Source organism: Rhizobium sp. F40D2 (genome assembly GCF_051810745.2).
Lineage (GTDB): Bacteria > Pseudomonadota > Alphaproteobacteria > Rhizobiales > Rhizobiaceae > Rhizobium.
Genome location: NZ_JBPWQX020000002.1, coordinates 345,359 through 575,305, shown reverse-complemented (window position 1 = coordinate 575,305; position 229,947 = coordinate 345,359). Strand labels below are relative to the sequence as shown.

At 60.0% G+C, this 229,947-nt stretch carries 200 protein-coding genes, 10 pseudogenes and 2 riboswitches (2 of these 212 only partly in view); of the genes and pseudogenes, 118 read left to right on the top strand and 92 right to left on the bottom strand.

What is annotated here, in order from left to right; all coding sequences use genetic code 11:
• On the bottom strand, nt 1-730 hold the 5' end (the start) of the coding sequence (locus ACS4RS_RS27410) for an ABC transporter substrate-binding protein (RefSeq protein WP_439013163.1). Its footprint begins 881 nt before the window's first position; 730 of the gene's 1,611 nt are visible here — the first part of the coding sequence; the start codon lies at nt 728-730; its stop codon lies beyond the left edge, outside the window.
• A 215-nt stretch (nt 731-945) separates the two neighbouring features.
• Nucleotides 946-1,989 carry a substrate-binding domain-containing protein gene (locus ACS4RS_RS27405; protein ID WP_439013162.1) on the bottom strand — a complete coding sequence of 348 codons (1,044 nt, stop codon included), beginning with the start codon at nt 1,987-1,989 and terminating at the stop codon, nt 946-948.
• A 215-nt stretch (nt 1,990-2,204) separates the two neighbouring features.
• On the opposite strand from ACS4RS_RS27405, the gene ACS4RS_RS27400 reads away from it, so the two are divergent.
• The 16 genes from ACS4RS_RS27400 to ACS4RS_RS27325 all read left to right on the top strand — a co-directional run bounded on the left by ACS4RS_RS27400 (nt 2,205) and on the right by ACS4RS_RS27325 (nt 17,964).
• Complete coding sequence (locus ACS4RS_RS27400; protein WP_439013161.1) at nt 2,205-3,239, top strand: Gfo/Idh/MocA family oxidoreductase; 1,035 nt, start codon at nt 2,205-2,207, stop codon at nt 3,237-3,239.
• 11 nt (nt 3,240-3,250) lie between these two features.
• Complete coding sequence (locus ACS4RS_RS27395; protein WP_439013160.1) at nt 3,251-4,162, top strand: TIM barrel protein; 912 nt, start codon at nt 3,251-3,253, stop codon at nt 4,160-4,162.
• 93 nt (nt 4,163-4,255) lie between these two features.
• On the top strand, nt 4,256-5,518 hold the full coding sequence (locus tag ACS4RS_RS27390; protein WP_439013159.1) for an extracellular solute-binding protein: 1,263 nt from the start codon (nt 4,256-4,258) through the stop codon (nt 5,516-5,518).
• 66 nt (nt 5,519-5,584) lie between these two features.
• Nucleotides 5,585-6,493, top strand: a complete 909-nt coding sequence (locus ACS4RS_RS27385) for an ABC transporter permease subunit (protein ID WP_439013158.1) — start codon at nt 5,585-5,587, stop codon at nt 6,491-6,493.
• 3 nt (nt 6,494-6,496) lie between these two features.
• Nucleotides 6,497-7,384, top strand: a complete 888-nt coding sequence (locus ACS4RS_RS27380) for a carbohydrate ABC transporter permease (protein ID WP_449314049.1) — start codon at nt 6,497-6,499, stop codon at nt 7,382-7,384.
• Between the two features lie 61 nt (nt 7,385-7,445).
• Nucleotides 7,446-8,522: a sn-glycerol-3-phosphate ABC transporter ATP-binding protein UgpC gene (locus ACS4RS_RS27375; RefSeq protein WP_439013157.1), complete on the top strand. Its 1,077-nt coding sequence runs from the start codon at nt 7,446-7,448 to the stop codon at nt 8,520-8,522.
• Nucleotides 8,523-8,778: 256 nt separating this feature from the next.
• Nucleotides 8,779-9,801 carry a LacI family DNA-binding transcriptional regulator gene (locus tag ACS4RS_RS27370; protein WP_449314048.1) on the top strand — a complete coding sequence of 341 codons (1,023 nt, stop codon included), beginning with the start codon at nt 8,779-8,781 and terminating at the stop codon, nt 9,799-9,801.
• Between the two features lie 38 nt (nt 9,802-9,839).
• Nucleotides 9,840-10,793 (top strand): substrate-binding domain-containing protein, encoded by a 954-nt coding sequence (locus tag ACS4RS_RS27365; RefSeq protein ID WP_439013155.1) that lies wholly within the window; start codon nt 9,840-9,842, stop codon nt 10,791-10,793.
• Nucleotides 10,790-11,611, top strand: a complete 822-nt coding sequence (locus ACS4RS_RS27360; protein WP_439013154.1) for an ATP-binding cassette domain-containing protein — start codon at nt 10,790-10,792, stop codon at nt 11,609-11,611. The genes ACS4RS_RS27365 and ACS4RS_RS27360 overlap by 4 nt, the downstream gene beginning before the upstream one ends.
• Entirely contained in the window at nt 11,608-12,612 is a 1,005-nt protein-coding gene (locus ACS4RS_RS27355) for an ABC transporter permease subunit (RefSeq protein WP_439013153.1), read from the top strand. Before ACS4RS_RS27360 ends, ACS4RS_RS27355 begins: the two co-directional genes overlap by 4 nt.
• Nucleotides 12,613-12,616: 4 nt before the next feature.
• Nucleotides 12,617-13,696, top strand: coding sequence for a phosphotriesterase family protein (locus ACS4RS_RS27350; RefSeq protein ID WP_439013152.1), 1,080 nt, complete (start codon nt 12,617-12,619; stop codon nt 13,694-13,696).
• A gap of 38 nt (nt 13,697-13,734) precedes the next feature.
• Nucleotides 13,735-14,508: a glutamine amidotransferase gene (locus ACS4RS_RS27345; RefSeq protein WP_439013151.1), complete on the top strand. Its 774-nt coding sequence runs from the start codon at nt 13,735-13,737 to the stop codon at nt 14,506-14,508.
• 35 nt (nt 14,509-14,543) lie between these two features.
• Nucleotides 14,544-15,386 carry a BtpA/SgcQ family protein gene (locus ACS4RS_RS27340; RefSeq protein ID WP_439013150.1) on the top strand — a complete coding sequence of 281 codons (843 nt, stop codon included), beginning with the start codon at nt 14,544-14,546 and terminating at the stop codon, nt 15,384-15,386.
• Between the two features lie 2 nt (nt 15,387-15,388).
• Nucleotides 15,389-16,036, top strand: a complete 648-nt coding sequence (locus ACS4RS_RS27335; protein ID WP_439013149.1) for a TenA family protein — start codon at nt 15,389-15,391, stop codon at nt 16,034-16,036.
• Nucleotides 16,037-16,060: 24 nt separating this feature from the next.
• Nucleotides 16,061-16,954, top strand: coding sequence for a PfkB family carbohydrate kinase (locus ACS4RS_RS27330; protein WP_439013148.1), 894 nt, complete (start codon nt 16,061-16,063; stop codon nt 16,952-16,954).
• 176 nt (nt 16,955-17,130) lie between these two features.
• Nucleotides 17,131-17,964, top strand: a complete 834-nt coding sequence (locus ACS4RS_RS27325; RefSeq protein WP_439013147.1) for an inositol monophosphatase family protein — start codon at nt 17,131-17,133, stop codon at nt 17,962-17,964.
• Between the two features lie 5 nt (nt 17,965-17,969).
• On the opposite strand, the gene ACS4RS_RS27320 is transcribed toward ACS4RS_RS27325, so the two are convergent.
• The 4 genes from ACS4RS_RS27320 to ACS4RS_RS27305 are packed head-to-tail and all read right to left on the bottom strand — an operon-like array spanning nt 17,970 to nt 21,938.
• On the bottom strand, nt 17,970-19,049 hold the full coding sequence (locus ACS4RS_RS27320) for an ABC transporter ATP-binding protein (protein WP_449314047.1): 1,080 nt from the start codon (nt 19,047-19,049) through the stop codon (nt 17,970-17,972).
• A gap of 29 nt (nt 19,050-19,078) precedes the next feature.
• The gene (locus tag ACS4RS_RS27315; protein WP_439013146.1) at nt 19,079-19,906 is read right to left on the bottom strand and encodes an ABC transporter permease subunit; all 828 of its coding nucleotides are present in this window, start codon (nt 19,904-19,906) and stop codon (nt 19,079-19,081) included.
• Nucleotides 19,903-20,793, bottom strand: a complete 891-nt coding sequence (locus ACS4RS_RS27310) for an ABC transporter permease subunit (RefSeq protein ID WP_439013145.1) — start codon at nt 20,791-20,793, stop codon at nt 19,903-19,905. The genes ACS4RS_RS27315 and ACS4RS_RS27310 overlap by 4 nt, the downstream gene beginning before the upstream one ends.
• The gene (locus ACS4RS_RS27305) at nt 20,793-21,938 is read right to left on the bottom strand and encodes an extracellular solute-binding protein (RefSeq protein WP_439013144.1); all 1,146 of its coding nucleotides are present in this window, start codon (nt 21,936-21,938) and stop codon (nt 20,793-20,795) included. The genes ACS4RS_RS27310 and ACS4RS_RS27305 overlap by 1 nt, the downstream gene beginning before the upstream one ends.
• 189 nt (nt 21,939-22,127) lie before the next feature.
• Here ACS4RS_RS27305 and msrA point away from each other — a divergent pair, with 189 nt between their 5' ends.
• Nucleotides 22,128-22,637 (top strand): peptide-methionine (S)-S-oxide reductase MsrA, encoded by a 510-nt coding sequence (gene msrA / locus ACS4RS_RS27300; protein ID WP_439013143.1) that lies wholly within the window; start codon nt 22,128-22,130, stop codon nt 22,635-22,637.
• A 6-nt stretch (nt 22,638-22,643) separates the two neighbouring features.
• On the opposite strand, the gene ACS4RS_RS27295 is transcribed toward msrA, so the two are convergent.
• Nucleotides 22,644-23,516 (bottom strand): LysR family transcriptional regulator, encoded by an 873-nt coding sequence (locus tag ACS4RS_RS27295; RefSeq protein ID WP_449314046.1) that lies wholly within the window; start codon nt 23,514-23,516, stop codon nt 22,644-22,646.
• 93 nt (nt 23,517-23,609) lie between these two features.
• On the opposite strand from ACS4RS_RS27295, the gene ACS4RS_RS27290 reads away from it, so the two are divergent.
• Together ACS4RS_RS27290 and ACS4RS_RS27285 are read left to right on the top strand one after the other, a co-directional pair.
• Complete coding sequence (locus tag ACS4RS_RS27290) at nt 23,610-24,395, top strand: SDR family oxidoreductase (protein WP_439013142.1); 786 nt, start codon at nt 23,610-23,612, stop codon at nt 24,393-24,395.
• Between the two features lie 27 nt (nt 24,396-24,422).
• The gene (locus tag ACS4RS_RS27285; protein WP_439013141.1) at nt 24,423-25,121 is read left to right on the top strand and encodes a ribonuclease activity regulator RraA; all 699 of its coding nucleotides are present in this window, start codon (nt 24,423-24,425) and stop codon (nt 25,119-25,121) included.
• Nucleotides 25,122-25,280: 159 nt separating this feature from the next.
• Here ACS4RS_RS27285 and ACS4RS_RS27280 read toward each other — a convergent pair whose 3' ends face one another.
• The 8 genes and pseudogenes from ACS4RS_RS27280 to ACS4RS_RS27245 all read right to left on the bottom strand — a co-directional run bounded on the left by ACS4RS_RS27280 (nt 25,281) and on the right by ACS4RS_RS27245 (nt 35,244).
• The gene (locus ACS4RS_RS27280; protein ID WP_439013140.1) at nt 25,281-26,381 is read right to left on the bottom strand and encodes a methyltransferase domain-containing protein; all 1,101 of its coding nucleotides are present in this window, start codon (nt 26,379-26,381) and stop codon (nt 25,281-25,283) included.
• A gap of 210 nt (nt 26,382-26,591) precedes the next feature.
• Nucleotides 26,592-27,584 (bottom strand): annotated as a pseudogene (locus tag ACS4RS_RS27275) (carbon-nitrogen hydrolase family protein).
• Between the two features lie 428 nt (nt 27,585-28,012).
• Complete coding sequence (locus ACS4RS_RS27270) at nt 28,013-29,302, bottom strand: amidohydrolase family protein (protein ID WP_439013139.1); 1,290 nt, start codon at nt 29,300-29,302, stop codon at nt 28,013-28,015.
• A gap of 25 nt (nt 29,303-29,327) precedes the next feature.
• A complete protein-coding gene (locus ACS4RS_RS27265; RefSeq protein ID WP_439013138.1) occupies nt 29,328-30,272 on the bottom strand; it encodes an ABC transporter permease subunit in 945 nt (314 codons plus the stop codon).
• Entirely contained in the window at nt 30,269-31,318 is a 1,050-nt protein-coding gene (locus tag ACS4RS_RS27260) for an ABC transporter permease subunit (RefSeq protein ID WP_439013137.1), read from the bottom strand. The genes ACS4RS_RS27265 and ACS4RS_RS27260 overlap by 4 nt, the downstream gene beginning before the upstream one ends.
• Nucleotides 31,308-32,840: an ATP-binding cassette domain-containing protein gene (locus ACS4RS_RS27255; RefSeq protein ID WP_439013136.1), complete on the bottom strand. Its 1,533-nt coding sequence runs from the start codon at nt 32,838-32,840 to the stop codon at nt 31,308-31,310. The genes ACS4RS_RS27260 and ACS4RS_RS27255 overlap by 11 nt, the downstream gene beginning before the upstream one ends.
• Nucleotides 32,837-34,249 (bottom strand): amidase family protein, encoded by a 1,413-nt coding sequence (locus tag ACS4RS_RS27250; protein ID WP_439013135.1) that lies wholly within the window; start codon nt 34,247-34,249, stop codon nt 32,837-32,839. Before ACS4RS_RS27250 ends, ACS4RS_RS27255 begins: the two co-directional genes overlap by 4 nt.
• 8 nt (nt 34,250-34,257) lie before the next feature.
• Entirely contained in the window at nt 34,258-35,244 is a 987-nt protein-coding gene (locus tag ACS4RS_RS27245; RefSeq protein ID WP_439013134.1) for a BMP family protein, read from the bottom strand.
• A 337-nt stretch (nt 35,245-35,581) separates the two neighbouring features.
• Between ACS4RS_RS27245 and ACS4RS_RS27240 the strand changes: the two genes are divergently transcribed.
• The 3 genes from ACS4RS_RS27240 to ACS4RS_RS27230 are packed head-to-tail and all read left to right on the top strand — an operon-like array spanning nt 35,582 to nt 37,754.
• Nucleotides 35,582-36,211, top strand: a complete 630-nt coding sequence (locus tag ACS4RS_RS27240) for a CDP-alcohol phosphatidyltransferase family protein (protein WP_439013133.1) — start codon at nt 35,582-35,584, stop codon at nt 36,209-36,211.
• Nucleotides 36,208-36,828 carry a 1-acyl-sn-glycerol-3-phosphate acyltransferase gene (locus ACS4RS_RS27235; protein WP_439013132.1) on the top strand — a complete coding sequence of 207 codons (621 nt, stop codon included), beginning with the start codon at nt 36,208-36,210 and terminating at the stop codon, nt 36,826-36,828. Before ACS4RS_RS27240 ends, ACS4RS_RS27235 begins: the two co-directional genes overlap by 4 nt.
• Complete coding sequence (locus ACS4RS_RS27230; RefSeq protein ID WP_439013131.1) at nt 36,825-37,754, top strand: phosphatidate cytidylyltransferase; 930 nt, start codon at nt 36,825-36,827, stop codon at nt 37,752-37,754. The genes ACS4RS_RS27235 and ACS4RS_RS27230 overlap by 4 nt, the downstream gene beginning before the upstream one ends.
• A gap of 21 nt (nt 37,755-37,775) precedes the next feature.
• Here ACS4RS_RS27230 and ACS4RS_RS27225 read toward each other — a convergent pair whose 3' ends face one another.
• The 3 genes from ACS4RS_RS27225 to ACS4RS_RS27215 form a co-directional block, all read right to left on the bottom strand.
• Entirely contained in the window at nt 37,776-38,099 is a 324-nt protein-coding gene (locus ACS4RS_RS27225) for a chaperone modulator CbpM (RefSeq protein WP_439013130.1), read from the bottom strand.
• Between the two features lie 2 nt (nt 38,100-38,101).
• Nucleotides 38,102-39,016, bottom strand: a complete 915-nt coding sequence (locus ACS4RS_RS27220; RefSeq protein WP_449314045.1) for a DnaJ C-terminal domain-containing protein — start codon at nt 39,014-39,016, stop codon at nt 38,102-38,104.
• A gap of 121 nt (nt 39,017-39,137) precedes the next feature.
• A complete protein-coding gene (locus ACS4RS_RS27215; protein WP_439013128.1) occupies nt 39,138-39,605 on the bottom strand; it encodes a universal stress protein in 468 nt (155 codons plus the stop codon).
• Between the two features lie 214 nt (nt 39,606-39,819).
• Between ACS4RS_RS27215 and ACS4RS_RS27210 the strand changes: the two genes are divergently transcribed.
• Together ACS4RS_RS27210 and yghU are read left to right on the top strand one after the other, a co-directional pair.
• Nucleotides 39,820-40,686, top strand: a complete 867-nt coding sequence (locus tag ACS4RS_RS27210; RefSeq protein WP_439013127.1) for a DUF1932 domain-containing protein — start codon at nt 39,820-39,822, stop codon at nt 40,684-40,686.
• A gap of 193 nt (nt 40,687-40,879) precedes the next feature.
• Nucleotides 40,880-41,755, top strand: coding sequence for a glutathione-dependent disulfide-bond oxidoreductase (gene yghU / locus ACS4RS_RS27205; protein ID WP_439013126.1), 876 nt, complete (start codon nt 40,880-40,882; stop codon nt 41,753-41,755).
• A 74-nt stretch (nt 41,756-41,829) separates the two neighbouring features.
• On the opposite strand, the gene ACS4RS_RS27200 is transcribed toward yghU, so the two are convergent.
• From ACS4RS_RS27200 to ACS4RS_RS27180, 5 genes and pseudogenes are all read right to left on the bottom strand, one after another.
• Nucleotides 41,830-43,344: an ABC transporter substrate-binding protein gene (locus ACS4RS_RS27200; RefSeq protein ID WP_439013125.1), complete on the bottom strand. Its 1,515-nt coding sequence runs from the start codon at nt 43,342-43,344 to the stop codon at nt 41,830-41,832.
• Between the two features lie 19 nt (nt 43,345-43,363).
• A pseudogene (locus tag ACS4RS_RS27195) lies at nt 43,364-45,075 on the bottom strand (dipeptide ABC transporter ATP-binding protein).
• Nucleotides 45,072-45,920, bottom strand: a complete 849-nt coding sequence (locus tag ACS4RS_RS27190) for an ABC transporter permease subunit (RefSeq protein WP_439013124.1) — start codon at nt 45,918-45,920, stop codon at nt 45,072-45,074. The pseudogene ACS4RS_RS27195 and the gene ACS4RS_RS27190 overlap by 4 nt, the downstream one beginning before the upstream one ends.
• Complete coding sequence (locus ACS4RS_RS27185) at nt 45,917-46,855, bottom strand: ABC transporter permease subunit (RefSeq protein ID WP_439013123.1); 939 nt, start codon at nt 46,853-46,855, stop codon at nt 45,917-45,919. The genes ACS4RS_RS27190 and ACS4RS_RS27185 overlap by 4 nt, the downstream gene beginning before the upstream one ends.
• 51 nt (nt 46,856-46,906) lie before the next feature.
• Entirely contained in the window at nt 46,907-47,797 is an 891-nt protein-coding gene (locus ACS4RS_RS27180; protein ID WP_439013122.1) for a proline iminopeptidase-family hydrolase, read from the bottom strand.
• A 127-nt stretch (nt 47,798-47,924) separates the two neighbouring features.
• Between ACS4RS_RS27180 and ACS4RS_RS27175 the strand changes: the two genes are divergently transcribed.
• Both ACS4RS_RS27175 and ACS4RS_RS27170 read left to right on the top strand, forming a co-directional pair.
• Complete coding sequence (locus ACS4RS_RS27175) at nt 47,925-48,722, top strand: autoinducer binding domain-containing protein (protein ID WP_439013121.1); 798 nt, start codon at nt 47,925-47,927, stop codon at nt 48,720-48,722.
• A gap of 62 nt (nt 48,723-48,784) precedes the next feature.
• Nucleotides 48,785-49,687, top strand: coding sequence for a proline iminopeptidase-family hydrolase (locus ACS4RS_RS27170; RefSeq protein ID WP_439013120.1), 903 nt, complete (start codon nt 48,785-48,787; stop codon nt 49,685-49,687).
• 50 nt (nt 49,688-49,737) lie between these two features.
• Here the strand turns inward: ACS4RS_RS27170 and ACS4RS_RS27165 are convergent, their stop codons facing one another.
• The 4 genes and pseudogenes from ACS4RS_RS27165 to ACS4RS_RS27150 form a co-directional block, all read right to left on the bottom strand.
• Nucleotides 49,738-50,649, bottom strand: a complete 912-nt coding sequence (locus ACS4RS_RS27165) for an acetamidase/formamidase family protein (protein WP_439013119.1) — start codon at nt 50,647-50,649, stop codon at nt 49,738-49,740.
• Nucleotides 50,650-50,724: 75 nt separating this feature from the next.
• Nucleotides 50,725-50,931 (bottom strand): hypothetical protein, encoded by a 207-nt coding sequence (locus ACS4RS_RS27160; protein ID WP_449314044.1) that lies wholly within the window; start codon nt 50,929-50,931, stop codon nt 50,725-50,727.
• A gap of 83 nt (nt 50,932-51,014) precedes the next feature.
• Nucleotides 51,015-54,488: an AAA family ATPase gene (locus tag ACS4RS_RS27155; RefSeq protein ID WP_439013117.1), complete on the bottom strand. Its 3,474-nt coding sequence runs from the start codon at nt 54,486-54,488 to the stop codon at nt 51,015-51,017.
• Nucleotides 54,488-55,754: pseudogene (locus tag ACS4RS_RS27150) on the bottom strand (metallophosphoesterase family protein). Before ACS4RS_RS27150 ends, ACS4RS_RS27155 begins: the two are co-directional and overlap by 1 nt.
• 325 nt (nt 55,755-56,079) lie before the next feature.
• Here ACS4RS_RS27150 and ACS4RS_RS27145 point away from each other — a divergent pair.
• On the top strand, nt 56,080-57,444 hold the full coding sequence (locus ACS4RS_RS27145) for an ISNCY family transposase (protein ID WP_439013116.1): 1,365 nt from the start codon (nt 56,080-56,082) through the stop codon (nt 57,442-57,444).
• Between the two features lie 332 nt (nt 57,445-57,776).
• Here the strand turns inward: ACS4RS_RS27145 and ACS4RS_RS27140 are convergent, their stop codons facing one another.
• Nucleotides 57,777-58,943 carry an IS110 family transposase gene (locus tag ACS4RS_RS27140; RefSeq protein ID WP_439009802.1) on the bottom strand — a complete coding sequence of 389 codons (1,167 nt, stop codon included), beginning with the start codon at nt 58,941-58,943 and terminating at the stop codon, nt 57,777-57,779.
• Between the two features lie 308 nt (nt 58,944-59,251).
• On the opposite strand from ACS4RS_RS27140, the gene ACS4RS_RS27135 reads away from it, so the two are divergent.
• Nucleotides 59,252-60,247, top strand: coding sequence for an IS30 family transposase (locus ACS4RS_RS27135; protein WP_439013115.1), 996 nt, complete (start codon nt 59,252-59,254; stop codon nt 60,245-60,247).
• Between the two features lie 99 nt (nt 60,248-60,346).
• Here the strand turns inward: ACS4RS_RS27135 and ACS4RS_RS27130 are convergent, their stop codons facing one another.
• Nucleotides 60,347-61,084: a hypothetical protein gene (locus ACS4RS_RS27130; RefSeq protein ID WP_130817691.1), complete on the bottom strand. Its 738-nt coding sequence runs from the start codon at nt 61,082-61,084 to the stop codon at nt 60,347-60,349.
• Between the two features lie 447 nt (nt 61,085-61,531).
• On the opposite strand from ACS4RS_RS27130, the gene ACS4RS_RS27125 reads away from it, so the two are divergent.
• The 13 genes and pseudogenes from ACS4RS_RS27125 (at nt 61,532) to ACS4RS_RS27065 (ending at nt 71,863) form a co-directional block, all read left to right on the top strand.
• Nucleotides 61,532-61,819, top strand: coding sequence for an acylphosphatase (locus ACS4RS_RS27125; RefSeq protein WP_439013114.1), 288 nt, complete (start codon nt 61,532-61,534; stop codon nt 61,817-61,819).
• A 134-nt stretch (nt 61,820-61,953) separates the two neighbouring features.
• Nucleotides 61,954-62,595 carry a Rieske 2Fe-2S domain-containing protein gene (locus tag ACS4RS_RS27120; RefSeq protein ID WP_439013113.1) on the top strand — a complete coding sequence of 214 codons (642 nt, stop codon included), beginning with the start codon at nt 61,954-61,956 and terminating at the stop codon, nt 62,593-62,595.
• Nucleotides 62,592-63,440, top strand: coding sequence for an aromatic ring-hydroxylating dioxygenase subunit alpha (locus ACS4RS_RS27115; RefSeq protein WP_439013112.1), 849 nt, complete (start codon nt 62,592-62,594; stop codon nt 63,438-63,440). The genes ACS4RS_RS27120 and ACS4RS_RS27115 overlap by 4 nt, the downstream gene beginning before the upstream one ends.
• Nucleotides 63,437-64,093 (top strand): glutathione S-transferase N-terminal domain-containing protein, encoded by a 657-nt coding sequence (locus ACS4RS_RS27110; protein WP_439013111.1) that lies wholly within the window; start codon nt 63,437-63,439, stop codon nt 64,091-64,093. The genes ACS4RS_RS27115 and ACS4RS_RS27110 overlap by 4 nt, the downstream gene beginning before the upstream one ends.
• A 1-nt stretch (nt 64,094) precedes the next feature.
• Nucleotides 64,095-65,472, top strand: a pseudogene (locus tag ACS4RS_RS27105) (amidohydrolase).
• 22 nt (nt 65,473-65,494) lie between these two features.
• Nucleotides 65,495-66,595, top strand: a complete 1,101-nt coding sequence (locus tag ACS4RS_RS27100; RefSeq protein WP_439013110.1) for a BMP family ABC transporter substrate-binding protein — start codon at nt 65,495-65,497, stop codon at nt 66,593-66,595.
• Between the two features lie 3 nt (nt 66,596-66,598).
• On the top strand, nt 66,599-68,116 hold the full coding sequence (locus ACS4RS_RS27095; protein WP_439013109.1) for an ATP-binding cassette domain-containing protein: 1,518 nt from the start codon (nt 66,599-66,601) through the stop codon (nt 68,114-68,116).
• Nucleotides 68,113-69,213: an ABC transporter permease subunit gene (locus ACS4RS_RS27090; protein WP_439013108.1), complete on the top strand. Its 1,101-nt coding sequence runs from the start codon at nt 68,113-68,115 to the stop codon at nt 69,211-69,213. The genes ACS4RS_RS27095 and ACS4RS_RS27090 overlap by 4 nt, the downstream gene beginning before the upstream one ends.
• Entirely contained in the window at nt 69,210-70,121 is a 912-nt protein-coding gene (locus ACS4RS_RS27085) for an ABC transporter permease subunit (protein ID WP_439013107.1), read from the top strand. The genes ACS4RS_RS27090 and ACS4RS_RS27085 overlap by 4 nt, the downstream gene beginning before the upstream one ends.
• A gap of 125 nt (nt 70,122-70,246) precedes the next feature.
• Nucleotides 70,247-70,451 (top strand): annotated as a pseudogene (locus ACS4RS_RS27080) (cupin domain-containing protein); the annotation flags it as partial.
• Nucleotides 70,452-70,671: 220 nt separating this feature from the next.
• Nucleotides 70,672-71,148, top strand: a complete 477-nt coding sequence (locus ACS4RS_RS27075) for an Hsp20 family protein (protein ID WP_439013106.1) — start codon at nt 70,672-70,674, stop codon at nt 71,146-71,148.
• Between the two features lie 79 nt (nt 71,149-71,227).
• Nucleotides 71,228-71,527 (top strand): DUF982 domain-containing protein, encoded by a 300-nt coding sequence (locus tag ACS4RS_RS27070; protein WP_439013105.1) that lies wholly within the window; start codon nt 71,228-71,230, stop codon nt 71,525-71,527.
• Nucleotides 71,528-71,563: 36 nt separating this feature from the next.
• Complete coding sequence (locus ACS4RS_RS27065) at nt 71,564-71,863, top strand: hypothetical protein (protein WP_439013104.1); 300 nt, start codon at nt 71,564-71,566, stop codon at nt 71,861-71,863.
• A 176-nt stretch (nt 71,864-72,039) separates the two neighbouring features.
• Here the strand turns inward: ACS4RS_RS27065 and ACS4RS_RS27060 are convergent, their stop codons facing one another.
• The 4 genes from ACS4RS_RS27060 to ACS4RS_RS27045 are packed head-to-tail and all read right to left on the bottom strand — an operon-like array spanning nt 72,040 to nt 74,978.
• Complete coding sequence (locus tag ACS4RS_RS27060; protein WP_439013103.1) at nt 72,040-72,570, bottom strand: lipocalin family protein; 531 nt, start codon at nt 72,568-72,570, stop codon at nt 72,040-72,042.
• Nucleotides 72,571-72,613: 43 nt separating this feature from the next.
• Nucleotides 72,614-73,147, bottom strand: a complete 534-nt coding sequence (locus tag ACS4RS_RS27055) for a hypothetical protein (protein WP_439013102.1) — start codon at nt 73,145-73,147, stop codon at nt 72,614-72,616.
• Nucleotides 73,147-74,175, bottom strand: a complete 1,029-nt coding sequence (locus tag ACS4RS_RS27050) for a class I SAM-dependent methyltransferase (RefSeq protein WP_439013101.1) — start codon at nt 74,173-74,175, stop codon at nt 73,147-73,149. Before ACS4RS_RS27050 ends, ACS4RS_RS27055 begins: the two co-directional genes overlap by 1 nt.
• Nucleotides 74,172-74,978 (bottom strand): DUF1295 domain-containing protein, encoded by an 807-nt coding sequence (locus ACS4RS_RS27045; protein ID WP_449314090.1) that lies wholly within the window; start codon nt 74,976-74,978, stop codon nt 74,172-74,174. Before ACS4RS_RS27045 ends, ACS4RS_RS27050 begins: the two co-directional genes overlap by 4 nt.
• A gap of 190 nt (nt 74,979-75,168) precedes the next feature.
• Here ACS4RS_RS27045 and ACS4RS_RS27040 point away from each other — a divergent pair, with 190 nt between their 5' ends.
• From ACS4RS_RS27040 to ACS4RS_RS27025, 4 genes are all read left to right on the top strand, one after another.
• The gene (locus tag ACS4RS_RS27040) at nt 75,169-76,554 is read left to right on the top strand and encodes an FAD-dependent oxidoreductase (RefSeq protein WP_439013099.1); all 1,386 of its coding nucleotides are present in this window, start codon (nt 75,169-75,171) and stop codon (nt 76,552-76,554) included.
• Between the two features lie 169 nt (nt 76,555-76,723).
• Nucleotides 76,724-77,953: a class I SAM-dependent methyltransferase gene (locus ACS4RS_RS27035; RefSeq protein WP_439013098.1), complete on the top strand. Its 1,230-nt coding sequence runs from the start codon at nt 76,724-76,726 to the stop codon at nt 77,951-77,953.
• Between the two features lie 24 nt (nt 77,954-77,977).
• Entirely contained in the window at nt 77,978-78,349 is a 372-nt protein-coding gene (locus ACS4RS_RS27030; protein ID WP_439013097.1) for a DUF2147 domain-containing protein, read from the top strand.
• A 31-nt stretch (nt 78,350-78,380) separates the two neighbouring features.
• Entirely contained in the window at nt 78,381-78,800 is a 420-nt protein-coding gene (locus ACS4RS_RS27025; protein WP_439013096.1) for a DUF2177 family protein, read from the top strand.
• A 470-nt stretch (nt 78,801-79,270) separates the two neighbouring features.
• Here the strand turns inward: ACS4RS_RS27025 and ACS4RS_RS27020 are convergent, their stop codons facing one another.
• Nucleotides 79,271-79,963 (bottom strand): SDR family NAD(P)-dependent oxidoreductase, encoded by a 693-nt coding sequence (locus tag ACS4RS_RS27020; protein WP_439013281.1) that lies wholly within the window; start codon nt 79,961-79,963, stop codon nt 79,271-79,273.
• 441 nt (nt 79,964-80,404) lie between these two features.
• Here ACS4RS_RS27020 and ACS4RS_RS27015 point away from each other — a divergent pair, with 441 nt between their 5' ends.
• The 4 genes from ACS4RS_RS27015 (at nt 80,405) to ACS4RS_RS27000 (ending at nt 83,728) form a co-directional block, all read left to right on the top strand.
• On the top strand, nt 80,405-81,031 hold the full coding sequence (locus tag ACS4RS_RS27015; RefSeq protein WP_439013095.1) for a sigma-70 family RNA polymerase sigma factor: 627 nt from the start codon (nt 80,405-80,407) through the stop codon (nt 81,029-81,031).
• Nucleotides 81,028-81,678 carry a ChrR family anti-sigma-E factor gene (locus ACS4RS_RS27010; RefSeq protein WP_439013094.1) on the top strand — a complete coding sequence of 217 codons (651 nt, stop codon included), beginning with the start codon at nt 81,028-81,030 and terminating at the stop codon, nt 81,676-81,678. The genes ACS4RS_RS27015 and ACS4RS_RS27010 overlap by 4 nt, the downstream gene beginning before the upstream one ends.
• A 261-nt stretch (nt 81,679-81,939) precedes the next feature.
• Complete coding sequence (locus tag ACS4RS_RS27005; protein WP_439013093.1) at nt 81,940-82,644, top strand: FCD domain-containing protein; 705 nt, start codon at nt 81,940-81,942, stop codon at nt 82,642-82,644.
• A gap of 115 nt (nt 82,645-82,759) precedes the next feature.
• A complete protein-coding gene (locus ACS4RS_RS27000; protein WP_439013092.1) occupies nt 82,760-83,728 on the top strand; it encodes a dihydrodipicolinate synthase family protein in 969 nt (322 codons plus the stop codon).
• Between the two features lie 123 nt (nt 83,729-83,851).
• Here ACS4RS_RS27000 and ACS4RS_RS26995 read toward each other — a convergent pair whose 3' ends face one another.
• Together ACS4RS_RS26995 and ACS4RS_RS26990 are read right to left on the bottom strand one after the other, a co-directional pair.
• Entirely contained in the window at nt 83,852-84,886 is a 1,035-nt protein-coding gene (locus ACS4RS_RS26995; RefSeq protein ID WP_439013091.1) for an Ldh family oxidoreductase, read from the bottom strand.
• Nucleotides 84,887-85,085: 199 nt separating this feature from the next.
• Nucleotides 85,086-86,039, bottom strand: coding sequence for a LysR substrate-binding domain-containing protein (locus ACS4RS_RS26990; protein WP_439013090.1), 954 nt, complete (start codon nt 86,037-86,039; stop codon nt 85,086-85,088).
• A gap of 108 nt (nt 86,040-86,147) precedes the next feature.
• Between ACS4RS_RS26990 and ACS4RS_RS26985 the strand changes: the two genes are divergently transcribed.
• From ACS4RS_RS26985 to ACS4RS_RS26975, 3 genes are all read left to right on the top strand, one after another.
• A complete protein-coding gene (locus tag ACS4RS_RS26985; protein ID WP_439013089.1) occupies nt 86,148-86,957 on the top strand; it encodes a putative hydro-lyase in 810 nt (269 codons plus the stop codon).
• A 78-nt stretch (nt 86,958-87,035) separates the two neighbouring features.
• Entirely contained in the window at nt 87,036-88,310 is a 1,275-nt protein-coding gene (locus tag ACS4RS_RS26980) for an MFS transporter (RefSeq protein WP_439013088.1), read from the top strand.
• Nucleotides 88,311-88,403: 93 nt separating this feature from the next.
• Nucleotides 88,404-92,057, top strand: coding sequence for a hydantoinase B/oxoprolinase family protein (locus tag ACS4RS_RS26975; protein WP_439013087.1), 3,654 nt, complete (start codon nt 88,404-88,406; stop codon nt 92,055-92,057).
• Nucleotides 92,058-92,251: 194 nt separating this feature from the next.
• On the opposite strand, the gene ACS4RS_RS26970 is transcribed toward ACS4RS_RS26975, so the two are convergent.
• Nucleotides 92,252-92,698, bottom strand: a complete 447-nt coding sequence (locus ACS4RS_RS26970; protein WP_439013086.1) for a GNAT family N-acetyltransferase — start codon at nt 92,696-92,698, stop codon at nt 92,252-92,254.
• A gap of 135 nt (nt 92,699-92,833) precedes the next feature.
• Nucleotides 92,834-92,964: riboswitch (TPP riboswitch) on the top strand.
• A 93-nt stretch (nt 92,965-93,057) separates the two neighbouring features.
• Between ACS4RS_RS26970 and thiC the strand changes: the two genes are divergently transcribed.
• Genes thiC through ACS4RS_RS26950 form a run of 4 tightly spaced genes read left to right on the top strand, consistent with a single transcriptional unit; the run spans nt 93,058 to nt 96,830 of the window.
• Nucleotides 93,058-94,884, top strand: coding sequence for a phosphomethylpyrimidine synthase ThiC (gene thiC / locus ACS4RS_RS26965; RefSeq protein WP_449314043.1), 1,827 nt, complete (start codon nt 93,058-93,060; stop codon nt 94,882-94,884).
• A gap of 1 nt (nt 94,885) precedes the next feature.
• Nucleotides 94,886-95,836, top strand: coding sequence for a glycine oxidase ThiO (gene thiO / locus ACS4RS_RS26960; protein WP_439013084.1), 951 nt, complete (start codon nt 94,886-94,888; stop codon nt 95,834-95,836).
• Nucleotides 95,837-95,856: 20 nt separating this feature from the next.
• Nucleotides 95,857-96,054, top strand: coding sequence for a sulfur carrier protein ThiS (gene thiS / locus ACS4RS_RS26955; RefSeq protein WP_003576860.1), 198 nt, complete (start codon nt 95,857-95,859; stop codon nt 96,052-96,054).
• 2 nt (nt 96,055-96,056) lie between these two features.
• Entirely contained in the window at nt 96,057-96,830 is a 774-nt protein-coding gene (locus ACS4RS_RS26950) for a thiazole synthase (RefSeq protein ID WP_439013083.1), read from the top strand.
• 130 nt (nt 96,831-96,960) lie between these two features.
• On the opposite strand, the gene ACS4RS_RS26945 is transcribed toward ACS4RS_RS26950, so the two are convergent.
• The 9 genes from ACS4RS_RS26945 to ACS4RS_RS26905 form a co-directional block, all read right to left on the bottom strand.
• Nucleotides 96,961-97,857, bottom strand: a complete 897-nt coding sequence (locus ACS4RS_RS26945; protein WP_439013082.1) for a diguanylate cyclase — start codon at nt 97,855-97,857, stop codon at nt 96,961-96,963.
• Nucleotides 97,858-98,049: 192 nt separating this feature from the next.
• Nucleotides 98,050-98,814 carry a DUF6030 family protein gene (locus ACS4RS_RS26940; protein WP_439013280.1) on the bottom strand — a complete coding sequence of 255 codons (765 nt, stop codon included), beginning with the start codon at nt 98,812-98,814 and terminating at the stop codon, nt 98,050-98,052.
• 461 nt (nt 98,815-99,275) lie between these two features.
• On the bottom strand, nt 99,276-100,715 hold the full coding sequence (locus ACS4RS_RS26935; protein WP_439013081.1) for an HlyD family type I secretion periplasmic adaptor subunit: 1,440 nt from the start codon (nt 100,713-100,715) through the stop codon (nt 99,276-99,278).
• A complete protein-coding gene (locus ACS4RS_RS26930; RefSeq protein ID WP_439013080.1) occupies nt 100,712-102,856 on the bottom strand; it encodes an ABC transporter transmembrane domain-containing protein in 2,145 nt (714 codons plus the stop codon). The genes ACS4RS_RS26935 and ACS4RS_RS26930 overlap by 4 nt, the downstream gene beginning before the upstream one ends.
• A 43-nt stretch (nt 102,857-102,899) precedes the next feature.
• Nucleotides 102,900-103,202, bottom strand: a complete 303-nt coding sequence (locus tag ACS4RS_RS26925; protein ID WP_003595516.1) for a hypothetical protein — start codon at nt 103,200-103,202, stop codon at nt 102,900-102,902.
• A 65-nt stretch (nt 103,203-103,267) separates the two neighbouring features.
• Nucleotides 103,268-104,500, bottom strand: a complete 1,233-nt coding sequence (locus tag ACS4RS_RS26920) for a GTP-binding protein (RefSeq protein ID WP_449314042.1) — start codon at nt 104,498-104,500, stop codon at nt 103,268-103,270.
• A gap of 49 nt (nt 104,501-104,549) precedes the next feature.
• Nucleotides 104,550-109,883 carry a DUF4082 domain-containing protein gene (locus ACS4RS_RS26915; protein WP_439013079.1) on the bottom strand — a complete coding sequence of 1,778 codons (5,334 nt, stop codon included), beginning with the start codon at nt 109,881-109,883 and terminating at the stop codon, nt 104,550-104,552.
• A 211-nt stretch (nt 109,884-110,094) separates the two neighbouring features.
• Nucleotides 110,095-111,279, bottom strand: coding sequence for a GTP-binding protein (locus ACS4RS_RS26910; protein ID WP_439013078.1), 1,185 nt, complete (start codon nt 111,277-111,279; stop codon nt 110,095-110,097).
• A gap of 97 nt (nt 111,280-111,376) precedes the next feature.
• The gene (locus ACS4RS_RS26905) at nt 111,377-117,955 is read right to left on the bottom strand and encodes a DUF4082 domain-containing protein (RefSeq protein ID WP_439013077.1); all 6,579 of its coding nucleotides are present in this window, start codon (nt 117,953-117,955) and stop codon (nt 111,377-111,379) included.
• A 195-nt stretch (nt 117,956-118,150) separates the two neighbouring features.
• Between ACS4RS_RS26905 and ACS4RS_RS26900 the strand changes: the two genes are divergently transcribed.
• The 3 genes and pseudogenes from ACS4RS_RS26900 (at nt 118,151) to ACS4RS_RS26890 (ending at nt 121,874) form a co-directional block, all read left to right on the top strand.
• A complete protein-coding gene (locus ACS4RS_RS26900) occupies nt 118,151-118,372 on the top strand; it encodes a hypothetical protein (protein ID WP_439013076.1) in 222 nt (73 codons plus the stop codon).
• Nucleotides 118,373-118,977: 605 nt separating this feature from the next.
• Nucleotides 118,978-120,286: pseudogene (locus ACS4RS_RS26895) on the top strand (polysaccharide biosynthesis/export family protein).
• 79 nt (nt 120,287-120,365) lie between these two features.
• On the top strand, nt 120,366-121,874 hold the full coding sequence (locus ACS4RS_RS26890; protein ID WP_439013075.1) for an O-antigen translocase: 1,509 nt from the start codon (nt 120,366-120,368) through the stop codon (nt 121,872-121,874).
• Between the two features lie 53 nt (nt 121,875-121,927).
• Here ACS4RS_RS26890 and ACS4RS_RS26885 read toward each other — a convergent pair whose 3' ends face one another.
• From ACS4RS_RS26885 to ACS4RS_RS26860, 6 genes are read right to left on the bottom strand one after another with little or no spacing between them, the layout of a single operon-like run.
• Nucleotides 121,928-123,157: a DegT/DnrJ/EryC1/StrS family aminotransferase gene (locus ACS4RS_RS26885; RefSeq protein ID WP_439013074.1), complete on the bottom strand. Its 1,230-nt coding sequence runs from the start codon at nt 123,155-123,157 to the stop codon at nt 121,928-121,930.
• Nucleotides 123,154-124,125, bottom strand: coding sequence for an NAD-dependent epimerase/dehydratase family protein (locus ACS4RS_RS26880; protein WP_439013073.1), 972 nt, complete (start codon nt 124,123-124,125; stop codon nt 123,154-123,156). Before ACS4RS_RS26880 ends, ACS4RS_RS26885 begins: the two co-directional genes overlap by 4 nt.
• Nucleotides 124,122-124,841 (bottom strand): DapH/DapD/GlmU-related protein, encoded by a 720-nt coding sequence (locus ACS4RS_RS26875; protein ID WP_439013072.1) that lies wholly within the window; start codon nt 124,839-124,841, stop codon nt 124,122-124,124. Before ACS4RS_RS26875 ends, ACS4RS_RS26880 begins: the two co-directional genes overlap by 4 nt.
• Complete coding sequence (locus ACS4RS_RS26870) at nt 124,831-125,934, bottom strand: DegT/DnrJ/EryC1/StrS family aminotransferase (RefSeq protein ID WP_439013071.1); 1,104 nt, start codon at nt 125,932-125,934, stop codon at nt 124,831-124,833. Before ACS4RS_RS26870 ends, ACS4RS_RS26875 begins: the two co-directional genes overlap by 11 nt.
• Nucleotides 125,931-126,968 carry a Gfo/Idh/MocA family oxidoreductase gene (locus ACS4RS_RS26865; protein WP_439013070.1) on the bottom strand — a complete coding sequence of 346 codons (1,038 nt, stop codon included), beginning with the start codon at nt 126,966-126,968 and terminating at the stop codon, nt 125,931-125,933. The genes ACS4RS_RS26870 and ACS4RS_RS26865 overlap by 4 nt, the downstream gene beginning before the upstream one ends.
• Nucleotides 126,965-127,471: a DapH/DapD/GlmU-related protein gene (locus ACS4RS_RS26860; protein ID WP_439013069.1), complete on the bottom strand. Its 507-nt coding sequence runs from the start codon at nt 127,469-127,471 to the stop codon at nt 126,965-126,967. Before ACS4RS_RS26860 ends, ACS4RS_RS26865 begins: the two co-directional genes overlap by 4 nt.
• A 561-nt stretch (nt 127,472-128,032) precedes the next feature.
• Here ACS4RS_RS26860 and ACS4RS_RS26855 point away from each other — a divergent pair.
• A complete protein-coding gene (locus ACS4RS_RS26855) occupies nt 128,033-128,788 on the top strand; it encodes a LuxR C-terminal-related transcriptional regulator (protein ID WP_439013279.1) in 756 nt (251 codons plus the stop codon).
• Between the two features lie 200 nt (nt 128,789-128,988).
• Here the strand turns inward: ACS4RS_RS26855 and ACS4RS_RS26850 are convergent, their stop codons facing one another.
• The 8 genes and pseudogenes from ACS4RS_RS26850 to ACS4RS_RS26815 form a co-directional block, all read right to left on the bottom strand.
• Nucleotides 128,989-129,981 (bottom strand): glycosyltransferase, encoded by a 993-nt coding sequence (locus ACS4RS_RS26850; RefSeq protein ID WP_439013278.1) that lies wholly within the window; start codon nt 129,979-129,981, stop codon nt 128,989-128,991.
• 71 nt (nt 129,982-130,052) lie between these two features.
• Nucleotides 130,053-131,057, bottom strand: a complete 1,005-nt coding sequence (locus ACS4RS_RS26845) for a glycosyltransferase (RefSeq protein WP_439013277.1) — start codon at nt 131,055-131,057, stop codon at nt 130,053-130,055.
• A 62-nt stretch (nt 131,058-131,119) separates the two neighbouring features.
• Nucleotides 131,120-132,172: a GDP-mannose 4,6-dehydratase gene (locus ACS4RS_RS26840; RefSeq protein ID WP_439013068.1), complete on the bottom strand. Its 1,053-nt coding sequence runs from the start codon at nt 132,170-132,172 to the stop codon at nt 131,120-131,122.
• A 39-nt stretch (nt 132,173-132,211) separates the two neighbouring features.
• Nucleotides 132,212-133,705 carry a sugar transferase gene (locus ACS4RS_RS26835; RefSeq protein WP_449314041.1) on the bottom strand — a complete coding sequence of 498 codons (1,494 nt, stop codon included), beginning with the start codon at nt 133,703-133,705 and terminating at the stop codon, nt 132,212-132,214.
• Between the two features lie 13 nt (nt 133,706-133,718).
• Nucleotides 133,719-134,576 carry a WecB/TagA/CpsF family glycosyltransferase gene (locus tag ACS4RS_RS26830; RefSeq protein ID WP_439013067.1) on the bottom strand — a complete coding sequence of 286 codons (858 nt, stop codon included), beginning with the start codon at nt 134,574-134,576 and terminating at the stop codon, nt 133,719-133,721.
• A 144-nt stretch (nt 134,577-134,720) separates the two neighbouring features.
• Entirely contained in the window at nt 134,721-134,996 is a 276-nt protein-coding gene (locus tag ACS4RS_RS26825) for a hypothetical protein (protein WP_439013066.1), read from the bottom strand.
• A gap of 115 nt (nt 134,997-135,111) precedes the next feature.
• Nucleotides 135,112-137,237: pseudogene (locus ACS4RS_RS26820) on the bottom strand (right-handed parallel beta-helix repeat-containing protein).
• Complete coding sequence (locus ACS4RS_RS26815; protein ID WP_439013064.1) at nt 137,234-138,553, bottom strand: O-antigen ligase family protein; 1,320 nt, start codon at nt 138,551-138,553, stop codon at nt 137,234-137,236. Before ACS4RS_RS26815 ends, ACS4RS_RS26820 begins: the two are co-directional and overlap by 4 nt.
• A gap of 565 nt (nt 138,554-139,118) precedes the next feature.
• Here ACS4RS_RS26815 and ACS4RS_RS26810 point away from each other — a divergent pair.
• The 8 genes from ACS4RS_RS26810 (at nt 139,119) to ACS4RS_RS26775 (ending at nt 149,155) form a co-directional block, all read left to right on the top strand.
• Entirely contained in the window at nt 139,119-140,069 is a 951-nt protein-coding gene (locus ACS4RS_RS26810; RefSeq protein WP_439013063.1) for a glycosyltransferase, read from the top strand.
• On the top strand, nt 140,066-141,166 hold the full coding sequence (locus ACS4RS_RS26805) for a glycosyltransferase (protein ID WP_439013062.1): 1,101 nt from the start codon (nt 140,066-140,068) through the stop codon (nt 141,164-141,166). The genes ACS4RS_RS26810 and ACS4RS_RS26805 overlap by 4 nt, the downstream gene beginning before the upstream one ends.
• Nucleotides 141,160-142,302: a glycosyltransferase gene (locus ACS4RS_RS26800; protein WP_439013061.1), complete on the top strand. Its 1,143-nt coding sequence runs from the start codon at nt 141,160-141,162 to the stop codon at nt 142,300-142,302. The genes ACS4RS_RS26805 and ACS4RS_RS26800 overlap by 7 nt, the downstream gene beginning before the upstream one ends.
• Nucleotides 142,299-144,503 (top strand): Wzz/FepE/Etk N-terminal domain-containing protein, encoded by a 2,205-nt coding sequence (locus ACS4RS_RS26795; RefSeq protein ID WP_439013060.1) that lies wholly within the window; start codon nt 142,299-142,301, stop codon nt 144,501-144,503. The genes ACS4RS_RS26800 and ACS4RS_RS26795 overlap by 4 nt, the downstream gene beginning before the upstream one ends.
• 65 nt (nt 144,504-144,568) lie before the next feature.
• Nucleotides 144,569-145,672, top strand: coding sequence for a GDP-mannose 4,6-dehydratase (gene gmd, locus ACS4RS_RS26790; protein ID WP_439013059.1), 1,104 nt, complete (start codon nt 144,569-144,571; stop codon nt 145,670-145,672).
• The gene (gene fcl, locus ACS4RS_RS26785) at nt 145,665-146,702 is read left to right on the top strand and encodes a GDP-L-fucose synthase (RefSeq protein WP_439013058.1); all 1,038 of its coding nucleotides are present in this window, start codon (nt 145,665-145,667) and stop codon (nt 146,700-146,702) included. Before gmd ends, fcl begins: the two co-directional genes overlap by 8 nt.
• Before the next feature lie 477 nt (nt 146,703-147,179).
• Nucleotides 147,180-147,668, top strand: coding sequence for a cupin (locus ACS4RS_RS26780; RefSeq protein WP_439013057.1), 489 nt, complete (start codon nt 147,180-147,182; stop codon nt 147,666-147,668).
• 188 nt (nt 147,669-147,856) lie between these two features.
• Nucleotides 147,857-149,155 carry a mechanosensitive ion channel domain-containing protein gene (locus tag ACS4RS_RS26775; RefSeq protein ID WP_439013276.1) on the top strand — a complete coding sequence of 433 codons (1,299 nt, stop codon included), beginning with the start codon at nt 147,857-147,859 and terminating at the stop codon, nt 149,153-149,155.
• A gap of 565 nt (nt 149,156-149,720) precedes the next feature.
• On the opposite strand, the gene ACS4RS_RS26770 is transcribed toward ACS4RS_RS26775, so the two are convergent.
• Both ACS4RS_RS26770 and ACS4RS_RS26765 read right to left on the bottom strand, forming a co-directional pair.
• Nucleotides 149,721-149,987, bottom strand: coding sequence for a hypothetical protein (locus ACS4RS_RS26770; protein ID WP_439013056.1), 267 nt, complete (start codon nt 149,985-149,987; stop codon nt 149,721-149,723).
• Between the two features lie 54 nt (nt 149,988-150,041).
• A complete protein-coding gene (locus ACS4RS_RS26765; RefSeq protein WP_439013055.1) occupies nt 150,042-150,323 on the bottom strand; it encodes a DUF6522 family protein in 282 nt (93 codons plus the stop codon).
• A 301-nt stretch (nt 150,324-150,624) separates the two neighbouring features.
• Here ACS4RS_RS26765 and ACS4RS_RS26760 point away from each other — a divergent pair, with 301 nt between their 5' ends.
• The 7 genes and pseudogenes from ACS4RS_RS26760 to ACS4RS_RS26730 all read left to right on the top strand — a co-directional run bounded on the left by ACS4RS_RS26760 (nt 150,625) and on the right by ACS4RS_RS26730 (nt 157,581).
• Nucleotides 150,625-151,089 carry a MarR family transcriptional regulator gene (locus tag ACS4RS_RS26760; RefSeq protein ID WP_439013054.1) on the top strand — a complete coding sequence of 155 codons (465 nt, stop codon included), beginning with the start codon at nt 150,625-150,627 and terminating at the stop codon, nt 151,087-151,089.
• A 243-nt stretch (nt 151,090-151,332) separates the two neighbouring features.
• A complete protein-coding gene (locus ACS4RS_RS26755; RefSeq protein WP_439013053.1) occupies nt 151,333-151,830 on the top strand; it encodes an invasion associated locus B family protein in 498 nt (165 codons plus the stop codon).
• Between the two features lie 665 nt (nt 151,831-152,495).
• Nucleotides 152,496-153,680 carry an FAD-binding domain gene (locus ACS4RS_RS26750; RefSeq protein ID WP_439013052.1) on the top strand — a complete coding sequence of 395 codons (1,185 nt, stop codon included), beginning with the start codon at nt 152,496-152,498 and terminating at the stop codon, nt 153,678-153,680.
• A 156-nt stretch (nt 153,681-153,836) separates the two neighbouring features.
• Nucleotides 153,837-153,965, top strand: coding sequence for a hypothetical protein (locus ACS4RS_RS26745; protein WP_439013051.1), 129 nt, complete (start codon nt 153,837-153,839; stop codon nt 153,963-153,965).
• A 121-nt stretch (nt 153,966-154,086) separates the two neighbouring features.
• A complete protein-coding gene (locus ACS4RS_RS26740; RefSeq protein WP_439013050.1) occupies nt 154,087-154,641 on the top strand; it encodes an SH3 domain-containing protein in 555 nt (184 codons plus the stop codon).
• A gap of 267 nt (nt 154,642-154,908) precedes the next feature.
• Nucleotides 154,909-156,803: pseudogene (locus tag ACS4RS_RS26735) on the top strand (potassium transporter Kup).
• A 286-nt stretch (nt 156,804-157,089) separates the two neighbouring features.
• Nucleotides 157,090-157,581 (top strand): DUF305 domain-containing protein, encoded by a 492-nt coding sequence (locus tag ACS4RS_RS26730; RefSeq protein WP_439013049.1) that lies wholly within the window; start codon nt 157,090-157,092, stop codon nt 157,579-157,581.
• Between the two features lie 42 nt (nt 157,582-157,623).
• Here ACS4RS_RS26730 and ACS4RS_RS26725 read toward each other — a convergent pair whose 3' ends face one another.
• Together ACS4RS_RS26725 and ACS4RS_RS26720 are read right to left on the bottom strand one after the other, a co-directional pair.
• Nucleotides 157,624-158,040 carry a hypothetical protein gene (locus tag ACS4RS_RS26725; protein ID WP_439013048.1) on the bottom strand — a complete coding sequence of 139 codons (417 nt, stop codon included), beginning with the start codon at nt 158,038-158,040 and terminating at the stop codon, nt 157,624-157,626.
• A 390-nt stretch (nt 158,041-158,430) separates the two neighbouring features.
• Nucleotides 158,431-159,486 (bottom strand): AI-2E family transporter, encoded by a 1,056-nt coding sequence (locus ACS4RS_RS26720; RefSeq protein WP_439013047.1) that lies wholly within the window; start codon nt 159,484-159,486, stop codon nt 158,431-158,433.
• A 326-nt stretch (nt 159,487-159,812) separates the two neighbouring features.
• Between ACS4RS_RS26720 and ACS4RS_RS26715 the strand changes: the two are divergent.
• Both ACS4RS_RS26715 and ACS4RS_RS26710 read left to right on the top strand, forming a co-directional pair.
• A pseudogene (locus ACS4RS_RS26715) lies at nt 159,813-160,257 on the top strand (thiamine pyrophosphate-binding protein); the annotation flags it as partial.
• 11 nt (nt 160,258-160,268) lie between these two features.
• Nucleotides 160,269-160,541 (top strand): hypothetical protein, encoded by a 273-nt coding sequence (locus tag ACS4RS_RS26710; protein ID WP_439013046.1) that lies wholly within the window; start codon nt 160,269-160,271, stop codon nt 160,539-160,541.
• A 179-nt stretch (nt 160,542-160,720) separates the two neighbouring features.
• On the opposite strand, the gene ACS4RS_RS26705 is transcribed toward ACS4RS_RS26710, so the two are convergent.
• The 5 genes from ACS4RS_RS26705 to ACS4RS_RS26685 form a co-directional block, all read right to left on the bottom strand.
• Nucleotides 160,721-161,470: an ATP-binding cassette domain-containing protein gene (locus tag ACS4RS_RS26705; protein ID WP_439013275.1), complete on the bottom strand. Its 750-nt coding sequence runs from the start codon at nt 161,468-161,470 to the stop codon at nt 160,721-160,723.
• Between the two features lie 17 nt (nt 161,471-161,487).
• The gene (locus tag ACS4RS_RS26700) at nt 161,488-162,255 is read right to left on the bottom strand and encodes an ATP-binding cassette domain-containing protein (protein WP_439013045.1); all 768 of its coding nucleotides are present in this window, start codon (nt 162,253-162,255) and stop codon (nt 161,488-161,490) included.
• Nucleotides 162,256-162,260: 5 nt separating this feature from the next.
• Nucleotides 162,261-163,409, bottom strand: coding sequence for an ABC transporter permease subunit (locus tag ACS4RS_RS26695; RefSeq protein WP_439013044.1), 1,149 nt, complete (start codon nt 163,407-163,409; stop codon nt 162,261-162,263).
• A gap of 2 nt (nt 163,410-163,411) precedes the next feature.
• Entirely contained in the window at nt 163,412-164,437 is a 1,026-nt protein-coding gene (locus ACS4RS_RS26690) for an ABC transporter permease subunit (RefSeq protein WP_439013043.1), read from the bottom strand.
• Nucleotides 164,438-164,540: 103 nt separating this feature from the next.
• On the bottom strand, nt 164,541-165,887 hold the full coding sequence (locus ACS4RS_RS26685) for a substrate-binding protein (protein ID WP_439013042.1): 1,347 nt from the start codon (nt 165,885-165,887) through the stop codon (nt 164,541-164,543).
• A 787-nt stretch (nt 165,888-166,674) separates the two neighbouring features.
• On the opposite strand from ACS4RS_RS26685, the gene ACS4RS_RS26680 reads away from it, so the two are divergent.
• Nucleotides 166,675-166,935 (top strand): hypothetical protein, encoded by a 261-nt coding sequence (locus ACS4RS_RS26680; protein WP_439013041.1) that lies wholly within the window; start codon nt 166,675-166,677, stop codon nt 166,933-166,935.
• A 490-nt stretch (nt 166,936-167,425) separates the two neighbouring features.
• Nucleotides 167,426-168,688: a cation:proton antiporter domain-containing protein gene (locus tag ACS4RS_RS26675; protein WP_439013040.1), complete on the top strand. Its 1,263-nt coding sequence runs from the start codon at nt 167,426-167,428 to the stop codon at nt 168,686-168,688.
• A gap of 360 nt (nt 168,689-169,048) precedes the next feature.
• Here the strand turns inward: ACS4RS_RS26675 and nhaA are convergent, their stop codons facing one another.
• Both nhaA and ACS4RS_RS26665 read right to left on the bottom strand, forming a co-directional pair.
• Entirely contained in the window at nt 169,049-170,245 is a 1,197-nt protein-coding gene (nhaA, locus tag ACS4RS_RS26670; RefSeq protein WP_439013274.1) for a Na+/H+ antiporter NhaA, read from the bottom strand.
• Nucleotides 170,246-170,748: 503 nt separating this feature from the next.
• Nucleotides 170,749-171,039, bottom strand: a complete 291-nt coding sequence (locus tag ACS4RS_RS26665; RefSeq protein WP_439013039.1) for a hypothetical protein — start codon at nt 171,037-171,039, stop codon at nt 170,749-170,751.
• A 345-nt stretch (nt 171,040-171,384) separates the two neighbouring features.
• Here ACS4RS_RS26665 and ACS4RS_RS26660 point away from each other — a divergent pair, with 345 nt between their 5' ends.
• From ACS4RS_RS26660 to ACS4RS_RS26645, 4 genes are all read left to right on the top strand, one after another.
• Complete coding sequence (locus ACS4RS_RS26660) at nt 171,385-171,672, top strand: hypothetical protein (protein ID WP_439013038.1); 288 nt, start codon at nt 171,385-171,387, stop codon at nt 171,670-171,672.
• Nucleotides 171,653-171,850 carry a hypothetical protein gene (locus ACS4RS_RS26655; RefSeq protein WP_439013037.1) on the top strand — a complete coding sequence of 66 codons (198 nt, stop codon included), beginning with the start codon at nt 171,653-171,655 and terminating at the stop codon, nt 171,848-171,850. Before ACS4RS_RS26660 ends, ACS4RS_RS26655 begins: the two co-directional genes overlap by 20 nt.
• A 633-nt stretch (nt 171,851-172,483) precedes the next feature.
• On the top strand, nt 172,484-172,849 hold the full coding sequence (locus ACS4RS_RS26650; protein ID WP_439013036.1) for a MarR family transcriptional regulator: 366 nt from the start codon (nt 172,484-172,486) through the stop codon (nt 172,847-172,849).
• Nucleotides 172,850-172,939: 90 nt separating this feature from the next.
• Complete coding sequence (locus ACS4RS_RS26645) at nt 172,940-173,350, top strand: hypothetical protein (RefSeq protein WP_439013035.1); 411 nt, start codon at nt 172,940-172,942, stop codon at nt 173,348-173,350.
• A gap of 78 nt (nt 173,351-173,428) precedes the next feature.
• On the opposite strand, the gene ACS4RS_RS26640 is transcribed toward ACS4RS_RS26645, so the two are convergent.
• Nucleotides 173,429-173,731 carry a hypothetical protein gene (locus ACS4RS_RS26640; protein WP_439013034.1) on the bottom strand — a complete coding sequence of 101 codons (303 nt, stop codon included), beginning with the start codon at nt 173,729-173,731 and terminating at the stop codon, nt 173,429-173,431.
• A complete protein-coding gene (locus ACS4RS_RS26635; RefSeq protein WP_439013273.1) occupies nt 173,652-174,152 on the bottom strand; it encodes a response regulator in 501 nt (166 codons plus the stop codon). Before ACS4RS_RS26635 ends, ACS4RS_RS26640 begins: the two co-directional genes overlap by 80 nt.
• A 93-nt stretch (nt 174,153-174,245) precedes the next feature.
• Here ACS4RS_RS26635 and ACS4RS_RS26630 point away from each other — a divergent pair, with 93 nt between their 5' ends.
• From ACS4RS_RS26630 to ACS4RS_RS26530, 21 genes and pseudogenes are all read left to right on the top strand, one after another.
• Complete coding sequence (locus ACS4RS_RS26630) at nt 174,246-174,374, top strand: hypothetical protein (protein WP_439013033.1); 129 nt, start codon at nt 174,246-174,248, stop codon at nt 174,372-174,374.
• A 206-nt stretch (nt 174,375-174,580) separates the two neighbouring features.
• A complete protein-coding gene (locus ACS4RS_RS26625; protein WP_439013032.1) occupies nt 174,581-174,799 on the top strand; it encodes a hypothetical protein in 219 nt (72 codons plus the stop codon).
• Between the two features lie 7 nt (nt 174,800-174,806).
• Nucleotides 174,807-175,556, top strand: coding sequence for a MauE/DoxX family redox-associated membrane protein (locus ACS4RS_RS26620; protein ID WP_439013031.1), 750 nt, complete (start codon nt 174,807-174,809; stop codon nt 175,554-175,556).
• A 390-nt stretch (nt 175,557-175,946) separates the two neighbouring features.
• Nucleotides 175,947-177,278 (top strand): chloride channel protein, encoded by a 1,332-nt coding sequence (locus tag ACS4RS_RS26615; RefSeq protein WP_439013030.1) that lies wholly within the window; start codon nt 175,947-175,949, stop codon nt 177,276-177,278.
• 683 nt (nt 177,279-177,961) lie between these two features.
• A complete protein-coding gene (locus ACS4RS_RS26610; protein ID WP_439013029.1) occupies nt 177,962-178,486 on the top strand; it encodes a DUF2062 domain-containing protein in 525 nt (174 codons plus the stop codon).
• Nucleotides 178,487-178,664: 178 nt separating this feature from the next.
• Nucleotides 178,665-179,609, top strand: coding sequence for a TAXI family TRAP transporter solute-binding subunit (locus tag ACS4RS_RS26605; RefSeq protein ID WP_439013272.1), 945 nt, complete (start codon nt 178,665-178,667; stop codon nt 179,607-179,609).
• Nucleotides 179,610-179,674: 65 nt separating this feature from the next.
• Entirely contained in the window at nt 179,675-181,786 is a 2,112-nt protein-coding gene (locus ACS4RS_RS26600; protein ID WP_439013028.1) for a TRAP transporter fused permease subunit, read from the top strand.
• Nucleotides 181,787-181,815: 29 nt separating this feature from the next.
• The gene (locus ACS4RS_RS26595; RefSeq protein WP_439013027.1) at nt 181,816-182,142 is read left to right on the top strand and encodes a DUF1850 domain-containing protein; all 327 of its coding nucleotides are present in this window, start codon (nt 181,816-181,818) and stop codon (nt 182,140-182,142) included.
• Between the two features lie 134 nt (nt 182,143-182,276).
• The gene (locus tag ACS4RS_RS26590; RefSeq protein WP_439013026.1) at nt 182,277-182,387 is read left to right on the top strand and encodes a hypothetical protein; all 111 of its coding nucleotides are present in this window, start codon (nt 182,277-182,279) and stop codon (nt 182,385-182,387) included.
• A gap of 58 nt (nt 182,388-182,445) precedes the next feature.
• Complete coding sequence (locus tag ACS4RS_RS26585) at nt 182,446-182,955, top strand: AraC family transcriptional regulator (RefSeq protein WP_439013025.1); 510 nt, start codon at nt 182,446-182,448, stop codon at nt 182,953-182,955.
• A 246-nt stretch (nt 182,956-183,201) separates the two neighbouring features.
• Nucleotides 183,202-183,313: riboswitch (guanidine-I (ykkC/yxkD leader) on the top strand.
• A gap of 74 nt (nt 183,314-183,387) precedes the next feature.
• On the top strand, nt 183,388-184,461 hold the full coding sequence (locus ACS4RS_RS26580) for a putative urea ABC transporter substrate-binding protein (protein WP_439013024.1): 1,074 nt from the start codon (nt 183,388-183,390) through the stop codon (nt 184,459-184,461).
• A gap of 59 nt (nt 184,462-184,520) precedes the next feature.
• Entirely contained in the window at nt 184,521-185,339 is an 819-nt protein-coding gene (locus ACS4RS_RS26575) for an ABC transporter permease subunit (protein WP_439013023.1), read from the top strand.
• Nucleotides 185,336-186,160, top strand: a complete 825-nt coding sequence (locus ACS4RS_RS26570) for an ATP-binding cassette domain-containing protein (RefSeq protein WP_439013022.1) — start codon at nt 185,336-185,338, stop codon at nt 186,158-186,160. Before ACS4RS_RS26575 ends, ACS4RS_RS26570 begins: the two co-directional genes overlap by 4 nt.
• On the top strand, nt 186,157-186,978 hold the full coding sequence (locus tag ACS4RS_RS26565) for an urea amidolyase associated protein UAAP1 (RefSeq protein ID WP_439013021.1): 822 nt from the start codon (nt 186,157-186,159) through the stop codon (nt 186,976-186,978). The genes ACS4RS_RS26570 and ACS4RS_RS26565 overlap by 4 nt, the downstream gene beginning before the upstream one ends.
• Before the next feature lie 10 nt (nt 186,979-186,988).
• Complete coding sequence (locus ACS4RS_RS26560; RefSeq protein ID WP_439013020.1) at nt 186,989-187,639, top strand: urea amidolyase associated protein UAAP2; 651 nt, start codon at nt 186,989-186,991, stop codon at nt 187,637-187,639.
• 1 nt (nt 187,640) lies between these two features.
• Nucleotides 187,641-191,180 carry an urea carboxylase gene (uca, locus tag ACS4RS_RS26555; protein WP_439013019.1) on the top strand — a complete coding sequence of 1,180 codons (3,540 nt, stop codon included), beginning with the start codon at nt 187,641-187,643 and terminating at the stop codon, nt 191,178-191,180.
• Nucleotides 191,181-191,183: 3 nt separating this feature from the next.
• On the top strand, nt 191,184-192,992 hold the full coding sequence (atzF, locus tag ACS4RS_RS26550; protein ID WP_439013018.1) for an allophanate hydrolase: 1,809 nt from the start codon (nt 191,184-191,186) through the stop codon (nt 192,990-192,992).
• A 117-nt stretch (nt 192,993-193,109) separates the two neighbouring features.
• A pseudogene (locus ACS4RS_RS26545) lies at nt 193,110-193,479 on the top strand (NAD(P)H-dependent oxidoreductase); the annotation flags it as partial.
• Nucleotides 193,480-193,873: 394 nt separating this feature from the next.
• Nucleotides 193,874-195,187, top strand: a complete 1,314-nt coding sequence (locus tag ACS4RS_RS26540) for an ABC transporter substrate-binding protein (protein WP_439013017.1) — start codon at nt 193,874-193,876, stop codon at nt 195,185-195,187.
• Nucleotides 195,188-195,243: 56 nt separating this feature from the next.
• The gene (gene ntrB, locus ACS4RS_RS26535) at nt 195,244-196,128 is read left to right on the top strand and encodes a nitrate ABC transporter permease (protein ID WP_439013016.1); all 885 of its coding nucleotides are present in this window, start codon (nt 195,244-195,246) and stop codon (nt 196,126-196,128) included.
• Nucleotides 196,129-196,148: 20 nt separating this feature from the next.
• Entirely contained in the window at nt 196,149-196,946 is a 798-nt protein-coding gene (locus ACS4RS_RS26530) for a nitrate ABC transporter ATP-binding protein (RefSeq protein ID WP_439013015.1), read from the top strand.
• Between the two features lie 58 nt (nt 196,947-197,004).
• Here ACS4RS_RS26530 and ACS4RS_RS26525 read toward each other — a convergent pair whose 3' ends face one another.
• Nucleotides 197,005-197,697: an FCD domain-containing protein gene (locus ACS4RS_RS26525; RefSeq protein ID WP_439013014.1), complete on the bottom strand. Its 693-nt coding sequence runs from the start codon at nt 197,695-197,697 to the stop codon at nt 197,005-197,007.
• A gap of 324 nt (nt 197,698-198,021) precedes the next feature.
• Between ACS4RS_RS26525 and ACS4RS_RS26520 the strand changes: the two genes are divergently transcribed.
• Genes ACS4RS_RS26520 through ACS4RS_RS26485 form a run of 8 tightly spaced genes read left to right on the top strand, consistent with a single transcriptional unit; the run spans nt 198,022 to nt 205,536 of the window.
• Nucleotides 198,022-199,143 carry a BMP family ABC transporter substrate-binding protein gene (locus tag ACS4RS_RS26520; RefSeq protein WP_439013013.1) on the top strand — a complete coding sequence of 374 codons (1,122 nt, stop codon included), beginning with the start codon at nt 198,022-198,024 and terminating at the stop codon, nt 199,141-199,143.
• Nucleotides 199,144-199,162: 19 nt separating this feature from the next.
• A complete protein-coding gene (locus ACS4RS_RS26515; protein WP_439013012.1) occupies nt 199,163-200,284 on the top strand; it encodes an ABC transporter permease subunit in 1,122 nt (373 codons plus the stop codon).
• Nucleotides 200,284-201,210: an ABC transporter permease subunit gene (locus tag ACS4RS_RS26510; RefSeq protein WP_439013011.1), complete on the top strand. Its 927-nt coding sequence runs from the start codon at nt 200,284-200,286 to the stop codon at nt 201,208-201,210. Before ACS4RS_RS26515 ends, ACS4RS_RS26510 begins: the two co-directional genes overlap by 1 nt.
• A 35-nt stretch (nt 201,211-201,245) precedes the next feature.
• Nucleotides 201,246-202,262, top strand: a complete 1,017-nt coding sequence (locus tag ACS4RS_RS26505; RefSeq protein WP_439013010.1) for a formamidase — start codon at nt 201,246-201,248, stop codon at nt 202,260-202,262.
• Between the two features lie 12 nt (nt 202,263-202,274).
• On the top strand, nt 202,275-202,976 hold the full coding sequence (gene biuH, locus ACS4RS_RS26500) for a biuret amidohydrolase (RefSeq protein ID WP_439013009.1): 702 nt from the start codon (nt 202,275-202,277) through the stop codon (nt 202,974-202,976).
• Nucleotides 202,973-204,529 carry an ATP-binding cassette domain-containing protein gene (locus tag ACS4RS_RS26495; protein ID WP_439013008.1) on the top strand — a complete coding sequence of 519 codons (1,557 nt, stop codon included), beginning with the start codon at nt 202,973-202,975 and terminating at the stop codon, nt 204,527-204,529. Before biuH ends, ACS4RS_RS26495 begins: the two co-directional genes overlap by 4 nt.
• Nucleotides 204,522-205,190: an isochorismatase family protein gene (locus ACS4RS_RS26490; protein WP_439013007.1), complete on the top strand. Its 669-nt coding sequence runs from the start codon at nt 204,522-204,524 to the stop codon at nt 205,188-205,190. Before ACS4RS_RS26495 ends, ACS4RS_RS26490 begins: the two co-directional genes overlap by 8 nt.
• Complete coding sequence (locus ACS4RS_RS26485) at nt 205,183-205,536, top strand: cupin domain-containing protein (RefSeq protein ID WP_439013006.1); 354 nt, start codon at nt 205,183-205,185, stop codon at nt 205,534-205,536. The genes ACS4RS_RS26490 and ACS4RS_RS26485 overlap by 8 nt, the downstream gene beginning before the upstream one ends.
• Nucleotides 205,537-206,302: 766 nt before the next feature.
• Here ACS4RS_RS26485 and ACS4RS_RS26480 read toward each other — a convergent pair.
• The 11 genes from ACS4RS_RS26480 to ACS4RS_RS26430 all read right to left on the bottom strand — a co-directional run bounded on the left by ACS4RS_RS26480 (nt 206,303) and on the right by ACS4RS_RS26430 (nt 219,095).
• On the bottom strand, nt 206,303-207,772 hold the full coding sequence (locus ACS4RS_RS26480; protein ID WP_439013005.1) for an NAD-dependent succinate-semialdehyde dehydrogenase: 1,470 nt from the start codon (nt 207,770-207,772) through the stop codon (nt 206,303-206,305).
• Nucleotides 207,769-208,542 (bottom strand): TSUP family transporter, encoded by a 774-nt coding sequence (locus ACS4RS_RS26475; protein WP_439013004.1) that lies wholly within the window; start codon nt 208,540-208,542, stop codon nt 207,769-207,771. The genes ACS4RS_RS26480 and ACS4RS_RS26475 overlap by 4 nt, the downstream gene beginning before the upstream one ends.
• A gap of 2 nt (nt 208,543-208,544) precedes the next feature.
• Nucleotides 208,545-210,560: an alpha-glucosidase gene (locus ACS4RS_RS26470; protein WP_439013003.1), complete on the bottom strand. Its 2,016-nt coding sequence runs from the start codon at nt 210,558-210,560 to the stop codon at nt 208,545-208,547.
• Nucleotides 210,561-210,579: 19 nt separating this feature from the next.
• The gene (locus tag ACS4RS_RS26465; RefSeq protein WP_439013002.1) at nt 210,580-211,344 is read right to left on the bottom strand and encodes an SDR family oxidoreductase; all 765 of its coding nucleotides are present in this window, start codon (nt 211,342-211,344) and stop codon (nt 210,580-210,582) included.
• A 3-nt stretch (nt 211,345-211,347) separates the two neighbouring features.
• A complete protein-coding gene (locus tag ACS4RS_RS26460) occupies nt 211,348-212,232 on the bottom strand; it encodes an SMP-30/gluconolactonase/LRE family protein (RefSeq protein ID WP_439013001.1) in 885 nt (294 codons plus the stop codon).
• 10 nt (nt 212,233-212,242) lie between these two features.
• Nucleotides 212,243-213,046, bottom strand: coding sequence for an aldolase/citrate lyase family protein (locus tag ACS4RS_RS26455; RefSeq protein ID WP_439013000.1), 804 nt, complete (start codon nt 213,044-213,046; stop codon nt 212,243-212,245).
• 10 nt (nt 213,047-213,056) lie between these two features.
• Nucleotides 213,057-214,802, bottom strand: a complete 1,746-nt coding sequence (gene araD, locus ACS4RS_RS26450; protein ID WP_439012999.1) for an L-arabinonate dehydratase — start codon at nt 214,800-214,802, stop codon at nt 213,057-213,059.
• Nucleotides 214,799-215,653 carry an ABC transporter permease subunit gene (locus tag ACS4RS_RS26445; RefSeq protein ID WP_439012998.1) on the bottom strand — a complete coding sequence of 285 codons (855 nt, stop codon included), beginning with the start codon at nt 215,651-215,653 and terminating at the stop codon, nt 214,799-214,801. The genes araD and ACS4RS_RS26445 overlap by 4 nt, the downstream gene beginning before the upstream one ends.
• A 5-nt stretch (nt 215,654-215,658) precedes the next feature.
• Nucleotides 215,659-216,594, bottom strand: coding sequence for an ABC transporter permease subunit (locus tag ACS4RS_RS26440; protein WP_439012997.1), 936 nt, complete (start codon nt 216,592-216,594; stop codon nt 215,659-215,661).
• 141 nt (nt 216,595-216,735) lie between these two features.
• The gene (locus ACS4RS_RS26435; RefSeq protein ID WP_439012996.1) at nt 216,736-217,971 is read right to left on the bottom strand and encodes an ABC transporter substrate-binding protein; all 1,236 of its coding nucleotides are present in this window, start codon (nt 217,969-217,971) and stop codon (nt 216,736-216,738) included.
• A gap of 59 nt (nt 217,972-218,030) precedes the next feature.
• Nucleotides 218,031-219,095, bottom strand: coding sequence for a sn-glycerol-3-phosphate ABC transporter ATP-binding protein UgpC (locus ACS4RS_RS26430; RefSeq protein WP_439012995.1), 1,065 nt, complete (start codon nt 219,093-219,095; stop codon nt 218,031-218,033).
• A 264-nt stretch (nt 219,096-219,359) separates the two neighbouring features.
• Between ACS4RS_RS26430 and ACS4RS_RS26425 the strand changes: the two genes are divergently transcribed.
• The 3 genes from ACS4RS_RS26425 (at nt 219,360) to ACS4RS_RS26415 (ending at nt 222,194) form a co-directional block, all read left to right on the top strand.
• On the top strand, nt 219,360-220,409 hold the full coding sequence (locus ACS4RS_RS26425) for a LacI family DNA-binding transcriptional regulator (protein ID WP_439012994.1): 1,050 nt from the start codon (nt 219,360-219,362) through the stop codon (nt 220,407-220,409).
• 183 nt (nt 220,410-220,592) lie between these two features.
• A complete protein-coding gene (locus ACS4RS_RS26420; RefSeq protein WP_439012993.1) occupies nt 220,593-221,651 on the top strand; it encodes an LLM class flavin-dependent oxidoreductase in 1,059 nt (352 codons plus the stop codon).
• A 153-nt stretch (nt 221,652-221,804) separates the two neighbouring features.
• The gene (locus tag ACS4RS_RS26415) at nt 221,805-222,194 is read left to right on the top strand and encodes an ester cyclase (RefSeq protein WP_439013271.1); all 390 of its coding nucleotides are present in this window, start codon (nt 221,805-221,807) and stop codon (nt 222,192-222,194) included.
• Between the two features lie 232 nt (nt 222,195-222,426).
• Here ACS4RS_RS26415 and ACS4RS_RS26410 read toward each other — a convergent pair whose 3' ends face one another.
• Genes ACS4RS_RS26410 through ACS4RS_RS26385 form a run of 6 tightly spaced genes read right to left on the bottom strand, consistent with a single transcriptional unit; the run spans nt 222,427 to nt 227,954 of the window.
• The gene (locus tag ACS4RS_RS26410) at nt 222,427-223,119 is read right to left on the bottom strand and encodes an ABC transporter permease subunit (protein ID WP_439012992.1); all 693 of its coding nucleotides are present in this window, start codon (nt 223,117-223,119) and stop codon (nt 222,427-222,429) included.
• A gap of 19 nt (nt 223,120-223,138) precedes the next feature.
• Nucleotides 223,139-223,846 (bottom strand): ABC transporter permease subunit, encoded by a 708-nt coding sequence (locus tag ACS4RS_RS26405; protein ID WP_439012991.1) that lies wholly within the window; start codon nt 223,844-223,846, stop codon nt 223,139-223,141.
• 55 nt (nt 223,847-223,901) lie between these two features.
• Nucleotides 223,902-224,720 (bottom strand): transporter substrate-binding domain-containing protein, encoded by an 819-nt coding sequence (locus ACS4RS_RS26400; RefSeq protein ID WP_439012990.1) that lies wholly within the window; start codon nt 224,718-224,720, stop codon nt 223,902-223,904.
• A gap of 15 nt (nt 224,721-224,735) precedes the next feature.
• Nucleotides 224,736-225,476, bottom strand: coding sequence for an ATP-binding cassette domain-containing protein (locus ACS4RS_RS26395; protein ID WP_439012989.1), 741 nt, complete (start codon nt 225,474-225,476; stop codon nt 224,736-224,738).
• A 7-nt stretch (nt 225,477-225,483) separates the two neighbouring features.
• On the bottom strand, nt 225,484-226,959 hold the full coding sequence (locus tag ACS4RS_RS26390) for an NAD(P)-binding domain-containing protein (protein ID WP_439012988.1): 1,476 nt from the start codon (nt 226,957-226,959) through the stop codon (nt 225,484-225,486).
• On the bottom strand, nt 226,956-227,954 hold the full coding sequence (locus ACS4RS_RS26385) for a LysR substrate-binding domain-containing protein (RefSeq protein ID WP_439012987.1): 999 nt from the start codon (nt 227,952-227,954) through the stop codon (nt 226,956-226,958). The genes ACS4RS_RS26390 and ACS4RS_RS26385 overlap by 4 nt, the downstream gene beginning before the upstream one ends.
• Nucleotides 227,955-228,113: 159 nt before the next feature.
• On the opposite strand from ACS4RS_RS26385, the gene ACS4RS_RS26380 reads away from it, so the two are divergent.
• Nucleotides 228,114-228,596 carry a CMD domain-containing protein gene (locus ACS4RS_RS26380; RefSeq protein WP_439012986.1) on the top strand — a complete coding sequence of 161 codons (483 nt, stop codon included), beginning with the start codon at nt 228,114-228,116 and terminating at the stop codon, nt 228,594-228,596.
• Nucleotides 228,593-229,168 carry a peroxidase-related enzyme gene (locus ACS4RS_RS26375; RefSeq protein WP_439012985.1) on the top strand — a complete coding sequence of 192 codons (576 nt, stop codon included), beginning with the start codon at nt 228,593-228,595 and terminating at the stop codon, nt 229,166-229,168. Before ACS4RS_RS26380 ends, ACS4RS_RS26375 begins: the two co-directional genes overlap by 4 nt.
• Nucleotides 229,169-229,244: 76 nt before the next feature.
• On the opposite strand, the gene ACS4RS_RS26370 is transcribed toward ACS4RS_RS26375, so the two are convergent.
• On the bottom strand, nt 229,245-229,727 hold the full coding sequence (locus tag ACS4RS_RS26370; RefSeq protein ID WP_439012984.1) for a winged helix-turn-helix transcriptional regulator: 483 nt from the start codon (nt 229,725-229,727) through the stop codon (nt 229,245-229,247).
• 96 nt (nt 229,728-229,823) lie between these two features.
• Here ACS4RS_RS26370 and ACS4RS_RS26365 point away from each other — a divergent pair, with 96 nt between their 5' ends.
• On the top strand, nt 229,824-229,947 hold the beginning of the coding sequence (locus ACS4RS_RS26365; RefSeq protein ID WP_439012983.1) for an aminotransferase class V-fold PLP-dependent enzyme. 1,376 nt of this gene lie beyond the right edge of the window; the window shows 124 of its 1,500 coding nt (coding positions 1-124); it begins with the start codon at nt 229,824-229,826; the stop codon falls past the right edge of the window.

The following is a 229,947-nucleotide window of genomic DNA, read 5'->3' as shown; positions in this document are numbered from 1 at the left end:
CCGCCGACGCCCGGTCGGGCAGCACACGGAAGATGATCTCGTCGAGCTTCGGCTGGTCCTTGTCCCAGTAACTCTCATTGCGCGTCAGCCGGTAATATTCGCCGGGCTTGTATTCGGCGAATTTGAACGGACCGGTGCCGACGAGCTTGTTGTTGGCCGGGTTCGTGGCGATATCATTGCCGTCGAAGATGTGCTTGGCGACGACGCTGGTGACGACGGGCAGGGCGTTGCGGATGAGCTGGAACGGCGTCGGCTTGGAGAAACGGAAAATGGCGGTGTAGTCGTCAGGCGTATCGACGGCTTCGAGATTGGCAAAGACCAGGCGGCCGAGATTCTGCAGCGGCTTCCAGATGTTGAGCGCGGAGAAGGCGACGTCGAGAGAGGTGAATGGCTTGCCGTCGTGCCAGGTGACGCCGTCGCGCAGCTTGAAGGTGACGGAGAGACCGTCCGCCGAACCTTCCCAGGCGGTGGCAAGGCGCGGCGCAAGCCCGTCCTTGCCGTCGTACGAGGCTTCGGCCAGCGGTTCGATCACCTTGCTGGCGATGAAAAAGACCCCGTTCGAGGCGACGATGGCAGGGTTGAGGTTCTTCGGCTCGGTATCGGCCGCAACGATCAGCCGGCCGCCGGCGGGCGCGGCCTGCGCCAGCGCCTGGCGGGCGAGCGCCGACGAGGAAAGGAGCAGGGCAGCGCCCTTCATCAGCGTGCGCCGCGAGATAGCTGGTACGGTCATGACCTCTCCTGTTCGGCGACCAATTCGCAACACTATATTCCAGCCAAACAGATCATTGCGACAGATATTAAGTTTGAATGGGCTGGCCGCGGGGATATTTTTTCGCGCCGGAAACCCTGTCGCGCATTCGCTTCAGCAAGCCATGCCAACCAGTCGGACGCAAGCCGTTGTAAGACGGGGCCACGGCGTCCCTGCAGAAAGTCGATCCACGGCGCTCAGGCCATGACCCCTTGCTGAAACGCGTCACTTTCCCCCGCGATCAGTTCAAGAGGCCACACGATATTGCTGCCTTCATCCGGATAGAATTTGCGATAGGCCGGCATATTGGCGAGAAGCGCCCGTGCGAGCGCAACGCCAAGATCATAGAGCGACATGCGGAAGCAACTGAGCGAGGGCTGCAGGAACCGCGCTCGCGGCGCGTCACGGAAGCCGATCACCGCAATGTCGCGGCCAGGCATAACGCCTGATTCCATCAAACGGCGGTAAAGGCCGATTGCCATCAGCTCGTAGATCAGGATCACCGCTGTCGGCCGCTGTTCGAGCAGCAGCAGTTCATGAGCCGCCTGGTAGCCGCCCTGTTCACTCGACTTGACGCGGATGACGAGCGACGGGTCGAAGGCGATACCGTGCCGCGCGAGTGCGCGGCGATAGCTGTCGAGAAAGATATAGCCGAGGTTGACCTCGCTCGACGGCGCCGTGATCGCGATCCGGCGGTGGCCGCGCGCGACCAGCCGATCGACGGCGCGTTCGGCCACGCCTTCAAAATCGAGGTCGATCCAAGGGAAATTGCCTGGGGAAAGGCTCCGGCCGACCGCGATGAAGGGGATCTTTGCCCGTGACAGAAGATCGATGCGCCGGTCGAGGCGCTGCGTATTCGAGATGATCATCGCATCGACGATACGGCGCGCCACGATGCGCCTCAGATATTCTCGCGGATCCTCGTCGCTCGGGCAAGGCAGCATGATCAGGTCGAGTTTGTGGCGGGCAAAGACGCTTTGCAGGCCGCTGGTGACGCCGAGGAAGAAGTTGTCGGCATTTTCGACCGCCTCCATGCTGGATTCGATCATCAGCCCGATTACCTTCGTCTCGCCTTGCCTGAGACTCCGTCCCGACTGGTTGGCGACGTAGCCGAGTTCCTCGGCCGCCGCCAGCACACGCTTCCGGGTTTCCTCGTTGACATCGGGCTTGCCGTTCAGCGCCCGGGAGACCGTGCCGATCGAAATATCCAAGTGTTCGGCAAGCTGGCGAATCCCCCTCATCGGCCGCGTTTTTCCTGGAGCATGATGTCGTCCGAAAACTGCGCGGTTTTCAGACGACATCATGCTCTCCTTCTCTGATTTAGATCCATCCGGATCTGGGTCCGCAATTTCGTATTTGGCGTCTCTTGACATCGCAAAATGTTTCCGCCAACATTCGTAAACGTTTACGGAGTGCGTGTCACGAGGAGAGTTGGCGCCATTCCCTGGAGGAAGTCGTGAAATTCAGTGCTATTCTGTGCGGGTGCGGAGCTATGTCCAAAGGTTGGTTGCGCGCCATCGCGTCCAATCCTCAACTGGCTGACTCCATTGCCATCGTCGGCCTCGTCGACCTCAACCGCGAGACGGCGGAAAAGCTTGCCGCCGAGTTCGGCCTCGAGAGCGCCGCCATCGGTTCGGATCTGTCCGAGGTCATCGCCGCCACCAAGGCCGAGCTGGTCTTCGACATCGTCATCCCGGCCGCCCGTTATGATGTGGTTTCGACGGCGCTCAAGGCCGGCTGCCATGTGCTTAGCGAAAAGCCGATGGCCGCATCGCTCGTCGAGGGGGCCGCGCTGATCGAACTTGCCGCGCAAACCGGCCGCATCCACGCCGTCATCCAGAACCGCCGTTTCATCTCCGGCATCCGGCGCCTGCGCCGCTTCGTCGACAGCGGCGCGATCGGCGAACTCACCGGCATCCATTGCGACTTTTTTCTCGCACCGCATTTCGGCGGTTTCCGCGAGGAAATGGACAATGTGCTGCTCCTCGACATGGCGATCCACACTTTCGATGCCGCCCGGTACGTCGCCGACCGCAAGCCGCTTGCCGTTTATTGCGTCGAGCGCAATCCGAAGGGGTCGTGGTACCGGCACGGCGCTTCGGCCAATGCCATCTTCGAATTTTCCGACGATATCGTCTTCACCTATCGCGGCTCCTGGTGCGCCGAAGGCGAGCGCACCAGCTGGGAAAGCCAGTGGCGCCTCGTCGGCTCGAAGGGCATGCTGACCTGGGACGGCGAGGAGAATTTCAACGCGACTGTCGCAGCTGAGGAACCTAGCCTTTTGCGCGGCTCCGCTTCCGTAAACGTTCCCGGCCCGGAACATGACGCGGAAACCCACGGCCACGCCAGCGTCATCGCCGACTTCATCGCCGCAATCCGCACCGGCAAACAGCCCGAAACGGTCAATTCCGACAATATCAGAAGCCTCGCCATGGTCTTCGGCGCGATCGAAAGCGCCAAGACCGGCAAGCGTATCGAAATTTCAGCATAGGATGACGTGACGTGAGCAACCCTGCAAAATCCATTCGCATCGGCACCATGGTCAGCGGCAACAACGGCGATGCCGCGACGCGCATCGGCGAGATCGCCGACATGGGCTTCGAAAGCTTCGAACCCTTCTTCTGGCAAACGACCAAGGGCCAGAACCTTGCCGAGCTCGGCAAACGCTGCCTTGACGCGATCGGCGACCGCGACATTACCATTTCAACGCTCGGCATGTTCGGCAATCCGCTGGAAGACAGCGCCATCGACCTCGAGACCCTGCAAGGCTGGAAGGACTGCATCGACAATGCCCATCATTTCGGCGCGACCTGCGTTGCCGGCTTCACCGGCCGCGTCCGCGGCAAGCCGCTGACCGACAGCCTGGGGCGTTACAAGCAGATCTGGAGCGAGCTTGCCAAGCGCGCCGCCGACAAGGGCGTCAAGATCGCCTTCGAAAATTGCGCCATGGACGGCAACTGGGAGAGCGGCGACTGGAACATCGCCCATAATCCGGATGCCTGGGAACTGATCTTCAACGAGACGCCGGATGATCATATCGGGCTGGAATGGGAGCCGTGCCATCAGATGGTCTATCTGATCGACCCCATGCCGCAGATCCGCAAATGGGCGCACAAATTCTTCCACGTCCACGGCAAAGACGCGACCATCCGCTGGGAGGTCATCAAGGAGCACGGCATTTTCGGCAAGGAAAAATTCGTCTTCATGCGCACGCCGGGCTTCGGCGACAGCAACTGGACCGACATCATTTCCGAGTTGCGGCTTGCCGGCTGGTCCGGCTCGATCGACATCGAAGGCTGGCACGACCCGGTCTATCGCGACGCGCTTGAAATGACCGGCCAGGTTCACGGGCTCAACTATCTGAAGAAATGCCGGGGCGGAGAATTCGTTGTCGACCCCTCATCGACCGCCTAAGGTAAGGCCCCGCCGGGCTGGGAGGCCCGGCGGGGCCCCATGACTGACTAACTTGGTCTTTTCGCGGCGCAGCCGCTTTTTTGGGAGGAAAGCATGAAAAGAATTGCGAGACTTACGCTTGCACTCGGCACGGCGATGCTGATGACATCAATCGGCCATGCCGAACAGAAGACCTTCAAGATCTGGTGGTTCGAGGAGCCGACCACGGCTCAGGGCATTGTCTGGAAGAAAGCGCTCGAGGAGTTCAAGGAGAAACATCCAGACGTCAACGTCAGCTTCGAGCAGAAGACCTTTCAGCAGTTGCAAGCCTCAGGCGGCATGATCCTTAATTCCGATCAGGCCCCCGACGTGCTCGAGTACAACAAGGGCAATGCGACCGCCGGCTTGGTTGCAAGCCAGGGATTGCTGACCAATCTGGATGCTTATGTGAAGAAGGAAGGCTGGGATAAGATCCTTAACGAAGGCGATTTTGTCCTAAGCCGGTATGACGAAAAGGGCATCTATGGCTCCGGCCCTGTTTGGGGCGTCTCGGTCTTCGGCGAATATGTTTCGTGCTTCTACAATATTGACATGTTCGAAAAGGCAGGCCTCAAGCCGCCGACGACGCTGGAAGAGTGGGTCGCCGACATGGAAGCCTTCAAAGAGAAGGGTCTCACGCCTCTCGCGCTCGGCGCCATCGATACCAGTGGCCAGCACTTGCTTGCCTCTCTCGCCTATACCAAGGCCGATGATGCCTGGGTCCAGAATTATCAGGGTTTAAAGGCTCCCCTCGACGGCGCGCCCTACCTCTATGCGGCGCAGACATTGGTCGACTGGGTCAGCAAGGGCTACATCAACAAGGACTCCACGGGCATGAAGGACCCGGACGCGGCTCTGCTCTTCACGTCCGGCAAGGCGCCGATGTACGTCTCGGGCACGTGGAATCTCGGCACATTCGCCTCGACCATCAAGGACTTCAAGTGGGGTCAGTTCGTAATTCCGACGCCGAAATATTCGGTCGGCTCGACAGGAAACCTTTGGGTCGTTCCCAAGGGTAGCAAGAATCCGGATCTCGCCGCCGAGTGGATCAGCCTGACCTTGTCGCCGAAGTACCAAGCTGAACTCGGCAATGCCGGCGGCGTGCCGATCGCCGCTGATCTTTCCGCCATCACCAACCCCATCGGCAAGAACGCCGCAGCGGTTTTCAAGCAGATCTCTGACAAAAGCGGCCTCGGCTTCTATCCTGACTGGCCGGTCCCCGGCTACTACGACGTGCTCAATCAGAAAGACACCGGTCTCTTCCAGGGCAGTCTGACTGCGGAGCAGTTCGTCGAACAGATCAAGCAGGTTTACGACGACGCGCAGGAAAATCAGTAACGCGCCCTGGAACGCTGGGCTGCGCCTCTGGCGCAGCCCATTATCGGAGGCTGAAGGAAGAATGATATGGCCATATCCAGCCAGCGATCGAGCGACGGTTTACAAACCTATAGCCTGTACCTCATCCCGGGGGCGATCGGCTTCATTCTGATCGTGCTCATACCGCAGCTTGCTAATCTCGGGCTGAGCTTCACGGCATGGAAAGGCGTTGGCACGCCGCGACCGGTCGGCCTGCAGAATTATCATCGCCTGCTGACGGACGATCAATTCTGGGGATCGATGTATCACACGCTGCTGTTCATCGTCTCGATGACCGTAATACCGGTTTGCATCGGCCTGGTGCTGGCCGCTCTGCTGTTCGACTACGTCAGGGACCAATTCGGGGAATGGGTCTCGAGCTTCTTCAGGGCCGGTTTTTACTTACCGCAGATTCTGCCCGTAACTGTGGCGGGCGTGCTCTGGGGTTGGATTCTCAACCCCGTCGGTGTCATCAACATCACGCTGAAGGCCATCGGCCTTGATAGTCTCGCCCAGAACTGGATCGGCGATGCGACATACGCGCTTGCTGCCGTCTCGCTCGTCATTGTCTGGATACAAGTCGGCTATTGTCTGGTGGTTTTCATGGCCGGTCTTTCGCGCATCGAGCCTTCTCTCTACGAGGCTGCCGAGCTCGATGGGGCAAACTGGTGGAGCCGGCTGGTTACGATCACTATTCCGCTTCTAGCGCCGGAGATTTTCGTCGTTGTGCTGACCACGCTGATCGCAGCGCTTAAAGTCTTTGCGCCAATCTTTGTCATCACCGCCGGCGGCCCCGACAATTCCACCCTCGTGCCATCCTATCTGACTTACTACCACTTCTTCACAACACAACGCGTCGGCTATGCCGCAGCCATCGCAGTCGTGCAAACGACTTTGACGATCGCTTTGGCCGTTATTTTCCTACGCTTCCAGAGCCGGCAGGAGTCGAAGGAGTAGATCATGGCATACTCAGTTCTCAGCGATGGTACGACCAAGGCCAAGGCGACGGCGGCAGCCTATCGCGCGCGACGCGATCCGATGCGGTGGGTGGTGCTGGCCATCCTTGTTCTACTCCTTGCCTTTACGCTCTTTCCCTTTTTCCTTGCTCTGCTCAACGCCGTCAAGGCGAGCGCCGAATACGCAGTCGGCGGACCGCTTTCGATTCCCCGGTCGATCGATCTCGCGGCGATCGAGAAATTCTGGACGGCGTCTGATTTCAGCCGCAAGCTGCTCAACAGCCTGGTGATCAGTCTTGCTGTGTCGGTGTTGGGGGTACTGATAAGCCTGTTCAACGCCTATGCGATTGGGGTCGGCAGGGTGCCCGGCTCGCGCGTCATTTTGGTGGTCTTTCTTCTAGGCATTATGGTGCCGCAGGAGTCCATCATTTACCCGCTTTACTATATGGCGAAAGCGAGCGGCCTCTACGATACGCAGCTTTCCGTGATCATCATTTTCGCGGTCCTGCAAAGCGCTTTCGGGACTTACCTGCTCTCGACGGTGCTGCGTACTTTTCCCAGGGAAATCCTCGAAGCGGCAGAGATGGATGGCTCGACCCACTGGAAAACGCTGTGGTTCGTAGTCGTCCCGATGCTGCGCCCGACGCTCATGGTCCTGGGAACGTTCTTTTTCATCTGGACTTGGAACGAATTCTTGATCCCGCTCGTCATGCTGGTGTCCAACAACAACCAGACGGTCTCGGTCGCCATGGGCCTCACCCGCGGTCAGAACATGTCGGACCCGGTGCTGCAGGCCTCGGCGGCTTTCCTCGGTATAATACCGACCGTGATCTTCTTCTTGATCTTCCAGCGCACGTTAACGCGCGGCATCGCCGCCGGAGCAGTCAAATGACGACGTTTTTCACCCTTGACCATCTCATCGGTCCCGGTTGGGGACCAGCAAGGTTTTCGATATGAGCCAGGAAATCCAAATCGAACTCTTGGGCGTCGAAAAGCACTACGGCGCCTTTCACGCGCTTAAGAACGTCAACCTTTCAATTCCCAAGGGCACGTTCGTCGCGCTGGTCGGTCCGTCCGGATGCGGCAAGTCCACGTTGCTCCGTTCGCTTGCCGGGCTGGAAAAAATTACCGGTGGGACGCTGAAGATTGCCGGCGAGGTGATGAACGACGTGCCACCGCGGGCGCGCGATATCGCCATGGTTTTTCAAAGTTACGCCCTCTATCCGCATATGACGGTGGAACAGAACCTGACCTATTCGCTGAAAATGCACGGTGTCCCTAAGGCTGAGGCAAAACAGAAAGCCGAGGAAGTCGCTGTGATCACCGGTCTTTCCCGGTTGCTCGACCGTTATCCGCGCCAGCTTTCCGGGGGCCAACGGCAGCGCGTCGCCATGGGCCGCGCCATTATCCGCAACCCCCAGGCATTCCTGTTCGACGAGCCGCTTTCCAACCTTGATGCCGCGCTACGTGTCTCGATGCGCAAGGAAATCCGCGCCCTGCACGACCGGCTGGGCGCCACCTTCGTCTACGTTACCCACGATCAGGTCGAAGCGATGACGATGGCCGACCATGTGGTGGTGATGCGCGACGGCATCATCGAACAACAGGGCGCGCCGCTTGAACTCTACGACCGGCCGGCCAACCGGTTCGTTGCCGGTTTCATCGGTTCGCCGGCAATGAATTTCATTCCCGCGATCGTCGCCGAAGATGGAAAGAGCCTGATCCTGGATTTCGGCGCGGTGAAAGAGACGCTTGCGATATCGCGCGCCGTCGAGCCCGGGCGCAAGCTCATCGCCGGCATCCGGCCGGAACATGTCGGCGTCGTCGAGCCGGGTCATGGCAGCTTCGACGTGCCGATCTCCTTCGTCGAATCGACCGGCTCGTCGACCTTCATCGTCGCGGAGACCCAGCCGGAATTGACAATCGTCGAGACGCGCCGCGACAGGGTCAAGTCAGGAGACATGATCGGAGTTTCTGTCGATCCGGCCCAGATCCATCTCTTCGATGCATCGACGGACCACGTCATATAAAAGCGGCCAAGCAGCCTGCTGGTTCGGATTTGTCATAAATCGAACTTGGGCGAGGGCGTCGAGCCAAGTCTCGTACACACCGCCCGAGGCTGGCTGCACCACAAGCGCGTCCCGACGAGCGTCTGAGCCGTCCGATCGAGCTTCGATCGGCTTATAGAAAAATACATCCCGCATCTTCATCGCTGTTGACAACGAGGAGCATTCGATATTGTCTTGTAAAGCGATTTACTAAACCGCTTTACAATGGACCGGATCAATGGCCAAGGGAACGACGCCGAGCTTGAAGGATGTTGCGGCCGCCGCCAGCGTCTCGGTCACCACTGTGTCCCGTTTCGTCAACGGAAGCCTCGACCTACCCTTCCAGACAAAGAAGCGCATCGAGGACGCGATCAAGACGCTGAATTACCGGCCGAACCCGCATGCGCGCCGCCTGAGCAGGGGGCGCTCCGACACGATCGGCCTTGTCGTGCCCGATATCGCCAATCCCTTCTTCGCGACCCTCGTCGCCGCCGTCGAGCAGGCGGCCGACGAAAAGAAACTCGCCGTCTCGCTGCATGCCACGCTCAACCGGCCGGGGCGCGAGATCGAATATCTGCAGTTGATCGAGCGCAATCACGTCGACGGTCTTATCTTCGTCACCAACCACCCCGACGACGGCGCGCTTGCCGCCCTCATCAACGGCACCGGCAAGGTCATCATCGTCGATGAGGACATTCCCGATCCGAAGGCCCCGAAGCTGTTCTGCGACAATGAGCAAGGGGGTTATCTGGCTGGTCAGCACTTGGCCGCAAAGGGCCACCGGCATGTCTTGTTCATCGGAGGTGACAAGCGCATGATCAGCGCCCGCAGGCGTTATGACGGCCTGCTGAAGGCTCTTAAGGAACGACATGGCGAAGTGGCCCGGGCCGATCGCTTCGCCGGAGAATATACGATCGAATACGGCCGTGCGGCTGCGCTCGAATATCTCTCGGGAGACCGAAAGGCGACCGCGATCTTCGCCAGTTCCGACGAGATCGCCATTGGGCTGGTCGAGGTGTTCGGGAGCCGAGGCGTCTCGATCCCTGCTGATATCTCGGTCATCGGCTTCGACGATGTCGGTCCGCTTCATCTTTTTGCACCGCCGCTGACAGCGATCCGCCAGCCCGTCCGCCAGATCGGCCGGCGGTCGCTGGAGCTGCTTCTGGAAACCAATTGGCACGAGTGGAAACCATCCGCTTCGGAGGAACTGGTGCCTGTCGAAATCGTGGTGCGGAACTCCGTTGCGCCGCCCGCGAAATAAAAAACAGCAACGTCAGAAAACCAAAAGAGGATGAGAACATGACACTGAACTTGACAAGACGAACGATGATCGTAGCCGCCGGCTTCACCGCATTGACCTTCATCGGTCTGTCCGGCGCCCAGGCGCAGGAGAAGAAGACCGTCGCACTGGTGCAGATCAACCAGCAGGCGCTTTTCTTCAATCAGATGAATGAGGGCGCCCAAAAGGCAGCCGACGCCGCTGGCGTCAAACTTGTGATCTTCAACGCCAACAACGAGACGACCGCGCAAAACAGCGCGATCGAAACCTACATCCAGGAAAAGGTCTCGGGTCTTGCCGTCGTGGCGATCGACGTCAATGGCATCATGCCGGCGGTCAAGCAGGCGGCCGATGCCGGCATTCCTGTCGTTGCCATCGACGCCATCCTGCCGGAAGGGCCGCAGAAAGCGCAGATCGGCGTCGACAACGCCGCGGCCGGCGCCGACATGGGCAAATACTTTCTCGACTACGTCAAGGCGAACATGGGCGGCAAGGCCAAGCTCGGCGTTGTCGGCGCATTGAACTCGTTCATCCAGAACATCCGCCAGGACGGCTTCGAGAAGACCTTGAAAGGCGTCGACGGCATCGAAATGGCCGGCGTCGTCGACGGCCAGAACATCCAGGACAACGCCCTTGCAGCGGCCGAGAACCTGATCACGGCCAATCCCGACCTGACGGCGATCTACGCTACTGGCGAGCCGGCGCTGATGGGGGCGATCGCTGCTGTCCAGAGCCAGGGAAAGCAGGATAAGATCAAGGTATTCGGCTGGGATCTGACTGCCGAAGCCATTGCCGGCATCGATGCCGGCTTCGTCGTCGCCGTGGTCCAGCAGGATCCGGCCGCGATGGGCGCTGCCGCCGTCGATGCGCTGGTGAAGGCCTCGGCCGGCGAGGCCATCACCAAGACGATCTCGGTGCCAATCACCATCGTGACCAAGGAGAATGTCGAACCGTACCGGGCCGTTTTCAAATGATCGAAAGCGGACAGTATCAAATTGCTGCCGCCGGTTCCGGAGGGCACGTGCCCTCCGGAACCGGAACATCCGGCGGCACCCGATCCGGTCCGCGCGTCTCGCTGCGCGGTATCCGCAAGTCCTTCGGCTCGCACCAGGCGCTACGCGGCGTCGACCTCGACATCTTCCCCGGCGAATGCCTGGGCCTCGTCGGCGATAATGCCGCCGGCAAGTCGACACTGACGAAAATAATCTCGGGAACCTACATTCCCGATGCCGGCACGATCACCATGGAAGGCGAGGAGGTCCGCTTCTCCGGCCCCGCGGATGCGCGCGGCAGGAACATCGAAATGGTGTTCCAGGATCTCAGTCTCTGCGACCACATCGATGTCGTCGGCAATCTCTTTCTCGGCCGCGAACTCAGCCGCGGCCCGTTTCTCGACACGCGGACGATGCTGTCCGAAGCCCGCAAGATGCTGGATTCGCTGGAAATCCGCATCCCGAGACTGACCGGCAAGGTCGCCCAGCTGTCCGGCGGACAGCGTCAGGCGATCGCCATCGCGCGCGCGGCCTCCTTCAAGCCGAAGGTGCTGATCATGGACGAGCCGACATCGGCACTTGCCGTTGCCGAGGTCGAAGCGGTTCTCGCATTGATCAACCGCGTCAAGGCGAACGGGGTCTCGGTGATCCTCATCACCCACCGGCTGCAGGATCTCTTCCGGGTCTGCGATCGCATTGCGGTGATGTATGAGGGCACGAAGGTGGCCGAGCGGCAGATCGGCAGCACCAACCTCGAGGATCTCGTCCATTTGATCGTCGGTGAAGGAGCCAGGCAATGACAGCTTACACGGAACGCGGCCACGGCTCGCGCGCCGCCGATTTCTTCGGCGAACATGCGCAGGTGCTGTCGATCGCCATCTTCTTCCTGGCTTGCTTGATCTTCTTCTCGATCGGCAGCGAGACCTTCTTCACGCTCGGCAACATCCTGAACATCGTCCGGCAGGCCGCCCCCATCCTGATCGTCGCCATCGCCATGACCTTCGTCATCATTACCGGAGGCATCGATCTCTCCGTCGGCTCGCAGGTCGCGCTCGTCAATGCGGTTGCGGCAATCGTCATGACGATGGGAATTCCCTGGCCGTCCGTGGTCATCGGCATGCTGGTGCTCGGCGCGTTTATGGGTCTGGTTCAGGGCTGGTTTGTCGCCTATCAGGGCATTCCGGCCTTCATCGTCACGCTTGCCGGCCTCTCGATCCTGCGCGGCCTAGCGCTCTATCTGACCCAGGGCTATTCCATCCCGATCAAGGATGCGCCTGGCTTCTTCGCGCTCGGCCGGGGCGAAATCCTCAGCTTCCCGATCCCCGCGGTCATCGCCCTCATCATCGCCATTTTCGGCTATGTGATCATCACAGCGACGAAATACGGCCGGCAGGTCGTGGCGGTCGGCTCCAACATGGAAGCGGCGCGGCGTGTCGGAATGCCCGCCAAATGGATCATCGCCTCGGTCTACATCATCTCCGGGATCGCCTGCGCGGTCGCCGGCCTGCTGATTGCCGCCCGGCTCGGCTCCGGCTCGTCCAATGCCGCCGTCGGTTTCGAGCTGCAGGTGATTGCCGCCGTTGTTCTCGGCGGAACGTCGTTGATGGGCGGACACGGCACCATCCTCGGCACGGTGCTCGGCACGCTGACCATCGCCGTCATCGGCAACGGCCTCATCTTGATGCACATATCGCCATTCTTCACCCAGATCGTCACCGGTGCCATCATTCTCATCGCCATCTGGCTGAACACCCGCATCTTCACGGCCAATTTCCGGTTCGGGTTGGGCAGGAAAGGATGAGGCGATGAGCGAGCAGCCAACAGATAGCTTGTCCGAAGCGCATGTCCGCTCCGGCAAGGTGATGACGGTCACCGGCCCGATTTCGGCGGATGCGCTTGGCGTGACACTGATGCACGAGCATATCCTCAACGATTGCCGTTGTTGGTGGCATGCGCCCAAGACGCCGGAGCGCCAATATCTGACCGAAAGCTTCGTCTGCATGGAGATCCTCGGCGAACTCCGGCAGGATCCCTTCGTCAACAAGCACAATATCACCCTCGACGACGAACATCTGGCGGTAGTCGAACTCAAGGATTTCGCCGACGCCGGCGGACGGACGGTGGTGGAGCCGACCTGCAAGGGCATCGGCCGCGATCCGCTGGCGCTCCAGCGTATCTCAAAGGCATCCGGTCTCAACATCGTGATGGGGGCGGGATATTACCTCGGCTCCTCGCATCCGGAAGGCGTCGCGGCGATGAGCGCCGATGACATCGCGCGCGAAATCGTCCGCGAGGCAAGGGAAGGCGTCGACGGCACCGGTGTCAGGATCGGCATGATCGGCGAGATCGGCGTCTCTTCGGATTTCACCTCTGAGGAAGAGAAATCGTTGCGCGGTGCTGCCCGGGCGCAGGTGCTGACCGGCCTTCCAATGATGGTTCATCTGCCGGGCTGGTTCCGTCTCGGCCATCGCGTGCTCGACGTGGTGGCGGAAGAGGGTGCAAATCTCAGCCACACCGTCCTTTGCCACATGAACCCGTCGCACGACGATATTGCCTATCAGAGCGAGCTGGCAGAGCGCGGCGCCTTCATCGAATACGACATGATCGGAATGGATTTCTTCTATGCCGACCAGCAGGTGCAGTGCCCGAGCGACGAAGAAGCTGCGCGCGCGATCGTGCGTCTCGTCGAGGCCGGTTATCTCGACCGGGTTCTTCTGTCGCACGACGTCTTCCTGAAGATGATGCTGACGCACTACGGCGGCAACGGCTACGCCTACATCCTTCGCCACTTCCTCCCGCGTCTTCAGCGGCACGGCCTGGACGGGACGGTCCTTAACGAGATGATGCGCGGGAATCCGCGCCGCGTCTTTGAAACCGGAGCCTAGCTCCATCAATTCAATCGATCACAGGTAACCGGAAGACCATGACAAAGAAAATCCTCCTTGTCGGCGAGAGCTGGGTCAGCTCGGCCACGCATTACAAAGGCTTCGACCAGTTCGGCAGCGTCACCTTCCATCTTGGCGCCGAACCGCTGGTTAAGGCGCTCGCCGGCAGCGCCTTCGAACTCACCTATATGCCGGCGCATGAGGCGGTGGAGAAGTTCCCCTTCGATATGACTGGGCTCGACTCCTATGACGCCATCATCCTCTCCGATATCGGGGCCAATTCGCTGCTGCTGCCGCCGGATGTGTGGCTGCATTCGCGCACGGTGCCGAACCGGCTGAAGCTGCTGAAGGCATGGGTGGAAAAGGGCGGCGGCCTGCTGATGGTCGGTGGCTATTTCTCCTTCCAGGGCATCGATGGCAAGGCGCGCTGGCGCCGCACCCCGGTCGAAGACACTTTGCCCGTCACCTGCCTGCCCTATGACGACCGCGTCGAGATCCCCGAGGGAACCATTGCCGAAGTGGTGAAGCCTGAGCACCCGACGATGCAGGGCCTCGAAGGCGCCTGGCCGGTGCTTCTCGGCGTCAACGAGGTCGAAGTTCGCAACCGCGCCGATGTCGAAGTCGTCGCACGCTTGCCGCAGGATCAGGGTGGCTACCCGCTGCTCGTCGTTGGCATGCACGGCACTGGCCGGACGGCGGCCTGGACGTCGGATATCGGCCCACACTGGCTCTCACCTGCCTTCTGCGAATGGGAGGGCTACGGCCGGCTGTGGAAAAACATCCTCGGCTGGCTCACCGAGAACCAGGCGTGATTTCAGCACGCGGCAGGAATTGAAAAGGGAATGACATGCAGGAAATTTCGGACAGATCATCCAACGCGGTCAGGGACATCTTCGGCAGGGACAAGGTTCTGATCGGCATGATCCACTGCCCGGCCTTCCCGGGCGCACCCCGCTACAGGGCTGCTGCGATGGACGCGATTTACGACGCGTGCATGCGCGACGCCGAAGCCTGTATGGAAGGCGGCCTGCATGGGCTGATCGTCGAAAATCACGGCGACCTACCATTCTCGAAGCCCGAAGACATCGGCCCCGAGACGACGGGTTTCATGTCCGTCGTCACCGACCGGATCGCCCGCGCTGCCGGCATTCCGCTCGGCGTCAACGTCCTTGCCAATGCGCCGATTCCAGCCTTCGCCATCGCCATGGCCGGCGGCGCCAAATTCATCCGCGTCAACCAATGGGCCAATGCCTATGTTGCCAATGAAGGTTTCATGGAGGGCAGGGCCGCGGAAGCTATGCGCTACCGCTCGCTGCTCAGGGCCGAGCACATCAAGGTTTTTGCCGACAGCCACGTCAAACACGGCAGCCACGCCATCGTCGCCGACCGCTCGATCCAGGAACTGACGCGTGACCTCGCCTTCTTCGATGCCGACTGCGTCATTGCCACCGGCCAGCGAACCGGCAATTCGGCGACGATGGAGGAAATCGAGGAGATCGGCGCAGCGACGCATCTGCCACTGCTCGTCGGCTCCGGCGTCAACAAGGACAATATCGTCGATATTCTCAGCCGCACCAACGGCGTCATCGTCGCCTCATCGCTGAAACATGGCGGCGTCTGGTGGAATCCTGTCGACGTTGAGCGGGTGCGCGCCTTCCGGGCGGCCGCCGAACCGGGACTGGAGGGCTGAGCATGGGCGAGGAGCGCCTTTCAGACCGCATTCTGCGTGAGAACGACGCCGTCCTCCGGACGATGCTTGGCCACCGCTTCGTCGAGGATGTGAAGAACGACACGTTGAGCAAGGAGGCTTTCGAGCGTTACCTCGTCTACGAAGGCGCCTTCGTAGACAGCGCCATCTCGATCTTTGCTTATGCGGCGGCGACCGCCAAGAAGATAACGCAGAAGCGCTGGTTGATCGCGGTTCTCGACGGGCTGGCAAGCGAGCAGATCGCCTATTTCGAACGCACCTTCGCCAGCCGCAGCATTGATCCTTCATCCTTCGACACCGGCGTCGCCGAGGTCGAAGCCTTTCGTGCCGGCATGTTGGAGATCGCCCGCCAGGGCGGCTTCCTCGACACGGTCGCGGCGATGTTTGCGGCCGAGTGGATGTATTGGACCTGGTCGAAGGAAGCAGCAACCCGCTCGATCAGCGATCCGTTGCTGAAGGAATGGGTCGCCCTGCATGTCGATCCTAATTTCGCCGCCCAGGCGCAATGGCTGAAAAATGAACTCGACACGGCAGGAGAAACCCTGGAAGAGGATGAAATGGCGCGGTTGAGCGCGATTTTCGGCCAGGCGATGCAGCTCGAGATCGATTTTCACAATGCGCCTTATCTTTAGCTTCAGCCTTGCGAAAGCGGATGCATGCGCGCCTACATAGTCGGAAATGTCGCCATCGACGAAACTATCGCCGTTTCCGAACTTCCGGTCATTGGTGCCTCCATCCTCGGCACTGCCGGCGGCAGCGATCTTGGCGGCAAGGGCACGAACCAGGCGGTCGTCATGGCCCGCTGCGGCGTTCCGACAACGTTGGTGGCGCCTGTCGGCAGGGATGGGAGGGCCGAGATGATCCGCCACTACCTCGCCGAGGAACCGCTTCGGAGCGAACTGATCGAGATGGAAGATACGTCGAGCGACGTCTCGATCATCTTCCGGCTCCCGGGCGGTGAAAATGCCATCGTCACGACGACGGAATCGGCACAAAGCCTGTCCCTGTCCCATGTCAAACGAAGCCTGTCGACGGCCGGTCAAGGCGATCTGATGATGCTGCAGGGCAATCTGTCCGATCAGACAACCCGCGACATTCTGGAGCAGGCAAGAGCGATCGGCATGGTCACCGCATTCAATCCCTCGCCGGTGCGTTCCTATTTCTCCGACCTTTGGAAGTTGATCGACATAGCATTCCTCAACAAGGGTGAGGCGGAGGCCCTGACAGGAACGACAGGCAGGGATGCGGCAGAATATCTTCTGAGCCGGGGCCTGCGCGAAATCGTTCTGACCCTCGGCAGCGGCGGCGCGACGCTTGTCAATCGGCACGATAGCATCGAAGTGCCCGCCCGAGCGTGCGATGTGGTCGATACGACAGGTGCGGGCGATACGTTTATGGCCGTGGCGCTGGCATCCTGTGGGCTGCGGGGGAGACGGCTGGACAGGCAGGCCATCGAGCATGCGGCCGTCGCCGCCGCTATCACCGTATCTCGGCACGGGACCAGAAAGGCGTTCCCTACGGTTTCCGAGCTTGAAACGATCTTGAAATAACCGGCTTGACGCCATTATGCTGACGCTCACAAACAAACTCTGCGTTCTCGTCGACCGTTGGATGGGTTTTGGCGGCAGCGGCAGCCGACAGCTTCATCAAACCATCATCAGCCTCTGCGAAGGGATTGCTCCCGCACGAGTCACTCCGTCACATCTGCAGCATCCGGATCTTCATCATGACATCCTCCCCGATTTCAGCGCGCCTCTCCCCAACCGCGTCGTCCCGCCTCCTTGTGCTTGCCGAAACGGTGGTGAAGGCGGGCGAAACCGCCCGCGGCTCGCTGCGGCGGCGAACCTCTCAGGAAATGCTCGCCAAGGCGCCGCGCGACTATCAGACCGAGATCGATGTCGCCGTCGAGCGGATCATCGTCGACGAAATGACCAAGGCCTTCCCGGACTATGCCATCCAGGGCGAGGAAGCCGTCGGCAACCGCACCGCGGGGCCGGAGACGCCGATCATCTACATCGACCCGATCGACGGCACCACCAATTACGCCTGGGGCCTCCCACATTTCGGCATGACGATCGCGATCGCCGAGGCCGGCCGGCTGGTCGCCGGTGTCGTCTATGACGCCATGCAGGACGAGCTTTTCAGTGCCGAGCGCGGCGGCGGCGCCTATCTCGACGGTGAGCGCATCCGCTGCGCCGATGTCGGCGACATCGAAAACGTGCTCATCGGCGCCGGCCTGCCGATCCCCGGCCAGGTCAAGGCAGTTGCCGAAGAGACCTATTTCGACGCCATCAAACGCCTGATGGCCAATACGGCAGGCGTGCGCCGGCTCGGCTCGGCGGCCCTGTCGATCGCCTATGTCGCCTGCGGCCGGCTGGACGGCTTTTTCGAGGACGGGCTTTCGATCCATGATTTCGGCGCCTCGGCGCTGATGGTCGAGGAGGCAGGTGGTGTCGTCACACGTTTTTCCGGCGCAGACGTCAAAGGTCCGGGCGATATCCTCGCCGCCAGCAAGGCGCTGTATCCCTGGCTCAGGGAAGGCTTCCTGGTGAAGGCGTAATTGCTTTAGACCGGTACCAACCGTCCGAGCTCCGCACCGGTCCTTGCCGGCGCTCCCTGGTGAACGAGCGTATTGTCGCGGAAGACGAAGAAACTCATAAAACTCGGCTCGACCTTCATCCCGGCCTCTATCCGATCGTCGGGGGCCACCATTGCCTTCAGGCGGGTGCCATCGGCAAGATCGACATCGACCATCTTGTGTGTGCCGAAATCGACGATGCGATGGACGCAGGCGGCGTCCGCTCGGTCCGAAGGACGGATCGTCAGCGCTTCCGGGCGGGTGGCCAGCGTCACCGGCCCGTCGTCGACGGGAACGGCAACCGGGAAGAGCGGATGGTCGCAGACGCCGTTTCGGGTCCGGCTCAGGACGAAATTCATCGAGCCGATGAAACCGGCGACGAAGGCCGTCTGCGGCTGCCGGTAGATGGTGCTCGGTGGCGCGATCTGCTCGGTGCGCCCGTCGCGCATGACGACGATGCGGTCGGCAAGCGCCAGGGCCTCGTCCTGGCCATGGGTGACGAAGAGCGTGGTGATGCCGAGGCGCTGCTGGATATCGCGCACCTCCTCCCGCAGCCTTTCGCGCAGGTGCTGGTCGAGGCTGGCGAAGGGCTCGTCGAGAAGCAGGATCTTCGGCTCGAGCACCAGCGAACGCGCAAGCGCGACCCGCTGCTGCTGTCCGCCCGACAGCTGCGTCGTCATCCGCCGCCCGTAGTCGGCAAGGCCGACCATATCAAGCGCATTCTCGACGCGCTCACGGATTTCGGATTTCGGCAGCCGCCGCAGCTTCAGGCCGAAGGCGATATTGCTGAAGACATCCATATGCGTCCAGAGCGCGTGGCTCTGGAACACCATGCCGGTCGGGCGGCGCTCGGGTGGCAGGTTGGTCACATCCCTGGCATCGATGCGGATCGTTCCGCCGCTCGGACGCTCGAAGCCGCCGATCATTCTGAGAAGCGTCGACTTACCGGAGCCGGAGGGGCCGAGCAGACAGACAAGCTCGCCGTCGCTGACTTCGAGCGAAAAGTCGTTCACGGCAAAGGTGGTTCCGAACAGTTTCGAAACGCTCTCGATCGCCAGATGTGCCATTCTCAAACCCTTTCCTCAATCGAGGCTTCTCAGGCGCCAAAACCTCTCGCAAAGGCGCCGGTGCCGATAACGCGGCGGGCAAACATCAGCGCGATGAAGGACGGCACCCACAGCATGACGGAAAGCACGGCGCCGTATTGCACGACGATCTGATTGTTGATGAAGCTGATCATCAGCACCGGCATGGTGCGGATCTCGGGCGCGCCGATCAGCCAGGCGCCTTCGGTCTCGTAGAAGGTGCCGACGAAGGTCAAAAGCAGGGCGGCTGATATCGTCGGTGCGGCCTGCGGCAGGGTGATCGACCAGAAGACGCGCAGCGGCGCAGCACCGGCATCGCGGGCCGCCTCTTCCATGCGTCGGTCGACATTCTGGAAGGCGGCGACCGGGATCCAGATCATCAGCATCAGCGTGCCGACGAGCTGGATCAGCACCACGCCCCAGAAGGTGCTGATCAGGCCGAGTTGCAGGAAGATGCCGGCAATGGCGACGAGCAGGCCGAATTTCGGGAAGGCATGCGATGCGAGAAACGACAGGAACAGAATGTTCCTGCCGGGAAAGCGCAGGCGCGCAAAAGCATAAGCCGCGGGAAGGCAGATGACGGCGGACAGGAGCGTCACCGTCGTCGTCAGCCGCAGGCTGAGAAACAGAGCATCCCAGACATCCGGCCGCGCCAGCGTCTGGCCCCAGAAGCGCAGGCCGAACTGCTGCGGGATCACCGACGGATAACGCCAGATCTCGGTGAAGGCCCAGGTGCCGACGACGATCAGCGGCAGGGCGATGAACAGCGTCAGCAGGCAGGCGAAGACGAGGCCGACCCAGTCGAAGCGGAAAGTGATGCGCGATCTGCCGGCGCTCATGGCCGGGCCTCGCGGTTGCGGGCGATCGACCGGATGTAGAAGATGCCGAAGACCAGGCAGAAGCCGAAGGTGATGACGGCCTGGGTCATGGCATCAAGCGGGTCGTTCATGTCGGCGAAGGTGCGCTGCATGAACGGCCCCATCATTTCAGGCGATGCCGGGCCGAGCACATAGGGAAGGGTGAAGGCGGAGAAGATGCCGAGCACGGCAAAGGACGCCGTCACCAGCAGCGAATTGCCCATGCGCGGCAGGATGATCGAGACGAACACCCGAAACGGCCTTGCGCCGACGTCGCGGGCAGCCTCGATGGCGCTGTTCGAAACGGAGGAGAGCCCGGCCGTCAGCATCAGCACCGTCAGCGGAAGATTGTCCCAGACGAGGCCGATGACCGGTCCCCATGGCGTCAGATAGGGCGTGCGCAGCTTGGGCAGGCCGACGGAATTCAGCAGCAGGTCGACGGTGCCGTTCGGCCCGACGGTCCTGATCAGCGCATAGGCGAGGATGATCGACGGCACGAACATCGGAAAGATCGCCAGGCCCTGCACGTAAGCCGCAAGGCGCCCTTGCGAGAAACGAAGGTAGAGCGCGATCGGAAAGCCGATCGCGAGCAGCAGGGTGCCGCAGACGGCAGTGGTCCAGAGCGTCAGCCACAGATTGCCGAGGCTGTAGCCATCGGTAAAGAAGAAGCGGTAAGAGGCAAGTGAGAAGGCCGTCGCGCCATCAGGGCCTCGAACAAAAATCGTGCCGTAAACCGCCGAAAAGATCGGAAAGACGATCAGCCAGGCAAGCAGGAAGACCGGCAGGGCGACGAGGAGGAGCCCGATCGAACTCCCCCTGTTGATCGATTGGTGACGGCGCGGTGCCGCCAGCACGGTTTCGGCGGGCATCAGGTGCGGCTGATACCGGGAGCGACGCTGCGGTACCAGCCGTCGTTGATCGCCTTTTCCCAATCGCCGCTCGGGAAGGTCGGAATGGTCGATGGAATGACGTCGGCATATTTCTTGCGCAGATCGTCGGAGATGTGATCCCAGGAGATGGCGGGGAAGCCGCCGATCTGGGTGATGATCGCTTCCTGCATCTCCTTCGTCAGCATGAAGGCGGCAAGCTTCAGCGCCGCATCCTTGCTGGCGCCATTCGAGAAGACAGTGATGCTGGAGAAGCCACCGCAAAGGGCGAGATCGCCAAGCTGCACCAGCCCCGTCGTCTCCGGCAGCACGCCCTGGGCAATCGCCTGCAGCACCTGGTCCGACCAGACCGGCACCATGGTGACGACACCCTGGGCAAGCAGCTGGATCGACTGGGTGTTGCCTGATGTGTAGGCGCCCTTGTCGTAGAGCGAAGGCGCGAGATCATTGAGGATCTTCCAGGCCGGCGTCAGGGCCTCGGTGCCGTAGTCCGCCGTGTAATTGTCGACCTTGAATTTCTTCGGATCGCGGCCGTTCACCTCATGAATGGCGCGGCGGACGAAGTTGCTGCCCGAACCGCCCTTGTCGGGTCTGTTATAGATGAACTGGCCCGGATTGGCCTTGATCCAGGTGGTGAGCTGCTCCCAGCTCTTCGGCGCATCCTTCGGGTCGAGTTTGGTCGTGTCGTAGGCGAGCAGGACTTGCGAGCCGCGATAGGGAAGCGAGTAGGGGGTATCGTGGGCGAGCGGATTGATATGGTCGTAGCCTTCGATGTTTTCGGCTGACAGTTTCACCCAGAGGCCGGCATCGATGCCACCCGCCGGCAGGCGCGGATCGAACTGCTCGAAAAGATCGGCCTGCGGATCGGTTTTTGTCTTCAGCGCGGCGAGCGCGCGGTCGGCGATGGCGCGCAGGCCGTTATTGTCGCCGGCATCGGTTACCTTCAGGGCGACTTCAGGATGCGCCTTTTCGAAGGCCGGGCGGATGATGTTGTTCCAGAGGTCGATGATGTTGGCGTCCGAACCGCTATAGAGATCGATCGTGCCGACTGCCGCCGATGCGAAGCGCGGAAGAGCCAGAAGACCGGCCGCAGCCGAGGAAGTGATCAAAAATTCACGCCTGTTCATAATCCATCTCCATCAGCTATCGAGGCTCGGCCTCCGCAGGATTGTTCAGGACTTTGCTAGCGCCGCCGCGTAACATCGACATGACAGGAATGGCGCTATTCGAAGAGAATTGCACAGCTGTGCTTATTTTCGCCCATATGGAAATCGCGGGCTGCAGACACTATCTCTGGGCAAACAAGGAGACACCCAATGACCGAAGAACGTGCAGTGCTCGCCGGTGGCTGCTTCTGGGGCATGCAGGACCTCATCCGCCGCTACAAAGGCGTGATTTCGACCCGCGTCGGCTATACCGGCGGCGACGTGCCGAACGCCACCTACCGCAACCACGGAACCCATGCCGAAGCGATCGAGATCATTTTCGATCCCGCCAAGATCAGCTATCGGGAAATCCTCGAATTCTTCTTCCAGATCCATGATCCGAGCACCCGCAACCGCCAGGGTAACGATGTTGGCTTGAGCTACCGCTCGGCGATCTTCTACGTCACCCCTGAGCAGGAGCGCGTCGCCAGGGATACGATCGCCTATGTCGATGCATCAGGCCTGTGGCCCGGCAAGGTCGTCACCGAAGTCGTGCCGGTTAGCGATTTCTGGGAAGCCGAACCCGAGCACCAGGATTATCTGGAGCGGATTCCGAACGGCTATACCTGCCATTTCGTCCGGCCCGGCTGGAAACTGCCGGTCCGCCAGAAGATCGCCTGAAATTGATCAGGCTCCCATCGCCGCGCGGCTGGTTTCCAGAAGCGCGGCGACGAGATTTGCCCGTGGCGAGGATCGCGTCACCACGATGCCGACCGTGCGCACGGCGGACGAGCGGAGCAGGGGCAGCTTGACGATATCAAGGCCAGCCGGCCAGGGCGGCGCCCAATCCGGCACGATCGAGATTCCGAGACCGCGATCCACCATCACCGCGATCGCCTCCAACGCGTCGAGCTCATAACGCTCGACCGGATGGATGCCGATTTCGCGCAGATATTCATCGGCGATGTGACCACCCCACTGGTTGCGGTCGTAGCGGATGAACGGCAGGGTCTTCAACAGTTCGAGCGGATCCGCCCCCTCACAGTCCCGCGGAGCGATCAGCACCAGGGGTTCCTGGCGTAGCTTGTTGAAGGTCAACGTCTTCTGCATCGGAAATCGCGGCTCGATGATGAAGGCCGCATCCAGCGCGCCGTTCAAAACCTCGGCATAGAGGTCCATCGACGCGCCCGGCTTGAGGAAGATCTCGATCAGCGGGTAATCCTGGGCGAGACGGTGGAGAATGTCGGGAACGAGGCCGGTCAGCGCCGTATTGATCGCACCGATCCGCATCTCGCCCGAAATCGTCGCGGTACCGGCCATGGCCTTCAGGTCGCGTGTGTCGCGCACCAGATCCCTGCAGCGGTCGAGAATGGCAAATCCCGCCTCCGTCGGCCGCATGACGCGGCCGGAGCGCACCAGCAGCCGCACCCCGAGCTCGGCCTCCAATGCGCGGATACGCTGGGCAACAGCCGCAGGCGTGAGGTTCAGCCGCTGGGCCGCCTCCGCCAGCGAGTGCCGGTCGGCAACGACAATGAAGGTTTCGAGAAAGCGTGTGTCCATCGATAGTTTTTCTATCTCTTGAACGAAGCAGAAGCCATATTTTATTTACAATCCATTGCTCCGAAAGATGGCCCGACCATATGAGGAGATGAAATGGATTTCGGCCTGAAGGACAAGACGGCCCTGGTGCTTGGCGCCGGCGGCGGACTCGGCAGCGCGATTGCCGCCAAACTTACGCGCGAAGGCGCCAGAATTGCCGCAGCGGATATTGATCTCGCCGCCGCTGAGAAGACCACGGCTGCAATCGAATCCGAAGGCGGCAAGGCGCTGGCACTGCAATGGGACCTTTCCGATCTCGGTTCGATCGATGCGCATGTCGCTGCAATCGAGCGCCAGTTCGGCCCGGTCGATATCCTCATCAACAATACCGGTGGCCCGCCGCCGACCACCGTCTCCGGCCAGGATCCGACGCTCTGGAACCAGTATTTTCAGAGCATGGTGCTTTCCGTCATCGCCATTACCGATCGGGTGCTGCCTCAGATGCGGGCGCGCAAATGGGGGCGCATCGTCACCTCGACCTCGTCGGGCGTGGTCGCGCCGATCGCCAATCTCGGCATCTCGAATGCGTTGCGCCTGTCATTGGTCGGCTGGTCGAAAACGCTGGCGCGTGAGGTCGGGCGCGACGGCATCACCGTCAACATCGTCCTGCCCGGCCGGATCGCCACCGGCCGCATCACCTTCCTCGATGAACAGAAGGCCAAACGCGAAAACCGCTCCATCGATGACGTTGTCACTGAGAGCACCGGCAGCATTCCGCTCGGCCGCTATGGCCGGCCGGAAGAATATGGCAATGTCGTCACCTTCCTGGCAAGCGAACCTGCCTCCTATCTTACCGGATCGGTGATCCGCGTCGATGGCGGCATGATCCAGAGCATCTGACAGAAACCGAATTGGAACCGATACCCGATGGCCCTCAGCGCTGAAGCGATAGCAACCCTCAAGACCGTCTCGACGGCGACACTGACGACCGTTCTTCTAAAGAAGGGCCTGCGGAACGTCTGGATCCGCGGCGCCGTTCCCCTGAAGCCCGGCCAGCCGCGCATCGTCGGTCCGGCCTTCACCCTGCGCTTCGTGCCTGCCCGCGAAGATCTGGCGACGCCGGCATCCTGGGCCTCGCCGATCTCGACGCGCGCCGCGATCGAGGCGATGCCGGAAGGCTGTGTCGCCGTCGTCGACGCGATGGGCGTCACCGATGCCGGCATCTTCGGCGATATCCTCTGTGCCCGCATGCAGAAGAGAGGCGTTGCAGCCCTCGTCACCGACGGCGTCGTACGCGACCTTGCCGGCGTGCTCGATGCCAACCTGCCGGTCTGGTGCAGCGGCGTCGCAGCACCCCCTTCAGTCGCCGGCCTGACCTTCGTCGCCTGGCAGCAGCCGATCGGCTGCGGCGGCGTTGCGGTCTTTCCTGACGACATCATCGTCGTCGACCAGGACGGCGCGGTGCTGATCCCGGCCGATCTGCTCGAGGCGGTGCTGGCAGAAGCGCCGGAACAGGAGCGCATGGAAGCCTGGATCATGATCAGGATCGATGAAGGCGTACCGTTGCCCGGCCTCTATCCGATGAACGCCGAAACCAAGGCGCTCTACCAGGCCTCGAAGAAATAGGCTCCGGGCTAACACGGATTGTGGGGATCGCGGCTTCGCCCAGCCCGTAACCCAAATCGTGATTTACTTTTACGACAGAAATTCTCCCGACTTTTCTGCGGTGGAGATTTTTGTCGCGAAACTTAGGAATTACGCGACGGTATGATGCCGAACCGTCGCCTAGGCATAGGCTAGGCACCAGCCGGGAGCGCGAACCCAACATCGCTCGGCCGGCACCTCATCAGTACGATACAGCCGGGTCACCCGCTTGTGCTCCCCGCTCTCGAACGCCGCCGCGAGCGCTTTTTCCGATTCCTCATCGCGCGTTCCTTCACAGGGGAAGATAGCCACCGGCGAAATCCATTGCGCGTGAAATTCCTCAGTCCTACGCGTCACGAGGAACACCGCCCCGCGAAGGTGCATGTTGCTCCAATTGCTGCTAGTAAATCCAAGATCGGTCGTAAGCGGTAGGATCAACCTTCCGCCATTATTGAGCCGGTCCAGCCAAATATTCGCGGGCCGGGTCGCGCCGGCGTTCACATAGATCACATCGGCGGAATCGAAAGCTACGGAGCTGCCATCTCCCTGAACCACGGAAACGTTCCGATAGGCAGCGAGATTTGCTTTCGCCCGCGCAGCAAGCTCCTGCTCGAACTCAATCGCCGTCACCCTGCCGGATGCGGCAACGAGGTCCGCCATGATCGCAGAATAGTAGCCGGCACCAGCGCCAACATGCACGATATGCTCGCCCGCTTGCAGGGTGGCCCGCGAAAGCAGGAAGGCATGAAGTGAAGGTTGTCCGTTGTTGATGTGGCGCTCAGGGACGATACCAACAACGTCATCCGTATAGAGGTAGACCGGGTCGGCGGTCGGGGTCGGAACATAGGCTTTTCGCATTCGGAAGATCGGCCACGGACCGGGACCAAGGAAATCTTCTCGCGATACTTTGGCAAAGGCTGCTTCAACACGTTCATCGACAACTCTCACAGCCGCCGTGATCTGCTTCGCATAAGCTCGCCGCACGATCTTCAATTCGTCAGGTGTCATCAGCAGAACCACCTCCATAAATTCCTGTCGCGAAAGTCCCGAAACATGCGACAGATATGATCCACCGCTCCAGGCGTCCTCGCCTCCTGCCATGAACGACCAGGTCTGGGTCGGAACCGGCCGTTCAAATGTCGCAAAAATCCTAAGTTCCGCGACAGTACCGGAAGCGCTTATTTTCCAGGGATTTTCTGGCGCAAATATCAGCCGCAGAAATCGACGATCTGCGACCGACATCTGCAATACCGAATGGCGGGTATCCCGCGAAACCCAATGGGAAGAAGACCGTCCGCTTTCCACCCATCTGTGCCGCTACCCGTGTGTTGCAAAAATCCCGACTTTTGCCGCGTTCGGAAGTCAGGATCTCCGCGACAAGGCAGGAAATTCGTCCTTGCCGTGCACCGGCAGGTCAGCGGGTAAACCACCCCGCTGACCAATGCCTATTCGTCAGAATAGGTTGCGACCGTCACTCCGCGGATCACCATCTATCTGGTGAGGCGTGTAAAGGTCGGCACGAGCGTTTCGCCGCCAAGGTCTTGCAGGAGACTCCGGATCATTTCTGATGGTCGTAACAGCGATCGCAGCTTCCCCACTTGTGGGGCATCGTACCGCCCATTGCCCATCAGGCGCAGCTATTCCGGAGGGGACCGTGACGCTCTGCGGCGCATGAGCTGAAAAACTGATCCAGTAGGAATTACTAGCAGCGTGTCCTAATGCCTCCGCAGCGAAAGCCAGTGAAGGCGTTGAAGGCGTCTCGCCTGTGGTCGAGAATAGTACGCAATCGACATCATGCCGTTCATATTCTGTGAAAATTTCCGGTTAATGCAGTTCCATGCCCATCGAGCAGCCGAAACGGAGACCGTCCACCTCAAAGGTCACCGGATTTTTTCCCGGCGAGTACATAAAAGAGATTTTCGTATTCGATAGCAGACGCTCGTCATAACGTGTCACCAGCTCTCCACGATCGGATATCACATAGAGACTATTATGCGGTCGATGTGGAGAAGAGAGCTGATGGACGGAGCCGAATATCGTCCATAGCTCAAGTTCGCTCGCAAATTTTCTGGTAGTCTCCAGTTCCTCCCGCAAAACACTCCATTCGCAGCGGGTCCAATCGGACGGGCCAATTTCCCGAGGTCCATTCTCAGACATGATGCGCTTGTTAGGCGAACAGGTCGCTCCCTCGGGGAAGTGTATGAGGCGAGCGCCTTTCTTATGGGCCTCCTCCATAAGGCTGCGCATTTCCGCTCCGCTGCCACGGAGCGCCGAAATATCACGAGGATCGTTGAACAGCGATGTTTGGGCGACAGCGATCCGTATTGAACGGATCACGGGCTCGTCCGTAAGTTGGCGGATATGTTGAAGAGCTGCGGTGTAAGATTCGCCGGTTTTGGCTGCGCGAGCACGTACAAGGCGTTTGAGATTTCCGTTTTGCGTCATTGTCAGGCCTTTCACGTCTCGGACGCAGTTCCCCAGCAACCCGCCCGAAACGATCGGACCAAGACAGCGGCCTGAGACGAAAGTCCCTTTGCCTCCGTTCAAGACCATGCTGGGGAAGGTCTGGGAGGTTAGGCGCAGGCCACGCCGAAATAAAATTGTCGAGCAGGTGCTGATTCGTCAAGCTGTTGTTGCGACTGATACTGGCGAAGTCGCAAAACCCGACGCTATGCGACGGTCAGGCGAAGCGAATGCTTCACGGAAATATCTTCAGCAAGCTAAACCGCTCGCAACGCCCGTGCCGCAAGCGAATAGTGCATCACAAAATACTTGCTTTCCACATTTAGGTTAGGGGCCGGGCGACTTCGCGGCCTTTTTGTTTTGGCGCAGATGGAAGCTGCTCCGGTAAACCGAAAAGCTTCCGTCGCCTCTCAATGGCGCGGCACGTAATCCAGGCCGCCGTCGATCCGTGCCGGGCGCCCGTCCAGGAAAAGCTCACCGATGCGTGGCGCCGACCGCGCAATGACCTTGCCGCGGCGGATCACCGCCAGGCGGGTGGGTTTCAGCCGCAGCGCTTCCAGCGTGTCGCTGGCCTGAAGGATGACCAGGTCGGCGCTGCATCCCTTTTCCAGGCCGTAGCCTGCAAGGCCCATCGTCTTTGCCGAATTGACGGTCAGCGCCTCGAAGATCCTCTTCTTGTCGTCGATGCCGGCCATCTGCGCGACATGGATTGCCATATGGCCGACTTCCAGCATGTCGCCCGATCCCATCGAGTACCAGGGGTCCATGACGCAATCGTGCCCGAAGGAAACATTAAGCCCCGCATCCATCAATTCCCTAACACGGGTCATGCCGCGGCGTTTCGGATAGGTGTCGTGCCGGCCCTGCAGCATGATGTTGATCAGCGGATTGGGGATGACGTTGATCTCGGCCTCCGCCATCAGCGGAATGAGCTTGGAAACATAATAGTTGTCCATCGAATGCATCGAGGTCAGATGCGAGCCGGCGACGCGCCCCTGCAGGCCGAAGCGGATGGTTTCCGCAGCCAGTGTCTCGATATGGCGCGAGAGCGGATCGTCGGTTTCGTCGCAATGGATGTCGACCGGCAGGCCGCGATCGGCGGCGATGCGGCAGAGCGCCTCGACCGACGCCGTACCTTCGCCCATCGTCCGTTCGAAATGGGGAATGCCGCCGACGATATCGACGCCCATGTCGAGGGCGCGGTTGAGCGCGTCGATTGCGCCTGGCGAGCGGTAATAACCGTCCTGGGGGAAGGCGACCAGCTGCAGATCGATATAGGGCGCGACCTTTTCGCGAACCTCGATCATCGCCTCGACGGTCACCAGTCTGGGATCGCTGGTATCGACATGGCTGCGAATGAAGAGCAACCCCTGCGTCACCGCCAGATCGCAATAACGCAACGCACGATCGACCAGTTCCTCCTTCGTCACGATCGGGCGCAACTCTCCCCAGAGCGCGATGCCCTCGAGCAGCGTGCCGGATACGTTCATTCGCGGCAGGCCGAGCGACAGGGTAGCGTCCATGTGGAAATGCGGATCGACGAAGGGCGGGTTGACCAGCCGGCCGGTCGCGTCGATCTCTTCTTGCGCCTGCGCCTGGAGATTGGGCTCGACAGCGATGATCTTGCCGCCCTGGATGCCGATATCGATGCCGGTTCGGCCATCGGGGAGATTTGCATTTCTGACGATCAGATCGAGCATCGAAGCCTCGTTGGACAGAAGTGGTTCAGCGTTCGCCGCGCCGATAGGGCTGCATCAGCGCCTGTGGAACGCGGGCGCGGCGGGCCATGACGGCAAGGGCGGCAATGGAAAGGATATAGGGCGTCATCAGAAAGAGCTGATAGGGCACGAGCCCGCTGAGTGCGGTTTGCAGCCGAAGCTGAAAGGCATCGAAGAAGGCGAAGAGCAGGGCGCCGAACAGCGCGCGGCCCGGCCGCCAGGAGGCGAAGACGACAAGCGCGATGCAGATCCAGCCACGTCCCTGCACCATGGTCGGGAAGAAGCTGTTGAACGCCGACAATGTCAGGAAGGCGCCGCCCATTCCCATCAGCGCGCTTCCAGCAATCACCGCGCCGTAGCGCACCTTCATCGGATTGACGCCCTGGGCTTCCGCCGCATGCGGATTTTCGCCGGTCATGCGGATCGCAAGGCCGACGGGCGTGCGGAAGATGATGTAGGCCATCAGCAGGGCGATAAGGATTGCGAGATAGGTCGGCGCCGTCTGCGTGAAGAAGGCCGGCCCGATGAAGGGCAATGTCGAGAGACCGGGAATGGCGATCGGCTGGAACGGCACGATGGTGGGCGGAGTATTGGCAAGCGGCACGATCAGCCGGAAGACATAATAGCTGAAGCTGGAGGCAAACAGCGTGACGCCGAGACCGGAGACATGCTGGGAGAGGCCGAGCGTCACCGTCAGCGATGCATGCAGAAGGCCGAAGACGCCGCCGGCCAGCGCCGCAATCAGCAGGCCGGTCCAGAGATCGGCGCCGTGATAGACCGAAAGCCAGCCGATCATCGCGCCGAAGGTCATGATGCCTTCTATACCGAGATTGAGCACGCCGGCCCGTTCGCAGAGCAATGCGCCAAGCGTGCCGAAAATCAGCGGCGTGGCGATGCGCAGGATTGCCGCCCAGAGCCCCGCCGAACCGATGATGTCGAACAGTTGCATCATCGCCGGATCCTGTATTGGGTGAAGAACAACGCGATCAGCATCGTCAACAGCGACAGCGCCACCGTGACATCGGCGATATAGGTGGGGATGCCGAGGCCCCGGCTCATGCCGTCCGCGCCCACGAACATGGTGGCCGTGAAAATGGCGGCGAAGACGACCCCCAGCGGATTGAGGTTGGCGAGCATCGCGACAACAATGCCGGAATAGCCGAAACCCGGTGACAGATCGGTCGTCACGTAACCCTTGACCCCCATCACCTCGATCGCTCCCGCGAGCCCCGCAAGCCCGCCGGACAGGCAGGCGACTTTGACCAAGGTCTTGCCGAGCGGGACGCCGGCGAAAATCGCGCCGATGGGATTGAGGCCGGCTGCGCGCGACTGCATGCCGAATACGGTGCGGGACTGAACAAAATGGACGACGACGGCCAGCCCTATCGCGATCGCAAAGCCGATATGCAGGCGTGAGCGGGCAATCAACTTCGGCAGCATGGCATGATCGCTGACGGATTGCGACTGCGGCCAGCCGAAGGCGAGGGGATCCTTGAGAACGCCGTCGATCAGCATCGAGACGAAGAGCACGGCGATGAAGTTCAGCAGCAGGCTGGTGACGACCTCATCGACCGAGAAGCGCAGCCTGAGCCAAAGGGGAATGAGAATGAGCACCATGCCGGCAACGGCGCCGATCAGCAGCAACAGCGGAATGAGAAGCGGAGCCGGCAGATTGCCCAGCAATTTCGAGCTCGCCGCGGCAACGGCGATGGCGCCGAGATAAAATTGGCCCTCGGCGCCAATATTCCAGAGCCGCGCCCGAAAGGCGACGGCGGCGGCAAGCCCCGTCAGCATCAGCGGCGTTGCCCGCGTGAGCGTTTCGGTCGCCGACAGCCGCGAGCCGAAGGCACCGATCAGGATACGCCAATAAGCATCGAGCACCGGCGCGCCGGCAATGGCGATCAAGATGCCCGCCAGCGCAAGCGCTGCGATCACCGCGATAACGGGCGTGCCGATCAGCAGGTAAAGCGGACGATGCTCGCGGCGCTCAAATCGCATGGCTGGTCTCGCGGGTCTCTTGCCATTCGCCAGCCATCATCAGCCCCAGCCTGCGGGCATCCGCGTCTTCCGCCTCGACGGGCGGTGACAGGCGGCCACCGACGATTGCCTGTATACGGTCGGCGAGCGCGATCACCTCGTCGAGATCTTCGGAGATCAGCAGGACGGCGGCACCCTGCCGGCGGGCTTCCAGCAGGCGCGCGTGCACGGCCGCCACGGCCCCTTCGTCGAGTCCACGTGCGGGCTGCGCGGCGATCAGGATACGCGGTCGCCGATGCAGGTTGCGGCCGAGGATGAGCTTCTGCATATTGCCGCCGGAGAGCACCCGGGTACGCGCGGCCGGCCCGCCGCCGCGAACATCGAATTCGTCGATGATCGCCCTTGCAAAGGCCATGCCGGCCTTGCGGTTGACAAGACCGCGGCGCGAGAAGGCCGGTGAGGCAAGGCGCTCAAGGACGGCATTTTCCCAGACCGCCATCTCGCCGATCACGCCCTCCGCGTTGCGATCTTCAGGAATGCGGCCGATACCGGCGTCGACGACCTCGGCGACGCCGAGATTGCCGACGGCTTCGCCGAACAGGCTAAGGTCGCCGCCGCTGCGTGCCAGCGTGCCGGAGAGAAGGTGCGCCAACGCCGCCTGACCGTTGCCGGAAACGCCGATGATGCCGAGGATCTCGCCCTGGTGCAGCCGAAAGCTGATCGATTTCAACCGATCGACGCCGTTCATGCGCACTGTGATATCGATGGCTTCGAGCGCAACCGCGCCGGGCGTCGACGGCTCGCGCACCGGCCGCGTCACCCGGCGGCCGACCATCAGTTCGGCGAGTTCCGCCTTGCTGGTTTCAGACGCCTTGCGTTCGGCGACCATCTTGCCGCCGCGCAGCACGACGATGCGGTCGGCTGCCGCCATCACCTCGTCGAGCTTGTGGGAGATGAAGATCAGCGACAGCCCCTGGCGGGCCATCTCCTTCAAGGTCGTAAACAGCCGTTCGGCCTCGATATTGGTCAGCACTGCCGTCGGCTCGTCGAGGATCAGGATGCGGGCATCGTTATAGAGCGCCTTGAGGATCTCGACGCGTTGCTGCTCGCCGACCGACAAGTCGCCAATACGGGCATCCGGATCGACCTTGAGGCCGAAGCGCTCGGAAATCGCCAGGAGCTTCTTTCGCGCCGCTGATGTTCCCGACCGCCAGACCCACAGGCTTTCGGTGCCGGTCATGACATTTTCGAGAACGCTCAGATTGGGTGCGAGCGAGAAGTGCTGATGTACCATGCCGACGCCGGCGCGGATCGCCGCACGCGGCTTGCCCTGTGGCACCTCCAGACCGTCGATCAGAATCCGGCCGGCATCGGGCATGTAATGGCCGAAAAGGATGCTCATCAGCGTGGTCTTGCCGGCGCCGTTTTCGCCGAGCAGAGCGACGACCTCACCCCTGGCAAGCGTCATGGAAATATCGTCATTGGCAAGATTGCCGCCGAAGCGCTTGCTGACGCCGATAATCTCCAGCACAGGTTCGGTCATGACGGTAATCCAGCGACTGGAAAACGGTGCTGCCATCGCCCCTCGGCCTCCAGACGTGCGGCAAGCGACAGCAGGCGCGGCTCGTGAGCCATCGGCGCCATGATCTGCACCGGCAGCGGCATGCCATGCTCATCCTGTCCGAAAGGCAGCGTCAAAGCAGGAAAACCCGAAATATTACCGAGGCAGGCAAGCGGCGCGAATGCCGTCATCCGCTCGAGATGGAGATCCGTGTCGCCATGATCGGACGGAAAGGAGCCGATCGCAAGAGGCGCAGACGAGAGCATCGGCATCACGATGCAATCAACCCTGTCGAACAGCGCCCAGAGGTTATGGCTCACCAGGACAGCCTCGTTCAGTCTATCCCAGAGCCTGGTGGCGGGAAGCGCCCGTCCGCGCGCCGCGAAGGCCTGCGTCAGAGGCTCGGCCCTGCTTTCATCGAGACCTAGCGCCTTGATCAGCGCCGCGAGGTTGACGGAGACGATATCGGCGAAGGCGCGGCGGCTTGACGTGACACTCCGTTCGAATTCGGCCCAGCTCAGCGGAACGAGCTCGTGTCCGTCGTTCTCGAGGGCACGAGCGGCAGCCTCAACGGCTGCGAGCCGATCGCCCTCGGTCGGATGGACCGATCCGGTATCTGCCAGCAAGCCGATTCGCAAACGGCCGTTGCCGATGTCGACAGGAGAAGGATCCGGAAAGGGCCCTCGTGAATTGCCGCTCAGCCTGTCGAATATCCGCGCGGTATCCCGCACCGAGCGGCAAACCGCGAGTTCGCTGGCGATCCCGCCGAGGTGATTGCCAAAGGATGGTCCGCCCGGCATGGCGCCGCGTGTCGGCTTCATTCCGACAAGGCCGCAGCAGGCTGCGGGCACGCGGATCGAGCCGCCGGCATCGGTCGCGTGCGCAATGGCGACGATGCCTGCGGCAACCGCTGCTGCCGCACCACCGGAAGAGCCGCCTGGCGTCCGTGCCGGATCGAGCGGATTGCGGCTGACTGGTCCGATCGCCGGTTCGCTGGCAAGCGACAGGCCGAATTCCGGGCTCGTCGTCAAGCCGAACAGACAGAAGCCGGCGTCGCGGAAACGGAAAGCGAGGTCGGAATCGGCTTCGCCGCCTTTTCTTTCGAAGAGACGGGACCCGGCCGCGACCGGCAGGCCGGAGAAAGGCCCGCCAAGATCCTTCGCCAAGGTCGGCACGCCGGCAAACGGCCTGGCGGCAACCTGTTCGGGCTCACTCTGCCGTTCCCGGTCGCGGCCCTCGGCCGAAGCGAGGCCCATCGCTGCATCGCGATAGGCGATCGCGCCGATCCGCTCTTGCCGCCGATCTGCGTCAAGAGAAGCCCGCATCGCCTCTGCGGCGCTCAGCCGGCCATGCCTGATCGCTGCCGCCAGGTCTGTTGCATCGCCCTGCATGAGCCGAATTACTTCGGCTCTTCCATCATCTTCGGGACCTCGAAGGTGCCGGCCTTGATTTCCGCCCGCTTGGCTTCCATCGCAGCCTCGGCTCCAGCGGGCGCGACACCCTTGACGAAGACGATATCGCTGCCGCCTTCCTTCATCAGGCCGTAAGACGTGTAGTTTCTGCCGACCGGCTTTCCGGCAGCGACATCTGCGATCGCCGCATTCAGGATCGGGCGGAAGTACCACATGGCGTTGGCGAATACTGTATCCGGGTAGCGCGGCGTATAGTCGATCAGCGAGCCGACCGACTTGATGCGGCGCTCCTTGGCGGCATCGGCAGTGCCGATGCGCTCGCCGAACAGGATGTCGGCGCCGGCGTCGATCTGGGCAAGACCAGCTTCTCGCGCCTTCGGCGGATCGAAGAAGGTGCCGATGAACGAGACGAGGTGCTTGGCGTCGGGATTGACGGCCTTGACGCCGGCGGCGAACGCATTGATCAGCATGTTGACCTCAGGGATCGGAATGGCGCCGACGGAACCGACAACATTCGACTTGGTCATCTTGCCGGCCAGCATGCCGGCAAGATAGGCGCCGTCATGGTTCCAGGTGCCGAAGACACCGAAATTGTCGCCGGCCTGCTCGCCGCTCGAACCCAGCACGAAAGCGGTATCGGGATAATCGGCTGCCACCTGTCTGGCCTCTTTCTCCACCGCGTAGGCTTCGCCAATGATCAGCTTGTTGCCCTGTTCGGCATATTCGCGCATGGCGCGCGGATAATCGGTGCCGGAGACGCCTTCGGAGAAGACATATTCGATGACACCGTCCTTGGCTGCGTCCTGCAGGGCCTTATGCAGACAGGAGTTCCAGGCATTTTCGACCGGCGATGCATGGATGCCCGCAACCTTCAGCGGCGCGGCAGCTCTCGCCAGCGGGACAAAGCCGCTGACGCCCAGCGCAATACCCGACGCGATCACTGCCCGGCGTGAAATCAGGATGTCTTTGGTCATTGACTGCTCCCCTTTTTTTACCGTTTGGTTCAAAAATCATAGGTAGCGCCCAAAAATGTGTCAAGCGTCGAATGGGCTTAAAAATCAGGCTGTTCGATCCATTGCCCCGGGTCCTTCAGCCGATTTTTTCCGAACTCGAATCGTGAAGGGCTTCGGCCGAAAGAGCGCGGCATGGCGCGCTCAGCCGCCGGCTTCTCGAGCGGTCAAGGCTCGACGTTGAAAAACGCACTCTTTCCACGTCGGCGAGAGCGACCTTGAGCCGAATTTACAGAGCGCGACGGCTTGGCGCGACGACATCGGCAGGATATGCAAGGAAATCGGGTTTGGGGAAATGAAAATGGGGGAAGAAGAGGGCGCCTCACGGCGACCGATCGCGAGCCGGTCGTCGCGCTGGGCGATCGGCTTGAGCGCATGGCTGGTGCGCACCGGCGTCACGCCGAACGGGATTTCGCTTTTCTCGATCCTGTTTGCCGCCATCGGCGCGGCGCTGATCCTGCTCACAACGCACCCAATCGCCATGATCGGCGCGGCGATCTCGGTGCAGCTGCGGCTCGTCTGCAACCTGCTCGACGGCATGGTCGCAATCGAAGGCGGCAAGAAAACCAAGAGCGGGCCGATCTATAACGAATTCCCCGACCGGATCGCCGACAGCCTGCTGCTCGTCGCGGCCGGTTATGCCTGCGGCTTTCCCTCTCTTGGCTGGCTTGCTGCGCTGCTCGCCGCACTCACCGCCTATATCAGGGTCTTCGGAGGATCGGTCGGCCTTGCCCAGGACTTCAGCGGCATCATGGCCAAGCAGCGCCGCATGGCGGTGTTGACCGCCGGCCTCGTTGCCCAGAGTGTCGAGACGCTGGTCTTTACCAGCCATCGGTCGCTGATCCTGACCTCCGCCATCATCGCGGCCGGCAGCCTCGTCACCTGCATCACGCGCACGATCACGCTTGCCCGTTCGCTGGAGAGACCATGATCCCTCTTATCCGTCGTCTTCTCGTGCTGCTCGTCCGTATCATGGTCGGCGCCCGAAGCGAGTGGCGGGGCTGTTCGCCCGACACGCGCCGCCGCATCTATTTCGCCAATCACAACAGCCATGTCGATACGGTCGCCGTCATGGCCGCCCTGCCGTATCAGGTGCGGCGGCTGACGCATCCAGTTGCGGCGCGCGACTATTGGGGAACCAACGCCTTTCGCCGTTTCATCGCCGAGAAGGGCCTGCGCGCCGTCCTGATCGACCGTAAGCCCCTGCCGGACAGCAACCCGCTGGAGCCCCTCGAGCGCCTGCTCGAAGAGGGGCGTTCGATCCTGATTTTTCCCGAAGGCACGAGAAGCGCCACCGAAGAGATCGCACCGTTCCGTAGCGGCATCTATCGGCTGGCCTGCCGTTTCCCCGATGTCGATCTCATACCGATCCATCTCGACAATCTGCAGCGAATTCTGCCGAAAGGAAGCATGCTGATCGTCCCGATCACCTGCACTGCGCGTTTCGGCAAGCCGCTGCGCGTCGAGCCGGGCGAGGAAAAGAATGCCTTCCTGGCCCGCGCCCGGGCCGCCGTCATCGAGCTCGCAGACGGAGGGGCCGCCAGATGAACAGCCTGTTTTCCCTGGTACTTGCCGCGATCCTCAGCCTGCTTGCCATCGCCTCGGCGATCGGCTTCATCCTGCAGCGGCGCGCGACCGAGCCCGGCTCCGTCGCCACCGTCCACAACCTCAACGCCCGTATCCGCTCCTGGTGGATCATGGTCGCCATATTCGGCGCCGCGATCCTGCTCGGCGATACGGCAGTGGTCATCCTGTTCGCATTCCTCTCCTTCATGGCGCTTCGCGAATTCTGGACGCTGACGCCGTCGCGGCGCGGCGACCATCTGGCGCTTTTCTTGTCCTTTTTCGTCGTCCTGCCGGTGCACTATGTGCTGCTCGGAACGTTATGGTACGGTCTCTTTGCGATCTTCATCCCCGTCTATGCCTTCTTGATCCTGCCGGCGGTGGCGACCCTGACCGGCGATGTCAACGAATTCCTGGCGCGCAGCGCCAGGGTGCAATGGGGCCTGATGCTGACGGTTTATTCGATCAGCCACGCACCGGCGCTGCTGATGCTGCAGACCGGCACGTCGTCGGCACTTCTTCTCGTCTATCTCGTCATCGTCGTACAACTCAGTGACGTCTTCCAGTATGTCTGGGGCAAGCTTCTCGGAAAGCACCGCTTCTCGCCGAACATCAGCCCGTCGAAAACGCTCGAAGGTCTGATCGGCGGCGGCGCCTCGGCCATCCTCGTCGGCACGCTGCTCTATCGCCTGACGCCGTTCTCGCCGCTGCAGGCCGCGGCCGTCAGCACCGTCATCGTCGTCGCCGGCTTCTTCGGCGGCTTCGTGCTGTCGGCGATCAAGCGCGATCTCAACGCCAAGGACTGGGGCTATGTGATCGAAGGCCATGGCGGCGTGCTCGATCGTCTTGACTCCATCACCTTCGCCGCACCGCTGTTCTTCCACATCGTCCGCTACTGGTTCACCGCCTGAGGTGAGGCCGCGGGCGATTGTTCAAAACCGGTCGATATCCTCAAGACTCTCGAGCAGCCGGCGCTGAACATCCCGCTCCTGCTTGCTGATGGCGGTCACCAGCCTGTCCATCGTTCCCCGCAAGCCGTGTAACTGGTCGATAAGGTCCATGACGACATCGACGCCGGCTTCGTTGACGCCCATGTCACCCATCAAGTCCAGGATGAGCCGGGCGCGCGCGACGTCGGCGTCGCGAAACTGCCGCCCCTCGTCTGACATCTCCGGGATCAGCCAGCCCTGTTCGATCCAGAGATCGAGCTGGACGACATCGATTTTCAAGCAAAGACGGAATTCGAGATCATCCATGATCAGGCCTCCATGTTCTTCCTCGGATCGTAAGGATTTGCCGCCGCCCATTCTTTCATCAGGGCCGTCAGCCGTTCGTCGGGGATGTCGGGCAGCATGATCTTCAGGGCGACATAGACGTCTCCGTGCCCGCCGCCGCGGGTGGCAGCACCCTTACCCTTGAGCCGCAGGACCTTGCCGGTATTCGAGTGCGGGGGCAGCGTCAGATTGACAGGACCCGATGGTGTCGGCACGCGGACTTTGCCGCCGAGTACCGCCTCGCCGAGCGAGATCGGCAGTTCCAGGCGGATGTCGTCGCCATCACGGGTGAAAAAACGGTGAGGTCTCACGCGGATTTCGATAAGGGCATCGCCCGGCGGCCCGCCCTCAATGCCCGGCTCGCCCTTGCCGCGCAGCCGCAAGGTCTGGCCGTCCCGGGTTCCGGGCGGAATCTGCACATCGAGCTGCGGCCCGTCCGGCAGCTTGATTTCGGTCCTGGTGCCGTTGACGGCCTCGAGAAAATCGACCTCCATGGAGAACCGCCGGTCCTGGCCATGACTGCGCATCCTGCCGCCGCCGGCGCGGCGCGAAAAGAAATCGGCAAAGGAATTGTCGGCATCGGCGAAATCGGCAAAGCCGGAACTGTTGCGGTAAGGATTGCCGGGATCGTTCGCCGAGGCATAGTCGCGGTAATAGCTCCGTTGCGCCCGCTCGGCGCCCGTTATATCGATCTCACCGCGATCGAAGCGCCCGCGTTTTTCCACATCGCTCAGGATCTCGTAGGCGGTCGAAATTTCCTTGAACCGTTCCTCGGCCTTTTTGTCGCCGGGGTTAAGGTCGGGGTGAAGTTTCTTGGCGAGCTTGCGGAATGCGCTTTGAATATCCTTCTGCGACGCATCGCGTTTCACGCCCAGAAGCTCATAGGGATCCTGGCTCATGCATATCTCCGGTCAAGGCAGTCGATACTGCCGGTTGGCTTACCAGAGATATAGGCTCTTAGGCCGCCGCCGGGGAGGGGAGACCGCATGCCGATCTTCGAAAGCCAATCGGCACATTGGATTAGAGCAGCGCTCTGTCTTCTGCTTGCGCCTCCGAGCCGGAGTGCCTGCGATCAAATCGTCGATCGATAAGAACCGAGCATCCGGCGTGGCGCACGACCTTGTCGACGATCGAGGAGAAGACGTAGTCGGTAATATCGCTCACATGCGATGACAGCAGAATTAGATCGGCCGACGTCTCCCCGGCGACTGCGACAAGCAGGGAGGCGGCAACCCCGACGCGAACCTCGATCGTGGCCGGAATCTCGAGCTCCTTGCAGAGCACTGCAAGTTTCCTTTCAGCGTCGGCGATGGCTGTCGTCTCGAATTCCTCGGGAAGCTCCGTCAGGTGACGGTGCGGGATATTTTCGATGACGTGCATGACGACGATGCTTCCGCCTTCATCCACCAGCGCCGCCGCCCGGCGCAGGAGGCGGTTTGCCGTTTGCCTTGAACCCATGCCGATGCCGCAGATGATTGTTCGATACATTGATATCTATGTCCTGAAATGCAAATAACCGCCCCCAATCATACCTCCATCGACCGTGTCTGCTTTGACAAAAATCAAACAGAAATGCGCAAGACCCCTTGGCCGGCGGACCAAAACGCCCCTTAAAGACCAGGGTTCTGCCTGTTCGGCGCAATTGACTGTGGCCCGATCGGCCATAGCTCTCATGCAATGCCGCCACACTATGGGGGTTCACATGCCGGATTTTGCGATTATCGGAGCGGGCGCGATGGGGAGCGCTGTCGCCAAACGGCTGATCGACCATGGCGCCACGGTGCTGACATGTCTCGAAGGTCGCAGCGAGCGGACGATCGCGCGGGCTGGGGCAGCCGGCATGGTGCCGGTCGGCAGGCAGGATCTGGCGAAAACTGCGCTCATCCTGTCGATCGTTCCGCCGGCGGAAGCCACAGCCGTTGCCGGGCTCGTCGCGGAGATATCGTCAGGGCTACAGGCGCCGCCGCCCTTCATCGACTTCAACGCGATTGCGCCGAAAACCATGCAGGCATTGGCGGCACGGTTCGGCGGCAGCACTGTGGAAGTGTTGGACGGCGCCATCATCGGCGGGCCGCCGGTTGCCGGCAAACCAGGACCGACCCTCTATGTCAGCGGCGATAGCGCGGAGCGAAGCAGGCTGCTCGAAGATCACGGCTTGCGGATCCGCAGGCTCGATGGACCGCTCGGCGCGGCTTCGGCGCTGAAGATGTGTTATGCAGGCATCAACAAGGGCTTTATCGGCCTCGGCGCCGCGATGCTGCTTGCTGCATCCCGCTCGGGCGCTGCCGAAAGCCTGAAGGTCGAACTCGCCGAAAGCCTTCCCGATGTCGACCGCAAGTTTTCGAAATCCATTCCCGACATGTATCCGAAAGCCTATCGCTGGGTCGCCGAAATGCAGGAGATCGCCGATTTCCTCGGAGAGGACGATCCGGCGGCAACGATCTTCCGGGGCATTGCCGGCGTTTTCTCCAGGCTCGCCGACGACGTGGAGGGCGACCACGCGCTGGTCAGGCAGTTGGACGAGATCCTTGGCTCTCCGGACACCGGCAGTGCGATGGTCATGCCATAGCTCTTCGCCGCCATGCGGGCGGCCAGCGGACGCCTGATGCGGCCATCCACCCGCATTTGCTAATATTCTGACGATTGTGTGAAGCCACCCCGACCCCTCTGACAAACCGCATCGCCTCTGCTATGTCAGGAAAAATGCGGTGGCCAGCCGATTGCCGCCGCGCTCTATCCGATCAATGCCAGGAGTTTGAAAGATGAGCGGTTCTTCCGATTACGTGCCCCCGAAGGTCTGGACCTGGAACAAGGCGAATGGCGGCCAGTTCGCCAGCATCAACCGCCCGATTGCAGGAGCGACGCATGACAAGGAACTTCCGATCGGCCGTCATCCGCTGCAGCTTTATTCGCTGGGAACGCCGAACGGCCAGAAGGTCACCATCATGCTCGAGGAACTGCTGGCGCTTGGCCATAGCGGTGCGGAATATGACGCCTGGCTGATCAGAATCGGCGATGGCGATCAGTTCGGGAGCGGCTTCGTTGCGGTCAATCCCAACTCGAAGATCCCGGCGCTGATGGACCGCAGCGGCGAAACGCCGATCCGCGTCTTCGAGTCCGGCGCCATCCTTACCTATCTCGCCGAGAAATTCGGCGCCTTCTTGCCGACCGAGCCGGCCGCCCGCGCCGAATGCCTGTCATGGCTGTTCTGGCAGATGGGCAGCGCCCCCTATCTCGGCGGCGGCTTCGGCCATTTCTATGCCTATGCGCCGACGAAGATCGAATATGCGATCGACCGCTTCGCTATGGAGGTGAAGCGCCAGCTCGACGTGCTCGATCGTCGCCTGGCCGAGAGCGAGTATCTGGCGGGCGGCGATTACACGATCGCCGATATTGCCGTCTGGCCGTGGTATGGCGGCCTGGTGAAGGGCTGGACCTATGGCGCGGCCGAATTCCTGCAGGTCGACGACTATAAGAACGTGCGGCGCTGGGCCGACGCGATCTTCAGCCGCCCGGCCGTACAGCGCGGACGGATGGTCAACCGCCTCTCCGGCGAGCCGGCGAACCAGTTGCACGAACGTCACGACGCCAGCGACTTCGAGACCAAAACGCAGGACAAGCTGGCTGCCGCAAGCTGAAGTAAGTCCCACTTCGAAAAAGTACCATGCTCCGCCGCACTGACGCCGGCGGAGCATCGGAAGACTGATAGGCCTCAGTTCTTGAGCGTGTCTTCCAGGAAGAAGCGGCCGAGCGGGTTCTGGTAGAAATTCTCGATATTCTTGCGCGTGACGTTGATATAGGGGCTGTAATAGAGGTCGATCCAGTTGACGTCGTCCTTGGCCATCTTCTGCAGATCCACATACATCGCTTCGCGCTTCTTCGGGTCGAGCTCGAGGCGTGCCTTGGCGACCAGTTCCTTCACCGCCTCATTCTTGTAATTGGTCGCATAGTTGTTGTTGGAATCGTGGCCGAGCACGAAGGTCGTCTTCTGGTCCGGATCGAGAATGTCGTTGGTCCAGTAATTGACTGAAATGTCGTAGTCGCCGGCAACCGTCATGTCCCATTCCTGGCTCGGGTCAACCTTCTGCAGGTTGGCCGTGATGCCGGCCTTCTGCAGCTGCTGCTGGACCAGCACCGCCGTCTGTTCGTCGACTTCGTCGCCGGCGCGGACCAGGTAATTCAGGGTCAGGTCGGAGGCGCCGGCCGCGGCCAGCATCTCCTTGGCCTTCGCAGGATCATAAGGCCGCTGCAGATTGTCCGCGTAATAATAAAGCGCGCCCTTCGGGATGTAGGAATTGGCGACCGTGCCCTGACCGAAGGTGACGGTGTCGACAATCGCCTTCTTGTCGATCGCCAGATCCAGCGCCTGGCGGACCTCCTTCTTGCCGAGCGCACCATGTGCATGGTTGATCAGCAGGTGATCCTCACGGGTCGAAGCGTCGATATCGACGTTGAGGTTCGGGTCCTTCTTCAGCTCCTCTACGCGAGAAAAGGGCACGAAGATCGCCGCATCCAGTTCGCCGGCCTGGACGTTCAGCATGCGGGTATTGTCGTCGGGCACCGAGATCCACTCGACGCCGTCGAGCTTGACGCGGTCGGCCTGCCAGAAATTCGGGTTCTTCTTCAGAATGACCCGGTCGCCGCGGCGCCATTCCTCGACGGTGAACGCGCCGGATGCGATCGGTTTTTCGGCATAGGCGTCGGACCCAAGCGATTCCATGCCCTTCTTGGAGATGACGGAGGCATTCGGCAGCGCCAGCGTCGACAGGAACGGCGCGGACGGGTTTTTCAGCTTGATCGTCAGCGTATGCGCGTCGGTGGCGACCGCCGTGTCGATCACCTTGTAGGAATCGCTCCAGAGCGAGGCGGCATCGTCGCGGATGCGCAGCAGGCTGTAGGCGGCGTCTTCCGCCGTCAGCGGCGAACCGTCCGAGAATTTCGCGTCACGGATCTTGAGTGTATAGGTCAGCCCGTCATCCGAGGCGGTCCAGCTTTCGGCAAGGCCAGGCTCCAGCTTGGTGCCTGTCTTGTCGACGCGGATCAGCACATCGTAGACGTTGGAGAATACCCAGTTGTCGATGTTCTGTGCAGTCTTGATCGGATCGAATGTCGTCGAATCCTCGCGCCGGCCGATGGTGAGCACTCCGGCGGCCTCGGCATAGCTTGCGCTAAGCGTCAGGCCGGCGAGCAAGGCTGCGAGCCCGATTGATTTCCACCTGCTTTTCATAAATTCGTTCCCTTCGTTGTTATGGCATGCGTTTGATGGGTTGGATCGGTATCGATTGCCGATCGTCCCTGCCGCCGGCGCCGTGCAGCAGCGGCTTGTCAGGATCGATGTCGGGAATGGCGGCGATCAGGGCCGCCGTATAGGCATGGCTCGGCCGCGCGAAGACCTCCTCGGAACGGCCTTGCTCGACGATCTCCCCGCGATACATCACGACGACGCGTTCGCAGAGATTGCGCACGATCGCCAGATCATGGGCGATGAAGATCAGCGTCAGGTTCATCTTTTCCGTCAGTTCACGGAAGAGCTCGATGATCTGCGCCTGGATCGTGACGTCGAGGGCGGCAACGCATTCATCGGCGATGATCAGCTTCGGGTCGACGGCGAGCGCCCGGGCGATGCCGGCGCGCTGGCACTGACCGCCGCTCATGCTGCGCGGTTTGCGGCCGGCGAATTCGCGTTCGAGGCCGACGAGATCGAGCAGTTCGTCGATCCGCGCCGGGATATCGGCCTTCGCCACCTTGCCGTGCACCTTCAGCACCTCGGCCAGCATCTGCCCGATCGTTAGCCGCGGATTGAGCGCATTGTAGGGGTCCTGGAAGACCATCGCCGTCTCGCGCCTGAGCTTTGCCAAGCCAGCACTTTTCTGCACGGCCAGATCGACGCCGTCGAAGGTGACATGGCCGGAGGAAAGCGGCGTGAGGCCGAGCACTGCCCGGGCAAGCGTGCTCTTGCCGCTGCCCGATCTCGCCGACGATGCCGACCGTCTCGCCGGGCATGATCTGCAGGCTGACGCCGCCGACGGCGCTGACCGTCTTGGACTTGCCCTTGAACAGGCTGCCACCGACCTTGAAGCGTACGTGTAAATCGTCGATTTCGAGCAGCGGTCTCACCGGCCGGCCTGCTTCGGCGACCTCAGGCTGCGACACGGGCGTTTCGCCGGGCATGGAAGGATGGCTATTGATCAGGTTGATCGTATAGGGATGCTGCGGCCGCGCGAGGATCGCCCGCTTCGGCCCCTCTTCAAGCAGCTTGCCGCCGCGCAGGACGGCGATGCGGTCGCAGGTCTGCGCGACAATGCCGAGATCGTGGGTGATCAAAATGATCGACAGCCCGCGCCGATCGCGAATCTCCATCAGCAGCCGCAGGATCTGCGCCTGGATAGTGACGTCGAGCGCCGTTGTCGGCTCGTCGGCGATCAGGATCTTCGGGTTGCAGGACAAAGCCACGCCGATCATCGCCCGCTGCCGCATGCCGCCGGAAAATTCGTGCGGATAGCTGTCGTACTGGCGCACGGGCTGGGGAAACCCGACCTGCGCAAGGATGTCCACGGCCGCCGAGCGGGCTTCACCGCTGCCAAGCCCCTGATGATAGCGGATGCCCTCGGCAATCTGGTCACCGATCTCGCATCACCGGGTCGAGATGGCTGGTCGGGTTCTGGAAGATCATGCCGATCTTGCCGCCGCGCACCTTCAGCATCTCGCCGTCGGCGACCCGCATGAGATCGCGCCCTTCGAGCAGCACCGAGCCGCTGTCGATCTTCAGCAGCGAGGATGGCAGCAGGCGCACCAGCGAACGGCAGAACAGGCTCTTGCCCGAGCCGCTCTCGCCGACGAGACCGAGGATCTCGCCCTTGCCGAGATCGAGCGAGACCGCATCGAGCAGTGTGCGCCGGCCGGAATCCACATGGGCGCTGACGGTGAGATCGCGGACGGACAGCACGGAGCCGCTCATTCATGCACTCCCAGCAGTTCGCCGAGCGCGTCGCCCAGCATGCTGAAGCCGAAGGCGAGGCAGACGATCGAGAGGCCCGGAAACAGCGTGATCCACCAGGCGGTGGTGATAAAACTCTGTCCCTCCGCGACCATGACGCCCCATTCGGCGATCGGCGGCTGAACGCCGAGGCCGAGATAGCTGACGGCGGCGCCGCTAAGCAGCACCAGCGTCGCATCGGACATCGAAAAGACGATCGAACCGGCGATCGCGTTCGGCAGCAGGTGGCGGAACATGATGCGCGAGCGGCTGAAGCCGAGACTGACGGCGGCAACGGCATAGTCGCTGCCTTTCAGCACCAGCATCTGCGCCCGGATCAGCCGCGCATAGGAAACCCAGCCGACCAGCGCCATCGCGATATAGAAGCTGCCGAGGCCCGGGCCGAGGATCGCGATGATCGACAACATCAGCACGAGAAAGGGGAAGGCGAGAATGATATCGACAAGACGCATGAACAGCGCATCGACGATCCCGCCGAAGAAGCCGGCGATCGTGCCGACCGTCGTGCCGATCAGGAAGGGGAAAATGACGCCGATCAGCGCCATCTGCAGGTCGAGGCGCGCGCCCCAGATGACGCGCGAGAGGATATCGCGGCCGAAATTGTCGGTGCCGAACGGATGCAGCAAGGAAGGCGCCTGCAGGCGCACCTCGGCGTTCTGCATGATCGGGTCATAGGGCGCGATAACGGGCGCGGCGATCGCCAGCAGGACGAAGAACAACAGCAGGCCGGCCCCAACGACAAGCATCGGCTGGCGGCCGAAGAGCCGCCGCCAGGCAGGGGCAGGGGCGATCGCCTCGAGGCTCATAGCGTCACCCTTGGATCGACGGTGACGGTGACGATGTCGGCGATGAAATTGATGAGCACGGTGGCGCAGGCAAAGACCATGGCAACGCCCTGGACCACCATATAGTCGCGTGAAAAGATCGCCCTGACAAGCAGTTGCCCCATGCCGGGCAGCGCAAAGACGGTTTCGACCACAACGCTGCCGCCGATCAGCCAGCCGATATTGACGGCAAGCAGATTGATCGTCGGCACCAGCGAATTCGGTAGCACATGCCGCCAGAAGACGATGCCTTCGGGCATGCCGCGGGCGCGCGCCGCCGTCGCCACATCCGATTTCAACTGCTCGATCATCGCCGCCCGCAGACTGCGCGTCAGCACGGTCGAGAGCGACAGCGCGACCGTCAGGCTCGGCAGCACGAGATGCGACAGCTTCTCGCCGATCGTCGCGCCATAGCCCGAAACCGGCAGCACGCCGAGTTCGACGCTGAAGAGAATGATCAGCATCAGCCCCAGCCAGAAGGGCGGGAAACCGATGCCAAGGGTCGAGACGATACGCACCGCATGATCCGGCGCCCGGCCGGCATTGCGCGCGGCGATCGAAGCCATGGGCACTGCGATGAGGACCGACAGCACGACGCTGGTAACGACGAGCGCCAGCGTCGGCTCGATGCGGGTGACGATCAGCTTCAGCACGTCGATCTTGTAGAGGATCGATTTGCCCATCTCGCCGTTGGCGAGGTTCTTGAGGAAATAAACATATTGCAGCCACATCGGCTGATCGAGGCCGTACTGGGCGCGGATGCTGGCAAGGGCTGCCGGCGTCGCGCGCGTGCCGAGGATGTTGCGCGCCGGATCGCCGGGAATCAGCCGGACCAGAATGAAAGTAATGACGCTGATGCCGAAAATGACCGGCAGGAACTGCAGCGGCCGCATCAGAACGAATTTATAGCGATGCATGACGGCGATCGCCCCTCTGTCTTCGTCGGGTTGGAGCCGATTTCATTTGCATCAGGCTGCCTTGTGCCGTGCTAGAAAATCGAGAAGCGCCGGATAATAATTCTGCGGGTTCTCATAAAACGGCATGTGGCTGGCATTGGCAAATACCTTGAGTTCCGCATTCGGCAGAGCAAGCTTCATCCTGAGCGCGCAGGCCGGGGTCAGTTCGTCATGCTCTCCCGTCGTGATCAGCACCGGCAGCGTCAGCCGCGGCAGATCGGGGATGCGGTTCCAGTCCTTGAGGTTGCCGATATAGAGAAATTCGTTCGGCCCCTGCATGGTCTCATAGGGCGCCATGTTCCAATCGTCGAGCGAGCGGCGCAACGGGGCCGGCCATTCCGCCAGACGGCAGACGTGGCGGTAGTTGAGAATGGTGACGGCTGCGAGATATTCCGGGTGATTGTAGGTGCCCTGCGCCTCGTGCTTCTGCATCATCGAGACCGTTTCGGGACCGAGTGCCGCTCGCAGCCGTTCCAGTTCCGATATCAGATGGGGCATGTCGGCGACGGTATCCTCGAGGATCAGCGTCTTCAAATTCCCGGGATGGGTCAGCGCGTATTCGATCGCCAGCCACCCACCCCAGGAGTGCCCGAGCATATGGACCTTGCCGAGCCCCAGCGCGTTGCGCACGGTCTCCGTTTCCTCGACATAGCGGCCGATCGTCCAGAGCGATGGATCGTCGGGCCGATCGGAGGCGCCGGTGCCGAGCTGGTCGAAGGCGATGACGCGGTAGCCCTTGTCGATCAGGCAGGAATGCGCCTCGCGCAGGTAATCGCAGGGCAGGCCGGGTCCGCCATTCAGACAGAAAACCGTCTCGCTGCCGGTCCCGAAGCTATAGGCAACGATGCGATGACCATCGACATCGATCTCGAACTGCTGGTCCGGCCGTATTTCACGCCACATTGATCGCTCCGGCAGAAGATTTCGCTTGCTCAATATTTGGGCATGGTTAATTTTTTATCGAAAATCTCGCTCCGTGCCAGCTATAAGAAGTGATAGGGTGGGGTGCATGCCGAACCGGGAGCTGCCCATGCTTGACGACATCGGAACGATCAGACGGCAGTTTACGGCGCACGAAACGCTGGACGGCCGGATCGACCAGGCTTTCGAGGCAATGAAGCAAATCGGCTTCGAGGCGCTGATATACGACTATACGCCGGTGCCCTACGATCTCGACGGCGCGATCATGATACCGTCCCTGCTGAAACTCCGGAATATCGCGGACGACATGCACGACTATTGGTTCGACCGCGGTTATTTCCGCATCGACCCGGTCCAGCAGGTGGCGCTACGCAGCACGGCGCCGTTCTTCTGGAACTACGACACCGATGCCGACACACTGATCAACCGCTTCATGAGCGACGATACCGCGCCGGTAGCGCGCTACCTGAACGAACGCGACATGTCGACCGGCGTCACCGTGCCGGTCCATATGCCGGGCGGCGACTATGCGACGGTCACCGGCATCCGCTTTGGTGGGAACAGTGAGTTCGAACGGCATGCGCTACGTCATATCGCCGACTTCAACCTGCTGGCCCATGTCTTTCACGAGACGGCCTATTCGCTTTTCGACAAGAAGGCGTTGAGCGTCGGCACGGTCCGCTTGACCGAGCGGGAACGCGAGTGCCTGCGCCATTCCGCGGAAGGTTATTCCGCCAAAGAAATCTCCCGGATCATCGGCCGTTCGGTGCCGACCGTCGTGATGCATCTCAATACCGCGGCAAAGAAGCTCGGGGCGCGCAACCGCACCCAGGCCGTGGTGCGCGCTACCCATTACCGCCTGCTCGAGGACCGACCGACCGATCATTGGTCACCCTATAAGTTGTGATAGCTGCCTTCGCCGTTGCTGCCGCGTTATGGTTTCCGACATGCCAAGAGATGGAGACGCCGGTGGCCGAAATCGTGACGAATGAAGCCTATTTGCCTTTTCACGACCATCGCACCTGGTATCGTGTCACCGGATCGCTGGAAAGCGACAAGCTGCCGCTCGTTGTCGCCCATGGAGGACCCGGCTGCACCCATGATTACGTCGATTCCTTCAAGGACATAGCTGCGCTCGACGGCCGTCCGGTCATTCACTACGACCAGCTCGGCAATGGCAACTCCACCCGCCTTCCCGACAAGGGGCCGGATTTCTGGACGGTCGGCCTGTTTCTCGAAGAACTGGACGCGCTACTTGCCCATCTCGGCATCCAGCATCGTTATGCCTTTCTCGGTCAGTCGTGGGGCGGCATGCTAGGCGCCGAACATGCGGTGCGCCGGCCGCAAGGCCTGAAGGCGCTCGTCATCGCCAACTCACCGGCCAACATGCACACCTGGGTTTCGGAAGCGAACCGCCTGAGGCGGGAATTGCCGAAGGAGGTGCAGGACACGCTGCTGAAGCATGAGCTGGCGGGAAGCCTCACCGACCCGGATTATATCACCGCCTCGCGCGTCTTTTATGACCGCCATGTCTGCCGCGTGGTGCCGTGGCCACCTGAGGTGGCGCGGACCTTCGCGATCATGGACGCGGACAACACCGTCTACCGCAACATGAACGGCCCGACCGAGTTTCACGTCATCGGCACGATGAAGGACTGGACGATCGAAGACCGGCTCGACCGCATCGAAGCGCCGACGCTGCTGATCTCGGGGAAATATGACGAGGCGACGCCCCTGGTGGTCAGGCCCTATCTCGAACGCGTTCCCGGCTGCGAATGGGTGCTCTTCGAAAATTCCAGCCACATGCCGCATGTCGAGGAAAAGCAGCTTTGCCTGGCGACCGTTTCCGCTTTCCTGTCTCGGCACGATTGAGAAAAGCACTGACGGCCCATGGCGATCATTGATCGCCTGCTGGCGGTGGCCTATCGACGAACCAGCCATTTCTTGGCGACGCGGCAGGCCATCGTATAGGCCGGATCAAAGACATTGCCGACGTCGTAACGCACGACCTGGCCGAGCAGATGACTGGCCGCCGTCCTGTCCAGGCCATAATCCGACGCCAGCCAGGTCAACATTTCGCTGGTCGCATGCTGGAGTGCCTGGTCAAGGGGCCTGGCGTTGCCGATGGTGAAGATGTCCTCGGCGGTTTCCCCGCGCGGCCAGACCAGCCCGGCCTTCTTTTCCACCGTCAGCCGCACGGTGACTTCGAAGGTGGTCTCGATGCCGGTTCCGACAATCTCGCCATCCCCCTGCACGGCATGGCAATCGCCGAGAAAGAACAGGGCGCCCGGAGCCGACACCGGAAAGCGAACCGTGGTGCCGGGACCAAACAGCCGATAGTCCATGTTGCCGCCATATTCGCCGCTGGTCGCGGTCGAGATCGCCTGGCCGAGGCTGGGCGCCACGCCGAAACAGCCGATCATCGGGGCGAGCGGCAGAACGAAATTTTCCAGGCCAGCGACCGGCTCGGACAGCCGGACGGTCAAGGCCTCGCGATCAATGGCCCAGATGGCGACATCGCGCGGCGGCAGGTCACGCACCGTCTCGGGATCGATCACACCGGCGGCGACGATGCTTCGGGTAAACCCCGTGTCTCTGGTCGGGATCATGCTGATGATCTCGACCGTCAGCGCATCGCCGGGCTCGGCGCCTTCCACGAAGATCGGGCCGTTCATCGGATTGCCGCCGGTTGCCTGCTTGATGCCGTCCTTGTCATGTCCGGCGGCGTCGAGCGTCTCGGTCACGACGGTGTCGCCATCGGCGATGCGCAGGACCGGCGGAAGGGAGCCGATGACATTGTGAAAGCTTGTCGGGATGAGGCGGTGAGTGGTCATGAGAATACAGCTCTCGCTGGTTTCGAATGTCAGGAGCCTGCAGCTGGACTGCCCGGCGGAGACGGCTGGACTAAATCAGAGATTGCCGGCGATGCCAATATCCGCAGCACCATTCGGGCCTTTCTTCGATCTCGATGATCGGTCCGGTAGCCAAGAGCCGATATAGGTCGCGCCGCGCTTAAGACGCCTCAGCCGGTCGAGCGAATCATCGGTCACGATGCGGGCGAGCAGCGTGATGGCCGCGTTCTGGACGATGTTCTCCAAAGACGAAGGGTGCGCCATTTGTGACATGACTTGTGGCGGTTTTGCTTGTTGGTGAACGGGTAGGACGGCTGCTACGGCGGACGACATGTCTTTACGGCCAATCACGGCAGCTGGTGAACGGTCACGTTCGGAACGACGTCCCGGGCGATCTCGCAGAGATGCCAGTGATGCGTGAGGTAGATGACCTGTCCGACCTTCGCCATTTCGCCGAGCAGGCGAAACACCTCTTCGGAGCGAGGATTGTCGAAGCTCTCCATAATGTCGTCGGCAACGAAGGGCACGGGCCGGCGAAGCGCTGCGAACTCCTCGTAGCCTGCCAGCCGAAGCGCGAGATAGAGCTGGAACTGCGTACCCGTCGACATTGCGTCGGCAAGCTTCGAGCCGCCATCGCGTGACACGCCGATCAGTATTTCCCTGTCCCGGTCGGGCTGGGTCGTCAGGCCGGAATAATTGCCGCCGGTGATCAGACGAAAGGCTTCCGATGCGCGGTTCATCATCGAGCTGCGATGTTTTTCGCGATAGATATGCAGCGCCTGCTCGGCGGCAAGCGTGCCGGCACGGAGCGTCAGATGCCGCACGGCGAGTTCCTCGATCTCAATGAAGGTGGTTCGGCGCTTGGCTTCGATCCTAGCCACCGCGTCGTCCCCGCCGACGCCCTCGAGCTTCTGCCGCGCCAGCGACACGTCGGAATAGAGAAGCTTCGCCCGCTCGGTGAGATCCTCGATCCGGGCGTCAAGCTCCATTGCATCGCGCTCGACGGCATCCGCGTCGACATCCGCAAGGCGACGTTCGGCCTCGGAAAAACTCGCTGCACGCAACGCCTCGGTGATCTGGCCGCGCAGGATGGCGGCCCGTTCCTCCAGCCGGTCGCGCTCTCGGGCCTGGTTCAAGAATGCATCGACCGAAGCAAGCGAATCCGTACCGAAATAGCTGGTCAGCTCGTTCTTGCGGGCATTGTGAACGGCCAGTTCCTCCTCCAGCGCCCGTCGTTTCTCAAAGTGTTTTTCGAGATCCGCCTGCCGGTCTGCCCGAAGCTGAGCCGCATGCCGCGCTGCCTCATGGCGCTCCACCAGCGCATGGGCCGAGGCGAGCGTATCGGCTGCCAGTTGGCTGAGGCCGCAGTCAGCGAGAAGACCGGCAATATCACCGCGGAATTGCTCCTGGTCGCGCTCCATCGCGGCAACGCGGCTTCCAAGGTCATCCCGTTCCTTCAGGATGGCGGGCAGTGTGCCGAGCGCATTCAGCATGGCGCGGACCGCGGCCATCGAGCCGGCCTTATCGGCAAACCAGGTGCGCGAGAGGGCCTCCGCCCATTCCCGGTCCCAGGACCCTATGGTCGCTTCCGCCTCCTTCTGGTCGCGCTCGCGTTCCCTGAGATCGTGGCTGAGGTCGCCGATGGCCTTCTCATGCGCCTGCCGCGCCGCCCGCTCGGCTTTGCCGGCGGCAAGCATCTCATTTGCAGTCTGCATCAGCTCGGTAACCGGCAGATGGTTTGCGTCACCAAGACCGGCTTCCGCAAGACTGGCCGCAAGCGTCGCGGCATGCCCGTCCAGTTCGCCGCGGAGCGCGTCCACCGTCTCTTCGGCCCGCTGCAGATCACCCCAGGCGGCCAGCGCCGCGGCCCGCCTGGTGCTCCAGGTCTCGAGTGCGGCAATACGCGCTAAAGCTTCGGCGTCATATTCGATCGTGCCGGGCAGCAGACTGCGGATGCGTTCGGCAAGGACATCATGTTCGGCGCGCGCCTCGGCAAGCAGTTCCCTTTGCCGCTCGATAGCTGCTGCCGTTGCCGCTTCCGTCTGCCGGAGCTGGCGCAGTTCCGCCAGTTCCTGCGCCCGCGACAGCCGGCCGGCGGACGCCATGTCGTCCTGCCGCATCCGTTCTTCGAATGCCCGGGCCGTGGCGGCGTTCAGACCGGCAAGATGAGCCTGCCAGGCGGCATCGCGTTCACTGCGCAGCTTCATGGCCTCGGCATCGTCTATCGAACCGCCGGCAATGAAGGCTGCGATCCGGGCTTTGGTCAGCGCCTGCTCGGTGCCGAGATCGCGAAGCCGCGCTTCGTGGTCCCCAATCCGTTTGTCGACAGCAGTGGCCTGGCCACGCCAGGCCTCGATCTCGCGAGGCTCCGCCGCGGTCGTCCGCTGCAGGGCGACGGCATCGCCTGTCCAGGGTGCGAGCTGTGCGAACTGCTTCTCCTGCATTCGCTTCGCCTGGACAAGTGCCCGTTCTTCCATGAGCAGCCGCGTTGCGAGATCAGAGCCCGCCAGCCGGCTCAGGGCGGCCTCGATGCGGCCAAGCCGCGCGGGATCGAGAACCGCAGCTACGTTTTGCGAGCCGTCGTCCTTGCCCAGCCTTTCGAGATTCTCCCGCGCTCGCAACAGTTCGCGATCAGCCGCAGCCAGTTGCGCCTCGACGCCGGAGCGCCGTTCGATGAGATCGCGGATGATGCCGATCAGCGAGGCGGGCAGCAACAACGCCTCGGGCGTTGCATGGCCCGGCTGTTCCAGATCGGTCAGAAGCCGGACCAGCACAGCTTCCTGTTCGGCCAGCGCCAGCCGGCGCTTCGGCAGGTCGCTCTCAGCCGCGAGATAGCGCGCCCGGCCCTGATCCAACATGTCCATATGCGCGGCGAGCACCAGCGCCTTGTCGTCGATCGCGATCGCCTCGATCTCGTCCGTAAGCTGGCGCAGCGTGCGGTCGGCAGTCTCGAGAAGCGCCTGCAGCCGCGTCTCATCGCGGGAAAGCTGCGGCAGCAGCGTGAACCATTCGGATGGCGGCCGCGGCAGATCGCCCATGCCGGATGCATCAGCCTCCAGCCGCCGGAGCTCCAGCGCCGCAGGCAGGGCGCCGAGAAGGCGCGTCAGTTCCTGATGCCGGGCCTTGGCCCCGGCCAGTTCCCGCGCGGTCGCGGTATAGGCCACGTCAGCCTGCTCGTAGGTCGATTTCAGGGCCGAATAGGTGGAGGCAAGCGTGTCGATGGCATTGCGCTCGATCTTCAGCGCCTCAAGCGAGCGTTTGAGTTCCGCGAGCTTCGAGCTCGGCGACCGCTTCTTGTAGATCACATTGGCTTCGTCGGCGGCCGTCACCAGCGAACGGCTGAGGCCGGCAAGGCCCGAGCTTGCCGAGAATAGCAACTCGCCGAGTTCGCCCTTGCTTTGTATGATGGCGTTGCCGCCTTCCTTGAGCGACTGATCGTCAAGTGAAAACATGGTGCGATAGGCTTCGCGACCGATGCCGCCGAGTGCGCCGGCGAGCAGCGCCTCGTTCACAGCCTGCCCCCGATCGTCGACGAGACTGCCGGTCCGGAGCTTGAGCCGCGCCATCTCGTATTCCGCGCCATCGAATTCCAGCCGCGCGCCAACCTTCATCGTGTTGTAGGGATGCAGGAAATTATAGGTGCTGCGCTCCCCTATGCCGTAGAGCAGATCGAGGTAGGCGGCAAAGGTGGTCGATTTGCCCGCTTCGTTCAGGCCGTAGACGATGTGCAGGTCGGGCGAGCCCGGACGGGCCGTGCTGAAATCGATCGAGTGATCGGTGAACTTGCCATAGCGGATGAGGTCGAGGCGGCGCAGACGCATCAACTCTGTCCCCGGTCCGCAGCCTTCATCCGGGCGGCGATGTCCTCGGCGCCGTTGGCGAGAAGGGTGTCGATAAAGCGTTCGAAGCCCGCCTCGTCATGCCCGGCAAATGCCCGGCTCTCGGGCGGCAGGTCGGCGAGCAGGTCCCGAACCATCTCCCTGATATCGCCGCGAAAGCCGCTGCGGGCGATGACCTCGTCCCGCATCAGCGCACCGAGTCCGACGACGGGATCGGCGGCGGAGGCGCCTGCAACGGTCAAGGGCGCGTCGAAGGCGAGTTCCAACTTCTCGATCCAGGTCCGGCCGATCAGATCGCCGCGCTGCTCGGCTTCCGCTTGCATCAGATCGATATCGCGGCGAAGCTGCCAGGAGAGCGGTGTGCGGCCGGAGAGCCGCAGGCGCGCGACAAGATGCGGCGACACCGTACGGTCGCGCCGCGCTGTCAGTGCCGTTTCGACCGCCATGGCCGCATCACGCCAATCATCGACACCCGTGAGGTCGACATCGACGCGCTCGAACTGCGCGATGCTCGTGCGCCGCTCCTCGACCGTCACCGTCCGGTCGTCCGCGAGGGTCACCAGCGATACGGTCTTGGCGCCCGACTCGTTGATGTCGCGGCCCTGCGGCATGCCCGGCATGATGATCGTCGCCGCGCCGGGATGATGGCTGCGCTGGTGGAGATGGCCGAGCGCCCAGTAATCGAACCCCGAGGCGTGAAGGTCGAGCACGTTGCAGGGCGCATAGACGTCATGGCCGGCCGATCCGGCGAGGCTCGTGTGCATGATGCCGATATTGACCGCACCCGCCACCGGCGGCTTGAACTTCGGCAAAGGGGTCCGGCGCGTGCGGCTTGGCGAAGCTCAAACCGTGGATCGCGACAGACAGGCTGCCCTTCGTCGCCTCCACGGTCTCCGCATGGCCGCCGAAGATCTTTACCGTATCGGGCATCACCAGTTCCCTGGCGATCTTCGACATCGCATCGTGATTCCCGCGGATCTTGAAGACGACAATCCCCGCGCGGTGCAGCCGTTCCAGCTGGCTTGCCAGGAAGCGTGCCGTCTTCATAGACGTCTGCTCGCCGTCATAGAGATCGCCGGCGATGACCAGCGCATCGACCTGCTCCTCAAGGCAAAGGTCGACGATCGCGATCAGCGCCTGTCGGCTGGCGTCACTGACGAGATTGGCCAGATCGGCGTTGCGAAGCGCCAGCGACCGCAGGGGAGAGTCGAGATGGAGATCGGCGGTGTGGACGAAACGATAAGCCATGAATGCCGAACGCGTTGCGATAGAATGATGAGCGGGGCCGTCGGACAGATAACCGCGAGGTCGCTGTCACCTGACCGTAAGCATCAGAATATGGAGCACGCGCCCAAGGGGCGCGAGCGAAATGGGCCCGGCAAACCGGCCCATCCACAACCAATGTTGCTCGACCAGCGGCGGCACCGCGGCTGGTGCACCCTGCTGCCCCAGCCGTCATTGTTCCATAACATGCATTACGCCACACGCGTTTGTAACCGCAAAGTTAGAATGTCCTACTTTAGCAAAGTTAGAATGTCACGCTCCCCGCGCTTGATAACGCGGAGACGATCAGATGGGATTGATAGCGATGAGCGAGCGCGACCTGCAGCGGATCGAAGTTTTGTCGAAGGTAGCGGCTGGCCGTATGACGATGGTGTCGGCGGCACATGTGCTCGACGTGAGCACGCGCCAGGTCCGGCGTCTGTTGATGCGGATGAGCGTTGGTGGTGCGGCATCGATCCGGCACAAGGCGATTGGCCGTCCGTCGAACAATCGGATCGGCGACGGCGTTCGGGATTATGCAGTGACGCTGGTTCGCGAACACTATGCGGACTTCGGTCCGACCCTGGCTTCAGAGATGTTGGCTGAGCGGGATGGATTGTGTGTGTCGCGCGAGACGCTGAGGCGCTGGATGATCGATGCCGGCATCTGGTTGTCGCGCAAGCAACGTCGGACGTTTCATCAACCGCGGCTACGACGCGAGGCCTATGGCGAGCTGGTGCAGATTGATGGCTCTGACCATCGCTGGTTCGAAGACCGAGGCGATCCCTGTTCGTTATTGGTGTTCATCGACGATGCGACAGGCAAGTTGATGCAATTGCGGTTCGTACGGTCGGAAAGTGCGTTCTCGTATTTTGAAGCGCTAGGGCTGTATTTACGTGAACATGGCGCGCCGATAGCATTCTATTCAGACAAGCATTCGGTGTTCCGGGTGGCAAAGAAGGATGCCAGAGGTGGTCAGGCCATGACGCAGTTCGGGCGTGCACTCTGTGAGCTAAATATCGAGATTCTTTGCGCAAATTCAAGTCAGGCTAAGGGCCGCGTCGAACGGATGAACCGGACATTGCAGGATCGCCTGGTCAAGGCACTGCGACTTGCCGGGATCGACAGCATGGAAGCCGGCAACGCGCTTCTGGCGAGTTTCATGAGCCGGTATAATGCTCGATTTTCGATCGCCCCTGCCCGTTCAGATGATTTGCACCGACCGCTGAATCTGGCGCCGGATCGATTGACGGAGATCCTGTGCAAGCGCGAGCAGCGTTACGTCGGAACACAGCTAACATTTTCGTTTGAACGCAAGCGGATCATGCTGGCGGAGACCGAGGTGACGCGTGGTCTGGTTGGCCATTATGTCGAGACCTATGCCTATGCAGATGGTCGCCTCGATGTGCGCTGGAAGGGTTATTCCCTGCCCTACAAAGTGTTCGACAAGGACCAGCGGGTGACGCATACGGCAATTACCGAGAACAAACGGCTCGGGGATATTCTGGCTTACGTCAAGGAGCGCCAGGACCAGCATGTGCCGCCGGTCGTCAAAACCAATAGTGACAAAAACGGCTATCAGAAGCGTGGCCGCAAGCCGAGGACAGATTACATGAACGATCCGGCGGTGATTGCCCGGCGAGAGAAAGCGCTGTCGAGACCTGCCGCGGAATGAGTGATCGTTTGAATAGCCTCAAAGCTCACATGAGGATTTTGGCGTCAAGATCAATCATGGCTTCATAGCGTGCCCCTTCGATTTCATATCGAACCCATGGTCTGAGCCACCTTGCTTGACGCGGCACGTTTCCGTCACCGGTTCAAACTCACATACGGTCGCCGTTTTGTCCGGCTGCACCATTATCCCGCTTGCGTAGCGGCAAGGCTCAGGAGAACGGGACCAATCTAAAGCGCGGCATTTGAAGCCCGACTTTGAGGCGGTTCGCTCACCTGGATCCGCCAGGAGTGATCAGTCCTGGAAGATTTGTGTGTTCGGTCATTTCTTGGTCGTCAGGCGGTCTTCATGACAGCCCCTTCGATAACAACACCCGCAGTAACAAACTTCCACAGCGCGATAAGGAGCTTGCGCGCAAGGGCAACTATCGCGGCTTTCTTTAAACGTCCCCCGTTCAACTGAACCCGATCCACAAACCAACGACTGAGCGCTGACGCTGGCTGATTGCGTAGCCAAAGCCACGACAGTTGAATCATCGTGGTGCGCAGCCGAGGATTCCCTGCTTTTGAGACACCCTGTTCGTGGTCAATCGTCCCGCTCATCCATGGGGTCGGTGTCAAACCTGCATAGGCGGCAATCTGCCGCCGATTATCAAAATGCCGGGACAGTGCTTCGGTCCAAAGAACGGCGGCAAATTCAGCGCCGACACCCTTTAAGGACAGCAGCATCGCTGCGGGCGAGGTTGCCTCAACCGCTGGCTGCTCATACGTCGATAGGAGAGAATTACGCTCGCTTTCCACTGTAGCAATCTGTTCAAGCAGCAACTCGAGACGGTCGAGTTCGCGATTGATTTGAGCCTTTAGGTGTTTCGGCAACTCGCGCCCATCTCCCGTCTGGAGCTCCTCCAGGCGCTTACGGCGATCCTTACGGAGCGGTTGATAGCCGCTGACGCCTTGAGCGAAGAGCAGCCCCTTCACTCGATTGACATGCCTGACCCGTTCAGCAATCAAAACTTTGCGTTCCCGGCAAATCCGACGCCGATCTTCGTCCTTCGGATCTGGCGCTCTGACCATCGCACATACGCGTGGCTCGCCGCGCTTGAACGCGAGCAATGTGCGCGTCAGAGCCTCTCCATCAATCTTGTCGGTCTTCGCACGCCGACGTCGACGGGAGGTCGCGATCGAAGCTGCGTCGACAACGTAACTTTCGATGCCGCGAGCCTCCAGCACGCGGTGTATCCAGAAGCCGTCCAATCCGGCCTCTTGGATCGTCACGATGGGAAATAACTTCCCTGTTCTCAACCGCGCCTTCTGTTGTAGCTGCTCAAACCGATCCAGCAGCTCGGCCACATTGCCACCGGCCACTACATGCTTCGACATCTTCTCGCCACTGCCCGGCGACAACGAAGTGATCAACCAGGTCGATCGGCTCAGTTCCAATGACACAAAAATTGCGCCAAGATCAGTGCGGACAGCGGTCGGATGAATGGATGCAGGTTTCATAAACTTCTCCTCCTGAGCGAGTGTTTTGATGCAACCTCACTCTGCCAGAGCGGCGGCCGCTGTTCACTCCTCATGGGATCTAAAGCCGAAGAGGTGTTCTTATCACCCGCCCCGATCTGATCTTGCAACCGGTATCAGCCGCTCAGATCGGGACTGGTCGCTGCGCCGTGCGGCGACCAGGCGGACATTTCTACTTTGCAGGCCGGCGGACATTCTAACCTTGCCGCCACAGCGTTCTGTAGGAGCGGTACATTCTATCTCGAACTGCAACAAAGGCGCTAAGCTGCCTGCTTTTCGGGAGCCATGGTTTGATCCGTACCTTTTCGCATTTGAGTTTTGACGAACGCCGATCGATTTCCAGGATGTTGGATCAGAAGTTTAGCCAGTCTGAGATCGCCAGACGCCTCGGCCGGGACCGTGCGACCATCTCCCGGGAGATAAAACGCAACTACTGGCACGATCAGGAATTCCCCGATGCCGAGGGCTACTGGGTGATGACCGCCAACGACATGGCGCGCGACAGGCGCCGGCGGATCGGCAAGCTCTTTCGTCGCGAGGATCTGCGGAACGAAGTGATCGGAAAGTTGGAATCCGGCTGGTCGCCGGAACAGATCGCTGGACGACTGAAGATCGAACCAGCGGCCAAGGCAAGCGTCTGTCACGAGACGATCTACCGGTATGTCTATTCACCAGAAGGACAACGGCAGCAACTCGCGCGGCTTCTCCCGGAACGGCGGAGAAAGCGCCGGCCGCGATATGCTCGCAAGCCGCAGAATCCAGTCTTTCCAGATGAGCGTTCGATCAAACATCGGCCGGAAGCCATCAACGATCGCAAGGAATTCGGTCACTGGGAAGCCGATCTCATGATCTTCGAAAGGGTTCAGGGCAATGCCAATGTGGCAACTGTTGTTGAGCGGACGAGCCGGTTCACCATGCTGTTCAAGAACAACGACCGGCAGTCCAAGCCGATCATGGAGCGGCTCATCGACGTGCTCAGCCCCCTGCCCAGGCATGCCCGGCAAAGTTTGACGTTTGATCGCGGATTTGAATTCGTCTCCTGGCGGCGACTGAAGCAGGGAATGGGAACCGATGCATGGTTCTGCGATCCGTCTGCGCCCTGGCAAAAAGGCTCCGTTGAGAACATGAATCGGCGGATTCGGCGTTACCTGCCGAGGGATACTGCTGTCCTGTCAGTTCCTGATGAATCGATACGATCGCTGATCGATCGGTTGAACAGTACGCCGAGAAAATGCCTTGGTTTCCGCACCCCAGCTGAAGTGTTCAGGCGTGAAGTGAACAAATGACGGCAAGCCGGGGCGGAGGACGGATTTTATGAATGATCCTGCGGTGATTGCGCGGCGAGAGAAAGCGTTATTAGGCAGCCAGCGGCAGAATAGAGATCGTCAATGCACGCCGATATCGCTTTGCGTATCCGATTCCAACTGCAGGCAAGCTGCCCAAAGTAGCGTCTTGTGGAAGGATCCATCCTGCAGAAGAGTGAGCCCCTCTCGTGCCTCGCAGAGCAAGCCGAGCCAGCATAAGCGTTGGAAGACGCCATACTGAAGATCGGATTTCAACTCCCAGGCTTCTATGGTCATTTCGGTGTCCGACAAAGGCGCCAGCTCTGGATAGAGGATTTTCACAACGTCCATTGGCGTGCAACCTTCTCTGGCCTTGATATTGAGAAGATTGAGGAACATGCGCCACCAGCGTAACCGCGCTCGGACCTCCTCTTCCCGCTCGGTGGCGTGGACATAGGAATAGAGATAATCCGTGGCGACCAGATCGAAGAAGGCTTGCGGGTTCACCAAAAACTCCCGGCCGCGTCTGGTTGGCAGCAGCACATCCTTTTTCCGGCGAAGAAGCTTCAGATGACGGGCCATGTCGCGCACGACCCAAAGCGGCGGCATGTCGCTTTCATTGAGCACCTTGTTCATGCTGTAGAGGTCCTCGGCTGTGAACCCTGGCCAGAGGAAGTGCACAGCGGCCCAATGCACGAACTTGCGGTTCATGGCGCCGGTCGCCGTCAATCCTATGCCACCCTCACCGTCAGCATAGGCAACCGAAAGAAGCATGCCGCGAAGAAGTGGTGACAGCGCGGCGACGTCGACGTCACCTTGCAGGTTGATTTCCGGAAGCATCGTGCGGCTTTGATCCCCAACTGCGCCATGCAAGTCCCAGCGAGTATCGAGCGGTAAAAGAACAATTGCTAGTGAGAAAGCTAAAGCCGAAGGGGTGCGTCATCACCCGCCCCCGCTCCGCCCTTTCAACCCGGCCCAGCCGGTCGGATCGGGGGCTGATCTCCCTGCCCTGTAGTAGCCTTTAAGCCCTTGTTGCATTTACATTAGAAGTCACAAGGCTATTTAGTAATGCGACAGTTGGGCCAGTTAGAGATGCGACAGTCTCGCCTCTCGACGTGCTGGTCAATGCCAACATTGGGAGCAAGGATGACAACCCACAGCCTGGTCGCGAGTCCGAACAGGCCGCCCCTACAGCATGTCGGAAGATCCAGGACCTCTTTTCGTTCATGCCCCCTTTCACAAAGGCGTCGAAGCGCTATGCTGTCATCATAGAAACACGAGATACCCATGAGACGATCACAGCAGAGCGAGTTGCGTGAGCGGATTACGATCGTTGGGGATGTCGAGTCCGCCTCTTTCATCCCGTGGATTCGCCGTCATGCCGACAAGCTTGGCCTATCCCAGGATTTTTTGCACGCCGGTGCCAACCGGATCGAACTCGAGGTCGTGGGGCCTGCCGAACTGATCGACATGCTGGAAATGGGATGCTCCCTGGGGCCCATCGATGTCTGGGTTGACGAGATTCAGCGCAAGATTGTATGTCCACCAGACACACCTCTGGCCAAGCTCATCTGAGGCGATGCACTTTATTTAATCATTGTTGCCAATGCGAATTTTTTATGCAAGCCTCTGAAGCTGAGATTGCAAGCTTGGGACCAGCACCGCATGACCCGTGCCAGGCCACTGGTAAGATTGAGGAATTAACCGTCATGGCTTCCGATACGGCCGGCTCCTGGACGCCTGTCGCGCTTTCTGCCGATCTGCCGCCGGCAACCGTCATACCCGCCTGGACCCCAGTAGGAGCGATCGTGCTCTGGCGTAGTCAGTCCGGGCGTGTATCGGCCGCGGCGGATCGCTGTCCGCATCGTGGGATGCGGTTGTCTCATGGCTTCGTGCGAGGCGAAGCGCTTTCCTGTATCTATCACGGCTGGAGCTATTCTTCGGCGGGAGGATGTGTTCGTATCCCGGCTCATCCCAATCTCATACCACCAGAAACAATTCGCGTTGCCGTTCAGCGGGTTGAAGAATCGGATGGCATCGTCTGGGTGGCAGTCGGCGAACCGGAAATGGCGCTGCCATGTCTTAATCGTTTCGTGCCAATACGCTCGCTGACAGTGGATGCCGATATCGCGGCAATCGAAGTGGCAGCCGGCGGGAAAGCTGGCGCGGACGGGCTGATCCACGTCGCCGACTGTTCGTGGACCCGACTGCTGCCGACGGCCCAGGTCGGGCGCACGCTCATCCACCTCCTGGTCGAACGGGATCGTAATCTCGCAGATCAGGTTGCGGCATCGCGCATCGCCGAAGCCGTCCGCCGCCGGGCGGAAATGCACCAGAAGGATGTCGCATGAAAGGGGGCGGCGCGATGATCGATGAATGGTATCCGGTCGGCCTCTTCAGCCAGCTCACCGAGGCAGGAAGCAAGACCGCTTTGATGGGCGAGCCGATTAAGGTGATGCGCACACCTGACGGCGCGGCGCAGGTCACATCGGCTGATGGGCGTGCCCTGCCCGTCCGCGTCCGCTATGGTCATGTCTGGTCCTCCCTAGGCAATCCGGCCAAAGAGGTATTTGCCATTCCCGAAGCGGATCAGCCCGGCCGCCGTTTCGTCGATGTCGGCGTCGTGCGGGTGCGCTGTTCGCCCCTCAGAGCAGTCGAGAACTTCCTCGACATCGCGCATTTTCCCTTCGTCCACACGGATATACTCGGCGCCGAGCCTCATACCGAAGTTGAAAATTATAAGGTCGAGATTCGCGAGGAAGAGGATGAAGTCTGGGCGACGCAGGTAAAATTTTACCAGCCGCAGGCTGCCAAGTCGGCGACCGGTGGATTAACCACCGAATATATGTATCGCGTGCCGGCCCCGACCTGTGCGGTGCTTTACAAGACTTGCCCTCCCCGGCCCGGGGAATGGGATGTCATCACCCTGTTCGTTCAGCCGCTTGGCGAAGACCTTTGTGACGTATGGCCTTGGATGGCCCTCTTCGACGATGTGACGCCGATGACCGACCTTATTCATTTTCAGCAGATGATTTTTCTGCAGGATCGGTCCATCCTCGAAAATCAGATCCCGGCACTTTTACCGCTCGATCCCGGCATGGAAATCCCGACCAGGGCCGACATGACGTCGATTGCCTACCGGCGCTGGCTGAAGCGCCACAATTATCTCTATGGCGCGCAGCTGGTCGCACAATGAAGCTCTACGACTACATCCTATCGCCGAGCTGTTACAAGATCCGCCTGATGGCTGCGATCCTCGGCGTCAAACTGGAGATCCGGGCGGTCGATTTCCATCCAGGTCTCGAACATCGCGGACCTGGGCTTCTGGCCCTCAATCCGGCGGGCTCCATCCCGATCCTCGAAGATGGCGATCTCATACTGACCGAGTCTTCGGCCATGCTCGCCTATCTCGCCGCCCAAAGCGGTTCCCGCTGGCTCGGCACCGACGCGCCGGAGACGGCGCGCGTGCACCAATGGCTCTCCTTCTCGCATCGGCTCACGACTAATCTTGGCGGCGCCCGGCTGCATCAGATGCTTTTGCGTCCTGGCAACATCGAGACCCTGCAGGCACAAGGGGTCGCGGCGCTGCGCGAACTGGAAGCCGGGCTTTTTGAACAGCGACTCCGCGACATGCGGTTCCTGGCATCGGATCGCGCGACGATTGCCGACATCGCCTGCTTTCCCTACGTGGCACTGGCGCCTGATGGCGGAATCTCGCTCGATCCCTATCCGAACATCCGGCTCTGGCTGCGCGCCATCCGCAGCCTTGCAGGTTTCATCGAAATGCCCGGCATCCACAGGCTGCACGAGTTGAAGCCCAACCCTCATCCTGCCAACGAGGAGAGTTAAGATGGCGGGCTACCTTTTGAAGAACTGCGCCGCAATCATCGTCGACGATGGCGGCGGGCCCTCCGTGCTCCGCAATGCCGATCTCTTGACCAATGGTCCGGCGATCGAGGCGATCGGGACGCAGCTGTCACAAGAGACCCTGCCTGCGGAAACGATCGTCCAGGACGCGTCCGGCTGGTTTGTCTATCCGGGACTCGTCAATACTCATCACCACTTCTTCCAATGCTTCGTGCGCAACCGGGCCGATCTCGACTGGACGAAGCTCTCGGTCATCGAGTGGCTCGACCGGATCTATCCGATCTTCTCGCGGCTGAACGAGGATTGTTTCTACCATTCGTCGGTCACTGCCATGGCCGAGATGATCAAGCATGGCTGCACCACGGCCTTCGACCATCAATATTGCTTTCCCCGGCACGCAGGAAAGCGTCTGATCGATCGCCAGTTCGAGGCAGCCGAGCTTTTCGGCATGCGCTTCCATGCGGGACGGGGCGGCAATACATTGCCAAAATCCGAGGGGTCGACGATCCCCGACGCCATGCTGGAAACCACAGATGAATTCATCACCGATTGCGCCCGGCTGATCGACGGCTACCACGATGCCGGACGCTTCAGTATGCGGCAGGTGGTCGTTGCCCCCTGCCAGCCTGTCAATTGCTACCGCGAGACTTTCGTCGAGTCCGTAACGCTCGCCCGCGATCGGGGCGTGCGGCTGCACACATGTCGGAGAAGGCGAAAGTCCCGTCATCGAGGCGCGCCATGGGATGCGCACGGTCGACTACTGCGCCGAACTCGGCTTTGCCGGGCCTGACAGCTTTTATGCCCATTGCTGGGAGCTGACACATGACGAACTGCGCAAGATGGCGGCAAGCGGCACAGGTGTGTCTCATTGCCCCGAGCCGGTTTACCTCGTGGGCGCCGAAGTGACCGATATTCCCGCGATGGCGGCTTTCGGTCTCCGTGTCGGGCTCGGCTGTGACGGTGCGGCTTCAAACGACAATTCCAATCTCATGCACTGCATCCACTCTGCCTATATGCTCCAGTGCCTGACGGCGGCGACGCGTGCTCATCCCGTTCCAGCGCCGGTGGATTTCCTGAATTATGCGACCGCGGGCGGAGCAAGTCTGCTCGGCCGCAGCGACATCGGCAGGCTTGCTCCCGGCATGGCCGCCGACCTCTTCGCAATCGATACGAGGCGGATGGACTATGTCGGCACGCGCCACGACCCGTTGAGCCTGATTGCCAAGGTCGGCATCGGCATGCCGACCGATCTGACCATGATCAACGGACGCATCGTCTGGCAGGCCGGCGAATTTGTCGGCCTCGACGAGGCTCAACTTTCCGCCGCCGCCGAAGCGGCGCTCGCGACCGTCCAATTTTGAAAAACCAAAAGAGGGAACTGACATGCCAAATAATCTCACCCGCAGAATACTCATGAAGAGCGCCGCGGCTGCCGGTCTGGCGACGGCGTTTGCCGGCCGCTCGGCGCTTGCCGCCGACGAACCTCTTGGCATCGCCCTGGTCGTTCCCTCGCCTATCGGCGATGTCGGCTGGGGCCATGCGCTTGCCGCCGGCATCGACCCGATCAAGGCCGCCTATGGCGACAAGGTGAAGGTCACGGTCATCGAGAACATTGCTGAAGGCCCGGATGCCGATCGCATCATGAACAAAACCGTCGCCGACGGAAACCACTTCCTGATAGCCGGCTCCTTCGGTTACCAGAACGGCGCGTTGCAGATTGCCCGCCGCAATCCCAAGGTAACCGTCCTGCATGCCTCGGGCTTTCAGGTTGCACCCAACTTCTCGCCCTTCGCCGCCAAATATTTCCAGGGAACGTACCTGCTCGGAATGGCGGCGGCGGCCGTCTCCAAGTCCGGCAAACTCGGTTCGGTTTCGGCCTTTGCCATTCCCGAGCTGATTACTTCGGTCAACGCCTTCACGCTGGGGGCGCAGGCCGTCAAGCCGGATATCGAGGTGTCCGTGGTCTGGGTCAATTCCTGGTTCGATCCGGCCAAGGAGCAGGAAGCGGCCAAGGCGTTGATCTCGCAGGGCTGCGACGTGATCTTCTCGAATGCGCAGGATACGCCTTCGGTGATCTCGGCTTGCGAAGAAGCCGGCGTCTACGCCTTCAATCTCAACTCCTCGATGAAGAAGTATGCCGAAAAGACCTATCTCGGCTGCATCGCTACCGACTGGTCGCCCTTCTTCAAGGCTTCGGTCGACGCCCATCTTGCCGGCACGTTCAAGGGCGCCAACACCTTTTTAGGTGTCGCGGACAAGGTCGTCGAAGTTGTCGATTGGAACCCGGCGATCCCAGCAGACACCATGACGAAGATTAAAGAGATCGAAGCCAAGATTGCCGATGGCAGCTTCTCGCCGTTTACCGGTCCGATCACCAAAGCGGATGGGAGCGAGGGTGCCGCCTCGGGGGCCACGCTGACGGACGGCCAGATTGTCGCGATGGACTGGCACGTCAAAGGTGTCACGACGCCATTGCCGAAGTAAACCATGATTCCGCTTCTGTCGCTGCGCGCCATTTCGAAGAGCTATGGCCAGGTCCATGCCAATCAGGAGATCGATCTCGACGTCGCTCCCTGCTCGATCCATGCCATCCTCGGAGAAAACGGGGCTGGCAAATCGACCCTGATGAAGCTGATCTACGGTGTCGAGCAGCCGGACGAAGGCACCGTCGCCTGGAACGGGCAACCGCTCAGTCTTGCCTCTCCCGCAGAGGCAAGACGCGTCGGGATCGGCATGGTCTTCCAACATTTCTCGCTGTTCGAGAGCCTGACGGTCGTCGAGAACATCCGCCTGATCGTGTCCGGCAGAAAGAGCGAGCTTGCCGAGCGCATTCGCAAGCTGGGGCATGACTTCAGCCTCGAGGTCGATCCGCTCGCCCATGTCCATTCGCTTTCCGTGGGCGAAAGGCAACGGGTGGAAATCATCCGGTGCTTAATGACCGACCCGAAACTGCTGATCCTTGACGAGCCGACTTCCGTGCTCCCGCCACAGGCGGTGGAAAAGCTCTTTGAAACATTGCGCCGGCTGCGGGACGGCGGCGTGTCCATCCTGTTCATCTCTCACAAGCTCGAGGAAATTCAGTCGCTTTGCGATCGCGCGACGATCCTGCGCGCCGGACGCGTCACCGGACATGTCGATCCGCGCGAACATGACGCTCACGAACTCGCCCGGATGATGATCGGCCGCGACATGCCGGAACTCATGCCGGCACTGCTTTTGCCCCAGGGCGAAAAGCGTCTGGAGCTAATCGGCCTTGACTACCGCGCGGATCCTTTCGCCGTGCCGCTCTCCAATGTCAGCCTGGCGGTGCGCGCCGGCGAAATCCTTGGCATTGCCGGGATCTCGGGAAATGGCCAAAGTGAACTCGCCGCGCTGATCTCGGGCGAGACCGTCCTGGCGCCCGATCAACGAGATCGGATCTTCATGATGGGCAAGGATGTCGGTTCGCTCGATTCCGCCACACGCCGCCGGCTCGGCTTCGCCTTTGTCCCGGAGGACAGGCTTGGTCGCGGCGCGGTTCCCGAAATGTCGCTCGCTCTCAATAGCCTCCTGACCGCCCATCCGCTGAATCTTGTCAGATATGGCCTGCTCGACAAGGCCCGCGCAAAAAGCTTCACCAATGACTGCATCCGAGATTTTGACGTGCGCACGCGCGGTGCCGAGGCGGAAGCCGGGTCGCTTTCCGGCGGCAACTTGCAGAAATTCATCGTCGGGCGCGAGATCATGCTGGCGCCCAAGCTTCTTTTCCTCGCCCAACCGACCTGGGGCGTCGACATCGGCGCAGCCGCGGCGATCCGCAAGCGGCTCATCAGCCTACGCAATGAAGGCATGGCGATCCTTGTCATTTCCGAGGAACTCGAGGAACTGTTCGAACTGAGCGATTTTATCCAGGTTCTGCACCACGGGGCCCTCAGCCCGCCGCTCGTCACGCGTGATACCAACCCGGAAGAGATCGGTCGATACATGATCGGAGCCCAGCCGCAGCGCGCGAGAGCCACCGCATGAGCAGAAACTTCCTCACCTCCCTGCCCACCCTGGTCCGACGGGAGCGGGCATCGCTTGCCGCGACCCTTCTGGCGCCGCCCATCGCTCTCGTCGCCACCCTCATCCTCAATCTCGGACTTTACATCGTCATGGGGCGCGATCCGGCCGCGGTCGTCTACGCGATGCTGATCGAGCCCTTCTTTTCGTGGGCGTCTTTTTCCGAAGTGCTGCTGAAGGCCGGGCCGCTGCTCCTCATCGCACAAGGGCTTGCGATCGGTTTTCGCGCCAAGGTATTCAATATCGGCGCCGAGGGACAATTCGTCCTCGGCGCAATCTTCGCCTCCGCCATTCCGATATGGTGGCCCGATGCGAGCGGCCAATGGATCTGGCCGGCAATGCTACTTCTCGGCACGATCGGCGGCGCACTCTGGGCATCACTTACCGCCTTCTGGCGCGTCAGGCTCAATGCCAATGAAATCCTCGTTTCCCTGATGCTGAGTTTCGTTGCCGTGCAACTCCTCAACTATCTGCTGCTCGGCCCCTGGAAGGATCCGAACGGCTTCAATTTCCCGCAGTCCGTCATGTTCCAGTATGATGCAATGGTGCCGATCCTGATCGAAGGAACGCGCGTCAATGTCTCGCTCATTCTCGCCCTCGTCCTGTCGATAGCCGCATGGGTCTTCATGCAGAAGAGCTTCATCGGTTACAAATTGCAGGTTGGCGGGCTGGCGCCACGCGCCGCCAGCTACGCCGGGTTCAGGGAAAGCTGGGCAATCTGGCTTTCCCTGCTGATCGGTGGAGCCGCAGCGGGTCTTGCCGGTGCGGCTGAAGTCGCCGGCCCGCTCGGTCAGTTGCAACGCTCGATCTCAACCGGATACGGCTATGCGGCAATTATCGTTGCCTATCTCGGCGGGCTGCATCCGATCGGCATCGTCATCTCCTCAATCGTCATGGCGGCGCTCTACATTGGCGGCGACAACGCCATGGTCTCCGCCAATCTGCCGGTTGCGGCCGTCCGGGTTTTCCAGGGGAACCTGCTTCTTGCCTATCTGGTGGCCATCGCTTTCGTGCGCTACCGTCTCGCTTGGCGGCCAGCAGCGACCAGGAGCCCGACATGAACGCCGTCGAGTTCGTTCTAACCGGCATGCTGGCGGCTGCGACACCCTTTCTGCTGGCAGCCCTCGGAGAACTTGTCGCCGAGCGTGCCGGCGTGCTCAATCTTGGCGTCGAGGGGCTGATGGCATTCGGCGCCGTCATCGCCTTCATCATCGTCTATCACGGCGGCGGCCATTTTCTGGCCTTTGCCGCGGCCGGTCTCGGCGCCGCCCTACTGTCCATGATTTTCGCGGCAATTGTCCTCGGTTTCAACGCAAACCAGGTCGCAACCGGGCTTGCTATCGGGATTCTCGGACAGGGCCTGTCGGCGCTGTTCGGCAAGACCTATGAGAGCCTGACAGTCAGAGCCTTGCCGAAGATCGCCATTCCTGGTCTTTCCGATTTTCCCGTCATCGGCGGCCTGTTTGTCCAGGATATCGTCGTTTGGCTTTCGCTGCTCGCAACCGTCGCGATCTGGGCAATGTTTGCCTATGGCAAACTCGGGCTGATTATCCGGGCGGTCGGCGAAAACCCGAAAGCGGCGCATGCTATCGGCTATCCCGTCATCGCTATCCGCTTCGCCGCGGTGGCATTCGGCGGCATGATGGCAGGCTTTGCGGGCGCCTATGCGGCGACAATCTACACTCCGCTCTGGGCGGATGGGATGATTGCCGGCCGCGGCTGGATCGCAATCGCGCTCGTCGTCTTCGGAACCTGGCTGACCGGCCGGATCTTTCTGGGCGCCTGTCTATTCGGCGCCGTATCGCTGATGGGGCTTGCCGCGCAGGCGACGGGGCTCGACGTTCCCTCGCAACTGCTCGCATGCCTGCCCTATCTGGTGACAATCATCGTGCTCGGCATCATCTCGGCGGATCGCCGCCTGCTCAAACTCAATGGCGTCGCCTCGCTAGGCGAGACTTTCGAGCGATAATGATGACCGGCAAGGCGACCGAGTGTTGATCTACCGCGACGGTGATTGGCTCATTATGGAACCGCTACGCCGCAAGAACCTCCGGGTAGGTCTGGCTGGTTTGCTACCGCTTGGCCCAGAAGAGAGTTTCCCGACGTAGACGAGACCTGCTTCGTGCGAAAGATATCGACTTCCTCGATGGAGTACAATGCGACGAGGCGGGGGGTCACGGCCGCGGTAGCTTTATCGTCAATGCGCCCGGCACCCGAACATTCCGTTAAGAGCGATACCGACTGCGTCGTGCTCATCCAATGGGATCGGCCCGCGAAAATCGTGAAGCCCTACGTCTGAGATGTAGAGCAGGTTTCCAAATCCCGGGCCTTGAACAGATATGAGCCGGTTCCCCTGTCAAAGGACCAAGAAAAATCCGCAAATTTTCCGCAGCAACGCCTTGAAACCGAAAACTCCAAAAACCAGATAATTTTTGCTGGATGCCGAAAGGGCCGGCGATCGCTAAGGCGTCGGTCGTCCGGCGTCTTCGTACCCATGTTGCTTCAAGGAGGATATGGCTATGGCAACATCTTACGACTATGCACCGCTTTTCCGCTCGAGCGTTGGTTTCGATAGGGTATTCAACCTTCTGGAAAACGCGCAGCGGGCCCGCTCGATCAGCGATTGGCCGCCGTACGATATCATCAAGACGGGCGAAGACACCTACCGTATCACTGTCGCTGTTGCCGGCTTCTCGCAGGATGATCTCAACCTCACATTCCAGTCGAACCTGCTGACGATCACCGGCAACAAAGGCGAGACGCAGAGCGAAAGCTATCTGCATCGCGGGATTGCCGGCCGGCCGTTCGAACACCGTTTTGAATTGGCCGATCACGTCCGGGTCTCGGGCGCCGATCTGACCAACGGTCTCTTGTCCATCGATCTGGTTCGAGAAATTCCCGAGGCGATGAAGCCACGGAAGATCGATATCCAGACGAATGCGGAACTTGCAAAACCAGCGAGTGCACCGCAGATCGAAGCCCAGAAAGCCGCCTAGAGGGCTCGATCATCGCAGGGCGCTAGGTACCAGCGCCCTGCCCCTTCATTAACAATCGGGCTTTTGAAAGGAGTGCGCCATGAAACCCGGTATGTTTGAAACACCTGTAATGATTCTGACCGGTCTTGGTATTCCGACGCGGGTTTCCACAGTCATGCATGCCTACCGGCTTTTGCTCGAATGGCCAAATCTGAACCATGATCCAGCCCATGCCGTTGCCGTAAAGACCTGCAAAGCAGCGCTTGCGGGCGATATAGAGGCGGAGACCGCCCGTAGCGTGTTTGTAGCTTTTGCTGACAAACACGACCTGCTTGCTCCCCAGATCAGTGCGGTGGTGACATCACGCAACAGACACGGCAGCGACCCGCATCTGCGATGATCTCATTGCGTCATCGTCTGTGATCAGGAGATAAGCATGAACCATGGTTGCAATTTATCGCGTGCGCCGGGTGCGCAGACCGACGCTGTCGACACGTCCATGCTTCTTCATCCTGCTCGGCATTTCCGCAATCCGAAAGACGTGTTGAACGCCAATTACCTCTCGTCGGAGGAAAAACGCACTATCCTGGCTTCATCGGCATCGGACATGCATGCCGTGGAATCGAAACCTGCGCTCCGGTCGGTCCCGGGCGTGCCACGCCCAATTCTTTACCAGGACGTTTTGTCGGCCTTAAAGACCCTGGATCGGCTGCGGGAAAAGCCGCCGGGGTACTAATATCGCGCCAGTAAAGCCGCAGGGCGCCGATCGCGTCCTGCGACGCAGGTCTGCAAATTCCATCCACATATCGGCAGTGCAGATTTCGCCATTGACCAGTCACTATTCGTGCAGGCCGATGAGGCGCCTGTGCGAGTAGAGGATCGAAGGCCAGTCGAAGCAATGACCCGCACAAGTCACTGTGGCGGAAACTCGAGCTTGCGTACGTCGTAGCCGAGTTGACTTGCCTTCCTTATCATGCGCCGAAGCTTGGCTTTGGAAGGAACGTTCCGGGAGTAAATCCACAGGTCCTTCATCGACGGGTTCGCGCTAATAAACCAGGACCTGTCGGGCGATTTGTATAATATCCAATAGTCGAAAGTGATGAGAAAAGGGTAACGCACCCGCATTTTCGCCCTTGTCGTCCCGAAATCCTGGATCGTCCCGGTACCGCGGACTGTTTTCAGGCGACCCTTGGGCGTTTCGACCCGGCAGCCGTCCTCGACGGAGATCTCATTTGGCGATTTGCCTGGACGATAGGTCGAATAGCCCGCGACGCAGCCGTCGGTCAGGAACATCGGAGTACGCCCAATCTCGAGCCATGTCCCGCTGTAATGACCCCGCTCGACTTTAACCACCTTGGGCGTCGCCCATGCCGTGGTGCCGCTGCCGAAGAGAGACAGCGCGATAAGCAGGAGCGAACTGGTGCGATTGAGATAGAATTCCATAAATAACTCCGTATGTTCAGTACGCTTAGTAGAGGCCGCATTTTCAAATTCCGGAATGCCGCGAAACTCCCGCATATCGCAGCGTTACGAAGGCCATCAGGCTGGCGACCGCGAATGCATTCAAATCGAAGAGGACTGCCAGATCGGCATCCGCCCAGATGTGCAGCGGCGAACCGACATAGCGGCGCGATAAAATGAATAGGGCAAAAACCAGAACGGTCATGCCACGTTGCCACCACTTCTCGTGTTCGCGGAACGATAATGAAACGAGCAGTATACAGGCGGCAAAAAACAGTTCCGTACCTGAGCTCTGGCCGAACAGCTTCGTTTCAAAAAGAGTATCGACGGTGCCGACCAATGGCAGGGCAATTCGAGCTGCAAGGGGAGACCGTCGCGCCAGTAGCGGAATCGCCAGGAAAAAAGGGGCAGCGATCAGAGTGCCAAGCGAAGCCGCAACACCATTTCCAACCAGATACCAGACATAGACCGGATAAAACGGCTTGTTAGCGGCAATCACCCAAGCAACAGCTACCGTCGCCCGGGTCAGAGGGTCGAGCGATTGTCGTGTTTCGTTCATCACGCTGCCGGTGCCAAAAGATAGTGGCCGACGCCCCAAACCTCGCCTTTATCATAACCGAACATGCCGACGGTCGAGAGAAAGAATAGCCGCCAACGGCGTTGCCAAAGTGACGCGTCTCGGCCGTAAACTTGGCTGAAGATCGGCTGGATTCGATCGACCTCGCGATCGAAGTTGGCAAGCCAGTCGAGCGCGGTGCGGCGATAGTGCATGCCCGTCCAGCGCCATTCGTTCTCGACCCGGAATAGGTCGCCAAAACGATGCGGCAGATCATGGGCCGGCATTATGCCGCCGGTGAAGAAGTGCTGGGCGATCCAGTCGGCGGGGTCGGCGCGATCGAATCGATAGGATCGATTTTTGTGGGTGAACACATGCAGGAACAGCCTGCCGCCCGGTTGCATCCAGCCACTGATCCGCTGGAGCAGCGCGCGCCAGTTCGACATATGTTCGAACATCTCCACTGAGACGACGCGATCATAGCGCTCAGCAGTCGAAAAATCGTTCATGTCCGCGGTGATCACAGTGAGATTGGACAGCTCGCGCGCTTCCGCAACGCCCAGGATGTAGGCGCGTTGAGAGACTGAGTTCGAAACAGAAACGATACGCGCCTTCGGGAAATGCTGGGCGAGATGAAGCGAAAGGGAGCCCCAACCGCAGCCAAGCTCCAGGATGCTCATGCCGTCTTCGATCCCTGCATGTTTGACGGTTTCGGCAAGCGCCAGGGTTTCCGCTTCTGCAAGCGTCGTTCCGCTCGTCGGATAGAGACAGCAGGAGTATTTCCGCTGTGGGCCGAGCGTTTGCGTAAAAAAGCCGGCTGGTACCTCATAATGCTGGCGGTTGGACTCCTCCGTATGGATAGCGACAGGAGACCTGTCCATCGTCTCGACAAATCTCTGTTCGACCTCCTGCGGCAGGGTCGCTAATCGTCGTTTCATACGGCCGCAAAGCAGATCGATGCCTGCGAGCGACAGGCCGTCGGAGATTGGTGCGCGCTCGGCAGCATTGATGGCGAAGGCGAGCATGTTCATCGGGACTCTCCATGAAGAGGGGGTGTGGATTTTCGCGGGCCAGGAAAGAAGGCATTGACGCGTCTTTGCAAGGCGCGGAACTTGTCCCCACGTGAGCGAAGCATATGTTCTTCGAGCGGCGGAATGCCGGAGATATGCACTAGCAGCCAATACATCAGCAGCGGCGCAAGTAGCGAAAGCCAGCTCCAAATCGGCGAGGCCAGCGCTAAAAGCGGAAAACAGCACCAGAAGAGCCATTCGAAGAAGTAATTAGGATGGCGGGAATAGCGCCATAAACCGACTTCGCAGATCTCCGTTCTCGCCTGCCGTGTCTTGCGAAAGCGTGCAAGTTGGGCGTCGGATAGTGTCTCGCCGCCGATCGCCACAATGCCAACTACGATGGCGACGATATCGACAAGGCGGGGAAAGGCTGCGCCATTTCCTGCCGCAAGGTAGACGGCGAGCACGAGAACAAAGGCGGCGATCGCCTGGATCTGCAAGAAACCAAACAACCGCGTGACGGCGTGATCGCCCCAATCCTCGATTAATTTCGCATAGCGCGGATCCTCGGTGCCCCCCTTGGTGCGCGATCCGATGTGGCTGCCGAGCCGCAACGCCCAAAGGCTGATGAGGACAAGGACGGTCATGCGGCGATCAAAGCTACCATCGGCAAGGAGCGCCGCGATGATCCCGCCGAGCCCAACGGCAAATGACCAGATCGTGTCGATCCAGCCGCTGAGTCCCGTGGCACGCTGAACGGCCCAGGCGCCTGCCATCGTCAGCGACAGCCCGATTGCAATGATCACTGGAAGATACGCGTCCATCATGGTTCCCATCGGCCTAGATTGGTTACGATGGGTTCTACGCTACTCGGCGCGTTTCAGTTCTAGCGTCGGGCGTGAAAAAATTCCGAAAATTTGTGCCGCCTATGAAACCGAGCCGAATTCCCTTCGTAGAGACAGGTTGGAAGCAATCGTATTGAGAGCTGACAATTGCTCGAAACGAGAGGATCTTATGGCATTTCATGATCGGGTTGCGGGTTCGCGGCGCCTTAATATCGCAGTCGTCGGAAGTGGCATTTCAGGCCTTTCGGCGGCCTGGCTGTTGTCGCAGCGCCATGACGTTACCGTGTTTGAAGCGTCGGACAGGATCGGCGGTCACAGCAATACGGTGACTTTTCAGACACATGGCGGCGAGATGGCTGTCGACACCGGCTTCATCGTCTACAACCAAGTTACCTATCCCAACCTCACGGCCCTTTTTCACACCCTCGACGTGCCGACCGCCGCCTCGGACATGTCCTTTGCGGTATCGTTAAACGACGGAGCATTCGAATATTCTGGAGGCACCGGTCTCGGCTTGTTTGCCCAGTGGTCCAACGTCGTCAGCCCGCGCTTCTGGTCCATGGTGCGTGATCTTTTGCGGTTTTATCGCAAGGCGCCACGCGATCTGGCAATCATGGGGGGCATCTCTCTCGATGACTATCTTTCACGCAACGGCTATGGGCGTGCCTTTCGTGACGACCACCTCTATCCGATGGCCGCGGCAATCTGGTCCACGCCTGCCATGGAGGTTGGCGCCTACCCGGCCGCCAGCTTTGTGAAATTCTGCAGCAATCACGGCCTCCTCGAAATCTGGGATCGTCCGATATGGCGCACGGTCAAAGGTGGCAGTCGCGAATATGTGGCGCGAATGACGGCCGGCTTTGCCGACAGGATACGTATTTCGACACCAGTAAGGACGGTGCGTCGGCTGGGCGGCTATATTGAGATCCGTGATGCTCACGGCGGACAGAACCTCTTTGATCATGTCGTTGTCGCAACGCACGCGGATCAGGCACTTCGTATGCTGGCGGACGCCACCGACGACGAGCGCCGCATTCTTGGTGGTTTCCGCTATTGCCGCAACGTGGCGGTGCTGCATGGCGATATTGCCTTGATGCCCAGGCGTCGGGCCGCCTGGTCGAGCTGGAACTATTCTGCGGACACGCGAACCTCCCCACGAGACGGACAAATGCAGCCCTCCATCACCTATTGGATGAACCGGCTTCAGCCTCTCGGCGGCGCACCGCCGACCTTCGTCACGCTCAATCCAAACCGAGCGCCACGCGAAGACACTATCATCAGCACCGATATCTACGAGCACCCGGTCTTCGACCTTGAAACAGACAGGGCGCAGCAGGAACTATGGTCTCTTCAGGGTGTCCAGAATACCTGGTTCTGCGGCGCCCATTTCGGCTCGGGCTTCCATGAGGACGGCATCCAGGCCGGGCTCGCGGTGGCCGAAGATCTAGCTGGCATCCGTCGTCCGTGGCAGGTGGCGCAGGAAAGCGCCCGCATCGTTCGTAGGCCTATCGCACGACCGATCGAAGCGCAGATCGGACTGGAGGTGCTGGCGTGACAGTTGAACCTCGCCCGCGCCCGTTTTGCGGTCATCTGACGATCCTTGCGCGGGCGAGGTCTGGAGTGCATTCGCTTTGGTGTGCTTCCGGGCCTGCCGCAAGCACCGAAATTGTCTGTTCGCATATCGTTCAGCAACACCGGTCTGCCTCGTCTATCGGGCGAAATACATGAGCCAGCTTGAGGAATTTTCTGACGGACCATTCATGACCACCGAGACCCGAAGGCTTGGCCTTGGCGGTCGCCTTATGGCGCATATGGTCCGCAACCTTCGAATTGGCACGCTTAGAATCGTGCTGCCCTCCGCGGCGGTGATCCACAAGGTGGGAGCTGAAGCCGGGCCCGATGCGACTATTGTTATGTGGCGCTGGCGCGCGCTCCGACGCATGGTCACGGCCGGCGATATCGGCTTTGCGGAGGGCTTCCTGCAAGAGGATTGGGAGACCCCGGATCTGACCGCATTGATACGGCTGGCCGCCAGAAATGGCGACGCCCTGTCTCCGGCGATCCAGGGCAGCCAGCTCATGCGGCTATTGAACCGCACACGCCACCTTTTCAACGCCAACTCGAGGCGCGGTAGTCGTCGAAACATCGAAGCGCATTACGATCTCGGCAACGACTTCTACAAGGAATGGCTCGACCAAAAGATGCTGTATTCCTCGGCGATCTTCGACGAGACCACGCCGACACTTGAGGCAGCACAGCAAAACCGTTTGGATCAAATTCGGGAAAAGCTTGTGCTTTCAGGCAGCGAACGTGTTTTGGAGATCGGTTGCGGTTGGGGCGCATTGGCGCTCGATCTTGCAGCTAATTCGGATGCCAGCGTCGTCGGCATCACGCTGTCGCCTTCCCAACTCGCTTGGGCGAAAGAGGCGGTCGCCGCCGCAGGCAAGACCAGCCAAGTCGATCTGCGCCTTCTGGACTACCGCGACACGGACGGTCAGTTCGATCGTATCGTGTCGATCGAGATGTTCGAGGCCGTCGGCGAAGCCTATTGGCCGAGTTATTTCGACATGCTGAAGCGCTGCATGAAGGATGGCGGCCGCGCGGTGCTGCAGATCATCTCCATTGAGGAAGGTCGGTTCGAGGCCTATCGTGGCAGCATCGACTTTATTCAGAAATATGTCTTTCCTGGCGGCTTTCTGCCATCGGACGCAGCGCTTGTGGGCGCAATGGCCGCAGCCGGCTTGAAGCTCACCGAGGTAGAGCACTTCGGCAAATCCTATGCGCGAACACTCCGTGAATGGAAGGCTCGCTTTCACGCGCGTTGGCCCGCGATCGCCGCCCAAGGGTTCGACGAGCGCTTCAAACGCCTCTGGGACTATTACCTTTGTTACTGCGAGGCAGGCTTTGAGGAGGGAAGTATCAATGTTGGAATCTACACGGTCGAGCATGGTTAGGATCGCTTCAAAAGGAGGTGCGAAATGAAACCTTTAATGCCGACGGTTGCCGTCGTTGTTCTTCTCTTAGCCGGCATGGCAGAAGCTGGGGATATTAGCGGTCAGTGGGCACGTGGAGACGGGAAGGCAAAAGTGCAGATTACTCCGTGCGGTTCTGATATCTGCGCGGTCAACACCTGGATCAAGCCGGGTACGCCGAAGGAGAAGGAAGGCGACAAGCTTGTGATGTCGATCAAACAGGATGGCGAGGGCCACTATTCCGGCACCGCTTTCGATCCGCAGCGTGACATGAGCTATAAGCTGACGGTGACGGTGAGCGGCAGCAAGATGACCACGAAAGGTTGCGTGGTCGCTGGTCTGCTTTGCAAAGGGGTCGATTGGACGCGCGTCAACTGACGCCTGCGTTAAAAATGTCGAGGAGACTTATGTGAAAACGAGTATCGTCGCGTATCTTGCCACGCTGATCGTCTTCGTGGCGATCGATTTCGTATGGCTGAGCACCATGGCTGATCGTCTTTATCGCCCGACCTTGGGCGACATGCTGACGCCCGAATTCCGGCTGGCTCCAGCTGTGGCGTTTTACCTGCTCTACGCGGCCGGATTGACGTTTCTTGCGGTCAAACCAGGCCTGACATCTGGCTCGTTCGCCGCGGCCACCGTTTACGGCGCCGTTGTCGGCTTGACCGCGTATGCCACTTACGACTTGACCAATCAGTCAACGCTCAAGAATTGGTCGACGATCCTGACTATAGCGGACTTGCTCTGGGGCTGTGCGCTGTCGGCAATTTCCGCCGGCGCCAGCGTTTGGATAACCCAGCGCGTTGTCGGAGCCCTCAGCGAAATTTAAACGGCATGGCGAGCACGTCAAAGGTCATGGAGGTCGGTTGAATGAAACTTTTTTTCATCTTCGCGGTGGCAAGTGGCGTTTTCTGCTCGGCCTGTTCTACGTCGCCCCGTCCAGCCGCTCAGAGCGAACCCTACCAAAAACATAAACCAACATATTCGGTCAATGCGAGGAATTGCACGAGTAAGCCCAACTACGAGGGAATGTTACGCACGTTATGTTATTGAGCTCTCTACAATGATATGTGGAGGCGACGCAATTACTGCGCTTCAACGATAATGTCGCATCAACCAACCTAGGTTTATCTGCCCAACTCTTGCGTAGAATAGAGTCGCACTATCCGCGTTGGCGACGTTCAAACGCAGATGTTCCAATCTTATCAGTTCGTACTTGGCCGCACTTCGACCTTCCTGCGAACTCCACGAAGCGATTTCCGAACCCGGTGCGTTCGACGCTTGAAGCTCGTCAGCCGGCTACCAGGCGATTACTGAACCGTCGTACGCAATAAATGCTCCCGTCTTCTCCGGTGTAGTTTCGTTCAGCGCACGCAGGATGGACGTGGCGGCGTCAGCGGGATCAGTCATGTCGCGTCCGCGAGAGAAAGGTTGTGACAAAGGAGTCGAGACGGTGCCGGGATGGATCGCAATGACGACGCATTGCTGGTGCGTTCGCGCGAGTTCAATTGCCGCTGTCTTTACGATTTGGTTTAGCGCGGCCTTGGATGCTCGATACGACATCCAGCCACCAAGGTGGTTGTCGCCGATGGAGCCGACGCGAGCCGAAAGAAAGGCGACGATTGCGCGCTCGTTGCGGGAGATAAGGGGCAGAAAATGTTTAAGTATAAGTGTCGGGCCAATTGCATTGACCAGGAATTGCGACTGCATGGCTTCGACATCGATCTGCCTGATGGATTTTTCTGGCCTGATTCCGTTGATGGTGAGTGCTCCGGTAGCGCAAACAACGAGATTGAGGCTTCTGTCTGCGAGTCTGGACGTGTGATCGCGCACACTCTCTTCCCTGGTCACATCGAAGCCGTCATGGCTTCTCGACAGTAGGTCCAGTTCGCCCAGTCTCTCGTCACGCCACAGGCGCGCGGCGATAGCTGCGCCAATCCCGCCTGACGCTCCCACAACCAAGGCGCTGTAGCCGACTTTCAAACTACTCATAATCTCCATGGTTCGCTCAACTCGAAATCCCCCGCCCCCGCCCGGTCGTCAAAGCCGCGACTGAATTTCCGCCGATGCATGCTGTCCGCGGACCGACTTGTGATAGTTGGAGCGCTTTATTTACGGGACGCCAGGCATTGCCATGCAGAGATTCTGCCTCCATCATAACGCCGACGTCCCTTGGTTGGAGCGCAGCCCGAAATGCGTCGGATATTGTCGTCTGCCCGGCACATCAGATGGCCGCCAATTCGGCCTGTTCGCGGCTCGGCTTATTGGCGCCAGAGGCTGGCTGCTCGATAAGCTCATCCATTTCGCAACCTCATCAACTGTGCCTTCGTACGAGCCAGAAGACGAACGGATTGATAGCCGGATGGTGAAAAATTGAAGATCCAAAACCGCGTTGCTGCGTAGACAGCGTTGTCGAAACCACGGATCATCAAAATGTCTTTCGCCGCGCAAAGCATGCAGAGACCTCGCCTTTCACTGGAGAAGGTCGATCGACCGATGAATGACGACGCATCCAGCCCAATCCATTTGAGCCGCCTGCTGGTGGCCGTGGGGAGCGAACGGGACAAGGACGCTTTCGAGAAATTGTATCGTCATTTCATCCCGAGACTGCGTTCGCACATGAAGAGGATGACCAAAGACACTGCGCTCGCTGAAGAACTGTCCCAAGAGACGCTGGTTACCGTCTGGCGCAAAGCCGGACAATTCGATCCCGCCAAAGGGCAGCCGTCTACCTGGATCTTTCGGATCGCGCGAAACCTTTACATAGACAAATGTCGTCGCGGATCACGCCCCGAATTCGACGAGAACGATCCGGCCTTTGTTCCCGATGAAGGTCTCTCGGCGGATATCCTCATGATAAGGGAGCAGGAAGCGAGAACGCTCGGTAAGGCTCTCATGTCATTACGGCCGGATCACGTTGAGATACTCAAGATGTCGTATTTCGAAGAGATTCCTCACTCGGCGATTGCGCAAGCGATGGGAATACCTCTCGGCACCGTGAAATCCAGGATCAGAACGGCGTGTGGCAAGCTTCGCCGGGCACTTGGAGACCTCAGATGATCCGCCATCATTTAGATGATGATATTCTTCTGCGATATGCAGCGGGCTCTCTCGAAGAGGGCTGGAGCATTGGCGTGGCGACACACTTGGCCCTTTGCCCTGAATGCCGTGGTCGCTTGCAGACATATGAAGCATTGGGCGGCCATTTCCTCGAAAGCGAGATGGTTGAAGATCTGAATGACGGCGAGTGGCAAGAGATGAGAAGACGCATATCGATTGACGAAACAGGCACCGTCGTCCAGCTCAAGCCCAAGCGACAGGGCGACGGTCTCATTCCACAGCCTTTGCAAGGATATGTTGAAAGAGCGGGTGGCTTGAAATGGCGCCGCCTTGGCGGCGGGGCGGCGCAGATGATCGTGCCGACCGACGATCTGACCACCACCGTCAGGTTGCTAAGAATCCCTGCAGGAAAACCTGTTCCGGAACATTCGCATGGCGGAACGGAACTCACGCTTGTCCTGGACGGTAGCTTCAGTGATGAACTATCGAGTTTCAAAAGAGGTGACGTCGAGATGGCGGATGCGGAAATTCTCCATACGCCGCGCGCAGGCCCGGAAAAGGATTGCATATGTCTGGCTATCACAGACGCGCCTCTGAAGTTCACCAGCCGACTTGTCCGGTGGCTGCAGCCATGGCTGAAGATCTGACCTCGATCGAGGGATTGCTAGGTCTTCGTTTGCCCCGATACCTCTGAGGCGATATGAGCCTCCAGCATTCTCGGCTGGAAACAGCCGCAATCAAGACTCGATTGCTACCGGAGTTTTAAGGCGCGCATATGATCGCCTGTCGACCTTCTAAGCCGCGATCGAGGTTGGCGATTGTTCCCGAGATTGCCACGCAAAACGACCTTGATGGTTTGATGCAGCTCCAAACTCAATGTATTTGTCGTGTCGACAAGAGGAGTTTTTATGCCCGACATCGACCCTGGCTCTCTTCCAGAACGCAAACGCGGCTCCGGCGTTAAACTGGTCTACGACCTGCTGCGCGACGAGATACTCGACTTGAAGCTCGCCCCGGGCAGCCCGATTGACGAGGTGCAGTTGGCGGAGCGGTTCAAGATGTCGCGGACACCGATCCGCGAAGCACTTGTCCGTCTCGCCGGTGACGGGCTGATAGAAACCCTACCGAACCGCTCGACCATGGTATCGAACATCGATTTTCTCAATCTCAGTACATTCTTCGACGCCCTCGTCCTGATGTACCGGGTAACGACGCGGCTGGCGGCGCAGAACCATCGCCGCGAGGACCTGCCCGCTATCCGTCGCTTCCACGAGGACTATTCGGCGGCAATCGAAGCGCGCGACACGCTGGCGATGATCGCGACCAACGCCGCCTTCCACGCCGCCATCGCCGAGGCCGGGCGCAATCCGTATTTCACCGGGCTTTTTCGCCGGCTGCTCGATGAAGGCCGGCGCATTCTCCGCCTTTATTATCAGTCCTTCGAGGAACATTTTCCCCAGCAGTTCGTCGATGAACATGCTGAGATCATTGCCGCGATCGAGGCAAGGGATGTCGAAGCGGCCGATCGTCTGGGCAAGCTGCACGCCGAACAGATTGTCGCCCAGGTGCAGAAGCTTTTCAGTCGAAACGGCAAGCTCGATATCCCGCTATAACAGCCATTGTATATTTCTTGTCGACAAATAAAACACAAGATGCTATCTGCATCATCGAACGGGTTGGCGACCTCTACCGGTCGGCCTTCTCACCGAGCCGCTGAAGGAGATCGTTATGAAGGCAAGAATTTTTTCCGGCGTCATTCCCGCGCTGATGACACCCTGCAAGGACGACCGCACGCCAGACTTCGACGCGTTGGTGCACAAAGGCAGGGAACTGATCGAAAAGGGCATGTCCGCCGTCGTTTATTGCGGTTCGATGGGTGATTGGCCGCTGCTGACGGACGAACAGCGCATGCAGGGCGTTGAGCGACTGGTGCAGGCTGGCATTCCGGTCATCGTCGGCACGGGCGCCGTCAACACCACTTCGGCTGTCGCGCATGCCGCCCATGCCCAGAAGGCGGGCGCCCAGGGTCTGATGGTGATCCCGCGCGTCCTGTCACGCGGCACCGTCGTCGCGGCCCAGAAGAACCACTTCAAGGCGATCCTTTCGGCCGCCCCGAACCTGCCGGCCGTCATCTACAACAGCCCCTACTACGGCTTCGCCACCCGCGCGGACTTGTTCTTCGCGCTGCGCCAGGATCACAAGAACCTCGTCGGCTTCAAGGAATTCGGCGGCGCGGCCGACATGCGCTATGCAGCCGAAAACATCACCAGCCGCGACGATGACGTCTCGTTGATGATCGGCGTCGACACCTGCGCCTTCCATGGCTTCGTCAACTGCGGCGCCGTCGGCGCGATCACCGGCATCGGCTGCGTGCTGCCGAAGGAAGTCATCCACATGTGCAACCTCGCCCAGGCTGCGGCTGCCGGCGATCCGGATGCCCGCCAGCGCGCGCTGGAACTGGAATCGGCGCTTGCCGTGCTCTCCTCCTTCGACGAAGGCCCGGACCTCGTTCTCTACTTCAAGCACATGATGGTGCTGAAGGGCGACAAGGAATACACGCTGCACTTCAACGAGACGGACGTGCTCTCCGAAAGCCAGCGCGGCTATGTCGAAGCCCAGTTGAAGCTCTTTGACACATGGTACGCCGAGTGGAGCAAGCTGCCGGGCGCCGTACAAAAGTATAAAGCCTCTGCATAATCCATCGATTTAAGCTGAAGGCCCTCCTCAAGAACTGCCCCCGAAAGTTGGACATCAGCTTTCGGGCGTCAGTTCATCACGGAGGGCCTCTTCATTTGGAAACCAACAAAAAAGACGACGTCGTCACGGGACCGCCTCGAGACCTTTTTCGAACAGACGGTCAAGCAGTTCCAACTCGGCGGCCGTCAGTACGACACCTTCCGTCTCGGATTTCTGGCGGGCGACGAAGCGGCGCTGAGAAGGCAGGCGGGCTCCGCTGCCGACGATCGCCTCGAAAAGCAGCTCAGCCCGGGCGAAGGGATCGCCGGGACGGCCTGCGGCAAAGGCCTGCGGCGACAACGCGATGATGAGTTCGCCGTGGAAGGGGGCAAGTGTCGTCGTGCCGAGATAGTCGAGCACCTCAGGGCTGGTAAGATCACCGATCATGATGCCGGCGAGGAGCTCGATCATCGTGCCGATGGCCGATCCCTTGTGTCCGCCGAAGGGCAGCATGGCGCCGGCAAGGGCAGCTTCCGGATCGGTCGTCGGATTGCCGTCGGCATCGATCGCCCAGCCCTCGGGAAGCTGCTTGCCGGCGCGGCGGTGCAACTCGATTTCTCCGCGGGCGGCGACGGAGGTCGCAAAGTCGAAAACATATGGCGACGTGTTCTTGCGCGGCCAGCCGAAGGCGAAGGGGTTCGTGCCGAGCAGCGGCTTGTTGCCGCCGGCGGGCGCGACGGTCGCATAGCTCGGGCACATAACGAGGCCGGCAAGGCCCTCTTTAGTCACCGCCTCCACCTCCGGCCAGAGCGCGGAGAAGTGGGTGCAATCATTGATGACGAGGGCGGCAATGCCGAGCTTGCGTGTGCGTTCGGCCAGCGCCGGCACGCCGAGTTCGAAGGCCGCATTGGCAAAGCCCCCGTCGGCATTGACCTTGACGATGGCGGACCCTTCGTTGAGGTCCAGTTCCGGCACCGCGTCCGGCTTCACCTTGCCTGATTTGACGGTGCGCAGCGCACCCTCGATGCGGTAGATGCCGTGCGATTTACAGGCGTCGCGCTCACCGGCGACGATGACACGGGCAAGCGCCCCGGCCTGCACGGCATTGAGGCCGGCCTTGCGGAAGATGGCGTCGACACGGCCATGCAGGTCGGCAATCGTCAGGGTGGTCTTCGTCATGCTGCGTTTCTCCTCGCCGAGGTTTCATCGATGTTGATTTACTCTGCATACATATAGTATGCAAGATTTCAACTTTAGCAGTTCGCCTACCCGGACGCTGCCCCCTCGGCCTTAGCGCGGTCCTATTCCCGCACCTGCTCGTCCCGTCGTCGGTTTCCGGTTGTTGGCGATAGAGCTCCGTGTTTGAGATCGGGTTCGGCTACAATGGCTGGGCTTCAATCGGTTCGCCGATGTCCTCCAGGCGGCCCGCACCAAAAGCGCGCCGATCCACCGCACCTTCTACCGCCCGGAAGGCAATTTCTACCACTTCTTCTAAGGTGCGACGGTCGGGCGTTCCGAGCCAGCCGGCAACGAACTGCAGATCCGGGAGGCTGGGAGAGATATTGAGATCCACCAACCTTTTGGCCGCCAGTTCAACCGTGACAATGGAAGGCGGTATCACGGCAATTCCCAGGCTGTCTAATGCCATGCGAATCAGCGTCGCCAGCGACGAACTCGCATATATTCTCGGCGTCGGCAGGGCCGGATCGGAAAAGAGCTCAGTGACCTGGACATAAGGCTGCGTGTTGCGCGCAAAAGTCAGGATCGGCCAACGCGCGATTTCCTCCAGAGAGCCGTCTTTAAGATCCGCCTTGATTTTTGGGCTGGCGACAAAACTGACCGGAAACCGACAAAGCGGGCGTTGAATGACCGCGGGAGCGCTTAAAGGTCCGACGAGGAAGGCCAAGTCGATTTTCTGCTGGAGCAATCGTTCTCGCAAATGGGTGGAAATGTCGACTTCGATCTCCAGCGCAAGCTTTGGATAGGTGCTGCTCACCTGTTCGAGAAACCGCGGAAGCCATGTGTGAACGACCGTTTCTGCCACACCCAGCTTGAATGTGCCACTGAGATGGGTTCGGTCGGCGACTGCGTGAAGCATTTCCGCCCGGAGCCGAAGGAGCCGATCCGCATAAGCCAGCACCTGGCGCCCGGCAGGCGTAACAGTCAATGCCCGGTTTGAGCGATCGAACAACTGCGTTCCAAGCTCGTCCTCCAACTGCGCCACCCGCACGGAAATGGCTGGCTGGGTTGTATTCAGCTTGTCTGCGGCTGCGCGGAAGCTTTCAAGCTGTGCAATCCACAGCACTGTTTCTAGGCCCTTGAAGTCCACCATTCGTACATCTTCTTCAATAAACAGAATTTATCATTATTCATGAAAAACGACAATTTGCAATTATCGAATTTTCGATGATGCTGTACCCGAAGAAACCGAGGTACTTCCATGAACATCTCTTCGACGCTTCAGGAGCAGGCTTTTTCCGATCCTCTCGCAATCCGGGCGATCTGCAGGAATGGCGTCTGGAAAAGAGAAACCAGTGGCACCGCGCCTGGCTATGTCCAAGCTAATCTGGCAATCTTGCCGAGTGCTCTTGCGGATGATTTTCTGCGCTTCTGCGTGCGCAACCCCAAAGCATGTCCGCTGGTGGGAATCTCGGAAAAGGGATCACCTCGTATTCCGGAACTGGGTCTCGACCTCGATGTCCGGACGGACGTGCCGAGATATCGTGTCTGGAAAGACGGGGAGGTGGCGGAAGAACCAACGAATATCAGGGATCTGTGGAGCGACGATCTGGTCGCCTTCGCAATCGGTTGTTCTTTTTCATTTGAGGAAGCGCTGATCTCAAACGGCATAAGGCTTCGCCACGTTGCAGAACGGCATAATGTCGCGATGTACCGGACGAATATCGAATGTGTCCCGGCGGGTCCCTTTTCAGGTCCGATGGTCGTGTCCATGCGACCGCTCGTTCCAGCCGACGCTATCCGTGCGGTCCAGATCACGTCGAGAATGCCGGCGGTGCACGGCGCGCCCATCCACATCGGCTTGCCCGCGTCCATCGGGATTGTGGACATCGAGCAGCCAGACTACGGCGATCCGACACGCATCATGCCCGATGAACTGCCCGTTTTCTGGGCATGCGGGGTAACGCCGCAAGCCATCATCGAGGCTGCACGCCTAAAATTTGCGATCACGCACGCGCCCGGCTGCATGCTGGTGACCGACAAGCCGAACGCCGCTCTCGTCGCCTTCTGATGGAGCAATGACACCCGCCAATAAAAACTGGGAAAACCGCGGGATAATGACAGACTCGAGAACGAAAAGGGGAATAGCATGACGGACAATTACGCAGTCTCCACCCGCCACGAGCGGCGAGGTTGGTATGGTGAACTGACGCAACCGGGGAAGCGCACGTTTTGGGCTTGCTTTTCCGGATACGCGCTGGATGCCTTCGACGTCCAGATCTACAGTCTCGCAATACCGGCGATCATTGCCACGCTGGCGATTTCCAACACTGATGTCGGCATCATCGCCACGGTGACGCTTCTTGCCTCGGCACTGGGTGGATGGTTTGCCGGCATTCTCGCCGACCGGTTCGGGCGGGTGCGCACATTGCAGATCACCGTGATCTGGTTCGCCGTGTTCACCTTCCTCAGCGGTTTTGCACAGAATTTCGAGCAGCTTCTCGTCTGCCGCGCGCTGATGGGGCTTGGTTTCGGTGGCGAATGGTCGGCCGGCGCGGTGCTGATGGCCGAAGTCATCGCGGCAAAGCATCGCGGCAAAGCGGTCGGCATGGTCCAGAGTGCCTGGTCTGTCGGCTGGGGCGCAGCCGTTTTGCTGTCCACCGTCCTGTTCAGCCTGATGCCGCAGGAGGAGGCTTGGCGCGGGCTGTTCTGGGCTGGGCTCGCACCGGCCATTCTCGCTATCATCGTGCGCCGGTTCATCCAGGAACCCGAGGTGTACACCACCTCGCGCAAAAACCTGAAAGCCTCTGGCGAGGTTGTGCGCATCACCGAAATCTTCGCCCCCTCGATGATCGGCCGAACCATGCTGCTGTCGCTGATGACCACCGGTGCGCAGGGCGGCTATTATGCGATCGCTACCTGGCTCCCGAGCTTTCTGAAGTCAGAACGGCAATTGAGTGTCATCGGCAGCGGCGGCTATCTCGCCGTCATCATCGTCGGTTCATTCTTCGGCTATGTCACGGGCGCCTATTTGTCCGACATCATCGGCCGCCGCAAGAAGTTTATGTTGTTCGCCATCGGCGCGATGGTGACCGTCGTCGTCTACACCTACTTGCCGATCAACAATATGCTGATGCTGTTTCTCGGTTTTCCGCTAGGCTTCTTCGCTTCCGGCATCTTCGCCGGAATGGGAGCCTTTCTCACGGAAAATTTCCCAACCCGCACTCGCGCGGCCGGCCAGGGCTTCACCTATAATTTCGGTCGTGGCGTCGCCGCCTTGAACCCGACGCTGGTCGGCATTGCGACGGCTTCCATGCCGCTTGGCAAGGCGATAGCCATTTTCGCGGTCATCGCATACATGCTGGTCATCATCGCCGCTTTCGCGCTGCCCGAAACCAAGGGCAAGGAACTGGCGGCCGACTGATCCTATCGATGGACTGCGGCAAGCCGCTGCAGTCCACCCTTCTTCCACGATCACAGAAACAAGGACCGTGCCTTTCGCGCGGATGGATGAGTCATGAGTCAATCACATTGGGATTTCTGGATCGATCGCGGCGGCACGTTTACCGATGTCATCGGACGCGATCCCGCAGGTCGGTTGCACGCCCGCAAGATGCTTTCCGAAAATCCGAGTGCCTACCGGGACGCAGCTGTTGCCGGCATCAGAACTTTGATGAAGCTCGATGCCAATGAACCGATACCAGTTGGTGCAATCGGCGAAGTCCGCATGGGAACCACGGTTGCGACCAATGCCCTGCTGGAGCGCAAAGGAGAGCCAACGGCTCTCATGACCACTCGCGGCTTCCGCGACGCGTTGGAGATCGGCTACCAGGCGCGACCGGATATTTTCGCTAAGCACATCGTCAAACCCGACCTGCTCTATGGCTTCGTCGCCGAAATCGACGAGCGGGTTCTGGCCGATGGCGAGGTCGAGAAGGAGTTGAACGAGACGGAAGTCCGCAAAACCCTCGAAGAGATCATCGCCCGCGGGTTCAAATCCCTCGCTATCGTCCTGATGCATGCCTATCGCTACCCTGCCCATGAGCGGGCAATTGCCGCGATCGCCCGCGGAATGGGCTTTTTGCAGATTTCGGTCAGTCATGAGGTTTCGCCGCTGGTCAAATTCGTCGGTCGTGGAGACACGACGGTCGTCGACGCCTATCTGTCGCCGATCCTTCGTCGCTATGTGGCGCAGGTAGGGGAAGAACTGGATCTCGAGCGAACCGGAGCCCGGTTGCTTTTCATGACATCCGCCGGCGGATTGACCGCCGGCAGTCTGTTCCAGGGCAAGGATGCCATTCTGTCGGGACCTGCCGGCGGCGTGGTCGCGCTCGCCCAGACCGGCGCGGAGGCCGGTTTCACAAAAGTAATCGGCTTCGACATGGGCGGCACTTCGACGGACGTTGCGCATTTCGCCGGGGAATATGAGCGGACGTTCGAAACCCAGGTCGCCGGCGTGCGGATGCGCGCGCCGATGATGCAGATCCATACCGTCGCTGCCGGCGGCGGCTCGCTTCTGCGCTACGACGGTGCGCGTTTCCGCGTCGGCCCCGAATCTGCCGGCGCCAACCCTGGACCGAAAGGCTATCGCAAAGGCGGCCCGCTGGCCGTCACGGATGCCAATATCATGGTCGGCAAACTCATTCCGGACATGTTCCCGGCGATCTTCGGCGAAAGCCAGGATCAACCCCTGGACTATCCCGCGGTCAAGGCTGCCTTTGATGAACTCGCCGCGGAAATCGGCGATGGGCGCAGCGGCGAGGAAGTGGCCGATGGCTTCCTGAAGATCGCCGTCGCGAACATGGCAGAAGCGGTGAAGAAGATCTCCATCGCGCGCGGATATGACGTCAGCGGCTATACATTAAATGCGTTTGGTGGGGCCAGCGGCCAGCATGCGTGCCTTGTCGCCGATGCGCTCGGCATGACCAAGGTGCTTGTCCACCCCTTTTCCGGCCTGCTTTCAGCCTACGGCATGGGGCTTGCCGAAATCCGCGCCATGCGCCAGGTCTCACTCGATCTCCCGCTGTCTGCCGACAATATTAAGGCAATCGCTGCGGCTGCTCAGCCCTTGTCCGCGGAAGCCATCCGGGAGGTCGGCGAACAAGGGGTCGACGCCAAGGAGATCGCCGTCAATCTGCGGCTCCTTATCCGCTATGCCGGTGCGGACGCTGCGCTGGAAATTAGCGCTGCCCGCATCGAGGCGGAAAAAGGCGTGATCATCATCAGCGATATCAACGGCGATACCCTGAAAAGGAGCTTCGATGCCGCGCATGAATCTCGCTTCGGATTTGTCGACCACAACAAGCCTCTAATCGTCGAAACGCTCGTCATCGAGGCAGTCGGAGGCGGACGGCACGTCGAGTTGGTGGCAGACGCGGTCGCACAAGCCATCGATCCACAGCCCTTAGCCCGAGCACGGTTCTTTTCCGAGGGACAATGGCACGACGCCCCCATCTATCGGCGTGAGAAGCTTTGCTCCGGTCAGACCATCACCGGTCCGGCCCTGCTGATCGAACCCAATCAGACCATTACCGTCGAGAACGGATGGAAAGCCACGCTGACAGCGCGGGACCACATCGTGCTCGAACGCAGAGTCGCCAAATTGCGGTCGGCTGCTCTCGGGACAGGCGCCGATCCGGTCATGCTCGAGATATTCAACAACCTCTTCATGTCGATTGCCGAGCAGATGGGCTTCACGCTGCAAAACACGGCCTCCTCCGTCAACATCAAGGAGCGCCTCGACTTCTCCTGCGCCGTCTTCGATCGCCATGGCGCGCTTGTCGCCAACGCGCCTCACGTTCCCGTACATCTCGGATCGATGGACCGGTCGGTGGAAGCGATCATCGCGGGCAACCCGATCATCCGCCCTGGAGACGTCTTTGCCATCAACGCGCCCTATAATGGCGGCACCCACCTGCCCGATATCACCGTCTGCACTCCGATCTTCGACGACGCGGTGCAGAACATCCTGTTCTGGGTGGCATCCCGTGGCCATCACGCCGATATTGGCGGCACCGCTCCGGGATCAATGTCGCCAAACGCCCGGACCATCGACGAGGAGGGCGTTTATATCGACAATTTCAAGCTCGTCGACCAGGGCCGGTTTCGGGAGGCGGAACTGACGCAATTGCTGACGAAAGCACCCTACCCTGTTCGCAATCCCGATCAGAACGTCGCGGATCTCAGGGCCCAGATCGCCGCCAATCAGAAGGGTGCCGACGAATTGCGAAAGATGGTGGCGGAATTCGGTCTCGATGTCGTGGAGGCCTATATGGGATATGTGCAGGACAATGCTGCGGAAAGCGTCCGCCGGTTGATCGCCCGTCTCGATGATGCCGAGTTCACCTATCCGATGGACCAAGGATGCGCGATAAAGGTCCGCGTCACCATCGATCGTGCAAAACGCGAGGCTACGGTTGATTTTACCGGGACATCGGAGCAGCAGCCGGACAATTTCAATGCCCCCGAGCCGATCACGCGTGCGGCAGTCCTTTATGTCTTCCGTGTTCTGGTGGAAGACCATATCCCGATGAATGCCGGCTGCCTGCGGCCAATCAGGATCATCGTCCCTAAAGGGTCGATGCTTGCTCCCCGCCGCCCTGCAGCGGTCGTCGCTGGAAACGTCGAGGTGAGCCAAGCCGTCACCAATTGTCTCTTCGGTGCGCTTGGCATGTTGTCTTCGTCGCAAGGCACGATGAACAATCTGACCTTCGGTGATGAGGCGCACCAATATTACGAAACGCTTTGCTCGGGCGCCCCGGCGGGCGATGGTTTTGCCGGCGCTGCCGGTGTCCATTCCCACATGACGAATTCACGCCTAACCGATCCGGAAATCCTCGAATTGCGCTTTCCCGTCGTGCTTGAGGATTTCCACATACGCGCGGGCTCCGGAGGCAGGGGACGCTGGAATGGCGGCGACGGCACCAGCCGCACGATCCGCTTTCGGCGAACGATGGACTGTGCGATCCTGTCCGGCCATCGTACCGTGAGGCCGTTCGGGCTTGCCGGCGGAGAAGCAGGTGAAACGGGCGAAAACCTTGTTCGCCGCCTCAACAGGCAAATTGAAATACTTCCGGGGTGCGCGCAAACGCGACTTTGCGAAGGCGAGGCGATCACGATCGTCACCCCGACAGGGGTGGCTATGGGGCTCCCGCCAGCAGGTGAGGTTTGACACTCACGAGGTGCGGGGTGCCGCGCAGATCGACCGGACGCCAGCTTTCTTCCGAAATACCGCAAAGGGACAAACTTGGTCAGACATGCACCTTTTAATCCCACAAGGAGATGGTTCAAAGGGAATATCCGGGTCTTGGGCCTCGAATCCCTGCGCTCGCCATTAGGCATGGCGGGCCAATACAACCCTAACCGCTACGCACTCGATTTGGAGTAGAGGCCAAGGTTGCTGCCGACGGCGAACCCGCAGCGCTGATAAAATTTCGACAACGCACCTTCTCGCTGTGAGACCAACCAGACGCTGTTGCAGCCTTCGGCCTTTGCTGTTTCGAAAACGGCTGATAGCAGCGCGGTCCCTATTCCCCTACCCTGGGCCTCAGGCAGCACCGACAGCTCATCAAGATAAATGACCGGACCGGCATGGCGCCGCTGTCGTATGCCCAACGCGATCCCCAGTACCCTGCCTCCATCAATGGCCGCAAGCGCAATGGATTTCGGCGTTCCAAGCACGGTATTTACATTTTCAGCCGCTGCTTCAAGCGACCAATTCTCGTTCCACGGAGGTCCCGAATAGGCCCTGACCAGCACAGTGGCGGCGCCATGGAGATGTTCTAGCGTAAGACGTTCAATCCGAAACGACATAAATCCACCTGACGTTGAGTGAATTGACATTTGCCGCAGTTCGATCGGTAACGCAACAGGCTCCGAGCCGGACGATCTATGGAAACGACAAAGCTGTAAGCTTGACACAACCAGCAGCCGCGCTTTACGACTATCGGCATTCACCAGGGGGGTCCCGCAAGGGGCTGAGATACTGCTGGACAATAAGGCTTAGCCTGTTGTGGCGCAGTGACCCGTTGAACCTGATCCAGTTCATACTGGCGTAGGGACGGTGCGAGCGCTCGAAGGCTGCGGATTCACGCGTGGAATCCGTGCCGGCGTCTTTCCATCATTCCGGCTGATTGACTGGGTCTCCAATTTACAACTTGGAGCCTCAAACCATGACCATTGCCGCAAAGAACCTCACCCCGACCGTCACCACCGGCCCGCTGCCGGCATCGCGAAAGATCCATATTCCCGGAGATATCCATGGCGATATCCGCGTGCCGATGCGCGAAATCAGCGTCCATCCGACCGCGGGCGAACCGCCTGTCGTCGTCTATGATTCCTCCGGTCCTTACACGATCGAAGGTGCGGAGATCCGCATCGAGCAGGGTCTGTCCCCAATGCGCCGCGACTGGGTGCTGGCCCGCGGCGACGTCGAAGCCTATGACCGCCGCCATGTCCGCCCCGAGGACAACGGCTTTGTCGGCGGCGACCGGCTGACACCGGAATTTCCGGGGCGGCGCCGGCCGCTGCGTGCCAAGGACGGCAAAGCCGTCACCCAGCTTGCCTATGCACGGGCCGGCATCATCACGCCGGAGATGGAGTTCATCGCTATTCGCGAAAATCTCGGCCGCAAGGCCAAGGCAGAAGTGCTGGTGCGCGACGGCGAGAGCTTCGGCGCCGATATTCCCGATCACGTGACGCCGGAATTCGTCCGCCGGGAAGTCGCCGCCGGCCGGGCGATCATCCCGGCCAATATCAACCATCCCGAAAACGAGCCGATGATCATCGGCCGGAATTTTCTGGTGAAGATCAATGCCAATATCGGCAACTCCGCCGTCACCTCATCGATGGCAGAGGAAGTCGAGAAGATGGTCTGGGCTGCCCGCTGGGGCGCCGATACGGTCATGGATCTGTCGACCGGCCGCAACATCCACAATATCCGCGAATGGATCATCCGCAATTCGCCGCTGGCGATCGGCACGGTGCCGCTTTATCAGGCACTCGAGAAGGTCGGCGGCGTCGCCGAGGACCTCACCTGGGAGATCTATCGCGATACGCTGATCGAGCAAGCCGAACAGGGCGTCGACTATTTCACCATCCATGCCGGCGTTCGCCTGCATTACATCCCACTCACCGTCAATCGCGTCACCGGCATCGTCTCGCGCGGCGGTTCGATCATGGCCAAGTGGTGTCTGCATCATCACCGCGAGAGCTTCCTCTACGAGCATTTCGAGGAGATCTGCGATATCTGCCGGGCCTATGACGTCTCCTTCTCGCTCGGCGACGGCCTTCGCCCCGGCTCGATCGCCGATGCCAACGACGCGGCGCAGTTTGCCGAACTCGAAACGCTGGGCGAGTTGACGAAGATCGCCTGGGCCAGGGATTGCCAGGTGATGATCGAGGGGCCGGGCCATGTGCCGATGCACAAGATCAAGGAAAACATGGACAAGCAGCTCGCCGTCTGCGGCGAGGCGCCCTTCTACACGCTGGGGCCGCTGACCACCGATATCGCCCCCGGCTACGACCATATCACCTCCGGCATCGGCGCGGCGATGATCGGCTGGTTCGGCACGGCCATGCTCTGCTACGTCACCCCGAAAGAGCATCTTGGCCTGCCCGATCGCAACGACGTCAAGACCGGCGTCATCACCTACAAGATCGCTGCCCACGCAGCCGACCTTGCCAAGGGGCACCCGGCCGCCCGCCTGCGCGACGACGCCCTGTCGCGGGCGCGCTTCGAATTCCGTTGGGAAGACCAGTTCAACCTGTCGCTCGATCCCGACACCGCCCGCAGCTTCCATGACGAGACCCTGCCGAAGGAAGCGCACAAGGTGGCGCATTTCTGCTCGATGTGCGGCCCGAAATTCTGCTCGATGCGCATATCGCACGACATCCGCGCCGAAGCGCAAAAGGAAGGGTTGGACGCGATGGCGGCGAAATATCGTGAGGGCGGCGATCTCTATATGCCGATCGATACCCACGCCAACGGGACGAAATGAAATGCATGTCCTCGTCAAAGGGGCCGGCGTCGCCGGCCTCACCGTCGCCCGCGAGCTGCGTGCCCGCGGTGCCGATGTCACGGTCTTCGACCCGCATCCCAACTTCGCTCATGCCGCGTCTTGGCTCGCCGGCGGCATGCTGGCGCCCTGGTGCGAGCGGGAAAGCGCCGATCAGGCCGTGCTGACGCGCGGTCTCGATGCCGCCGACCGCTGGGAAGCGATCCTGCCGGGCAGCGTCGTCCGCAACGGCACGCTCGTCGTTGCCTTGACGCGCGACCATGGCGAGTTGAAGCGGTTTGCCAGCCGGACGACCGGTTATCAATGGGTGGAAGAGAACGATATCGCCGCCCTCGAGCCCATGCTCGCCGCCCGTTTCAGGCACGGCCTGTTCTTCCCACGCGAAGCGCACATGGATCCGCGTCAGGCGTTGCGCGGATTGAAAGAGCAACTGTCGGCAAACGGCGTCGTCTTTACCGACACGGATCCGAGTGAAGACAATTTCTCCCATATCGTCGACTGCACCGGCGCTGCCCGCATCGGGCAAGAGCGCGATCTGCGCGGCGTGCGGGGCGAAATGCTTTATCTCCATACCGATGAGGTCACCCTCACCCGGCCCGTTCGCCTGCTGCATCCGCGCTTTCCCGTCTATGTCGTCCCCCGCGGCAACGGGTTTTTCATGATCGGCGCGACGATGATCGAGACCGATTCCGACGGCCCGATCACCGCACGTTCGCTGATGGAGCTGCTGAACACGGCCTATGCGCTGCATCCGGCCTTTGCCGACGCCGCCGTCGTCGAAACCGGTGCCGGCATCCGCCCTGCCCTGCCCGACAATCTTCCGCGCGTCGTGCGGGAGGGAAAGGTCGTCCTTTTCAACGGCCTCTATCGCCACGGCTTTCTGCTGGCGCCGACCATGGCGGCGGAGGCAGCCGAACTCATTTTCTCCAAATAGCTGAAGCAGAGGAACACCCAATGCAGCTGATCATCAATGGCGAAGCCCAGACAATCGCCGCCACCACGCTTTCGCAGCTTCTGGCCGCACTCGATTACGAAGGCGACTGGCTGGCGACCGCCGTTAACGGCGAACTGGTTCATCGCGAGGATCGCGACGAGCACATGCTGAACGACAATGACAGGATCGAAATCCTGACCCCGATGCAGGGAGGCTGAGCATGCTTGATCTCTACGGAAGCCAGATCGGCTCACGCCTTCTTCTCGGCACTGCGCGTTACCCCTCGCCGGCGATCCTGACCGAAGCCATCACGCGCTCCAAAACCGAGATCGTCACCGTGTCGCTGCGCCGCGAAATGGCCGGCGGGCGTAACGGCGGCGCTTTCTTCGACATGATCCGTGCGCTCGGCGTTCACGTTCTTCCCAACACGGCCGGCTGTCATGGCGTGTCCGAGGCGGTGCTGACGGCGAAGATGGCCCGCGAAGTGTTTCGCACCGATTGGATCAAGCTGGAGGTGATCGGCAATCACGACACGCTGCAGCCGGATGTCTTCGCGCTCGTGGAGGCGGCCCGCATCCTGACTGGCGAAGGCTTTCGGGTCTTTCCTTATACGACGGACGATCTCGTCGTTGCCGAGCGTCTCATCGACGCCGGATGCCAGGTGCTGATGCCCTGGTGCGCGCCGATCGGATCTGCGGCGGGACCCCAAAATCTTTCAGCCCTTCGAGCGATGCGGGCGTATTTACCCGAGGTGCCGCTGATCGTCGATGCCGGTATCGGCCGGCCTTCGCATGCGACGATCGTCATGGAGCTCGGTTTCGATGCAGTGCTGCTGAACACCGCTGTTGCCGGCGCCGGCGACCCCGCCGCAATGGCAGAAGCCTTTGCCAAGGCAATCGATGCCGGCCGGCAGGCATTCGGTGCCGGCATGCTGGAGCCGCGCGATATGGCCGTGCCTTCGACGCCCGTGATTGGAACGGCGGTGTTTGCATGAAGTCGACGGTTTCTGCTTCATCTTCGCGCAGCCAACGCTCATCGGTTGGGTCTGCGATATCCTTCGAACGGATTTCGGGCCAGATCGACCGCCGCACGTGGCAACCGGTGTGCCTGGATGCAGCGACATTTCAAGCAGCGCGGACCCGATCGCGGCCGCCAAGTTTGGCAGCGTATAGTGCTTGATCGGCGCGTCTATAGAGTTCAGCCGCAGTGTCCTCCTTGAGAGAGGCTGCAACGCCTGCGGAACAGGTGTAGGCAAAATCGGGGGATTCCGTCAGCGGGCGGGAAAACCGGATCATCGTCAACATGTTTTCGATGATCCCGACGGCGTCCTCCAAAGCCGTGCCCGGCATCGCCAAAACAAACTCTTCTCCTCCGACGCGCCCGAAACAGTCGCTGCGCCGGACATGCTGGTGGATTCGTTGCGCAAAGTCCTTCAGTACCAGATCACCGGCGTGATGGCCGAGCCTGTCGTTGATGTGCTTGAAGTTGTCGATGTCGAGCACGGCAAGGCATCCCTCACTACCGTCTTTGGCGGCAACAAGCATGTCCTCTATCCGCGCCATGACGAACCTCCTGTTTGCAACCCCGGTCAGCTCATCGGTCTGCGAAGCTTTAACGGCAAAGTCGCGGTCCTGCCGGACACTTCTTTCCTCGGCACGCAGGGTGGTGATATCGCTCGCAACACACAGCATCCAGCCGTTTTTCTGCACAGCCTCGGTCATCCAGAGCCAGCGGCCGTCCATCAGATCGGTTTCGAACGCCCGATAGCCGATTTTCCCCCGGCGGGACTGCGTCGATCGCAGCCACTCGTCGAAATTTTTTGCGTGAATGACGGTGCCCTGGCCGCGTTCGAAATTGCGTCTCATGAGATCCGGCCAAAGCGGGGTCTCGTCCGGTTCGATGAAATACGCCGAACGGAACGCCAGGTTGGCGTAGCGCAGCCGGTCGCTAGAGTCATAGACCGCCATGAGCGTCGAGGTGTTCGCAGAGAGCTGCATAAGCTGTTCAGCGATCTCGTCCATATCGGATCCCGTCTGGTTACCACAACCATAGATATCGCGCCATTTCTACGTGAAAAGACCCGTGAGACAAAGGCCCCTCAGTCGGTTATCTCCCCCTGGTAAAATTTATGCGGCCCCTGAATACCGGCCGAGCACCAGAGCTATCCCGATAAGCGCTGGCTCCAAGTGCATGTTGCAGATATCGCCCCGCCGTCACTGAGCGCAACTGGCGGATATAGACGTGCCCAAGCTGTCCATGAGGCGCGGATTTGTTGTGGCTAGCCAGCGCTCTGTGGAAAAATACGTCTTCGTCCTTATCTGCGAATCTGACGTCGCCTTCAGACCAAGGACAAAATTAAAGTTGTTTCCGCTGCCGGCTTCGCGCGTGAAGCTGAGAAAGGAGCCGAATCGTTCGTATTCGACATTTCGAAGGTTTTGGATCGACGCAAGAGTATCCTCGAAATCGCGCCAGCACGACTGCTTCACAATGATCTCGAAAATGCGCAGGACGGCCGGGGCGAGATGCCCCTTCGCATCTGTCGCCGGCCCAATGATCTTGGCGCGGATATCGACAACATCGCCCATTTCATTTCCACGAACCTTGACGAAGGTGGAACTGAGGGGACGCACCTCGTCCCGTTCATAGATGCGCTGAAAATAACATTCATAACTGCGATTGCGCATCGATGCGGCTTTCCAGTCGCTCATCTCGATGCCGGCCTCTCGAAGAGCACCGCACATATTCGGGCCCGAAACGCGCCATGTCCGCAGAAACTGACTTGCCCATTCCGGCTTCGGGACCTCGATGAGCGGCAGCGGTATAGACATCGGCGGAAGAGGAGTCGGAGCCGCCATATCGGGGCGGACGGCTATGGGCGCTGATCGGACGTCAGAGAGCCCGACCGGATCGTCGAGGTGGTGGAGTTCACTGTAAAAGACAACCATGCCTGCAAAAAGCAAACCGGATATCAAAAGCATCGACCAAAGCAGCCAGCGGCTGCGGCTCCGCAATCGGGAGTTCCAGCGCCGATTGGGAATGTCGGGAGGAGGGTCGACTGCTGATAACGTTTTATCCACGGCGACCTCACGAGCAAAAACGGAGCGGATGCGAGTTTGAATCCAATCAACCTCGATCCCGTTTGCGACCAGCCGCTGTCGGTCGGCGCGTCATCCAATGCCCCTTGCTGACGGCTCCTTCAGAGGTGAGCGACGTATGTGCAAAACGGTACAGTCTGTCCGACTCAGCTTCGACATTTTGAGTGTGAGGTCGCCTGTGTGGAGCGTCAAGCAGCAAGCCTGCCGGACGGCGTTCTCCCCCTAAATTGATGGGACGAACGCAATGGTGGCCTCAGGACAATCACATCAGACAGCTTCGCGACAACTGCTCTGCCTATTGATCTTCCTGGGCCCGGTATCGCGTTCGCGGCAGACCGATCCGCCTAGGGTTCGCGTATTGCGTTATCCAGCCCCCGCAGCAACGGATACAGGAAATAGGAGATCACCGTGCGCTTGCCGACCTTGATCTCCGTGGACACGGTCATGCCTGGAAGCAACCGCACCGGCACGTCCGACGCATTCAGCCTGGTATCGGCGAGCAGGACGCGGGCCTTGAAGAAGGGAGCAGCCGACTGGCTGGGGGTGGTGGTTTGATCCTGCTGGCCGGTCAGGAACGTGTCCTCGCTGATGGTGCGAACGTTGCCGGAGGCCGTGCCGTATTTCTGGAAGGGATAAGCATCGAGCTTGATACGCGCCTCTTTGCCGACGGCCACCCGGCCGATGTCGCGGGTGTTGATCGAAACTTCGGCTTCGAGCGGCACGTTGATCGGCACCAAGGTGACGATCGGTTCGGCTTCGCGCACCACAGACCCGATGGAGCGCTGGGCGAGATCCAGCACGACGGCGTCGGCGGGTGCGGTCAGCGCCACCATGTTGCGGCGCAGCTTCATCTTTTTCAGTTCCTCGTCGGCCATGTCGCGCTGGCCGCGCAGTTCCACCAGTTGCTCCATTGCGGCGCGGCGGAAGTCCTCGATAAAGGCTTGGCGGTCGGCTCGGAGCTTGGCAAAGGAGTGGGCGGCCTCGTCGGCCCGGCCGCGGACGGCAGTCAGATCGGATTCGACGTCGAGGCGGGCGTCGCGGGAGCCGAGCAGCGTGATCAGCGAACCGCTCTGGTTGTCATAGAGCCTCTCCCGCGCTGCTTCGATCTGCGAGAGCCCATCACGCCTGTCATTGAGCACCGCCTCCTGGTTCTTGCTCGCCAGAAGAGCGGCCGATTGGCCGGCGATCTGCTGATCGAAATTCTGCAGCTGCGCCACGTAGAAGGCCCGCCGCTGGCCGAAGAGCTGCGCCTGCAGCATCTGGTCGGGCGTGTCTCCCGCCATCTTCGTATAGTCGTCGCCGGCAAGCTCAGCCTCGATGCGCCTGACCTGGGCGTCGAGTGCGGAGAATTTCGCCTGCTGCTGGTCGACATCGGCCTGGCTGAACGTGGCGTCGAGGGTCGCGAGCGTCTGACCGGCATGCACGACCTCGCCGGCCTTCACCTCGATCGTGCGGATGATCGATGTTTCGAGCGGCTGGACGACGATGGTTGGCTGTGTGGTGACGAGCTTGCCTGGCGCAATCACCACCTCATCGATCGAGGAGACCGAGGCCCAGGTGATCGCTGCGGCAAGCAGCGCCGTTACGCAGTAGAGCGTCATGCGCGCCACCCGCGGCGGGGCGCGTTCCTCGAGCTCGACAGCATCGGACTGGAATTCGGCAATTGCCGGTGGCAGCGGCGGGCGGGCGGTCAGTGCCCTTCCCTTATCAGCAGCCTTGTCCGAGGCGCCCTTGTCTGAAGGGACCGGCAGGTTTTCACTGGGTTTTCTGGCGTGCGCGTTCATGCGACCTGCCTCATTTGTTGGGCCCACAGGTGGCGATAGGTCATGCAGCGCGATACAAGCTGATCGTGCCGGCCGATATCGGCGACCTTGCCACGGTCGACGACGAGAATGGCATCGGCATCGACGAGCGTCGAAAGCCGGTGCGAGACGATGATGACGGTGCGGCCGGCAGCGATGCGGCTCAGATTCTCGCGGATGATCGCCTCGCTGTCGGGGTCGAGCGCGCTCGTCGCCTCGTCGAAAATCAACAGCTTCGGATCGGTGATCAGCGCGCGAGCGATGGCCAATCGCTGTTTCTGGCCGCCCGACAGGTTGGAGCCATTTTCCTCCAGCATCGTGTCGAAGCCGCGCGGCAGGCGCTCGATGAACTCCTCGGCGCCGGCGATACGGGCGACCTCCATGATCTCCTCGATACTGGCATCGGGCTTGGCGGCGGCGATATTCTCGCGGACCGAGCCGCGAAACAGGAAATTGTCCTGCAGCACGACGCCGATGCTGGTTCTTAAGTGCACCAGGTCGATCTCGCGGCTGTCATAGCCGTCCATGCGCACCAGCCCTTCCTGGCTCTGATAGAGCCCCTGGATGAGCCTTGTGATCGTCGTTTTGCCCGAGCCGCTCTTGCCGACCACGCCGAAGACGCAGCCCGCCGGGACGGCGAAGGAGACATTGTCGAGCGCCGGCGCGCTGTCCGGGGCGTAGCGGAAGGAGACCCTGTCGAATTCGATGCGTCCCTGCAGATGCGGCCGCACGCCACGCCCGCGGCCTGCCTGCTCCGGCCGCTGGTTCATGATCTCGCCGAGCATGCGCACGGAGAGCGCCACTTCCTGATATTCATGCGCCATGGTGACGATCTGGACGAGCGGTCCGGAGACCCGGCCGGCGAGCATGTTGAAGGCGACAAGCGCGCCGATGGTCATCGCGCCGCTGAAGACGTCGAGCGCGCCGAGGCCGATGATCGCGACACTCATCAGCTTCTCCAGCAGTCCGGTCATCGCCTGAGCAATGGTCGAGATCTTGTCGACCCGGAACCGCACGGAAATCGATTGCGCCGAATAGTCGTCCCACACCTTGCGCTGGCGCGGCTCAAGCGCCAGCGACTTGACGGTGCGCATGCCGTGCACGGTTTCCACCAGCAAGGCCTGACGGTCGCCTTCCGCCTGGTAAAGCGCCTGCAGGCGGCGCTGGAACGGCCCGACGAGCATCATCACCACCAGCCCGACAAGCGCTGCAAAACCCAGCACAACCAGCGTCAGCTTGACGCTGTAGAGAAGCAGGATCGGCACGAAGACCAGCAGTGAAACTCCGTCCAGAAGTGTGAGGAACAGCCGCCCGGTGAGGAACTCGCGGATGCGCCCCGTCTGCTGCATATGCTTGACGAGAACGCCGGCCGAAGCCTGCTCGAAGAGCGCGATCGGCAGGTTCAGCAGATGGCCGAAGGTGCGTGTCGCGACGCGGATATCGATCCGGTTCGTCGCGTAGAGCAGCAGATAGCGCCGCAGGAAGGTGAATGTCGCATCGAAGATGAGTGCGATCGCAATGCCCGCCGTCAGAACCGTCAGCGTCGCATAGCTTTGATGCACGAGCACCTTGTCGATGACGAGCTGAAAGAAGATCGGCGTCGTCAGTCCAAGGCCGTAAAGCACGAAGGCTGCGAGCGCGACATCGCGGAAGAAGCTGCGCTGCTTGATGATTTCGGGGACGAACCAGCGGAAGCCGAACGGCCGGTCCTCATCGGACATGCGATAATTGCGTTTCAGAAGAACGACCGATCCGAGCCAGGCCTTGGCGAATTGCTCTTCGCTGAGCATCATCACTTCGGCGCGTGACGCGAGCGGATCGAGAACGCGAATTCTCTCGTCCTCGCCGCTCCCGACAGCGCCGGCGATGACCACCCAGTTGCCGTTCGTCAGTTCCGCCAGCGCTGGAAACGCCTCGCCGAGTTGAAACAGCGATCGCCAGTCGAGCGTCAGATGCCGGGCCCTGAGGCCGGCATCCTTGGCCATGCGCAACAGCTGCCGCACGGCAACGGGATCGTTGCCGACGGCATAATCATGCTGCAATCTTTCAGGCGCAAGATCGACGCCATGATGACGCGCGACGAGCGCCAGACAGTGCAGGTTGGTATGCAGAAAACCAGTCATGGCCCACCCGAAACAATACGAGACCGAGTCAATATTCGTTTTGTCAGTTGAAGTTCGGCGAAGCGTTCGACGCGCCGGCCTGCTGGATATCGGCCGCCGCCGCCGCTGACATATCGCCGATACGACGAACCGCACCCGCCTCGACCAACCCGCCGAGCGCCTTCTGCATCAGATCGACCGCATTGGCGAAAGCATCGACAGGCATGATGATGCGCTGGCGGAAGACCGGCTTCGGGTTGTTGTTGTCGTCACGATCGGTTGCCGAAAGCGACATCAGGTCGATGCGCACGATCGTTCCCGTAATGGTGATTTCGCCGATGCCGTCTGCGTAAAGTTCGTTGCTCATTGTTCTCTCCTCCGTTGATAATCAATACGTCTTCACTTAAGGCGCTTCACGTTCCTCAGAACACTCTAACCATTTGAATGTAAAGGGATATGTCCGTGCTGCCAGGCTGGAAACGGGTCGCGAATGCCGACGGCGGTCTGCGGATCGAAACCCGTCTCCTCTCCGATCAGGCAATAACCGAGAGCGGCGCGGATCGCTTCCTCGTCGAAGCCGGAACCGATGAAGACGAGCTCCTGGCGGCGGTCTCCCCAGACATCGTCCCAATGCCGGTCGATGAGCTGGCGGAACTGCGGAAAGCGCGGCCATTGTACCCGCGGCACCGAGGCCCACCAGTAGCCCCTGGTCTCGATGCGGCACTGGGTGCCGGCAATCGACAGAAGACCGATCTCATCCGGCCTCGTCGCCAGCCAGAAATGGCCCTTTGCGCGGATGAGGCCCGCCCATTTCCGGTCGAGGAATTCCTTGAGCCTCAGTGGATGGAAGGGCCGGCGGTTGCGATAGACGAAGCTTCTTATGCCGTATTCCTCGGTCTCCGGCACATGATCGCCCCAGCCGAAGAGTTCCTTGTGCCAGAGCGGATGGCGGGCGGCCTTCGCCTCGCTGAAGAGGCCGGTATCCAGGATCGCGCCAAGCGGCACCTGGCCGAAAACCGCCTCGACGACCTGAGCACCCGGATTGAGCGCCGCGACGACCCGGCGAACCTCAGCAAGGTCGACGCACGGCACGTCGCCTGCCTTGTTGATGATGACGACATCGGAAAATTCGATCTGCTCTACGAGCAGTTCCACGAGCTTGCGGTCATCATGACCGTCACGCCTTTCGCCGCGATCGGCAAGGAACTCGGCGCTCTGATAGTCGGTGAGAAGATTGACCGCATCGACGACGCAGACCATCGTGTCGAGACGCGCCACGTCGCAGAGGGCCGCCCCGTTCTCGTCGCGGAAGGAGAAGGTGGCTGCGACCGGCAGCGGTTCGGCAATGCCGGTGCCCTCGATCAGCAGATAGTCGAAACGGCCGGCGGCTGCGAGCCGGCGCACTTCGCTCAGGAGATCGTCGCGCAGGGTGCAACAGATGCAGCCGTTGGTGAGCTCTACCAGCGTCTCGTCGGTGCGCGAAAGATCTGCTCCCCCCTCGCGTACGAGCTCGGCATCGATGTTGACCTCGCTCATATCGTTGACGATGACAGCAACCCGGCGGCCCTCCCGATTGCTCAGGACATGATTGAGGACAGTCGTCTTGCCGGCGCCGAGAAACCCGGCGAGAACCGTTACTGGCAATCTGTTGTCTGCACCCATCATCGAAACTCTCACTCTTTACAGCATGCCTGGCCTTACATCCTCGCGGGCTTTACGCCGCAAGCTGTGGTTTGAAGGCCACATCCACATAGTAGTTCGTGCTGTTATAGCTGGCCGTCGGGAACAACCCGCTCGCCCCGTAAGCATAGACGCCGTTGCTGCCGCCAAGCGCCTTGAGATCGCCATTCGTCACGTCGCTGGCAAAGTAATTTCCGGTCGCGGAATAATTGCCGTTGGTCGAGTAGGAGACGACATAGGTCGTATCTGCCTGGATGGCGATCTGCTGGCTAAGCTGCGCGGTCTGCCAGCCGCTCGCCGTCTCGTTGTTGAAGGTGACGCTGCCGAGCAGAGTGCCGGATGCCGTCCACAGATAGCCATTGTGCGGGCCGGTATTGTCGGCGCCCTTGTAGAAGCGGATGGAGGTGATCCAGCCTGACGTGTCGGCCTGGAATTTCATGCCGAGATTGACCTGCTGGTTGTCGTTGACCGAGACGACCGAAGGCGTCGCGTTGGCGGCAAAGAGATTCTGCTCCGGACCGGCGGCCCCGTTGCTGATGGTAAGCGCCACCTGAGCTGAGGCCGTGCCGCCCTTGCCGTCCGAGATCGTGTAGCTGAAGCTTGCCGACCCCGAATAGCCTGCAGTCGGCGTGAAGGTCACCGTCTGGGCCTGGGCATCGTAGGCGACCGAGCCGTTGACCGCACCGCTGACGCCAGTGATCGTGAGCGGATCGCCATCGCCATCGCTGTCGTTTGAGAGCAGCGCCGAGGCCTGGATGGTGATCGGCGTGCCGGTATTGGTCGTAAAGCCGCTGTCATTGGCCGCGACCGGGACCGCATTCTGTGTGCCCTGCTGATAAAGCACGTCGACCCAGTAATTGCTCGCATTGTAGGAAGCAGTCGGGAACAGGCTGCCCGAGCCATAGGCATAAAGGCCGTTGCCGCCGCTCGTCGTACTCGATGGCGCCGTCAGCGCACCGTTTGTGTGGTCCGTCGTAAAGTAGTTCGCCGTTGCCGAATAAAAGCCGTTCGAATGGTAGCTCGCCACATAAGTGGCGCCGGCGGCAACATTGATCGGCTGGGTGAAGGAAACCGTCTGCCAGCCGCTCGCCGTCTCGTTGATGAAGGTCGCCTGGGCCAGAAGTTGGCCGCCCGCCGTCCAGAGCGAGCCGACATGCGCGCCGGTATCCTGGGTGCTCCTGTAATAGGTGAGCCCGGTGATCTGACCGCTGGCGGACGCGATGAACTTGACGCCGAGTTCGACCGAGTTGGGGTCATTGGCGGCGGCAACCCCCGACGTATCTGCGCCGGTGAACAGACTTGACGTCGGGCCGCCCGCGGGTGGCGTAGCCACATTGAGGCTGACCGTTGCGGATGCCGTTCCGCCGAACCCGTCCGAGATCGAATAGGAGAAGCCTGCCGCACCCGTATAACCGGCCGTCGGTGTGAAAGTGACGGACTTTGTCTGGCTGTTGAAGGTGACAGTTCCGTTGACCGCACCATTGACGCCGGTGATGCTGAGCGGGTCGCCATCGGCATCGGTGTCGTTTGCAAGCAGGCTCGCTGCGGCAATCGACAGCGCGGTGCTGGAATAGGTCGTGTAGCCATTGTCATTGGCGGCGACCGGCAGCGCGTTGCTTGTCTGGTTGTAGACGACATCCACCCAGTAGTTCGACGACTGGTAGCTGGAGGTCGGGAAACCGGTGCCCTCGGCAAAGACGCCATTGCTGCCGGCAAGCGCCGTCAGCGCGCCGTTGGTGTGGGCTGAGGTAAAATAGTCCGATGTCGCCACATAGGAGCCTGTCGTGTGGTAGGAGGCGACATAAGTCGTGCCGGCCGCGATATGCACCGGGTTGGTGAATGTCGCGGTCTGCCAGCCGCTCACCGATCCGCTGTCGGCGAAGGTCACGGTCGCGACCAACGTGCCGTCGGCCGACCAGAGAGAGCCGGTATGGGCGCCGGTATCGCCGACCACCTTGTAGTAGCGAATGCCGGAAATCATGCCGCTGGACGAAGCGACGAACCTCATCCCGAGTTCCAGCGACTGACCTTCGTTGAAGCTTGCGCCCGTCGGCCCTTCGGTTGAAGTAAACAGTGTTTCCCCGGTGGGACCCGGGTTCACGGTGAGGCTGACGCTGCCCTGATCCGTGCCGCCGCGCCCGTCCGACAGCGTGTAGGTGAAGCTTGCAGGGCCCGAATAATTGTTGGTCGGCGTGAAGATGACGGTGCCGTTCTGGCTATTGAGCGCCACCGTGCCGTTGACGGCATTCCCGACAGCCGAAATCGTCATCGCGTCGCCATTGGGATCCGTGTCGTTACCGATGAGCGAGGCGATCGATATGACAACGCTGTCGTTGCGGGTGATGGTCAGCCCGGCATCATCGATCGCAACCGGCGCGCTGTTGGGCCCGGCATCAAAGACCACGTCGACCCAATAGTTGGTGCCGGTGCCGGGGCTCTGGCCGGGGAATGTGCCGGCGTTCTCGCCGTAGGCGAAGACGCCGCCGCCATCGACGGCCTTCAGCGCTCCGCTGGCATAGGTGCTGCCAAAATAATTCCCGGTCGCGGAATAGTACCCATTCGTGTGATAGGAGGCCACATAGGTCGTGCCGGCGGCAATCTGAATTGGCGAGGAGAACATCACCGTCTGCCAGCCGGAGAGTGATTCGCCGACCGAGACACCCGTTGCCAGCAGCGTCCCGTCGGCGCTCCAGAGGCTGACGGCATGGTCGCCGATATTGTAGAAGCCCTTGTAGAAGCGGATGCCCTGAACGGAGCCGGCCGTCGTCGCCTGGAAGCGCAGGCCGAGCTCGACGGAATCGCGATCGATCGCCGTTTCGACAGCGGGCTTGTCCGCCAAAGTCCAGAGGCCCTGCGTGCCCGGCAGGGTGACGGTGACCTGCTTGCCAGCCGATGGCGTCTCCATGTTGACACTGTCGTCAACAGCGCGCGACAGGATCTTATAAGTGCCGCTTGCCTGGACGACCCAGTTATAGCTCCAGCTCTCGCGGCCGGTGGCCTTGAACCAGTGCTGGCCGCCATCGGTCGAGACTTCAACGCCGGCAATGATGCCGCCGCCGAAATCCTGCGCCGTACCGGTGATCGTCACATGCTGGCCTTCGAGGAAACTTGCACCGACGATTGGCGAAGTGACCGACGAGGTGGGTTTCAGCGTGTCGGTCGATTGGGTCGCCAGGATCAGGCTCGCATCCAGCGTGGTCGGCTGGATGCCCATGTCCGCGAACATGTTGACCATCGCCTGCTGGACGTTGCTATCGGTCGACGTGGCCGGGCCTTGGTGGTTGTCACTCAGGCCCCAGGACCAGAAGACGGTGCCGGCGCCGAAAACCAGCGCGCCGCTTTCCGCCCGGTACATGGTCAGGCTATGGGTCGCCACCCCATCGCCGACCGTCGTGCCGTAATCGCGCAGATAGGTGCTCACAGCGATGGAGGAGAGCGAGAGGTTGATCAGCCCATCCGGCCGGAAGCCGTTCTCGACATCCGAATCCCATTCATAGCCGAGCAGGTTCTGCACCAGATTGTAGGTATCGCCCTCCTGCAGCTCGGCGACATCGGTGTTGCGCCAGAAGCGCAGGTTGGAATAGTCGTAGGGGATGGAGATCGTATCCTGGCGGTAGCTGTCCACCTGGAACATCGTGCCGGTCAGCGAATTTTCCGGCTCTTGACCGGCATCGGCATAACGCGGATCGCGCCAGGTGCCGGTGCCGACATTGCTCGGATCGGTGCTCGTGCCCCAGGTCTCCTTGTAGCAAACCATGGTGCGATAGGCCTGGCCACTGCCGTCGATGCTGCTTTCCCAGCGAACCTTCCAGTAGCACTCGTTGCCGCTCCAGAAAGCGAGGTTGACGCCGGCATCGCGGGCGGCCTCGACATTGGCGCGCTGTTCGGCAGACCAGTATTCGTCATGCCCGACGGAGAGATAGGCATCGTGGTTGAGCAGCAGTGTGCCGCTGCGCGCCGCATCGACGCCGGATATATAGGAAACGTCGTACCCGTTCTGCTCCAGCCACGAGATGGCGGAGGATTCGACGCCGAAGACGTAATCGTGCGAGCCGCCGATCGGGCTCGTATTAGTGATGATCGGGCGGTTATAGCTGACGGCCGAGGCGCGACCGATCGCCTGTAGGCCGCAGCTGCAGTTCGGCGGCAAGTAGCCAATCATGGCGGCCGGATCGACTGGCACTTCGCCGTAGTAGAGGCTGGCGCCGCCCCAGGCATTATAGGCCTGCCAGGTTGTGTCCGACGTCTGGAAGACGATATCGCTGGTTGAGGCATCGTCGCGCACGACGAAGGGGATGATACTTGCATCCTCGGTGCCATCCTCGCGCACCAGCTTGGCGAAGTAGACGCCGGAAACCGCGTCCGTCGGAATCTGCCAGCTGGCAGAAGCAGACCAGTTGCCGCAATCGATAAGGCCGAGCGACATGTCGACGATCGGATGCGGCTGGATCTGCGCCGTGGTCAGCTGCTGCTCGATCGAGTCGACCTTGCGCGCGCCGTCGCCGCCATAATAGCCCATGCGGTAGATGTCGATGCGGTAGTGGGTGGAATCCGTAGCGATCTTGAAATCGACGGTCTGGCCGATATTCGTGCTGATTTCGGTGGCGAAGCCCTGGATGGTGCCGCCGCCGTCGCCCTCCAGACCCCACTCGCTGATCGGGTTGCCCTGCTTCAGGTTCTCGAGCGCGATCTTGTTGGGCGTCGCCGCGGCCGCTGCAGCCCCCACCGGCGCGGCCAGTGCTGTCGGGGCCGCGGTCGTCTCGGCAGAAACGTCCTGGCTCGGCTCCACTGAAATGGATGCTACCGAGGCCTGAAGGCGCAACGAAGCCGTGCCGACACTGGTGGGAGAACTGACCGGCGCCGTTGCGCTGCCGGTATCGGCATCACTGGTAACACCCGTAAGCGCGGGGGCGGCAGGCAGCGTCGCCGCCTCCTCGGCCGGATCCGGGCCAAGCACCGTGCGCTTAGATGGCGAGGACGGCGTCTGAAAGACCGTTGCAGCCGACGCCGTCTTCGTGGACGTGTCCTGCGTGCCGCCATCGGCAGCAGGGGCCGGCATCGCCGTCGACGATGCCGGGGACGATTGCATGTCGCCGGATGATATCAGGGACGATGTGACCGTGCCGGTGAAGGAGGATTGGACGGTTGCGCTGCCCTGATTGGCAAAGCTCGGGGCGCCGTCAGTACTCCTCGACGATACGACCGTCGCGGAGGCCAGGACTGCGCTCCAGGCAGAGGATGCACGAAGGACACTCAACGCTCCACCAAATGTACACAGGTACTCACGATTACTGACATGAATTCTCCGCATCAGCGGCGTCCCCTTCCGCATCGGCCGGCCCTTCGACCGCTGTAGCAAGACGTTCATTCTGGCACCTTTGCGAAGGGAATGTACGACAGCAATCCGGGGTATGTGGGAGGTAGCCCCTACTCCAATGTGATGACCCTCACAGCATACCGGCCGACAAGGCCCCAAAGTTGCCGACGGCTCCTGGCAAGTGGCTGACGCTGGGAAAAGGAATTCTGCGCTGGTCCGGCTGGCCTAGCCGCTCAACTCGAAAGTCGTCCTGCGCCGCGTGTTACCAGGCCGGAAACGGATCTTCGAGGCTAGCCCAGTCGCGCGGATCGGCGCTGGCGAGGCACCCGTCCAGCGCGGTCCGCACACCCGTCTCGTCCATATCAACGCCGATAAATACTAGTTCCTGCCGACGGTCGCCCCAAGCGCTGTCCCACCGGCTCTCGAGATGCTGACGAAACTGCTGATGGCTCGGCCAGTCCTGTCGGGGCACGGCTGCCCACCAAAGTCCCATGGGTTCGCAGCGCCGCTGGATCCCGGCAGCCGACATCAGCCCCACATGACGCGGGCGCGTGGCAAGCCAGAAATGGCCCTTGGCGCGCAGCACCCCCGGCCAGGGCTCGTCCAGGAATGCCCGAAACCGCGTAGGATCGAAGGGACGCCTGGTGCGATAGACAAAGCTCGAAACCCCGTATTCCTCCGTTTCCGGAACATGCTCATCCGGGCTGTACAATTCCTTGTGCCACAGGGGATGCGCAGCTGCCTTTGCTTCGTCGAAGAGGCCTGTATCGAGGACGGTTGAAAGAGAAATCTTGCCGAAATCCGTCTCCAGCTGGAGCGCATCCGGGTTGAGAGACGTCACGATCTTGCTCACCTCGGCGCGAACCTCTTCGGTCGCGTCTGAGATCTTGTTGATCACGACGACATCGGCAAACTCGATCTGATCCACCAGAAGGTCGATAAGTGTGCGCCGGTCCTCACCGTCGCGCTGCAGGCCGCGGTCGGCGAGCAGATCGGCACTGCTGTAGTCGGCCAACAGGTTTGCCGCGTCGACCACGGTGACCATTGTATCGAGCCTGGCAAAATCGGCGAGCGAGACGCCGTTCTCGTCGCGGAAGGAAAAGGTTGCCGCAATGGGGCGTGGCTCGGCAATGCCGGTGCCTTCGATCAACAGATAGTCGTATCGCTGCTCTTCGGCCAGCCGTCGTACTTCCGTCAGGAGGTCGTTGCGCAGGGTGCAGCATATGCAGCCGTTGCTGAGCTCGATCAATGTCTCCGTCGTATGCGACAGGTTGCAGCCGCCGTCTCGAATGAGACTGGCGTCTATGTTCACCTCGCTCATATCATTGACGATAACGGCGACCCGCAGGCCCTCACGGTTATTCAGGACGTGGCTGAGGAGCGTCGTCTTGCCGGCGCCGAGGAAGCCGGCCAGCACGGTTACCGGCAGCCGCTCGATCCTTTTCATCGGCATTCCTTGAGGGCGCTCGGTCGGAGCGCCCCTCGCTGCGACCAGCATTTGCGTCTTATCAGCCTCATTCGAAAACTGGTCCATAACCTTTGCTTCATCCGGCGAGCTGCGGCCGGAAGACCACGTCGGCATAGTAATTCGATGAATCGTAGGTGTTGGTCGGGAAGAGACCTGTGGTGGCGGATCCGCCATACGCATAGACACCGTTGCCACCGGCGACCGCGCTCGATTGCGCCGTCAACGGACCGTTGGTGACGGCACTGGCGAAGAAGGCGTCAGTTGCCACATAGCCTCCGGTGGTGTGATAAGACGCGATATAGTTGGTATTGGCGGCGATGGTGACCGGGGTTGAGAAGTTGACCGTCTGCCAGCCGCTGGCGGTGGTGTTGGTGAAGGTGGCGGTGGCGAGCTTGGTGCCCGTCGTGGTCCACAGGTCGACGACGTTCTGGCCGTTGTCGTTGGCGCTACGGTAGAACTTGATGCCGGTAACGTCACCGGCAACATTCGACTGGAACTTGACGCCCAGTTCGAGCTGCTGACCATCGTTGAGATTGGTCTGGGTCGGTGTGCTGGAGGCGTTGAACAGACTGTAGGTCGTTGCCGCCGTCGAGGCGGCGATATTGAAGTTCTCGTTGGCGGCAAGGCCGCCAAGGTCCGTCGCCGTGACCTTGACGCCGTAGGTGCCAGCCGTCGTCGGCGTACCGGAGAAGGTCCGCGTCGTGGCATTGAAGCTCAACCAGGCGGGCAGCGCCGTGCCATCGGCGGCCGTTGCCGAATAGGTCAGCGTCTCGCCGCTGTCGACATCGGTGAAGGTCGTCGTCGGCAGCACGAAGGAGAAGGCGGAGCCGACGGTGGCATTCTGAGCGGCCGTCTGGACCGCCAGCACCGGCGCATCATTGGCGCCATGGATGGTGACGGTCAGGTTTGCCGTGGCGGTGGCCCCGGCGCTATCGCGCATCGTATAGCTGAAGACATCGTTCAGCGTGTTGGTGGACAGGCGCAACGCCTGCACGGCGGCATTACTCTCGTTGATCGCATAGGTATAGGCACCCGATGCATTAAGCACGAGACTGCCATAGGTGCCGGCGAGTGCTGAGCCGAGCGTGCCTGATGTCGCACCAAAGACCACTGCCGTGACGGTCTTGGTGTCACCGGAATCTGGATCGGTGTCGTTGGTCAGCACATTGCCGCTGGCAACCACGCCGCCCGAACCATTGGCCACCCCGCCCTTCTCGGTCGCATTCCCCGTATCGGCAACCGCCGTCGGCGGCGTATTGCCAGGCGTCGACACGGCGATGTTGAAGCTTTCGTTGGCGGCAAGGCCGCCAAGATCTGTCGCCGTGACCTTGACGCCATAAGTGCCGCCTGCCGTCGGCGTGCCGGAGAAGGTCCGGGTCGAGGCATTGAAGGAGAGCCAAGACGGCAATGCCGTGCCATCGGCAGCCGTTGCCGAATAGGCCAGCGTCTCGCCGCTGTCGACATCGGTGAAGGTCGTCGTCGGAACGACGAAGGAGAAGGCCGTGCCGACGGTGGCATTCTGGGCGGCCGTCTGGACAGCGAGCACCGGCGCATCATTGGCGCCATGGATGGTGACGGTGAGATTGGCCGTGGCGGTGGCGCCGGCGGTGTCGCGCATCGTATAGCTGAAGACTTCGCTCAGCGTGTTGGTGGACAGGCGTAGCGCCTGGACGGCGGCATTGGTCTCATTGATCGCATAGCTATAGGCGCCCGATGCATTGAGCACGAGACTGCCATAGGTGCCGGCGAGTGCCGTGCCGAGCGTGCCCGACGTCGCGCCGAACTTGATTGCGGTGACCGTCTTGGTGTCGCCGGCATCCGGATCGGTATCGTTGGTCAGCACGTTGCCGCTGGCGACCACGCCGCCCGAACCATTGGCCACCCCGCCCTTCTCGGTCGCATCGCCCGCATCGGCAACCGCCGTCGGCGTCGTGTTCGGCGTTGTCGATGCCGGCCGGAAGACCACATCGGCATAGTAATTGGCGGCGTTGTAGGTGGCATTCGGGAAAATGCCAGCGGTAGCGGAGCCGCCATAGGTGTATACGCCGTTGCCGCTGGCCGCCGCCGTCAACGGGCCGTTTGTGACGGCCGCCGTAAAGAAATTGTCGGTCGCGACGTAGGCACCGGTGGTGTGATAGGAGGCAACGTAGGTCGTGTTGGCAGTAATCGTGACCGGGGTTGAGAAGTTGACCGTCTGCCAGCCGCTGCCGGTGGTGCCGGCGAAGGTGGCGGTGGCGAGCTTGGTGCCCGTCGTGGTCCACAGGTCGACAACGTTTTGGCCGTTGTCGTTGGCGCTGCGATAGAACTTGATGCCGGTAACGTCGCCGGCAACGTTCGATTGGAACTTGACGCCCAGTTCGAGCTGCTGACCATCGTTGAGATTGGTCTGGGTCGGTGTGCTGGAGGCGTTGAACAGGCTGTAGGTCACGGCCGCCGTCGAGGCGGCGATGTTGAAGGTTTCGTTGGCGGCAAGGCCGCCAAGATCCGTCGCCGTGACCTTGACGCCGTAGGTGCCAGCCGTCGTCGGCGTACCGGAGAAGGTCCGCGTCGTGGCATTGAAGCTCAACCAGGCGGGCAGCGCCGTGCCATCGGCGGCCGTTGCCGAATAGGTCAGCGTCTCGCCGCTGTCGACATCGGTGAAGGTCGTCGTCGGCAGCACGAAGGAGAAGGCGGAGCCGACGGTGGCATTCTGAGCGGCCGTCTGGACCGCCAGCACCGGCGCATCATTGGCGCCATGGATGGTGACGGTCAGGTTTGCCGTGGCGGTGGCCCCGGCGCTATCGCGCATCGTATAGCTGAAGACATCGTTCAGCGTGTTGGTGGACAGGCGCAACGCCTGCACGGCGGCATTACTCTCGTTGATCGCATAGGTATAGGCACCCGATGCATTAAGCACGAGACTGCCATAGGTGCCGGCGAGTGCTGAGCCGAGCGTGCCTGATGTCGCACCAAAGACCACTGCCGTGACGGTCTTGGTGTCACCGGAATCTGGATCGGTGTCGTTGGTCAGCACATTGCCGCTGGCAACCACGCCGCCCGAACCATTGGCCACCCCGCCCTTCTCGGTCGCATTCCCCGTATCGGCAACCGCCGTCGGCGGCGTATTGCCAGGCGTCGACACGGCGATGTTGAAGCTTTCGTTGGCGGCAAGGCCGCCAAGATCTGTCGCCGTGACCTTGACGCCATAAGTGCCGCCTGCCGTCGGCGTGCCGGAGAAGGTCCGGGTCGAGGCATTGAAGGAGAGCCAAGACGGCAATGCCGTGCCATCGGCAGCCGTTGCCGAATAGGCCAGCGTCTCGCCGCTGTCGACATCGGTGAATGTCGTCGTCGGAACGACGAAGGAGAAGGCCGTGCCGACGGTGGCATTCTGGGCGGCCGTCTGGACAGCGAGCACCGGCGCATCGTTGGCGCCATGGATGGTGACGGTGAGATTGGCCGTGGCGGTGGCGCCGGCGGTGTCGCGCATCGTGTAGCTGAAGACTTCGCTCAGCGTGTTGGTCGACAGGCGTAGCGCCTGGACGGCGGCATTGGTCTCGTTGACCGCATAACTATAAGCGCCCGATGCATTGAGCACGAGACTGCCATAGGTGCCGGCGAGCGCCGAGCCGAGCGTGCCTGACGTCGCGCCGAACTTGATTGCCGTCACCGTCTTGGTGTCGCCGGCATCCGGATCGGTATCGTTGGTCAGCACGTTGCCGCTGGCGACCACGCCGCCCGAACCATTGGCCACCCCGCCCTTCTCCGTCGCATCGCCCGCATCGGCAACCGCCGTCGGCGTCGTGTTCGAGCTCGGCGTGGTAAACATCACATCGACCCAATAATTCGTCGACTGGAAAGTGCTCGTGGGGAATAGGCTGCTGCTGCCATAGCGGTAGACGCCGTTGCCGCTGGCTGGCGCCGTGAGTGGACCGCTGGTCACATTTGAGGTGAAGTAGCCGGTGGTCGTCGAATAGTGACCGCTATTCGTATGGTAAGATGCAGTGTAGGTTTGCCCGACCGTCAGCGAAACCGGACTGGTGAAGTAGGCGGTCTGCCAGCCACTGGCTGTCTCGTTCGTGAAGGTGAGGGTCGCAAGCCGCGTGCCGGTGCTCGACCATAATGAACCGGTGTGCGTTCCCGTATCGAGGTCGCCCTTGTAGAAACGTATGCCGGTGACCGTACCTGCCAAGGAGGTCTGGAATTTGACGCCGAGTTCAACGGCCGAGGTGTCGTTGGTGTTGACGACCGCTGGTGTCGCCGAACCGAAGAGAGAGGTGTAACTCGGCCCGCTGACGGTGACCGTCCGACCCGCCGAGGGTGTTTCCAGGTTGACGTTATCGTCGACTGCGCGTGACCGGATGGTGTAGGTCCCCGCTGTCTGCGGCGACCAGGTGTAAGTCCAGTTCTCATCGCCCGTTGCCGGATGCCAGCTCGCCCCGTTGTCGGTCGAAACCTCCACCGCGGCGATGACCCCTCCTCCCGAATCGGTAGCGGTGCCGGTAATCGTCACGGTGGATCCAACAGCCGCCGTGGCGGGCACCGTGATCACCGAGGTCGGTGCGGAATGATCCGACGAAGCCGTTGCCGCGACGAGCCCGGATTGCAGCGTTCCTGGCTGAATCCCCATGTCGGCAAGCAGATTGACCATCGCCTGTTGAACGCGGGGATCGGTCGGGGTCGCCTGATTGTCGTGATTGTCACTCAGGCCCCATGTCCAGTAGACGGTGCCGGCGCCGAACACCAGTGCACCGCTCGGCGCACGATAGAGCGTCAGATTGTGGGTCGCGGTCGCATTGCCGGTCGTGTTTCCGTAATCGAGCAAGTAGGTGCTGACCGGCAGCGTCGTCGACGACAGCTTCACGAGGCCGGCTGGATCGAAGCCGTTGTCGACCGCTTCGTCCCATTCGTAACCGAGATAGTTCTTGGTGAGCGTTGCCGTCTGGCCAGGCTGAAGATTGGCGACGCTCGTATTGCGCCAGAAGCGCAGGTTCGCGTCGTCATATCCGACCGTGATCGCGGCGAGATTGTTGCCGACATCGTCGACCTTGAACAACTGGCCGGTCAGTGAGTTTTCCGGGTTTCCGCCGCCGATGGCAGGTGGGCTGAGACGCGGATCCCGGAAGGTGCCCGTCCATTCGTTGGAAGGATCGATGCTGGCGCTGGGCGACCATGTCTCCTTGTAGGAGATGAGGGTCCGATAAGGCGTTCCGTCGGCGCTGTAGGCATTGCCCCAGCGGGTGCGCCAATAGACCTCGTTGCCGCTCCAGAACATCAGGTTGACGCCCGCGTCGCGCGCGGCTTCGACATTGGTCCTCTGCTGTCCCGACCAATATTCGTCGTGCCCGGCATCGACATAGGTCTTGTGATTGAGCAGGAGACTGCCATAGCGGTCGACGTCGACGCCCGACAGATAGGAGACGTCATAACCGTTCTGTTCCAGCCAGTAGATGCCCGCATATTCGGCGCCGAACAGAAAGTCCTGCGGGCCGGCATAGGTGCCGACTCCGCCGCGGGTCGCAATCGGCCTGTTGTAGCTGACCGCATAGGCGCGACCAGCGCCCTGACCCGTCGCCGGGCCGTTGCCGCCATAGAAGTTTGCGCCGCCCCAGCCGTTGTAAGCTTGCCAGGTCTCGTCTGCGGTCTGGAAGACGATGTCGCTGTGGCTGTCATCGTCGCGCACGATGAACGGGATCTGATTTTCGCCGGAGGTGCCATCCTGGCGCACGAGCTTGGCGATATAGACGCCTGAGACGGCATCATCAGGTACGGTCCACGAAGCCGAGACCGCCCAGTTGCCGGCATCGACCGTGCCGGTCGTGGCATTGCGCAACGGATTGGGCTGGGTCTGCAATCCGGTATGCTGCATTGTCGCGACCTTGCGCGCGCCCATGCCGCCATAATAGCCGAGTCGATAGATATCGATCCGGTAGTTGGTGGAATTCGTGTTGATCTTGAAGCTGATCGTCTTGCCGTTGTCGACGCTGATATCGGTCGCAAACCCTTCGATGTTGGAGCTGCCGGCACCGTCGATGCCCCACTCGCTTTCCGGATTGCCCTGCTTCTGGTTTTCCAGGACGATCGCGTTGCTGGCCGCCGCCGCAGCGGCCGCCAGATTTTGCGTCGTCAACGAGCGCTGCGCAGAAGGTTGAGGCGTCGTCGTCACCGAGCCGGAAAGGATGCCGACACCGTTGGTGGTGGTGCCCTTTCCGGTCTCTCCGCCGCCGGGCAACGATCCGCTCAGGGCCGTTGATTCTGTCCATGTTGCGGTTCCGCGCCAGCCCGAGAGAGGAGACAGGTTACGATCGAGAAGCGGGTCGCTGACCGAGGCTCCGATGGCCTTCTTGATCGCCTCCGCATAGTCCGGCCCATCGGTCAGTCTTGTTCCCGGCAACTGACCATCTTGCTGAAGCAGGGCGCCGCCATGGGCGTAATCGAGAATCCGTGTGGGGGACGTATAGTAGCCGCAACCGCACACACCAAAGGGCATGCCCACCGCCAGTGCATTTGCACCAGCATGCTGCACGGTCGACTGCGCCGACGGCGTCGATTCGAGAATGACGACCTTGCCCGAGTGCGCACGCTCGCTGGCGAGGGTGGCAGAATCGTGCCCCGACGGAGAGGGCGAAGGGCTTTGCGGCAGATACGGCGCCAAAGGATCGTCGCCTATGAGGTTCATGCCAGCGTAGGTGCGATAAAGGGATGATGCCGCCCCGAATGCAACTCCGTTCGCGTTCCCCTCGAAAGGGGCAAAATCCGGCGAATGAGCTGACACAACGGACGCGGCTCTATCAGCGCTTCGCTCTCCGATTTCGCGATTGATTGTGAAAGCGTCGGGCAAGGGCGGCGCGACGAGGCTGTCGTCGGCCCGACCATGAGCGTCACCGTTTGCGCCGGCGCGCTGCCCAACCTCATGTTCGTTAAGCGCCCCGTCCTTATGGAGATCGCCGACCATGTAGGCCTGCTTGTTTCCATCCGAGGTTTGCACCGCTGCCGCGAGTTGAGCATCATCCCCGTGCTTTCCGGCAGGCTTGCGCGGCCTTTCTTTTCCGCCGACGGTCAACCATCGGGGAACCAGCGAATCCAGCAGGAGTGAGCGCGAAGTCCACCGGCGAGCGTTGCGATACATGGCAGGTACCTCGCAAGATTGTCAGGGTCAAATCTATATCGCTTAAACGCGAAGCTCTGAAGTATAGTCGAAAATTGGCAGACTATATCCTACGCCTTTCGCTCTACTGGCGGCATCCTTTGGGCAAGCGGCCGTGTTGCGTCGCCCACGCGATGGCTCAGATGCGCGAGGGCGGAGACCCGTCGATTCCTGGGCACGGCTCGCAGGCGCAAAGATAGCCAAGCGGCGGGTTATCATGCGGAAAAACCCACGATCCCGAACATAAAGGCGCTGCCGGAAAGGTTGCACTTTGCCGAAGAGCGCACCCATTTCTGCGTGCAGAACCTGTTGATTTTCCAAGATAACGTCTGTGGATCGCACCGCCGATATATGTTTCTACTCAATTTAGGCTGAAGCACCCTCCCCGCCTCATCAATATTGATGTGGCAAAGCAAACGACCTCCACCTTCCTCAAGGCTTCACCAGACTGCACACTGGCGATGCAGCTTCGGAATTGGCTTCCGGCGTTCGAGCAGAGTTCAAAGTATCGTATCAGCGTCCGTGTAAGAATGTTTTGCAGGCGAGACATGTATATGAATCTATCGCACCGCGCCCCCGCGTGTTCTTTCGCGCGACGTTCGTCGTCAGCGCACTCGTCTTTCTCGCCGGGGCTGTGTCGCCCGCTGCCGCCGACAGCTCCCCCTTGGCTCCACAAACGAGAATCCGCCTGACGATCGTCCAATGGATCCAGTCCAAAGGCCAGTTTGAGCGATGGGACGGGATTGGCGGCGACTATACGGTTTCGGATGCAGGGACGGTCTCCCTGCCCTTTCTGGGGTCGCTGTCGGTCGGAAATCTGGACAATGCGAGCCTTACCAATGAGATTGCCAAGCGCCTTCAGGCGAAGATGGGTCTGGCCCAGGCACCTGCAGTGACTATCGATATCCTCGACTATCCCTCCATTTACGTCGTCGGAGACGTGATGGCGCCGGGAGAATACAAGTTCCGCTCCGGCCTCAGCGTCCTGCAATCCCTGGCGATGAGCGGCGGCCCGTTGCGGGCGGCGGCGCAGCAGCAATCGCAGACGATCAGGCTTGCCGGCGACCTGCAGGAAATCGACCATTCGCTGCTGCGCAGTTCGGCAAAGCTGGCGCGGCTGCAAGCGGAGATGGCCGGGGAGAAAGAGATCACCTTCGATCAACCGCCCGCTACCGATCGGCAATATGCCGAGAGTCTCTACCAGGAGGAGCGGGTCATCTTTCAGGCCCGTGCAAACGCGCTGGACAAGCAGTCCGTGGCCCTCGTCGAGTTGCGCAATCTCTTGACGGCGGAAATCGACACATTGGAAGAAAAGCTGAAAGGCTCCGATGACAATATCCAGTCGGTCGAAGAGCAACTGACGAGCGTGAAGACGCTGGTCCAGAAGGGCCTCACGATCACCTCACGCCAGATGGATCTGGAACGGTTGCTCACCACCTATCGTTCCGACCGGCTCGATCTCGTCACCGCCATCATGCGTGGCCGCCAGGCGATCAACGAGACGACGCGCAATCTCGAGGGACTTTCCGACACTCGCCGCAGCGAGATCGCATCCGAGGTGCAGGCGGAAAAAGCCAATCTCGATCAGCTGAAATTGAAGCGCGACACCACGCAACAACTGCTTCTCGAAGACGTGTCGAACGGCGCCAACGTGAAAAGGCGCGTTGAAGACCTCCCCTGACGTTCGTCGTGAACCGGCGGGACAAGGGTGAGGTCAATCAATTCCAGGCCTCCGAAACAACCGAGCTAGCGCCGGGCGACGTGGTCAGGGTAACCCGGGCCCGCATCGGCGATGCGCCGTCCGAAGACGCCGCAGCCCTGCCTGTTCAGACCGAGGCGCATATCAGTCAGGTAAGCCGGTGATAAGCGAAAAGCATGTGCTGCAATCGAGCCTGCAGCGGGGATTGAACGCTGGCACGGAAAACACGGCTAGGGGCTTCCGATGACTTTGCGCATGACCCCACCCGGCAGCCAGACCTACACTGAAATCCTCAGGTCGACGGTGCTGATGGGTGGCGCCTCGCTCGTGAATGTCGCACTCAGCATTATCAGAAACAAGGCGATGGCCGTCCTGCTCGGGCCGGAAGGCATCGGGCTTATGGGACTTTATAGCTCGATTGTCGATATCGCGCAGTCTATCGCGGGTCTGGGCGTCGGCGGCAGTGGCGTGCGCCAAGTCGCGGAGGCAGCCGGCACCGGCGACGCAGCGAGGATTGCCCAGTCGGCGACCGTACTGAGACGCATATCGGTGGTGCTGGCGCTACTTGGCGGGCTTCTCCTCGCCGCCTTGGCATATCCCGTCTCAGGTTTCACGTTCGGTGATTACCAGCATGTCGGTGGCATTGTGCTGCTGTCGCTCGCCGTTTTTTTCCGGCTGGTGTCTGCGGGGCAGAGCGCATTGATCCAGGGCCTGCGCGGCATTGCGGATCTTGCCCGCATCAACGTGCTTGCCGGGCTCTTCGGTACAGCCGTGAGTATCCCTTTGATCTACCTGTTCGGGGTCCAGGCGATCGCACCGTCGCTCGTGGTCATTGCAGCTGCCTCGATCCTTCCGACCTGGTGGTACAGCCGGCGGCTCTTCCCGCATCCCTCGTCAATGCCGACGCGCCAGTTCAGCCGGGAGGTATCGGCGCTGCTCCGGCTCGGTTTCGTCTTCATGGCAAGCGGGCTTCTGACCTTCGGTGCGGCCTATGCCATCCGCCTCATCGTGCTCAAGGAGGGCGGCGTCACGGCGGCGGGACTGTATCAAGCGGCCTGGGGCCTCGGCGGTCTATATGCCGGTTTCATCCTGCAGGCCATGGGAACGGATTTCTATCCGCGCCTGACCGCAACGATCGACAACAGCGCCGAATGCAATCGGCTGGTCAATGAACAGGCGGAAATCAGCATGCTGCTCGCCGGTCCCGGCCTGCTCGGCACGCTGACGCTCGCGCCGCTGATGATGAGCCTGTTCTATTCGGCGGAATTTCACGGAGCAGTCGAGCTTCTGCGCTGGATCTGCCTTGGCATGATGCTGCGGATTATTTCTTGGCCGATGGGTTTCATCGTCGTGGCGAAGCGGACCCAGGCGATTTTCTTCTGGACGGAGGTTGCGGCGGCGGTCGTGCATGTAGGACTTGCCTGGCTCTTCGTATCGCTGCTTGGTACGCGCGGAGCCGGCATGGCGTTTTTTGGCCTCTATGTCTGGCACAGCATCCTGATCTATGTGATCGTGCGGAAGCTGACCGGTTTTCGCTGGTCCGCCGCCAATCGCAGACACGCGCTGCTCTTCCTGCCCGCATCGGGACTGGTATTCCTGATGTTCTCGATTTTGCCGCTATGGCCGGCGACGGTGATGGGTTTCGTCGCCGTCGTTCTCTGCGGTCTATATTCGCTGCGCATGCTGGTCGACCTGCTTCCGCCGGAATCCGTGCCGGCAATCATCCGCGAATGGATCACGAAGACAGCATAACGAACAATGCGCGCATCCGAAGATACGCGCATTGTTCGTTATGCTGATTGTTCTCAGGCGACAGCGACATCCCTGGCGCGTTGCACACTGACGGCTCCGACGGTCGCGTCCGCAAGGGCGGCGCGAAGTGCCTCGACAACCCGGTCCATCTCAGACACCGTCATCTGGGCATAGAGCGGCAGGATGATCGTTTGCTGCTGCGCAGATACGCTTCGCATCAGGCTCGTGGCGGCGCGGTAGGAGCTCTCACCCGAATAGGCTCCCTCCAGATGAATGTTCATCACGCCACGCCGGGTCGCGATACCCTGATCGAGCAGGATCTGCATGACCGCCCGCTGGTCGACCGTGTCGGGCAATCTCAGACAGAAGCTCTGCCAGTTGCTGCGAGCCCAGCGTGGTTCGGCCGGGAGAGAAAGCCCTGCAATCGTCTGCAGACGTTGGCAATATTGCTCGGCAAGCAGCCTGCGCTGGGCAACCAACTCCGGCAGCCGCCGCAGCTGCTCACGTCCGACGGCCGCCTGAAGATCGGTCATCCGGTAATTGTAACCCAACTCGTCATAGTCTTCGAAGATCACCTGCCTCGAGCCGTGACGGACGGCATCCGTGACGCTCATGCCGTGCTGGCGCCAGAGCCGGAACTTCCGGTCATATTCGGGATTGGCCGTGGTCAGCATGCCGCCATCGCCCGTGGTGACCACCTTCCTGGGGTGGAAGGAGAAGCATGCAATGTCGCCATGCGCTTTGCCGATCTTTTCCCAACGCCCGTCCCACAGGATTTCGCTTCCCGTCGCACAGGCCGCATCCTCGATGACCGGTATCTGATGGCGCTTGCCGATCTCGACGATGGCGCGGAGATCGCAAGGCATGCCGAGTTGGTGCACGCAGAGAATTGCCTTGGTGCGGGGCGTGATCGCCCTTTCGATCAGGCTGGCGTCGATGTTGTAACCACCGTCTTCGATATCGACGAAAACGGGCACAGCATCGCAGTATCGAACTGCGTTTGCGGTCGCGATGAAAGAATGGCTGACCGTGACGACTTCATCGCCGGCGGATACGCCGACCGCCTTCAGCGCCAGATGCAACGCAGTTGTGCAGTTGGACATGGCGCAAGCATGCGTGGCGCCCACGAAGGCAGCGAATTCACGCTCGAAAGCCGCGACCTCCGGCCCCTGTGTCACCCATCCGGACAGAATGACGCGGCGCGCAGCTTCAGCCTCTTCCTCTCCAAGGACGGGTTTGGCGACAGGAATTGTAGCCGGAATTGTGGATTGAGATGAACTCATGCTGCCTGCCCCCCTGCGTCGGTCTGCATTTGCCACCAGGCAACGAGATCACGAAGCCCTTGCTCCATGGAGATCTCCGCCTTGAAACCGAGGAGCCGTTCGGCCTTGCTGATATCGGCAAGACGACGAGTCACGCCGTTGACCGTGCGGGCTTCTTTGTGCTCCGGCTCTAGTGAAGAACCCATAATGTCGCTCAGCATCTTCGCGAGTTGCAGCAGGCTTATTTCCTTGCCGCTCGCGACGTTGAACACTTCGTCCGTGACATCGCTTTTCGCGGCCAAAATGTTTGCGCGGGCGATGTCGCGGGCATCGACGAAGTCCATCGTCTGGCTACCGTCCCCATAGATGAGGGGCGGCATTCCCGCCACCAGGCGCTCCATCCAACGGATCAGAACTTCCGTATAGGCGCCGTAAACGTCCATGCGCGGCCCATAGACGTTGAAATAACGGAGCGCGACATAGCGCAGACCGTACATTTCCGCAAAGCTGCGCATCAGCCCCTCGTTGAATACCTTCGCCGCGCCGTAGATCGTCCGGTTGTTGTAGGGATGATGCTCTTCGGTCGTGGGAAAGCTCTCGGCCAGCCCCAAAACGGAAGCCGAGGAAGCAGCGACCACCTTCGAGACACCTGCCTTGACGGCAGATTCGAGAACGTTGAACGTGCCCTCCGCAAGGACATCAAAAGCCAGTCGTGGCTCTTCCGCGCACTGCGTGATGCGGATGGCGGCCTGATGAAACACAATATCGACGCCTTCGAAGACTTTTGCCAGAAGCGCTCTGTCGCGGATATCTCCCTCGATGATGTTAACGTACCCGCTGGCTATTGCCGTGCTGAGATTATCCCGGCGTCCGCGCACGAAGTTGTCGAGAATGATGATCTCACGCGGTCTTTCCAATGCGACGAGATCGGCAATATGCGACCCGATCAGGCCGGCTCCGCCGGTAATGAGCACCCGTTGATTTCTCACGATCTTCCTCCATGCGATATATCCAGCACAGGATCAGCCTCCGTGCGCCAGCGTATGAACTTCGCCGGCACCCCGGCGACAACTGAAAACGGCTCGACATCTGAGACGACAACGGCGCCCGCACCGACGATCGCGCCTTTGCCGATGGTCACGCCGGGAAGTATTGTGGCATTGGTACCTATGTCGGCCCATGCGCCGATACGGACCGGCTTGATTTCGAGATCCGTGCGGATGATCGGCACATCCACCGGCAGGGCCGTGTGGCTCGAGCCAAGCACCTTGGCGCCGGGTCCCCAGCCGACACAATCCTCGATCACCAGGTCGCGCGCGTCGAAATAGGCCATCGGCCCGATCCAGACATTGTCGCCGATCACGCAGGTACCGTCGAAGCGTCCCTGGATATAGGCCTGGGCGCCAATGAACACGCCATTGCCGATTTCGAAAGTTTCCGGATGCTTGAAACCGGCACCGCCTGCAACCTGCAATCCTGTGCCGCAGCTCCGCGCGATGGCTTGCCAGATGGCTTTTCGCATCAGTGTATCGATGACACCGTCCCCGGCCGCGAAACGACCGTAGAGCTCGATCAGGCCGGCGCGCCCATAAGATTGCCTGAGTTCTTCGGCCAACCCAGCCTGGTAGGTCGGGTCCGCCAGCCTTTCGTGACGGCCATGGACCGCCTGCACGACCCGGGCCTCGCCGGCACGACTAGCTGACATAGGCGTACTCCAACGCGGCGGCCACCTGATCGACGTGCCGCGCCGGCATCTCGGGATAGATCGGCAGCGAGAGCACCTCCCGTGCGGCGGCTTCCGAGATTGGGAAATCGCCGGCCTGGTACCCAAGGTCGGCATGGGCCTTCTGGAGGTGAACGGGGATCGGATAGTGCAGCCCGGACTGGATGTCCTCCGCGCTCAGCACGCGCTGAAGCTCGTCGCGATCGCGGCTTCTGATGGCATAGACGTGGTAGACGTGGCGCCGGCCGGCGACTTCGACAGGCGTCCTCAAATTCGGCGAACCGCCGAGCAGCAGCGAGTAGCGGCGGCCATGGGCGCGCCGCGCTTCGGTCCAGGCTTCGAGATGCCGGAGCTTGATGCGCAGGATCGCCCCCTGAATGGCATCCATGCGGTAGTTGAAGCCCTTCAGCAGATGGTGATAACGCTGTTCCTGACCCCAGTCGCGCAGCATGCGCATCGTCTTGGCCTGATCGTCGCTGTTCGTGACGACGATACCGCCCTCGCCGCAGGCGCCGAGGTTCTTGCCAGGATAGAAGCTGAAGCAGCCGGATGCGCCGATGCTGCCGGCGCGCGCGCCTTTGTACTGTGCTCCGTGCGCCTGGCAGGCGTCCTCGATGACCGGTATCCGGTGGTGGTCGGCAATGGCCTTGATCGCGTCCATATCGGCCATCTGACCGTAGAGATGGACGGGAATAATGGCCTTGGTTCGGGGAGTGATCTTTGCCTCGAGCTGAGCCGGATCCATCGTCAACGTCACAGGCTCGACATCGACGAACACCGGTCGTGCACCTGCGTAGCAGATCGCCGACACAGTCGCGACGAAAGTAAACGGCACGGTAATGACCTCATCGCCCGGGCCGACGCCTGCAGCGAGCAGCGACAGATGCAGGGCGCTCGTCCCGGTGTTGACGGCTATCGCATGTTTGACGTTGCAATAATCCGCGAATTCCTGTTCGAGCCGGGCGACCTCCTCGCCCAGTATGTATTGTCCCGAGGCGAGCACGCCGAGCACGGCGGCGTCGATTTCGCTCTTGATCGATTGATATTGTGCTTTGAGGTCCAGGAACGGGATCATGCAATGCGCCTCGCCTCTTCGAGCTCGATGATGCGACCGCGCTGGGCGAGCGACCGGCTTGCGGCTTCAAGTGTGCGAACGACACGCAGCCCGGCCTGGCCATCGGTAATGGGCCGCGAATTCTGCTCGATGCAATCGACGAACTGATCCAGTTCGCGTTTCAACGCTTCGGTCATATCGAGCTTGGGCGCCCACATGTCGCCGCTGCGATAGCCGACCATCATCTGATGCACCTTCTCGCCGTAGGCCTGAGAATTCGGGTTCAGCGTGATGCCCTTGTCGTAAACCTTGATCTTTTCGCTGGGCTCCAGATCGTCGTAGACGACCATCTTGTTGCTGCCGCCGATCAGCGTGCGGCGCACTTTGACCGGCGCCAACCAGTTGACGTGGATATGGGCGATAAGCTTGCTTTCGAAGAAAAGCGTCAGATAGGCGATGTTCTCCGGCTCGCCGAGCACGTGGCTCATGCCCGTCGCAGACACAGCCACCGGCCTTTCCTGGACAACATGGTCCAGGATGGACAGGTCGTGCACCGCAAGATCCCAGATAACGCTGACATCGTGCTGGAAAAGCCCGAGATTGACCCGAACCGAGTCGTAGTAATACATGTCCCCAAGGCCACTTTCGACCAGTTCGCGCATCTTGCGGACGGCGCCGGTGTGGACGAAGGTATGATCCACGGCCAGTACGAGGCGTCTGCGCGCGGCTTCCTCGACCATCCGGGCGGCTTCCTCCGTCGTCGACGCCATCGGCTTTTCGACAAACACATGCTTTCCGGCCATCATCGCCTGCATTGCAAGCTTGAAATGGGTCGAGACCGGCGTTGCGATGGCGATTGCATCCACTCTCGGATCGCGCAGAACTTCCTCGAAATTGTCGGTGATCGTCACCGCGGGATACCGGCTTTTAACAGCCGCCAACCGTTCGACATTCAGATCACAAACCGAAAGGAGCTGCGCGCCGGCCGCTTCCGAGATGTTACGAACCAGGTTCGGGCCCCAATACCCATACCCAACTACAGCAATGCCGATCATCGCATTCCTCCCAACACTTGCATGTCAACTGACCGGTCATGAACGCGACCGGTGATTCTCGCCGGAACGCCGGCAACAATGGCGCCGGCAGGCACATCCTTCGTTACAACCGCTCCTGCGCCGACCTGTGCGGCCTCGCCGATGGTCACGCCGGGCAGAATGGTGGCGTTGCTGCCGATCGATGCGTGGCGCTTGACCAGAGTGGGGATGACGACCCAATCAGCCTCCGTCTGCAGACTGCCGTCCGAATTGACGGCGCGCGGATAGATATCATTGGTGAACATGACCCCGTGGCCGATAAAAACGCCGTCCTCCAGCGTCACGCCTTCACAGAGGAAGGAATGGCTGGAGATCTTGCAGTCTTTTCCGACGAGGACGTTTTTCTGGATTTCAACGAAGGTGCCGATGCGCGTTCCCGCGCCGATCGTACAGCCGTATAGATTCACAAGATCCCGATGGTGGATAACGCAGCCGTCACCCAGGTTGACGTTCGATGCAATCATCCCAACTCGCCCCCTACGCTTCAACAGACCCTGACGTGGGTGAAACCGGCCATCGCAAGAATGCATGCAAGGTTTCGTTTCGTCAGAGCAAATATTTCCTTGCCTTCAAAAAGAATTGTTTTCTTCATCTGAGTAAAGAAACAAAACGTTGAAGCTCATTCACCTAAAGGCGTATCTGCTTACGAAAATTGGATGACGATCCCATGCGAACGTCTATAGCCATCGACCATCGGCAGCGGCAGGTCACGCGCCGATCAATCCTGGTCTTCCACGTCTAAGACGCCAAAATTCACATGGGTTTAGCGCATTCGACTAAATATATGTAGCAACCTGACGGGCCGCCATACAAATGAATTAGCCGAGATCGATCAATCTCAACTATGTAACCATTTGTATATTTGCGTGGAACTTATGTGTTGAGATAACCACTATTAATTAGTTTAACATCTTGGAAACTGTGTTAATAGTTTAGCACTTCTGGTTATTAAACTCCCTTATTTACAGAGGGGTTTGATATTCGACTTTGAAGTACCGCGTAAAAAAGGCTGGGAGGATAGGGCGTTGGATACAATAAATATAAGCCACAGGCAGGAAAACATATCTCTTCCGTTGGAGATAGACGATGGTTCGACAACGTTTGCCGGACCGTCAAAGTCAAAGCATTCGCTTGTCATTCTCGATAAAAGGGAACTTGACCGGCACTGCCTTGCGCAATGCATGGCCGCACACACGGCGGATTTCGTGATTCTGGCGTTCGGATCGATCGAAGAGTGGAAGCAAAAGCGTGAAGAATATCCTCCGCTTTCGGCAATACTCTTGAACGTCGGCGGTAAGACGGTCGACGACCCAGTCGTTTCGGAGCAGATCAAGGCTCTTTCGTCGGAATTCGCGTCGACACCGGTCATCATATTGTCCGATAGTGACGATTTCGCCCAGATCGTGAGGGCAATCGATTACGGAGCAAAGGGTTACATACCTGCCTCCGTCAGCATTAGCGTCTGCATGGAGCTGATTGCGCTATCGGTGGCAGGAGGACTTTTCGTGCCCGCAAGCGCCCTGTTTGCCATGCGTCACTTGATACAGTCGAACAATCCGACAGCGCATCCGCTGGCCGGGATATTCACCGATCGCCAGGCCGAAGTCGTCGCGGCACTGCGCCGCGGGAAGGCGAACAAGATCATTGCTTACGAGCTCAACCTGCGAGAAAGCACCGTCAAGGTGCATGTTCGCAACATCATGAAAAAGGTCAAAGCAACGAACCGGACGGAGGTCGTGTTCAAGCTTAACGACTTGTTCCAAAATACCATTCCAGCATGATCGTAGAGACGTGAACTGGTTGGAGCATACTTGGACGAACATTCTTTGCTCAAATCACCCGGTGGCGCAAACGCGTCACCGGGTTTTTTGAGGGCACTCTGTTGCGCTTCCCGCAATCGTGGCATCCGCAGCGATCGAGCGCTCAACAGAGACTGCTTTTTCCGTACCTGCGGATGAACTAACCGGCCGGTCCTGCCTATTCATGCTGCAACTCTTCGTCGCATAGAATTCAAGGCGTACCAGCACTTTGGCCCGATCGTTTGTTTGCAGACCAACTTGATCCAGGGTACCGAATTTCGCAGTTCCGGAGAAACCTCGAGAGCAAAGCGCTGAATAGCGAGGGCTGTAGCAACATCGAAATTATTGAATGCCATGCCGGCCAGCCGAAGCGCCTCTTTCCCGAGATCCCTTGTAAGAAAACGTCTTAGATTCTCATCTGTTCTGAGGTTATCCGCGCCCTGTCGAAACAGAATATCGAAAGCCTGTTTTCTTTGCTGGAGGTCAGGAAGAATACTTTGTCCGTAGTATTGTAGCGACATGTTTGAAGCATGCCTGCGGTATACTGCTTGATCTTCGTTGATGTAACCCACTCCGGCATGTGATGCGAGCCGCAGCCACATCTCCATATCACCGGCATGTGGCAGTTCCTTATGATAGCCGCCGGCCTGTTTTTGCAGCGTCGTTCTCACGACGGCCGTCGGCGTCGGAACCAGATTGTTTGCCCCACTCAACCGCATGAATTGCGGGCCGGACAAGATCTGCATGGGAGGCACACTATTGGCGCCGAGAGGATCGACGCGCTTAGTTGTGACGCCACTTGGCTCAGCTATGAGCGCGTTCCCGAACGTAAACCCCACATGCGGATGATTGCGCATAAGCTCCGCAGAGCGCCGCAGCGCGCCCGGCAAGAGATAATCGTCCGCAGAGAGAAGCAGGAATAAGTCGCCGCCCGCCCACTCGATTCCCTCATTATAGGTGGCAATGTGGCCCTTGTTTGCCGTGTGCCGCCGATAAGTGACCCGTTTGTCCCGGGATGCCAAAGCCTTTCCGACTTCCGGCGTATTGTCTGGCGAGCAGTCATCCAGGACAAGCACGCGCACATCGACGCCTGCTTGAGAAAGAACACTTCCAACACATTCCTGCAGGAAATGAGCGTAGTTGTAGCAAGGAATGACGACATCAACGCGTTGCAAACTTGTTCCTCCGCAGGCAATCGTCTCGTTCGGAGCATTTGAAGGAGCCCGAACTGGACTTGGTTTCGCTCTTACGCGTTCTTCGCTCCACGATTCATCCGCGTAGACTTTGAGGCGTACGCCCGCATAGCCGATTTCGTGCAGGACCATGCAGCTCTCAACAAGGCAGATCGGGCAAGCAACCGGGAGCCTGCACGCTTCAAGCCACTCTGAACGCGCTCCCAACGCGTAAGTGCAAAACGGGTCCGGGACCGAAACGTATCGTAGAAGGCAACGTTAGGGCTCAAGCTTCCGGATTTCCAGGGCTTCACGTTGGTCACGAAATGAACAATCGCGGGCTTCTGCTCCAGCGCCATGTGGGCGATCGCCTGCGTGGGCTCGAACTGAAAATTCCAGGCGCGGTCCAGGATCTTCCACTTTCCGTCGCAGGCGACGTTAAGAGCGTCTTGATCCGAATATTCCGTCGTCGGAAAGCGGTCGAGATAGTCCAGCGATCGTTCCGATATTCGCTCGTTTCGCCATTTTGCGAGATCGACAAGAAGAATGCCGGCGTTGAAATAACGTTCGACCCGAGGGAAGCCTGTTTCCCATGGTCCGTTACTCACGACATTGTCCAGCCAGTAATCCGGTACGGCGCCGATCACTGCCTCGCCCAGATCGATATTCCACAACTGTTCAAGCGCATTCAGCACCAGGATGTCGCCATCCAGATACAGAGCCCGGTCGCAGGTCTGCGGAAGGAACTGCGGTAGAAGGATCCTGGCGAAGGTCATACTTGAAACGCCAGGGCGAGTGGAGAATCCGCTTGCGAAGGACAAGGTACCGATGGGATGCCACTGAATGACCACAGAATTTGCGGGCAAAGATTCAAAGATCCGTCGCTTTGTTTCTTCGACTATTCCCTCATGAATGACATGGATATCCAGGGGCCATGCGCTTTGGTTATTCTCGGCGACCGATCTAAGGGCGGTCGCCAAGGGAACGGTGTAGGCCGCATCGACCGCAAAGACGATGGGCCCCAGCCGCTGTTTTGCGCCCGCAGGGGCGGCTCCTGTTGGTATGCTATGCACATTCATGTTTCCGGCACCATCCCATCGAAAGAAAACGAGCTTCGCCTTGCAATGATCGACGTTGCTGTTCACGGCCCGATTGATACGGCTTCCTGAACAGGAAGGCCGGCGGCCGGGGTAGGCAGATAGGTGTAAGCCGTTCGCGAGGGCCGGACGCCAGGCACGCTCTTGGCTCCGCCAGAAAGCTTCCACTCGAAATACGCGATCGTTTTCTCGAGCCCCTCTCGCAGATTCACCGTCGGCTGCCAGCCTAGGTCCTGCTTTGCGCGACTGATGTCGGGCTTGCGCTGTGTCGGATCGTCAATCGGCAGAGGATTGTAAACGATGCTTGATTTCGATCCCGTCATCTCGATGACCATTTCGGCGAGTTCGCGGACCTGGAATTCTCCCGGGTTACCGAGATTGATCGGACCCGTAACGCCGGCCGGCGCCCCCATCAGTCGGATGAAGCCCTCGATCAGATCGTCTACATAGCAGAAGGAGCGCGTCTGCGTGCCGTTGCCGAAGATGGTGATCGGTTGGTTTTGAAGCGCCTGAACGATGAAGTTCGAGACGACGCGACCGTCATTGGTCTGCATGCGCGGCCCATAGGTATTGAAGATCCGCGCCACCCGGATTTCCACACCGTATTGACGATGATAGTCGAAGAACAATGTTTCGGCACACCGCTTGCCTTCGTCATAACATGCCCGCGGGCCGATCGGATTGACGCTGCCTCGATACTCCTCGGGTTGAGGGTGGACGGCCGGATCACCGTAAACTTCGCTGGTGGAGGCCTGGAAGATCTTCGCCTTGGTGCGTTTTGCCAAGCCGAGCATGTTGATGGCGCCGTGCACATTGGTCTTCACTGTCTGCACAGGGTCGTGCTGATAGTGGACCGGAGATGCCGGGCAGGCGAGGTTGTAGATCTCGTCGACCTCCACATAAAGCGGGAAGGTAATGTCGTGGCGAAGTATCTCAAAGCGTGGATCGTCGAGAAGGTGCAGCACGTTGTCGCGCGAACCGGTGTAGTAATTGTCCACGCAGAGGACGTCGTTACCCTCTCGCAAAAGCCTTTCGCACAGGAATGATCCCAGAAACCCGGTGCCGCCGGTAACCATAATTCTCTTGTGTCCGTGCATTGATGTGCTCCGTTGTTGATGATTGCCTCGTGGAAGTGGTCAGCAGGCTCCCCTGCGCTTGAAGACCGCGGGGATTGTGCCGAGAAGAATTTGGCAGTCGAACCAGAGGGACCGGTTGTCGATGTAGAACTCGTCGAGTTGTTGCTGCAGCTCGATATCCGCATCGCTTCGTTCGGATATTTGCCAAAGACCCGTGAGCCCCGGCGTGACGGAACGGCGCTTGTCGCGAAATTCGCCGTCCATCGCCGAAAGGTGATACTCCGGGAACGGCCGTGGTCCCACAAAGGCCATCTCGCCCGCAATGATGTTTGCCAATTGCGGGAGCTCGTCGATGCTCGATGAGCGCAGCATATGTCCAATGATCGGAAGGATGCGCGGGTCGTCCTTAAGCTTGAAGTGGCTCAACCACTCGGCGCGCATGGCAGGGTTGTCTCGGAATAGTGCTTCAAGGCGCTGTTCTGCGTCTTGGTACATTGTCCGTAATTTCAGGACGTGCACCGGCCTGCCGGACCGTCCTTCCCTGGCATGCCGAAAGAAGACAGGACCTGGATCGATGACGTAGATTGCGGCCGCTGCAATCGCGATGAATGGCGCGACCACGATCGTTGCAGGGATGGCGATTGCGAGATCGAGGACCCGGCGAACCGGATCCGAGTTGATCGAACTCCCACGGGTGGTGAGGCGAATGCCGATCTCTCCACCGATATCGGCAGGTCGCAATCCACTTACCTTGAGGCTCGGTGTGTCGGATAGCAAAATGACTTCTGCGAACTTCCGACGCAGCGCCGGCAAGCCGGACACAAGCGAGCTCGTGTCGCTCGCGATCAAAGCAATGGATGGCCCGCCACCCGGCAATGCGTCCAAGGTATCGGGGGAAAATGGCTCCGGCCTGATGCCATACTGCCAATGGTCGGTGAAATGTGCCACGAGCGCGGGAGCAAGGTTGCGTCCCCCTATGACAACCGCGCGCTCCCCCCAAATTCCAAGTCTCCAGCAAAGACCTCGTGCAAGCCAATGCACAAATGGCTGAACAATCAGCCCGATACCGAGGAACGCGATGATGGCAAACAGCAGCCCTCCCCCCTCCGGCAGGATAATTGCTCCGAATGCCGCCAGGACAACCACCTTGACGGCAGCCAACGTGCGTCGCCGCAGATGTTCGTGGTCATGCAGCCGATATCCGGGATAGAGGCCGGCCGATGCGTAAAGAAAAATCGCTGCCAGTGCGGCGACCGCGAACGCACGTTCAACGAACGTGCCCTGCAAACCACTGGGCAGAAAGGACAGCAGAACGAAATAGGCAAGCAAATAGCTGGCGGTGTCGCCGGCGACCAGCAAGGACGACGTTGCAAGCCGTGGAAGCCGGCGCCGTAGCGCGACGGGCATATTCAGCCCTGCCGGTACAAAGGCATCGGCGGTCTTGGCTGCTATGGGCGGCACGGACCCTGCCGGAATCGCTCGCGATGTCATGTCATTTGATGCGGATGCCTTCGACGCACCCGGTGTCATCGCTGACGGCACAAATATGGACATGACGCTTTACCCCCTACTGCATTTGTCCCGACACGCCCGATCCAGAAATGGCGTCTTCAATCGGAAACTTCCGAAGTCCCAGTCTCTGGAATGCTGATAGTGAGATGAAGGTCGGCACGACGAGCGCATAGCGCCGCCACAGCCGCCGCGGCTCGCATAGAAGACGAAACGCCCATTCGAAGCCGCTTCTTTGAATGAACCTCGGAGCCTGCCGCTTGAGGCCGGCATGGAAATCGAACGCAGCTCCGACGCCGATAAGCATCGATGCTTCCAGACGGTCGCGCATATGCGCCATCCAGAGCTCCTGCTTGGGACTGCTTAGCCCGACCCAGATAATATCGGCGCCCGACCGATTGAGCTGGTCAGCAATATCTGTTTCCTCCTGCGTCGACAGTTTGCGAAAAGGCGGCGCATAGGAGCCGACGATCTGCGCTTGCGGAAATTTTGCGAGAAGGTGCGCCTGCAGTTGTTCGAGCGTTTCGGCCGTTGCACCATAAAGGAAATGGCGCAAGCCCTTGGTGCTGCCGGCATCGAAAACGGATAGCATGAGATCAGGTCCATAGACTCTGTCGCTTTCCGCATGACCAGCCTTCCGCAGCGCCCAAACAAGCGGCATGCCGTCAGGGGTTACGAGGAACGCCCGGTTATGGATCGACCGGAGCTCGGGATCATCCTGACATCGGACGATGCCGTGTGCGTCGCGAACGCAGACATATTCCTTCCTGCCGTCTTCGATCGCTTTTTGGATAAAACCAGTCGCGCTTGTGAGATTGACTGCCGAGACGCGAACACCAAGGACATTCGTCCATCCTAAAGAGCCCACCGGATGAAGAACTGAAGTTTGGCTGCTGCGTACTGGTTGTTTTCTCATGACCTACGCTTTCACGACTGAAACTGCCATCAGAATATCCCGGCATGTCGATTGCCTCCATACTTGCCGCTCCAGCTATTGGACGTAGAAGAGACTTCATGTTTACGTCTTCCGCCGAGATGACGTACGATATTCGAAGTAAGTCTATGTACCCCATGGCTTGCCATGTTGCTCTTTTTGATGATCACAGAGCTGCAGAAGATGTTCGCCCTCGCGCGAACAAAGCCGGGAAGGATCGCCTTCTATCTCCAGAATAAGAATGAAGACCCGCCGGCGAATTGAAGGTTCGACCGGAAGCTCAAGGGCCTGGTAAAGAGCATGCGAGAGAACAACCTCGGCGTACGAGCGGGCGATGCCATCATTTTTGATGTGAGGATCGAACATGTCGGGCAAATGCCGACGCTGGTTGACAGGAGCCAATCAGGATCTGCGAACGGTTGGCTGCGACTTACCGTGACGCGATCGATCATTCACGGAACGGCACGCCCCCTGCCGGCTTTATCGCCGCAGAACACCGCTCCCCGCGGCGTCTTTTTTACTCGGGCGGCGCGACGACGCTTCCGGTGTCCGCCCCAGCCTTCTGAAGATCCCGTAGACTGCCAAATTCTCCCGAACGCATGATCCTCGGATCCATCCGGAAGCTCCGGCTGTTCAAGTTGCCGCTGTAGCGGTTGCGCGCGAATTGCACAAATCCAAGCCCAAGATCGGGAGCGTTGACATACGCGACCATGCCGCTGTCACTGTCAACCGATACGACATTCTCCTCGATACGGTTCGGGCGTGCCCATGGCGGACGCCAACCCCTGCCGGTACCGTCATCAACGCGAAAAGCCGCGCCTGATCCGTGTGTGATGACGTTTCCCGCCACCAGGTTGCTCCAACCGCCGTTGATACCGATCGCCGCGATATTGCCCGAGAGCGTATTTCCCTCGATACGCAGCCCGCTCGCCTTCCCATCCGTATAGATCGCCCAGCTGATAGGAGACGGCCATTCGCTGGTATTCTCATATCCGGGAGGCCAGAACGTCCCATCGGCCCTGTTCATGAGATAACCGGTCCCGGTTACGATATTGGAGCGGATGATGCTGTTCAAAGGGTCGCCCTGCTCGCCCATCATCTTGATGGCGCCGCCATCTGCCGTCTGCTGATTGGCGTTACGGATCACGTTGTGCTCGATGACAGCGTTATAGACGGCGTCATTGGAACCCCACAGCGAACCGCCGGCAATTCCGAACTGCGCCGTGTTTTCGATCAGGTTGTCGGCGATCCTGACATTATCAGCCGCCTGGAACCATATTCCGGCGGTTTCAATGTATATCGTTCCAATATCGTGGATGTGGTTTGAAAGGATCCTGGCGCCGTTCGACTTGCCGAACGTGCCATAATTGGTGCCGACGTAGATCCCGTTGCCAGCCACATCCGCAATCACATTGGCGGCAATCAACGCATCCCTACTTTCCGTCACATGCACCCCGACGCCGACATTCTCGATGCTGTTGCCGAGAATCCTGACGCCGTCAGAGTGTTCGATCCGTATGGCGCCAAATCCTCTGGTTTCCGTATAGAACTTGCCGCTGCCTGCAGGAGCTCCATCTCTAAACTCGAGCCCTGATACGACCATCCCATTGGCCCCATCCAACTTGAAGAACGTCGGCAGAATGCCAGCAACGACTATGGAATTGGGCAATGACTGATCGACGGGGATATAATGAAGCTGGCCCGCGACAAGGTCGTACCACCACTCTCCGGGAGCATCGAGCAAGGCCTTTGCTCCGGCGAGGAAATAGCGGCTACCTTCTGCGGTAAAGAAATAGCCCGTGCCTTCCGTATAGACAGTCCGGCCGGCGCTATCGATGGATACAACTGGGAGCGTATCATTGCCCCACTGGCTTCCAGGTCGATACCCTCCAACGATGTCTGCGACCAGTCCCGTTATATCGTCCACTGCCGGAAGATCGCCGGCATGGAAACAAAAGCGCGTGTTTGCTTCCGACACGTCAATGGCAGGCTGGCATTTTGCAGCAAACAACCATCCCTTACGTGGATCGCCGTCTGCGGGGGCGTTGGGGAATCGAGCCCTGGTTTGTCGTATCCCATCGACGAAAAGGTCACCGACCCCTTCATCCGGTGGCAATTTCAGTGATGCCGTCCACCGACCATCCGTCTGCTGCGCAAAGTTGTCAACGCGCAGCCCCCATGCAAAATCGGCGCTTCATCGCATCTTGCCGTCAGGATCAAGCCGGTATCGCGGGTGTCGAAGACGATCGGCTGAGTAAGATAGTAATCGCCCTTACCCAGGGCGATGGTGTTGGCGCCGCCTTTCTCACGGGCAGCATCACGGGCTCTTTCAATGCTGGCGAAAGGGCCGTCGCCACCCTGCTGATCTGCGGTCGGAAGGAGACCGCTCCAGCTGTCTTTGCCATCGGGAGAAACGTAAAATATCGATCGCCCCCCGGTGCTGCTGCTCAATACGTCGCCTAAGGAAGTCCCATTCAACTTGGCTGACATAGTCGGGGAAGCTTCCGCACAAGTCGCCTCCCTGACGAGCACCTGCAGGCGCTCTGGCGCATCTATCTCTGTCTCAAGGGGAGCCGGAGTGCTGGACTGCGGAAAGAGCATGACAGGCAAAATACTCAGGATCAGTCCAAAACGCCGGCTCATGATGTCTGCAACCCGCTCGTAAGGCCACGCGCGGGCGCCTGCAAAGGTGGCGAATGGCTCACCGAAACGACGGGCGCGTACAGCGAGAACATGATGATGGCTGTGGTAAACAGGATGAAGATGGCGTCATTCTGAACGAAAAAAATACTTTCGGTCAGGTTCATCACCAGAATCATGATCGTAAGGACATTGAGCCAGAGCCACCCGTACTGCGGATCATGACATTGAAGGAACCCGCCCTGGCGGATTGCATAGGGAACCATTAGAACAAACGGAATCATTCCCATGATTCCAAAGCTCAACAAGATATCGCGGTATCCGTTATGCGCGTGGGGTGCCGGCCAGCCGATCTTCAACCACATATGCGTCGCTTCGGGGTTCTGGACCGTCCAGAAAGCCTGGTAACCATAGCCAAGCAACCAACGATCGGATATTTCGCGATCAACCAGCTCCCACAATGGCACCCGACCCGTCAAAGTCGCATCCTTACCGAGCGCTTCAAGGGCCGGAACCAGGAATTCGTGAAGCGAAATCAGAATGGCGATAGACAGCTGAACGAAAAACAGCACGATGACGACGCGGCCAATGCTGCTGCTTCTTTGCAGCAGGGAATAAAAGCCGATCAGGCAAAACGCCACTGACGTTGCAATAATCGCGGTCATCGATCCGGAGCTTGCAAGGCAAATCACACCCGCCGCCAACAAGGCGAACGCGGTTCGCCGCAGGCCGAACGTCCCGTCGATCAGCACGGCCGTCGCCACCAAGATCATTAAAGACGCGTACCAGCCGAGCACGTTCTTGTGAATAAAGACGCCCCGCATGGCACCATCCGGCATACTGGCGAGGCTTGGTGACACCACGGCGACAACCACACTGAGGGTGATACAAGCTCCGAGCGTTACAAATACCAGGAACAGCAGCTGCCTTGGCGTGAAACGTATCGCTAGGACATAGGAAAGAAGCACGCAAAACAAAAGGCCGATTGCGCGCCTCAAGGTCGTTGGCGGTGCTATGGACCACAGGGTAGACAAAAACGGCAAGGCAAGCATCAGGGGAACAATCAGATTTCGCCTGAGCGCCGTTAGAAACTGAGGAAAATTACGTATCAGGATCACGGCTGTAAATGCATATATAGGAAGGCAAGGAAGACGCAGGATGGATCTGGCAGATTCGCTGAGAGCTCCGTCCGCATCTGAAAGGACAAGTGGCAGAAACGCGCCTGCCTGAAGAAAAAGGGATATGCCGGCGCCCCAGCATTCTATGGCCCGCCAACTGATCGTTGGTCCGCTGGCAGTTCTGAGTCTATCTACTCTCATTATCCGTCCCGACTAAATTGAACAGACAAGCGACTGTCGATCGCGGCAGATCAAAAAACAGCTGTCGGCCTTCGTGGCTGCGCTGCTCTCAAGCAATCATCCAGCCACATCCGCGGTCAACCTGTCCTAGTGAAGGGCGGGCTACGCCTAATGCACCCTGCCTCCACCCAAAGGCGATGTTGCGCCTAAGCTTTCAGCCGGTCTTTACCCAAAAGGCGGGTCTTTATGTCCGCGAATTGCCCTTAAGAGCAGATGTTGTGCGTGTCCGTTCACCGGTACCGTGGCGATGAATGTCTTATGAAGCGTGGTGGGTAAGCCGCGGTTCTACTGCAATGAGGCAACAATTCTGGCAGAGTCTATCTCTGCAATCGAAGCCTGGAAGGTTAGGATTGCTATGTTTCTGCGTCATGATCCTAGTTCTCTATGTAACACGACGGGCGCTCTACTCGTCGTGGGTATTTTGGATATTACAATTCCAAACCGCGATGGCTGCGCAAGGGGCGACCTCTTAAGCAAAGTTGCGCTGCACAGCGGTGCATCGCGGCAGCCCACCTGAGCGCGCACCATGGAGCGGCCGGCCCTCAGTGTCCTCATCAACAATTACAACTACGCTCGCTTTGTCGGGCGGGCGATAGACAGCGTGTTGAACCAAGACGCACGCGACGTCGAGATCATCGTCGTCGATGACGGCTCGACCGACCAGTCGCGGTCTGTTCTGGAAGCGTATGGCAGCCGAGTAAAGGTGATCTTTCAGGAGAACGCAGGACAGGCCGCCGCGATCAATACCGCTGTGAGATCAAGCGTGGGCGAGATCCTCTGTTTTCTGGATGCCGACGACTGGTGGGCGCCGAGAAAGTTGTCGGCGACGGCTGCGGCATTCCGCGCCAATCCTCAGGCATCGCTCGTCTATCATCGACTGCAGCCGACGCTTGTCGATGGCACGCCGACTTCCAAGCCGATCCCTCGAACGCTGTGTTCCGGCGCGTTGCCGTCGTTACTCACACGATCTGCTGGTTGGTGGCCTTTTCCGATGACGTCGGCTGTCGCGGTACGTCGAAGCGCATGGGATGCTGCGGGCGGCATTCCAGAACAGTTCCGCATATCAGCCGACGCCTGGCTCGTGGGGATCTATCCGTTTCTGGGCGACGTGATTGCCATGCCGGATCCGCTAGGATTCTACCGCATACACAATAACAACTGGTATCGCTCGACCGAGGATGCCACCACGCTGCGGCGACGGATGACGCACTGGCGGCATACCGTTGAGGCAACGAACCTGTTTCTCTCAACCCATGAACTGCCGGCAAGACTGCATCTGGCGGATCACTATCCCTATCGCGTTGCGTCGGCGAAGCTGCAGGGCGCCGATGCTCTCAGCCGGTTCAAGCTTGCCGTCGAAGGCCTCTTCTTTGCCGGCGAACCGAACCTGCTCAGGCGGACGCGCGACAGCTTGCGCTCGGCGCGCGGTCTGTCACGGCTAGGTCTTGATGTAGGCTTGTCGGAGGCAGCGAAATGAAGGCGCTGTTATTGGTTTCCGAACTGGAAGATTATACCATCTCCTTCGCCAATGGCGTTGCCCAACACCTGGACGTTGTGCTTGCCGTGCCGCACCGGCGGTATGCACATCTCGCCTCTTCCTTCGATCCGGCTGTTGATCTGCACCTTCTGGACTGGCCGAGACACCGTTCTCTCTCCAATCCCTGGTTTCTGTACCAGCTTACGCGCCTGATCCGGCGGGAACAGCCGAACCTTATTCATCTCCTTAGCAATTCGACACTTTGGCTGAACCTCGCCGTGCCGTTCTGGCGCCCGACCCCGCTTGTGACGACGATCCATGACGTGGAAATCCATCCCGGCGATTTGGAGACGCGTACGTTACCCGGCTGGGCTCCCGAATTGATGGTGAGGCAATCCGGGCATCTTGTTGTCCACGGCGAAGGACTGAAGCAGCTGGTTCTCGATCGATATGCGAAATCCGCCGATCACGTCCATGTCCTGTCACATCCCTCCATCCTTCGCTATGCGGAACTCGCCCGGCGACAGAAGATGACGCCGCGCGAAGCCGATGGAACTATACGCGTGCTGCTGTTCGGGCGGATTTTTGCCTACAAGGGTCTGGAACATCTGGTCCGGGCCGAAGCGATGCTCAAAGACGTGTTACCCAACCTGCGCATTACCGTCGCGGGCCGCGGCGACGACCCGCGGATATTCCAGGCGCTTATGGGGGATGCCGGCCGCTACGATATTTTCAATCGTTTCATCGAGGATACGGAGGTCGCCCAGCTATTTCTCGACACCGACATCGTCGTGCTTCCCTACACGGAAGCATCCCAAAGCGGTGTGCTCAACCTTGCAGCCGCATTTGGCAAACCGGTCATTGTTACGGATGTCGGCGAGTTGGGTGGCACCGTTCGACAAAACGGGTTGGGACTGGTGGTCCCTCCCGGAGATGCAAAGGAACTCGCGGCAGCGATCCAGACATTGGCAGGCAACGGCGAGCTTAGAAATCAGTTCGGCACCAATGCACTTCAATGGGCCAAAGGACCGAATTCGCCGGAACAGGTCGGGGGCCAGGCCGCGGCCGTTTATCGAGAGGTGGTCGGGACATGCTGATGGAGACCCTCACGGACAGAAGTCGGCTGGCGGCACAGAGCGCGGCCAGCGTTCGCCACTATGTTCCAGGCGGCTGCGAGAACGGCGGCGGCATTGGCAGGTTGGTCGGCTATATAACCGAGACGGCGAAAGAGACCGGCACCAAACATTTCGTCACGGATACGAGGGGCGCGCGATGGTCCAAATTGACGTCGCCGGCGCGGCTGTTCGGCGCCATTTTGACGATGGCGAAGGACCGGATTGTTGCGCCCGACCGCATTCACCATATCCATATCGCCGGCCGCGGCAGTACGTCGCGAAAACTGATCCTGACGGAGGCTGCCCGATTACTCGGGTGCTGCCACATGTTGCACCTGCACGACTACGACTATGCCGGCGACTTTGCGCAACGCTCGCCGCGCCAACAACGGCTCATACGTCGGATGTTTCAGAATGCCGATTGCGTTGTGGCGCTGGGGGCGCGCGATCGCATGACGCTGACGACACTTCTGGGCGTGGACGAGCGCCGCGCGGTCGTCGCCCATAATTGCGTCCCCGATCCCGGGGCGCACGATATTTGTGCCGGCCAGGCACCGTTGATCGTATTCCTTGGCCGGTTGAGCGAACGCAAGGGCGTCACGGAGCTTCTGCTGGCCCTCAGCCACCCGGTCATGAAAGACCTCAAGTGGAGGGCTGTATTGGCAGGTGACGGGCCTGTCGAGGATTATCGCCGACAGGCTGACGCCATGGCGCTTTCCAATTTGGTAGAGATGCCCGGCTGGCTGGACGCCGCCGGGGCGCGAGCCCTGTGCGCGCGAGCAGATATCCTGGTCTTGCCTTCGCATGCAGAAGGCCTGGCAATGGCCGTGCTCGAAGGGCTGTCCCACGGGCTCGCGGTCGTCACCACGCGAGTCGGAGCGCATGGCGAAGTCATTACCGACGGTGAAACCGGGATTTTCGTCCCCGTCGGAGATCCGAATGCCTTGGCTGCAGCCTTGGCGAAACTGGTGACTGATCCGGAAACCTGCATCCGCCTCTCAGTCCAGGGGCGCATGCATTACCTCAACCATTTCAGCATGAAGGCCTACATGCGGTCGCTCGATAAACTATACGAAGCCGTTTCCGCGAAACCTCAAGCAATGGTTGGCGCACGATGACGATCTCCACTCTACCGCCGGACCGCAATCTTCCGATCTCGCCGATGCGCTATGACCCGCGCTTTCAGGTAGAGACCAAGGCGGACAACTTCGATCTCGCATCGATTTACCGTCTCCTCCGCCGAAGAATGATCATGATCATCACGATAACCATGCTGCTCATGGCGCCCGCGGCGATTATGATCCTTGGGCTCAAGCCCACCTACCAGGGCTGGGCCCGGTTGATTGTTCACCAGCCCCTTGCAACATCACTTGATGCGGAAGATACCAGCCACAGTGATCTACTTGACGCGAAATCGGAGACTGAGCGGCTTCTATCCAGAAGCATCGCAGAGCGAGTTGTCCGCGAACTGCGGCTTGACGTGCGGGAGGAATTTAATCCAGCGCTGCGGGAGATCTCGTTGATCGAAAGGATCCGGACAAAGTTGCGCGGCCTGTTCGACACGAAAAAGCCCACCTCGCCTTTACGGGAGAACATCAACGCTATCATCCCAGAATATTATAGGGCGTTCGGCGTGTGGCATGAAGATAAGAGTGACGTAATCCAGATCAGCTTCAATTCGATCGATCCTGAACTCGCAGCCGCGGTGCCAAACCGGGTCATCGACATTTACCTCGACGAGCGGAAACAGAGCGTCCATGGCCGCCTGGATGCAGCGGAAGAATGGATACGCCAACGCATCACGGAGCAGCAGCTTCGCGCTGACATTTCTCGCGACGCTGCTCGCAACTATCAAGAATCAATGGACGTCGTCTCCAAAGAGGACGCCCAGGAGGAACGGATCAAGTCATTTCTGGAACTCACTGGCCGAGAAGGCAAAATCGAAGAAAGCCGGGTTGAGGTGGAGGCGGTGATCTCGACGCTTGAGGCAGCGGATAACGCTTCGGTCGCTGCGCAGAATATCGTCGTCCCCGACAGCATTGCCATAAAGCAACGCGATCTTCGCGGACAGGAACAGGATCTCGCCCGTCTTCTCGAGACATATGACGGCAATGCCGAGGCCGTAGTGGAGCTACGTGGAGAGATCCAAGAATCCCGTGCCGGTCTCGAACTGGCGACCAACCAATATCTCCAGACAATGCGCGCCAAGCTCGTCGCACTTGATCATGAAGCTGAAGCCGTACAATCCAGATTGGTTGTTGCTAATGAAAAACGCATACGCGATGCGCTGGTGCAGACGGAATTGGTACGATTGCAGAAAATCGCGGAAAAGGAACAAACGGCACTCGATAAGCTTGAGAACCAGCGCCGTGACCTCGCCGCGAAGGCCATGTTGCCCGGGGCGGAGTTGGAAGTTCTAACACCGGCTACAGTGCCGCTCACATCAACGGGACGTGGACGGCTTTCCTATCTGGTGGGCGCCCTCCTGGCTGCGATCTCTGCCGCCGTAACGGCTGCTTTGGTGATCGAAATGTGGGACCGGACAGTCCGGAGTTTCGACCAAATAGCTGGAATGGCGCGCACCTTACCGGCTGGACTTATCCCGCGTCTGGCGCGGAGTGAAAATTCGAAGACGATGTTCGCACATATGCCGGTCCCGATGTTTGACGAAGCGATCCGTAGCGTGGTGCTTTCACTCAAGCAGTCCAATGGCGGCAAGTTGCCGAACAGTATTGTCGTTACCTCGGCTCACAGTGGAGATGGCAAGTCGCTTGTCGCGCGATCGCTTGCGATGGAACTTGCTGCCGCCGCGATTCCGGTGCTGCTGGTCGATGGCGACCTTCGACGGGGAAAACTCGATGCGTTTTTCAGGTCGGGGGTAATGTGCGGGCTGAACGAATTCCTGAATGGCCAGGCCGATTTCCGCGACATCGTCTACCACCATCCAAGCGGCATCGATTTTATTCCATCTGGAAAATTCAGTCTCCAGCGGCGCGTCCGTCCGAACGCCCTGGCAGAAATCATCGAGATGGCGGTCGCGGCCGGCCAGATTGTCATCTTCGACAGCGCGCCTGTGCTCGCCTCGACAGATACCGTGCATTTGACCGCCCTGGCGGAAAGAACACTGGCAATCGTTAGATGGGGAAAGACGAGCCGCCGTGCGGTCGAGTTCAGCCTGCAGCAAATGAAAAGCTCGCGAAATTCGGAAATCGTTGTTGCGATCAACAACGTAAATCCCCAGAAGCACGCATTGTATAATTTCAGCGACTCGGAGCTTTTTTCGAAATCTCTGATGAAATACTACACATTCAAAGCATGAATACATCACGCACCAATGTTTAAACGCTCAATTTGCTTCTGCACTGGCAGCGAGCCGGAGGAAACATGGATACGGGAATGAGAGAGAACCGAAAAGTTGCGCTGATTACGGGCATAACAGGTCAGGACGGTGCCTATCTGGCGGAAATGCTCCTAGAGAAAGGCTATATCGTTCACGGCCTGAAGCGCCGCTCATCGTCCTTCAACACCAGTCGCATCGAGCATCTATACGAGGATCCCCACATCGAGAATCCACGCTTTATCCTGCATTTCGGAGATATGACCGATTCAACGAATCTCATCCGTGTCGTTCAGGAAACGCAGCCGGACGAGATCTACAATCTCGCCGCACAGAGCCACGTTCAAGTCTCTTTCGAGACCCCCGAATACACAGCGAACGCGGATGGAACCGGCACCCTTCGGCTACTTGAAGCAATTCGCCTCCTGGGGCTCACCAAGAAGACCCGCTTCTATCAAGCGTCCACCTCCGAGCTCTACGGCAAAGTCCAGGAAGTCCCGCAGAGCGAAACGACGCCTTTCTACCCTCGATCACCCTACGCGGCGGCCAAGCTCTACGCCTATTGGATTGTGGTCAATTATCGGGAAGCGTATGGCATGCACGCCTCGAACGGCATTTTGTTCAATCATGAAAGCCCGATCCGCGGCGAAACTTTCGTGACGCGTAAAATCACCAGGGCGGCGGCGGCGATCCATCTTGGCCTGCAGGAAAGGCTCTATCTCGGCAATCTGGATGCCAAGCGCGACTGGGGACATGCACGAGAATATGTCCGAGGCATGTGGTTGATGCTGCAACAGGACGAACCGGAGGACTACGTGCTCGCGACCGGCGAAACGCACTCGGTTCGTTCCTTCGTCGACAAGACCTTTGCCAAGGTGGGCATGCCAATTGATTGGCGCGGGAACGGGGTTGAGGAAAAGGGATACGACAAGACATCCGGTCGGTGCGTGGTGGAGATCGATCCAGCTTATTTCCGTCCAACCGAAGTTGATCTTCTGATAGGCGACCCGACGAAGGCGCACACGAAGCTTGGTTGGAAACATGAGACCAGTCTCGATCAGCTCGTTGCGGAGATGGTTCGCGAGGATCTGAAAGTCATGGCACGAAATGTTCCATCGGCTGGTGTAACCAAGGGTTTTGCCTATGCCTGACGTGATCTACAGCCTTGCCGGAAAAAGGATCTATGTCGCCGGCCACCGCGGCATGGTCGGCTCTGCGATCGTGCGGCGTCTTGCTTCGGAGGGCTGCGAGATTTTAACGGCCACCCGTGCCGAGGTCGATCTCAGACGGCAGGAGGAGGTGGAGGCCTGGATGAGCAGGAATCATCCCGACGCTGTCTTCCTGGCAGCTGCTCGGGTCGGCGGCATTCTCGCAAACGCAACCTACCCGGCCGACTTCCTTTACGACAACCTGATTCTCCAAGCCAACGTAATTCACGCAGCCCATAGAGCTGACGTCGAAAAACTGATGTTTCTAGGCTCGTCCTGCATCTATCCGAAACTCGCCGACCAGCCGATCGTTGAGAATGCACTTCTCACTGGATCGCTTGAGCCTACGAACGAATGGTATGCGATTGCCAAAATCGCCGGATTAAAGCTCTGTCAAGCCTATCGCAAGCAGAACGGCAGAGATTTCATCTCGGCCATGCCTACCAATCTTTACGGTCCAGAGGACAATTTTGACCTCGGATCCAGCCATGTCATGCCGGCACTCATACGCAAGGCGCATGAGGCCAAGATCGACGGGCAGCAAGAGATATGCATCTGGGGTACTGGCACACCGCGGCGCGAATTCCTGCATGTTGACGATTGCGCCGACGCCTGCGTCCATCTCATGAAAACCTATTCCGCCGAAAGTCATGTGAACGTCGGTTCTGGCGAAGACATTACCATCCTCGAATTGGCACATCTCGTCTCCAAGGTCGTTGGCTTCAAAGGCAAGATCGAGCGCGACCTCACCAAGCCAGACGGCACGCCACGAAAACTCTTGAGTATCGACAAGCTTCGCACCCTCGGCTGGTCTCCCAAGATAGGTCTGAAGGAGGGCATCGCAGACGCCTATCGCTCCTTCCTGGATGGTCATTATCTCGAACGCGGTAGCAACGAAGTTAAATCCGGAGACTTGATGGGTCGAAGCAACATCGGTTTGGAAAGAGCCGAGACTTCAGCGCTCCACGCGTAGACGCTCGCTACGGTCGCGTACCCTCCCGCATGGCGAATTTGCGCGAGGAATAAAAAACTCTGTCCGGGGGGACGCATATGCTGGGATGGAGCAGATGATGCAACCAGTGGAAATCAGGATTGCAGCGCTCATTTTTCTGATAGTCGTGTGGGCGGTGATTATCGGTGCGGCAATGGATTTTTTCGCGGTCGATATACCGATGTCGCTCGTCGCTCTTTTGCACAGATAGTCCGGCTCGGATGGCTTCGGGAGATTACCTTCCACTCGGACGCGACAATCGAAGGCTCAAGCACGCGCCCCGGGTATCTGGCGGCTGCAAGGCATTCGGCGAAAATGACGCGAAGAATGAAAATCGTACGCGCTCGTGCACCAGTGGAGTCCGAGTTTCGGGTCGGCACATTTCTTACTCAGGCGCCTCGCAATAATGGAACAGACCTGTCTTCATGCGCGAGGGAACGCGAAAGATGGGGATTCAAAATGAACGTCAAGAGGATAGTTTTCGAGCCGAGCGACTGGGTTCCGAACAATCAGCGTCTTCCTGTGTTGCTTTACAGGGGGCTTTTTGCCGACGGTGGACCAGCTGATTTCAAAAACCGCTTCGCAGCCAACGGTTGGACAGGCATCTGGACAAACGGCGTCTTCAATTATCAGCATTACCATTCCGGCGCCCATGAGGTGCTTGGGGTTGCAGTTGGGAGTGCCACCCTGCTGATTGGGGGCCTTGGCGGTCAGGCTCTAAGGGTCGCGGCGGGAGACTGTCTGGTGCTTCCAGCCGGGACAGGGCACCAAAATCTCGGTTGCACCCCGGACTTCCAGGTCGTCGGCGCGTATCCCAAGGGACAGCATGCCGACATCCAGACCTCGGCTGCTTCAAGCGAAATGCTGGCGAAAATCTCGTCCGTACCCGTACCCTCCAGCGATCCCGTTCAAGGCCCGTCGGGATTTCTGATCGAGACATGGCGGTAGTCGTCGCGGAGCCCGACCGATTTTCGCGGCCGTGTTTAATGTGATAGACCCGATCATTAACCTGGCCGGGGAGCACGAGCCTCGCTATCGTTCAGCCAAAGCCCGTCGCTCGACAACCGGCTATATCCTGTATGAATTGAACAAAACTCGTGTCGATGCCTTATCTGCACTCCCTAAAGGCTAGAACCATGGATGTCAGGCAGACAATCGACGCGTTGGACGAGTGGCTCAGAACGTTCGTGTTGAGCGAATGGACGTTTTACCAATTCGGGCTCATCGCCATCGGTTACGGCGCAGCGTCATTCCTGGCATCGCGCACCGAAGCCGCATTGGAACAGAAAGCGAGGCGCATCAAAGGTAATCCGGACCTGTTGCGCGTCATAATTGCTTTCATGCGTCGCTTGAAGTGGCTGTTTCTTGCCGTATGGCTATGGCTTGCAAACGTCACTCTGACTCAAACGACCTGGCCGTCGCGACGTTGGCTGATCTCGACTGCTCTGACGTTAACGGCGGCGTGGTTCGTCATCTCCGTTCTGACCAAAATCATCCGCAATCCCACCTTGTCGCGTATCGTCGCTATTTCCAGTTGGAGCTACGTCGCGTTGTACGCGCTCCGGCTTGACGATCCCGTGCTCTCCGCGCTCGATGGGCTGGCTGTCAATCTGGGGGCCGTGCGCCTTTCACTTCTTCTTGTACTCAAAGCCGTCGTGCTGGCCGTCGCGCTCATCTGGGTGGCGGTTCTCATCGGCAATGTCCTTTCCCATTGGGTGCAGAGGTCGAGCGACCTTTCGCCATCGATCAAGGTCCTGATCAGCAAGTTCATAAAAATCGGTCTGATCATGATCGCCGGCGCAATTGCCTTATCAGCGACCGGCATCGACCTTACCGCATTGACCGTTTTTTCCGGCGCAGTTGGCGTAGGCATAGGCTTCGGCCTTCAGAAAGTCGTGTCGAACTTCATCTCCGGCATCATCATCCTCCTCGATAAATCCATCAAGCCGGGCGACACGATCACGCTCGGCGATACCTTCGGTTCGATCCGCGATTTGCGCTCGCGGTTCGTCTCGGTCATCACGCGTGACGGCAAAGAATATCTCATTCCCAATGAGGACTTCATCTCCCAACAGGTCGTCAACTGGTCGTTTTCCAGTGACTACGTCAGGATCGACGTCGACTTCGGCACGGCTTATGACAGCGATCCGCATGAGGTCGTCAGGATCGCAATCGCAACCGCCTCGACGGTGGACCGGGTCGCCAATGAATACAAGACGCCGGTATGCTGGCTTACCTGCTTTGGTGCTTCGTCACTGGACTTTCGGCTCCGTTTCTGGATCTCCGATCCCGCAAATGGCCTGACGAACGTCAGGGGCCAGGTGCTGATGGCGCTTTGGGACGCATTTAAGCACGCCGGCATTTCCATCCCGTTCCCGCATCGGGAAATCATCATGAAGACGCCCGTCGAGATCAAGCAGTCGCGCGAGGACTAACCGCGTCTTGCTCCACCTTCTTAGTTGCGGCCTGTCGGCACACTGGGGCTCCCTCGCAGGGGGAGACGTGAGGTTCGCATTGTACTGGAATTGGTCTTGGGTGAGCAACTGCCAGACTAAGTGCGCTACGCATGCTGCGATACGCAATCGACAGCTTTTCCACGCTCACAGTGCCTGCCAGCCCTCACCTGGGGCTGACGCGACTACCGAGATCGACAGAGCTTTTTCCTCGCCTGATCTTATTGCTGATCTTCTCGACCTTCGCCGGCCGAAATCCTCGATTCGCCTTGAACAATGGCCCCTCGCCCTGACGGCGGAACTCGTACGTGTTTGCGATGACAGGGGCGTAGCCGCGCAATGCAAAGGTAACCACCACCACTGCCATCAACATTATTGTCGCGGTCGCAAAGACAACGAATAAAGATCGCCTTGCGCTGCCGCCTCCCACCGCACTGCCGGTTCGCCCCGCGGCACCGGGATGAGTGGCAGACGTTAACGGGGCTTCGACACGACGGTCGGGTCGACGGGAGAGGTTTCTTCGGGCTCTCGACATCGACGTCACCGCCTATTTTCCTTCGGCAGTGGCGGCCGGCGGAACTCGGAAAATAACCTTTCGAGGCCGCTCTCCCTCCTTCGTGACGAGCACAACGATCGTGCATCGATCCTCATGATTACTGATCGAAAGGAGACGCGCATCGTTGTTCGCCAGAATGTCCTCCGCAGCTTCGCTGCAATCAACAATTTTCGCCTGCGCCAACTCGATGACTTGCTGCGGACGGCCAGACGGTACAAAGGCAAGGGTCATGGACGCGGCGGCGATGATCATCTCCATCGTACCTCTCCAACTTCGCCCGTTGCCACGTGCTTTACCGCCAGCGTAACCGCTCTAGCTCGAAGAGCTTGATGCCCGCGAAAGTTTTCCCCGCAAATATCTGATTTCCTCATGCACGATCCGCTTATCGCCTCCCACTAGCGCCTGCCAGACACGATTGCCAAACTGGCAGGTTAATCGCGTCAACCCCTCATGCTCATTCGATCCGGTCTCGACCACGACCAACATTAGGCCGAGATTCCGATATCGATTAAAATCTTTGGTCGTCAGCCCAAATCTGTCAGCAATATCGTTGACCTCCAGGACGAGGTTGCTGGTCGTTCCGGCTGAAAACATTCGCTACCGACCCTCCAAATAAAACCGCGGCTGCATAGCGGCCGACTTCCGTTGTCAGGATTTTAGAGCAGGTTCCGAAGCGCTATTTGCAGCGATCATTTGGCGATTTCCAATACAATGAATTTCCTCAATCGAAGCTGCCCTCAAATACCCTTTTTTGCCGCCGAGAATTGAGACTATTGCGCGTGACCGCTACGCATCATTGCGCAATGGCAACCCCGCCAGGAGAACACACCAATTGTCTCAACCTCGACTCCGATAGACTATATCATGCCGTGATATGAATAAAGGAATTTATCGAATGAGTTCCGCAAAAGCCGTCAACCTTTCAGAAAACAGCATTTCCGCCGAAGCGCCTGTCCTCGACCAGCGCGTTTTTGAGGGGTTGGCGGGAATGAGACTGGCCATGAGGCGATTTCTCATTTTCAGCGAAGCCACCCTTTCTGCTGCACGTGTAACCTCTCAACAGTACCAAGCTCTCCTGGTAATCAAAGTTGGCTCGATGATCACGATGGGCGCGCTTGCAGAGCAGATGCTCTTGCAACATAATGGTGCAGTTCAGCTCGTGGACAGGCTGGCAATGGCCGGCCTTGCCCAGCGCATCCCCTCCCTCGAAGACAAACGCAGTGTTTTCATTACCCTCACATCGGAGGGAAAGGCCTTGGTCGAAGCGCTTGCGAAAGTCCATCTGGAGGGAGTTCTCGCCAATGAGCCGTTGCTCGCGGAATCGCTATCAATGCTGCGCTCCCTGGCGTTGCTAGGCTGACAGGGCGAGCCTCGGTTTTATCGCGCATGAAGTTTGCTCAATGCCAAACCTCTTCTAGCGGGACCAAGAGCGGGGAAACGCCTCCATGGGTCAGACTGCGTCGATCACAAGCGGCCGCGATGCGAAGAATTTGGCATACGCCGTTAAGTTCGCGTTTACTCTTTCGGCCTTGGATCGCGCGTGTCGCCCAGCCGGTCTGGCAAAGACCAGCACCTCCAAAACCATCGGCCGGAACAGCTAAACATGAAAACCATTATCCCTTCCTTCGCAATCGTCGCACTTACAGCGTCTGCTGCTTTTGCCCAGCCCAGTCTGGTCAAGCACTCCGATCACTGGAATGTGTTCTCCTATCCGTCGGGCGGAAAGAACGTCTGTTATACGTTGACCCTGCCTACTCAATCAGAACCGGCTAGCGTCGATCACGGGAACAACTATTTCATCGTCGCGCCCGGCAGGGGCGATGCGAAATACGAGCCCCAGGCGCGTTTTGGATATCAATTGAAACCCGGTACGCGGGTCCAGTTGGAGATCGGTGAGAAAAAATTCTGGTTGTTCACGAGGGGCGACAGCGCCTGGATGCAGAACGAAGCGCGCGAACCGGAACTGGTGGATGCTATGCGCGCTGGCGCGGAGATGCTTCTAAAGGCCACCTCTCGACGCGGCACGGACACCAGCTACAGCTTCTCGCTGGACGGATTTACTGCAGCTTTGAAGACAGTCAACACATGCGGATCGCGGTAGATCGTGGAGGTCGGCAGGATCGCATTTCGCCGCGGTTCGCCCTATCACAGTGGTTTTCGCGGCGAATAAGCGGTGTCCGGTTTCCTTTGTAAAAATGTTGACGCATTCGCCAGTAGTTGTATCATGCAATGACACAACTACTGGCGTGAAGGACACCGTCGTGAGCAAGACGGAGCCGGCTGGATGGCGGAACTACCAGCCCGGTAGGCGTGTCTGGGGTTGGCCGCTGATCGGCGCCTTGGCGCTGACCATGTTCGTCGGCTTCACTTGGTGCGGGTGGCTACCCGTCGGCCGTGCTGGCGTTCTGGCGGACAGAGCTGGTGGAAATGCCCGTGCGGCTCTGGCGCGGATATCTGCGTTCAGAAATTCGTATCAGCGATTAACGCGGCGGAAAATTCGAAGGCGCTGAAGGCGCTATCATATTGGAAGCGTGGCAGCTCTATCGAAAAGGGTGGTTGGGTCACGATAGCCGGCGTGGACAAGCCAAGCGCAGACGCTGCCGATCGCTGCGTCGAGATACTCGTCAGAATGAAGCAAATACCCCTCGGCACGCCGATGTTGCGAAGAATTGAGCGGCGCAATGTAATGATGCGAATTCGACGGCTCGAAGATCCAAGACGCTTGACGCCGCACCCTCCCCGCCGGGCATTAGGAGTGACCTTACGATGAAAATAGCGATCAACGGAGCAGGCATCGCCGGACCGACATTAGCCTATTGGCTCCATCATTACGGCCATGAGCCTGTGTTGATCGAGCGGGCTTCGCATCTGCGGTCCGGAGGCTATATCATCGACTTCTGGGGCCCCGGATATGAGGTGGCTTCGAAGATGGGCCTTCTTCCGCGCCTTCACGAGCTCGGATATGACGTCAAAGATGTACGTTTCGTCGGCAGCGATGGACAGCAGCGGGGCGGATTTTCCACCGATGCAATACGAAGGACGCTCGGTGGACGCTTCGTTAGCTTGAAGCGAAGCGATTTGGCGGCAGCGATTTATGCGGCGCTCGACGGCAAGGTCGAAACAATCTTTGACGATAGCATCGCGACGATCGATGACGGCTCCTCCGGCGTGCATGTGAGCTTCGATTGCCACCGCGATCTGACGTTCGACGTCGTCGTCGGAGCCGATGGCCTCCATTCGCGCGTCCGAGAGCTGCAATTCGGATCGGAGAGACAGTTTGAGGCCTATCTTGGATATAAGGCCGCCGCTTTTGAGCTGCAGGGCTATCCGTTGCACGAGGAACAGACCTATCTCAGCTATGCCGAACCGGGCAGGCAGGTTTCACGGTTTTCCATGCGGGATGGCTGGACGCTTTTTCTGTTCGTTTACAGGGATTTCGGTCCCGCGAACCTACCGCTAACGCACGCCGGACGCAAAGCAGCCCTGCGGAACGCTTTCAGCGACGCCGGATGGGAGTGCCCGGAAATCTTAAGCCAAATGGACGAAACGGCGGAGATCTATTTCGATCGCGTCAGCCAGATTCAAATGTCCAGCTGGACCAGCGGCCGCACTGTCCTTATCGGCGATGCGGCGGCCTGCGTTTCGCTGCTCGCAGGTGAGGGTTCAGGATTGGCGATGAGTGAGGCCTATGTGCTTGCCGGCGAGCTCGCGCGTGTCCCAGATAATCCGCTTGCCGGTCTTATCCGTTATCAAACGCGGATGATGCCATTCCTATTCGACAAGCAGCGGGCCGCGCGGCGTTTTGCTTCGTCCTTCGTTCCGACAACCGCATTCGGAATCACCCTGCGCAATATCCTGAGCTCTCTTTTTTCATTTCCCGTCGTGGGAGCCTTTCTGTTGGGCCGTCAATTACGCAGCAATTTCGACCTTCCGCACTACGATCGAGGTTAACCCGCCAAGAACAATGCGGACGAAGCATCCGGACCCGGTCTGCCGGTCGATGCCTTTGAGCCCCAGAGCTCGCGCCAATCATTCACGTCAGGTTCAGAATTGACAGAAGTCCGAATCGTCACCAGAATATCACAGCGTGACATAGAAGGAGTCGACGTGGGACGGATCGTTTTTCTTGCGGCAACATTTGCCGCCTATGTCATTGTGATGTTTACATTAGCTTCGATTCCTGGCGTTAGATCGCTGGAAACCGCCGACGCGACCAATGCAGTGATCGTAAATTGATCCATCCGATAAAGTCGGCGATTTGTGAGCCTCACGGCAGCTCTCGCCCATCGTAGAGCGGAATTCGACTCTCCTCGCGCCCTGATCCAATTTCGATACAAAGATCATTTCAGAGAAACAGATGCCGCTTCGGAAGATAGTTCTGAAATATTTCATGGCGTTGGCCGCGATTGTTTCCTCGCATGACACATCAGTTGCCACGCCTTCCCCTGCGCCACCTTCGGACTGGGAAGCAAGAGGGCGCGAAACCGGCCTCCCAATCCCACGTTTCGTCTCGCTGAAAGCGAACCGGGCGCGCATGCGTGTAGGTCCGGCCTTCGAATACGCAGTGGAATGGATTTATCAGGCCCCAGGCCTGCCTTTGGAGATCACCGAGGAATACGGAAACTGGCGGCAGGTTCGCGACTGTGACGGCATCTCCGGCTGGATGCATCGCTCGCTGCTCTCGAGCCGCCGCACGGCGATCGTCGGCCCTTGGCTCAAGCACATGGCAGCATTGAGAACCCAGGCGCGCGTGAACGGCACGGTGGAGGCGAAGCTTGAACCGAGGGTGCGCGTTCGAGTTCTTTCATGCTCGCTTTCCTGGTGCGACGTCAGGGTTGATAAGGACCAGCTCAGAGGCTTCATCGATAAGCCCTCGCTCTGGGGTGTTTATCCGAAGGAGATCTTTCGATGAGGCATATTCAATCCGTGTCGGAGCCTTGCCAAATATAGCCGCGGCTCCCAGATAGTCTGTTGATCGGTCGGTGCCGCACGGCGGCCAGCGATATAATCGAAGACGAAAGTGCTGCGGAGCCAACCACCATGCACGCTCGGCCCAATACACGACACTTCATCCGACTTTCCCCGGACAACGAAAGCGGCAAACCAGTGAAGTTGTGATAACGGCCGCAGGCCGGATTTTTTCTTTGACAGAGAAGGCGATCGCTTGAACCCGAGGCAAATGCGGGCGGACGACCCGGAACTTGAAGACGAGCCCCTTCATAAAAGCGGTCCCGCGCTTGTGCTCGGCGCTCTCGGCGTCGTCTATGGCGACATCGGCACGAGCCCGCTCTATGCCTTCCGCGAGGCTCTTCATGCCTCGGGGCAGACGGAGGGAACCGTCGACGGAGCGCAGATTCTCGGCCTTCTCTCCATGATCGTTTGGGCTCTTACCATCGTCGTCTCGTTTAAATATGTCGGCTTCGTCCTGCGTGCCGACAACAAGGGAGAAGGCGGCACGCTGTCGCTCATGACGCTCGCGCGAGAGAGCGCCAAAGGCCGGCCGGTATGGATCCTCATCCTTGGCGTCATCGGCGCCTCGCTCTTTCTCGGCGATGCGATCATCACGCCTGCAATCTCGGTGCTTTCGGCTGTCGAAGGTTTGCAAGTCGTTGCGCCGCAACTATCCAACTGGATAGTGCCCGCCACATTGACCATTCTTGCCGGCGTTTTCTTCGTTCAGCGCTTCGGCACCGGCGGCGTTGCGGCGATCTTCGGCCCGATTACCGCGCTCTGGTTCCTGGTGCTCGGGATCACCGGGCTCAGCCATATCACCGAGCATCCGGGAATACTGGCTGCCATAAGCCCACATCATGCGATCAGCTATCTCGTCAGTCATACAGAGATCGCGATCACCGTGCTGGGCGCGGTGTTCCTCGCCGTCACCGGCGCGGAGGCACTCTATGTCGATCTTGGCCATTTCGGCCGCCGGCCGATCATCACCGCATGGTTCGGGCTCGTCTTTCCTTGCCTGCTGCTGAACTATTTCGGCCAGGGGGCCTTTGTCTTCACGCATCCCGAAGAGGTCGCTCATCCCTTCTTCGGCATGCAGCCGGACTGGGCAAAGCTACCCATGGTGATCCTCGCCACGATTGCCACTGTCATCGCAAGCCAGGCGGTCATTTCAGGCGCCTATTCGCTCATCCGGCAGGCGATGCATCTCAATTTGCTGCCGCGCTTCGACATAAGGCACACTTCGGAAACGCAGTCGGGCCAGATTTTCATGCCGCAGGTCAATCTGCTGCTCTTCGTTGCTGTCGTGATCCTCGTCATCAACTTCCGGAGCTCCGGCAATCTATCGGCCGCTTACGGCATTGCCGTCACCGGCGAAATGCTCATCACCGCCATATTGCTGTTCGTAGTGATGAAAAACATCTGGCGCTGGAACCTGGTGGGAACATTGGCGGTGGTCATTCCGCTGATTGTCATCGATGCGAGCTTCTTCATCGCCAATGCGGCAAAGTTCGCCCAGGGGGGTGGGTCCCTATGGCGGTTGCCTGCACCATCGCCTTGCTCATGCAGACCTGGGTGTCGGGCCGGAAGCTGCTGGCCGAGCGAACGCGGGCCGACGAGGTGCCGCTCGAAGGCGTGCTCGGCAGTCTCGCCCAACGCCGCGTGCCGACAGTGCCCGGCACCGCCGTGTTCCTGACCAGCGATACCGAAGGAGCACCGACCGCATTGCTTCACAGCCTCAAACATTACAAGGTCCTGCATGAGCAGAACGTCATCCTCGGGGTGGCGACCTCGACGTCTCCTTACGTGCCAGACGACGAAAAGATCTTTCTCGAAAGCTTCAATCCGCGCTTCAGCCGCATGGTCATCACCTTCGGCTACATGGAAACGCCGAACATTCCCCGCGCGCTTGTGCTGGCCAAGAAACTCGGCATGAAGTTCGACATCATGTCGACCAGCTTCTTCCTCTCCCGCCGGACCCTCATCCCGTCGGCCAGGAGAGGAATGCCGTTCTGGCAGGACCGCATTTTCATCGCGCTTGCCAGAAATGCGAGCAATGCGACCGAATATTTTCGGTTGCCGATGGGCCGTGTCGTCGAACTCGGCATCCAGGTCGCCATTTGACGCCGGAGATGACGATAGTCCCTCCGCCTGCCGCTCATGTCTGGCTCTGTCGCCGCTACGGAAACAGCCGCTGTCTTGCGCTGCTTTGCCTTGGCACCTTTTCGTGATTGCAGGAACAAACCCGGCTTTCGCAGGTTTCGCAACTCTTGCCGGCATCAATTAAGGCGCGTTGAAAGCCGCTTCGGGTGGGATTGCCGGCATGACCCAGAACCATCACTCGGGTTTGCCGCGCATCAATGGCCTTCTTAGCGGATTGCCTTCATGACGGCGAAGAAAGGAGAGCAGCATGTCCTACGGCCGCTTCGCTGCAATGATAATCACTTCGACGCTCATCATGTTCGGGTTGATGTATCTCAATACCTACGCGCTCGACCATGTGAGCTACAGCCAGACCCGGGCCTGGATGGCGCTGCTGATGGGCGCTGCTATGGCAATGATCATGTTGGTGTTCATGTGGTCGATGTATAAGAATAAGGTGCTCAATATCGTCATCATCGGCGTGAGCCTGATCACATTCGCAGGCTCCCTCTGGCTCGTGCGGAGCCAGGAAAGCGTGTACGACATCAGCTATATGAAAGCGATGATCCCGCATCACTCGATCGCCATAATGACCAGCGAACGCGCCCATATCAAAGACCCGCGCGTACGGAAGCTGGCTGATGGCATCATTGAAGCCCAACTTCGCGAAATCGGTGAAATGAAAGCACTTATTGCCGATCTGCGGGCTCATCCGGTTGCGGACGACGCTAAGGACATTCCACCATATCGCGACCGTTAAGAACGCTCGCGGCGTAATCCACCGCACGCGGGCCATCGGCGGTTAACGATAGCTGCGATTCAGCACCGGCTTGAGGCTGGCAATCATGCGACGCTCTATACCCAGATAAGGGCGGACCCTTCCAGCAACCGTGTCAATCGCAGGCGGTTGGTGAACCAAGGCCCTCAACCGTCCCTGCTTAGCAAGCGCAACCCATTGCTTCGCCTCCCATTCCGGAGTGGGACTCTCCAGTCCTGAAAGTGACTTGTTGATGTTCTCTCCAAGGGCCAACACCCTTGTCCCGATCGGCTGGTTCGAGGCCCCGACGCGAAGTACGGTGCCGCCTTGATCAATCCAAGCATAAACTACCCCTTCAAGCGTCGAGAGCTTGATGTCCGTGAGCTCCACAACCACGCCGTTGCCTTCCTCGGCAGGAGACATGAAGGCAATTGTGCGAAAACGCGACCAATCGATATCCATAGGCATATGTTGCAGAATTCGCACTAACGGGCAACCTTCAGGGCGCGACGGTCACTCAATTTTCAGTCGCCTCGGCGATCTGGCTAGGGACGATGCGGAGGCAGATTTTTCAATTGGTTCTTTAGACGGGCAAGCCTGCTAGGCGAGTCGGGCGCGTTCTTTGGAAGACGTAAGTGGCAGCCGCGAGTCGACGCCGCGTGGATGGCGGTTGCCACAAGGTAGAGGTCCATAAACAGGCGATGCGTAGGGTCAGCCAAAGCCGTTCCGCTTGCAAGAATGCGACGGTGATTGATGAATCCGGGCGGAAAAATCCGTTATGTCGGCAAGGTTGAAACATATGATGCCAGCATGGGCCCGCTAAACCGCCCACGGCGGGCATGGCTTGCCAGATCAGGTAACTCGGTCCGAATCCGGGGCGACATCAGTCCTTGCCGACAGGACATTGCCAAGGCTTCGAAAGCGCGGAATGTGATTGCAGAATACGTTCAACGTTACGAGCAGAGGGACTGCCAGGAGCATGCCGATGACGGACCAGAGCCACGCCCAAAACGAGACCGCAATCAGCACGACGACGGTATTCAGTTGCAATCGGCGGCCGATAAAATACGGCGTGACGATCTGCCCCTCGAAGGACATGACGACCAAGTACATCACTGCAACAGCAGCCGCATACCAAACGCCGTCGAAAGATATGAGGGCTACCGCCGAACCTGCTAACAGGCTGGCCAAAGGACCGAGATACGGAACGAAATTGCAGACGAACGCGATAACCCCAAATAACACAGCGTTGGGCATGCCGATCAGCCACAGCAGGGTCGCAATCACCAAGGCGAGGGACGCGTTGATGGCCGTGATCGTTAGAAGATAGCGCGAAAGATTGCGTTCTATGTCATGGGCGATCTGCATGGCGCGGCGCTTGTCCTGCACCGTTGGCATAGCCTCGACGAGTTTTTCATAGAAGAGGTCACCTGAGGCGAGCAGGAAAAGAAGAAGGATCAGGGTAAGCAGTGTCTGAGCCAGCATGGCTGGAACAATCAAAGCCGCACTCGTCAGTGGACCGTTTCCCCGAAGTTCAACTTGCTGCACGTCCCCTGCATGGCTCTTAAGGAGGTCCGTCACTTTCCGACTGGCTTCTAAGGCGCCGGAAAGAGCTTCGGAAAGACCAGCCAGCTTTGATTGCAGATCATCTTCGATCCGCGGCAGGCTCTCCAGGTAGCCGCTGATCGGTACGACAATCATACCCATAATTGCGACCAGCCCGATCACAAGCACCCCGACAATGAGTATGGATGTCAGGGCTGGCGGGATGCCGAACCGGTCAAAAAACGGCGGATTGGGCTGAATACCAGCGCAAGGAGAAATGCGAGCAAAATCGGAACGAAGAAGTCTTTGCCGAAACTGAGGCAGAGGATCGACGCATATATAAAAAGCCCGATGACCGCCCATTGCGGGGCGAGGACTCGGATGGGTCTCTCCTTTCCAACCTGATTTCCATCGTCACTCGCCCGATTATCCATGATCCCTCTTTCAATTCATGGAAACGGTGCGAAGTCCCGATGAGTTCCATTGGCCGAGGATCTGTCATCCGAAAACGGAAGGGGACAAAAAGGTAGCCGTTTTTCGCTTTATTGCGGCGATATCCATTGGCTCCGCACACGCAGCCGCCCCGGCGATCGGGATGACGGCTCTGTTCCGTATCGCCCTATCGCGCGGAAACATTGACCGAACATGCCTCGTTTCGAGGCTATTGAAGTGTTCCCCAGGAGATAGACATGACAATGACAGTCCGCGACTTCATCGTGGAGCGACTGCACCAATGGGGCGTTCGGCGGATTTTCGGGTATGCGGGAGATGGCATCAATGGCGTGTTTGGCGCACTTAAACCGCCCCAAAGAGAAAATCGAATTCATTCAGGCCCGACATGAGGAAATGGCGGCGTTCATGGCGTCGGTCTATGCCAAGTTTTCGGGTGACCTCGGCGTCTGTATCGCCACCTCCGGCCCGGGCGCGGCCCATCTGATAACCGGCCTCTATGATACCCGCCTTAACCACCAACCAGTGCTGGCAGTCGTTGGCCAACAAGCAAGATCACCAATCGGCGGCCACTATCAGGAGGAAGTTGACTGTCGTCCCAAGGACGTGACCGGTGATTTCGTGCATCAGGCCGCCACCGTCGCAACGCGCCGGCATACGTTGCTCCAACCACCACGGCGAGCAAGTCGTCGAATATGACCAATCCTGCCCCAACGGGCAACACCGCTCTGGTGCGCCCGACCGTTCAGCGGAAAGGTTATCTCACTTCAGAAATGAAGGACTTGACTTCCGATACTTTGACGGGAGCCCACCACTATGGACCCAAGGACGAAGACATCGGTGGCTTTCTAGGGATGGCTGAACATCGCATCGCGGTGCCTCTTGACCAGGCCAACATTGTGAGGAACGAGAAGGGCGACCATGGCCGGGTCTATGGGTTTATGTCGATGCAACCAAAGAGAAGCTGAAGGCCTGATTCAACAATTGAAGTTGTTCAGCTAGATCAACTATCTATGGTGCGAGGCGCGCTCGTATTGCCAATGGCACGGCGCCAACAAGATCTGCGAGCTTCACATTTTTTGCTGAGGCGTTTACATCGATAGATGCCCTTGAACAGCCGGCGATGCGTGCTGCAGGCACAGCCTTATTAGACCGCCAGATATTCTTCGCGCAGTTGGTGATTGTCGAGCACATCTTTGGCTGCTCCTGAAAAGACGACCTCGCCGCTGTCCATAATAACGGCCCGGTCCGAAAACCGCAGTGCCGCCACGGCGTTCTGCTCGACAATAATCGTCGTAATCCCGATGTCGCGAATCTGTCGGACGATCGCTTCTATCTCCTTGACGATAACGGGGGCTAGGCCTTCATAGGGCTCGTCCAAAAACAGAATCTTGATATCCCGAGCAAGTGCTCGCGCGACAGCAAGCATCTGCTGCTCGCCTCCGGACATGGTGGTGCCCTCCTGGTTGCGCCGCTCCGCTAGCCGCGGAAAATGTTCGTAGATCTTTTCGATCGGCCAGCCCTTCTGACCCGCTATCTGGGCGAGCACTAGATTTTCCTCGACTGTCAATCCGCCGATGATTCGGCGATCCTCAGGAACAAGCTGAACGCCGGCCTGTGCGGCTTGATATGCCTGCATCTTGTGCAGAGGTGTGCCATCAAGCCAGATTTCGCCGCGTTTGAGCGTCGGATTGCTGGCGCGCGCCAGGGTCCTGAGTGTTGAGGTTTTGCCGGCCCCGTTTCGCCCCAACAGCGACAGTACCTCGCCCTTGGCAATCTCGAAGGATGCACCCTGTACGATGTAGGATTCGCCGTACCACGCATGAATGTCTCTCACGCTGAAGAACGGCAACTCGCTAGCCTTATTCACTATGCCTCTCCCCTGATCCACGATCATCGTCCCGGCCATGATGTTCACTCGTGTAACTCCCCAAGATAGGCTTCCTTGACCTTCTGATGACCGCGTATCTCCTCTGGCAGACCTTCCGCGATGATCCGCCCCTGCGCAAGAACGCTGATGCGATCGGCCAGCGAGAAGACAACATGCATGTCATGCTCGATAATAACCTTTGTCATGCCCCGGGCCTTGATGCGGGTGAGCAGCTCGATCGTCTTGTTCGTGTCATGACGCGACATGCCGGCGGTCGGCTCGTCGAGAAGCAGCAGCTTCGGCTTCTGGATCAGGCACATGGCCAGCTCGAGACGGCGCTTGTCGCCGCGCGAAAGCGATCCGGCATTGTCGAAGCGACGTTCGTAGAGTCCTGTGTCCTGAAGGAAAAATTCAGCTTCTTCACGGATATCGGTTTCACTGTTCACGATGCGCAGGGCGCTGAAGCGGAAGGCACCGTCGCGGCGTGCAAACGCCGGTATCATGACATTGTCGAGAAGCGACAGATCCTGGAAGATCTCCGGCGTCTGAAATACCCGGCTGACGCCGAGCTGGTTGATTTCGTGTGGTTGCTGCCGATCGAGCGTCTTGCCGGCGAAGACAACGTGCCCCTCGTCTGGACGGATGCGACCGATACAGACATTGAGCAGCGTCGATTTTCCCGCTCCATTAGGTCCGATGATTGCATGGACGGTGCCCTCCTGAATCTGCAGATCAATGCCGCTGAGCGCCTGTAGCCCGCCGAAGCGCTTGCTGACATCGGCTACGTGCAACACAATATTGTCCGCCGTCATTGGCTTTACTCCGCCGCTTCAGGGTGGCCAACGACGGCCGGTTTGCCGCCGCCCCCGCCTTTGAAAAAGTGTAGGATCCGGTTGAGCCCTTCCATGATGCCTCCGGGAAGAAAGATGACGATAAGCATGAAGATCACGCCTAGCGTCAAATTCCAGCCGTCACCGACAAAAAGCGAGAGAACCTTGACGACGGCAGTCTCGATACCATCGGGCAGAAAGCCGAAGATGCCATGCAATGTCCGGTCGCTGAACGATGAAAAGATGTTCTCGAAATATTTGATGATGCCAGCGCCCAGGATAGGACCCAGCAATGTTCCAGCGCCTCCAAGAATGGTCATGAGCACAACCTCTCCCGACGCCGTCCACTGCATGCGCTCGGCACCTGCCAGCGGATCAGTCGCAGCCATCAACGCACCGGCAAGTCCGGCATAGGCACCGGAAATCACGAATGCAGTCAAGAGATACGGCCGAGTGTTCACCCCGGTATAGCGCAACCGGTTCTGGTTGGACTTGATGGCCCGCAGCATCAAACCATAGGGCGATCGGAATATTTTGAGAGCGATGTAAAAACAGAGGATTAACGCGATCGCACAGAAGTAGAACCCTGCCATTCCGCCACCGCTGATGTCCAGGCCAAAAAAATTGGCGCGCGGCAGGCCAGCGCTCGGCGCCGCAAACATGACATCAAGGACCCGGGGATCCTGAACGGTCAGTTGCAAGCCCGTCTCGCCGTTTGTCAACGGCGTCAGCACCGAATAGGCGAGATTGTACGACATCTGCGCGAAGGCCAGCGTCAGAATGGAGAAGTAGATGCCCGAACGCCGCAGGCAGATGTAACCGATCATGACTGAAAACAGTGCCGCGACCAGCACGCCGAACAGAACGGCCGGGATAACATTCATCGTGACAAGCTTGAACATCCAGACCGCAGCATAGGAGCCTGCGCCGATGAAAGCTGCATGACCGAAAGAGAGATAACCCGTCAACCCGAAGAGAATATTGAAGCCGAGGGCGAAAATCCCAAAAATACAGAATTTTTGCATGAGAGCTGGATAGGCCGCACCCAAAGGCTGCAACGTGATGGGGCTCGCCAGGACGAAAAGCGAGAAGATGATAAGCAATAGCCAGTCGTTGCGGGAAAGTGTCGCAATCAAGATCAGTCCTCCATCACGCCGGTTCGGCCCATCAGGCCGCGGGGACGCGTCAGCAGAATCACCACGGCAACCAGATAGATGATGATCTGATCGATACCGGGAAAAATCATTTTAACTTCGTTCATCGAGGCGAAGGACTGCAGGATGCCCAGCAAGAAGCCGGCAGCTACCGCACCTCCAAGAGACCCCATGCCTCCGACGACGACCACGACAAACGACAAAACCAGGAAATCCATCCCCAGATGGTAATCGGGCGGTAGGATGGGAGTGTACATCACGCCGGCAAGGCCAGCCACCACCGCAGCAAGACCGAAGACAACGGTGAAGCGCCGCTCTATGTTGATCCCGAGCAAGCCAACGGTTTCACGATCGCGCATGCCAGCGCGGACCACCATGCCATATGTGGTGAATTGCAGGAACGAAAACACAGCGCCTATAATGCCGACTGAGAACAACAGATAGATCAGCCGCCACCAGGGATAAGGCAAAGCATCGCCAAGGCCGATGAGCTGGCCGACCTCGGCAGTCCCGGAAAAGGCGGAAGGGGCATGCTGCGGGATCGGGTTTGCTCCGAAGAAATGCTTGATGATCTCCTGGACGACAATTGCCGAACCAAAGGTTACCAGGATCTGGTCGGAATGAGGACGCTTGTAGAAATGCCGGATCAGTCCACGTTCCATGATGATGCCGATGAGTAGCATCGTGGGTATGGCCAGGATCATCGATGCCGGCACGGAATAATCGATCAGGAAGCGGCCAAAATCCCCCAGCCACGCTTCCATATACGGGGTGCGGACCTCCAGCGGCGTGCCCCAGGCGGTCATTTGCGTTGGATCGACCGTAACGGTTTCAAATGTGAGAAGCTGATTGAAGCCAACCGCGCAAAAGGCGCCGATCATGAACAGGGCGCCGTGGGCAAAATTCACCACGCCCAAAGTTCCAAAGACGAGTGTCAGGCCAAGGGCAATCAGGGCATAAGCCCCACCTTTGTCCAACCCGTTCAGGATCTGAAGCAGGAGAGCGTCCATATCTATACCGCCGGATGTAAAGAGTATTTCTGGCACCTGCCGGTGCCAGTGATGTCAAACGGCTGCAGCCTTCGCGCCGCAACCGTTGGTTGACAGCAGGTCGTCAGCACTTCTTGGCGTCGGCCGGACCGAGATCACCACCGAAGAGCGAAGCCTCGTAGGTCACGTCCTTGGCCGGGACGATCTTCTTGATCGCCAGAAGATCGTACTTGTCCTTAGGCTCTTCCTTACCCTGCACGACGAGCACGTCCTTGAAGCATTGGTGATCCTCCGCACGATAGGTTGTCGCTCCGTTGCCGAGCCCGTCAAACTCATAGCCTTCCAGAGCCTTGATCACCTCCGGTGCATAGAAGGTTCCGGCCCGTTCACAGGCATCGGCATAAAGAAGCGCCTGCACGTAGCATGTCTGAGCCGCTTGGGACGGCGGAAAGCCGTATTCCTTGCCGAAGGACTGAGTGAAAGCCTTCGTTCCAGCGTTGTCCAACTTCCAGTCCCAGTTCGCCGTGCCGTAAATGCCCTTGATAGCCGTGCCGGCACCTTGGGCCATAAGTTCGGAGAATAGCGGGACAACGATCTCGAACTGCTTGCCGTTGACCTGCTTGTCGCGCATGCCGAACTGCACAGCCTGCGTCAGCGAATTGATCATGTCCTTGCCGTAGTGGTTGAGAATTAGGACGTCGGCACCGGAATTGAGGACCGGTGTGATATATTGCGAGAAGTCACCGGCACCAAGCGGCGTGCGAACGGCGGCCACCGTCTTCCAGCCGAGCGCTTCGGTGGCATTCTTCATGGATTCTTCCTGCGTCCAACCCCACGTGTAGTCAGCAGTGAGATGATAGGCGACGCGATCCTTGCCGTAGGCCTCACCGAGCACGGGGCCGAGAGCGATGCCGGACATGTACGCATTAAAGAAGTGCCGGAAACCGTAGCGCTTCTTGTCTTTGCCGGTCGTGTCGTTGGAATGCGTCAGGCCAGCCATGAAGAGGACGCCCATGTCCTGGCAAAGGCTCTGAACCGCGACGGCAACGCCCGACGAGGAGCCACCGCTGATCATGATCGCACCATCTTTTTCGATCATACGCTTGGCGGAATCGCGCGCTGCATCGGATTTGGTCTGTGTGTCACCCGAAACATAGGCGACCTTCTTGCCAAGTACGCCATTACCCTTGAGAGCCTTTGAGGTGAAAGTCGAAAGCATGCCGCCGTCGCCTTCACCATTCAGGTGCTTGACCGCAAGCTGGAAGGCCCGCAATTCATCCATGCCTTCATCGGCATAAGGACCCGTCTGAGGCACATTGAAACCGAGCGTCACGGTGTTTCCGGTCGGCACGTTGCAAGACATGTCGTCCGCATAGGCATTGCGGATAAAATGCAGCGGCGCAGAAAGGGCAATACCGGATACGGCGCCTGCCTTCAAAAGGCCACGGCGATTGATGATGAATTTTGACATACGAACTCCTCCCAAAGTCGAAATGTTCCTTTTCAAAAAAGGCCAACAAAGGCTACCCCCTGCCGGAGCGGAAACAATTAGCAATAAGTCTAAGAGGCAATTGGCCGAGCATCTGCCGAATTCAGTCGCGCCCCCCGCTATCCTGAAGTAAGCCGATGGAATTCTCCGTCGTTGCCTTCCTTCAATCCCTGCGCCAGAACAGATGGAAATACCCCTCACAAAGCGGCTGGCCTTGCGTTAGATAAGGGCGATGCACCGGGATCAACGGTGTCCGGCAACGCTGCGCGGCATTGCAGTGTGGAATTATGTTTGCCGGTTGGAAAATTCACAAACCAGCGCCAATGAGGACCAAACCGCCGGACGCCTCGCCGTCGAGAAACTTGTGGAGGGTGGACCTCTCGCGACGTTGCGCGACTCCTGACGCGGATTCGCTCCCTTGTGTTCAGGGTGCAGATTTTTTGGATACCGACAACGCCATCCGTTGCTAACCCGAGAAAACGCGAGTAATATCACGGCATGATATTAACGGCGCTCGCAGCTAGTATGAAGTTCCTCGGCCTGGCTGTCCCGGCGTTCAGCCAGGGCCGCCAGCAGGCGCCTAACGATTTCCGTGAGGACGTGGCTGTCAGTATGATCCTTGATGAGTGGTGCAGGCGGTCGGGAACGAAACGAAGCGACCCCGCCTGCCATCTGACAATTTGCCGAATTCTTGAATGTCGAGCTTCGGGCATGACCATTTCTCAGGTTCGAGCCGAAATCCTTCCCTAGCTTCTAGAAGAGAGCAGCGATGAAAGGTTTCGATCTCGTCAATAACGACACTGCGCCGGCCTATCCTGGTCACATTATCGTCGTCGCTGGCGACAGCCTCCGGATAAGCGGCCAGCTTGTCATCAAGGGAAGACCGGGTGTGGCTTGCGAAGAGCCTCTGGAGGCCGCCATCCATTTGGCTTTGCTGGTCAGACAGAGAGACGCGCTACCAATCGGCGTCATGGACGAAAAAGGACTTTGGCCCGAAAGGCTCGGGCAGCTCGTCCGTTGGCCCCCCTGACGAGCATGTTTTAATATCGTCCATATTGCAGGGGTAACCATCGGGACGACGCCTGCTCGTGCCCCCATAGATGAGAAATTCCCTAAAGTGCATTCATCGATAAGTTGACGCAGAGAGAGCCACGAGCGATTCCCTGGGCGATCTTTCTGACGAGCGAGGTTGAAGCCGCCCGTTGCACAAGCTCCAGCATTACAAATGCCGTGTACGAGCAGAATGCCATTCTCAATGCGATGATGGCCCCGACATGTTTCGGGTAGGGAAAAGATCTCCCGCAAACTTCCATCCGCGGCTCAGCCGCCTGTTGATTATCTCTGGCTACATCCGAGAACCGTGGCAGCCCTTTTGGCGGGACGGCCTGCTCACCGCGCTTGCTTGGAATACCGGGAATGCGACAGACTATTTCCGACTTCCAACCGGCCGAGTCGTCAAACTTGGCCTTCACTCGGTGATCTGAGCCGCGTCAGCACCAGCCGCTCCTGGGGAACGTTTGTTGTCTATCTTCGATCTCATCGCCCTGCTGCTCGCCCTCACCGCCGCCTTCTCTTGGATAAACCAGCGCTACCTGCGTCTTCCGCCCTCCATCGGCATTCTCGTCATGGGACTGGCATCGTCGACCCTGCTTGTCACGCTGGGGATGGCGTTGCCGAACGTCGCCCTCTACGAACAGCTCGCCGATCTGGTGAAGCAGGTGGACTTCCAGACTACGGTCATGAACGGGATGCTGGCCTTCCTGCTGTTCGCAGGATCACTCCACGTCGATTTCGCAGCGCTCCGCTCGCGGTTGGCGGTTGTCGGATCGATGGCAATCGCCGGTACGATCATTTCAACCGTGCTCGTTGCCGCATCGATTTGGGGGGTGGCGCACATGGCGGGCATCGACCTACCCTTCGCCTGGACGCTCGTCTTTGGGGCGCTTATCAGCCCCACTGACCCCGTCGCCGTGCTGGCGACGTTGAAGGCCGTGAAGGTGCCTGTCGAGCTTGAAACCGACATGGCCGGCGAATCCTTATTCAATGACGGCGTGGGCGTCGTTCTGTTTACCGCTCTTGTGGCTTTTGCGGCTGGAAGCGGCGGAGAAAGCGTAGGAGCGGCGAAGATCGGTGAACTGTTCCTCCTCGAAGCTATCGGCGGCGGCCTGCTGGGCCTTGCCTGCGGTTACGCTGCCTATCGCGCGATGCGGGCGATAGACGATTATCCGGTGGAGGTTCTCATCTCCATCGCCCTTGCGATGGGCTGCTATTCGCTTGCAACGGCCCTGCACACAAGTGGTCCGATCGCCGTCGTCGTCGCCGGCATTCTCGTCGGCAACCGCGGGCCGAAGGACGCCCTCAGCGATCTTACCCAACGCTACCTCTTCGGCTTCTGGACTTTGGTCGACCAGATTCTCAACTCCATTCTGTTCCTGTTGATCGGCCTCGAAGTGCTCGTCCTCCGGTTCGACGCCTCATACTTGCCGCTCTCACTGTTGGCAATTCCGGTCGCAGTCGCCGCGCGACTTCTCGCAACGGCGACGGCCGTCACGGCTCTCAAGCGCTGGTACAGCTTCCAGCGTGGAACGGTGGCCGTGCTTGTCTGGGGAGGCTTGCGGGGCGGAATCTCCATCGCGCTGGCGCTATCGCTCCCGGAGAGCGAATGGAAGCCAATCCTTCTTTCGGCGACCTATTTCGTTGTGGTGTTCACGATTCTCGTTCAGGGACTGACACTCGGCTCCGTCGCGAAACGCGTCTTGGAGCAAAAGGATGTCGTAGGCTGAAATCGGAGCAAAGAAGAACCCGAAATCGACGGCAAGCCGGTCTCGCATCCTGCCCGGCTGCTGCACCTCGTCCGGCTGATCGATGCCGCAGACACCCTGCCAGGCCTCGAGAAGGTCCCGCCGCCAATTGTGCACGAGCACGCGATCTCGGCGACAACCAACCCGCAAGCCGGATTTTAGTCGATGGAGGCAGATCTTCTACTGGAAACCGCCGACGCGATCGACCACCTGGTGCCGAGTGCCGCTGCGATCGCGCCTATCGAGAAGCAAGTGCCTCTGGATCAAATCCGTCGCGCCAGAATTGTCGACGCTATGCGAACGCGCGCTACGCCGTCTCCTAGGAAAGACAAAGGCAATCCGTTAGGCCCCGCGACGCGGTGATTTCCTCTTGCACGCCAGCAGGACGGCGGATCCTGCGAAACCGGAGAGAGCGGAGCCGAGAAGAATGCCGATCTTAACCTTGTTCTGAACGGCGGGATCGTCGAAGGCCAGCATGCCGATAAACAGACTCATTGTGAAGCCGATGCCACAAAGGAGCGCGATGCCTGTCATCTGCGTCCAATTGGCGGTCGCGGGTAGCTGCGCCAATCGCAGCTTTACGAGAATTGCGATGACCGCAAGGACTCCTACCAGCTTGCCAAGCGACAGTCCGGCGGCCACACCCAGCGTGTGGGGATCGACGAGCGTCGAAAGACTCGTCCCGGCCAGTGAGACGCCTGCATTGGCGAAGCCGAATAGCGGAACGATCAGGAATGCGACCGGCCGATGGAGAAGATGCTCGAGACGGTGAAGCAGGGAATCCTCGTCGCTCGCCTCCGGTGCACCGGGTGTCGTCTTGATAGGAATCGCCAGGGCGAGCATTACACCCGCGAGGGTGGCATGAATGCCCGAGGCGAAGACCAATGCCCACAGCGCGACACCAAGCACGACATAAGCCGAGAGCCTCGTGACACCCATTCGGTTCATCGTGAATAGGATCGCGAGCGTTACGGTCGCTCCGGCCAAGGCCAGCAGATGGAGATTGCCGGTGTAGAAGATCGCGATCACCAGAACGGCGCCGAGGTCGTCAATTATGGCGAGCGCCGCCAGAAATATCTTCAATGACGCAGGCACGCGGTTTCCAAAGAGCGACAGGACGCCGAGCGCAAAGGCGATGTCAGTTGCCGTCGGAATCGCCCATCCACGCAGGCCTGTTGAATTGCTCAGATTGAAGGCCACATAGATCAGAGCCGGCGCCAACATGCCGCCCGCGGCTGCCGCACCCGGCAGGATGCGCCGGCTCCATGTGGAGAGCTGGCCGTCGAGCATCTCGCGCTTGATTTCCAGACCGACCAGAAGGAAGAAGACGGCCATCAGCGCGTCGTTGATCCAATGCAGCACGCTCAGCGGCCCGACGTGGAGATCGAGTGTGTGGAAGTAGGCATCCGCCAACGGGGAGTTCGCCACGGCAAGGGCCAGCGCCGCGGTAGCCATGAGGACGAGGCCGCCTGACGCCTCACTGTCGAGGAAACTACGGAGGGTGGATTGAATACGGCCAGTGGCGGTCGACAAGGACATAGGTTCGCGCTCGCGCTCCCCAGTTGGAAGGTTGATCTTCAATCTCCGTCGATTTCGGGAATCCCGCGGCGCACGCAGCACACGCCGTGGTCACTCGATAGCGCAAGCGCGAATGATTTTCCATCGCGAATAGAGGTATCGCTTCATAAGTTAATGAGGGTTGCACTCATCCATTCTGTCACATCGACCCGTCAGCCCGAAGTCGATCCTGGCTGGGATCGCAGCGGACCAATGAAATCGGTTCGTGATGACACAGCCAAGATGCCTGGGACGTCGATGCTCCAGTTTGGCAAGGTTTGGAAGCGGTTCGGCAAATGCGGAAAGTGAGCCCCCAAGCGCTGGGCCTGCTGCAAAATGGCTCATCTCGCGTGTCTCGAAGACTTTAAACTCGGGCGCCTGACGGGACCAACAGCCATTCCGAATTGCTGGCTTCCGAAACCCTCAAAACCTGCGAGCTGCCCAGTTTGCTTCTTGCAGGCCTCCCATGCTGAAAGAAGGAGCAGTCAACAAGACTTCGGTAAAACTCCCGGGACAATCGCATCTTGCTCATCGTCCAGGCGCCCTGCCGCTTCCTTCACGACAACGCTTCCACCCTTATTGACGACGTCTCGCCCGACGACGCCATAGACCGTTGCCGAGGCACCCTCTTCCACTATCAGGTCGCGGCCCACGCGACCGTGCAGTTCGAGGTTATGACCAGGCGAAATTGTCAGATCGCCATCGACCTGACCGAAAAACCTGACATTCCGGTCGAGTGAAATCGATCCGTGAACACGCACATTCAGATTGTCCAAGGTAAAACTCCTTGTTTTGCGATCAAAGTCCGCAAGCGCAATGTTATCTCTCCCGGCCCACGCTCGCGCACCCTCTTTTGTCGACCGGCTTCAAACAGGTCAGCCATGGTCGACATCTCAATATACATCATGCCGTGATATATAAAACGCTCTTTTTGAAGAATTGGCCCCTGTTTGCTGGCTCCGCGAAAAAACCATCGTCGCGCCAACTCGGATGGTCAGATCCGGAACGGCGGTTGTCCGCGCGAGCCCTCAATGGATCGGCCGAAGAAACGCCGCAGGAGGTCGCGCCCATTTTGGAACAAACTGGACTTCCGATCTTTCCTAACAACAAGGAGGCTGGAAATGGAACGCTCGCTGAAATTTCTCTCCCTGACGGGTCTTTCTGTTCTCAGTGCGGTGTTGCTGTCAGCGGAACCAGGATTTGGCGGTCCCGACCAGAACCAAAAGCCCTCACCCCGCTGCGCCATCAAGCAGCATGGCGAAGCGCCCGGGGGCGTATCATCGCTGGAGGAATGCGGTGGTGTTCTCAAGCCTCCGTCCGTGGGTGATGCCGAAATGGTCAACAAGCCACCCAAAGTAGGATCCATGCCGATCATCAAGCCGGGAGATCTTGGAAAGCAAGATCACTAGGACGCGCGAGTGGAATGACGTGATTCAAGCCAGAAAAAGCTATTCGATGTATTTGCGGGCTAGCTTTGCCGTGACTGCTCTGATCTGGATCGGCATCGTTGCAATAAGCCTTTTGACGCTCGCTGGCTCTGAGCCGACCGTCACGGCGGAAACGCCATCAATGAGCAGCGTCAAGTGACGCCCTGATTTTCCCAACCCAGTCCTGCGTCGCAGTCCTGACATTGGAAATCGTCTCGTGGCGAACACTTAACGTCGAGTATACGGCCGCTTCACCGCATACCTAATTAAAAAAATGGCCCGCTTCAGCGGGGGAGTGCTTGAGCGGGCCAGTTTCCCAAGACGATACTCACGCCTCGGGGAGAGACGACTTGTTAGCGCTTCGGAATAGCTGCCGCAAAGCCACCTACGCTTCACGGCTTCCTCTCCCACTTTCAAGTCGGCACCAATCCTTGTCTAGTCCAGCGCGTTGACAACCTCGCATTCGAACTGCTTCAGCCATGGAGGGGCCCCTTTATTCCCAGGGTCGATACGCCCCTCCGACGGTTCTTCAAAAAATTCGAAAAGTCACGAAATTGGCACAGTCATTTTGACAAGTCGATGCGATTATGATCCGCAAGCCAGATCGATAGGCGCGATGCTATGCACGCCTCCCACGCCAGGTCGATCGGCTTACGGACCCCGCCTCCCAGCGTGAGATGAAGTTTATATCACATAATGACATATGCAAGGTTTTTGTATGCCGAGATCAAGACGGGACGCTCCAGCGCTGAATGAGGACGTCTATACTGGACTCGCCGGATTTAGGTTCGCGATGAGGCGCTTTCTCGCGTTCAGCGAAGCCGCGCTTGCAGCGGCCGGCGTGACCTCCCAGCAGTACCAGGCACTCCTCGTCATCCGGACAGCACCGGAACGACAGGTTCGGCTCCGGGAACTCGCGGAACAGATGCTAATGCACCATAATGGGGCCGTGCAGCTCGTTGATCGAATGTGCGCGAGCGGATTGGCAGAACGCACCCCAGCGGAGGACGACAGGCGAAGCGTGATGATCGGGCTGACCGCCAAGGGCCGTGAGCTGCTGGAATCGCTGGCACGTGTCCATCTCGAAGGCATGCTGGAAAATGAACTCCTGCTGGCCGAATCCTTGTCTCGACTTCGCCAAGTGACCCTGTTGGTCTGACCGGCATCACGTTTTGTTGATCACGGCGTGACTGGATCTATCAGGCTGAATTTTGTATCATGCCATGATATAAAAAAGAGGAGAACAGCTATGCCGGATCGTGAACGCGGCTGGCCGAACTACCGCCCCTCGAAGACCCTCTGGGCTTGGTCTATCGTCGGCGCATCCGCCCTGACGATGGCTCTCGGGTTTACCTGGGGGGGATGGACGACCTCCGGGCGCGCCCGTGTAATGACTGAAATCGCGGTGCGAAATGCCAAGGCGGACCTGGTGGCGGGCATTTGCGTCCATAACTTTGTCACGGCAAGCGGGGCGGCGGAGAATCTCAAGTCGCTTCAGGCGAAAGGTTCGTGGCAGCGCGATGATTTTATCAACGAGGGTGGCTGGGCGAAAATCGCCGGCATCGACGATACGGTCGCGAATGCAGCCGATGCCTGCGCCGACCAGCTCATGAAGCTGAAGGAACTGCCGCCATCTGATCCTGTCGTTACCGACAGCTAGGCCATCGGCCGGATGTGATCACATATCCGGTTGGCGCGAGGCCCGTCCGAAATGATTTCGGGCGGGCCGTTTGCTTTACTAGGATGGATCGCTTCGACCATCCTCCAGCGCCTGGAGAACCTCACGCGCCATCAAGTGGGCCGCCATCAAAACAGCAGGGGAAAGCGGCCGGCCGTCCCGGGCGTCCCGCGAGATATTCAGAAGGCCGATCAACTCTATTGGGTTCTCGATGAAGCCGTCCAGGGCGTCCTCAATTTCTTCCGGAAAACTAGTCCCGATCTCGGGTGCTAGCTTCCCATGGTCATCCAGCACGCCTTGGCGGATGAGAATCTTTTCGATCTGACCGACCCAGTGGCCGAGCTCGGCGCGCATGTCCTTCATGGTGCCCTCCCACGTTGTCTTCAGGCGAAAAGCCGCAGCCCCCTGGCGGCACGCCTCGTCCTTCTTGCCGAATGCTCTTCAGATAGTTCAGAACATTTCCGATCACTGGTGGGTGAATTGGTTTGGATATGATTCCGATGACATTCGAAAGGCCTTCTCCGATGGACTCGGGGTTGCCCGTCACCATAACGACGCAGATGCCGAAGTCGCCGGCGAGGTACTGGCCGATCCGGGGGCCCGTCGCGCCGTCGCGAAGATTGACGTCGACGAGCGCGATCGTGCTGAAGGGAGCAAGCTGACGCGCGGTTTCAAAGCTGTTGGCTATGCCGGACGTCTCATATCCGAAGCCTTCGACGATATCGCGAAGATCCGCGGCAATAATAAAATCATCCTCCACAATCAAAATTTTTTCACCAACCATCGCCGCGCCCCCTTTTTGTTCATCCGGCATTCAGGATTGACAATATGGGCGAAGCATTAAAGAATGTCACCATGTGATATAAAGGATGCCTCCATGACGAAGACCGCTTTCCTTTCAGCAGTTTTTGTGACCTACGCAGCCGTCATGTTCGCCATTGCGTCCATCCCGGGAGAGGCTCCGCCTCAGCTGTCTCAAGCGCAGTCCGAACAGGCCGTCAACTGAGCCTGTCCAAATTTCGTGCGAGCGTTCCCGTGGCCAACATTTCGAATCGAGATCTAGCGGCATGGCCATTCATGATCTCACGTGTGCGCGCAAGACAGGCTGTTCGGTTGCCGGCAAACGGAATCCATCACGCCATGATATTATTTTGGGCGGGCTGGAACACAGTCGCCATATCTCCATTATATCCCTGTGCAAGGAGCCCGGAGATGCAACCTTCCCTGATAAAGCCGGACCATTCGTACGTATCGCGCAACGCCGGGCGCCGCCGGTATGTTTCGATGATTAAAAAAGGGGTCGTCGCCTACCGGGAATTTCTTTTCGGCATCCCGATTTCCCGAAAGCAAACCCTCGACGCCTTCGCCCGCTGGGCGCATGAAGACGCGGCGTTGCTGGATAATCGTCCACCTCGACAGCCAGATGAATAAACTGGGGATGAAGCCTGCCCGAAAAAACGCGGTTCTCTACCGCATGGTGATGAAGGACCATATCTGTCCGTTTGGGTTGAAGTCGCTCGACCTTTTGAAGCGCGAGGGATATGAGGTCGAGGATCACTGGCTCAAGACGCGTCGGGAAACCGACCGGTTCCAGAGCGAGCACGGCGTCGATAAGACGCCCCAGACCTTTATCGACGGCACGCGCATCGGCGGCAACGACGACCTGAGGCGATTCTTCGGAAAACCGGTAAAAGACCCGAGTGCCACCACCTATGCTCCTGTGATCGCCGTCTTTTTGATGACGGCGCTTATGTCCGTTGCAACAAGTTTCGCAGCGGGCACGCTTGCCACGCCACGGACAGTCGAATGGTTTATCGCCTTCAGCATGTGCGTGCTCGCGATCCTCAAGCTTCGCGATCTGGAGAGCTTTTCCAACATGTTCCTGGGCTATGATGTCCTGGCGCGACGCTGGGTCAGATATGCCTATCTCTATCCGTTCGGCGAGGCGCTCGCCGGCGTGCTGATGATTGCGGGAATTCTTGTCTGGATTTCAGCACCGATCGCTTTGTTCATCGGCGGCATTGGCGCTTGGTCCGTATTCCGCGCGGTCTATGTCGAAGGACGCCAATTGAAATGCGCCTGCGTCGGCGGCGACAGCAACGTGCCGCTCGGTTTCGTTTCTCTGACCGAAAACCTGATGATGTCGGCGATGGCCATCTGGATGATTGTGAAGGCCGTTCTGCTATGACCCGAGGCGTCGACAGTGTAGACCTCTCGTCGGCACAAGGCCGAACGCCTCGATGCCCGGCGAGATATAGCACCCTCGGATGGCGAGATCGCAAGCCTCCGAAGAGTGCTGACCCCGAAATAACCCGACGATAGAGCCAGTTTCCAAGCCATCATCCATGGGGCACCAGGCAGAGACCATCTGCGTTCGCCGCCGTCACAATGCGAAAGTAGTTCTTCTCAAAATCGACATGCCGGTTTTTCATGGCCATCAGGCCAGCCGAAGATGACGCCATGAAATGGAGTTTCGACTTCAAAGCCCGATGGGAGCCTCATGCGTCGAATTGGGGGTGATTTTTCGGTTGGTTTGGCGTTAGAAGGGGTAGCCCCATCAAAGTGTTATCGAATTGATATGCCCTCCCCCTATCTGAATTCCAAACTGCTCCGCCGTTCCCGTGTGTTTTGGGGATCATTTTCACTCTGGCGGCCCCGGCTGGTCTTCTGGTGCGGCGCGCTGGCGATTGGCGTCATCAGCGTCGGCTTTGCCAAACTGGCCGATTTGGCGCAGAAAGCCTTCGGCTCCGTCACCTCGACAGGTCAATGGGCTTTTCTGCTGCCGCTGGTACTGACCCCGCTCGGCTTCATGCTGTCCGCTTATCTGGCGGCAACGCTGTTTCCGAATTCGCAAGGCAGCGGCATACCACAGGCGATCGCCGCTAGGCACCTGCGTGACGAAGACGATCGGACGCGGCTTCTGTCGTTGAGGATTGCTTTCGGCAAGATCGTGCTAACCGTGCTCGGGCTTTTCTCTGGAGCCTCGATAGGGCGCGAGGGGCCGACGGTGCAGGTCGGCGCATCGATCATGCTGGCGGTCGCTCGCCTTAGCGGCATAGCACAGGCACGCGGGCTGATCCTTGCGGGCTCGGCGGCTGGCATCGCCGCCGCGTTCAACACGCCGCTTGCCGGTATCGTCTTTGCCATCGAGGAGATGAGCCGCACATACGAGTCGCGCGCCAACGGACTGGTGCTGACTGCCGTCATCCTCTCCGGCCTCGCGGCTCTCGGGCTTTCCGGCAGCTATAACTACTTCGGCATGGCGTCCGCGGCGCCTACCGCGCTGAAGGACTGGGGACTGGTTCTCATCTGCGGGGTCGGCGGTGGCGCGCTCGGCGCCGCCTTCAGCGGTTTTGCACTTCATTTCGGTCAGCGAATCCGCCGCTGGGCGCAGCCGCAACCGCTGTCGCGCATGCTGGCGTTTGCCGGTGTCTGCGGTCTTGCCGTCGGCATTATCGGCGTCGCCGCAGGCGGCAGCACCTTCGGCACCGGGTACGAGCAGGCGCGCGGCGCCGTCGAAGGCAATGCCCTACCGCTGCTTTTCTTCGTTGAGAAGCTTGCCGCCAGCTTCCTGTCCATGCTCTCAGGCATACCGGGCGGGATCTTCGCACCGTCGCTGGCCGTCGGCGCCGGTTTCGGCAGCACTGTCGGGTCGTTGCTCGGCACCAGCATTGCGCTTGCGGCAATCCTCGGGATGGCAGGGTATTTTGCGGGCGTAGTGCAGGCCCCGATGACGGCCTTTGTCATCATTCTGGAAATGACCGGCGACCACCAGGCAGTGATCCCGATCATGGCCGTGTCGATGATCGGTTACGTGACCTCACGCCTCCTGTCGCGCGAGCCGCTCTATCACGGCCTGTCTCGTGTGTTCATCGCCGCGGCCATTCGGAAGCACCGGTCTGAGCGTTAAGAGGAAAACACGCCATAGGCCCGCTCCTTGACGGTTGGGATGAGGCGCCCGAAGGTCGTGGCTGCCCCTGGTGCATGTCTCTTCACTGCTACATCCTCGGCGAAGCTCTGCAGGACGAGACTAAGGGCGTGACGGCCGAACCTATCGCTGATGTGCTCGAAGTTCCGGTGTAGAACAGGGGCTGGGCATCTTCAGCGCTGTCTCGGCGGCAACAATCAGGTCCTTACCGGCGCAAGCCGGCCGCCCGCCGCCATCAAGCACCGTGCAAGCCTGCCTTCGACACAACCAAGATAGCGTCATCCGATGCGAGAGATAATTCTTAAGGTTCGAACGGATCGAGGCTGTCGCCCTCGTCACATCATTTAACTATTGCGCGCCTTCTAACTTCAGGCCTAGATGAGCAACGATGGCCGGTTCCGCAGGAGGAGCAGAGTGTCTCTTGCCTGCCGCGCAGCGGCAATTCTCAAGAAGTCTACCGAACTGACCGCAAAACGCCATCTCTGCAAGATGCCGTAATACGCTGGTGCAAATCTCCTGCGTCGGCGGATGCGAGGAACCGCCAGGCAAACAGACTTCAACGGAGTAGCTTCTTTCGTGTTGTTTGCTGCCGCACGGGCGAATCATAGAGCCTTCCGCCATCTCCGTCGTTGGGATTATCGAGGTCGCTGAGCAGAAGACGGGAAATGTTATTTAGACGTCGAATACCTCTTTCACTGCTTGAGCGGCTTCGCGCCGGCCTATGGCCGCGAAAAGGCCCGCTGCGCCCTCTCCGCTACATCCTGTTTCGGGTCCTGCGGCTTAAAGCGACACCGCACGCCATCGCCGCCGGCGTCGCCGCTGGCGCCGCCGCTTCCTGCACACCATTCTTGGGTTTCCATTTTGTGATAGCATTTTGTATCGCTTATGTTCTCAGAGGTAACATGGTCGCAGCAGCGCTCGGCACTGCCTTCGGGAACCCCGTCACGTTTCCATTTATCTTTGCCGGCGCCTATCGCATCGGCATCTATCTGCTCGGTCGAGAGCATTCGGATGCGATGAACAACGTCGATTTCTTTTCACTATTGCGTAATTTCGATGTGGCAAGGCTCTGGCAGCCAATTGTAAGACCGCTGTTGATTGGCGGCCTTCCGCTCGCTGTCCTATTCGGATTGATCTTTTACGCAGTGACACGACACGGTGTCCGATTTTTCCGGAAGCAAAGGAAATAGCAAACGGACCATGACCGCTGGCGACACGTCTGTTTAACGTGGCGGCCACTTCCCCGTCGGCGCTCGCGCGTGTGAGTTCGGCGGGCAAAAAGCTCGTTGCGGCGTTGACGCGCCTGATATATCCACACATGATATTTTCTTGAACTGATTGATCGGGAGGACAATCGTGAAAAGATTTATCGTGAATGGCATGATGGCGGGCGTTTTTGGCCTGTCTAGTTTCTCAGTTTCAAACGTCGCCAAGGCGGATGAGTTCATCAACGTTCTGACCGGCGGCACCTCTGGCGTCTATTATCCCCTGGGCGTCGCACTCGCCAAGATTTATGGCGACGGCATTTCTGGCGCGCGCACCCAGGTGCAGGCGACGAAAGCTTCGGTTGAAAATCTCAATCTGCTTCAACAGGGCAAAGGCGAGATCGCGTTCGCGCTCGGCGATAGCGTTAAGCTGGCCGCAGAAGGGAATGCGGAAGCAGGCTTTAAGAAGCCGCTCGACAAGTTGCGCGGGATCGCGGCCATCTATCCCAACTACATCCAGATCGTCGCTTCCAAGGACTCCGGCATTAGGACATTGGCGGACATGAAGGGAAAGAGTCTTTCTGTCGGCGCGGCAAAGTCTGGGACAGAATTAAACGCGCGCTCGATTTTCGGCGCTTACAACATGTCCTACGCAGACCTTGCGAAGACTGAATACCTTCCCTTCGCGGAATCCGTCGAACTCATTAAAAACCGCCAGCTCGACGCGACCTTGCAGTCGGCTGGTCTTGGGGTTGCGTCGCTGAAGGATCTGGCGGCCTCCGTGCCGATCAATGTCGTTGCGGTCCCGAAGGACGTGGCCGAAAAACTCGGCGCGCCCTATGTCGCCGCGACAATTCCCGCCAATACCTATGAGGGTCAAGCACAAGACGTACCGACCGTTGCGGTCGTCAACTTCTTGGTCACGCGTTCGGACGTTTCGGACGAGACCGCCTATCAGATGACCAAGCTGCTATTCGACAACCTGCCCGCTATGACCGCTGCACACAATGCGGCCTCGGCGATAAAGCTTGAAGATGCCATCAAGGGTATGCCAATCCCGCTCCATCCGGGTGCCGAACGCTACTACAAGGAAAAAGGACTCCTGTAGCACCTTGTTTGGCGGCGGCCAGAAACGCCGGCCGCCGTCTTGATCTCGCTGGGAGGGAGAATTGCGTGCGTCAAACAGAAACGACAGCGGGCGCGCCACCCGCCGACGCAACCGAATTTCACAACAGGCTGGGTGACGATTTTCCGACCTCGAAAGAGGGGCGATTGCTGTTCTTGCTCGCCGTTGCTTTCTCGGTGTTCCAAATCGCCACGGCTGCGCACATTCTGGATCTGCCGAGCCAGATCGTTCGTGCTGTGCATGTGGGTTTTTTGCTGCTGCTGGCCTATCCGCTGGTTGCGTCCACGGCCAGCAGCGCGATCGGCCTTCGGGTCTTGGCGTGGGTCCTGGCGGCCCTCGGCGTTGCAGTCGCTATCTATCAAACCGTCGAATACTCGGATCTTCTTACTCGCGCCGGTGATCCTCTTCCCATCGACATCGCGGTCGGCATCGTCAGCCTTGTCGTGATCTTCGTGGCGTGCTGGATAAGCCTGGGCCCCGCGCTGCCGATCATCAGCGGCGCATTTCTGGCCTATTGCCTGCTTGGCCAATATCTCCCGGCGCCTCTCGATCATCGCGGATACGACCTGGCGCAGGTCATCGATCACATGGCCTACGGTACCGAAGGCATCTACGGGACCCCGATCTATGTGTCCTCCTCATACATCTTTCTCTTCATACTGTTTGGCTCATTCCTGGAAAAGGCGGGAATGATTCAGCTTTTCACGGATACGGCTCTCGGGCTTGTCGGCCATAAGCGGGGCGGTGCTGCAAAAGTCGCCGTCATCTCCTCCGGACTCATGGGCACGATCTCCGGCTCTGGTGTTGCAAACGTCGTCACGACCGGTCAATTTACCATTCCGCTGATGAAGCGGTTCGGATACCGGGCCGCTTTTGCCGGCGGTGTCGAGGCCACCGCGTCAATGGGTGGTCAGATCATGCCGCCGGTGATGGGGGCGGTGGCGTTCATCATGGCCGAAACACTCGGCGTCGAATATTCGGAAGTGGTGAAGGCCGCGGTTATCCCAGCGCTTCTCTACTTCACGTCCGCATTCTGGATGGTGCACTTGGAAGCGGGAAAACGCGGTCTCGTGGGCCTGCCGAAGTCTGAATTGCCATCGGCCTCCCAAGCTCTCAGGCAGCGGTGGTATCTCATTCTCCCGTTGGCCGCCCTCGTATGGCTGCTTTTCTCCGGATACACTCCGCTCTTTGCCGGCACTATAGGGCTCGGGCTGACGGCCATGCTTATTCTCGGCGGCAGCATTGCACTTGGTCTTCCATCGAGCGCGATCCGGATTGTGTTCTGGATCGCTCTCGGCATTCTTGGCGCCGCATTCCTGCAGTATGGTTTCAATATTCTTCTTATCGCGCTCACCGTGCTTATCGCTTGGAACGCCGTGAGCCGAGGCGGCAGGGAGACCTTGGTCGCCTGTGTCAACAGCTTGGCCGAAGGTGCAAAGACGGCCCTTCCGGTCGGCATTGCATGCGCCATCGTCGGGATCATCGTCGGCACGATGACGCTGACAGGTGTTGCCACGACCTTTGGCCAGTTCGTCGTGTCGGTTGGACAGTCCAGCCTGTTCCTGTCGCTGCTCCTGACCATGGTTACCTGCATCATCCTCGGCATGGGAATCCCGACGATACCGAACTATATCATAACCTCGTCAATCGCGGGACCTGCGCTCCTTTCGCTGGGCATTCCGCTTCTTGTCAGCCACATGTTCGTATTTTATTTCGGAATTTTGGCCGACCTTACGCCGCCAGTGGCACTTGCTTGTTTTGCAGCGGCGCCGATCGCCAAGGAAAGCGGTTTGAGAATCTCGATCGAAGCCATCAAAGTTGCCGCTGCAGGCTTTATCGTGCCATTCATGGCGGTCTATTCTCCGGCACTGATGCTGCAGGACGGCGGACCGATTGCCGCTGACATCGGCTACGCACCGGCAGTCGTCTATATCGTTGTCAAGGCTGTGATCGCCATCGGGTTGTGGGGCGCGGCCGTAATCGGCTACTGTACGGTGACACTCACTGCTGTCGAACGAACCATCGCGATAGCAGCAGCCTTTCTTCTGGTTGCCGCATTGCCGCTCACCGATGAGGCAGGGTTTTTGCTGTCGGGCGGTTTTGTCTTCTGGCTCTGGTACCGATCTCGATTTGCGCAAAAGGCCGGGCCCGTACAGTGAGCCTTTGTGTGTTAGCAGGCGGAAAGTTGATGGTAATCGCCACAACGACGTTCATGTTGCAATGGACACATTCCGTCGAGAAAATCGAGTGGCGGGAGCGCTGGCAAGTGGGACCGTCCGGCCTCCATATCACGGAAGCAAGCGTCAAGGGCTCCGGGGCAGGAATGGAACCGGGGGAAGGTGCAGTGCTCAGGGATGGCTGGTGGACATGGCAGCCGAAACTCGCTTCCCAGAAGCAACTTTCGCTTGCAGCATCCGGGGCAACCGCTAGCGGCTGGCGTCTTTGTTATGGAGATACGTGCCGGGAATTCGGAGAGCGGGCAGGTGAAGATACGACGCTTAGCTTCTGTCCGTGACAAAGGTATGAAGCGAAAGCAGCCGAGCCTGCGGCACCTCAGACGGCGTCCGTCTCGTCCGCCTACGGCGCAATGTCGAAAGATCTCAACAAGCACGGGGGGCCTTCGTCGGTTCCACCATTGCCTATGTGTTCATGCAGGCCATGGGCTTGATCACCGATCACGCCGAAGGCTGCGCCTTCCGAAACCAGGCCCAGGCGGCCAGGCTTGCGTTCAATCCTCCGACTGAGACCGAAGGAAGTTAGACCTCCCCCGTATATTCCCCTCTTGCCGGGTAGCCGTTTTTGATCACGAATTCCACTCATGAACGCCTTGCCGGATCAAGTCGTCGTCGAGGTCAACGACATTCCAACCCTTCGCGACATCACCGCTGCCTTCGTGACGGAGGCGCTGGAATCCCGGTGCGGACGCAGCGCCGCCCTCAATCGGCTCTGCGAAGTCATCGTGCTGCTTATCCTGAGGTCGACGATCGAGCGTGGCGCGACCCAACCAGGCTTGCTGGCGGGTCTGTCCCATCCCTCATTACATCGGGCATTGGTCGCAATGCACGATGCGCCAATGCGAAGCTGGAGCAGTGACGACCTTGCGGCGGCGGCGGCGATGTCACGAAGCCATTTCATGGCCCTGTTTCGCGACGTGGTCGGTACAACACCGCGGGCTTACCTGACGGGATGGCGTCTGACCCTTGCTCGACGGAAGCTCGCCAAAGGAGCAAAGGTGAAGGCCGTAGCCCGGCAGGTCGGCTTTGGCAGCGCAGCTGCATTCTCTCGAGCATTCTTCCGCAAGTTTGGTGAGTGGCCATCAGTTCGATGACCTCACGTGAACCGTCCGGACGAAGCGACTCTTCTGCGTCCGTACTCCGCGTGCCCGAGACACACCACGCCCAGTTTGGCATACCGGGCCATCGAACGGCGCGCGCCATTGCACCATCCCCGCCGTCATCACTGCTCAAAAATTTAGCAAATGCCGAAAAGTGTACACAGTTATAGACATTCAAAAGAGGATGATCTCGAAAAATCAACGCCTTACAAGCTGGCACATGTCTTGCCTATAAAGTGGTGAGTTGGTGGCTAGGGTTCCGGCGCTTTGCTGAAGTGCGACTGGTCCGAGAGCCACCACCGACGGGGGAGAAATCCTGTCGGGTGCACGGCGGGACAAAAGCCCGGGAGACCTCGTAAGCCAAGGGATTGGCGGCACGATGGTCATTGCCGATCCCTTTTGAAGAACAGCAAAAGGGGAATTTCAATGCAGACTGTTTCGAAGATCCTTTCCATCACCGCTCTTTCCGCTTCGCTGGCGCTCGGATTTGGTTCTAACGCCAAGGCCGAGCCGAAGGCCGAATTCAAGGTCGCCTGGTCGATCTATGTCGGCTGGATGCCCTGGGGCTACGCTGCTGACCACGGCATCGTCAAGAAATGGGCCGATAAATACGGCATAAAAATCGATGTCACCCAATTCAACGACTACGTGGAGTCGATGAACCAGTACACGGCCGGCGCCTTTGATGCCGTCACGCTCACCAACATGGATGGTCTGTCGATCCCGGCTGCCGGAGGCGTCGATACGACCGCCGTCATCGTCGGCGACTTCTCCAATGGCAACGACGCCGTTATCCTGAAAGACAAGGCGAACCTTGCCGACATCAAAGGCCAGAACGTTAATCTCGTCGAGTTTTCCGTCTCGCACTATTTGCTCGCTCGCGCTCTCGAAAGCATCAAGCTGACGGAACGCGACGTGAAAGTGGTCAACACGTCTGATGCCGACATGGTCGCCGCCTACAAGACGGCCGACGTGACCTCTGTCGTCACGTGGAACCCGCTGGTTTCCACCATCCTCGAAGATCCGACGGCCAAGAAAGTTTTCGACAGTTCGCAGGTGCCGGGCGAAATCATCGACTTGATGGTCGCCAATAGCGGCGTGCTCAAGGACAATCCGAATTTCGGCAAGGCCCTCGCCGGCATCTGGTACGAGACTGCTGCGCTGCTTCGGGCCGATACTGCCGAAGGAAAGTCTGCCCGCGAAGCCATGGGCTCGGCTTCCGGCACCGATCTTGCCGGTTTCGAAGCCCAGCTTGCCGCCACCAAGCTGTTCGACAAGCCGGCCGACGCGGTTGCCTTCACTGCTTCGTCCAATCTGCCGAAGACCATGGATCTTGTGCGCAACTTCCTTTTCGAGAAGGGCCTGCTCGGCAATGGCGCGCCGTCTGCCGACGTCATCGGCATTGAAATGCCCGATGGCAAGGTGCTGGGCGACACGGGCAATGTGAAGCTGCGCTTCACCGCGACGTACATGCAGGCAGCCGCCGACGGTTCGCTCTGATCGCCCAGGAAGCGCGGCCTGGCCGCGCCTCATCTCCTTTCATCAGCGGAGCATTTCCCATGCGTTGGATCAACACGAGGCCAAGCCGGGGCGCGCAGTTTGCCTTGGTGATGCTGCCCTTCGTGCTGCTCGTTGTCGCCTATGCCTTCGGCTCGGCCGCACGACTGGCGGAAAACGCCAATGACAAGCTTCTGCCGAGCCTTGCCGGCTTTGCCGATGCAATCAACCGTCTGGCCTTCGTCGCCGACCAGCGCACCGGTGAGTTTCTGCTTTGGTCGGATACGGGCGCGAGTCTAATCCGCCTGCTCTCAGGCCTCGGCATCTCGACGGCGATCGCGCTCATCGTCGGCATGCTCATCGGCATGCTGCCCTATATCCGGGCACTGCTTGCCCCTCTCATCGCCGTCATTTCCATGGTGCCGCCGCTGGCGCTGCTGCCGATCCTCTTCATCGTCATGGGGCTCGGAGAGACATCGAAGATCGCGCTGATCGTCATCGGCATCGCTCCGACCATGATCCGCGATCTGGCGCTGAAGGCCCTGGAATTGCCGCGCGAGCAGATCGTCAAGGCCGAGACGCTTGGCGGCTCCTCCTGGCAGATCGGCCTGCGCGTTGTGTTACCGCAGATCCTGCCGCGACTGATTAACGGCCTCAAGCTGCAGCTCGGGCCGGCCTGGCTGTTCCTGATTGCTGCCGAGGCGATTTCCTCCGATTCCGGTCTTGGCTACCGCATCTTCCTGGTCCGTCGCTATCTCTCGATGGATGTCATTTTCCCCTACGTGGTCTGGATCACCCTGCTCGCCGTGGTCATGAACACCCTGCTCGACCGTCTGCGCATCGCCGTCTTCCCCTGGTCGGAACTGGAGAAGCAGGCATGAGCGAAGTGAGGATCGAAAGGGTCTGGAAGGAATATGGCGACCAGATCGTGCTCGAAAACGTGTCGCTGACAGTCGCCTCGCGCGCCTTTGTCGCCCTTGTCGGACCCTCGGGCTGCGGCAAGAGCACCTTCCTGCGCATGTTGCTTGGCCAGGAGCGACCGACGCGGGGCACCATCCTGCTCGACGGCGAGCCCCTGCCGCCGGAGCCGGGAGCGGACCGCGGCGTCGTTTTCCAACGTTATTCTGTCTTTCCCCATCTCACGGTGCTCGGCAATGTGCTGCTCGGAAAGGAACTGACCGCAGCGCGCTACAGCGCCAAGCTTTTCGGCGCGGCACGCCGAAACGCCATCGAGGAAGCGCGTCAGCTGATTGCCGAGGTCGGCCTTGCCGGTTCGGAGGCCAAATATCCTGCCCAGCTGTCGGGCGGCATGCAGCAGCGCCTTGCGCTTGCCCAGGCGCTCATCATGAAGCCGAAGGTGCTGCTGCTCGACGAGCCTTTTGGCGCGCTCGACCCCGGCATTCGCGCCGAAATCCACACACTGATGAAGCGGCTCTGGCACGAAACGCAGATGACCGTGGTCATGGTCACCCATGACATGCGCGAAGCCTTTACGCTCGCAAGTCGCGTCGTGGCCTTCGAGCGTCGCCGCGACCGGCCGGAAGAGAAGGAGCGCTACGGCGCCACCATCACCAAGGATATTTCCATCTGGCCGCCTCGCCTCGCCGGCCAGTCATCGATCTTCAGCCCCGACCGGGACGGCCCGGTCGCTTCCCTGGGGCACAGCCGGGACGACCTGGCACCGTCAGGAGAGAAGCCATGAAGCATGTGAGACGCTCGCCCGAAGAGATCGCCGCCAACCGTGCGCGCTACGAGGAGCATCAGAAGAAGGGTCTGGAATTCGCGCCGAAGGCCCTTCCCGGCCTGAGCCCGCTGCCGGCACCGGCCATCGACGCCGCCGCCGTCATCCACCAGGAAATCATTCCCGGCGGCTGGTACTGGTCGACGAAGCTTTTGCGCGGCGAGGCGATCCGCATCGACCAGGCGGAGGGCAATTCCACCGTGGCCCTCATCGCCTGGAATGCCGAGGATACGAGCGAGCGGATCAATCTCGTCGACACCGCCAAGGTTCAGTGGACGACGGCGCTCGGCAAGGGTCGCGTGATCTTCTCCGACATGGGCCGTGTCATGTTCTCGATGATCGAGGATAGTTCCGGTGCCCATGATTGCCTGATGGGCGGTTCGACCTCTGCTTCGAATGCAGCGAAATATCCGGGCGAAAAGACACGCAACACCCGCGACAACCTGGTCCTCGTTGCCGGCAAGCTCGGCCTCGACCGCCGCGACATACCTGGCATCCTCAGTCTCTTCGCGCCGGTGCGCCTTGCCGAGGCCGGCGGTTTCGGCTGGCAGCGCAAGCGGTCCAACAGCGGCGATTATGTGGAACTGCGTGCCGAGATGGACATGCTGGTCGGCTTTTCCAATTGCCCGCATCCGCTCGACCCCGATCGGACCTACCAGCCAAAGCCTGTTGTCATCACCCGCTACAAGGCCGCACTCCCGGCTGCGGACGATCTTTGCCGAACAGCGACGGCCGAAGCCGTGCGCGGCTTCGAAAACAACGCCCTGATGCAGGCCTGAGGAGAAGACCATGTCCGATTTCATCCAGACCCACCCTGCGCGCAATCCGGAAACGGCGGCTGAGGATCATTTCATCGCAGCAGAAGCCCCGTGGTCCGGCATCGTGCGCAAGGGTCAGACGATCCGCATCGAGGACAGTTTTGGCCAGCAGGCGATCGACACGCTCTTTTATCGTGCCGATGATTTGTCCGAGCGCTATTCCAACCAGGATACGATGCGCATGCAGGGTGCCGCCTATATCGGCATCGGCACCAAGATCGTGTCCAACGAGGGCAATGTCATGCTGACCATGACGGCCGACAGTTGCGGCCGCCACGATACCTCGGCCGGCGCCTGCTCCTGCGAGAGCAATACGGTGCGCTTCGGCCACGGCACGAAATACCTGCATGCCTGCCGCGACAATTTTCTGCTCGAAGTCAGCAAACACGGCATGGGCAAACGCGATATCGTCCCCAACATCAACTTCTTCATGAACGTTCCGATCCAGCCGACCGGCGAGATGACGATCGTCGACGGCATCTCCGCACCGGGCGACTATGTCGAACTCGTCGCCGAGATGGACGTGCTCTGCGTCATCTCCAACTGCCCGCAGATCAACAATCCTTGCAACGGCTTCGATCCGACGCCGATCCGGGTGCTGATCTGGGATGGTGAGGACTGACATGTTCAAGAAAGTCCTGATCGCCAACCGGGGCGAAATCGCCATCCGCGTCATCAAGACCCTCAGGCGGATGGGTATTGCCTCGGTCGCAGTCTATTCCGATGCCGACCGCTTCGCCAAACCCGCAATGATGGCCGATGAAGCAATCCACCTTGGACCGGCACCGGCGAGCGAAAGTTATCTCAATGTCGATGCCGTCATCGCTGCCTGCAAGGCGACGGGTGCGGAGGCGGTACATCCCGGTTATGGGTTTCTTTCGGAAAATATCGGTTTTGCCGAGCGGCTTGCCGCCGAAGGCATCGCCTTCATCGGCCCGCGGCCGAAACACCTTTCTGCCTTCGGTCTGAAACATACCGCCCGAGAGCTTGCCAAGGCAAGCGGCGTTCCGCTGCTGCCCGGCACCGGCCTGCTGTCGAATGCCGAGCAAGCGCTCGCCGCGGCCGAAGCGGTCGGCTATCCCGTCATGCTGAAAAGCACGGCCGGGGGCGGCGGCATCGGCATGCAGCTCTGCGTCGATGCTGAAAACCTGAAGGCATCCTTCGAAAGCGTGCAGCGCACCGCGCGGGCAAGTTTTGGCGATGCGCGCGTCTATATTGAGCGTTTTGTGGCGGAGGCACGCCATGTCGAGGTGCAGATCTTCGGCAATGGCAAAGGCAAGGTCATCGCGCTCGGTGAGCGTGATTGCTCGCTGCAGCGACGGAACCAGAAGGTGGTGGAGGAGACCCCTGCCCCCGGTCTTTCGGCGGCAACCCGCGCCCGTCTGCACAAGGCGGCCGTCGATCTCGGCTCGGCGGTTTCCTACGAGTCCGCCGGCACCGTCGAATTCATCTATGATCCTGTGCGCGAGGAATTCTACTTCCTCGAGGTCAACACCCGCCTGCAGGTGGAACATCCTGTTACAGAAGCCGTGTTCGGCATCGACCTCGTCGAATGGATGATCCGCCAGGCCGCCGGCGAGGAGGTGCTTTCGGGCGCCGAGGCGCTGCAGCCGAAGGGAGTAGCGATCGAAGTGCGTGTCTATGCCGAGATGCCGCATGCCGATTTCCGCCCGAGCGCCGGCCTGCTGACGGAGGTTGTCTTCCCTGAAGATGTCCGCCTCGACGGTTGGATCGAGACTGGCACAGAGGTGACGCCCTTCTACGATCCGATGCTCGCCAAGCTGATCGTTTCCGCCGAGGATCGTCCGAGGGCAATCGAGAAGCTGAAGGCAGCACTCTCCGGCACGTCGATATCGGGCATCGAGACCAATCTGGACTATCTTCGCGCCATTGCAGGCTCCGAGCTTCTCGCCAGCGGCAAGGTGGCGACGACGGCGCTACGGGACTTTTCCTTCGTGCCGGATGTCATCGAGGTAATCGCGCCGGGCGCACAATCGAGCATCCAGGAACTGCCGGGCAGGCTTGGTCTCTGGCACGTCGGCGTGCCGCCGAGCGGCCCGATGGATGAACGCTCCTTCCGCCATGCCAACCGCCTGGTCGGCAATGGTGATATGGTCGCGGCACTGGAGCTGACGGTTTCCGGCCCTGTACTGAAGTTTTATACAGATACAATGGTTGCGCTTGCCGGCGCCAAGATGGCGATGAGCCTCGACGGCGTGAAACTGCCGCATGACGAAGCAGCAACCATCCGCGCTGGCCAGATCCTCTCGATCGGCAGTATCGAGGGGCCAGGCCAGCGGGCCTACCTCGCGGTGGCGGGCGGTTTTGCAGCTCCCGTGGTCCTTGGATCCCGCGCTACCTTCGGGCTCGGCCAGTTCGGCGGCAATGCGACCGGCACGCTGAAGACCGGCCATGTGCTGCATCTTGCTCGTCACGCCGTCGTCGAACCGACGAAACCGGCAACCGAGCCGGCGGAATTGACGCGCGAATGGAATGTCGGCGTTGTCTACGGTCCGCACGGGGCGCCCGACTTTTTTCAGGATGGCGATATCGAGACGTTGTTTTCGACGCGTTACGAGGTACATTTCAACAGTGCCCGCACCGGCGTGCGCCTCATGGGTCCCGCGCCGAAGTGGGCGCGCAGCGATGGCGGCGAAGCCGGTCTTCACCCCTCCAACCTGCATGACAATGCCTATGCCATCGGCGCGATCGATTTCACCGGCGACATGCCGATCATCCTCGGACCGGACGGGCCAAGCCTCGGCGGCTTCGTCTGCCCAGCCGTGATCGCTCGCGACGAGCAATGGAAGATGGGTCAGTTCAAGCCGGGCGATCGCATCCGCTTCCATCCGGTTGCACGGCCTGAGGACCCGATTGCCGGGCCGAGCGTGCAACGGGCGAAAGAAGAGACAGGCTCGCCCGTTATCGGCAAGAGCTGCGACGGGCCAGTCTCGGTCGTCTATCGCCGCCAGGGCGACGACAATCTGCTGGTCGAATATGGCCCGATGACCCTTGATATCGCCCTGCGGCTCAGGGTGCATCTCTTGATGCAGGCCGTATCGCAGGCCGGCCTGTCTGGGATCATCGATCTGACGCCCGGCATCCGCTCGCTGCAGATTCACTATGACGGCACGGGGTTGACCCGCAAACGCCTGCTCGGCCTGCTGGCCGAGATCGAGGCGAGCCTGCCGGCAGCCCAGGATGTCAAGGTGCCGAGCCGTATCGTGCATCTGCCGCTGTCCTGGAACGATCCGGATGCGGAACTTGCCATGCGCAAGTATCAGGAGCTCGTTCGGCCGAACGCGCCCTGGTGCCCTGACAACATCGAATTCATTCGCCGCATCAACGGGCTGGCGGACGAGCAGGCCGTGCGCAACGTCGTGTTTGAGGCCAGTTATCTCGTGCTCGGCCTTGGCGACGTCTATCTCGGCGCGCCGGTCGCAACACCGGTCGATCCGCGCCATAGGCTGGTGACCACGAAATACAATCCGGCCCGCACTTGGACGCCGGAAAACGCCGTCGGCATCGGCGGAGCCTATATGTGCATCTATGGCATGGAGGGCCCCGGCGGATACCAGCTTTTCGGCCGCACCATCCAGGTATGGAACACCTGGCGGCAGACACCGGTCTTTGCCAGGGGCAAGCCCTGGCTGCTGAACTTCTTCGATCAGATCCGGTTTTTTCCCGTCAGCCATGAGGAGCTAACGGAGGCGCGCAGCGCCTTCCCGCATGGCGGCTACCCAGTGAAGATTGAGGAAACGGAATTCTCCTATGGCGTATATGAGAAGGAATTGCAGGCGAATGCCGCCTCGATCGGGGAGTTCAAGGCGAGCCAGCAGCAGGCGTTCAATGCCGAACGCCTGCGCTGGAAGGAGTCAGGCCTCGACAGCTTCGTTACTGACGAAGGCACTGGTGAACGCCCTGACGGCGATATTCCCGAAGGCTGCTTCGGCGTTGCCAGCGCCGTACCCGGCAATATCTGGAAACTTCTGGTCGAGCCGGGCGCAGCGGTCGCCGCCGGTGATACCCTTGCCATCATCGAATCCATGAAGATGGAAATCAACGTTACTGCACATGCGCCAGGCCGCGTCCGCGACCTGCGCGCCGGCCCCGGGCGAAACGTCAAAGCCGGCGATATCATTGTTGTTCTGGAGGAGTGCTGACCCATGCTGCCGACCATTCTTGATCTGACCAGCCTTCGCGCAGCCTACGAGGCAGGCAAAAGCCCGGTCGATGTCATCGAGACCGTCATTCTTCGTCGCGCCGCCTCGGAAGATCCGGCAATCTTCATCACGCCGACACCTGACGACACATTGCGGGCCGAAGCACGATCCCTGATGGAACGTGCACCCGAGCCAAACAGCCTACCGCTGTGGGGGATCCCCTTCGCGGTGAAGGACAACATCGACGTGGCGGGGCTGCCGACGACCGCCGCCTGCCCGGCTTTCGCCTATAATCCAGAAAAGGACGCAACGGTCATTGCACGATTGCGGGCAGCAGGTGCGATCGTGATCGGCAAGACCAATCTCGATCAGTTTGCGACTGGTCTCAACGGCACACGCTCTCCCTACGGAGCGCCGCGCTCGGTCTTCGACAAGAACTATGTGTCGGGCGGCTCGAGCTCCGGCTCGGCGGTTGCCGTTGCCTCAGGCCTGGCAAGCTTCGCGCTTGGAACGGACACGGCCGGCTCCGGTCGCGTGCCGGCCGCTTTCAACAACCTCGTCGGCATCAAACCGACACCTGGACTGGTGCCGAATGTCGGCGTCGTGCCGGCCTGCCGCAGCGTCGATGTCGTTACCGTCTTTGCCTCAACGGTCGGCGACGGCGTCGCGGTCCGCAAGGTGATGGAGGGCTACGATGGCGCCGATCCATTTTCGCGCAGGGCGGCTCCCTCCAGCCTGCCCGCCTCCGGTCTGCGGATCGGTGTGCTCGACGAAGCCGAGCGGGAATTCTTCGGCAACAGCCACGTTGAAGCACTCTATGACGCCGCAATTAAAAGGGCGCGCGCGCTCGGCGCCACGATTGTTCCCTTCGACTACGCACCGTTCCGACAGGCGGCCGAACTGCTCTACAACGGCCCCTGGGTCGCCGAACGGCTGGCGGCGGTCAAGGCGTTTCTGGCAACGAACAACGGCGACTTCGACCCGACGGTGCGAACCATCATCGAAGGGGCAAAAGCCTACGACGCGGTCGACGCTTTCGAAGGGCGTTACAGGCTGGAAGCCTTGCGGCAGAAAACCAAGACAGAATGGGAGAAGGTGGATCTTCTAATGCTGCCGACGTCACCCACCACTTACACCGTCGAAGAGATGAAGGCGGATCCGATCGTCAAGAACGGCCATTTCGGCCGCTATACCAACTTTGCCAACCTGCTCGATTGCGCGGCGATCGCCGTTCCCGCCGGCTTTGACGCCAATGGCCATTTGCCTGCGGGTGTGACGTTTGTCGGGCCTGCTTTCACCGACGATGCGCTGGCGCCATTCGCCGACGCGATGCACCGGGCGGCGGACACCGGAATGGGCAAGGACCGCAAAGCCGCGCTGCCGGAAGCAAGCCGCGTGGCGCCTCCGTCCGACGACTTCGTGCCGATCGTGGTCGTCGGCGCGCACCTGACGGATATGCCGTTGAATCACGAATTGACGCGACCGGGCGGCTACAGGCTGAGACGCGCACGGACCGATGGCAGCTATCGGCTCTTTGCGCTCCATGGCACGATCCCGCCCAAGCCGGGGTTGGTCCGTGATCCGGGCTTTACGGGCTATGGCGTGGAAGTCGAAGTGTGGGCCCTGCCTCCAGCGGCATTCGCCGGTTTCGTCCAGAACATTCCGGCGCCTCTTGGCGTGGGCAAGATCACGCTCGACGACGGAAGCTGCGTCACGGGATTTCTCTGCGAGGCACATGCCGTGACCGGCGGGCGAGAGATCACCGAGTTCGGTAGCTGGCGCAACTATGTTCGTGGCACCGGTTCCGCGTGAGCAGGGGTGCGAGGATGCGAGAACTTCTTTCAAGAGCAATGCAGCTCGTTCTCATGGGGTTCGTTGCCAGGACCAGCGCGATCTGGGTGGGCCGTCGACCGCGTTTCCAGCCAGTCGATAAATCTTCGCGATAAGCACGGCCCAGCGAAGGTCACGGCTGCTTTATTCGAAGAAGGCTACGGCGAGTGGCATTGCAAACAGACGCTGGAAAGCCTTCGCAAAACAGGTCATGAAGTGGATGCTTGCGCTACGCCAAAAAGCTCGGTCCATGCTCACGCCACGACCAACTCGCCTATCATGACGATCCCGGCAATATCGAGCTGGTGAAATCCCATGTCGATCGAGTGAAGCAGGCCGAAGGGCCGGTGCTGGTCGTACCGATCTGGAATTTCGGTTTCCCGGCGATCCTCAAGGTCAGTTCGAACGCATCCGGCTTCAAGGCGTCTCCTCCGAACTGATCGACGGCAAGGTGGAATCCCGGCTGCGCCCAGCGCCAATGGCACTTTCTCTGTCCACCGCTCGACGATCCTCACCGCCTGCGTTTGCGGTGCACAAATAGAGCGCTTCTGGAAACGCAGGCGCAGCACGATCGCACAAAAGATTATCATATTGCATGCCGGCCCAATAAATAGGCAATGCGTTGATTCCAGGCTTTCTTCTTTGTTTTCTGACGGTTATCAGCCATCACAAAACTGGCACGTTGATTGCAAGTCACTCTTCGCACCTGTCAACGGCGACTGGTGCGGATAGGCGCGGCATAAGCGCCTGCATTAGACACCGACGTCGCAAGGTCTTTGTCGTCCGGGATTCCCATCCCGCGACCGCAATGTCCGGCGGCGTTTTTTTGCGTCCGAATTCAGCCAGCAGAGGGGAACCTGCAGATGAAAAAGTTTTCGACGACTGGGATTTCGACAACCGGCATTACCCGCCGCCGCATGCTCAAGACGACGGCCACGGCCGCCCTTATCGGCGCCATCAAGACCGCCTTTCCTTCCGGCGCCTTCGCCGCTGGAGCCGGCCCTGAGGTGAAGGGCGCCAAACTTGGCTTTATCGCTCTCACGGATTCCGCGCCACTCATCATCGCCAAGGAAAAGGGCTTTTTCGATAAGCATGGTCTTCCGGAAACGGATGTCGCCAAACAGGCGTCCTGGGGCGCCACTCGCGACAATCTGGTGCTGGGCGGGGCGGCAAACGGCATCGATGGCGCTCATATCCTGTCGCCGCTTCCCTATCTTATGCATACCGGCAAGGTGACGCAGAACAACAAGCCGGTGCCGATGGCGATCCTCGCCCGGCTCAATCTCAACAGTCAGGGTATTTCCGTCGCCAAGGAATATGCCGAAACCGGCGTCCAGCTTGATGCCTCCAAGCTGAAGGCCGCCTTTGAGAAAAAGAAATCGGAAGGCAAGGAAATCAAAGCCGCCATGACCTTCCCTGGCGGCACTCACGATCTCTGGCTCCGCTATTGGCTCGCCGCCGGCGGCATCGATCCGAACAAGGACGTTTCGACGGTCGTCGTGCCACCGCCACAGATGGTTGCCAACATGAAGGTCGGCAATATGGACGTCTTCTGCGTGGGTGAGCCGTGGAACGAACAGCTCGTCAATCAGGGCATCGGCTTCACCGCCGCGACGACCGGCGAGCTCTGGAAAGAGCACCCGGAAAAGGCGCTTGGTCTGCGCGCCGATTGGGTCGAAAAGAATCCCAACGCTGCCAAGGCCCTGCTGATGGCGGTCATGGAGGCGCAGCAATGGTGCGAAAGCATGGACAACAAAGCCGAGATGGCTGAGATCCTCGGCAAGCGCCAATGGTTCAACGTTCCGACGAAGGATGTGCTCGGCCGCCTCAAGGGAGACATCAATTATGGGAACGGCCGAGAGGTCAGAGCGACCGACCTCTATATGAAGTTCTGGAAAGACGGTGCTTCATACCCATTCAAAAGCCACGATACCTGGTTCATCACGGAAAATATCCGGTGGGGAAATCTGCCGGCGACGACCGACATCGCGGCACTCGTCAATCAGGTGAATCGCGAGGACATCTGGCGCGAAGCCGCCAAGGATCTTGGCGTCACTGCCGCCGATATTCCCACATCGGCTTCCCGCGGCAAGGAGACCTTCTTCGACGGCAAGGTCTTCGACCCTGAAAATCCCTCCGCCTATCTCGACAGCCTTTCGATCAAAGCTGCCTCCTGATTTCACCTCCGGCGCGCTCGGCGTGCCGGCCTTCTCTTCATGTGAGGAACACGCTGATGTTCGCCCTGGCAAATAAAGAAAATTCCTCAACGGCCGCCTCTGCCAAGCCGGCGGCAAAGGTCCTGCCATTTTCCGGCAAGCTTGGATCGCGGATTGATTTTCGTCGTGCAGCATTGAGCGCACTTCAAAATATCGTCCCGCCGGCCATCATGTTGGCACTTGTCCTCGTCCTCTGGCAGGCGCTCTGTTCATCAGCCGATGCCTCTCTGCCTTCGCCGCATCAGGTCTGGCAGGATAGCTACGACCTCATCGCCTATCCGTTTTTCAACAACGGCTCGCAGGATATAGGACTCGGCTGGCGCGTGCTGGTTTCGCTGCAACGCGTAGCTTATGGCTTTGGGCTTGCCGCGATCACCGGCGTCATCATAGGGGCGATCATCGGCCAATCGGTGTGGGCGATGCGCAGCCTCGATCCGATCTTCCAGGTGCTACGTACGGTTCCCCCGCTTGCCTGGCTGCCCCTGTCGCTCGCAGCCTTTCAAGATTCCAACCCTTCTGCCATCTTCGTTATTTTCATAACCTCGATCTGGCCGGTGATCATCAACACCGCCGTCGGCGTCCGCAATATTCCACAGGACTACCGCAATGTCGCCGAGGTGCTGCGGCTCAACCAGTTCGAGTTTTTCTGGAAGATCATGCTGCCTTCGGCAGCCCCTTATATCTTTACCGGCCTCCGGATCGGCGTCGGCCTCTCCTGGCTCGCCATCGTCGCCGCTGAAATGCTGACCGGCGGCGTCGGCATCGGCTTCTTCATCTGGGACGCGTGGAACTCGTCGCGCCTTCCAGACATCATCGTCGCGCTCGCCTATATCGGCATCGTCGGCTTCGCCCTCGACAAGCTGGTGGCCGCGCTCGGCAAACTCATTACCCGTGGCGCATAGCCAACTGAGGACCATACTTGATGAACGCCTATCTCAAGCTTGACCATATCGACAAACATTTCGATCGCGGCAGCGTGCGCGCCGAGGTCCTGAAAGACGTCAACCTGACGATTTCCGAGGGCGAGTTCGTCTCGATCATCGGGCATTCAGGCTGTGGCAAATCCACGCTGCTCAACCTCATTGCCGGCTTGACCAGGGTTTCGGCAGGCGCAGTGCTCCTGGAAAACCGCGAAGTCAACGAGCCAGGCCCGGAGCGCGCAGTCGTCTTTCAGAACCATTCGCTTCTGCCATGGCTGACGGTCTATGAGAACGTGAACCTCGCCGTCTCCAAGGTTTTCGGCAGAACAAAGACCAGGACCGAGCGGCGTGACTGGGTCATGTCCAACCTCGACCTCGTACAGATGGCGCATGCGAGGGATAAGCGGCCTTCGGAAATATCAGGGGGCATGAAACAGCGCGTTGGCATTGCCCGCGCGCTTGCGATGGAGCCGAAGATATTGCTGCTTGACGAGCCCTTCGGCGCGCTCGACGCGCTGACACGCGCCCATCTCCAGGACGCGGTGATGGAAATCCACGCCCGGCTCGGCAACACGATGGTGATGATCACCCACGATGTGGATGAGGCGGTGCTGCTCTCCGACCGCATCGTGATGATGACCAATGGTCCGGCGGCCCGCATCGGCGATGTGCTCGATGTGACCATGCCCCGGCCTCGCAATCGCATCGAACTCGCCTCCGACCGGACATATCTCAAATGCCGCGAAGCCGTGCTGAAGTTCCTCTATGAACGCCATCGGTTTATCGAAGCCGCGGAGTAGGCAGCGCGGCGCACATTGCAGTCGTCGTCTCTTCCTCAGTAGCGACCGAGGCCCGGCTCTAAGTCCCGCGCTCGGTAGCGGTTGCAAAGACGGCGCTGGCATCGCTGACGGTTTCCACATGCGCATAGGCCGCTCGCGCGGCGGCCGCGCCATCCGCCCGCATGATCGCCGTCACGATCACATCGTGCTCGTCATAGGATTTCGTCAATCGTCCCGCCAGTCGGAACTGCGCACGGCGGAAAGGCGCAAGCCGGGCGCGGCTTTGCGTTACCAGTTCGTAGATGTGCTCATTATGGGCGCCGCGGTAGAGCCGGGTATGAAACTCGGTGTTATGGGTGGCATATTCCTCGTGGGCGCCCCGATGCACGAGGCGCGCCGAGGCCCGGTGTTCGATTTCCAGCATCCGCCGCTCTTCGACCGTCATCCGCTCGGCGGCAAGCCTTGCGCAAATGCCTTCGAGTTCCGCCATCGCTTCGAACATCGAATGCAGATAGGTCTCGGTCACGTTGGTGACCACTGCGCTACGGTTCGGCTCACGCTCGACAAGCCCCATCGCGCCGAGTTCTCGCAGCGCCTCACGCACTGGGGTACGCGACACCTCGAAACGGGCGGCCAGCGAGATTTCGTCGAGTTTCTCGCCCGGCAGCATCTGCCCGGTCACGATCATATCGGCGATTGCCCGCACCATCTGTTCGACGGTCGTTCCCGCCCGGATAATTTCTCTGCGCCGGATCTGTTTCAAAGGAATCATTCCGCTTCTTCGTACTGCATACACATGCATTCTTGAACAAGCAAAGTCAAACATGGCTTAAAATATTGTTTTACATTCATAAAGTCCGTCAAGCCTGTATTTCTGGCAAAACATGCGACTCCTATGGAAAAATAATGCCTACGATATAGGCAATGCATAAATATTGAACGCATATGCGCAAGAAAATTGCATGCACTTTTTGGTGTCGATCAACACTTATCGAGATAAATATGCGAAATCAACGACATAAAAACTGGCACGGTCATTGCATACACTTTTCCGTAACCAGTTAAACGGGCGAAACCGCCGCAGGGGAGCATTCCGATGACCAAACTCCTTTCCATGAACCGCCGCAACTTTCTGCAAGCTGCCGCTGCCATCGCCGGCGCAGCGCCCGGCCTCCTTTCTTCGCGCGCTCTTGCGCAGAGCGCCCTTACCGTTGGCTTCATCTATGTCGGTCCGAAGGACGACTACGGCTACAACCAGGCGCATGCCGAGGGTGCAGCCGCCGTCAAGGCGCTGCCCGGCATCACCGTCGTCGAGGAGGAGAACGTGCCCGAAACCGTCGACGTTCAGAAGACGATGGAATCGATGATCAACCTCGATGGCGCGGGCCTGCTTTTCCCGACTTCCTTCGGCTATTTCGATCCGCACATGCTGGCGATGGCCGCCAAATATCCTGATATCCAGTTCCGTCACTGCGGCGGCCTCTGGCAGGAGGGCAAGCATCCGGCCAATACGGGCTCGTATTTCGGTTACATCTTTCAGGGCCAGTATTTGAACGGCATCGCCGCCGGCCACGCGACGAAAAGCAAAAAGATCGGTTTCGTCGCCGCCAAGCCGATCCCGCAGGTGCTGCAGAACATCAACGCCTTCCTGCTCGGCGCGCGCACAGTTGATCCATCCATCAGCTGCCAGGTGATCTTCACCGGTGAGTGGTCACTGGCCGTCAAGGAAGCAGAAGCCACCAACGCGCTGGTCGATCAGGGCGCCGATGTCATCACCTGCCACGTCGACAGCCCGAAGGTCGTCGTCGAGACTGCGGCCGGCCGCGGCGCCTTCGTCTGCGGTTATCACGCCAACCAGGGTCCGCTTGCGCCCGAGAAGTATCTGACCGGCGCCGAATGGGCCTGGGGCAACGTCTACAGTGATTTTGTCAAGAAGGCACAGACCGGCGAAAAGCTCGGCAATTTCGTGCGCGGCGGCCTGAAGGACGGTTTCGTCAAGATGAGTGCGCTCGGCCCAGGCGTTTCCGAGGCCGGCCGCAAGGCCTTCGAAGCAACCCATGCGGAGATGATGAAGGGCGGTTTCTCCGTCTTCAAGGGACCGCTGAAGGACAACAAGGGCGACACCGTCGTGACCTCCGGCAAGAGCTACGCCGAAGACGCGATCGAGCTCGAGAGCATGAATTATCTGGTCGAGGGCGTGGTCGGGTCGACGGCGTAGACCACGAAGGAGAAGCGCCATGACTGTCCAGGCCAATGCAATATCAGTCGCGGAAAAACCGGCGTCGCTTCGCCCGGCCCTCGAATGGATCGCGCGACATGCCGAACCTGTTGTCATCGGCCTTGCGGCCATTCTGATCGGTCTTGCGCTCTTCTCCCTCTTCATCCTGGCGATCGGCAAATCGCCAGCCATGCTCTTCCAGCTTATGTATACCGGCGGCTTCGGCAGCTGGTTTTCCGTGCAAAACAGCTTAAGCCGCGCCGCACCCCTTCTCCTGACGGCACTCTGCGTCGCCCTGCCCGCCCGCCTCGGCCTCGTCATCATTGGCGGGGAAGGAGCGGTGGTGCTGGGCGGCGTTGCGGCCGCAGCAATGGCCATGCCGCTTGCCGGCACTGCCCCTGTTTTCCTCACCCTTATTCTCATGGGCATCGCCGCTATGGTGATCGGCGGCATCTGGATCGGCCTTGCAGGTTTCCTGCGCCACTATCGCGGTGTCAACGAGACGATCTCGTCGCTGCTGCTCTCCTATATCGCCATCGCCTTGATGAACCAGCTCGTTGAGGGGCCGCTGCGCGACCCCGCCAGCCTCAACAAGCCTTCGACCACGCCGCTCCCATCGGAATATATGCTCGGCAACATTCCCGGCATGGACGTGCATTGGGGTCTTGTCATCGGCATCGTCGCCTGCATCCTTTCCTGGATCCTGATCGAGGTGACGAGCTTCGGTTTTGCCGCCCGCATCGCTGGCGGCAATGTCCGCGCCGCACAGATCCAAGGCCTGCCTGTGGGCAAGCTGATCGCCGGCTTCACGGCGATCGCCGGCAGTTTCGCGGGGCTTGCCGGCATGATCGAAGTAGCCGCCGTGCAAGGCAGCGCCAACGCCTCACTCGCTGCGGGTTACGGCTATACCGGCATCCTCGTCGCCTTCCTTGCGCGCCACAATCCACTGGCGATCATTCCCGTTGCCATCCTGCTCGGCGGCATCGATGCATCGGGCGGTCTCATCCAGCGCCGCATGGGCCTGCCAGACGCCACCGTTCTGGTGCTGCAAGGCACGCTCTTCGTCGTCATCCTCTTTTGCGAGACCTTTTACGGCCGCTTCAAGATCTTCAATCCCGACCTCTGGAAAAGGAGCCTCTGATGGAAGAGACAGGCATCGGCATATGGGGCGTGCCTCTCGGCATCCTCGCAGGCGCCATCCGCGTCTCCACGCCATTCATTTTCGTCAGCCTCGGCGAGACCATCACCGAACGCTCCGGCCGCATCAATCTCGGGCTTGAAGGCACACTGGTCTTCGGCGCCATGACGGCTTACGCCGTCGCCGTCATGAGCAGTTCGCCGTGGCTCGGCCTGCTCGCCGCCATGGCGACGGGCGCAGTCTTCGGCCTCGTCCATGGCTGGATCTGCAAATGGCCGAAAGTTAACGATATCGCGATCGGCATCGCCATGATGCAGTTCGGGCTCGGCCTTGCCTTCTTCCTCGGCAAGTCTTTCATTCAGCCGGCCGCTCCGCGTCTGCCGGCAATCCCCTTGGGCTCCTGGTCCACCATCCCACAGATTCAGGCGGCATTGAACATCAACGTGCTCTTCCTCCTCGGAGCGGCTCTCGCTTTCATCCTCTGGTGGGCCTTCAGGAATACCCGCATCGGTCTCGTCCTGCGCGTCGTCGGCGACAGTACCGATGCTGCACGCGCCATGGGCATCGATCCCGATCGCGTGCGCCTGCTCGCGACCGCCCTCGGCGGTTCGCTGGCGGCAATCGGCGGCGCTTATCTTTCACTCTATTATCCCGGGTCGTGGAACGAGGGCATTTCCTCCGGCCAGGGCCTTATGGCCGTAGCACTCGTCATCTTCGCCCGCTGGAACCCGATCGGCTGCTTCCTCGCCGCACTGCTCTTTGGCGGGGCCGGTGCACTCGGCCCGGCACTGCAATCGGTTGGCGTCACGCAGGGCTACTATCTCTTTTACGCCGCACCCTATGTGCTCACTCTGGTCATCATGATCGCCACCTCCTCGCCGACACGTTCGCTTGCCGGTGCTCCCGGCGCGCTTTCCCTCACGAAGTAAGCCCGAGAGAAGTAAAACAGGAAAGGAGCCAACCCTTGAACGGTCTTGGCGGATTGAACAAGTCGGAGCATGGCGTCGGCATTGGCCTCGTCCAGCTGCAGCTCCCCGTCACCGTGACAAGGGAAGATCTTGCGCGCCAGACGCAGGTCATCGTCGATCTCGTTGCCAAGGCGCGGCGCAATCAGCCGGGCATGGATCTCGTCGTCTTTCCGGAATACGCCCTGCACGGCCTGTCGATGGACATCAATTCGGAAATTATGTGCACGATCGACGGGCCTGAGGTGGCAGCCTTCAAGAAGGCCTGCAGGGACAATGCGATATGGGGCTGCTTCTCGATCATGGAGCTGAACCTTGAGGGCATGCCGTATAATTCCGGCATCGTCATCGACGACAAAGGGGAGCTGAAGCTCTATTACCGCAAGATGCACCCCTGGGTGCCTGTCGAACCCTGGGAGCCCGGCAATCTGGGCATTCCCGTCATCGCCGGGCCGAAGGGCGCCAAGCTGGCACTCATTATCTGCCATGACGGCATGTTCCCGGAGATGGCGCGCGAATGCGCCTATAAGGGTGCGGAAATCATGATCCGCACGGCCGGCTACACAGCACCGATCCGCGAAAGCTGGAAATTCACAAATCAGTCGAACGCCTTCTGCAATCTCATGGTCACGGCAAGTGTCTGCATGTGCGGCTCGGATGGTACCTTCGACTCGATGGGCGAAGGCATGATCTGCAATTTCGATGGCTCGATCATCGCCCATGCCATATCGGGCCGCGTCAACGAGATCATCACCGCCGAAGTGCGCCCCGATCTCGTACGCGAAGCGCGCCTTGGCTGGGGTGTCGAAAACAACATCTACCAATTCGGCCATCGCGGCTATGTCGCCGTTGCCGACGGCGCGAAAGATGCGCCCTATTCCTACATGCACGATCTCATCGCCGGCAAATACCGCCTTGCCTGGGAAGATCAGGTGAAGGTCACGGATGGCACATCCTGCGGCTTCGACAAGCCGGTGCGCCGCTACGGCGAAACATTCAAACTTGCGGGTGAATAGGAGAACAAGACGATGGACGCCATGGTCGAAACCAAAGGACATTATATCGACGCCGATCCCTATGCCTGGCCCTACAACGGCGCCCTGCGGCCTGACAATACCGCGCTCGTCATCATCGACATGCAGACGGATTTCTGCGGCAGGGGTGGCTATGTCGATCACATGGGCTATGACCTCTCGCTGGTCCAGGCACCCATCGAGCCGATCAGACGAGTCCTGGGAGCCATGCGTGCCAGAGGCTACCACATCATCCACACCCGCGAAGGCCATCGCCCCGACCTCGCCGACCTGCCGGCCAACAAGCGCTGGCGCTCACAGCGCATCGGGGCGGGCATCGGCGATCCCGGACCCTGCGGGCGCATCCTCACGCGCGGCGAACCCGGCTGGGACATCATTCCGGAACTCTACCCAATCGAGGGCGAGACAATCATCGACAAGCCCGGCAAGGGCTCATTCTGCGCCACCGACCTGGAACTGATCCTCAACCAGAAGCGCATCGAGAACATCATCCTCACCGGCATCACCACCGACGTCTGCGTTTCCACCACCATGCGCGAGGCGAACGACCGCGGTTATGAGTGCCTGCTGCTGGAAGACTGCTGCGGCGCGACTGACTACGGCAACCACCTTGCCGCAATCAAGATGGTGAAGATGCAGGGCGGCGTCTTCGGCTCCGTCTCCAATTCGCAAACGCTTGTGAGCCAGCTCCCATGAGCACGGTCCGCGACACTCCCCTCCCGCAAGCCGGCAAAGCCATCGGCATCGACACGATCGATATGACGATGCGCTTCGGTAGTCTCACCGCACTCGACCATGTGTCGATCAAGGTGCCCTCGGGCAGCTTCCACGCGCTGCTCGGCGAGAACGGCGCTGGCAAGTCGACCCTCGTCAAATGCATCATGGGCTTCTACCACGCCACATCAGGCGCACTTTCCGTCGATGGCCGGGAAGTGGCGATCGCTTCGCCGAAGGATGCGGCGACCTATGGTCTCGGCATGGTCTACCAGCACTTCACACTGGTCCCTTCGCTGACGGGTGCGGAAAACCTCGTCATCAGCCGCGCAGAAGTGTCTGCCGTTATCAATTGGGCGAAGGAGCGCCAGGATCTTGCGGCTTTCATGGAGCGTATGCCATTCAAGATCCCACTCCATCAGCCGGTGAGCGAGCTTGCCGCCGGAGAAAAGCAGAAGCTTGAGATCGTCAAGCAGCTTTACCTCGGTCGCTCCTTTCTGGTGCTCGATGAACCGACCTCTGTGCTGACGCCTGCCGAAGCCGACGAGATGCTCGGCCTCGTGCGCGGTTTGACCGAGCGCGGCGAGCTGACCGTGCTGATGATCTCCCACAAGTTCCACGAGGTCACGAAATTTGCCGATGCCGTCTCCATCCTGCGGCGTGGCAAGCTGGTCGGCACCGGCAGGGTGGGCGAGCTTTCCACCGCCGACATGGCGGCGAAGATGATCGGCGACGTGAAGCTGGCCGAGCTCGACACCCGCGTTCCGATTTCCGAAAGCGCCAAGCCCGTTCTGACGATCGAGAAAGTCAAAGCGCCGGATCGTTCGGGCCTCAAGACGATCGAGATCGACGATCTCACGGTTCGCTCCGGCGAGATCGTCGGGATTGCCGGCATTTCGGGCAATGGCCAGAAGGAACTGACGGAAATCCTCGCCGGCCAGCGGCCGGTCGATACCGGCCGCGTGAGCGTCAAAGGCCAATCCTATGGCGCCACACGCCCGGAGACCCGCAAAAACAATGTCCGCTTCATCCCCGAGGAACCGCTGCAGAATGCCTGCGCTCCACGCATGACGGTCAGCGAAAACCTCGCCTTCCGCACCTTCGATCTGAAGGCAGACGGCAAAGACGCGATCTGGCTGAACACGGGCAAGATGAAGAAACGTGCCGGCGACCTGATTTCCGACTTCAAGGTAAAGACGGCTTCTTCCTCCTCGCCGATTGCAGCGCTTTCGGGTGGAAATGTGCAGCGCGCCGTGCTCGCCCGCGAACTGACGGGCGAAGTGGATCTGCTGATCGTTTCAAACCCATGCTTCGGCCTCGATTTCTCGGCCGTCGCCGAAATCCGCGCCCGCATTATGAAAGCGCGCAATTCCGGTACAGCCGTGTTGCTGCTTTCTGAAGACCTCGACGAGCTGCTCGAAATGTCCGACCGCATCGTGGTGATTTCCGAAGGCAAGCTGGTTTACGAAACACCGGCACGATCTGCCGACATCGGGGTTATCGGCGCGCACATGGCGGGGCATCACCATGGCTGAGATCAAAGCAGAACCCTTCGCTTTTCCGGCGAAACATGACCAGCTCGCCCTCATCGTCATTGACATGCAGCGCGATTTCGCCGAGCCCGGCGGCTTTGGTGCCAGCCTCAGTAATGATGTCAATCGCATTACCAGGATCGTGCCGGAGGTCAAACGCCTCATTCAGGGCTTCCGCCATGCTGGTCTGCCGGTGATCCACACGATGGAATGTCACAGGCCCGACCTTTCGGACCTCCCGCCGGCAAAACGCGACCGCGGCAACCCGACGCTCCGGATCGGTGACGAAGGTCCAATGGGCCGCATCCTCATCTTAGGGGAACCCGGCACCGCGATCCTGCCGGAGCTTGCGCCGATCAAGGGCGAAGTGGTGATCGAAAAGCCTGGCAAGGGCGCATTCTACGCCACCGAGCTCGGCGACGTGCTGCAGCGGAAGGGCATCAGGCAGCTCGTCTTTGCCGGCGTCACAACCGAGGTCTGCGTTCAGACGACCATGCGCGAGGCGAACGACCGCGGCTATGAATGCCTGCTCGCCGAGGAGGCGACGGAAAGCTACTTCCCCGAATTCAAGGCGGCCGCTATCGCCATGATCCGCGCCCAGGGCGCGATCGTCGGCTGGACGGCCCACGTCGACGATATCCTGGAGAGCATCGCCCATGCCTGAAACCACACGCGAACTCCTGACGTCGGACGGCTGGAAGACGCTTGAATTCGGCCCCTTCCGCGATGACGTGACGATTCATTGGATCCGTCCTTTCGACGGTGACCAGCCGGGCGTGGCGCTCCTGAAATACCAGGCCGGCGCCAGCGTTCCTCGCCACCGGCATGAGGGGCTGGAAACCATTCTCGTTCTCGATGGAGTACAATCCGACGAAGCAGGCGATTACGTCAGCGGCAGCTATATCGTCAATGCGCCAGGCACCGAACATTCGGTCTGGAGCGATACCGGCTGTGTCGTACTGATCCAATGGGACCGGCCTGTGAAAATGCTCGAAGCGGAAATAGCATGAATCTGGCGATACCAGCTTCGACATCGATAGGCCGGGCAGCTGAAGCTGCTTGCCCAAAAAGTCCGGTCTAATGTCGAGATGAGAGGGCGTCGGTGATAAACTCGTCCTCCTGAAAATCAAACACGCGGCCGTCTCTCCGATGAGGCGCAGCCGGCCCAGCACAGTCCTTTCAAACATGGCCGATGTTCTCGAGCGGCTCAGTCTTATCAGTCGTCCTGTGGGTGGTCGTTATGATTGCTGACAGGCGGCGAAAGCCGGGTGATGCATGGTCTCAGTCTGAACTCCTCGCGATCTCTGATGCCGAGCCGAAAATGAAAAAGCCTGCCGCGGGAGGAGGTGCGGCAGGCTTTCATAAAATCCGAACAGCGACTGGGAGGAGGAGTGCCGCTGTTCCCTCAAACGTCCCTTGGGAGGAGTGGGGCCGTCTGAATTCGAAGCGCTGCGGGAGGAGGTGCATTGCTTCGATAGACACATCATACGCGCGTCATTATCAGCCACCAGAGCTTATGCTGCAGCGCAGCTATGCGCCAAAAGCACTGCTTCCTAGGAGCGCGCACAAATTGTAGCCAAGCGCGCCCGTCGAGCACACGCAGCGACCTGCTGCCCGCTGCTGCTAGACGAGCGTTGGCGAAGCGCGCAATCTCGTTGCGACGCTTCATAATATCCTTCCTCCTGCGCAAGAGACAGCTCCATGTCCCAATCTCGCGCCACCTGCGTCTACGCCAGTTTTGGAGATTGGAAACATCGTGCCATCAATAGCGACCCGTCAAATCCCCGCGAGCGCCACATATTTCAATTCTAGAAAGCCCTCAATCCCATACTTCGAACCTTCACGCCCGGTGCCGGACTGCTTGATGCCGCCAAAGGGAGCCATTTCGTTGGCGATCATTCCGGTGTTGACGCCGACCATGCCAGCTTCGAGTGCTTCCGCCACACGCCAGATGCGGGCCATGTCCTTTGCGTAAAAATACGAAGCAAGGCCGAATTCGCTATCATTGGCCATGGCGATGACGTCATCCTCGTCCTTGAACGAAATGATCGGCGCCAGCGGCGCAAAGGTTTCCTCCTTTGCCACCTTCATTGCCTGCGTCACGCCGGTGACGACCGTCGGCTCGAAGAACGTGCCCCCGAGGGCACTGCGTTTACCGCCGGAAAGCACGACCCCGCCTCTTGCGACGATATCCGCGACATGCTCTTCCATTTTCGCCACAGCCTTCTCATCGATCAGCGGCCCTTGGCTGATGCCGGCGTCGGTACCGCGACCGAGCGAAAGTCCCGAAACCTTGGCGAGAAGCTTTTCGGTGAAAGTGGCAGCGACACTCTCCTGCACGTAGATGCGGTTGGCGCAGACGCAGGTCTGGCCGGCATTGCGGAACTTGGAGATCATCGCGCCTTCGACGGCGGCATCCAGGTCGGCGTCGTCGAATACAATGAAGGGCGCGTTGCCCCCCAGTTCCAGCGACAAGCGCTTGATGCCGTCGGCAGCCTCCTTCATCAGCCAGCGGCCGACGCCCGTCGAGCCGGTAAAGGTGATCTTGGCAATCTTCGGATTGTGGCAGAACTCAAGACCGATTGGCTTGGCCTCGCCGGTCACGACCGAGAACACGCCCTTCGGCACGCCGGCGCGCTCAGCCAGAAGGGCAAGCGCCAGCGCCGATAGCGGCGTCTGCGAAGCCGGCTTCAGGATCATGCTGCAGCCAGCGGCAAGGGCCGGACCTGCCTTGCGGGTGATCATGCCGTTCGGAAAATTCCAGGGCGTGATCGCCGCACAGACGCCTACCGGTTGTTTCAGGACCATGATGCGCTGGCCGGCATTAGGGCTTGGAATAATATCGCCGTCGATGCGCTTAGCCTCTTCCGCGAACCATTCGAGATAGGCGGCATTGGAGACAACTTCACCCTTCGCCTCCGCCAGCGGCTTGCCCTGCTCGGTGGTCAGGATCAGCGCCAGATCATCGGCATTTTCGATGATGAGATCGTACCAGCGTTTGAGCACCTGCGCCCGTTCCTTGGCCGTGCGCCTTGCCCATAGCTTCTGGGCGGCCGCCGCGGCATCGATCGCTTCGGCGACAACCGCCTTGCCGAGATCCGGCACATTGGCAATCAGCGCCCCGTCGAAGGGGTCGGTGACCGCAATCGACCTGCCGTCGGGTGCGGTGATCCACGCACCGCCGACGAAAGCCTTATCTATGAGAAGCGCAGGGTCCCTGAGGGCAAGCGTGCGACGCTCGGTCATGATGCATGATCTCCTATGATCTTCAAAAGGGCGGGAACGGCCAGCGACAGGCCGGACAAGAGAAGCAGGCCGAAAGCCATGCGGCGGATGGACAAAGCAGACAGGGGCGGCGGCCACCTTTTGGCAACCAAGGTCATGATCATTACGACCGGAACGCAGAGCAGCCCCCACCAGAAGCCGCCGTGCGGCACCTCGCCGGCAGCCGCGACCATGGACAGCCGAATGACGGCGTTGACGGCAAAGACCGCTACTAGCGTTTCGCGGATGCTGACGGCCGGCAGCGGCTGCCGGTAGAGATGATAGACCAGCGGCGGACCGGCGGTGGAAAACAGGCCGCCCATCAGGCCGGCAACTGCCCCGAAGAACGCGAAGGAAGCCGTCGACGAGCGCACCGCCAGAGGCTCAGGTTTCAGCGCAAGCTGCAGGCTGGAGGCAATGATCACAACACCGAGCACAAGCTTCAGCCAATCGATGGACGTCGAAACCATCAAGCCCAGCAGCCAGTATCCGGCAGCAAGAGCCGCAAGGCTGGAGATGACGACCGGCCAGAATTCCGCCCAGGCGATATCGCGCCAGCCGCGTGCCAGGATCTGCGCCGCATTGACGAGCACCATGCAGCTGACGAGCACGGCGGCCTCGGGTAGCGGCATCAGCCCGGAAAGCCCGATGCCGCCCATCATGATCAGGCCGAGGGCAAAACCGGTCAGTGTCTGCATGTAGGCGGCAAGACCCGCCAGCACCAGAAGCCCTGCAAGACCGGCAGCGCTCACCGTCACAGGCCTCCAAGACCGGAAAACAGCGCTTCATCGGCGCAACCGGCGCGATAAAAGACGGGCGGCTGCCCCAGCGGCGCGGCAATTCGCACATTTTCGCCGCCGGCAAAAGTTGCGCCCGTCCAGGCGTGAACCCACCGCTCGCCCTGCGGCAGATAGACGACACGAGCTGTCTGCGCCGCCTCCCAGACCGGCGCAACCAGCACGTCAGGGCCGTAGAGGTAACTGTCCTGGATCGCGTAGGTCTCCCGATCGTCCTGGTAATGCAGGAAAATCGGCCGCTGCACCGGCAAACCGCGCGCGACCGCCTCCTCGGAAAGGGATTTGAGGTATGGAGCAAGATGCTTATAGATCCGCGTCATCCGGGCGAAATGCGACAGCACCTGCGGATCCTGATCTATCTGGACGTTCTCGCGCGGACGATTTCCCTCGTGACTGCGCATGACGGGCGTGAACGCCGCCATCTCGGCCCAGCGCATCAGAAGCTCCGGCGTACGGACATTGCCGAAGAGGCTGGTGTAGCCGCCGATATCGGAATGGTGATAGGCATTGCCGAGCAGGCCGGAAGACAGTGCCGCACAGATAACCGTGACCAGCCCGTCGTGGCGGGAGAAATCGACCGACTGGTCGCCGCCCCACAGTAGCGGGCAATGTTCCTGCACGCCGGTGAAGCCGGCGCGCATGAAGAACAGCGCCTCGCCCGTCTGGTTGCGGCTGGCAACCGCCTTGGCGTTGACCTCGGCCCAGAGCGTCGGCCACTGATTGTGCATCAGCTTGGCATCGATCCCATTCGAAAGCTGAACGTCAATCGGCAGATATTCGCCAAAATCAGCCATCCAGCCGGAAAGGCCGTAGTCCAGCATCTTCTTGCCGATGATGTCCTCGGCAAACCATTCCGCCGCGGCCGGATTGGTGAAATCCACGACGCCGCAATCGAACTCGCCGAAATCAACGAGCGCGGTACTGCCGGCTGCATCTGTTGCAAGATAGCCGGCTTTCTCGGCGATCTCGAACAAGGGGCCATCGGCACAGAGATAGGGGTTGACGTAGCCAAGAAAGCGGATGCCATCATCGTTGAGTTCGGCAATCTTCCGGCGCAGACCCGGATAACGCTCCTCGTTGGCTTGCCAGTCCCAGAAAAGCCGCGCCCCGAAAGACGTCTGGCGCAGGCCGACCCAGTCCTCGCACCATAGAGCCGACACCTCGACACCCGCGTCGCGCATCGACTGAAGGCGCGCGAAGGAATTCTCCCCATCCTTCAGACCGATGATCGCGCCGTTATAAACCCAGTCGGGCAGCGGCGGCTGGCGGCCGAAGCGGTCCGACAGCACCTCGACCAGTTCGACGAACGTCGGAGCAGCAAAGAACTCGATCCGCTCCGGGATCGCCCAGACCTCGATCTCGTGAAAAGCCTTGCGGCGGAAATCGAAGACGGAATAGGCTGACGTCTCCACATGGCATGCGTAAAGAGCCGAGGAAACGTAAGTCGGCTGCGGGTAGTTGGTGTTGAAATAGTCCCCGCCCGCCCTGTCCTTGACGTTCGATTTGAACGTGATCTCGCTCGTTTGGTCACGGCCAACGCCGGGCTCGGACGTCCACAGCGGGAAGCGGCGGCCGCGCATATCGAAATAGGACATCTGCTCGCCCCCGCCCCAGACATGCTCATCGTGGTCGGCGGGAATTCGGATCCAGAGGCGGTTGACGAGGGGATCGGGCGCTTCAAATTCGATTGCCCCATTCTCGATCGTCAACACCAGCCGTGGCTTCTGGCCCGACCGTTCCGACAGGGCGATCCGGTTTCCGTCGATCTCGGCATGCGCCAGTCGGCCGCGCTCAATGACATAGTCCTCAATCTCGAAGTTGCCGCGATACATATCCATGCGCTCCTCGCCGATACCGGCGAAGATGCAGGGTGCACTGGTGCTGTGATCAAGGATCGTCCGGCCGTTGATGGACACGGTAAATCCGGTTTCCGTCTTTTCGAGCTTCATCGCAATGTCTTTCGGATCCTGCATCGTCTTGTTCGGTTCCAGTTCAGTTCTGGGTCAGGCCGGCATCGACGACGAAATTGGCGCCGGTGCAGCCGCCGCTTTCGTCGGAGCCTAGAAACAGGGCCATGCGCGCTACATGGCTTGCGTCCAGCCTGAATTTCAGCGCCTGCAATTCGATGAACTGCTGGTTCTGCTCCGGCGACGTCCACAGCTTCAGCTGCCGCTCGGTGACAACAGCGCCGGGCACGATGCAGTTGACCCGGATTCCGGAAGGGCCAAGTTCGCGGGCAAGCGTCTTTGTCATGCCGTTTATCGCGGCCTTCGCGGTGGTATAGCCGACCATCCCCGGACGCCCCCGCATCCAGGAAATCGAGCCAAGCATGATGATCGATCCCGCGCCCTTTGCCGTCATGCCCGAGCTGACGGCCTGGGTGGCGAAGAACTGGTGATCGAGATTGAGCGACAGCGCCCGGCGCCAGCTGTCCGGCTCGACATCGCTCATCGCGTGACGATCATCCTTGCCCGCATTATTGACGAGGGTCTCGATGCCGCCGCACGCCTGCTCGATCCTGGCGATGGTAACCCGCAATGCCGCAATGTCGGTGATATCGCATTCGGAAAAGGCAGCACCTGTTTCGGCGGCAAGCTTAGCACCTTCGACCGCGTCGATATCGATGAAGGAGACATTCGCGCCCTGCGCCGCAAAAGCCCTGACCATCTCCGCGCCGATCCCCGACGCGCCGCCGGTGATCAGCACAGCGCTGCCTTCAAGAGATGCATAGCGGACGGTGTCATAGGTCGATGGCATGGATCAGACTTCCGGATTGAAGAGAGGTTTTTGCAGCCCGGCGACATCGGTGCGCATGGCAAAGAGACCGCCGGAGAGCGGGAAGGCTTCAAGCTCGGCCCCGGAGCGGCCGATACTGGCGCTGGTGCAAAAGAGCGTACGCATGTCCGCACCGCCAAAGCTGACCATTGTCGGGCATCTGACAGGAACAGGGTATTCGACCAGCAGCGCGCCGTCCGGGCCGTAGCGCTGCACCCGGCCGCCCTCGAACAGGGCCGTCCAATAGCAGCCTTCGAGATCGACAGCGCCGCCATCCGGGCGGCCTTTGTCCGTTTCACCGCCGAAGCGGGCAAAGACCTTCCGATTAGATGCGGTGCCGGTTTCCGGCGCGTAATCATAGGTGTAGAGCGTGTAGCGCAGCGTATCGGCATGATAAAGCCGGCGTCCGTCCGGTGAGAAAGCGACGCCGTTCGAGGTGAGGAGGCCATCGGCCAGTCTCGCCAATCCGTTACGGTCATACCGGTAAAGTCCGGCAATGCCCTTTTGGCGGCTTTCATCCACCGTTCCCGCAACGAACCGGCCCATCGGATCGACCATGCCGTCATTGAAGCGGCTGATCGTCTGGTCCTCCGGATTGTCGGCGAGCTTGCGAACCGGCCCGCCGTGCGCATCGATCAGCCAGATTCCCGACCGCAACCCCGCCACGAAGCCGCCCCCTGCGGCGAGGCCGATGCAGCCGACCTCTTCCGATAGCTCAAGCGTCGTCAAGCCGCCCGTCTGCGGGTCGAAACAATGGATGCTGCAGCGTTTGATATCGACGAAATAAAGCACCTGCTCGGCAACCGACCACAGAGGGCATTCGCCGAGCAACGTCTTTGCATCGAGAACGAGGTCGAAGCAGGTACGCATGAACGTATCCTCAATAGGCAGCAGCTGATGCCGCGACAGGAGCCGCCTGCCCCTTCAGGGCGCCGAGCCAGTCATTGGCGCGGCCGGTCATCATCGCGATATCGGACGCAATCGCCGCGAAGTCGTAGCCGTAGCCGAGGAAGCGCTTCACCATATCGGGATTGGGACCGACGATGCCAACCGGCTTGCCGGCGGCATGCGCGTCCCTGGCCGCCTTCTCGATCAGCGCCTGGACCTCCGGATGGGCGATATTGCCGATATGGCCCATGGCAGCCGAAAGATCGCCCGGACCAACGAACAGTGCATCGATACCATCGACGGCGGAGATCTGCGGCAGCCGCTCGATCGCCTCCGGCGTTTCGAGCTGTACGATCGTGCAGACTTCACCATTCGCCCGCTTCAGATAGTCTGGGATCGAGCCGAATTTCGAGCCACGATGAACGGCGGCGACGCCGCGAGTGCCCTGTGGCGGATAGCGGGTGTAGGACGCGGCCGCACGGGCCTCCTCGGCGGTCTGCACGAATGGCAGCATGACCGTGCGCGCGCCAGCATCGAGGACGCGCTTGACCAGCACCTGGTCGTTCCAGGCAAGGCGCACCACGGCCTCGGCCGGCGTGCAGCCGATGGCGCGCAGGATGCCCGCGACATCCGAAACCTCGACCGGCACATGCTCCATATCGACGACAAGGAAATCGAAGCCGGTATAGCCGAGCGCCTCGGCTGTTGCCGGCGCTGCGGCCATCAGCCAGGTGCCGAGCGGTGTTGCCCGGTCCTTTTCGGCAAGCCATGCCTTGAAATGGTTGGTCAGGCTCATGGTCGTCTCCTCAATAGATCGCCGGATCGGGCACCACGGCCGTTCCGCTTAAGAAATCGAAATCACAGCCCTCATCGGCCTGGCTGACATGCTCCTGGTAAAGGGCTGCGAAGGACCGCTGATAAGTCGGCGGGGCCGGTCTCCATGCCGCACGGCGGCGGACGATTTCCGCCTCATCGACCCGCATGTTGATGGTCCCGGCGGAAACGTCGAGTTCGACGAGGTCGCCGGTCTTCAGGAGGGCCAGTGGTCCGCCGACGGCGGCCTCGGGAGAGACATGCAGAATGCAGGTGCCATAGTGCGTACCGCTCATCCGGCCATCGCAGATGCGCACCATGTCGCGCACACCCTGCTTCAGAAGCTTCCTGGGAATCGGCAGATTGCCCCATTCCGGCATGCCCGGTGCACCCACCGGGCCGGCATTGCGCAGCACGATGACCGTATCCTCGGTGATATCGAGATCGGGATCGTCGAGCGTCGTGTTCATGACACCCGGATTGTCGAAGACGATGGCCGGGCCGACATGCTTCAGGAATTTCGGGCTGGCCGCGGAAGACTTCATGACGGCGCCGTTCGGCGCCAGATTGCCGCGCAGAACTTCCAGCGTCTTGCCGCGCGACAGCGGCACCACCGGATTGTCTTCGCCGCGAATGACGTCGTCGTTCCAACAGTCCGCGCCGGCGATATTGTCGCCAAGCGTCTGGCCATTGACCGTCGGTCGCGTCAGATCGAGGTGACGCGAAAACTTGTTGAGAAGCGCCAGAAGACCGCCGGCGAAATAGAAATCCTCCATCAGGTATTCGCCCGATGGAAAGACGTTGACTGCCACCGGCACCTTGCCGGCCATCGCCGCCATATCGTCAAGCGACAGATCGACGCCGGCGCGGCGCGCCATGGCGACCAGATGAACGGCCGCATTGGTGGAGCCGCCGAGTGCCATATAGGCAACCAGGCCGTTAAGGAAGCTCGCCTTGTCCAGGATATCTGAGGGTTTCAGATCTTCCCAGACCATCTCAACGATCCGAACGCCACAGGCCGATGCCATGCGCGGATGACCGGAATCGGTGGCGGGGATGGACGAGGCGCCTGGCAGCGTCAGCCCCATGGCGTCGACGATCGATGTCATCGTCGATGCGGTGCCAATGGTGTTGCAGGTGCCGGCCGAGCGCGTCATGCGGCTTTCGAGGTCGATCCAGTCCGACTGCGTGATATTGCCGGCGCGCAATTCGTCCCAATATTTCTTGGTATGCGTGCCGGCGCCTGTCTTCGTGCCACGCCATTGCCCGTTCGACATCGGGCCTGCCGGGCAATAGATCACCGGAATATCCATCGAGATCGCGCCCATAAGCAGCGCCGGTGTAGACTTGTCGCAGCCGCCGAGCAGCACGGCGCCGTCGACTGGATGCGAGCGCAGCAGTTCCTCGCATTCCATGGCGAGAAAGTTGCGGTAGAGCATGGTGGTCGGCTTCACCATGACCTCTCCGACGGAAAGCGCCGGCATTTCGACCGGATAGCCGCCCGCCTGCCAGACACCGCGTTTCACCGCCTCGGCACGATCGCGCAAATGCGCATGGCAGGGGCTCATCTCGCTCCAGGTGTTGATGATGCCGATCACCGGCCGGCCCATGAACTCGTCGCGGCGCATGCCCATCTGCTGTGTACGCTGCCGATGGGCAAAACCACGCATATCATCCGAGGCGAACCAGCGCTGGCTGCGCAGTTCCGAAAGATCGCGTCTCTTCTTCACGTCGCTCATCCCTTGATGCCCCCCGCAGTCAGGCCGGAGACGACACGCTCCTGGAAGATGACGATGAGGATGGCGACTGGCACGATGCCGGCGACCAGCGCTGCCGAAATCACCGGCCAGGGGAAGGCGAATTCGCCCTGATAAAGCTGGATACCGACCGGCAGGGTGCGCAATGAGGGGTTGGAGTTGAACGACAGGGCCAGCAGGAATTCATCCCAGGCATTGACGAAGGCGAGGATGCCGGCCGTGAAGACACCAGGCGCGCAGAGCGGCACAACGACCTTGAACAGCGCGCCCAAGCGGGTGCAGCCGTCGATCATCGCTGCATTTTCCAGATCGCGGGGAATGCCCTCGAAGAAGGAGACCAGCATCAGCGTGCAGACGGGCAGGCTCAGCACGGTGTAGGGCAGGATCAGCGCCGTCCAGCTGTTGAGGAGATTGAGCGCCCGCATGATTTCGAACAGCGGTACCAGCAGCGTCACCAGCGGAAATGTCGAAACGGCGATGATCAGCGACAGGATCAGCCCGCGATAAGTCAGATTGAGCCGGGCGAGCGCATAGGCAGCCAGCACCGCGACGAACAGCGTCAGTGCGGTCGAGAGCAACGCCACCATGAAGCTGTTGAACAGGAAGATGTGCAGCGGCTGGTCGGAGAAGGCCTGCACATAGTTCTGAATGGTTGGCGCATGCGGGATCCAGGTAATGGGCTTTGCCGTCAGCTCGGCTTCGGTCTTCAGCGATGTAAACAGGATCCAGAGCGCCGGGAACATGCCGTTCACCAGAAGGATACCGGCAGCGGTGAAACGCAGCGGCTTGCCGGACAGGAAGGAGGCCGAACGGTGGACTGTTGTCGTGCTCATGGATGCTATTCCTTGGTCCGGATCATGCGGAGATAGACCGCCGTCACGCACATCGACAGCGCAAACATCACGACGGCGAGCGCCGATCCGTAGCCGAGATCGAGGAAGGACACGGTGTTCTGGTGGATGTACATGGCAAGCGTCGCGGTGGATGTGCCCGGCCCGCCGCCTGTCATCATGTAGGGGATGTCGAAGGTCTGCAGCGCGGTAATGGTGCGGAAGATCAGCGCCACGACGATTGATGGCTTCAAAAGCGGCAGGGTGATTTCGAAGAACTGCCGCAGCCGTCCGGCGCCATCCACGTCTGCCGCCTCGTAAAGCGAGCGCGGGATGGTCTGCAGGCCGGCCAGGATGATCAGCGCCATGAAGGACGACGTCTTCCAGACGATTGTCAGACAGATGGCGGCGAAGGCCCAGTTCGGCGAGTTGAACCAGATGATCCCCTCGAACCCGAGGCGGTTCAGCACATCATTGACGACGCCATACTCCGAGTGGAAAAACCACGCGAAGATCAAACCAGCAAAGGAAAGCGGCAAAGCCCAGGGAATAAGCAGCGACAGCCGCACGGGCCACTGCGTTCGGAAGGGGAGGTTGGCGAGCAGCGCAAGTGCAAGCCCCACCAAAAGTGCACCCGGCACGGTGATCAGTGTGATCAGGATCGTATTCCAGGTGGTTTCCCAGAATACCGGATCGTCGATCATCAGGCGGTAGTTATCCAGCCCGGCGAATTCCGCCGGCAGGCCGGAGGTGAGCGATAAGTTGAAGAAGCTCGTATAGATCAGTCGACAGACCGGATAGACGATGATCAATGCGAGAAGAAGACCGGCCGGTGCGAGGAGCAAAACGGCAAGAGCACGGTCCCCGAGATCGAGCCAACGAGTCCAGACCGCCGGCTGATGCTCGTGCGTATCCGTCGCCTTGAGTGTGGTTGTCGTCGCCATGGTCTCGTTCCGAAACGTTGAGAGGTTTGGAGGGCAAGGCCGATGCCTCGTCCGTTGCAACCGGATGCTGCTCTTCCGCCTTGAGAAGGTTTCCCCTCCCCGGAGGAAAGGGAGGGGAATGGGCAAGGAGTGAAGGGGTCCTTACCGCAGAATGCGTTTCAAGCGTGCGCCGATCTGATCGGCACCATCTTCCGGCGTGGTCACGCCGGCAAGAACGGCGTTGACCGTGGTGCGGATGACTTCACTCACTTCGTTATAGCGCGGCGTTACCGGGCGCGGCTTGGCGGTCTCGACCACTTGCAGCGCATCGGCAAACCACGGCGCACTCTTCGTCACCTCGGCGTCCTGATAAAGACCGGCATAGGTGGGCAGCAGCGAGCCGTTGATTGCCATGAACTTCGAGACATCCTGGGACGACAGGTACTCGACCAGCTTCTTTGCTTCGTCCTGATGCTGCGAATAGGCGGAAACGCCCCATTCCCAGCCGCCGAGGCAGGTTGCCTGCTCGCCGCCGGTCACGGCCGGCAGACGAGCAACCCCGACCTTGCCGGCAACGGCGGAGTCCTTGCCTTGAGCTTGGGCCCAGGCATAGGACCAGTTGACGGCGAAGATGACGTTGCCAGCCTGGAATTCCTTCCGCGTGTCGTCGGTGCCGACTTCGGCAATGTTCTTCTTGGCTACGCCCTCGTCGGCAAAACTCTTCCAGAGGCTGAGCGATTTGATCGCCGCGTCGCGATCGAAGGTCAGGTGACCGTTGTCGGTCAGCATCTTGCCCTGGCTCCAGTACGGCAGCAGGAAGGTGCAGACCGCGCCTTCGATCGCCTTGCCCTGGAAGGACAGGCCCTGAAGATCGGTCTTTCCTTCGCCTTCGGCGATCTTCTTGGCGGCAACTTTCAGCTCATCCCAGGTCTTGGGCGGCTCGATACCGTATTTTTCCAGAAGGTCCTTGCGATAGTAGAGGAACTGCAGATCCGCGAAGGCCGGCAGCGCGATCACCTTGCCATCGACGGTGTTGGCGCCCGCATAGGCCGGCAGATAGGAGGACATGTCCTTGCCCGCGAAATCGCTGGTCCAGCCGGCAGCCGCAAACTGCGCCGGGCGGATGACGTCGAGGATCAGAACGTCGAGTGAGGTGTCCTTGGCCGACATCACGGTATTGAGATACTGCGCCTGGGCTTCGGACGTGTTGCCGCCGGTCTCGATCTTGACCTTCACATCCGGATTGGCGGCTTCGTACTTGTCGAGCGCCTTGCGCCAGACGTCCGGCTGGTGCTGGCTGGAGATGTAGATGTTCAGCGTTGTCTCGGCCGAAGCCGGCACCGCGAAGGCCAGCATCGCACCGCAGAACAATGCACCGGTTAATTTCGAAACAATCATGATTTCCTCCCGTTTGATATTTGGTCGCGCGATGTTGGCATCCTCCCCGCGCAGGGTCGTCAATGGACGGCGCGTTCCGTTGCGGCGTCAAAAAGATGGATTTTCGCGGGGTCCACGCCGATCTTCAGCGTTTCGCCGGCCTTGACCCGCGTCTCCGGCGGCATCCGGGCCGTCAGGGTCTCGTTGCCGACGGCGAAATGGACAAGCGTATCGGAGCCGAGCGGCTCGACGACTTGAACGCGACAGCTCAGGGCAACGTCTGACGCGTTTGCCGCAAAATGCTCCGGACGGATACCGACGATAAATTCGCGGCCATCGACGGCGGGGGCCTGGATCGCCGACAGCAACAGGCGGTCTCCATTGGAAAATACCAGATGGTCGCCAATAGCCTTTGCCTTGGCAAAATTCATAGCGGGCGATCCGACGAAGCCGCCGACGAAGACACTGGCCGGGCGGTTGTAGACTTCGTCCGGCGTCCCGACCTGCTCGATCTCGCCGCCGCGCAGGATGACGATCCGGTCGGCCAGCGTCATAGCCTCAACTTGGTCATGGGTCACGTAGATGATCGTCGTGCCGATCGCCTGATGCAGCTTCTTGATTTCGGTGCGGACCTGACCGCGCAATTTGGCGTCCAGATTGGACAGCGGCTCGTCGAAGAGAAAGACCTGCGGACGGCGCACGATGGCGCGGCCCATGGCGACGCGCTGGCGCTGGCCGCCGGACAACTGCCCAGGCCGGCGATCGAGCAGGTGAGAAATCCCGAGCATGTTGGCGGCCTCGTCCACCCGTACCGCCGCTTCTCCGGCGTTGATCCCGCGCACCTTCAGGCTGAAACCCATATTCTCACGAACCGTCTTGTGCGGATAAAGCGCATAGTCCTGAAAGACCATGGCGATATCCCGTTCACGCGGCGCCAGCCGGTTGACGACACGGTCACCGATCCTGACCTCGCCGCCGGTGATCGCCTCCAGCCCGGCAACCATGCGCAGGGTTGTGGATTTGCCACAGCCCGACGGGCCAACGAAGACCACGAATTCGCCGTCGGCGATCTCAAGATCGATGCCCTTGACGATCCGAAGGGCACCATAACTCTTGTCCAGCGCCCGTAGGCTCACTCCCGCCATTCAAACCTCCCCGAGACGGGACCTCATCCCATGCCCATCTTGACTTCTCGCTATAATAATAGCGCTACGATTTCTTTTGGCAAGTCTGTGTGCTGAATATCGCCGCGGGTGAATTCAGCCGAACCCAGCCCGGGACGGCAAATTTGTCGATTTATCCAGTTTTATCAGTCAAATGCCGCATTTCCAGTCGACGGCAATTGTTCAACGGAGACCTATGGGTTATCATGCCTTGAAATAATAGCGCTATTATGTTTGGCGGGATATATGGTGGATACTCGACGCTCCGCAAAGCCGACCCGAAAACGCCGCAAGATGCAGCGAGTGACGATGATGGATGTCGCGGCACGGGCCGAGGTTTCGCCTTCGACCGTCTCGCTCTATCTGCGCAAGCCGGACGCCGTATCGGCGTCGGCCAGCGAGGCGATCGCAAAATCCATCGAGGCTCTCAATTATGTCCCGAACCTGATGGCGGGAGGGCTCGCCGCCGCCTCTTCGCGCGCCGTCAGCATTATCGTGCCATCCGTACGCAATGCCTTCTTTGCCGAAACAGTTGCGACCATGCAGGCCGAACTGGGCAAGGAGCGGCTGCAGGTGCTGCTCGGCCACACCGAATACAGCGAGCGCGAGGAGGAAAACCTCGTGCGCATGGCCTTGTCCTGGGCGCCGGCGGCAATCGTGCTGACGGGGCTGAGCCACAGCAATGCGACCAGGAAGCTGCTGCGCGAGAGCAGCGTGCCGGTGGTCGAAATCTGGGAACTCGGATCCGAGCCTATCGAGATGGCGGTCGGCTTCCACCACGAACAGGTCGGCCGCTCGATGGCCGCTCACCTTGTTCAACGAAATCGCCGCAACCTCGTCTTTCTCGGCGCCCGCATGCAGGAAGACAAAAGAGCGACGCACCGCGCCGAAGGATTTGTAGAGGAAGCTCGCAAAACCTCGGGTGCTATCGTCGATATCATCCAGCATCCGGCACCGTCGAGCGCCGAAGTTGGCGCCATGCTGCTTGGCGAAACGATGCGGAAATTTCCACAAGTGGATGGCATTGCCTGCTCCAACGACCACGTGGCGCTCGGCGTAATCTTTGAATGCCAGCGGCTCGGAATCGACATTCCCGGACAGCTTTCGGTGATCGGCTTCGGCGATCTCAGCTTCAGCGCCGCCTCAAATCCCTCGCTGACCACCATCCGCCCGCCAGGAGATCTGATCGGCACGGAGGCTGCGCGCCTGATCCTTGAGCGCATAGCCGATAACGGCGAAAGGAAGCCTACGGTCATCGATACCCGTTTCACGCTGCTTCATCGGCAAAGCAGTTGACGAAAACAATCTGCCGCACGCGGCAACCGCTTCGAAAATTGATCTGCCAAACAGGGAAGGACAGAAGCGCAGTTCCTTCCTTCGACAGGCACCGGCTGCTATCAGAGACACTTGCGCCAGAGACCGGGCCGATCAAGAAATGCTGCGCGAGATCGCCCCGACGAGACCGGAGACACCCTCAATATGACCACCGCCTGCGAAGTCAGCTGGTTTTCCGCCCTGTGCGACGACGACTACGAATTCCTCGGCTGGCCTGATCCACGGCTGCTATCGAGCTTCGAACACTGTCGCGATATCGTCCTTCAGGCCGAAAGCGGCGGCTTCGACAATATTCTACTTCCGTCCGGCTATGCGCTTGGCATCGACACGACGGCTTTTGCTTCGGCGATGGCGACGCTGACCCGCCGGATCAAGCTCCTGATGGCAGTTCGCATTGGTGAAAATTGGCCGGCGCAGCTGGCCCGCCAGATCGCTACCATCGACCGCATCGCCCACGGCCGCCTCTCGGTCAACATCATCTCCAGCGAGATGCCGGGAGAAACGCTTGCGAGCGGCCCGCGCTACGCCCGCACCATCGAAGCCATGTCGATCCTACGCACGCTGCTTGATGGAAAGCCGCTCGATCACGACGGCACCTTCTGGAAGCTGAAGGTCGATCCGCCGCGGATCGCTCCGCTGTCGGGACGCTGCCCGCAATTCTATTTCGGCGGCCTATCCGAGGATGCCCGTGAAGCAGCGGCAGAAGGTGCCGACATCTATCTGATGTGGCCGGACCGGATGGAAGCCGTCCGCGAGACGATCGCCGATCTTCGCAGCCGGGCACAGGCGCGTGGCCGCTCGCTGCGCTTCGGCTACCGCGTGCACGTCGTCGTCCGCGAAACAGAATCCGAGGCACGACTTGCCGCCGACCGGCTTCTGTCGAAACTCGATGACGCTGTGGGTGCAGCCATCCGGGCGAAATCACTCGACAGTCAGTCCGTCGGCGTCAGGCGCCAAACCGAATTGCGCGACCAGGCCGGCAGCGAGGGTTATGTCGAGGACAACCTCTGGACAGGTATCGGCCGCGCCCGCTCGGGCTGCGGCGCTGCGATCGTCGGCGATCCCGATCAGGTTCTGGCAAAATTGCAGGCCTATCGCGCGGAAGGGATCGAAGCTTTCATTCTCTCGGGCTACCCGCACACCACCGAGGCCGATCTTTTCGCCCGTCTTGTCTTGCCACGGCTGGATCATGGACCGCTGTGACAGAACGGGCCGTTGAAACATCGCACGTTTACCCAAGAGCAGCAGGCTGGGCCTGCTGAAAGCACAATGACTCTCGGTAGACGCAATAGCTCGCTTGACGCGGGCGCATTCGAGCGCGAGCTTTGAACATTCACAGGATATGCGATGTCGGTCATGATGAAAGTTGATCTTCCAAACGTCTACCGCGACTATATCGGCTGCCTTAACAGTCAAGATTGGGAAAATCTCGGACGCTTCGTGCAGGATGATGTCGTTCGCAACGGGATGACGCTCGGCCTTGAGGGATACCGCCGAATGCTCGAAGATAACTTCGAGCAAATACCGGATCTCCATTTCGGGATTGAGATCCTCGTCACCGAACCACCCCACATTGCAGCTCGCCTATGGTTCGATGTCACGCCGCGAGGGGAATTTCTCGGCCTTCCGGTGAATGGGCGCAAGATTACCTTCGCGGAAAACGTCTTCTACGAATTTCGTGAAGGCCGGATCCAAGAGGTTTGGTCAGTTATCGACAAGGCCGCCATCGAGGGCCAGCTTAGATGATCTCCTAAGAACACGGCATTTGCCGAGGAAGAATCTGCACGGCCGTTGAGTCATAGCGCATCGGTCCATTCGCATCCAGAGTATAGCCCGGATCGACAGTATTCACCTCGATCCCGCAGTCGCGAGCCTTGGCAAAAGACGGACTTCGAACTGTTGGATCCGACAGCCACGTAGCGGGTCGACCGTGGCAAAGCAGCCGCTCCGCCTCACTCGCAGCCGAGGTTCGCCGCTCCTAGGTCCGCATCCTAAGGGCTTGCTCGGTCCTATCGGCAATCTGAGTTACGGCATACGCGATCACCATGTAGATGACAACTGCGACGAGGAAGGCCTCGAGGTAGTAGAAGTTCAACGCTGCGGTCAATTGCGACTGGGCGAAGATATCGACCACCTCGATCGCAAACCCGAGCGACAGAGCCTTCATGATCACCATGAACGAGTTCGCAAGGTCGGGAATGGCAGCCACAATCACTTGGGGAAGCATAACGCGGCGGAAAAGCTGGCTCTTCTTGTAGCCCAACGAGTAGGCCGCATCGGCTTGGCCAGTATCGAACGAATTCAAGGCGCCTTTGACGACTTCGGCCTGGAAGGCCGCGACACATGCCGTCAGCGCGACAACGAGGGTGACCCAATTGGGCGTGGAATGACCGTTGAAGTCGATGCCGACCAATGAGGCCAGAAATTCAAGGGTCGGAGGAAGGCCGTAGTAGGCCAGGAAGATCACGATCACCATCGGCACGCCTTTAAAGGCGATCTTGTAGGCGACGACAAGCTCGCGCAGCACTGGGATCCGGCGGTATTCGACCATCGCGAACAGGCTGCCGACCACGGTGGACAGAACGAAGATGGCGAGCGCCATTGCCAGGGTCAAAGGCACGGCGCCAAGGATATCCCAGAGGTCGGGAAGAAGAACTTCGAGATCGAACATGTGACGGTCTTCTCCCGTATCAGGCGCTTGCCATCAGCGCGGTTCTTTTCGGCGTCGCGTTCAGAGCGAACTTTGCGGAGCGAAGCTCGAAGGAGCGGACGATGAGCCAGGCCAACAGGCACAGTGCCGAATAGAGCACCGCCAGCACGAGGTACGTTTCGAACTGGTACTGGTTGTAGTCGCGCTCCATGACGAGATGGGCCGTCGCCATCACGTCGGCGGCGCCGATATACATCACCAGCGCCACGTTATGGATGAGGTAGATGATCGAGTTTCCATAGCCGGGCAGTGCGATGTGCACCGCCTGTGGCGCGAGGACACGCAGGAGTTTCTGGCGGAACGTATATCCTAGGCTGTCCGCGGCGTCGTGCTGCCCGCGCTCGACGGCGAGATAGGCAGGGCGCATGACCTCCGATAGATAGCCGCCGTGGTAAAGGCTCAAGCCAAGCATTGCCGCGACGGTCGGGGACACGAAGTCGTCGACGCCGAACGCGCCGACAAGCACCGGAAGCCCGTAGAAAGCGACGAACAACTGGAGCACGACGGGCACGCTGCGGGCGTAGGATACATAGAGATCTGCCAAATGGCTGATCACCGGGCTCCTTCGCACCCGCAAGGTCGTCGCAAGCAAGGCCAGCACGAAGCCGGCGGCCATGGCCGTGAACGTGATCGCAAGCGTCAGCGGCAGTGCCGATAACAGCTCTGGGATCATAATGGATAGGTCCACTTCGGAACACTCCTTCTTTCATTCTCAGCCTGATCGCCTGCTTCGCAGCCCGGCGTTACTTCATGTACGTGGTGATGTCTTCGCCGAACCATTTCTGCGACAGCTTGGCGAGCGTGCCGTCGGCCTTGAGTTCCTTCAGAGCCTTGTCGATGTCGGCGGAAAGCGCCTTGTTCTCCTCGGAGCGGTGGATCAGCATGAAAGTGTTGTTGATCGCGACCGGTTCGCTCGCCTGAACGTTCAGCTTCTGCTGATCGATAACAGTCTGCTCGCCGAGATTGGACGGCAGAACCAGCGCGTCGTACTTGCCGTTCTCGACTTCCTTCAGGCGGTCGGGATACGGAATGCCGGCACTCGAAGCCGTGATCTCGATCTTGTAGTCGGGGTTCTGTTCCTGCCACGCGGTGGCGAACTTGTAGATGCCGCCACCCGCCGTCACGGGAACGATCTTCTTGCCGACGAGGTCCTTCATCTCTTTGATCCCGCTGTCCTTGCGGCTGTAGATCTTGATCAGGCTGGCACCGATCGGGGCCTCCGGAATGAGGAACTGCTTCTCGCGAGCGGGCGCTCGGTAGTAGCCGCCGGTCGCGATGTCGTACTTGCCAGTAGCGAGACCTGTCTCCTGCGCGATGTCGGCGGCGCCTTCCATCACGAACTTGTATTGGGGCAGCTTGGCGTTAATCGCCTTGAGAACATCGGGCTCGTAGCCCTGCGGCTCGACGCCGATGGCGCCCCAGGAGAGCGGCTTTGATTCCGCCGCCGTGGCGATCTTGATCGTCCGAACGTCCTGCGCGAACGAGGCGGCTGCCAAGGCAATCGCGACGCCGCCTACGGCGAGACCGAGACGACGGCGCGAGATTGAACTTTTGGAAGTCATTTCAGGCATCCTTTCTTACTGGATCGCTCGCTCGGAACTCAAGAACTGAGCAAGGCGCGGGTTGGAGGGAGTGTCGAAGATTTCAGTCGGGGTGCCGTCGGCAGCGACGACGCCCCGGTCCATGAAGACGATGCGGTTTGAGATGTTCTTCGCAAATTGCATCTCGTGAGTCACAAGCAGCGAGGTTATCCCCGATGAGGTCACATCCTTGATGACCTTCAGGACCTCATTGACGAGTTCGGGATCAAGCGACGACGTCGGCTCGTCGAAGAGCATCACATCCGGCTTGACCGCCAGTGCACGGGCGATGCCAGTTCGCTGGAGCTGGCCGCCGGAGAGCTGCGATGGATAGTTGTCGAGCTTGTCGGAAAGGCCGACGCGCTCGAGTTCTTGAAGCGCAATCTTGCGCGCCTCGTCCTTGGACTTGCGCTGGACGACCACGAGAGGATCCATGACGTTGTGGATGACCGTCATGTTCTTGAAGACGTTGAACTGCTGGAATACCATTGCCGTGCGCAGACGGATCGCCTGCACCGCGTTTTTGTCGGGACGGCTGAAATCCATCCGGATGCCGTCGAATGCTATCGTTCCCGAGGACGGTTTGACCAGGTGGTTGATGCACTTCAGCAAGGTCGTTTTGCCGGTTCCGCTCGGTCCGATGATCGACACCACATCGCCGCGCTTCACCGTCAGGTCGACCCCGTTTAAGATCTGCGTGCTCCCGTAGGACAGCTTCAAATTCTTGATCTCAAGCATCTCGGTCTCAGTTCCTTTCGGAGGATAGTTCGGCAGGGACTTCGGTCTCTGCGTCGGACCACTCGTCTCCGAGGAGTTCCGGCGTGTCGAAGGCCTGTAGATTTTCGAAATGCTTCTCGCGGTCGGCAACGAAGAGCGACCTTACGATCCCGCGCGCCAGGCGGTCGGCTCCTTCGCTGATTGCCGGGATGTCGCCCGTGAGCTTGCCGTGGCTAAGCGTCGCCGGGAAGTTAAAGCAATGGATCTTTGCCAGAGCCGGGCATGCGCCGGGCACCTTTTCCAGGAACTCGAACGCATCTCCGAGATCGGGCGAGCCTTCCAGTTCGGCGTTGGACATCCCGGGGGGCGTCGGGAAGCGGTCGCGCCAGAGGCGGATATGAGGTTCGAAGGCGGCTAGTTCCGGCCGCTCGGTGAGGTCGACCTTGAATCCCGTTCCGAAAATGAGGAAGTCGACGCGATAACCGCCCTTCGGCGTCGTCACGACAATTTCGCTGTCTTCCTGCTTCAGCCCGGTGATCGGGCTTTCCAGATGAAGATGAGCCTGTTCGAAGGAGCTGACGCGCAGCACGCTCGGCCTTGGCGGCGGCGTTTGCTGGCCCATGGCGTAGTCCAGGAATCGCCACTTCCATTCGTCCGGCAGCCCTGCAAAGCCATGGACGACGCCCTGGCTTCCGATGCCGGTGAACTTATTGATGCGTGGAAGCTCCTTGCGGCGCACGAACATGTCGAGGCGAGCAGCTCCTGCTTCGAGAGCGGTCGCGGCATTGTCCATGGCCGACGCGCCTGCGCCGATCACCCCTACCCGCTTGCCGGCAAGTGCCGAGAAATCGATCGCGTCGGCGGTGTGCGCCCAGAACCTTCGGGCAATGTTGTCAGCGATATCAGGCACGAAGGGGCCGCCGAGGCCATCGCGCCCGGTCGCCAAAACGACGTGGCGCGCGATGATCGTTTGCTTGCGACCGTCCTCGCTGCAGGACACGTCGAGCATACCATCGTCGCGCGGAATGACCTCATTGACGGAGACTCTGTTGCGGACCGGAAGCTCGAGGACCCGGCGGTACCAGGTGAGGTACTCCATCCAGGTCTCACGCGGCGCACGGTCGAGCGCAACCCATGCCTCGCGGCCATGGAGCGCCTCGTAGTAGGCGCGGAAGGTGAGCGCAGGCAGCCCCATGGCCGGGCCGGTGAGCTGTTTGGGAGAACGGAGGGTTCGCATGCGGGCGAAGGTGACCCATGGCCCTTCGTGCCCGGCGGAAGCCCTGTCGAGCACGACGTGGTTGGCAACACCGAGACGCTTCAGCATCCCTGAAGCGACGAGGCCGGCCATTCCGCCACCGATGACGACGACGTCGATGACTTCCTTGCCCTCCACGGTGCGGACAGGCACCCATGGCTTGGCGGGCAGCTCCAGCCAGTCAAGATCCTGACGGAGCCTTGCTTCGAGAGCGTCGATGCCATCCGGAAACGCCGAAAGGTTGCTCATGCGTGCGCTCCTTCGACGATTGCAGCTTGTCCGTAGACGGTGTCGGCGAGTGTCTCCGAGCCGTTCGTTTCAAGCAGACGGCACCCCGGTATCAACAAAGCCTGCGCGCGCGCGGCGTCGATGACGGCCGAGACCGTCGGCGTAAGCGGCAATGCCGCAGCAGAGATCGCCCCGAAGAGGAAGGGAATGGTCTGATCGACCGCGCGCACCACGATGCCCTCCAGTGGCACGCCGTAGACGGTCGCCGGTTCGACGATGGCGACGCCCAGGCCTGCACGGACGAGCGAAAGCGCCGTCAGCGAAGCGTTCACGTCGATGATGCGGTCCGGCCCGACCCCCGCTCTTTCAAAAGCCTCGTCGATGCGATGGCGGAGACGGTATGGATTTGCGAGCGTAATGATCCGACGATCGGCGAGATCGACCAAACTGACGACATCGTTGCCGGCCAGAGGATCGTCCAGGCCGATGGCGACGACACAGGGCGCTTCCGCGATCCAATGGATGTCGAGGCCCGGATGCTCGAGCGGAAGGCTCGATATTCCCAGGTCGGCCGATCGCGCGAGCACCGCCTGCACGACGTTCTCGGCCGCGAGCGCCTGGATGTGCAGATGACGCGGAATAAGATCCGGAGCAATGGCCGCCAGCGCCTGCGGCAGAATTCCTGCGGCGAGCGACGGAGTCGCGGCGACCGTCAATGTCAATGGTTCCTCCCGACCGATCGCCTCGGCTTTCTCGCGGATATGGCCGAGGCTGGCGAGGTGCCGCTCTACTTCGGCGTGGAAGCGAAGGCCTCGCGACGTCGGCTGGATCCTCGGCCCGCTTCTGTGGAGAAGTGGGTAGCCGAGATCGGCTTCCAGATCCTGTATCTGCCGCGTCACGGCAGGTTGCGAGCGGCCGAGCAGTCGGGCAGCTCCCGTCACGCTGCCGGCAGACATCACCGCTGCGAAGGCTTCAAGCTGTCGAATGTCGATCGAGTTACCATGCATGGATGCCATCAACCATGCACCTTCATGTTTTTGAAGCATGAGAGTTCTATAAAATTAGTGGATAATAGATAACAATTTCGCATTCTGTTCGCCTCTTCATGCTACTTTGACATAATAGAGAAATTAGATCTACCCTACGCATTGCAACGAAATGCAAAGGAGCGTGTTTTGACACTTATCGAAACCCTCGCCTCGGTGCGGCCGGGCTCGGCGCTCGCCGAGGCCATCCAGAAACGCGCAGAAATCCTGCGCTTGAGCGAGGCAGCACACAACGCCGTCCTCCTGCCTCGCGATCCGGGCGGCCTGTCACATGGGCTGAGGGCTGCTCTCGCTGCCCGTATGGCCCGACACAATCGAAATCAGGCGCTCGCGACCCATTACGATGGTCTTGTCGCTCACGCGGGAGAAGCAGCCACTGCCGCGCTCGCTCAGACGGGTACGAGCGCAGACGACGAGCGCACGGCCGAAATCGTCCGCCATGCCGACCGATTAACCGTCGCGCCGCGCGAAGCCACCCGCGACCACATAGCGCGATTGCGCAGTGCGGGAGTGACTGACGCCGACATCGTCCGGCTGTCGGAGCTTGCAGCCTTCGTCAATTATCAGGCTCGCGTCATTGCAGGGCTGGCACTGATCGGAGGAAGACAATGAGCGAAGTCGTCCATGCCTTCACCACGCAGGTTCCGCGCTGGCAGCCTTACGTCACTCCCGTCGATCTTGAAACTGCGACCGACGAGCAGCGGGAGGCAATGCAGGTCACGCCCTCCAACAAAGGCATCTCTGCCTACGTCCTGACGCTTGCGCACGATCCGGAATCGCTGGCTGTCCGCTCACCGCTGTTCAACCTGATCATGTACGGAAAGGACGGGCTTTCACCGGGAGAACGCGAACTCGGCGCCACCGCCGCGTCCGTCGTCAATCGCTGCGTCTATTGCGCCGCCGTGCATGCCTCCCGGTTCATCAGCCATACCAAGCGGACTGACGTGATCGACGCCATTTTCGCCGATGGGCTCGACGCCGAACTCGACGAGCACCTTCAAACCATCTTCGATTTCTCCGCACATCTGTCGACGACGCCGCCGCAAGCAACGCACGCCGACGCGCAGGCGCTGGCGGACGTCGGTCTTTCCGAGCTTGAATCCCTGGACCTCGTGCTGTCGTCTGCCATCTTCGGTTGGGCGAACCGCCTGATGCATACGCTCGGCGAACCGGTAAAGGACTAGGTGTTTCGGGAGGTGGAAGGCCCCCGCATCGCGTCACGCGCTCTGGAGCTCGCTCGCCGCGGGTCCAGCGGACGCGTCACCGCGTGCGCATCAGGTCCACAGCGCGATTGCTTATGATAGCTTCCATCGAAAAATAGCCGGTCACCGTCGCAAGATCGAAGTTCGTTATCAGCTTCTGGTAGAAAGCGTCATAGCCCGACATTCCTTTGGTGATGACCTTGATCAAGTAGTCCCAGTCGCCGCCTATCCGGTAAAAATCGACGACTTCCGGCATGCGGTCGACGTGCTTGCGAAAATCTTCCGACCATTCCTTTGAATGATGCCGCGTTCGAACCATCACGATCACTGTCAGATCAAACCCGAGCACCTCGAAATCGAGGGAAGCGCGCGATCCCTTGATGACACCTGTCGCATAAAGGCGCTGAAGCCGGCGCCAGCAAGCGTTCTGTGACAGACCGACCTGCTCGGCCAAGTCACGTTGAGAAAGCGAAGAATCCCGCTGCACGCAAGTCAGAATTCTCAGATCAATTTCATCAAGTTTTGGATTTTTATCGATCATATGACCCGATTTATCCCATTCTTCTCGAAAAATTGGTGAAGTTCTCGACCGTGATGCAGATTAGAATTGTTGTCAAATTCTTCGTGGAGAATGACAATGCAGGAACGGGCTTTGCGTTACCCATCAAAAGAACTCTCCACCGTTCTCGGCAAGTTCAAGAGCGACCTCAATCAAGCCGATCCCATCGGCAGGTTCAGGGCGGGACTGATAGGCTTAAAGG

Bases quoted from the DNA above. Each gene is read 5' to 3' on its own strand.
- thiS (WP_003576860.1), top strand. From the start codon at position 95,857: ATGCAGCTGATCATCAATGGCGAAGCCCAGACAATCGCCGCCACCACG.
- ACS4RS_RS26645 (WP_439013035.1), top strand. From the start codon at position 172,940: ATGCCGGATCGTGAACGCGGCTGGCCGAACTACCGCCCCTCGAAGACC.
- ACS4RS_RS27055 (WP_439013102.1), bottom strand. From the start codon at position 73,147: ATGAACGAAACACGACAATCGCTCGACCCTCTGACCCGGGCGACGGTA.
- ACS4RS_RS27260 (WP_439013137.1), bottom strand. From the start codon at position 31,318: ATGCGATTTGAGCGCCGCGAGCATCGTCCGCTTTACCTGCTGATCGGC.
- ACS4RS_RS26990 (WP_439013090.1), bottom strand. From the start codon at position 86,039: ATGGTGGACTTCAAGGGCCTAGAAACAGTGCTGTGGATTGCACAGCTT.
- ACS4RS_RS26780 (WP_439013057.1), top strand. From the start codon at position 147,180: ATGAACGTCAAGAGGATAGTTTTCGAGCCGAGCGACTGGGTTCCGAAC.
- ACS4RS_RS27320 (WP_449314047.1), bottom strand. From the start codon at position 19,049: ATGGCACATCTGGCGATCGAGAGCGTTTCGAAACTGTTCGGAACCACC.
- ACS4RS_RS27245 (WP_439013134.1), bottom strand. From the start codon at position 35,244: ATGACCAAAGACATCCTGATTTCACGCCGGGCAGTGATCGCGTCGGGT.
- ACS4RS_RS27240 (WP_439013133.1), top strand. From the start codon at position 35,582: ATGGGGGAAGAAGAGGGCGCCTCACGGCGACCGATCGCGAGCCGGTCG.
- ACS4RS_RS27045 (WP_449314090.1), bottom strand. From the start codon at position 74,978: ATGGACGCGTATCTTCCAGTGATCATTGCAATCGGGCTGTCGCTGACG.
- ACS4RS_RS27120 (WP_439013113.1), top strand. From the start codon at position 61,954: ATGGCTTCCGATACGGCCGGCTCCTGGACGCCTGTCGCGCTTTCTGCC.
- ACS4RS_RS27215 (WP_439013128.1), bottom strand. From the start codon at position 39,605: ATGTATCGAACAATCATCTGCGGCATCGGCATGGGTTCAAGGCAAACG.
- ACS4RS_RS27000 (WP_439013092.1), top strand. From the start codon at position 82,760: ATGAAGGCAAGAATTTTTTCCGGCGTCATTCCCGCGCTGATGACACCC.
- ACS4RS_RS27290 (WP_439013142.1), top strand. From the start codon at position 23,610: ATGGATTTCGGCCTGAAGGACAAGACGGCCCTGGTGCTTGGCGCCGGC.
- ACS4RS_RS27165 (WP_439013119.1), bottom strand. From the start codon at position 50,649: ATGACCACTCACCGCCTCATCCCGACAAGCTTTCACAATGTCATCGGC.
- fcl (WP_439013058.1), top strand. From the start codon at position 145,665: ATGCCTGACGTGATCTACAGCCTTGCCGGAAAAAGGATCTATGTCGCC.
- ACS4RS_RS27110 (WP_439013111.1), top strand. From the start codon at position 63,437: ATGAAGCTCTACGACTACATCCTATCGCCGAGCTGTTACAAGATCCGC.
- ACS4RS_RS26415 (WP_439013271.1), top strand. From the start codon at position 221,805: ATGATGAAAGTTGATCTTCCAAACGTCTACCGCGACTATATCGGCTGC.
- ACS4RS_RS26945 (WP_439013082.1), bottom strand. From the start codon at position 97,857: ATGGACGAGATCGCTGAACAGCTTATGCAGCTCTCTGCGAACACCTCG.
- ACS4RS_RS26890 (WP_439013075.1), top strand. From the start codon at position 120,366: ATGACTTTGCGCATGACCCCACCCGGCAGCCAGACCTACACTGAAATC.
- ACS4RS_RS26525 (WP_439013014.1), bottom strand. From the start codon at position 197,697: ATGATTCCTTTGAAACAGATCCGGCGCAGAGAAATTATCCGGGCGGGA.
- ACS4RS_RS26815 (WP_439013064.1), bottom strand. From the start codon at position 138,553: ATGAGAGTAGATAGACTCAGAACTGCCAGCGGACCAACGATCAGTTGG.
- ACS4RS_RS26860 (WP_439013069.1), bottom strand. From the start codon at position 127,471: ATGATTGCATCGAACGTCAACCTGGGTGACGGCTGCGTTATCCACCAT.
- ACS4RS_RS27355 (WP_439013153.1), top strand. From the start codon at position 11,608: ATGACAGCTTACACGGAACGCGGCCACGGCTCGCGCGCCGCCGATTTC.
- ACS4RS_RS26490 (WP_439013007.1), top strand. From the start codon at position 204,522: ATGGCTGAGATCAAAGCAGAACCCTTCGCTTTTCCGGCGAAACATGAC.
- ACS4RS_RS26510 (WP_439013011.1), top strand. From the start codon at position 200,284: ATGGAAGAGACAGGCATCGGCATATGGGGCGTGCCTCTCGGCATCCTC.
- ACS4RS_RS26705 (WP_439013275.1), bottom strand. From the start codon at position 161,470: ATGATCGTGGATCAGGGGAGAGGCATAGTGAATAAGGCTAGCGAGTTG.
- ACS4RS_RS27115 (WP_439013112.1), top strand. From the start codon at position 62,592: ATGAAAGGGGGCGGCGCGATGATCGATGAATGGTATCCGGTCGGCCTC.
- ACS4RS_RS26900 (WP_439013076.1), top strand. From the start codon at position 118,151: ATGAGCGTCACCGTTTGCGCCGGCGCGCTGCCCAACCTCATGTTCGTT.
- ACS4RS_RS27325 (WP_439013147.1), top strand. From the start codon at position 17,131: ATGACATCCTCCCCGATTTCAGCGCGCCTCTCCCCAACCGCGTCGTCC.
- ACS4RS_RS26985 (WP_439013089.1), top strand. From the start codon at position 86,148: ATGAACATCTCTTCGACGCTTCAGGAGCAGGCTTTTTCCGATCCTCTC.
- ACS4RS_RS27075 (WP_439013106.1), top strand. From the start codon at position 70,672: ATGGCAACATCTTACGACTATGCACCGCTTTTCCGCTCGAGCGTTGGT.
- ACS4RS_RS27175 (WP_439013121.1), top strand. From the start codon at position 47,925: ATGCTTGACGACATCGGAACGATCAGACGGCAGTTTACGGCGCACGAA.
- ACS4RS_RS27405 (WP_439013162.1), bottom strand. From the start codon at position 1,989: ATGAGGGGGATTCGCCAGCTTGCCGAACACTTGGATATTTCGATCGGC.
- ACS4RS_RS27330 (WP_439013148.1), top strand. From the start codon at position 16,061: ATGCGCGCCTACATAGTCGGAAATGTCGCCATCGACGAAACTATCGCC.
- ACS4RS_RS27360 (WP_439013154.1), top strand. From the start codon at position 10,790: ATGATCGAAAGCGGACAGTATCAAATTGCTGCCGCCGGTTCCGGAGGG.
- ACS4RS_RS26470 (WP_439013003.1), bottom strand. From the start codon at position 210,560: ATGCAGGATCCGAAAGACATTGCGATGAAGCTCGAAAAGACGGAAACC.
- ACS4RS_RS27100 (WP_439013110.1), top strand. From the start codon at position 65,495: ATGCCAAATAATCTCACCCGCAGAATACTCATGAAGAGCGCCGCGGCT.
- ACS4RS_RS26530 (WP_439013015.1), top strand. From the start codon at position 196,149: ATGAACGCCTATCTCAAGCTTGACCATATCGACAAACATTTCGATCGC.
- ACS4RS_RS26740 (WP_439013050.1), top strand. From the start codon at position 154,087: ATGCCGCTTCGGAAGATAGTTCTGAAATATTTCATGGCGTTGGCCGCG.
- ACS4RS_RS26765 (WP_439013055.1), bottom strand. From the start codon at position 150,323: ATGTTTTCAGCCGGAACGACCAGCAACCTCGTCCTGGAGGTCAACGAT.
- ACS4RS_RS27365 (WP_439013155.1), top strand. From the start codon at position 9,840: ATGACACTGAACTTGACAAGACGAACGATGATCGTAGCCGCCGGCTTC.
- ACS4RS_RS26940 (WP_439013280.1), bottom strand. From the start codon at position 98,814: ATGCTTTTGATATCCGGTTTGCTTTTTGCAGGCATGGTTGTCTTTTAC.
- ACS4RS_RS27350 (WP_439013152.1), top strand. From the start codon at position 12,617: ATGAGCGAGCAGCCAACAGATAGCTTGTCCGAAGCGCATGTCCGCTCC.
- ACS4RS_RS26950 (WP_439013083.1), top strand. From the start codon at position 96,057: ATGCTTGATCTCTACGGAAGCCAGATCGGCTCACGCCTTCTTCTCGGC.
- ACS4RS_RS26565 (WP_439013021.1), top strand. From the start codon at position 186,157: ATGAAGCATGTGAGACGCTCGCCCGAAGAGATCGCCGCCAACCGTGCG.
- ACS4RS_RS26935 (WP_439013081.1), bottom strand. From the start codon at position 100,715: ATGAACGCGCACGCCAGAAAACCCAGTGAAAACCTGCCGGTCCCTTCA.
- ACS4RS_RS26445 (WP_439012998.1), bottom strand. From the start codon at position 215,653: ATGAGCACGACAACAGTCCACCGTTCGGCCTCCTTCCTGTCCGGCAAG.
- ACS4RS_RS26750 (WP_439013052.1), top strand. From the start codon at position 152,496: ATGAAAATAGCGATCAACGGAGCAGGCATCGCCGGACCGACATTAGCC.
- ACS4RS_RS27185 (WP_439013123.1), bottom strand. From the start codon at position 46,855: ATGCATCGCTATAAATTCGTTCTGATGCGGCCGCTGCAGTTCCTGCCG.
- ACS4RS_RS26425 (WP_439012994.1), top strand. From the start codon at position 219,360: ATGGTGGATACTCGACGCTCCGCAAAGCCGACCCGAAAACGCCGCAAG.
- ACS4RS_RS26435 (WP_439012996.1), bottom strand. From the start codon at position 217,971: ATGATTGTTTCGAAATTAACCGGTGCATTGTTCTGCGGTGCGATGCTG.
- ACS4RS_RS26465 (WP_439013002.1), bottom strand. From the start codon at position 211,344: ATGCCATCGACCTATGACACCGTCCGCTATGCATCTCTTGAAGGCAGC.
- ACS4RS_RS26930 (WP_439013080.1), bottom strand. From the start codon at position 102,856: ATGACTGGTTTTCTGCATACCAACCTGCACTGTCTGGCGCTCGTCGCG.
- msrA (WP_439013143.1), top strand. From the start codon at position 22,128: ATGACCGAAGAACGTGCAGTGCTCGCCGGTGGCTGCTTCTGGGGCATG.
- ACS4RS_RS27050 (WP_439013101.1), bottom strand. From the start codon at position 74,175: ATGAACATGCTCGCCTTCGCCATCAATGCTGCCGAGCGCGCACCAATC.
- ACS4RS_RS27375 (WP_439013157.1), top strand. From the start codon at position 7,446: ATGAGCCAGGAAATCCAAATCGAACTCTTGGGCGTCGAAAAGCACTAC.
- ACS4RS_RS26585 (WP_439013025.1), top strand. From the start codon at position 182,446: ATGAACGCCTTGCCGGATCAAGTCGTCGTCGAGGTCAACGACATTCCA.
- ACS4RS_RS26375 (WP_439012985.1), top strand. From the start codon at position 228,593: ATGAGCGAAGTCGTCCATGCCTTCACCACGCAGGTTCCGCGCTGGCAG.
- ACS4RS_RS27380 (WP_449314049.1), top strand. From the start codon at position 6,497: ATGGCATACTCAGTTCTCAGCGATGGTACGACCAAGGCCAAGGCGACG.
- ACS4RS_RS27250 (WP_439013135.1), bottom strand. From the start codon at position 34,249: ATGCAGGGCGATGCAACAGACCTGGCGGCAGCGATCAGGCATGGCCGG.
- ACS4RS_RS26515 (WP_439013012.1), top strand. From the start codon at position 199,163: ATGACTGTCCAGGCCAATGCAATATCAGTCGCGGAAAAACCGGCGTCG.
- ACS4RS_RS27200 (WP_439013125.1), bottom strand. From the start codon at position 43,344: ATGAAAAGCAGGTGGAAATCAATCGGGCTCGCAGCCTTGCTCGCCGGC.
- ACS4RS_RS26570 (WP_439013022.1), top strand. From the start codon at position 185,336: ATGAGCGAAGTGAGGATCGAAAGGGTCTGGAAGGAATATGGCGACCAG.
- ACS4RS_RS26760 (WP_439013054.1), top strand. From the start codon at position 150,625: ATGAGTTCCGCAAAAGCCGTCAACCTTTCAGAAAACAGCATTTCCGCC.
- ACS4RS_RS26680 (WP_439013041.1), top strand. From the start codon at position 166,675: ATGAAAGGTTTCGATCTCGTCAATAACGACACTGCGCCGGCCTATCCT.
- ACS4RS_RS26845 (WP_439013277.1), bottom strand. From the start codon at position 131,057: ATGAATGTGCATAGCATACCAACAGGAGCCGCCCCTGCGGGCGCAAAA.
- ACS4RS_RS26440 (WP_439012997.1), bottom strand. From the start codon at position 216,594: ATGGCGACGACAACCACACTCAAGGCGACGGATACGCACGAGCATCAG.
- ACS4RS_RS26870 (WP_439013071.1), bottom strand. From the start codon at position 125,934: ATGATCCCGTTCCTGGACCTCAAAGCACAATATCAATCGATCAAGAGC.
- ACS4RS_RS26540 (WP_439013017.1), top strand. From the start codon at position 193,874: ATGAAAAAGTTTTCGACGACTGGGATTTCGACAACCGGCATTACCCGC.
- ACS4RS_RS26805 (WP_439013062.1), top strand. From the start codon at position 140,066: ATGAAGGCGCTGTTATTGGTTTCCGAACTGGAAGATTATACCATCTCC.
- ACS4RS_RS26630 (WP_439013033.1), top strand. From the start codon at position 174,246: ATGACGAAGACCGCTTTCCTTTCAGCAGTTTTTGTGACCTACGCAGCC.
- ACS4RS_RS26610 (WP_439013029.1), top strand. From the start codon at position 177,962: ATGTTATTTAGACGTCGAATACCTCTTTCACTGCTTGAGCGGCTTCGC.
- ACS4RS_RS26635 (WP_439013273.1), bottom strand. From the start codon at position 174,152: ATGGTTGGTGAAAAAATTTTGATTGTGGAGGATGATTTTATTATTGCC.
- ACS4RS_RS27155 (WP_439013117.1), bottom strand. From the start codon at position 54,488: ATGCGTCTGCGCCGCCTCGACCTCATCCGCTATGGCAAGTTCACCGAT.
- ACS4RS_RS26840 (WP_439013068.1), bottom strand. From the start codon at position 132,172: ATGCACGGACACAAGAGAATTATGGTTACCGGCGGCACCGGGTTTCTG.
- ACS4RS_RS27005 (WP_439013093.1), top strand. From the start codon at position 81,940: ATGCCCGACATCGACCCTGGCTCTCTTCCAGAACGCAAACGCGGCTCC.
- ACS4RS_RS26910 (WP_439013078.1), bottom strand. From the start codon at position 111,279: ATGAAAAGGATCGAGCGGCTGCCGGTAACCGTGCTGGCCGGCTTCCTC.
- ACS4RS_RS26835 (WP_449314041.1), bottom strand. From the start codon at position 133,705: ATGTCCATATTTGTGCCGTCAGCGATGACACCGGGTGCGTCGAAGGCA.
- ACS4RS_RS27010 (WP_439013094.1), top strand. From the start codon at position 81,028: ATGATCCGCCATCATTTAGATGATGATATTCTTCTGCGATATGCAGCG.
- ACS4RS_RS26455 (WP_439013000.1), bottom strand. From the start codon at position 213,046: ATGAGCCTGACCAACCATTTCAAGGCATGGCTTGCCGAAAAGGACCGG.
- ACS4RS_RS26410 (WP_439012992.1), bottom strand. From the start codon at position 223,119: ATGTTCGATCTCGAAGTTCTTCTTCCCGACCTCTGGGATATCCTTGGC.
- ACS4RS_RS27315 (WP_439013146.1), bottom strand. From the start codon at position 19,906: ATGAGCGCCGGCAGATCGCGCATCACTTTCCGCTTCGACTGGGTCGGC.
- ACS4RS_RS27340 (WP_439013150.1), top strand. From the start codon at position 14,544: ATGCAGGAAATTTCGGACAGATCATCCAACGCGGTCAGGGACATCTTC.
- ACS4RS_RS26730 (WP_439013049.1), top strand. From the start codon at position 157,090: ATGTCCTACGGCCGCTTCGCTGCAATGATAATCACTTCGACGCTCATC.
- ACS4RS_RS27210 (WP_439013127.1), top strand. From the start codon at position 39,820: ATGCCGGATTTTGCGATTATCGGAGCGGGCGCGATGGGGAGCGCTGTC.
- biuH (WP_439013009.1), top strand. From the start codon at position 202,275: ATGGACGCCATGGTCGAAACCAAAGGACATTATATCGACGCCGATCCC.
- ACS4RS_RS26720 (WP_439013047.1), bottom strand. From the start codon at position 159,486: ATGGGCGGTCATCGGGCTTTTTATATATGCGTCGATCCTCTGCCTCAG.
- ACS4RS_RS26640 (WP_439013034.1), bottom strand. From the start codon at position 173,731: ATGAAGGACATGCGCGCCGAGCTCGGCCACTGGGTCGGTCAGATCGAA.
- ACS4RS_RS26620 (WP_439013031.1), top strand. From the start codon at position 174,807: ATGAAGCCTGCCCGAAAAAACGCGGTTCTCTACCGCATGGTGATGAAG.
- ACS4RS_RS26800 (WP_439013061.1), top strand. From the start codon at position 141,160: ATGCTGATGGAGACCCTCACGGACAGAAGTCGGCTGGCGGCACAGAGC.
- ACS4RS_RS26485 (WP_439013006.1), top strand. From the start codon at position 205,183: ATGCCTGAAACCACACGCGAACTCCTGACGTCGGACGGCTGGAAGACG.
- ACS4RS_RS27220 (WP_449314045.1), bottom strand. From the start codon at position 39,016: ATGAGCCAGGATCCCTATGAGCTTCTGGGCGTGAAACGCGATGCGTCG.
- ACS4RS_RS27020 (WP_439013281.1), bottom strand. From the start codon at position 79,963: ATGAGTAGTTTGAAAGTCGGCTACAGCGCCTTGGTTGTGGGAGCGTCA.
- ACS4RS_RS27265 (WP_439013138.1), bottom strand. From the start codon at position 30,272: ATGATGCAACTGTTCGACATCATCGGTTCGGCGGGGCTCTGGGCGGCA.
- ACS4RS_RS26795 (WP_439013060.1), top strand. From the start codon at position 142,299: ATGACGATCTCCACTCTACCGCCGGACCGCAATCTTCCGATCTCGCCG.
- ACS4RS_RS26590 (WP_439013026.1), top strand. From the start codon at position 182,277: ATGCAGGCCATGGGCTTGATCACCGATCACGCCGAAGGCTGCGCCTTC.
- ACS4RS_RS26650 (WP_439013036.1), top strand. From the start codon at position 172,484: ATGAGGCGCTTTCTCGCGTTCAGCGAAGCCGCGCTTGCAGCGGCCGGC.
- ACS4RS_RS26995 (WP_439013091.1), bottom strand. From the start codon at position 84,886: ATGACGAAGACCACCCTGACGATTGCCGACCTGCATGGCCGTGTCGAC.
- ACS4RS_RS27015 (WP_439013095.1), top strand. From the start codon at position 80,405: ATGTCTTTCGCCGCGCAAAGCATGCAGAGACCTCGCCTTTCACTGGAG.
- ACS4RS_RS27235 (WP_439013132.1), top strand. From the start codon at position 36,208: ATGATCCCTCTTATCCGTCGTCTTCTCGTGCTGCTCGTCCGTATCATG.
- ACS4RS_RS26885 (WP_439013074.1), bottom strand. From the start codon at position 123,157: ATGAGTTCATCTCAATCCACAATTCCGGCTACAATTCCTGTCGCCAAA.
- ACS4RS_RS26400 (WP_439012990.1), bottom strand. From the start codon at position 224,720: ATGACTTCCAAAAGTTCAATCTCGCGCCGTCGTCTCGGTCTCGCCGTA.
- ACS4RS_RS27310 (WP_439013145.1), bottom strand. From the start codon at position 20,793: ATGCCCGCCGAAACCGTGCTGGCGGCACCGCGCCGTCACCAATCGATC.
- ACS4RS_RS26690 (WP_439013043.1), bottom strand. From the start codon at position 164,437: ATGGACGCTCTCCTGCTTCAGATCCTGAACGGGTTGGACAAAGGTGGG.
- uca (WP_439013019.1), top strand. From the start codon at position 187,641: ATGTTCAAGAAAGTCCTGATCGCCAACCGGGGCGAAATCGCCATCCGC.
- ACS4RS_RS26970 (WP_439013086.1), bottom strand. From the start codon at position 92,698: ATGTCGTTTCGGATTGAACGTCTTACGCTAGAACATCTCCATGGCGCC.
- ACS4RS_RS27095 (WP_439013109.1), top strand. From the start codon at position 66,599: ATGATTCCGCTTCTGTCGCTGCGCGCCATTTCGAAGAGCTATGGCCAG.
- ACS4RS_RS27390 (WP_439013159.1), top strand. From the start codon at position 4,256: ATGAAAAGAATTGCGAGACTTACGCTTGCACTCGGCACGGCGATGCTG.
- ACS4RS_RS26915 (WP_439013079.1), bottom strand. From the start codon at position 109,883: ATGAACGTCTTGCTACAGCGGTCGAAGGGCCGGCCGATGCGGAAGGGG.
- ntrB (WP_439013016.1), top strand. From the start codon at position 195,244: ATGTTCGCCCTGGCAAATAAAGAAAATTCCTCAACGGCCGCCTCTGCC.
- ACS4RS_RS26755 (WP_439013053.1), top strand. From the start codon at position 151,333: ATGAAAACCATTATCCCTTCCTTCGCAATCGTCGCACTTACAGCGTCT.
- ACS4RS_RS26395 (WP_439012989.1), bottom strand. From the start codon at position 225,476: ATGCTTGAGATCAAGAATTTGAAGCTGTCCTACGGGAGCACGCAGATC.
- ACS4RS_RS27030 (WP_439013097.1), top strand. From the start codon at position 77,978: ATGAAACCTTTAATGCCGACGGTTGCCGTCGTTGTTCTTCTCTTAGCC.
- atzF (WP_439013018.1), top strand. From the start codon at position 191,184: ATGCTGCCGACCATTCTTGATCTGACCAGCCTTCGCGCAGCCTACGAG.
- ACS4RS_RS26390 (WP_439012988.1), bottom strand. From the start codon at position 226,959: ATGAGCAACCTTTCGGCGTTTCCGGATGGCATCGACGCTCTCGAAGCA.
- ACS4RS_RS27125 (WP_439013114.1), top strand. From the start codon at position 61,532: ATGAGACGATCACAGCAGAGCGAGTTGCGTGAGCGGATTACGATCGTT.
- ACS4RS_RS26580 (WP_439013024.1), top strand. From the start codon at position 183,388: ATGCAGACTGTTTCGAAGATCCTTTCCATCACCGCTCTTTCCGCTTCG.
- ACS4RS_RS27145 (WP_439013116.1), top strand. From the start codon at position 56,080: ATGGGATTGATAGCGATGAGCGAGCGCGACCTGCAGCGGATCGAAGTT.
- thiC (WP_449314043.1), top strand. From the start codon at position 93,058: ATGACCATTGCCGCAAAGAACCTCACCCCGACCGTCACCACCGGCCCG.
- ACS4RS_RS27035 (WP_439013098.1), top strand. From the start codon at position 76,724: ATGAGCCAGCTTGAGGAATTTTCTGACGGACCATTCATGACCACCGAG.
- ACS4RS_RS27180 (WP_439013122.1), bottom strand. From the start codon at position 47,797: ATGTGGCGTGAAATACGGCCGGACCAGCAGTTCGAGATCGATGTCGAT.
- ACS4RS_RS27225 (WP_439013130.1), bottom strand. From the start codon at position 38,099: ATGGATGATCTCGAATTCCGTCTTTGCTTGAAAATCGATGTCGTCCAG.
- ACS4RS_RS27345 (WP_439013151.1), top strand. From the start codon at position 13,735: ATGACAAAGAAAATCCTCCTTGTCGGCGAGAGCTGGGTCAGCTCGGCC.
- ACS4RS_RS27065 (WP_439013104.1), top strand. From the start codon at position 71,564: ATGAACCATGGTTGCAATTTATCGCGTGCGCCGGGTGCGCAGACCGAC.
- araD (WP_439012999.1), bottom strand. From the start codon at position 214,802: ATGAGCGACGTGAAGAAGAGACGCGATCTTTCGGAACTGCGCAGCCAG.
- ACS4RS_RS27090 (WP_439013108.1), top strand. From the start codon at position 68,113: ATGAGCAGAAACTTCCTCACCTCCCTGCCCACCCTGGTCCGACGGGAG.
- ACS4RS_RS27085 (WP_439013107.1), top strand. From the start codon at position 69,210: ATGAACGCCGTCGAGTTCGTTCTAACCGGCATGCTGGCGGCTGCGACA.
- thiO (WP_439013084.1), top strand. From the start codon at position 94,886: ATGCATGTCCTCGTCAAAGGGGCCGGCGTCGCCGGCCTCACCGTCGCC.
- ACS4RS_RS26460 (WP_439013001.1), bottom strand. From the start codon at position 212,232: ATGCGTACCTGCTTCGACCTCGTTCTCGATGCAAAGACGTTGCTCGGC.
- ACS4RS_RS26685 (WP_439013042.1), bottom strand. From the start codon at position 165,887: ATGTCAAAATTCATCATCAATCGCCGTGGCCTTTTGAAGGCAGGCGCC.
- ACS4RS_RS27130 (WP_130817691.1), bottom strand. From the start codon at position 61,084: ATGCTTCCGGAAATCAACCTGCAAGGTGACGTCGACGTCGCCGCGCTG.
- ACS4RS_RS27305 (WP_439013144.1), bottom strand. From the start codon at position 21,938: ATGAACAGGCGTGAATTTTTGATCACTTCCTCGGCTGCGGCCGGTCTT.
- yghU (WP_439013126.1), top strand. From the start codon at position 40,880: ATGAGCGGTTCTTCCGATTACGTGCCCCCGAAGGTCTGGACCTGGAAC.
- ACS4RS_RS27040 (WP_439013099.1), top strand. From the start codon at position 75,169: ATGGCATTTCATGATCGGGTTGCGGGTTCGCGGCGCCTTAATATCGCA.
- ACS4RS_RS26495 (WP_439013008.1), top strand. From the start codon at position 202,973: ATGAGCACGGTCCGCGACACTCCCCTCCCGCAAGCCGGCAAAGCCATC.
- ACS4RS_RS27385 (WP_439013158.1), top strand. From the start codon at position 5,585: ATGGCCATATCCAGCCAGCGATCGAGCGACGGTTTACAAACCTATAGC.
- ACS4RS_RS27160 (WP_449314044.1), bottom strand. From the start codon at position 50,931: ATGGCGCACCCTTCGTCTTTGGAGAACATCGTCCAGAACGCGGCCATC.
- ACS4RS_RS26370 (WP_439012984.1), bottom strand. From the start codon at position 229,727: ATGATCGATAAAAATCCAAAACTTGATGAAATTGATCTGAGAATTCTG.
- ACS4RS_RS26905 (WP_439013077.1), bottom strand. From the start codon at position 117,955: ATGAACCTCATAGGCGACGATCCTTTGGCGCCGTATCTGCCGCAAAGC.
- ACS4RS_RS26725 (WP_439013048.1), bottom strand. From the start codon at position 158,040: ATGGATATCGATTGGTCGCGTTTTCGCACAATTGCCTTCATGTCTCCT.
- ACS4RS_RS26420 (WP_439012993.1), top strand. From the start codon at position 220,593: ATGACCACCGCCTGCGAAGTCAGCTGGTTTTCCGCCCTGTGCGACGAC.
- ACS4RS_RS26560 (WP_439013020.1), top strand. From the start codon at position 186,989: ATGTCCGATTTCATCCAGACCCACCCTGCGCGCAATCCGGAAACGGCG.
- ACS4RS_RS27255 (WP_439013136.1), bottom strand. From the start codon at position 32,840: ATGACCGAACCTGTGCTGGAGATTATCGGCGTCAGCAAGCGCTTCGGC.
- ACS4RS_RS27285 (WP_439013141.1), top strand. From the start codon at position 24,423: ATGGCCCTCAGCGCTGAAGCGATAGCAACCCTCAAGACCGTCTCGACG.
- ACS4RS_RS27295 (WP_449314046.1), bottom strand. From the start codon at position 23,516: ATGGACACACGCTTTCTCGAAACCTTCATTGTCGTTGCCGACCGGCAC.
- ACS4RS_RS27230 (WP_439013131.1), top strand. From the start codon at position 36,825: ATGAACAGCCTGTTTTCCCTGGTACTTGCCGCGATCCTCAGCCTGCTT.
- ACS4RS_RS26520 (WP_439013013.1), top strand. From the start codon at position 198,022: ATGACCAAACTCCTTTCCATGAACCGCCGCAACTTTCTGCAAGCTGCC.
- ACS4RS_RS26775 (WP_439013276.1), top strand. From the start codon at position 147,857: ATGGATGTCAGGCAGACAATCGACGCGTTGGACGAGTGGCTCAGAACG.
- ACS4RS_RS27280 (WP_439013140.1), bottom strand. From the start codon at position 26,381: ATGTCGGTCGCAGATCGTCGATTTCTGCGGCTGATATTTGCGCCAGAA.
- ACS4RS_RS26480 (WP_439013005.1), bottom strand. From the start codon at position 207,772: ATGACCGAGCGTCGCACGCTTGCCCTCAGGGACCCTGCGCTTCTCATA.
- ACS4RS_RS26975 (WP_439013087.1), top strand. From the start codon at position 88,404: ATGAGTCAATCACATTGGGATTTCTGGATCGATCGCGGCGGCACGTTT.
- ACS4RS_RS26810 (WP_439013063.1), top strand. From the start codon at position 139,119: ATGGAGCGGCCGGCCCTCAGTGTCCTCATCAACAATTACAACTACGCT.
- ACS4RS_RS26660 (WP_439013038.1), top strand. From the start codon at position 171,385: ATGGAACGCTCGCTGAAATTTCTCTCCCTGACGGGTCTTTCTGTTCTC.
- ACS4RS_RS26925 (WP_003595516.1), bottom strand. From the start codon at position 103,202: ATGAGCAACGAACTTTACGCAGACGGCATCGGCGAAATCACCATTACG.
- ACS4RS_RS27190 (WP_439013124.1), bottom strand. From the start codon at position 45,920: ATGAGCCTCGAGGCGATCGCCCCTGCCCCTGCCTGGCGGCGGCTCTTC.
- ACS4RS_RS26385 (WP_439012987.1), bottom strand. From the start codon at position 227,954: ATGGCATCCATGCATGGTAACTCGATCGACATTCGACAGCTTGAAGCC.
- ACS4RS_RS27140 (WP_439009802.1), bottom strand. From the start codon at position 58,943: ATGAAACCTGCATCCATTCATCCGACCGCTGTCCGCACTGATCTTGGC.
- ACS4RS_RS27270 (WP_439013139.1), bottom strand. From the start codon at position 29,302: ATGCTCGATCTGATCGTCAGAAATGCAAATCTCCCCGATGGCCGAACC.
- ACS4RS_RS26615 (WP_439013030.1), top strand. From the start codon at position 175,947: ATGCCCTCCCCCTATCTGAATTCCAAACTGCTCCGCCGTTCCCGTGTG.
- ACS4RS_RS26875 (WP_439013072.1), bottom strand. From the start codon at position 124,841: ATGTCAGCTAGTCGTGCCGGCGAGGCCCGGGTCGTGCAGGCGGTCCAT.
- ACS4RS_RS26625 (WP_439013032.1), top strand. From the start codon at position 174,581: ATGCAACCTTCCCTGATAAAGCCGGACCATTCGTACGTATCGCGCAAC.
- ACS4RS_RS26980 (WP_439013088.1), top strand. From the start codon at position 87,036: ATGACGGACAATTACGCAGTCTCCACCCGCCACGAGCGGCGAGGTTGG.
- ACS4RS_RS26700 (WP_439013045.1), bottom strand. From the start codon at position 162,255: ATGACGGCGGACAATATTGTGTTGCACGTAGCCGATGTCAGCAAGCGC.
- ACS4RS_RS27070 (WP_439013105.1), top strand. From the start codon at position 71,228: ATGAAACCCGGTATGTTTGAAACACCTGTAATGATTCTGACCGGTCTT.
- ACS4RS_RS26575 (WP_439013023.1), top strand. From the start codon at position 184,521: ATGCGTTGGATCAACACGAGGCCAAGCCGGGGCGCGCAGTTTGCCTTG.
- ACS4RS_RS27060 (WP_439013103.1), bottom strand. From the start codon at position 72,570: ATGGAATTCTATCTCAATCGCACCAGTTCGCTCCTGCTTATCGCGCTG.
- gmd (WP_439013059.1), top strand. From the start codon at position 144,569: ATGGATACGGGAATGAGAGAGAACCGAAAAGTTGCGCTGATTACGGGC.
- ACS4RS_RS26430 (WP_439012995.1), bottom strand. From the start codon at position 219,095: ATGGCGGGAGTGAGCCTACGGGCGCTGGACAAGAGTTATGGTGCCCTT.
- ACS4RS_RS27335 (WP_439013149.1), top strand. From the start codon at position 15,389: ATGGGCGAGGAGCGCCTTTCAGACCGCATTCTGCGTGAGAACGACGCC.
- ACS4RS_RS26920 (WP_449314042.1), bottom strand. From the start codon at position 104,500: ATGATGGGTGCAGACAACAGATTGCCAGTAACGGTTCTCGCCGGGTTT.
- ACS4RS_RS26710 (WP_439013046.1), top strand. From the start codon at position 160,269: ATGACCAATCCTGCCCCAACGGGCAACACCGCTCTGGTGCGCCCGACC.
- nhaA (WP_439013274.1), bottom strand. From the start codon at position 170,245: ATGTCCTTGTCGACCGCCACTGGCCGTATTCAATCCACCCTCCGTAGT.
- ACS4RS_RS26770 (WP_439013056.1), bottom strand. From the start codon at position 149,987: ATGGAGATGATCATCGCCGCCGCGTCCATGACCCTTGCCTTTGTACCG.
- ACS4RS_RS26830 (WP_439013067.1), bottom strand. From the start codon at position 134,576: ATGAGAAAACAACCAGTACGCAGCAGCCAAACTTCAGTTCTTCATCCG.
- ACS4RS_RS26865 (WP_439013070.1), bottom strand. From the start codon at position 126,968: ATGATCGGCATTGCTGTAGTTGGGTATGGGTATTGGGGCCCGAACCTG.
- ACS4RS_RS26595 (WP_439013027.1), top strand. From the start codon at position 181,816: ATGGTAATCGCCACAACGACGTTCATGTTGCAATGGACACATTCCGTC.
- ACS4RS_RS27370 (WP_449314048.1), top strand. From the start codon at position 8,779: ATGGCCAAGGGAACGACGCCGAGCTTGAAGGATGTTGCGGCCGCCGCC.